This is a genomic window from Cypionkella sp. (assembly GCF_030652235.1).
GTDB lineage: Bacteria > Pseudomonadota > Alphaproteobacteria > Rhodobacterales > Rhodobacteraceae > Cypionkella.
In genome coordinates this window covers 1-186,176 of record NZ_JAUSBA010000040.1, presented here as the reverse complement: position 1 = coordinate 186,176, position 186,176 = coordinate 1, and the positions used below count along the sequence as shown (strand labels likewise).

154 protein-coding genes and 1 pseudogene are annotated in these 186,176 nt (G+C 60.1%); 68 read left to right on the top strand and 87 right to left on the bottom strand.

Annotation, left to right across the window (positions count from 1 at the left end; genetic code table 11):
* Positions 1 to 206: pseudogene (locus tag Q7V03_RS13910) on the bottom strand (hypothetical protein); the annotation flags it as partial.
* Positions 207 to 377: 171 nt separating this feature from the next.
* On the opposite strand from Q7V03_RS13910, the gene Q7V03_RS13905 reads away from it, so the two are divergent.
* The 6 genes from Q7V03_RS13905 to Q7V03_RS13880 all read left to right on the top strand — a co-directional run bounded on the left by Q7V03_RS13905 (position 378) and on the right by Q7V03_RS13880 (position 7,447).
* The gene (locus Q7V03_RS13905; protein WP_304926190.1) at positions 378 to 1,535 is read left to right on the top strand and encodes a mandelate racemase/muconate lactonizing enzyme family protein; all 1,158 of its coding nucleotides are present in this window, start codon (positions 378 to 380) and stop codon (positions 1,533 to 1,535) included.
* A complete protein-coding gene (locus Q7V03_RS13900) occupies positions 1,532 to 3,094 on the top strand; it encodes an ABC transporter substrate-binding protein (RefSeq protein WP_304926189.1) in 1,563 nt (520 codons plus the stop codon). Before Q7V03_RS13905 ends, Q7V03_RS13900 begins: the two co-directional genes overlap by 4 nt.
* Positions 3,095 to 3,209: 115 nt before the next feature.
* Positions 3,210 to 4,163, top strand: a complete 954-nt coding sequence (locus tag Q7V03_RS13895; protein WP_304926188.1) for an ABC transporter permease — start codon at positions 3,210 to 3,212, stop codon at positions 4,161 to 4,163.
* Between the two features lie 3 nt (positions 4,164 to 4,166).
* Entirely contained in the window at positions 4,167 to 5,081 is a 915-nt protein-coding gene (locus Q7V03_RS13890) for an ABC transporter permease (RefSeq protein WP_304926187.1), read from the top strand.
* 4 nt (positions 5,082 to 5,085) lie between these two features.
* A complete protein-coding gene (locus Q7V03_RS13885; protein ID WP_304926186.1) occupies positions 5,086 to 6,702 on the top strand; it encodes an ABC transporter ATP-binding protein in 1,617 nt (538 codons plus the stop codon).
* Positions 6,695 to 7,447: an SDR family NAD(P)-dependent oxidoreductase gene (locus Q7V03_RS13880; RefSeq protein ID WP_304926185.1), complete on the top strand. Its 753-nt coding sequence runs from the start codon at positions 6,695 to 6,697 to the stop codon at positions 7,445 to 7,447. The genes Q7V03_RS13885 and Q7V03_RS13880 overlap by 8 nt, the downstream gene beginning before the upstream one ends.
* Before the next feature lie 40 nt (positions 7,448 to 7,487).
* On the opposite strand, the gene Q7V03_RS13875 is transcribed toward Q7V03_RS13880, so the two are convergent.
* Positions 7,488 to 8,381 carry a LysR substrate-binding domain-containing protein gene (locus tag Q7V03_RS13875; RefSeq protein ID WP_304926184.1) on the bottom strand — a complete coding sequence of 298 codons (894 nt, stop codon included), beginning with the start codon at positions 8,379 to 8,381 and terminating at the stop codon, positions 7,488 to 7,490.
* Positions 8,382 to 8,538: 157 nt separating this feature from the next.
* Here Q7V03_RS13875 and Q7V03_RS13870 point away from each other — a divergent pair, with 157 nt between their 5' ends.
* The 6 genes from Q7V03_RS13870 (at position 8,539) to Q7V03_RS13845 (ending at position 16,293) form a co-directional block, all read left to right on the top strand.
* Positions 8,539 to 10,149 (top strand): fatty acid--CoA ligase, encoded by a 1,611-nt coding sequence (locus Q7V03_RS13870; RefSeq protein ID WP_304926183.1) that lies wholly within the window; start codon positions 8,539 to 8,541, stop codon positions 10,147 to 10,149.
* Entirely contained in the window at positions 10,146 to 11,333 is a 1,188-nt protein-coding gene (locus tag Q7V03_RS13865; protein WP_304926182.1) for a thiolase family protein, read from the top strand. Before Q7V03_RS13870 ends, Q7V03_RS13865 begins: the two co-directional genes overlap by 4 nt.
* 193 nt (positions 11,334 to 11,526) lie before the next feature.
* A complete protein-coding gene (locus Q7V03_RS13860) occupies positions 11,527 to 13,299 on the top strand; it encodes a hypothetical protein (RefSeq protein WP_304926181.1) in 1,773 nt (590 codons plus the stop codon).
* 12 nt (positions 13,300 to 13,311) lie between these two features.
* Positions 13,312 to 14,415 (top strand): glycine cleavage T C-terminal barrel domain-containing protein, encoded by a 1,104-nt coding sequence (locus Q7V03_RS13855; protein WP_304926180.1) that lies wholly within the window; start codon positions 13,312 to 13,314, stop codon positions 14,413 to 14,415.
* Positions 14,416 to 14,422: 7 nt separating this feature from the next.
* Positions 14,423 to 15,790, top strand: a complete 1,368-nt coding sequence (locus Q7V03_RS13850) for an FAD-dependent oxidoreductase (RefSeq protein WP_304926179.1) — start codon at positions 14,423 to 14,425, stop codon at positions 15,788 to 15,790.
* Complete coding sequence (locus Q7V03_RS13845) at positions 15,787 to 16,293, top strand: hypothetical protein (protein WP_304926178.1); 507 nt, start codon at positions 15,787 to 15,789, stop codon at positions 16,291 to 16,293. The genes Q7V03_RS13850 and Q7V03_RS13845 overlap by 4 nt, the downstream gene beginning before the upstream one ends.
* A gap of 489 nt (positions 16,294 to 16,782) precedes the next feature.
* Here the strand turns inward: Q7V03_RS13845 and Q7V03_RS13840 are convergent, their stop codons facing one another.
* From Q7V03_RS13840 to glpD, 13 genes are all read right to left on the bottom strand, one after another.
* Complete coding sequence (locus tag Q7V03_RS13840) at positions 16,783 to 17,037, bottom strand: hypothetical protein (RefSeq protein ID WP_304926195.1); 255 nt, start codon at positions 17,035 to 17,037, stop codon at positions 16,783 to 16,785.
* A 162-nt stretch (positions 17,038 to 17,199) separates the two neighbouring features.
* Positions 17,200 to 18,015 carry a hypothetical protein gene (locus Q7V03_RS13835; protein WP_304926177.1) on the bottom strand — a complete coding sequence of 272 codons (816 nt, stop codon included), beginning with the start codon at positions 18,013 to 18,015 and terminating at the stop codon, positions 17,200 to 17,202.
* A 112-nt stretch (positions 18,016 to 18,127) separates the two neighbouring features.
* A complete protein-coding gene (locus tag Q7V03_RS13830; RefSeq protein ID WP_304926176.1) occupies positions 18,128 to 18,877 on the bottom strand; it encodes a hypothetical protein in 750 nt (249 codons plus the stop codon).
* Between the two features lie 124 nt (positions 18,878 to 19,001).
* Positions 19,002 to 19,772, bottom strand: a complete 771-nt coding sequence (locus Q7V03_RS13825) for a CsgG/HfaB family protein (protein ID WP_304926175.1) — start codon at positions 19,770 to 19,772, stop codon at positions 19,002 to 19,004.
* Positions 19,772 to 20,281, bottom strand: a complete 510-nt coding sequence (locus Q7V03_RS13820) for a curli assembly protein CsgF (RefSeq protein WP_304926174.1) — start codon at positions 20,279 to 20,281, stop codon at positions 19,772 to 19,774. The genes Q7V03_RS13825 and Q7V03_RS13820 overlap by 1 nt, the downstream gene beginning before the upstream one ends.
* A gap of 833 nt (positions 20,282 to 21,114) precedes the next feature.
* Complete coding sequence (gene glpK / locus Q7V03_RS13815; protein WP_304926173.1) at positions 21,115 to 22,599, bottom strand: glycerol kinase GlpK; 1,485 nt, start codon at positions 22,597 to 22,599, stop codon at positions 21,115 to 21,117.
* Between the two features lie 444 nt (positions 22,600 to 23,043).
* Positions 23,044 to 24,765, bottom strand: a complete 1,722-nt coding sequence (locus tag Q7V03_RS13810) for an ABC transporter substrate-binding protein (RefSeq protein ID WP_304926172.1) — start codon at positions 24,763 to 24,765, stop codon at positions 23,044 to 23,046.
* A gap of 70 nt (positions 24,766 to 24,835) precedes the next feature.
* Positions 24,836 to 25,237: a DUF2160 domain-containing protein gene (locus Q7V03_RS13805; RefSeq protein WP_304926171.1), complete on the bottom strand. Its 402-nt coding sequence runs from the start codon at positions 25,235 to 25,237 to the stop codon at positions 24,836 to 24,838.
* A 1-nt stretch (position 25,238) separates the two neighbouring features.
* The gene (locus Q7V03_RS13800; RefSeq protein WP_304926170.1) at positions 25,239 to 26,042 is read right to left on the bottom strand and encodes a carbohydrate ABC transporter permease; all 804 of its coding nucleotides are present in this window, start codon (positions 26,040 to 26,042) and stop codon (positions 25,239 to 25,241) included.
* A complete protein-coding gene (locus tag Q7V03_RS13795; protein ID WP_054008493.1) occupies positions 26,042 to 26,914 on the bottom strand; it encodes a carbohydrate ABC transporter permease in 873 nt (290 codons plus the stop codon). The genes Q7V03_RS13800 and Q7V03_RS13795 overlap by 1 nt, the downstream gene beginning before the upstream one ends.
* Positions 26,914 to 27,990: an ABC transporter ATP-binding protein gene (locus Q7V03_RS13790; RefSeq protein ID WP_304926169.1), complete on the bottom strand. Its 1,077-nt coding sequence runs from the start codon at positions 27,988 to 27,990 to the stop codon at positions 26,914 to 26,916. The genes Q7V03_RS13795 and Q7V03_RS13790 overlap by 1 nt, the downstream gene beginning before the upstream one ends.
* Positions 27,990 to 29,066 carry an ABC transporter ATP-binding protein gene (locus Q7V03_RS13785; protein ID WP_304926168.1) on the bottom strand — a complete coding sequence of 359 codons (1,077 nt, stop codon included), beginning with the start codon at positions 29,064 to 29,066 and terminating at the stop codon, positions 27,990 to 27,992. The genes Q7V03_RS13790 and Q7V03_RS13785 overlap by 1 nt, the downstream gene beginning before the upstream one ends.
* Before the next feature lie 9 nt (positions 29,067 to 29,075).
* Positions 29,076 to 30,665: a glycerol-3-phosphate dehydrogenase gene (gene glpD / locus Q7V03_RS13780; protein ID WP_304926194.1), complete on the bottom strand. Its 1,590-nt coding sequence runs from the start codon at positions 30,663 to 30,665 to the stop codon at positions 29,076 to 29,078.
* Between the two features lie 286 nt (positions 30,666 to 30,951).
* On the opposite strand from glpD, the gene Q7V03_RS13775 reads away from it, so the two are divergent.
* The 4 genes from Q7V03_RS13775 (at position 30,952) to Q7V03_RS13760 (ending at position 37,967) form a co-directional block, all read left to right on the top strand.
* The gene (locus tag Q7V03_RS13775) at positions 30,952 to 31,710 is read left to right on the top strand and encodes a DeoR/GlpR family DNA-binding transcription regulator (protein ID WP_304926167.1); all 759 of its coding nucleotides are present in this window, start codon (positions 30,952 to 30,954) and stop codon (positions 31,708 to 31,710) included.
* Positions 31,711 to 31,910: 200 nt separating this feature from the next.
* On the top strand, positions 31,911 to 34,919 hold the full coding sequence (locus tag Q7V03_RS13770) for an ATP-binding protein (protein WP_304926166.1): 3,009 nt from the start codon (positions 31,911 to 31,913) through the stop codon (positions 34,917 to 34,919).
* A 154-nt stretch (positions 34,920 to 35,073) separates the two neighbouring features.
* On the top strand, positions 35,074 to 35,490 hold the full coding sequence (locus Q7V03_RS13765) for a response regulator (protein ID WP_304926165.1): 417 nt from the start codon (positions 35,074 to 35,076) through the stop codon (positions 35,488 to 35,490).
* 71 nt (positions 35,491 to 35,561) lie between these two features.
* Positions 35,562 to 37,967, top strand: coding sequence for an ATP-binding protein (locus Q7V03_RS13760; RefSeq protein ID WP_304926164.1), 2,406 nt, complete (start codon positions 35,562 to 35,564; stop codon positions 37,965 to 37,967).
* Positions 37,968 to 37,986: 19 nt separating this feature from the next.
* Here the strand turns inward: Q7V03_RS13760 and Q7V03_RS13755 are convergent, their stop codons facing one another.
* The 3 genes from Q7V03_RS13755 to Q7V03_RS13745 form a co-directional block, all read right to left on the bottom strand.
* Positions 37,987 to 38,310, bottom strand: coding sequence for an Hpt domain-containing protein (locus tag Q7V03_RS13755; protein ID WP_304926163.1), 324 nt, complete (start codon positions 38,308 to 38,310; stop codon positions 37,987 to 37,989).
* 44 nt (positions 38,311 to 38,354) lie between these two features.
* Positions 38,355 to 39,308 (bottom strand): PleD family two-component system response regulator, encoded by a 954-nt coding sequence (locus Q7V03_RS13750; RefSeq protein WP_304926162.1) that lies wholly within the window; start codon positions 39,306 to 39,308, stop codon positions 38,355 to 38,357.
* Between the two features lie 410 nt (positions 39,309 to 39,718).
* The gene (locus tag Q7V03_RS13745) at positions 39,719 to 39,886 is read right to left on the bottom strand and encodes a hypothetical protein (protein WP_304926161.1); all 168 of its coding nucleotides are present in this window, start codon (positions 39,884 to 39,886) and stop codon (positions 39,719 to 39,721) included.
* Between the two features lie 458 nt (positions 39,887 to 40,344).
* Here Q7V03_RS13745 and Q7V03_RS13740 point away from each other — a divergent pair, with 458 nt between their 5' ends.
* Genes Q7V03_RS13740 through hpaH form a run of 5 tightly spaced genes read left to right on the top strand, consistent with a single transcriptional unit; the run spans position 40,345 to position 44,949 of the window.
* Positions 40,345 to 40,731 carry a 5-carboxymethyl-2-hydroxymuconate Delta-isomerase gene (locus tag Q7V03_RS13740; RefSeq protein WP_304926160.1) on the top strand — a complete coding sequence of 129 codons (387 nt, stop codon included), beginning with the start codon at positions 40,345 to 40,347 and terminating at the stop codon, positions 40,729 to 40,731.
* A 9-nt stretch (positions 40,732 to 40,740) separates the two neighbouring features.
* The gene (gene hpaE / locus Q7V03_RS13735; protein WP_304926159.1) at positions 40,741 to 42,258 is read left to right on the top strand and encodes a 5-carboxymethyl-2-hydroxymuconate semialdehyde dehydrogenase; all 1,518 of its coding nucleotides are present in this window, start codon (positions 40,741 to 40,743) and stop codon (positions 42,256 to 42,258) included.
* A gap of 32 nt (positions 42,259 to 42,290) precedes the next feature.
* Positions 42,291 to 43,271 carry a 3,4-dihydroxyphenylacetate 2,3-dioxygenase gene (gene hpaD, locus Q7V03_RS13730; RefSeq protein ID WP_304926158.1) on the top strand — a complete coding sequence of 327 codons (981 nt, stop codon included), beginning with the start codon at positions 42,291 to 42,293 and terminating at the stop codon, positions 43,269 to 43,271.
* An 11-nt stretch (positions 43,272 to 43,282) separates the two neighbouring features.
* Positions 43,283 to 44,146 carry a fumarylacetoacetate hydrolase family protein gene (locus tag Q7V03_RS13725; protein ID WP_304926157.1) on the top strand — a complete coding sequence of 288 codons (864 nt, stop codon included), beginning with the start codon at positions 43,283 to 43,285 and terminating at the stop codon, positions 44,144 to 44,146.
* Positions 44,146 to 44,949 (top strand): 2-oxo-hept-4-ene-1,7-dioate hydratase, encoded by an 804-nt coding sequence (hpaH, locus tag Q7V03_RS13720; protein ID WP_304926156.1) that lies wholly within the window; start codon positions 44,146 to 44,148, stop codon positions 44,947 to 44,949. Before Q7V03_RS13725 ends, hpaH begins: the two co-directional genes overlap by 1 nt.
* Positions 44,950 to 45,015: 66 nt before the next feature.
* Here the strand turns inward: hpaH and Q7V03_RS13715 are convergent, their stop codons facing one another.
* The 3 genes from Q7V03_RS13715 to Q7V03_RS13705 all read right to left on the bottom strand — a co-directional run bounded on the left by Q7V03_RS13715 (position 45,016) and on the right by Q7V03_RS13705 (position 55,143).
* Positions 45,016 to 53,328 (bottom strand): GH36-type glycosyl hydrolase domain-containing protein, encoded by an 8,313-nt coding sequence (locus Q7V03_RS13715; protein ID WP_304926155.1) that lies wholly within the window; start codon positions 53,326 to 53,328, stop codon positions 45,016 to 45,018.
* Positions 53,329 to 53,801: 473 nt separating this feature from the next.
* Positions 53,802 to 54,023 carry a hypothetical protein gene (locus tag Q7V03_RS13710; protein WP_304926154.1) on the bottom strand — a complete coding sequence of 74 codons (222 nt, stop codon included), beginning with the start codon at positions 54,021 to 54,023 and terminating at the stop codon, positions 53,802 to 53,804.
* Between the two features lie 367 nt (positions 54,024 to 54,390).
* A complete protein-coding gene (locus tag Q7V03_RS13705; RefSeq protein ID WP_304926153.1) occupies positions 54,391 to 55,143 on the bottom strand; it encodes a Crp/Fnr family transcriptional regulator in 753 nt (250 codons plus the stop codon).
* A 177-nt stretch (positions 55,144 to 55,320) separates the two neighbouring features.
* On the opposite strand from Q7V03_RS13705, the gene Q7V03_RS13700 reads away from it, so the two are divergent.
* From Q7V03_RS13700 to Q7V03_RS13690, 3 genes are all read left to right on the top strand, one after another.
* On the top strand, positions 55,321 to 55,557 hold the full coding sequence (locus tag Q7V03_RS13700; protein ID WP_304926152.1) for a hypothetical protein: 237 nt from the start codon (positions 55,321 to 55,323) through the stop codon (positions 55,555 to 55,557).
* A gap of 242 nt (positions 55,558 to 55,799) precedes the next feature.
* Positions 55,800 to 56,771: an aldo/keto reductase gene (locus Q7V03_RS13695; RefSeq protein ID WP_304926151.1), complete on the top strand. Its 972-nt coding sequence runs from the start codon at positions 55,800 to 55,802 to the stop codon at positions 56,769 to 56,771.
* 24 nt (positions 56,772 to 56,795) lie between these two features.
* Positions 56,796 to 57,503 (top strand): creatininase family protein, encoded by a 708-nt coding sequence (locus Q7V03_RS13690; protein WP_304926150.1) that lies wholly within the window; start codon positions 56,796 to 56,798, stop codon positions 57,501 to 57,503.
* Positions 57,504 to 57,506: 3 nt separating this feature from the next.
* Here Q7V03_RS13690 and Q7V03_RS13685 read toward each other — a convergent pair whose 3' ends face one another.
* Entirely contained in the window at positions 57,507 to 58,553 is a 1,047-nt protein-coding gene (locus Q7V03_RS13685) for a LacI family DNA-binding transcriptional regulator (protein WP_304926149.1), read from the bottom strand.
* 171 nt (positions 58,554 to 58,724) lie between these two features.
* On the opposite strand from Q7V03_RS13685, the gene Q7V03_RS13680 reads away from it, so the two are divergent.
* From Q7V03_RS13680 to Q7V03_RS13665, 4 genes are all read left to right on the top strand, one after another.
* Positions 58,725 to 59,753 carry a sterol desaturase family protein gene (locus Q7V03_RS13680; RefSeq protein ID WP_304926148.1) on the top strand — a complete coding sequence of 343 codons (1,029 nt, stop codon included), beginning with the start codon at positions 58,725 to 58,727 and terminating at the stop codon, positions 59,751 to 59,753.
* Between the two features lie 108 nt (positions 59,754 to 59,861).
* Positions 59,862 to 60,842: a sugar ABC transporter substrate-binding protein gene (locus Q7V03_RS13675; protein ID WP_304926147.1), complete on the top strand. Its 981-nt coding sequence runs from the start codon at positions 59,862 to 59,864 to the stop codon at positions 60,840 to 60,842.
* A gap of 122 nt (positions 60,843 to 60,964) precedes the next feature.
* Positions 60,965 to 61,984, top strand: coding sequence for an ABC transporter permease (locus Q7V03_RS13670; RefSeq protein ID WP_304926146.1), 1,020 nt, complete (start codon positions 60,965 to 60,967; stop codon positions 61,982 to 61,984).
* Positions 61,981 to 62,796 carry an ATP-binding cassette domain-containing protein gene (locus Q7V03_RS13665; protein ID WP_304926145.1) on the top strand — a complete coding sequence of 272 codons (816 nt, stop codon included), beginning with the start codon at positions 61,981 to 61,983 and terminating at the stop codon, positions 62,794 to 62,796. Before Q7V03_RS13670 ends, Q7V03_RS13665 begins: the two co-directional genes overlap by 4 nt.
* Positions 62,797 to 62,965: 169 nt before the next feature.
* Here Q7V03_RS13665 and Q7V03_RS13660 read toward each other — a convergent pair whose 3' ends face one another.
* Positions 62,966 to 64,849, bottom strand: a complete 1,884-nt coding sequence (locus Q7V03_RS13660; protein WP_304926144.1) for a calcium-binding protein — start codon at positions 64,847 to 64,849, stop codon at positions 62,966 to 62,968.
* A gap of 165 nt (positions 64,850 to 65,014) precedes the next feature.
* On the opposite strand from Q7V03_RS13660, the gene Q7V03_RS13655 reads away from it, so the two are divergent.
* Both Q7V03_RS13655 and Q7V03_RS13650 read left to right on the top strand, forming a co-directional pair.
* The gene (locus Q7V03_RS13655; protein WP_304926143.1) at positions 65,015 to 65,728 is read left to right on the top strand and encodes a Crp/Fnr family transcriptional regulator; all 714 of its coding nucleotides are present in this window, start codon (positions 65,015 to 65,017) and stop codon (positions 65,726 to 65,728) included.
* A complete protein-coding gene (locus Q7V03_RS13650) occupies positions 65,718 to 67,571 on the top strand; it encodes a CHASE2 domain-containing protein (protein WP_304926142.1) in 1,854 nt (617 codons plus the stop codon). Before Q7V03_RS13655 ends, Q7V03_RS13650 begins: the two co-directional genes overlap by 11 nt.
* Here Q7V03_RS13650 and Q7V03_RS13645 read toward each other — a convergent pair.
* The 3 genes from Q7V03_RS13645 to Q7V03_RS13635 all read right to left on the bottom strand — a co-directional run bounded on the left by Q7V03_RS13645 (position 67,568) and on the right by Q7V03_RS13635 (position 69,043).
* Positions 67,568 to 68,176, bottom strand: a complete 609-nt coding sequence (locus Q7V03_RS13645; protein ID WP_304926141.1) for a FecR family protein — start codon at positions 68,174 to 68,176, stop codon at positions 67,568 to 67,570. The two genes, Q7V03_RS13650 and Q7V03_RS13645, sit on opposite strands and share 4 nt — an antisense overlap.
* A gap of 161 nt (positions 68,177 to 68,337) precedes the next feature.
* Positions 68,338 to 68,799, bottom strand: a complete 462-nt coding sequence (locus Q7V03_RS13640) for an enolase C-terminal domain-like protein (RefSeq protein WP_304926140.1) — start codon at positions 68,797 to 68,799, stop codon at positions 68,338 to 68,340.
* Positions 68,759 to 69,043, bottom strand: a complete 285-nt coding sequence (locus Q7V03_RS13635) for a hypothetical protein (RefSeq protein ID WP_304926139.1) — start codon at positions 69,041 to 69,043, stop codon at positions 68,759 to 68,761. Before Q7V03_RS13635 ends, Q7V03_RS13640 begins: the two co-directional genes overlap by 41 nt.
* Positions 69,044 to 69,163: 120 nt before the next feature.
* Here Q7V03_RS13635 and Q7V03_RS13630 point away from each other — a divergent pair, with 120 nt between their 5' ends.
* Positions 69,164 to 69,562, top strand: coding sequence for a DUF1036 domain-containing protein (locus tag Q7V03_RS13630; protein WP_304926138.1), 399 nt, complete (start codon positions 69,164 to 69,166; stop codon positions 69,560 to 69,562).
* Positions 69,563 to 69,731: 169 nt separating this feature from the next.
* Positions 69,732 to 71,990 (top strand): M23 family metallopeptidase, encoded by a 2,259-nt coding sequence (locus Q7V03_RS13625; RefSeq protein WP_304926137.1) that lies wholly within the window; start codon positions 69,732 to 69,734, stop codon positions 71,988 to 71,990.
* Between the two features lie 345 nt (positions 71,991 to 72,335).
* On the opposite strand, the gene tssH is transcribed toward Q7V03_RS13625, so the two are convergent.
* From tssH to tssK, 17 genes are all read right to left on the bottom strand, one after another.
* On the bottom strand, positions 72,336 to 74,969 hold the full coding sequence (tssH, locus tag Q7V03_RS13620; protein ID WP_304926136.1) for a type VI secretion system ATPase TssH: 2,634 nt from the start codon (positions 74,967 to 74,969) through the stop codon (positions 72,336 to 72,338).
* 45 nt (positions 74,970 to 75,014) lie between these two features.
* Positions 75,015 to 76,010: a type VI secretion system baseplate subunit TssG gene (tssG, locus tag Q7V03_RS13615; RefSeq protein ID WP_304926135.1), complete on the bottom strand. Its 996-nt coding sequence runs from the start codon at positions 76,008 to 76,010 to the stop codon at positions 75,015 to 75,017.
* Positions 76,007 to 77,944 (bottom strand): type VI secretion system baseplate subunit TssF, encoded by a 1,938-nt coding sequence (gene tssF, locus Q7V03_RS13610; protein WP_304926134.1) that lies wholly within the window; start codon positions 77,942 to 77,944, stop codon positions 76,007 to 76,009. Before tssF ends, tssG begins: the two co-directional genes overlap by 4 nt.
* Positions 77,941 to 78,495 (bottom strand): type VI secretion system baseplate subunit TssE, encoded by a 555-nt coding sequence (tssE, locus tag Q7V03_RS13605; RefSeq protein WP_304926133.1) that lies wholly within the window; start codon positions 78,493 to 78,495, stop codon positions 77,941 to 77,943. Before tssE ends, tssF begins: the two co-directional genes overlap by 4 nt.
* Before the next feature lie 99 nt (positions 78,496 to 78,594).
* Positions 78,595 to 79,095: a type VI secretion system tube protein Hcp gene (locus Q7V03_RS13600; protein WP_304926132.1), complete on the bottom strand. Its 501-nt coding sequence runs from the start codon at positions 79,093 to 79,095 to the stop codon at positions 78,595 to 78,597.
* Between the two features lie 72 nt (positions 79,096 to 79,167).
* A complete protein-coding gene (gene tssC / locus Q7V03_RS13595) occupies positions 79,168 to 80,655 on the bottom strand; it encodes a type VI secretion system contractile sheath large subunit (RefSeq protein ID WP_304926131.1) in 1,488 nt (495 codons plus the stop codon).
* A gap of 59 nt (positions 80,656 to 80,714) precedes the next feature.
* Positions 80,715 to 81,239, bottom strand: coding sequence for a type VI secretion system contractile sheath small subunit (tssB, locus tag Q7V03_RS13590; RefSeq protein WP_054008451.1), 525 nt, complete (start codon positions 81,237 to 81,239; stop codon positions 80,715 to 80,717).
* A gap of 131 nt (positions 81,240 to 81,370) precedes the next feature.
* A complete protein-coding gene (locus tag Q7V03_RS13585) occupies positions 81,371 to 82,669 on the bottom strand; it encodes an ImpA family type VI secretion system protein (protein ID WP_304926130.1) in 1,299 nt (432 codons plus the stop codon).
* Between the two features lie 173 nt (positions 82,670 to 82,842).
* Positions 82,843 to 84,096, bottom strand: a complete 1,254-nt coding sequence (tagH, locus tag Q7V03_RS13580) for a type VI secretion system-associated FHA domain protein TagH (RefSeq protein ID WP_304926129.1) — start codon at positions 84,094 to 84,096, stop codon at positions 82,843 to 82,845.
* Positions 84,097 to 84,137: 41 nt separating this feature from the next.
* Positions 84,138 to 84,734 (bottom strand): hypothetical protein, encoded by a 597-nt coding sequence (locus tag Q7V03_RS13575; RefSeq protein WP_304926128.1) that lies wholly within the window; start codon positions 84,732 to 84,734, stop codon positions 84,138 to 84,140.
* Positions 84,734 to 86,584 (bottom strand): type VI secretion system Vgr family protein, encoded by a 1,851-nt coding sequence (locus tag Q7V03_RS13570; RefSeq protein ID WP_304926127.1) that lies wholly within the window; start codon positions 86,582 to 86,584, stop codon positions 84,734 to 84,736. The genes Q7V03_RS13575 and Q7V03_RS13570 overlap by 1 nt, the downstream gene beginning before the upstream one ends.
* 111 nt (positions 86,585 to 86,695) lie before the next feature.
* On the bottom strand, positions 86,696 to 89,266 hold the full coding sequence (locus Q7V03_RS13565) for a serine/threonine-protein kinase (protein WP_304926126.1): 2,571 nt from the start codon (positions 89,264 to 89,266) through the stop codon (positions 86,696 to 86,698).
* The gene (locus Q7V03_RS13560; RefSeq protein WP_304926125.1) at positions 89,263 to 90,003 is read right to left on the bottom strand and encodes a PP2C family serine/threonine-protein phosphatase; all 741 of its coding nucleotides are present in this window, start codon (positions 90,001 to 90,003) and stop codon (positions 89,263 to 89,265) included. The genes Q7V03_RS13565 and Q7V03_RS13560 overlap by 4 nt, the downstream gene beginning before the upstream one ends.
* A gap of 78 nt (positions 90,004 to 90,081) precedes the next feature.
* On the bottom strand, positions 90,082 to 90,708 hold the full coding sequence (gene tagF / locus Q7V03_RS13555) for a type VI secretion system-associated protein TagF (protein ID WP_304926124.1): 627 nt from the start codon (positions 90,706 to 90,708) through the stop codon (positions 90,082 to 90,084).
* A gap of 15 nt (positions 90,709 to 90,723) precedes the next feature.
* Complete coding sequence (gene tssM, locus Q7V03_RS13550) at positions 90,724 to 94,299, bottom strand: type VI secretion system membrane subunit TssM (RefSeq protein WP_304926123.1); 3,576 nt, start codon at positions 94,297 to 94,299, stop codon at positions 90,724 to 90,726.
* Entirely contained in the window at positions 94,296 to 95,999 is a 1,704-nt protein-coding gene (gene tssL, locus Q7V03_RS13545) for a type VI secretion system protein TssL, long form (RefSeq protein WP_304926122.1), read from the bottom strand. Before tssL ends, tssM begins: the two co-directional genes overlap by 4 nt.
* Positions 95,996 to 97,327: a type VI secretion system baseplate subunit TssK gene (gene tssK, locus Q7V03_RS13540; protein WP_304926121.1), complete on the bottom strand. Its 1,332-nt coding sequence runs from the start codon at positions 97,325 to 97,327 to the stop codon at positions 95,996 to 95,998. Before tssK ends, tssL begins: the two co-directional genes overlap by 4 nt.
* Before the next feature lie 232 nt (positions 97,328 to 97,559).
* Between tssK and zapE the strand changes: the two genes are divergently transcribed.
* A complete protein-coding gene (gene zapE / locus Q7V03_RS13535; protein WP_304926120.1) occupies positions 97,560 to 98,639 on the top strand; it encodes a cell division protein ZapE in 1,080 nt (359 codons plus the stop codon).
* Between the two features lie 151 nt (positions 98,640 to 98,790).
* On the opposite strand, the gene Q7V03_RS13530 is transcribed toward zapE, so the two are convergent.
* The 3 genes from Q7V03_RS13530 to serB are packed head-to-tail and all read right to left on the bottom strand — an operon-like array spanning position 98,791 to position 100,905.
* Entirely contained in the window at positions 98,791 to 99,552 is a 762-nt protein-coding gene (locus Q7V03_RS13530) for a TSUP family transporter (protein WP_304926119.1), read from the bottom strand.
* Complete coding sequence (locus Q7V03_RS13525) at positions 99,545 to 100,033, bottom strand: GNAT family N-acetyltransferase (RefSeq protein WP_304926118.1); 489 nt, start codon at positions 100,031 to 100,033, stop codon at positions 99,545 to 99,547. Before Q7V03_RS13525 ends, Q7V03_RS13530 begins: the two co-directional genes overlap by 8 nt.
* Positions 100,030 to 100,905 (bottom strand): phosphoserine phosphatase SerB, encoded by an 876-nt coding sequence (gene serB / locus Q7V03_RS13520; RefSeq protein WP_304926117.1) that lies wholly within the window; start codon positions 100,903 to 100,905, stop codon positions 100,030 to 100,032. The genes Q7V03_RS13525 and serB overlap by 4 nt, the downstream gene beginning before the upstream one ends.
* Positions 100,906 to 101,055: 150 nt before the next feature.
* Between serB and Q7V03_RS13515 the strand changes: the two genes are divergently transcribed.
* The 3 genes from Q7V03_RS13515 to Q7V03_RS13505 all read left to right on the top strand — a co-directional run bounded on the left by Q7V03_RS13515 (position 101,056) and on the right by Q7V03_RS13505 (position 104,702).
* Positions 101,056 to 102,204, top strand: a complete 1,149-nt coding sequence (locus tag Q7V03_RS13515; RefSeq protein WP_304926116.1) for a phosphoserine transaminase — start codon at positions 101,056 to 101,058, stop codon at positions 102,202 to 102,204.
* Between the two features lie 85 nt (positions 102,205 to 102,289).
* Positions 102,290 to 103,885: a phosphoglycerate dehydrogenase gene (gene serA / locus Q7V03_RS13510; protein ID WP_304926115.1), complete on the top strand. Its 1,596-nt coding sequence runs from the start codon at positions 102,290 to 102,292 to the stop codon at positions 103,883 to 103,885.
* A gap of 85 nt (positions 103,886 to 103,970) precedes the next feature.
* Positions 103,971 to 104,702, top strand: coding sequence for a metallophosphoesterase (locus Q7V03_RS13505; protein WP_304926114.1), 732 nt, complete (start codon positions 103,971 to 103,973; stop codon positions 104,700 to 104,702).
* 3 nt (positions 104,703 to 104,705) lie between these two features.
* On the opposite strand, the gene Q7V03_RS13500 is transcribed toward Q7V03_RS13505, so the two are convergent.
* The 6 genes from Q7V03_RS13500 to Q7V03_RS13475 form a co-directional block, all read right to left on the bottom strand.
* Positions 104,706 to 104,897: a DUF2783 domain-containing protein gene (locus Q7V03_RS13500; protein WP_304926113.1), complete on the bottom strand. Its 192-nt coding sequence runs from the start codon at positions 104,895 to 104,897 to the stop codon at positions 104,706 to 104,708.
* Between the two features lies 1 nt (position 104,898).
* A complete protein-coding gene (locus Q7V03_RS13495; protein WP_304926112.1) occupies positions 104,899 to 106,437 on the bottom strand; it encodes an FAD-dependent monooxygenase in 1,539 nt (512 codons plus the stop codon).
* 4 nt (positions 106,438 to 106,441) lie between these two features.
* Positions 106,442 to 107,392, bottom strand: a complete 951-nt coding sequence (locus Q7V03_RS13490; protein WP_304926111.1) for an MBL fold metallo-hydrolase — start codon at positions 107,390 to 107,392, stop codon at positions 106,442 to 106,444.
* Positions 107,393 to 108,658: a fumarylacetoacetase gene (gene fahA / locus Q7V03_RS13485; RefSeq protein WP_304926110.1), complete on the bottom strand. Its 1,266-nt coding sequence runs from the start codon at positions 108,656 to 108,658 to the stop codon at positions 107,393 to 107,395.
* A 100-nt stretch (positions 108,659 to 108,758) separates the two neighbouring features.
* Positions 108,759 to 110,120: a homogentisate 1,2-dioxygenase gene (hmgA, locus tag Q7V03_RS13480; protein ID WP_370651127.1), complete on the bottom strand. Its 1,362-nt coding sequence runs from the start codon at positions 110,118 to 110,120 to the stop codon at positions 108,759 to 108,761.
* Between the two features lie 107 nt (positions 110,121 to 110,227).
* A complete protein-coding gene (locus Q7V03_RS13475; protein WP_304926109.1) occupies positions 110,228 to 111,355 on the bottom strand; it encodes a sugar MFS transporter in 1,128 nt (375 codons plus the stop codon).
* Between the two features lie 91 nt (positions 111,356 to 111,446).
* On the opposite strand from Q7V03_RS13475, the gene Q7V03_RS13470 reads away from it, so the two are divergent.
* The 3 genes from Q7V03_RS13470 to bktB are packed head-to-tail and all read left to right on the top strand — an operon-like array spanning position 111,447 to position 113,658.
* Complete coding sequence (locus Q7V03_RS13470; RefSeq protein WP_304926108.1) at positions 111,447 to 111,869, top strand: MarR family winged helix-turn-helix transcriptional regulator; 423 nt, start codon at positions 111,447 to 111,449, stop codon at positions 111,867 to 111,869.
* On the top strand, positions 111,866 to 112,477 hold the full coding sequence (maiA, locus tag Q7V03_RS13465) for a maleylacetoacetate isomerase (protein WP_304926107.1): 612 nt from the start codon (positions 111,866 to 111,868) through the stop codon (positions 112,475 to 112,477). Before Q7V03_RS13470 ends, maiA begins: the two co-directional genes overlap by 4 nt.
* Before the next feature lie 20 nt (positions 112,478 to 112,497).
* Positions 112,498 to 113,658, top strand: coding sequence for a beta-ketothiolase BktB (gene bktB, locus Q7V03_RS13460; RefSeq protein ID WP_304926192.1), 1,161 nt, complete (start codon positions 112,498 to 112,500; stop codon positions 113,656 to 113,658).
* Between the two features lie 64 nt (positions 113,659 to 113,722).
* On the opposite strand, the gene pbpC is transcribed toward bktB, so the two are convergent.
* Both pbpC and Q7V03_RS13450 read right to left on the bottom strand, forming a co-directional pair.
* Positions 113,723 to 115,765: a penicillin-binding protein 1C gene (gene pbpC, locus Q7V03_RS13455; RefSeq protein WP_304926106.1), complete on the bottom strand. Its 2,043-nt coding sequence runs from the start codon at positions 115,763 to 115,765 to the stop codon at positions 113,723 to 113,725.
* Positions 115,762 to 121,206 carry an alpha-2-macroglobulin family protein gene (locus Q7V03_RS13450; RefSeq protein ID WP_304926105.1) on the bottom strand — a complete coding sequence of 1,815 codons (5,445 nt, stop codon included), beginning with the start codon at positions 121,204 to 121,206 and terminating at the stop codon, positions 115,762 to 115,764. Before Q7V03_RS13450 ends, pbpC begins: the two co-directional genes overlap by 4 nt.
* A 186-nt stretch (positions 121,207 to 121,392) precedes the next feature.
* Here Q7V03_RS13450 and Q7V03_RS13445 point away from each other — a divergent pair, with 186 nt between their 5' ends.
* Positions 121,393 to 123,936 carry a response regulator gene (locus tag Q7V03_RS13445; protein WP_304926104.1) on the top strand — a complete coding sequence of 848 codons (2,544 nt, stop codon included), beginning with the start codon at positions 121,393 to 121,395 and terminating at the stop codon, positions 123,934 to 123,936.
* On the opposite strand, the gene yaaA is transcribed toward Q7V03_RS13445, so the two are convergent.
* From yaaA to Q7V03_RS13430, 3 genes are read right to left on the bottom strand one after another with little or no spacing between them, the layout of a single operon-like run.
* Positions 123,933 to 124,706: a peroxide stress protein YaaA gene (gene yaaA / locus Q7V03_RS13440; RefSeq protein WP_304926103.1), complete on the bottom strand. Its 774-nt coding sequence runs from the start codon at positions 124,704 to 124,706 to the stop codon at positions 123,933 to 123,935. The two genes, Q7V03_RS13445 and yaaA, sit on opposite strands and share 4 nt — an antisense overlap.
* A 33-nt stretch (positions 124,707 to 124,739) precedes the next feature.
* Positions 124,740 to 126,785 (bottom strand): DNA helicase RecQ, encoded by a 2,046-nt coding sequence (gene recQ / locus Q7V03_RS13435; protein ID WP_304926102.1) that lies wholly within the window; start codon positions 126,783 to 126,785, stop codon positions 124,740 to 124,742.
* A 39-nt stretch (positions 126,786 to 126,824) separates the two neighbouring features.
* Entirely contained in the window at positions 126,825 to 127,112 is a 288-nt protein-coding gene (locus tag Q7V03_RS13430; RefSeq protein WP_304926101.1) for a YggT family protein, read from the bottom strand.
* A 126-nt stretch (positions 127,113 to 127,238) separates the two neighbouring features.
* Between Q7V03_RS13430 and Q7V03_RS13425 the strand changes: the two genes are divergently transcribed.
* From Q7V03_RS13425 to Q7V03_RS13395, 7 genes are all read left to right on the top strand, one after another.
* Complete coding sequence (locus Q7V03_RS13425; protein ID WP_304926100.1) at positions 127,239 to 127,772, top strand: acyl-CoA thioesterase; 534 nt, start codon at positions 127,239 to 127,241, stop codon at positions 127,770 to 127,772.
* A gap of 66 nt (positions 127,773 to 127,838) precedes the next feature.
* A complete protein-coding gene (locus Q7V03_RS13420; protein ID WP_304926099.1) occupies positions 127,839 to 129,209 on the top strand; it encodes an MFS transporter in 1,371 nt (456 codons plus the stop codon).
* On the top strand, positions 129,206 to 130,093 hold the full coding sequence (gene mepA / locus Q7V03_RS13415; protein ID WP_304926098.1) for a penicillin-insensitive murein endopeptidase: 888 nt from the start codon (positions 129,206 to 129,208) through the stop codon (positions 130,091 to 130,093). Before Q7V03_RS13420 ends, mepA begins: the two co-directional genes overlap by 4 nt.
* Complete coding sequence (locus Q7V03_RS13410; protein ID WP_304926097.1) at positions 130,066 to 130,962, top strand: esterase-like activity of phytase family protein; 897 nt, start codon at positions 130,066 to 130,068, stop codon at positions 130,960 to 130,962. Before mepA ends, Q7V03_RS13410 begins: the two co-directional genes overlap by 28 nt.
* A gap of 97 nt (positions 130,963 to 131,059) precedes the next feature.
* On the top strand, positions 131,060 to 131,680 hold the full coding sequence (locus tag Q7V03_RS13405; protein ID WP_304926096.1) for a queuosine precursor transporter: 621 nt from the start codon (positions 131,060 to 131,062) through the stop codon (positions 131,678 to 131,680).
* Positions 131,681 to 131,945: 265 nt separating this feature from the next.
* On the top strand, positions 131,946 to 132,368 hold the full coding sequence (gene arfB, locus Q7V03_RS13400; protein WP_304926095.1) for an alternative ribosome rescue aminoacyl-tRNA hydrolase ArfB: 423 nt from the start codon (positions 131,946 to 131,948) through the stop codon (positions 132,366 to 132,368).
* Positions 132,365 to 133,303 carry a phosphotransferase enzyme family protein gene (locus tag Q7V03_RS13395; RefSeq protein WP_304926094.1) on the top strand — a complete coding sequence of 313 codons (939 nt, stop codon included), beginning with the start codon at positions 132,365 to 132,367 and terminating at the stop codon, positions 133,301 to 133,303. The genes arfB and Q7V03_RS13395 overlap by 4 nt, the downstream gene beginning before the upstream one ends.
* Here the strand turns inward: Q7V03_RS13395 and pncB are convergent.
* The 5 genes from pncB to pncA all read right to left on the bottom strand — a co-directional run bounded on the left by pncB (position 133,300) and on the right by pncA (position 136,635).
* Entirely contained in the window at positions 133,300 to 134,592 is a 1,293-nt protein-coding gene (gene pncB / locus Q7V03_RS13390; RefSeq protein ID WP_304926093.1) for a nicotinate phosphoribosyltransferase, read from the bottom strand. The genes Q7V03_RS13395 and pncB overlap by 4 nt on opposite strands.
* A gap of 162 nt (positions 134,593 to 134,754) precedes the next feature.
* Entirely contained in the window at positions 134,755 to 135,018 is a 264-nt protein-coding gene (locus tag Q7V03_RS13385; protein ID WP_304926092.1) for an ATP-binding protein, read from the bottom strand.
* Positions 135,019 to 135,051: 33 nt separating this feature from the next.
* Positions 135,052 to 135,591 (bottom strand): histidine kinase dimerization/phospho-acceptor domain-containing protein, encoded by a 540-nt coding sequence (locus tag Q7V03_RS13380; RefSeq protein WP_304926091.1) that lies wholly within the window; start codon positions 135,589 to 135,591, stop codon positions 135,052 to 135,054.
* Positions 135,591 to 135,962 carry a hypothetical protein gene (locus tag Q7V03_RS13375; protein ID WP_304926090.1) on the bottom strand — a complete coding sequence of 124 codons (372 nt, stop codon included), beginning with the start codon at positions 135,960 to 135,962 and terminating at the stop codon, positions 135,591 to 135,593. Before Q7V03_RS13375 ends, Q7V03_RS13380 begins: the two co-directional genes overlap by 1 nt.
* 64 nt (positions 135,963 to 136,026) lie before the next feature.
* Positions 136,027 to 136,635 carry a bifunctional nicotinamidase/pyrazinamidase gene (gene pncA / locus Q7V03_RS13370; RefSeq protein ID WP_304926089.1) on the bottom strand — a complete coding sequence of 203 codons (609 nt, stop codon included), beginning with the start codon at positions 136,633 to 136,635 and terminating at the stop codon, positions 136,027 to 136,029.
* A 114-nt stretch (positions 136,636 to 136,749) separates the two neighbouring features.
* Between pncA and Q7V03_RS13365 the strand changes: the two genes are divergently transcribed.
* Positions 136,750 to 137,652, top strand: coding sequence for a rhodanese-related sulfurtransferase (locus Q7V03_RS13365; protein WP_304926088.1), 903 nt, complete (start codon positions 136,750 to 136,752; stop codon positions 137,650 to 137,652).
* A 26-nt stretch (positions 137,653 to 137,678) separates the two neighbouring features.
* Here the strand turns inward: Q7V03_RS13365 and Q7V03_RS13360 are convergent, their stop codons facing one another.
* The gene (locus Q7V03_RS13360) at positions 137,679 to 138,467 is read right to left on the bottom strand and encodes an IclR family transcriptional regulator (protein WP_304926087.1); all 789 of its coding nucleotides are present in this window, start codon (positions 138,465 to 138,467) and stop codon (positions 137,679 to 137,681) included.
* 85 nt (positions 138,468 to 138,552) lie between these two features.
* Between Q7V03_RS13360 and Q7V03_RS13355 the strand changes: the two genes are divergently transcribed.
* The 4 genes from Q7V03_RS13355 to Q7V03_RS13340 all read left to right on the top strand — a co-directional run bounded on the left by Q7V03_RS13355 (position 138,553) and on the right by Q7V03_RS13340 (position 141,948).
* Positions 138,553 to 139,455 carry a 2-dehydro-3-deoxygalactonokinase gene (locus Q7V03_RS13355; RefSeq protein WP_304926086.1) on the top strand — a complete coding sequence of 301 codons (903 nt, stop codon included), beginning with the start codon at positions 138,553 to 138,555 and terminating at the stop codon, positions 139,453 to 139,455.
* A complete protein-coding gene (locus Q7V03_RS13350) occupies positions 139,452 to 140,057 on the top strand; it encodes a 2-dehydro-3-deoxy-6-phosphogalactonate aldolase (protein ID WP_304926085.1) in 606 nt (201 codons plus the stop codon). Before Q7V03_RS13355 ends, Q7V03_RS13350 begins: the two co-directional genes overlap by 4 nt.
* Complete coding sequence (locus tag Q7V03_RS13345; RefSeq protein ID WP_304926084.1) at positions 140,054 to 140,905, top strand: SMP-30/gluconolactonase/LRE family protein; 852 nt, start codon at positions 140,054 to 140,056, stop codon at positions 140,903 to 140,905. Before Q7V03_RS13350 ends, Q7V03_RS13345 begins: the two co-directional genes overlap by 4 nt.
* Positions 140,906 to 141,321: 416 nt before the next feature.
* A complete protein-coding gene (locus tag Q7V03_RS13340; protein WP_304926083.1) occupies positions 141,322 to 141,948 on the top strand; it encodes a hypothetical protein in 627 nt (208 codons plus the stop codon).
* A gap of 17 nt (positions 141,949 to 141,965) precedes the next feature.
* Here Q7V03_RS13340 and Q7V03_RS13335 read toward each other — a convergent pair whose 3' ends face one another.
* Complete coding sequence (locus tag Q7V03_RS13335) at positions 141,966 to 143,570, bottom strand: alpha-glucosidase (RefSeq protein ID WP_304926082.1); 1,605 nt, start codon at positions 143,568 to 143,570, stop codon at positions 141,966 to 141,968.
* A 142-nt stretch (positions 143,571 to 143,712) separates the two neighbouring features.
* Here Q7V03_RS13335 and Q7V03_RS13330 point away from each other — a divergent pair, with 142 nt between their 5' ends.
* From Q7V03_RS13330 to Q7V03_RS13320, 3 genes are all read left to right on the top strand, one after another.
* Positions 143,713 to 144,960, top strand: a complete 1,248-nt coding sequence (locus Q7V03_RS13330) for an MFS transporter (protein ID WP_304926081.1) — start codon at positions 143,713 to 143,715, stop codon at positions 144,958 to 144,960.
* Positions 144,961 to 144,975: 15 nt separating this feature from the next.
* Complete coding sequence (locus Q7V03_RS13325) at positions 144,976 to 146,166, top strand: MFS transporter (RefSeq protein WP_304926080.1); 1,191 nt, start codon at positions 144,976 to 144,978, stop codon at positions 146,164 to 146,166.
* Positions 146,167 to 146,257: 91 nt separating this feature from the next.
* On the top strand, positions 146,258 to 147,280 hold the full coding sequence (locus tag Q7V03_RS13320; RefSeq protein WP_304926079.1) for an aspartate-semialdehyde dehydrogenase: 1,023 nt from the start codon (positions 146,258 to 146,260) through the stop codon (positions 147,278 to 147,280).
* Positions 147,281 to 147,488: 208 nt separating this feature from the next.
* Here the strand turns inward: Q7V03_RS13320 and Q7V03_RS13315 are convergent, their stop codons facing one another.
* On the bottom strand, positions 147,489 to 149,435 hold the full coding sequence (locus tag Q7V03_RS13315) for an FAD-dependent oxidoreductase (RefSeq protein ID WP_304926078.1): 1,947 nt from the start codon (positions 149,433 to 149,435) through the stop codon (positions 147,489 to 147,491).
* 118 nt (positions 149,436 to 149,553) lie between these two features.
* Between Q7V03_RS13315 and Q7V03_RS13310 the strand changes: the two genes are divergently transcribed.
* Positions 149,554 to 150,126 carry a helix-turn-helix domain-containing protein gene (locus tag Q7V03_RS13310; RefSeq protein ID WP_304926077.1) on the top strand — a complete coding sequence of 191 codons (573 nt, stop codon included), beginning with the start codon at positions 149,554 to 149,556 and terminating at the stop codon, positions 150,124 to 150,126.
* Between the two features lie 39 nt (positions 150,127 to 150,165).
* Here the strand turns inward: Q7V03_RS13310 and Q7V03_RS13305 are convergent, their stop codons facing one another.
* From Q7V03_RS13305 to Q7V03_RS13295, 3 genes are all read right to left on the bottom strand, one after another.
* Positions 150,166 to 150,624, bottom strand: coding sequence for a tetratricopeptide repeat protein (locus tag Q7V03_RS13305; protein ID WP_304926076.1), 459 nt, complete (start codon positions 150,622 to 150,624; stop codon positions 150,166 to 150,168).
* Positions 150,625 to 150,722: 98 nt separating this feature from the next.
* Entirely contained in the window at positions 150,723 to 152,060 is a 1,338-nt protein-coding gene (locus Q7V03_RS13300; RefSeq protein ID WP_304926075.1) for an aspartate aminotransferase family protein, read from the bottom strand.
* Between the two features lie 332 nt (positions 152,061 to 152,392).
* Positions 152,393 to 153,604 carry a winged helix-turn-helix domain-containing protein gene (locus Q7V03_RS13295; RefSeq protein WP_304926074.1) on the bottom strand — a complete coding sequence of 404 codons (1,212 nt, stop codon included), beginning with the start codon at positions 153,602 to 153,604 and terminating at the stop codon, positions 152,393 to 152,395.
* A gap of 177 nt (positions 153,605 to 153,781) precedes the next feature.
* On the opposite strand from Q7V03_RS13295, the gene Q7V03_RS13290 reads away from it, so the two are divergent.
* Positions 153,782 to 155,017 carry a cation:proton antiporter gene (locus Q7V03_RS13290; protein ID WP_304926073.1) on the top strand — a complete coding sequence of 412 codons (1,236 nt, stop codon included), beginning with the start codon at positions 153,782 to 153,784 and terminating at the stop codon, positions 155,015 to 155,017.
* Between the two features lie 89 nt (positions 155,018 to 155,106).
* Entirely contained in the window at positions 155,107 to 155,679 is a 573-nt protein-coding gene (gene gfa, locus Q7V03_RS13285; RefSeq protein ID WP_304926072.1) for an S-(hydroxymethyl)glutathione synthase, read from the top strand.
* A 211-nt stretch (positions 155,680 to 155,890) separates the two neighbouring features.
* Here the strand turns inward: gfa and Q7V03_RS13280 are convergent, their stop codons facing one another.
* The 10 genes from Q7V03_RS13280 to Q7V03_RS13235 form a co-directional block, all read right to left on the bottom strand.
* Complete coding sequence (locus tag Q7V03_RS13280; protein WP_304926071.1) at positions 155,891 to 159,004, bottom strand: efflux RND transporter permease subunit; 3,114 nt, start codon at positions 159,002 to 159,004, stop codon at positions 155,891 to 155,893.
* A gap of 3 nt (positions 159,005 to 159,007) precedes the next feature.
* On the bottom strand, positions 159,008 to 160,102 hold the full coding sequence (locus tag Q7V03_RS13275; RefSeq protein ID WP_304926070.1) for an efflux RND transporter periplasmic adaptor subunit: 1,095 nt from the start codon (positions 160,100 to 160,102) through the stop codon (positions 159,008 to 159,010).
* Between the two features lie 584 nt (positions 160,103 to 160,686).
* The gene (gene cysN / locus Q7V03_RS13270) at positions 160,687 to 162,612 is read right to left on the bottom strand and encodes a sulfate adenylyltransferase subunit CysN (RefSeq protein ID WP_304926069.1); all 1,926 of its coding nucleotides are present in this window, start codon (positions 162,610 to 162,612) and stop codon (positions 160,687 to 160,689) included.
* Entirely contained in the window at positions 162,613 to 163,560 is a 948-nt protein-coding gene (gene cysD, locus Q7V03_RS13265; RefSeq protein WP_304926068.1) for a sulfate adenylyltransferase subunit CysD, read from the bottom strand.
* A 477-nt stretch (positions 163,561 to 164,037) separates the two neighbouring features.
* Positions 164,038 to 164,706 carry a dienelactone hydrolase family protein gene (locus Q7V03_RS13260; RefSeq protein WP_304926067.1) on the bottom strand — a complete coding sequence of 223 codons (669 nt, stop codon included), beginning with the start codon at positions 164,704 to 164,706 and terminating at the stop codon, positions 164,038 to 164,040.
* A gap of 4 nt (positions 164,707 to 164,710) precedes the next feature.
* Positions 164,711 to 165,754 carry a fatty acid desaturase gene (locus Q7V03_RS13255; RefSeq protein WP_304926066.1) on the bottom strand — a complete coding sequence of 348 codons (1,044 nt, stop codon included), beginning with the start codon at positions 165,752 to 165,754 and terminating at the stop codon, positions 164,711 to 164,713.
* 220 nt (positions 165,755 to 165,974) lie between these two features.
* Entirely contained in the window at positions 165,975 to 167,177 is a 1,203-nt protein-coding gene (rlmN, locus tag Q7V03_RS13250; protein ID WP_304926065.1) for a 23S rRNA (adenine(2503)-C(2))-methyltransferase RlmN, read from the bottom strand.
* Between the two features lie 94 nt (positions 167,178 to 167,271).
* Positions 167,272 to 167,736 carry a 6,7-dimethyl-8-ribityllumazine synthase gene (locus Q7V03_RS13245; protein ID WP_304926064.1) on the bottom strand — a complete coding sequence of 155 codons (465 nt, stop codon included), beginning with the start codon at positions 167,734 to 167,736 and terminating at the stop codon, positions 167,272 to 167,274.
* A 158-nt stretch (positions 167,737 to 167,894) separates the two neighbouring features.
* Entirely contained in the window at positions 167,895 to 168,188 is a 294-nt protein-coding gene (locus Q7V03_RS13240; protein ID WP_304926063.1) for a hypothetical protein, read from the bottom strand.
* Between the two features lie 167 nt (positions 168,189 to 168,355).
* Positions 168,356 to 168,877: an invasion associated locus B family protein gene (locus tag Q7V03_RS13235; protein ID WP_370651126.1), complete on the bottom strand. Its 522-nt coding sequence runs from the start codon at positions 168,875 to 168,877 to the stop codon at positions 168,356 to 168,358.
* A 191-nt stretch (positions 168,878 to 169,068) separates the two neighbouring features.
* Between Q7V03_RS13235 and Q7V03_RS13230 the strand changes: the two genes are divergently transcribed.
* Together Q7V03_RS13230 and Q7V03_RS13225 are read left to right on the top strand one after the other, a co-directional pair.
* On the top strand, positions 169,069 to 170,061 hold the full coding sequence (locus Q7V03_RS13230; RefSeq protein WP_304926062.1) for an asparaginase: 993 nt from the start codon (positions 169,069 to 169,071) through the stop codon (positions 170,059 to 170,061).
* A 308-nt stretch (positions 170,062 to 170,369) separates the two neighbouring features.
* On the top strand, positions 170,370 to 170,717 hold the full coding sequence (locus tag Q7V03_RS13225) for a DUF2794 domain-containing protein (RefSeq protein WP_304926061.1): 348 nt from the start codon (positions 170,370 to 170,372) through the stop codon (positions 170,715 to 170,717).
* A 115-nt stretch (positions 170,718 to 170,832) separates the two neighbouring features.
* Here Q7V03_RS13225 and Q7V03_RS13220 read toward each other — a convergent pair whose 3' ends face one another.
* The 3 genes from Q7V03_RS13220 to Q7V03_RS13210 all read right to left on the bottom strand — a co-directional run bounded on the left by Q7V03_RS13220 (position 170,833) and on the right by Q7V03_RS13210 (position 173,516).
* Positions 170,833 to 171,651 (bottom strand): NlpC/P60 family protein, encoded by an 819-nt coding sequence (locus tag Q7V03_RS13220; protein WP_304926060.1) that lies wholly within the window; start codon positions 171,649 to 171,651, stop codon positions 170,833 to 170,835.
* Between the two features lies 1 nt (position 171,652).
* On the bottom strand, positions 171,653 to 173,029 hold the full coding sequence (locus Q7V03_RS13215) for a M17 family metallopeptidase (RefSeq protein ID WP_304926059.1): 1,377 nt from the start codon (positions 173,027 to 173,029) through the stop codon (positions 171,653 to 171,655).
* A gap of 94 nt (positions 173,030 to 173,123) precedes the next feature.
* Positions 173,124 to 173,516, bottom strand: a complete 393-nt coding sequence (locus Q7V03_RS13210; RefSeq protein ID WP_304926058.1) for a hypothetical protein — start codon at positions 173,514 to 173,516, stop codon at positions 173,124 to 173,126.
* Positions 173,517 to 173,662: 146 nt separating this feature from the next.
* On the opposite strand from Q7V03_RS13210, the gene Q7V03_RS13205 reads away from it, so the two are divergent.
* On the top strand, positions 173,663 to 174,310 hold the full coding sequence (locus tag Q7V03_RS13205; protein WP_304926057.1) for a carbonic anhydrase: 648 nt from the start codon (positions 173,663 to 173,665) through the stop codon (positions 174,308 to 174,310).
* Between the two features lie 664 nt (positions 174,311 to 174,974).
* Here Q7V03_RS13205 and Q7V03_RS13200 read toward each other — a convergent pair.
* The gene (locus Q7V03_RS13200) at positions 174,975 to 175,790 is read right to left on the bottom strand and encodes a TIGR00730 family Rossman fold protein (RefSeq protein ID WP_304926056.1); all 816 of its coding nucleotides are present in this window, start codon (positions 175,788 to 175,790) and stop codon (positions 174,975 to 174,977) included.
* Between the two features lie 195 nt (positions 175,791 to 175,985).
* Between Q7V03_RS13200 and Q7V03_RS13195 the strand changes: the two genes are divergently transcribed.
* Positions 175,986 to 176,216, top strand: coding sequence for a hypothetical protein (locus Q7V03_RS13195; RefSeq protein WP_304926055.1), 231 nt, complete (start codon positions 175,986 to 175,988; stop codon positions 176,214 to 176,216).
* 115 nt (positions 176,217 to 176,331) lie between these two features.
* Here Q7V03_RS13195 and Q7V03_RS13190 read toward each other — a convergent pair whose 3' ends face one another.
* Both Q7V03_RS13190 and Q7V03_RS13185 read right to left on the bottom strand, forming a co-directional pair.
* On the bottom strand, positions 176,332 to 176,823 hold the full coding sequence (locus Q7V03_RS13190) for a flavin reductase family protein (protein ID WP_304926054.1): 492 nt from the start codon (positions 176,821 to 176,823) through the stop codon (positions 176,332 to 176,334).
* A 66-nt stretch (positions 176,824 to 176,889) separates the two neighbouring features.
* Positions 176,890 to 177,981, bottom strand: coding sequence for an LLM class flavin-dependent oxidoreductase (locus tag Q7V03_RS13185; RefSeq protein ID WP_304926053.1), 1,092 nt, complete (start codon positions 177,979 to 177,981; stop codon positions 176,890 to 176,892).
* A gap of 119 nt (positions 177,982 to 178,100) precedes the next feature.
* On the opposite strand from Q7V03_RS13185, the gene Q7V03_RS13180 reads away from it, so the two are divergent.
* Positions 178,101 to 178,655, top strand: a complete 555-nt coding sequence (locus tag Q7V03_RS13180) for a winged helix DNA-binding protein (RefSeq protein WP_304926052.1) — start codon at positions 178,101 to 178,103, stop codon at positions 178,653 to 178,655.
* On the opposite strand, the gene Q7V03_RS13175 is transcribed toward Q7V03_RS13180, so the two are convergent.
* The 3 genes from Q7V03_RS13175 to Q7V03_RS23905 form a co-directional block, all read right to left on the bottom strand.
* The gene (locus Q7V03_RS13175) at positions 178,560 to 179,105 is read right to left on the bottom strand and encodes a flavin reductase family protein (protein ID WP_304926051.1); all 546 of its coding nucleotides are present in this window, start codon (positions 179,103 to 179,105) and stop codon (positions 178,560 to 178,562) included. The two genes, Q7V03_RS13180 and Q7V03_RS13175, sit on opposite strands and share 96 nt — an antisense overlap.
* A gap of 7 nt (positions 179,106 to 179,112) precedes the next feature.
* Positions 179,113 to 180,207 carry a styrene monooxygenase/indole monooxygenase family protein gene (locus tag Q7V03_RS13170; RefSeq protein WP_304926050.1) on the bottom strand — a complete coding sequence of 365 codons (1,095 nt, stop codon included), beginning with the start codon at positions 180,205 to 180,207 and terminating at the stop codon, positions 179,113 to 179,115.
* Positions 180,208 to 180,379: 172 nt separating this feature from the next.
* The gene (locus Q7V03_RS23905) at positions 180,380 to 180,697 is read right to left on the bottom strand and encodes an SDR family oxidoreductase (protein WP_370651125.1); all 318 of its coding nucleotides are present in this window, start codon (positions 180,695 to 180,697) and stop codon (positions 180,380 to 180,382) included.
* 209 nt (positions 180,698 to 180,906) lie between these two features.
* Here Q7V03_RS23905 and Q7V03_RS13160 point away from each other — a divergent pair, with 209 nt between their 5' ends.
* From Q7V03_RS13160 to Q7V03_RS13140, 5 genes are all read left to right on the top strand, one after another.
* Positions 180,907 to 181,317 (top strand): hypothetical protein, encoded by a 411-nt coding sequence (locus Q7V03_RS13160; protein WP_304926049.1) that lies wholly within the window; start codon positions 180,907 to 180,909, stop codon positions 181,315 to 181,317.
* 100 nt (positions 181,318 to 181,417) lie between these two features.
* Positions 181,418 to 183,589, top strand: a complete 2,172-nt coding sequence (locus Q7V03_RS13155; RefSeq protein ID WP_304926048.1) for an esterase-like activity of phytase family protein — start codon at positions 181,418 to 181,420, stop codon at positions 183,587 to 183,589.
* Positions 183,590 to 183,790: 201 nt separating this feature from the next.
* Positions 183,791 to 184,618 (top strand): 2,3,4,5-tetrahydropyridine-2,6-dicarboxylate N-succinyltransferase, encoded by an 828-nt coding sequence (gene dapD, locus Q7V03_RS13150; RefSeq protein ID WP_304926047.1) that lies wholly within the window; start codon positions 183,791 to 183,793, stop codon positions 184,616 to 184,618.
* Between the two features lie 18 nt (positions 184,619 to 184,636).
* Complete coding sequence (locus tag Q7V03_RS13145; RefSeq protein ID WP_304926046.1) at positions 184,637 to 184,957, top strand: hypothetical protein; 321 nt, start codon at positions 184,637 to 184,639, stop codon at positions 184,955 to 184,957.
* Between the two features lie 534 nt (positions 184,958 to 185,491).
* Entirely contained in the window at positions 185,492 to 185,815 is a 324-nt protein-coding gene (locus Q7V03_RS13140; RefSeq protein ID WP_304926045.1) for a hypothetical protein, read from the top strand.
* Positions 185,816 to 186,176 lie beyond the last annotated feature (361 nt).

The window sequence follows — 186,176 nt, the reverse complement described above, 5'->3', positions numbered from 1 at the left end:
GTCAGCCGCAAGGTATTCGCGGGTGTCAGCAGCAGTTGCGCCAGATCGGGCCGCTTGCCGCTGGCGAGTGCCCGCAGGCCACCCGCCGCAACATTGCCCGCAATCCCCGAAGCCATGCCGCCAAACCGAAGCAACCGCGCCGCGCGACCCGTCGGCACCGCAGCAGCCACTGCCAGTTTTGCCACATCGGCGTCAACAGCGGCCATTGATCGCCGCCTTCAAGGCTGGAGGGACCTGTTGTTGGCGGCACAGTGCAAATCGTGTCGAACGGATAACTCTTGTACCCCCAATGGCCCGATATTGGTTGTTTGTCCGCAAAGAAGACCTAGGGGATCTTGGATCCAAAGCTTTGCCCCGATTGAACCAGAAGTAGCTCTATGCCCCAACTTGCCCGCCTCGAGACGTTTCATGATGAATTCGTCTGCTTTGTCCGTGCGACAGCAGAGGATGGGGCTTTTGGCTGGGGCCAGACATCCACCTACAACGCCGACATCACGGCGCAGGTATTTCATCGCCAGGTAGTGCCATGGGCTTTGGGTGCTGACTGTGCAGATATCGCGGGGCTTGTGCATCTGATCGAACGGCGGGAACACAAGTATCCGGGCAGCTACCGTTCCCGTGCGCTGGCAGGGCTGGACACAGCACTTTGGGATATGGCTGGGCGGCGGGCAGGCAAACCAGTGGCGAGCCTGATCGGCGGCGGCCCCGGTCCGATCCGCGCCTACGCCAGTTCAATGAAGCGCGACATCACGCCAAAGGACGAGGCCGAAAGGCTTGTTCGGCTATGCGCGGAGAAGGGTTTTACCGCCACGAAATGGCGGATCGGGGCTGAGTGCGGCGAGGACCAGGACGAATGGCCGGGGCGGACAGAAGAGATCATTCCGACCCTGTCACGAGCTTTGGGCGATGGAATCGACAAACTTGTCGACGCTAACTCCGGGTTCTCGGTTCCCCGTGCCATCGCGGTGGGGCGGATGCTGATGGATCATGGCATCTGCCATTATGAAGAACCCGTGCCATATTGGGATCTGGACGCGACCCGTGCCGTCACTGAGGCCGTCAAGATCGACGTGACCGGGGGTGAACAGGACTGGGACATGGGCACATGGGCCCGCATGATCGCCATGCGCGCCGTCGATATCGTGCAACCCGATGTGATGTACATGGGCGGCATGAGCCGCACCTTGCAGGTTGCGCACATGGCCCAGGCCGCTGGTCTTTCCTGTACGCCCCATTCTGCAAACCTGTCTTTGGTGACGATGTGTTCGATGCATCTGTTGGCGGCGATCCCCAATGCCGGAAGATACCTTGAACTGTCGATCGAGGGAGACGATTATTACCCATGGCAGCGCGACCTGTTCGTGGGGCAGCCCTTTGCCGTTACCGATGGTCAGGTCACCGTCACCGATACTCCGGGCTGGGGGGTAGAGATCAGCCCGGCTTGGCTCGACAAAGCCACCTATACCGAAGCCGCGCTCGAGAGCTTCAGACCAAGCGCGTATGGCGCACTTTATCACAAGGGAGGAAAACCATGAAAAATCCGATGTTTTCGCACGAAATGACTCGTCGCGGCCTGCTGAAAAGCGGAATGGCAATGACGGCGGCGGGGCTGATCTTACCTGCTGGCATGGCAATGGCGCAGACGGAACCGAAGAAGGGCGGCGTGTTCCGTGCGGGCATCGGCCACGGGTCTTCGACCGACGGCTATGATCCCGGCCTGTGGGACAACCTTTATGCACAGACCTTTGCCGCTGCCCGGCACAACCAGCTGATCGAGGTTAGTGCAGACGGTGCCCTTGTCCCGGAAATCGCCGAAAGCTGGGAGTCGGCTGATGGCATAACCTGGACCTTCAAAATCCGTCAGGGTGTCAGCTTTCATTCCGGCAAGCCTGTCACGGCGGATGACGCAGTGGCCTCGTTGAACCATCACCGTGGCGACGCGTCGACATCGGCGGCAAAGCCGTTCTTCGATGCCGTGACGGACATCAAGGTTGATGGGCAGAGTGTCGTCGTGACGCTGAGCGCCGCGAATGCCGACTTCCCCTATCTGATGTCGGATTATCACCTGCCGGTGATGCCGGGTGCGGATGGCAAGATTGACCCGACCTCGACCGATGGTTGCGGTGGTTATGTCGTTGACAGCTATGAGCCGGGCGTACAGGCGACACTGAACCGCAACCCGAACTACTGGAAGTCGGACCGCGCCCATTTCGACCAAATCGTGCTTCTGTCGATCCTTGACCCCGCTGCGCGTTTGAATGCCCTGATGACGGGTGAAGTTGACGTGATTGACCAGGTTGACCCGGCCACGATCGGCCTTTTGGAAGCCAGAGGCGTCGCAAAAATTCTGTCGGTCTCGGGGAATGCACATTACGTCTTCACGATGGACGCGCGTGCCGCGCCCTACAATGACAACAATGTGCGTCTGGCGCTAAAATACGCCTTCGACCGTCAGGAACTGGTGGACAAGATCCTTGCAGGTCACGGGTCAGTTGCCAATGACAACCCGATCGGCCCGGCCAGCCGGTATTACTTTGCCGAGATGGAGGCCAAGACCTACGATCCGGACAAGGCGAAGTTTCACCTGAAGCAAGCCGGGATGGACAAGTTGGAGGTCACGCTGTCGGCCGCCAACGCCGCCTTCTCGGGTGCGGTCGATGCCGCCGTTCTGATGAGCGAAAAGGCCGCCGCCGCGGGCATCACTATCACGGTGGACCGCGTGCCGGACGATGGCTATTTCGACAATGTCTGGATGAAGAAGCCGTTCTGCGCGTCCTATTGGGGCGGGCGCGCGGTGGAGGACCAGATGTTCACCATTGCGTATCAGACGGGCGCCGCCTGGAACGAAAGCTTTTGGTCGAATGCCAAGTTCGACACACTTTTGATCGCTGCGCGTTCGGAACTGGACGAAGCCAAGCGCCGCGAAATGTATCAAGAAATGCAGCAGATCGTATCCTTCGAAGGATCGACCATCATTCCGATGTATAACAACTATGTGATGGCCCTCGCCAACACTGTGGCCACGCCGGACAAGGTTGCGAACAACTGGAATCTGGACGGCTTCCGCGCGGTAGAACGTTGGTGGTTCGCCTGATCCGTCGGGCAGTATGAATGGGCTCCGGCGGGGAAACCTCGCCGGAGCTTTTGCCGTTTCGGGCAAGTGCGGCGCAAAGACCGTGCGGCCTGACGGTTCAAACGAGGGAAAAAAGATGAACGATATTTGGCGCATGATCGGGCAAAGGCTGCTTTTTGGCCTGTTGACCCTGTTCGTGATTTCGGTGGTGATTTTCGGTGCGACAGAACTTTTGCCGGGTGACCTCGCCCGCGAGCTGTTGGGGCAATCGGCGACTGAAGAGACCCTTGCCGCGCTGCGCGATCAACTGGGCCTTAATGACCCAGCCCCGTTGCGTTATTGGAACTGGCTGACAGCCGCTCTGCAGGGCGATTTCGGCGTGTCGATGGCGACCAAGAGGCCTATTGCAGATCTGGTTGGCGCGCGGCTAGGAAACACGCTGTTTCTGGCGCTTTACGCAGCAGCTCTTTCTGTGCCTATCTCTTTAACGCTGGGTGTGCTGGCGGCCCTGTGGCGCAATTCAATCTTTGACCGCGCTTCGAACGCGCTTGCGCTGACTGCGATTTCCATTCCTGAATTTTTCGTGGCTTACATCCTCGTGTTGTTTCTGGCGCAGTCCGGGCTGTTTCCGTCGATGGTGCGGATCACCGGCAGCACGACGTTTGGCGACCAGCTTTACATGTCATTCCTGCCCGCGCTGACACTAACCCTTGTAGTCACTGCGCATATGATGCGGATGACGCGGGCGGCGATCATCAACCTGCTGGCTAATCCCTATATCGAAATGGCACGGCTGAAGGGCATGTCGCCCTTGCGCGTGGTGCTGCGCCATGCGGTGCCGAATGCGCTGGCGCCTATTATCAACGTTGTCGCCCTGAACCTTGCCTACCTCATCACCGGGGTCGTGGTGGTCGAAGTGGTGTTTGTCTATCCGGGCCTTGGCCAGTTGATGGTGGATGCGGTGACCAACCGCGACATCGCCGTGGTGCAGGCCATAGCGCTGATCTTTGCCTCAGCATATGTGCTCTTGAACCTCATCGCGGATGTGCTGTCGACGATCAGCAATCCCCGCTTGATGCATCGGAGTTAGGCCATGCAGATACTACTTGCCGTGATCATCGGCCTTGCGCTGTTCTTTGCCATCGGCCTTGCCAGCCGCGCCACGCTGCGCGGGTTGGCTCCAGCGCATCTGGTGCCAACCTTCCGAGACATGCCGCTGACGGCAAGTTTCGGCCTCGCGGTGATCCTGATCTACGTGGTGGTGTCGGTTCTTGCCCCGGTTCTGGCACCCTTTGGCGAAAGCGAAGTGATGGGGGCCCAATACCTTCCTTGGGCTGCGCCCTATCATCTTGGTACGGATAAGTTGGGCCGCGACATGCTGACCCGGTTGATCTACGGCGCGCGCAACACGGTGGGCATCGCCTTTGCCACCACGGCCCTCGCCTTTGTCGTCGGGACAGTCCTTGGCATTTGGGCCGCGCTGGTCGGAGGCTGGTTGGACCAGACGCTTTCGCGGATCGTGGATGCGCTGATGGCCATTCCGGCCCTGATCTTCTCGCTGCTGCTACTGACCATTTTCGGCACCTCGGTGCTGTCTCTGATCCTGGTGATCGCTGCAGTTGACGCCACGCGGGTGTATCGTTTGGCGCGGTCGGTTGCGCAGGGCATCGTTGTGATGGACTATATCGAGGCCGCGCGGTTGCGTGGCGAGGGGATGTGGCGGCTGATCCGGCGCGAGATCCTGCCCAATGCCATGGCGCCTTTGGTGGCAGAATTCGGCTTGCGGTTCTGCTTTGTGTTTCTTGCCATCTCGGCGCTGTCCTTCCTTGGACTCGGCATCAAGCCACCCACCGCCGATTGGGGCAGCATGGTGCGCGAAAATGCGACGCTGATCACATTTGGCGACGTAACCCCGCTGCTGCCTGCGGGCGCGATTGCGCTGCTGACGGTTGCAGTGAATTTCGTCGTGGACTGGCAATTGCACCGCGCCAGCGGTTTGAAGGAGTAGGCAAATGGAAAAGCAACCTCTGCTCACCATCCGCGGCCTTCGGATCGAGGGCCGTTCGGGCGATGCTTGGCACGAGATCGTCAAGGGTGTGGACCTGACCCTGCACAAGGGCGAGGTACTGGGTCTGATCGGGGAATCCGGCGCAGGAAAATCCACTATCGGACTTGCGGCCATGGGTTTTGCCCGCGACGGCTGTCGCATCTCGGGCGGCAGTATCCTCTTCGACGGGATCGACCTACGCGCCGTGCCAGAGGCCGAACGCCGCGCCTTGCGTGGCAAGCGCATCGCCTATGTCGCACAATCGGCGGCGGCGAGTTTCAACCCTGCCCACAAACTGATCGACCAGTACTGCGAAGGCCCGGTTGTCCACGGAGTCATGCCCCGCGAAAAGGCGGAGGCCGACGCGGTCGAACTATACCGCCGCATGCGTTTGCCCAATCCCGAAGAGATCGGCTTTCGCTATCCGCATCAGGTGTCGGGCGGGCAACTGCAGCGGGCGATGACCGCGATGGCCATGTCCTGTCGGCCCGACTTGATCATCTTTGACGAACCCACGACTGCGCTGGACGTGACCACCCAGATTGAGGTGTTGGCCGCGATCCGCGATATCGTGCGCCAGTTTGGCACGGCGGCGATCTACATCACCCACGACTTGGCTGTGGTGGCCCAGATGGCAGACCGCATCAAGGTTCTGTTGCGTGGGGATGAGGTGGAAGAAGCCGATACCCGCAGCATGCTGACCGCCCCGCGTGAAGAGTATACCCGCAGTCTTTGGGCGGTGCGGAGTTTTGCAAGGGCAGAACAGCCGCCCGCCACTGGCACACCAGTTGTTTCTGTGCGGGGCGTCACCGCAGGCTATGGGGCGGTCGATGTGCTGAAGGATGTCAGCTTTGACATCCATGCCCGACGCACGGTGGCGGTGGTGGGCGAAAGCGGGTCGGGCAAGTCCACCGCGGCGCGTGTGATCACCGGGCTTCTGGTCCCTCGCAAAGGTGAGGTTCTGTTCAACGGCAAGGCGCTGCCCCCCAACTTCAAAGCCCGAAGCCGCGCAGAGTTGCGCCAATGCCAGATGATCTATCAGATGGCTGACACCGCGCTGAACCCAAAGCTGCGCCTGCGCGAGTTGATCGGGCGCCCGGCCGAGATGTATCTGGGGCTGAAGGGAAAAGCGTTGGAGTCCCGCATCCGTGACCTGCTGGCGCTGATCGAGTTGGAGCCCGATACGTACATCGACCGCCTGCCGGGAGAGCTTTCCGGCGGACAAAAACAACGGATCGGCATCGCGCGCGCCTTGGCCGCCGAGCCGCAGTTGATCATCTGCGACGAGGTGACCTCTGCGCTTGACCAGATCGTGCAAGAGGGCATCCTGAAGCTTCTGGACCGACTGCAAAGCGAATTGAACCTTGCTTACATGTTCATCACGCATGATCTGGCGACGGTGAAGGCCATCGCTGACGAGGTGGTGGTGATGCAGCAAGGGGTGGTGGTAGAGCGGGGTCCGAAGACGGAACTGTTCGGGCGGCCGCACGAAGCCTATACCGATCTTTTGTTGTCGTCGGTGCCCGAGATGGACCCCGACTGGCTAAACCGACTTCTGGCTTCGCGGGGTGAACATGCGTGATCTGACAGGTATTTCTGCCCTGGTGACAGGTGGCGCTTCGGGCTTGGGACTTGCCACGGCGCGCGCGCTTGCGGCGGCGGGCGCGCGTGTTGTGGCGCTGGATCTGCGGCCGGGGGAAGCTGAGCCAGGTATCCTGCCCATTGCCTGTGACGTGGCCGATGAAAACTCGGTCGTGGCTGCGCTGGATGCGGCCGAAGCGGCGCAGGGCGTGGCGCGGATCGTGGTCAATTGCGCGGGCATACCGGGTTCGATGCGGCTGGTGGGCCGCGACGGCCCGGTCGAGATGGCGCGGTTCGAACAAGTGATCCGAGTCAACCTGCTTGGCACAGTTTCGGTCATGACCAAGGCCGCCGCCCGGATGATGATGCTTGATCCACTAGGCCCGGACGACGAACGCGGCGTGATCGTCAACACTGCCTCGATCACCGCCTACGAAGGCCAGATCGGGCAAGGGGCCTATGTCGCCTCGAAAGGCGCGATCGCCGCTATGACCATTCAAGCCGCCCGCGAGTTCGCGGCCCGGGGTGTGCGCGTTCTTGCGATCGCGCCGGGCCTGTTCCACACCCCGATGGCTGCCGAAGTGCCGCCCGAAGTGGTGGCGGCGATCACTGCAGACGCGATCTTCCCCCGCCGTTTTGGTGCTCCCGATGACTTTGCCGACTTGTGTTTGTCGATGATTCGCAACCCGATGCTGAATGGCGAGGTGATCCGTCTTGATGCAGGTGTGAGGCTGCGGGCGAAGTAGGGGGCGAAGCCGCGTGGCGGGCGCAAAGCCGTGCTTGCGGTCAATGGCTTTCCGCCGCCGCCGCCGCCTCCGTCAGTAACCACTCGCGGAACAAATGGGCGTCCGGGTGGGCCGGGCCCTGTTCGGGCAATACCAAGTAGAAGCACTCGTCGATAGGAAGGGCTAGATCGAACGGCCTTACCAAGCGCCCCGTGGCGAGTTCCTTGCCTGACATCGACCGCCGACCCAGCGCTACGCCAGCACCGTTGGCCGCCACCTCGAAGGCCATCAGCGAGGTGTCCAAGTGCAGGCCCGACCCTGGATTCACCAAGGATGCCCCCGCTGCATTCAGCCAGGTGGCCCAGCCTTCCTGATAGCCCAGCACATGCAAAAGCCGCTCTTTTGCCAGATCGTCGGGTTCACGCAGTCGCGCCGCGATCTCGGGCAGGCAGAGCGGCTCCAGCACTTCCCAAGTCAGGCGATCTGCGTGAAAACCGGGCCAATGGCCAAACCCATAGCGGATATCAAGGTCGTAGCGTTCTGCTTCAAAATCCTCGGCCCAGACCGATGAGACAATCCGCACATTGGTTTTGGGATGTGCCGCCATGAAATGCGGTAACCGCGCGGCCAGCCAGTTTACCGCGTATCCGATGGGCGCACGCACCGAGAGCATCTCGGCCCTGCGTCCGCCGAACACTTCCAGCGTCCCGGCAGACAGCCGCTCAAACGCATCTTGCACCTTGGGCAGATAAGCCGCCCCTACCTTGGTCAAAGCCAGACTGCGCGGAAGCCGCTCGAACAGTGGTTCTTTCAGGTAATGTTCCAACAGCTTTACCTGTTTTGAAATCGCCGCCTGCGTCAAGTTCAACTCTGAGGCGGCATTGGTGAAGCTTAAATGCCGCGCCGAGGCCTCGAAAGCGCGCAGCCATGGCAGGGGCGGCATCTGGTGTGACATGGCGGTCCATTCCTTTCGTGTGACGGGGCGACCCTGCCCATCGACGTGGTCGAATGCGACCGATGGCCAAACACAAGCAAAGCTTAGCCCCTTTTTTCGTCATGTGTAAGTTGGTCAATTCCCGGCTAGGGTTTCGCTGTTCCAGACGGATGATCCCATGACCATACCCCCGCATTCCCAACTCCTCATCGGTCAGTTGCTCATGGCACCGGCCGGACGAAACCCAGACCAGACAATCCATGATGGCGAAGGAAGTGTGCACACCTACCGCCAGTTCCATGCCCGGATCGGCCAACTGGCGGCAGCACTGACGCGGATGGGTCTGGATCGCGGGGCTACCGTTGCCGTGATGGACTGGGATACGCCACGGTATCTGGAGTGTTTCTTTGCCATACCGATGATCGGGTCGACATTGCATACGGTGAACATCCGCCTGTCGCCCGAGCAGGTGCTTTACACAATCAACCATGCCGAAGACGATGCAATCCTGTGTCACGCAGATTTTCTGCCGCTGCTTTTGCCTTTGTTGTCACGGATCAAGCGCCCAGCCAGGCTGATCGTTCTGACCGATGGCCCGGCACCGCTGCCCGAGGGATTCGATGGGGAGTATGAGGCGCTTCTGGCGACCGAGGCCCCCGATTTCACCTTTCCTGACTTGGCTGAGGATACCCGCGCGACGCTGTTCTACACCACCGGCACCACGGGTGACCCCAAGGGGGTAAGCTATAGCCACCGCCAGCTGGTGCTGCACACGTTGGCCATTGCGGCTGGGCTTGGCACAGTGCCGGGCAAGGGCGGCATCAACCGCGATGATGTCTATATGCCAATCACACCGCTTTTTCACGTTCATGGCTGGGGCTTTCCCTTTATCGCCACTTTCCTTGGCCTGAAGCAGATTTATCCCGGCCGATATCAACCGGCGCGCCTGTTGTCGCTGATTGCTGAACACAAGGTGACCTTCTCGCATTGTGTGCCGACGATCCTGTCAATGCTGCTTTCGGCACCCGAAGCTGCGACAACGGATCTGTCACGGTGGAAAGTGCTGATCGGCGGCTCTGCCTTGTCAGACGGTATGGTGCGGCAAGCCCGCAGGCATGGCATCGACATTCATGCTGCCTATGGCATGTCTGAAACCTGCCCGTTCGTGACCGTGGCTGATATGGTGGCCAGCCAGGCCAATGACGACATAACCATTCGAACAGCCGCCGGGCGGGCGGCTCCGTTGGTCGAGGTAAGGGTGGTGGATCCAGACATGCGCGACGTGCCGCATGATGCGCGGACGACGGGCGAGGTTATCGCCCGCGCGCCTTGGCTGACGGCGGGATATATCGAAAACCCCGAGGGCAGCGCCGATCTTTGGCGGGATGGCTGGCTGCATACCGGCGACGTTGGCCACATGTCCCCAGACGGCACGCTGCGCATCACCGACCGACTGAAAGATGTGATCAAGTCCGGCGGCGAATGGGTGTCTTCGCTGACGCTGGAGAACCTTGCCTCCATGGTGCTGGGCGTGCGTGAGGTCGCGGCAGTCGGCGTTCCCGACGACCGCTGGGGCGAGCGGCCCGTTCTGGTGGTGGTGCTCGAAGGGGCTGAGCCAGTGGAAAATGCAATCATGGTCCGCATCGCGGCGGCGATAGCGACCGGGGATTTGCCGAAATGGGCCGCTCCGGACCGAATCTGCGCCGTGGCGCAGCTGCCGCGCACCTCGGTTGGCAAGGTCGACAAGAAGCTGATCCGCCAGATGCTGGCAAAGGGAGAGATTACATGAGCCGTGAAGCCGTCATCGTTTCGGTTGCCCGGACGCCTATCGGGCAGGCGTTCAAGGGCAGCTTGAACAATATAAAGTCGCCAACACTTGCCGCCCATGCCATCGCCGCAGCGGTTGCGCGGGCAGGCATTGATCCGGGTGAGGTCGAAGATCTGGTGATGGGTACGGTCCTTGGAGCGGGCACGGCCGGGATGAACCTTGGCAGGCTTGCTGCACTTGCAGCGGGCTTGCCCGTCTCTGTGGCAGGTCAGACGGTGGACCGACAATGCGCTTCGGGTCTGATGGCGATTTCGATCGCGGCACATCAGATCGTGCAAGAGGGCATGGAGGTGGCGATTGCCGCGGGACAAGAAAACATCTCAGCCCTGCAATCCCGCTATTTTGACTGGGCCTTTGCCGAGACAGACCCGGTGGTGACGGCCCATGCCGCCCACGCCTACATGCCGATGCTCGACACGGCAGAAATCGTTGCCCGGCAATATGGTATTTCGCGTGATGCGCAGGACGCTTTCGCACTGCAATCACAAATGCGGGTCGCGGCGGCGCAAGCGGCGGGGCGGTTTGATGGCGAGATCGTGCCCATCACGGCAACGCGCCTGATCCGAAACCGCGAAACTGGCGAAATGCGTGGCGAAGAGGTGACGCTGGCTCGTGATGAGGGCAACCGGGCGCAGACCACGCTGCAAAGTCTTGCCGGGCTGAAACCCGTGCGCGACGGCGGCACGGTTTCGGCAGGCAACGCCAGTCAGCTTTCGGATGGGGCGGCAGCACTGGTCCTGATGGAGCGGCGCGCGGCAGAGCAGCGTGGCTTGCCGGTACTGGGGGTTTTTCGCGGGATGGCAGTTGCGGGCTGTGCGCCCGAAACCATGGGCATTGGTCCGATCCATGCAGTGCCGCGCCTATTGCAGCGCGCGGGCCTGAAGGCAACTGATATTGATCTGTGGGAGTTGAACGAGGCTTTCGCGGCGCAGGCACTCCCTTGCATCCAGCAGCTTGGCCTTGATCCCGAACGGGTCAACGTGAATGGCGGCGCGATTTCCGTCGGTCATCCCTACGGTATGACCGGAGCCCGTCTTGCTGGCCACGCCTTGCTGGAGGGACGGCGCCGCCGCGCAAGACTGGCAGTTGTGACGATGTGCGTGGGGGGCGGAATGGGGGCTGCCGGCCTTTTTGAGATTGCCTGATGCGGCCATAACCAAATTAAGGCCTCAGTGTGAAAACTGGTTGTTTGCACCCTTGACCGAAGTTGCCTCACCCTAAGGTCACGCGGATCGAAGTCGATCCGCGCGCGCTGTCAGTTGATCTGACATACCTTCCTGCCGATCGGGTGCAAAAGGCCGTCGGCAGAGGCTTTTTTTTACGGATGGAGGGGTACGCATGTTAGCTTTCACGAAGGTCTGCGCCAGTGTTGCGACCGTAGCATCGCTTGTGGTGTCTGGAACGGCACATGCGGAAGCGCCGGGATGGACGATGGCCACCTCATTTAGCGCCCCCAAGGGTGCCGCACCGGGGATGCCTTTCGCCGCGCGACTGGATTTGACCACAACAGCCATGACGGTTGAGGCTGACCCTGCCGACAAGATGATCCGGCGTCCGTTCGAATGGTGGGGGATTTTCGACTTTCTGGCCAAGCAGGACCCAGCAGGCGCCGTGCCCTTGATGCAGCTTGATGCGGGCCTCTTTCCGGGCCTGACGCTTAACCTGGTCGCAACGGAAGCAGGCGATCTGATCCCCGCTGACCGTGGCATCATCCGCCGACCGATTGCCGCGCGCACCGCCTCATTCTGGGAAATCATCGCTGGGCCGGGCAAGACCTGGAGCCTGACGGAGGGTAATCGTGCGGGCTGGTCGAAGGCCGCTTTCCCGATCTCGCTGGTGCAAAGCCAAGAGGGCGAAGCCTGGCTGGGTCTCGCGAGTTTTGAATACAAGGACGAGCAAGTGACACCACTGCAAGTTCAGTTTTCGTCGAATTCAGCGGGTGGGTTCCTGTTCTGGGACCCCGATTTCGACGTGACGGCCTGGGCCGAAGTTCCCGCAACCTTCGACATCGCAGCCAAGATCGACGTCGCAGCAGTCACCGCGGATTTCAACGCCGAGCGCGCCGCGCGGTTGCCTTTGAAACCGCTGGACGAGCTTGGTGATGCGATCAAGGGGGCGGCAGGCAGGCTCGACCCGGTGCGGACGCTTGCCGTGGCGGTGCTACACGAGGGCACGCTATATATGAACCCGGTTACCACGCCCTTCGGCACCCATCCCTACTCACAAGAGATGCGCGTCGGCGTCTGGTCCGCATCGAAATCCCTGATCCCCGGAATGGCGGCGATGCGGTTGGCGCAAAAATATGGGCCGGACTTCCTCGACAAGCCCATCGTCAGTTATTTCACGGAGGGCGATGAGTTCGCCTATCCTTCCGCCGCGGCTAGGGAGCGGATGGACAAGGTGACGATCCGCAACGCGCTCAACATGCAATCGGGCATGGGGCCGGATGGCTATGATGCCAACTGGAATGCGAAATCGACCAACACCTACCAATGGTCTTATTCCTATGCGCTGGCCGATCAGATCCGCCACTACTTCAACCAAGAACCCAACACCAACGTCGCAGGGCCGGGGCAGAAGATGGTCTACATGGATCAGGACATGTGGATTGCCACGTTGGCAATGCAACGCTTTCTGCAATCCAAGGAAGGCGCGGACGCCACCGTCCTGAACATGCTGGAAACCGAGGTTTACGCCCCGATCGGCGCGCCGCATTTCGTCTCGGGCACCAACTACACGCCGGATGGCTCCATCGGCTTCCCGTTCTCCGCCTGGGGGGCATTGCCCACCATCGACACGCTGGCCCGCGCCGGACAGTTGATCGCGAATGGCGGCAAGGGCCCGGATGGCGGCCAAATCCTTGATCCGGCACTGGTCGCGGGCCTCTCTGCCAGCCCCGATTATGGCCTTGCCTACTGGCGCACTGTCGCCAAGCGCGGCGATACCATACTGAACGTGCCCGGCATGCGTGGCTCTGGGGGCAACATCGTGCTGTCCCTGCCGAATGGCGACGCCATCGTGGTTCTGGGGCGCGACGACTACAACCATTCGGTCAGCGACGCGCAGCTTGTCGCCCTGATCGAAGCCACTCTCGATCTTTCCTCCAACTGACCGGAGCCTGAATTGTTCGGAATTACCCCCTCTGCCCGACTGCGCCCCTCGCCGTTCTACGAGGCCACGGTGAAGGAAGGCGTTACCAACTTCACCACCTACAACCACATGCTGATGCCGACGGCCTTCGGCAAACCCGAGGAAGAATACTGGCGGTTGATCAATGGGGTCAGCCAATGGGATGTGGCGGTCGAACGGCAGGTTCAGTTGAAGGGACCGGATGCTGGGCGGCTGGTGCAGATCCTGTCGCCACGCGACTTGTCGAAGCAAAAGGTGGGACAGGGCAAATACGTGCCGCTGTGCAACCATCAGGGCGTGCTGATCAACGACCCGATCTGCCTGAAGCTGGCTGATGATCTTTATTGGTTGTCAATTGCTGACAGCAACATCTGGTTCTGGGCCGCCGCTATCGCCGCCGAGCGCGGGTTGCGCGTCGAGGTCAGCGAACCCGATGTCTCGCCCATGGCCCTTCAAGGCCCTAAGGCAGAGGATTTGGTCGCGCATGTCTGCGGCGACTGGGTGCGCGATCTAAAGTATTTCTGGTTCCGCGAAACCGAGATTCAGGGCATCCCTGTGGTTGTCCAGCGCTCGGGCTGGTCCAAGCAAGGCGGGTTCGAAATCTATCTGCGCGATGGGGCCAAAGGCACGGCGCTGTGGGACATCTTCCGTGAGGCAGGTGCGCCTTGGGGCATCGGGCCGGGTGGCCCCAACTGGTGCGAGCGGGTGGAGTCTGGTCTGATTTCCTATGGCGGAGATACCGACGCCACCACCAACCCCTATGAGGTACGGATGGGCAAATATGTCGATCTGCATGTGCCTGACGATACCGTGGGCATCCATGCTCTGCGCCGTATCGCGGCCGAGGGGCCAAAGCGGCACTCTCTGGGGATCATTCTGGATGCGGGCGAGCCGGTGAAGCCCGGGTTCCGGTGGAACCCCATCTTCAAGGATGGTCGCAAGGTGGGCGACCTGACCAACTGCATCTTCTCTTACCGTTTGCAAAAGAACATTGGCTTTGCCCTGATCGACAACGCTTGCGCCATCGGGGATACGGTTCAGGCGCAAGTGGCTGGCGTGATGCAACCCGGAAAACTAACTGATCTTCCTTTCCTATGAGACTGACATGAACCTTGATTTCATCACCGAACCGGCCCGCCATGTGCCGGTCATTCACCGCACCGATGTGCTGGTCGTGGGGTCCGGCCCCGGTGGGCTGGCCGCCGCGTTGGCTGCTGCCCGCGCGGGCGTGCAGGTCTGCATGGTTGAACGCTTTGGTTGCTACGGCGGGAACATCACTGTGGTGGGGGTAGAGGGTCTGGCCTGGTATCGCCATGAGGCAACCATCGAGGCCAATGGCATCGGGCGCGAATTTGAGGATCGCGCCAAGGCGATGGGCGCTGCCGTGCCGGAAAGCCAGTCGCTTTCCTACGAGTTGGACAGCGAAGGCTTCAAACTGGTCGCCGACCGGCTGGTAGAAGACGCAGGCATTCATGGCATGATGCACCGCACCTTCGTTGCTCCCGTCATGGAGGGTGACCGCATCGCAGGCATCATCGTGGAATCGAAGGCGGGGCGCGAGGCAATCCTTGCCAAGGTGGTGATCGACGCGACCGGGGATGCTGATGTTGCTGTCCGCTGCGGTGCCCCTGCGCCGAAAACTCCGTCCGAGCATATGCAGGCGGCCTCTGTGATGTTCCACCTTGCGGGCGTCAACAAAGCCGAATTCATGGCCGAGGTGAAGGCCGATCCGCAGACCTACAAGGACTGGTCCACCGGTGAATGGACGGTGGAAACCGACGGAAAAGAGGATGACATGTTCTCGCCCTTCCTGAAAAAGCCCTTCGCCAGGGCCATTGAGGAAGGCATCATCCCCAAGCATCTGACGACCATTGCGGGCACCTGGGGTGCGATGCATGACACGGGCGAGTTGACCTACATGAACCTCGTGCATCTGAACGGGATCGACGGCACCGACCCCGACAGCATGACGCGGGGAGAGGTCGAGGGCCGCAAACAGGCGATGCTTGCCATCGAGGCGCTGCGCCATTTCATGCCAGGCTGCAAAGGGGCGCGGCTGCGTAACTTCGGCATGACCATCGGCATCCGCGACACCCGCAAGATCGACGCCATCTACAACATGACCGAAACGGATGTGCGCCAACAAGGCAGATTCGAGGATACCATCGGCATCTACCCCGAATTCATCGACGGCTACGGCATCCTGATCATCCCGACCACGGGTCGCTACATGCATATCCCCTACCGGTCGATGCTGCCCAAGAAGGTGAAGGGGCTGCTGGTGGCCGGTCGCGCGATTGGCGGCGACAGGGTGGCCCATGCCGCCACCCGCAACATGGCTTGCTGTGCGGTGGCGGGGCAAGGGGCCGGGGTCGCCGCCGCGCAGGCAGTGAAATCCAACTGTGACGTGGATATGGTCGACATGGACGCTGTCCAGCGCGCACTGATCCGGCAGGGGGTTCGCATTCAATGACCATTGTTGCGCGGACATTCGCGACCTTCGCCGAAGGCTTTGCCCTTTCCTATGCGGACGAGGTTTCCGGCGAAACCTACTTCGCAACCTTCGCCACAACCGAACCCAACCCGCGACGCGCTGCGATCTGGGAAAAGATGGCCCTCATCGAAAACCGCATGGAAGCGGCCCTGCGTCCCGTGGCAAAGGCCCTTGGCGTGATCCCGCCCGACCTTGCCGCCCTTCGCCAGTCGGGGCGAGAGGAAGCCCTCGCCAATCCCCGTCAGTCCTGGGAGGCGGCCATGGAGGAGATGGTCCGCGAATATCCGGCCTATCTGGAGGAATTTTCCGGGCTGAAAGCCATTGCGCCGCAAGAGGCGTTCGACGTCATGGACCTGCTTTATGCACACGAAGTCGCGATGATCGACTTTGCCAAGTTGGAACTTGCGGGCAATCGTGACCCCGGCGCACCCCTTGATGCCTTTTTGGTCCGGTTGGGGAAGTGGTCGGCGACACAAGGGTAATCCGGGCGATCAATCCAGAGAGTGCGCAGTGGCTGCCCGCAGACGCGTGGCAGGCGCCTGCGTTGAAGCAGACTTTGGGCGACCCAAGAGGGAAATCTATCGTCACAGCCGCGCTTATCCGATGGCGATGGGAACGCTTGCTGATCAGGTCATGCAATCCCGAAGGCCGTTCAGTTGGATCCGGCCGCCCAACGCGTTACCGTGACTGAGGTCTTCGCGCTTTGCCGCAACCATATTGCTTATTTCAACGTTTCGAGGAAATCGCTTCTCTGAACGCGCTGGGTGATAGGGCAGGATCGCGCCGCAAGGCGCGGGGCAGCTCCATACGAAGTCCGGTTTTCCTCAGGCTATACCAAATTCAAAGCGATGGGCTGGCAGCGGTTGGTACATCCGTCTGAGTGTGGATGGCAAGATTTGCCCCATGCCGTTGGCGCCGATGTGGGTGAAATCATCAACGCCGCCAACATGAGTTTCGCGCAGTGCCCCTAGTTAACCGAAGGCGCGATCGAAGCCCTGCGCCACTTTTGGGTCACCCAGATGTAACAGACTTTCCCGGCAAAGCTGGTGCCAGGCGCATGTACCGGCATGATGAACCTGAAGAAACCGAGAGCCTGATCCCGCCTCAGCCTCTTGTACGACACCCCGTCCAGAGGCGTCAGCCTCATGGACCTCGATCAAAGAGGCGCCGAAGCCGACAAACACACTCTTCGCCAGATCGAGCCCGACCGTGACAATCTCCGACACGGCCGTCCTCCTTTGTGCATGCTCACAGACCCACCTTGGCGCAGCGATGCCGTCGGGGGCGGTCACATCATTGATGCCGCTTGAACTCAAACCGCGGACAAAAACCTGTTCCTTCAGCAGGCCGGCGGCAATCGCCTTGTGGTATTGTTTATCCGCAGCGTGTCACGGCGATGTCGTACTAATCTGCGGCTCTGCCCCGGTGGACGAGGTATGCGTCATCGTTATCGACTGCCCGGCGGCCACAACCGCCTTTGAGCCGACAGGACCCCCGCCATCAGCCGCCTGATGGAAGGTCAGCTTGGAATTCGCATTCAGCTCGACATCAAGCGTATAGTCCGCTCCGATCCCGGTTTGATTGAATACAAGTTCGGCGTTGCTGTCGATATAGCCCAGAATATGCGCGGTGCTGCCTTCACCACTTTGGGTGATGGAAGCTGTCGCACCCGGACCATTTGCGATCAAATTGACGGAAAGGTCAGCTGCGGTCCGCTGGTTGGCGGTCAGGCTCATCGCATCCCCCGACAGCGCAATGTCATGCGATACCGTTTTGCCCGCTGCATCTACTGTAACATTAACAGCCTTTGTGTTGGCCCCTTCCAGAGTGATCGCCGATGACAGCTTCCCCGCCACGGCATCCAGCGCAACGCGGTGCGCGCCGCCCGACAGGTTGATCGAGATATCGCTCAGCGCAGCCTCGCCAACCTCCACGCGCAAGGCAATCTCGCTGCCGGTGGGCGAGGTTTGTTGCAGGCTGACCGTGCCAAAGTTGCCCTTCAGCGCGGCCCCGGTTGTTGGGTCAGGGATGGTTGATCCTGCGGCAAAGCCATGCACGGCATGATCCGTCCCGGACTGCGTGATGTTCAGGGTTACAATCGTTGGGTTGCTTTGATCGAAGCGGATATCATTGGCCCATCCCGGCGCGGCGGTGATAAGCCCAAGGCAGATCAGGGGCACTGCCGGCCCATAGCGTAATGACATGGCGCGCTTTCCTTGGGTGCCCGCCCGGCGGAGTGCCGGACGGACGGGTTGGGCGCATCAAAAAGTGCAGCGCCCGGCATGGGGTTGGTGCGCCCGCGAAAGGCGCGCGGGCTTAGTTCTGAGCAATGGTAACGGTGCCACCGGGTGCAACGGTCTGGGTCGCTGTGTACGATGCATTGACAGAGCTTTGAGTGATGCCGACAGTTGCAGTACCCTGCAGGGTCATGCCGCCTGTGCCCGTGAACAAGCCGTAAGCGGACGGCGCGCCCATGGTAATGGTGTTGGTTGCGCCCGACTGGAGCATTTCTACGTCGACCGCGCCGGTCCCGGATTGCACGAAATTGGCGGTGATGCTGTTTGCGGCATCCACGGCAGCTGCAGTTTGGCCGATTGTGTAGGTGAATCCATCACCGCGGCTCTCGATATCAACGACCGAATTGTCGGCTGTGATGCTTGCGGTAACCGAGTTGTTGCTACCCTCAACGCCAACCGAGAAGTCGAGCGTGCCTGTTGCGTCCTGGTTTACTGTCAAGCTGCTGGTGTTGGAGCTGCCTTTCAACAGCAGCGCCACATTACCAAGGGCCGGCACTTCAACAGTGCCAGCACCCGGCGTGATGCTGAAGGATGATTTGTTGGACGATCCGATCTGTTCCAGCGTCAGCGTGGCAAGTGAACCGGTGACGGTCGCGGGCGCTGCAATGGTGGTGCCATTCGAGCTGATCATGTTGGAAGTGCCCGTCTGGGTGAACGTCACTGCGCCGACAGACCCGCCCGACTGAGAGAAATTGATATCGTTCGCAAAGGCAGCGCTGCCCATCAGGCCAACAACTGCGGTCGTGGCCAGAATTTTCGAAAGTGTCATTGTAGTATCCCTCTTCTTACCACCGCGCCCAGACCTTTGGTCAGGATCACGGGTTTGGCGATCAAGCTTCCAAGCTGGGGCCATCGCCCTGGCTTGCATCCTGACCTCCGTCAATCAGGGCTGGTCAGTTTGACCACCAGCCCTTTTTGATGCCTTCTTGCGTCAGCTCCAGCACGGCGGCGGCAATCGCCAACCGCACCGCCAGCGATACCGGCTCATTCGCTGATCCGCCGATTTCCAACGCCAAAACGTCGTTGTTCAGAATGTACAGCCCGGAAATCCCGCTCCGCGCGCTCATCACCGATTTGCGAGCGTGGACGGTGGCCAACACCTCGCCGTTTTTCACCGAGACCGCGCGCAGGATCACCCCGACCTGATCTGTCGCCACCTCTTTCACGCCGTTGACCGACTTAAAGCCAAGGCCGCGCAAATCTTGCGTGACACTGCGGTCGTAAGACACCGCACCGCCGGTCAATATGATGCCCGGCAACAGCAAGGGTGTCAGTTGAGCGGCCTGTTCCGCAGGCAGCGATGCAACCACGATTCGCCGCTCGGTCAGCAAGGCATCGACATTCTCGCGCTCGACCACCCGGTACAGCTTGCCGTCGGCGGCGCGTTGCAGCTCTTGCACCAGAATCGACGAAATGCCCTGCGGCAACGCCGTCGACATCTCTGACACCGGCCGGTCATTGACCAAACGCTGCCCGGATTGATCGACAAAGTTGTAAACGCCCACCACGATCGGTTCGCCTTTGGGCGGCGCAAGCGATGACAGCGTGTCAAACGCCGACTGCTGATCGACCATCGGCGGCGTGGTCTGCAACTTGGGCGTCGGAAAGCAGCCTGCGACCAACAAGGCCGTCGCCAGCAGGATGGCAGGTTTCAGGCGCTGCATTACTCAACCACCGGCAGTTCGATGGTCGTCGATCCGTTCCCGTCTGTAATGACAAGGCTCAGGATGCCGTCAGACCGGATATATTCAATCGTCACGTCGCCCACCGTAAAATTGCCTGTCGGCGCATCGCCATCCAGAATCTCCATCGAAAACCGCCGCGCGATTTCCACATTCAGATAGTTGGTGATGGCTGCAACCAGGCGGTCGGCATTTGTCGTCACCGTCAGGTTTTTCGCGCGCTCTTCCGCCGCCAAGGCCGCCGCTATACGTGCTTTCTGGGAATCGGCACTCTGCTTTTCAAATTTCAGAATATCAAGAGCTTGCACATTACCACCACCAAATTGCGGAAGCATTGGTGAATAGCTCATTTCCGCACTGACAGGATGGGCCAAAGCTGCTCCTGCAATCAGGCCAACTAACAGGGCAAAATAACATCTAAACTGACGAAGCATTGTGACCCGAAGCATCGTTTTAGTCTCCACCAAGATGTTACGTAGATCCAAATACACACCGCGGTCCTATTGCTTAGACTGTGATTATGCGAAAAAACGATAAATTGTTATGAATAAATTAGGGACATGCCGCCTATTAGAAATATTTTATTCCTGCCCAATAATCCAAAACGCTTGACATTCAAAGGCTATCTGTCCGTTACTTCTTAAGATGGCAAATAATATCTTTTGATTAATATATATGAATGAAAGATCTGCCGCCCCTGTCTTTTCCATCCAGACCGGCTCTGTTAGAAAAACGACCTAAGGTTGTTTTTTTTGTACTTACGGTAGATTTATACAGCGCGTTGAGTTTGGGGTGTTCCAAGGGCTGCAAAACTGTTCAGGGTCATCGCACGGATCTGTAACTTGGCATGAAGCGCATCGCTGAGTTCTATAAGATCGAAGCCGAGATCAGGGACCTGACCCCAGAGGCGCGTCTTGCCTTCCGCCATGATCAGGGAGTGCCAAAGATCACCGACTTTGAGACCTGGCTCACCCGACCGACGGACTCCAAATCACGCCTCCTGAGAAAACCACATGGGCAACGTAATAGCAGATCACATCATCGGGCAGAATGCAGGGTGGGGGAACCGTTTACGATCCATACGCAGCACCGGCGCCGCGCGCATCAGAGTAAAAGGTGCGTATGCCATCATCCACACGCGCTGAGAAAACGGTTTAAGAATACGCGAGCCTCGCGCCACGACACCTTCTGAGTGAACTTGCCGCATACCTGTCGCCTTTGAGAGATCGTTGATCAGGCAAGAATATGCGCCAAACAGGAGGGGGGCTAAGGGTCTGCCGTACCATCGGCATGATCTTGGATCTGATCCATGAGTGCTCTATCCTTAGACACTCATTGTCGCAGCGACAGCGCGGGTCCAGCGGGCGTATTTGTTGGCGCGTTTGGTTGCATCCATCAGCGGTAGAAATTGCCGCTGCCGCGCCCATGATTTCTGGAATTCGGCGGGGGCGGGGCAAATCCCGGCTTTCAGGCCCGCCAGATAGGCCGCGCCCAATGCGGTGGTTTCGGTGATCACCGGGCGATCGACCGGCGCGCCCAGAATATCGGACAGAAACTGCATCGCCCAGTCGGATGCCGTCATGCCGCCATCGACTCGCAGCACGCCTTGCGCCGCTACGCCCCAATCCGCGCGCATCGCTTCCAGCAGGTCGCGGGTTTGAAAGCCTACGCTTTCCAGCGCGGCCTTCGCCAACTCCGCCGGGCCAGAGTTGCGGTTCAGTCCGTATATCGCGCCGCGGCAATCGGGCCGCCAATACGGCGCGCCAAGGCCAGTGAAGGCAGGTACAAGGATCACGTCTTGGGCAGGATCTGCGGCTTCGGCAAGGGGTTGGGTTTCTTTTGCGTCACGGATGATCTTGAGGCCATCGCGCAGCCACTGGACGACGGCGCCGGCGATGAAGATCGAGCCTTCCAGCGCGTAGGTCGGTTTGCCATCGAGCTGGTAGGCGATGGTGGTCAGCAGGCGGTTTTTCGAGGGCACCATTTTGTCGCCCGTATTCAGCAGGGCAAAACATCCGGTGCCGTAGGTGGATTTCATCATGCCGGGTTGGAAGCAGGCTTGGCCGACGGTGGCGGCTTGCTGATCGCCTGCGACGCCAAGGATCGGGATTTCATGGCCGAACAGGTCGGCGCGGGTCAGGCCAAAATTGGCGGAACTGTCGCGGACTTCGGGCAGCAGTTGCATCGGGATGTCGAGAAGGGCGCAAATATCGGCGTCCCAGCAGCCCTTTGCGATATTATAAAGCAGGGTGCGGGCGGCGTTGGTGGCGTCGGTGGCGTGGGTGCGGCCTCCGGTGAGTTGCCAGATCAGGTAGCTGTCGACGGTCCCGAAGGCGAGCTCTCCGTTTGCGGCGCGGGTGCGGGCGTTGGGGATCGTATCCAGCAGCCATTTCAGTTTGGTGCCGGAAAAGTAGGGATCGAGCAGCAGGCCTGTGCGGGCGGTGATCATCGGCTCGTGCCCTGCGTCCTTCAGGGCGGTGCAGGTGTCGGCGGTGCGGCGGTCTTGCCAGACGATGGCCTTGTGCAGCGGCTTGCCGGTGGCGCGGTCCCACAGCAGGGTGGTTTCGCGTTGGTTGGTGATGCCGATCGCGGCGATCGAGTGGGCATCTATTCCGGCGCGTTCGATGGCGGCGCGGGCGGTCGCAGCGACTGTGGCCCAGAGGTCGGCGGGGTCATGTTCGACCCAGCCGGGGTGGGGGTAGTGTTGTGGGAATTCTTGTTGGGCAGAGGCGATGACTTTCAGGCCCGCATCAAACAGGATCGCGCGGGACGAGGTGGTGCCTTGGTCGATGGCGAGAATATGGGTCATGTGGCCTCCGGGGTGGTGTGGTCCCAACTCGGGACCTTTTTTTGTTGTTTTATATCAGATGGTTGAGGTGGCGGATTTAAGGAATTTTTAACGTTTGGGTTAGTTTAGGGTGGGTTGTGGGCCAGTGTAGATCGGCTTTGCTACAGAGGGAAATGGCGTTTCTTTTGTCTTGGCAGATTTGGCCGCAGACAAAGCTGGCCGCGCCAGCCTGCCCCTTGGCAGGCGCGAAATGCGCCAGCCCAGGCAGGCGCGGCCAGATTATTGGCCTTCGGTTTGTGGCACAACACCCCTTGCTCAACGGCTTTCAGCCTTATGAGCAACGAACCGGAAAACGCTCTCCCGGAGCGGTTCCTATCGGTTCGAGGCCCTTCGACTGCAGTTTGCTTGTGTCAATAAGAAAAAGGGCGAGGCTTACACCCCGCCCCCTTTTGTCACCCTGTCAGCTTAGTTCTGCCAGGATTTGATCAGCTCGTCATAGGCGATGGTCTCACCCTGCGGCTTTTCATTTTCCAGTTTGGCGACGGGCGATCCCGGCGCATCAAGCCAGACCTGTGGGTCTTGCTCGTCGTTCAGCTTCGGGCCGATGTCGCCTTGGACGCCGCTTTTTTCGATCCGGCCCAGCACTTTCTCTTGCTCGGCGCACAAAGCATCCAGCGCTTCTTGTGGGGTTTTCTCACCCGACATAGCGTCGCCGATGTTCTGCCACCAAAGTTGCGCCATCTTCGGATAATCCGGGATGTTGGTGCCAGTTGGCGACCATGCCACGCGGGCAGGCGAGCGGTAGAATTCGATCAGACCACCCAACATGGCGGCGCGATCGGTGAAGTGCTGGCTGTCGATGGTGGATTGACGGATGAAGGTCAGGCCCACATCAGACTTTTTCATATCGACGGTTTTCGAGGTGACGAACTGGGCGTAAAGCCAAGCTGCCTGCGCGTGATCGACCGGGGTGGACTTCATTAACGTCCACGACCCCACGTCTTGGTAGCCGACCTTGGTGCCTTCGGACCAGTAAGCGCCATGCGGTGAGGGGGCCATGCGCCATTTCGGCGTGCCGTCCTCGTTGACCACTGGCAGGCCGGGTTTCACCATATCGGCGGTGAAAGCGGTATACCAGAACGCTTGCTGGGCAATCTCACCCTGTGCGGGCACTGGGCCAGCCTCGCCGAACACCATACCAGCCGCCGAAGGAGGCGCGTATTTTTGCAGCCATTCGATGGATTTGGTGATCGCATAGACCGCAGCCGCGTCATTCGTGGCACCGCCACGCGTCACGCAAGAGCCGACTGGACGCGAGTTTTCATCAACGCGGACGCCCCATTCATCGACCGGAAGGCCGTTCGGCTCGCCCTTGTCGCCCATGCCGGCCATCGACATCCACGCGTCGGTGTAACGCCAGCCCAAGCTTGGGTCTTTCTTGCCGTAATCCATGTTGCCATAGACTTTGGTCGGACCACTCATATAGGACATATCGCGCCCGGTGAAGAATTCCGCGATGTCTTCATAGGCCGACCAATTGATCGGAACGCCAAGATCATAGCCGTATTTGGCTTTGAAATCGTCTTTGGTCTTCTGATCGTTGAACCAATCGTAGCGGAACCAGTACAGGTTGGCGAACTGCTGGTCGGGCAGTTGATACAGCTTGCCATCCGGTGCGGTGGTGAACTTGGTGCCGATGAAGTCGGCCAGATCAAGGCCGGGGTTGGTCACAGCGGCGCCTTCGCCTGCCATCCAGTCAGTCAGGTTGCGAGCCTGCTGATAGCGCCAGTGGGTGCCGATCAGATCGCTGTCGTTGATATAGGCGTCGTAGATATTCTCGCCCGACTGCATTTGGGTTTGCAGCTTTTCGACCACGTCCCCTTCGCCGATCAGATCGTGGGTGACTTTGATGCCGGTGATGGCCTCGAACGCAGGGGCCAGCACTTTGGCCTCGTATTCATGCGTGGTCAGGGTTTCCGAGGCGACCTTGATCTCCATCCCTGCGTAGGGCTTGGCGGCGGTTTCAAACCACTGCATTTCGGCTTCTTGATCGGCGCGCGAAAGCACCGACAGATCGCCGATTTCTTTATCAAGGAAAGCCTTTGCCGCCTCCATGTCGGCAAAAGCCGGCATACCGTAGGCCATCAGCGCAAGCGCAATGGCGGTTGATGTGGTGCGCAGTCTCATTCGATTCCTCCCAGAATGTTGAGCGTCGTTGGTTGCCCGGCGGTTGCCCGCCGGGGTGGTCAGGCTGCCGTCAGACCCAGCGAAAGACCACTGCGGCGTAGACGAGGCAGAGGATCAGCGCGACAGTCAGCGGTGCGCCGAAGAAGAACAGCCAAGCCAAGTTGATAAAGGCCGAGCCGAGTAAGGTGATGAACAGCCGGTCGCCGCGCGTGGTTTCAATCGTCAGGATGCCGCGACGGGGTGTTTCGGGATAGCGGATCGCCAGCAGGGTGAAGGTGATCAGCAGCGCCGCGATGATGTAGAAGAACAGCGCGACGGGGAAGGTCCAGGCCATCCAGCCGCCTTGGATCATCGGGTCGAACCATTGGAAGCCTTCGTCATTGCGCGGGGTGGCCCAGATCAGGAAGGCCAGCAGGGCGGCCATGCCGGCGGCTGTGGTGACGAAGATCGCGTTCCAGCGTGAGGCGGTCATATCAAACCCTCCCGAGGGCGAAGCCCTTGGCGATGTAGTTGCGCACGAAGTAGATGACCAAGGCTCCGGGGATGATGGTCAGCACCCCGGCGGCGGCGAGCACGCCCCAATCCATGCCCGAAGCCGAGACGGTGCGGGTCATGGTGGCGGCGATGGATTTGGCGTTCACCGCCGTCAGGGTGCGGGACAAAAGCAGTTCTACCCATGAGAACATGAAACAGAAGAACGCCGCCACGCCGATGCCCGATGCCACCAGCGGCATGAAGATGCGGATGAAGAAGCGCGGGAACGAATAGCCGTCGATATAGGCGGTTTCGTCGATTTCCTTTGGCACACCGCGCATGAAGCCTTCCAGGATCCACACCGCGAGGGGGACGTTGAACAGGCAATGCGCCAGCGCCACCGCGATGTGGGTGTCGAACAGGCCGATGCTGGAGTAAAGCTGGAAGAACGGCAGCGCGAACACCGCGGGCGGTGACATCCGGTTGGTCAGCAGCCAGAAGAACAGGTGTTTGTCGCCCATGAAGCTGTAGCGCGAGAAGGCATAGGCGGCGGGCAGGGCGACGGTGATCGAAATCACCGTGTTCATCACCACATAGATCATCGAATTGACGTAGCCCATATACCAGGACGGATCGGTGAGGATGGTGATGTAATTGGCGAAGGTGAAGGTCTGCGGGTAGATCGAGAAGGTCGAGGTGATCTCGGTGTTGGTCTTCAGGCTCATGTTGATCAGCCAATAGATCGGGATCAGCAGGAACAGCAGGTAGACGGTCATCACGATGGCATTGCCGCGATTTTTCATCACTTCGTCTCCTGCGCATCAAGGGTGGTCATCACGGTGTAGAACACCCAGCTGACCAGAAGGATCACGAGGAAATACATGATCGAGAAGGCGGCGGCGGGGCCGAGGTCGAACTGGCCGACGGCCATTTTCACCAGGTCGATCGACAGGAACGTGGTGGAGTTGCCGGGGCCGCCGCCTGTCAGCACGAAAGGCTCGGTGTAGATCATGAAGCTGTCCATGAAGCGCAGCAGCACGGCGATCAACAACACACCGGACATTTTCGGCAGTTCGATATAGCGGAACACGCTCCACCGGCTGGCTTGGTCGATCTTGGCGGCCTGGTAATAGGCTTGCGGGATGGATTGCAGGCCTGCGTAGCACAGCAAAGCTACCAGTGAGGTCCAGTGCCAGACATCCATCACAACAATGGTGATCCATGCGTCCAAGGCATCGTTGGTGTAGTTGTAGTCAATGCCGATGGCGGCAAGGCTATGACCGAGCAGGCCAATGTCGATGCGGCAGAAGATTTGCCAGATGGTGCCCACCACGTTGAACGGGATCAGCAGAGGCAGGGCCATAAGGACGAGGCAGAAGCTGGCCCAGAAGCCTTTTTTCGGCATGTTCAGCGCGACGAAAATCCCCAGCGGCACTTCGATGGCGAGGATGATGGCGGAGAATAAAACTTGGCGACCAAGGGCGGCGTGCATCCGGTCGGAGGAGATCATTTCTTCAAACCAGCCAAGGCCGTTCCAGAAGAAATCGTTCTGACCAAAGGTGTCGTTGACCGAATAGTTCACCACCGTCATCAGTGGGATCACGGCGGAAAACGCCACCACGATCAGCACCGGCAGCACAAGGAACCAGGCTTTGTTGTTCTGGGTCTTTTCCATCAGATCGCTCCTCCCTGTACGCGCCAGTCATCGGCGTAGACGTTGATGCGTTCTGGGGCGAAGCGGACGCGGGTTTGGTCGGTGGCGATTGCGCTTCCTTCCGGGGCGATGACGTTCACGACTTGCCCCGCGACCTCACCGCGAATGATGCGGTGGCGGCCGACGTCTTCGACGCGGCGGATGGTGATCGGCAGGCCCTCGGTGGCAGAGAGTTCGCAGTATTCCGGGCGGATACCGATTTGGGTGCGGCCGATTTGCGGGGCGTAACGCGCGCCCAAAGTCAGATCAACGCCTTGCAGATGCGCGGTATTGCCCGACACAGAAGCATCGAGCAGGTTCATGCCGGGTGATCCGATGAAGTAACCGACGAAGGTATGCGCGGGGGCCTCAAACAGATCCTCGGGTGTGCCCATTTGCACGACGCGGCCGTCATACATCACCACGACTTTGTCAGCAAAGGTCAAAGCCTCGGTCTGGTCATGCGTGACGTAGATCATCGTATGGCCGAATTCGCGGTGAAGCTGCTTGAGCTGGGTGCGCAACTCCCATTTCATATGCGGGTCGATGACGGTCAGCGGTTCGTCAAATAGGATGGCGTTGACATCTTCGCGCACCATGCCACGGCCAAGGCTGATCTTTTGCTTGGCGTCGGCGGTCAGGCCGCGCGCCTTGCGGTCCAGCGTGGCCTCCATGCCGATGGTTTGGGCGATGGCAGCGACACGGGCCTTGATATAGCCTGCGTCCATGCCGCGATTGCGCAGCGGGAAGGCGAGGTTTTCGCGCACTGTCATGGTGTCGTAGACCACCGGGAATTGGAACACCTGCGCGATGTTACGCTCGGCGGTTTCGGCATCGGTGACGTCGCGGTCGCCAAACAGCACGCGGCCTTGGCTGGGGCGCAACAGGCCCGAGATGATGTTGAGCAAAGTGGTTTTGCCGCAGCCGGACGAGCCGAGCAAGGCATAAGCCCCGCCGTCTTGCCAGACGTGATCCATCTGTTTTAGCGCATAATCAGCGTCGCTGCTGGGCGTGGCGCTGTAGCTGTGCGCGAGGTTTTTCAGGGTAATTTGCGCCATTATGCAGCCACCGCGTAAGCGGCGGTTGAGGCCAAAAGCCCTGCGCCGTCAAAGACATAAATATGGGCGGGGTCAAGCCAGAGGCTGACCTTATCGCCCGCGTTCAAGGATTGCACGCCATGCACGAGGGCGACCCAACGGTCTTGGCCGTGCTGGAGATGCAGAAAGGTTTCTGAACCCGTGATCTCGGATGCCGTGGTGGTGCAGATCAGCTCGATGGCGGCGGCAGAGGCCTTGTGCAGATGCAGATGGTTGGCGCGGAAGCCTGCCGTGTAGCTGCCATCGGGTAGGGTGTTGAAGGCTGGCGCTTGGGTGTCGCCAAAGCGCAAAGCATTGCCGCGCTTGGTGAAGTTCAGGAAGTTCATCGGTGGATCGCTGAACACGCGCGCCGTGGTGGCATCGACCGGGTGACGGTAGACGTGGGGCGTTGGGCCAAACTGGGTGACGCGGCCTTGCCACAGGGTCGCGGTATTGCCGCCGAGCAGCAGGGCTTCTTCCGGTTCTGTCGTGGCGTAGACGAAAATCGCGCCGGATTTCTCAAAAATCCGCGGGATTTCGGCGCGCAGTTCTTCGCGCAGTTTATAGTCAAGGTTGGCGAGCGGTTCATCCAGCAGCACAAGCCCCGCCTCTTTGACCAAGGCACGGGCGAGGGCGCAGCGTTGCTGTTGGCCGCCGGACAGTTCCAACGGTTTGCGTTGCAGCATCGGGGTGATTTTCAACATCTCGGCGACATCACGCACGGCGCGGTCAATCTCGGCACCTGATTTGCCGATCAGGCGCAGGGGCGAGGCGATGTTGTCATACACAGACATGCCGGGGTAGTTGATGAATTGCTGGTAAACCATCGCAACCTTGCGGTCTTGCACGCGCAGGCCGGTGACGTCGCGGCCCTGCCAGAAAATCTTGCCCGTCGTCGGTTGATCCAAACCCGCCATCAGCCGCATCAGAGAGGTTTTGCCCGACAGCGTTGGCCCCAGCAGCACGTTCATCGTGCCGTTTTCCAGCGTCAGGCTGGTGGGCTGGATATAGCTTTGCCCCTTCACCACACGCGAGACGGATTGCAGTTCAATCGACATGTCTGTTCCTCATTCCGCCGCCGGGCTGATCGCCCTTTGGGTATTGATAGCAGCCATGAAGGCCGAAAGCTGAGAGATTTGTTCTGGGTTCAGTCGCAGACCGAGTTTGGTGCGACGCCAGATGATATCGGCAGCCTCGACGGCGAATTCATGGCTGATCAGCCAGCGCACTTCGGCTTCGGTCAGGGTGGCACCGAAGTTTTGGCCGAGGTCGGCTGCGGTTTTGGCCGCGCCGAGCAGGGTTTTAGCCTCGGAGCCATAAGCGCGGATCAGGCGGGCGGCCCATGCTGGGGTCAGGAAGGGGTAAGACTGGGCGAGATTGGCAGTCAGCTTCGCCACATCGGTATGCGGGAAATCGCCACCGGGCAGCGGGGCGCGGGCGGTCCATGCCGGTTTGGCATGCGGGAAGAACGGGGTGAGTTTCGCCAGCGCAGATTCAGCGAGGCGGCGGTGGGTGGTGATCTTGCCGCCGAACACGTTCAACAGCGGCGCGCCGTTCTGATCCAGCGAGAGCACATAGTCGCGGGTGGCAGCGGTGGCCGAGGTTGCCCCGTCATTATACAGCGGGCGGACGCCGGAATAGGTCCAGACCACATCATCAACGGTGACCGGTTTGGCGAAGTATTGGCTGGCGAAATCAAGCAGGTAGTCGCGTTCTTCGTCGGTGCAAATGGCATTGCCGGGGGCAGATTGATGGTCTTTGTCGGTGGTGCCGATCAGGGTGAAATCCTGCTCATAGGGAATGGCGAAGATAATGCGGCCATCGCTGCCTTGGAAGAAATAGCAGCGGTCGTGATCGTAGAGTTTGCGGGTGACGATGTGGGAACCGCGCACCAGCCGCACACCTTCCGAGGAATTGATGCGGGCGATGTTGCGGATGATATCCTCGACCCATGGGCCACCGGCATTGACCAAAGCGCGGGCGGTGTGGGTGGTTTGCCCCTGCGCGCTTTCGGTGGTGATCTGCCAAAGATCGCCTGCCCGCGTGGCGCTGATGACACGGGTGCGGGTGTGGATTTTCGCGCCGCGCTGGGCAGCATCGCGGGCGTTCAGCGACACCAGTTTAGCGTCTTCGATCCAGCAGTCGGAATATTCATAGGCATGCGCGAAGCGCTTTTGCAGCGCAGCGCCTGCGGGATCGGTTGTCAGGTTCAGCGTGCGGGTGGCGGGTAGGATTTTGCGGCCGCCCAACGTGTCATACATGAACAGGCCAAGCCGAATCAGCCATGCGGGACGGCGGCCCTTCATCCACGGCATCAGCCGGGCCATCAGCTTGCCTGTGGGGGTTTCGCCTTCGAACCGCATGTCGGGGTGGTAGGGCAAAACGAAGCGCATTGGCCATGAGATATGCGGCATCGCGACCAGCAGGGTCTCGCGTTCTTCCAAGGCTTCGCGCACCAGACGGAACTCGAAATACTCCAGATAGCGCAGACCGCCGTGAAACAGTTTGGTGCTGGCCGAGGAGGTTGCCTGCGCCAGATCGCCCTGTTCGGCCAGCGTCACAGACAGGCCACGACCCACCGCATCCCTTGCGATTCCGCAGCCGTTGATGCCGCCGCCGATGATGAAAAGGTCGACCGTTTCGGGCCGTTGCTGCATGGTCAAGCTAAGTCTCCTCCCTAGCGAGACTTAGGCTGAAGCAATCGTGCTGAGCGGTCAACTATTATTTTCGCTTTTGTGCGGATTGGCGAAAAGCGAACATTTGACGGGCTATGATTGCGCTATCGGCTTTGATTATACTGTATTATTCTGAAATTCGCGCAAATTCGCGCTGCGATGCGGCGTGGAACTTCACTGCATTGCGGCGTGTTTTCGGCCTTGCTCGGCAGCGCCACTTGCCCGAAGTATGCCACTTACCCGGCACAAAGGCGTGAAAGGAAACCTCTTGGCCCTGAGCTTTCGACAGAGTGAGATTGTCGAAATTGCCCGCGCCGATGGCCGCGTGGTGGTCGAGGAACTTGCGCAGCGTTTCGACGTGACTTTGCAGACCATTCGACGCGATTTGACGGAACTCGCCGACTCGGGGCTTTTGGACCGGGTGCATGGCGGGGCGGTGCCGCGCGTGGGGGTCACCAACCTTGGCTATGACGAGCGGCGGTACATGAACGAGGCCGCCAAGGCCGCGATCGCCAAAGCCTGTGCTGCGGCGATTCCGAACAATTGCTCGATCATCATCAACCTTGGCACCACCACCGAAGCGGTGGCGCGCGAGCTGCTACAGCACAGCAACATCACCGTGATCACCAACAATATGAACGTCGCCAATATTCTGGTGGCCAATCCAAGCTGCGACATCATGGTGGCGGGCGGGGCGTTCCGGCGCTCGGACGGCGGGCTGGTCGGCGAGCTGACCACGCAGTTTTTCGAGCAATTCAAGGTAGATTACGCGATTATCGGCAGTTCGGCGTTGGACGGCGATGGCGATTTGTTGGATTTTGATCTGGCGGAAGTCCGGGTGTCAAAAACCATCATCCGGCAAGCACGGCGGGTGTTTCTGGTGTGCGATCATTCAAAGCTGGGCCGCTCTGCTCCGGCCCGGCTGGCGTCGCTGAGCGAGATCAGCGAAGTCTTCACGGATCGGCCTTTCCCGAAGGATTTGGCGCAAAGGTGCAGCGACTGGGGCACCAAGATTAACTGCCTCTAGTTGGCTAAGCGGCTGATACCTTAGCCTGAATTTGGTGATTGGCAGTCAGAAGCGGCCCGCAGGCCAGCCTTGGCCAAGCCACAGGCGGATTTGCGCAACATAGCCTTAAGATACCGGGCAAAGCGGTGGACACGCCCATTGACGCCTATAATCGCGACTTAGAAACCGCTAGAAAAGGACAACCTGATGGGGAGCTTTAGTTGCAGAACACTATGCCTTTGGTTGCGGTTTTGGGTGATCTTCTGGAATCCGGCAGGCGTGGTGCCGCCGCGGCGGTCGATTCTGCACTGGAGCAGCTTTGCCCTTTGATCCACATAGGTGGTGCAGTTGTGTATCTGCGCGGGGGCGATGGTATGTGCCATCTGACTTATTGCGCGACCCGCGCGATGCCCAGCCAAAACGCTGACTTGCCGCAGGTTCTGCCGGCTGCGCACTGGTGGGATGGTGTGGGCAGTAAAGCCATGCATGTGTCCGGCGCGGCGTTTGTCGAGCGCAGCAGCGGCGCAGATCGCGGCCCAGAAGATTTCATGTTTTTGCCGATGATGGACGGCGGGGAATGCGTTGGGGCGATAGGTTACGCTGCCTTGGGGCTGGACTATTCTGACACTGCGGCCGCGACGCCGATGTTGCGGGGGCTGACGGATATCTTGCAGACCCTGCTGGCGCAGGATGTTTCGGTCACCAAGACGCAAGAAGCCGCGCGGCAAGATGCGGCTGCTTTGGCAAGCGCGCAGGATGATCTGGATGCCTTGCAGGGCTATGGCTCGATCGGTGCGTTGGTCGGCAAGCTGAAGGATCAGGAAGCCGCGATGACCGCGCTGGCGGCTGAAGCCGAGGCCGCCCGTATGCGACTGAGCAATGCGATTGAGGCGCTGCCCAATGGCGTGGTGATCTTTGATGCCGAGGATCGGCTTGTCGCGGTCAACGCGGCTTATCATGAGGTCTTTCCCGATCTGGTTGACGATGCCGTGGTTGGGGTGACCTTGGCCGAGTTGTTACGGATAGGCTTCGAAAAGCGGGCTTTTAAGGGCGACTCGACAGAGGCGCAAAGGGAGACGTGGCTACAAGCGCGGCTGTTGCAGTATCGTAAACCGCGCTGGGAAGACGAGGTGCAACTGCCGGACGGTCGTTGGATGCACCGGGTCAGCACCCGCACCGCAGATGGCGGCGTCATTGCGATGGGCTTTGACATCACCTCCAAGCGCAATAAAATCGCCGCCTTGGCTGCCGCCAACCGGGATCTGACGCAAGTGCTGGCCGACCGGGATCGGGCGAAGCAGCGTCTAAGCGGCATCATCGACGGCGCGGCGGTGGGCACTTGGGAGTTGGAGGTTGCCACCGACAAAATTCATATCGGCGGGCGCTGGGGGGAAATTCTGGGGTTAGAGACTTGCAAGCTGAACTCTTTGAGCACGCCCGACTTTATTGACATGCTGCACCCAGACGATCAGGCAAAGCCTCGGCACATTGACGATTTCAATCAGGACTCGATCACTCGGCTTGTCAGCACTGAGTTTCGCATGCGCCACCGCGACGGCCATTGGGTTTGGATTCTGTCGCGCTATGGGGTGTCAGAGCGTGCGCCTGACGGGGCGCCGTTGCGGATTTCTGGCGTGCATCTGGACATCAGCGCGCAAAAGCAACTTGAGCAGGATGTTCTTGCCAGCCGGGCGTTTCTTTTGGACGTCATGGATGCCAGCAACTCGGCGATTGTCGTACTGGATGGCTCTCATAGGATTTCCTATTTGAACCACGAAGCGCAACGTATTCTTGGGCTGATTTGTAGGATTGCGCCCGGCGACGATTTCGACATTTCCGCGCTGAAGCTTGAGCATGTCGATGGTACAGCCATGGCGGAAGACGACTCGCCGTTCAAACTGGCGCTGCGGGCGGCTGAGCCGGTGCGCGACATCCAATGCACGTTTTTGCGACCCGATGGCGCGCGCGGTATTCTGTCTTTTAACGCAGCGCTTTTGGATATGGGCGACCAGCACTTCGGGGTGGTGTCTTTCTCGGATATCACGGAAAGTCTGGCGGCGACCCAGCGTTTGCAAGATGCGCTGATGCGGGCAGAGCACATGAGCCGGGCGAAAACGACCTTCCTGGCCAACATGAGCCATGAGATCCGCACGCCCTTGAACGGGGTGCTGGGCATGGCCGAGGTTCTGGCTGATATTGTTGTTGAGCCGTTGCAACGCCAGATGGTTGATACGATCCGCAAGTCTGGGGAAACCTTGCTGACCGTGTTGAATGGCATCCTTGATATGTCAAAGATTGAGGTTGGCAAGATGGTGTTAGAGTCGGTGGCCTTCGTTCCTATGGAGATAATCCGGCAAGCGGAATCGATCTATGCGATTGCCGCCGAAGAAAAGGGCGTGGCGTTTGAGGTGCTTGTGACGGCGGGCTGCGACAAGCCGCGTTTGGGCGATGCGCATCGCTTGATGCAGGTGCTGAACAATCTGCTGAACAACGCGTTCAAATTTACCGACAAAGGCAAGGTTACGCTGAAATTCTCGTGCCGTATCGGCAAGCCCGTTCAGATCGAAGTCTCGGATACCGGGATCGGGATGGATGCGTCACAGGTGTCGCGGGTGTTTGAAAGTTTCGAGCAGGCAGATGGCAGTATGACGCGGCGGTTCGGCGGTACGGGGCTGGGCCTGTCGATCGTCCGGGAACTTGTGACCTTGATGGGCGGGACGATATCGGCGGAAAGCGTGCCGGGGCTTGGCTCGATGTTTCGTATTTCCTTGCCGCTGCCCGAGGCGGAAATCGCGCCCGCAACACGGGTAAAGCCGAAAGATGCCGCAATGCGCGAAGGCGCGCTCGCAGGTGTGCGTCTTTTGTGCGCGGATGACAACGCAACCAATCGTCTGGTGTTGTCCGAGATGCTGGTCAGAACGGCTGCGGTTGTGACGCAGGTTGAAAATGGCCGCGAGGCAGTCGAGGCTTGGGGCGCAGCGGTGGATCGGGGTGAACCTTTCGCTTTGTTGCTGCTGGATATCACCATGCCAGTGCTGGATGGGATGAGTGCGCTGGCCGAGATTCGCGCTATTGAAACGTCACGCGGTTTTGCCCCGGTTTTGGCCGTAGCGTTGACGGCGCATGCGATGCCGACCCAGATTGCCGACTACCTTATCGGCGGATTTGACAGCCATCTGGCCAAACCGCTCCGGCGCGCTGATCTGTTGCACAGCCTGCTGCAACTATGACGCAAACCAGCGCAACCTGAAGTTGCCGGGCGGCTGCGAGTCCTGGCAAATAAGCCAACTCAGCCTGATTTGGCGTTTATTTTAGCAAAAATCCATTTAACTGAGTGTATATGCAGACTCAGTTTGTTTGCTCCAAGTGACGGGTTGATTCCATATGACAGAAGCTGAACCGCAGACCAAATTCCAAGTTTTGTTGGCCGAAGATGATTTGGTCAATCAAAGCATCGTTCAGGCGTTCCTTTCCGGGGTGAACGTTGAGTTGACGATTGCTTCGGATGGGCGGGAAGCTTTGGAAGCGGCGCTGACGCATCAGTACGATTTGATGATTGTGGACCAGAACATGCCCTTCATCACCGGTGATCGGGTGATCCGCCATTTGCGGGCAGGTCGGACCTTGAATGCCGCAACGCCAGTGATCCGATTTACCGCCGATGCGAATTTTCAGCCGTTTGATCTGAGCACCATCGCGGCCTCGCTTGAGGTCACGTTGCCGAAACCGCTGAGCAGGCACGATCTGCTTGCGACGGTGGGCGCGTTGTTGGGTGGCATGGTGCCTGAGGCCAGCGTTTAGGCCAACATTTTCTTGACAGTGACAGGCCATCGTGAGGACCTGTTGTGAATGAGTGTATGAAAAGGCTGAATGTGAGCACAGCAGATAACGCAGGAACTGGCCTTTCAGGCGCTGGTTCTGTTGATACAACAGCCCAAGACAATGCCGTTCGCCACCAGCTTCAAATCGAAGCCTTGCGTATCCTTGAGCAGGGCGTGGTGATCTATGATGCGGAAGACAAGTTCGTCTATTGCAACCAAATTTTTCGCGACTTTTATCCACTGAGCGCGCCTGCATTTCTGCCTGGCCGTCCATTTCAGGATATTCTGCGCTATTCTATTGCGCACGGCCAGATTGTTGAGGCCGAGGGCCGGGAAGACGCATGGATTGCCGAGCGGATTGCCAATCGGCGCACCGCCGGTCGAACCTCAGAGCGAACGATGATGGATGGGCGTGTTTTGCGTATTGTCGAGCATGCTTTGCCAAACGGCGCACTGATGGAGGTTCATACCGACATCAGCAAGCAATTCCTGGCAGAACAAAAGCTTAGCAATCTGATCAACGGCGCTGAGATTTGTTCATGGGAATGGAATGTCATCACCAGCGAACACCACGTCAACGCAAATTGGGCGGCGGTGCTGGGGTATCAACTGGAAGAGCTGGGCCTGGTGACGTTTGAAACTTGGCGGCAACGCGTGCATCCTGATGATCTGGAGGCCACTGAGGCGCTGTTCAACAAGTTGTTTGACGACCCGCACTATGCCTACAGGGCCGAGTATCGCCTGCGTCACAAGGCGGGGCACTGGATCTGGGTGCTTGATACCGGGCGCACGGTCCATTGGGGGCCGGACGGAGCGCCGGGTCTGATTGTCGGCGCGCATGTCGATATCAGCGCGCAACGGGCGCGGGAAACCGCGCTGGCCGAGGTGAAAGCGGAACTGGAGCGGTCGCTGTTCGAGCGCGCCAAGGTCGAACAGCGCCTGATCGACATTGCGACCGTGTCGGATGGCTGGCTTTGGGAGATGGACCGCGACCGGCGTTTTATTTTTGTGCTCGATGGCGAGCATTTCGATGCTGGCGGCATCCCCCGGGAAGGCTTAATTGGCAAAACGCAAGAGGACTGGTTGCAAGCCCACCCAGATATGCTGCCGGGCATCGATTGGAATATCATGTTGTCGGCGTTGAACTCGAATCAGCCGTTTCACGATTTTGTCTATCGTGCGCCACAATCGACCGATGGCATTGTGCGTTGGCGCCGGATGAGTGGCGCGCCGGTGTTTGACCAGACGGGCACTTTCGCGGGCTTCCGCGGTGTTGGTTCTGATGTGACGCAGCTTTATGTGGCTAAGGCCCATGCCGAGGAAGCCAGCCGGACCAAATCGAAGTTCTTGGCCAATATGAGCCACGAAATTCGCACCCCGCTGAACGGCGTTCTGGGTATGGCCGAGCTTCTGGAATCATCGCTTGAGCAACCTGATCAAAAGCGCATGATCGGCACGATCCGGCGCTCGGGCGAGGCATTGCTGAATATTCTCAATGATATTCTGGACATGTCCAAGATTGAGGCTGGCAAGATCGAGTTTGAGGAGCTGCCGTTCAGCCCGCTTGATCTGGCCAAACGGATTGAAGATCAATACGAATTGCGCGCCGATGAAAAGGGCTTGGATTTTGAAGTTCTGATCGGATCCGGCGCGGAATTGTTGCGGGTGGGCGATCCGCATCGGGTGCAGCAGGTGCTGCACAATCTGGTCAGCAACGCGATCAAATTCACCGATCGCGGTAAAGTGACGGTCAAGATCAGTGGACGCGCGACAATTCCGCTGCTGATCGAGGTGCGCGATTCCGGGATCGGCATGACACCGGAGCAAGTGTCGCGACTGCATGACGAGTTCAGCCAAGCCGACAGCTCAATCACCCGGCGTTACGGCGGCACGGGTTTGGGCATGTCGATCACCCAGTCTTTGGTTGATCGCATGGGCGGCGCGATCTCGGTCGATTCCGCACGCGGGCGCGGCACGACGATCAGCGTGACACTGCCGTTGCCGCTGTGTACCGTGGCGGCTGACCGGGTTGCAAAAGCCCCGATGGCCGCAATTGGTCTTACGGGGCTGCGTCTGCTGGCAGCTGACGATAACCAAACAAATTGCGCCGTACTGGAAATGATGCTGTCCCGACTTGGCGCAGAGGTGGTCATCGTCAACGATGGCGCAAAAGCTGTGCAGGTTTGGGAAGCCGGGCGGTTTGACGCAGTGTTGCTGGATATTGCGATGCCCGTGATGGACGGCCCGACGGCTTTGCGGGAAATCCGCGCGCTTGAGGCGTTGCACGGCGTCCTGCCGATCCCGATCATTGCCGTGACAGCCAATGTGATGGCGCATCAGATCGCAGACTATATCGCTTGGGGGTTTGACAGCTGTATCAGCAAGCCGATCAGCTCGATTGATCTGTCGCTGGCTATCAGCTCTTTGGTTGGATCGGCAGCAAAATCCTTGCCGTAAGGCAAGCTTAGACTGCGCCTTAGGTGTCCAGCAGGGATTCCATTTCCACCAGAAGAGCCTCTAGCATGGGATCAACGATCAGCCGAAAATACTCAGGATCGGCACATTTTTCCAGATTTTCGGTGATGGTATGATCCAAGGCCGCCGCGAGCTGTCCGGTTCTAAAAAAACCAAGCGTCGCCCCCACGCCAGAGATTTTGTGGGCGATGTCGGCGATCTTCGCCACCTCATCTTGTGGGTTTTTGCCATGCCGAACAAGCTTGCGATAGACTTCAAGGGCCATGATGCGTTCAACAATCAAGCCGAGAAACATCGCGCGTGCGGGCTCTAGTACGGCCGTCATGTCCTTGTTTCCGCCTGCTGATCCGACAAAGAATCGCAATCCGGTCATGCGGCGGTCCACCAAGCCTTGGTCTTTACGTCCGAGCGTGATTGGGCAAGTGTCACCGCGTGATCAAGGATACTTGTGGGATTGAACAGGCCAAAGAACGAGGTGCGCGCCAAATCCCCGACTTTGATCTGCGGCACGGGTAGACGATCTGCCGCATAAAAGCTGGCGAAATCTTCGAGGCCCGACTGTATTTTCGCTTCCAATTCAGACCGGTCTGTTGACATAGCCTGCGACAACACGGCGACGAAATTGCCCGCGCCGGCGTAGGCAATCATCATCTGTTCGGACTTCACCGCATCACTGATCGCCGAGGCGACATCGCCCAGCATGTTCACAAAACCCGAGGGCGAAGATTCTTTGAAGAATGCATGCGCATTATTTACTGAAATGCCAAAGGCCGCGGTGGAGTACATCCGCTTGCCTCCCAGCATCAGCAGGTAGTTTTCAAGTGCAAGATATTCGACGCCGCGCTCAAATCCGGGGATCGGGAACGGGGTGTCAAAATCCACGTCGATGGCGATGATGTCGCTGCGCTGGTCAAACTTCTTTTCGAGGGAAGCCGTGAGGCTGCGTTCTTTCAGCAAACGCTCTGCCATGCCGATGCGGGCTTTCAGGTCGATCGGGTCAAGTGGCTTGGTGATGTAATCGGTCGCTCCGGCGGCAAATGCATCATCTATGAAGCGTTTGCCGGTCATCGCCGTGATCATTACGATCGGCGTCCGTCGATAGTCGGGCAAATTGCGCACATTGTGGCACAGTTGCACACCGCTCATGCCCGGCATCTGGATATCCAGCAAAAGACAATCGAACGCTTCCTCTGCTTCTACCAATTTGAACATTGCTTCGTGACCAGAGCGCGCGATGGTCACATCGTCTTTTCCAAGAGCGCCAAGCATCGGACGTAGGACTCCCAGAAAAATCGGATCGTCGTCTACCGCAAGGATCTTCATTCCTAACCCCAATCGTCTTTTGCGCCTTCTGGTTGCATAGCATTTGCATGGCACTTTGCTAAACCTTATCGACAAACTAAACACAAACTTTGTCAAATATTGGGCAAAAAAATCATTTACCTGAATTCTGTCGAGAATATTTTCGCGCTAAAGTTGTTTTTTGCTGCACTCATGGGCCGACCCTCACTGCGCTAGCGGTTGAAGTCTTGCAGAATCGACGTGCCGGGCAGTGCAAGATCTGCGTGTTTTCGTGCTTGTCCGCTGCATTCGGGCGACCACCCGATTGGCCATAGCCATCGTTTTTGCCGTGGCAAGAACCGGGAATAAAATACTGACTTTAATGATTATTTTTTATTTTGGGGCTTCGAAAAGTGGATGCGCCGTGTTGGCCATGCTGTAGTAACCAAGATCTATTGACATGCGGTCGGATGAAGCGAGGCGAGGATCAGGTTGGAATGTGCAGCAAAGACGAAGCTGCACAACAACAACCCAAGCGCGAGCGTCAGCGCAAACCAAAGCGCGCGCGTGCGGGCTGTCAGGGCGAGGGCGACGAGCGCACGGGGAATGGGTTTTAGCACGACGGCCCCCGTATCGCTTTGGCGATGAGGCCGATTCTGATTCTTCCTTAACGTGCAATGTCTGCGGCGCAAAAGCCTGAACTGCGCCATAGGCAATGGTCCAGAACGCCCCGAAGCGGCCATCACGAAGATGACCGAGGCCGCAACGCTTTGTGCTGGGTCAAGCTGTGCGAAGGCCGCCTGCGTGGCCTGCGGCGCAAAGCGCATGATCAGGCGAAACACCGCCAAGCGTCTGGGATGACCGAACGCGGCAATAGCGTGGGGGATTGGTGTTGCCTCTATCGTTCCTGAATGCTGGAAATGCTGATGTGGCAAGCGAAGTTGTTGTAACTACTGGGCCTTAGGCAGCTTTGGCGGAAGTTACTGACAGGCAAAAACCCGCATCACCCAGTCTTGGGGTGGGCTTGACAGCTTTCCAGTTTCTATTTAACGTGTTAATTATAGCGAAGGAGAGTAATATGCCGCATCTGACCATCGAGTATTCTGCCAATCTTGACGGCAAGATCGACATGGCGGGGCTTTGCCGGGCGCTTCATGCTGCAATTTTGGCGAGCGGTTTGTTTGAAATGGGCGCAATCCGGGTCCGGGCTGTGCGATGCGCGGCGTATGCGGTGGCGGATTTGCTGGCGGAAAACGCCTTCGCCGATTTGTGGTTGCGGATTGGGGCAGGGCGCAGTGCTGCGGACAAGGCACGGGCGGGCGAGATGATCTTTGCCGCTGCCACTGCGCATTTTGCGCCGCTGTTTAAGACCCCGTATTTCGCGCTGACGCTAAATCTATCCGAACTCGATCCGGCGCTCAGCTGGAAGAAAAACGCCATTCATCCGCGCCTGCGCGCAAAATAGGGCCCCGAGATGTCAGATCTGACGACCAATATTGCCCGAGCTGACGGGTATCTGGCGCGGTTCCGCAGCGAAGGCGTGCTGAACCACATCGGTGGCAAGGCGGTGCCCGCGCAGGATTGCGCGACGTTTGAGATCATCTCTCCGGTTGATCTGCAGCCTTTGGCGCAGGTGGCGCACGGCAAGGCGGCGGACGTGGCGCAAGCTGTGGCGGCGGCGAAGGCAGCCTTCCCGGTATGGCGGGCGATGGAGGGCGAGACGCGCAAGGCGTTGCTGCACCGGATTGCCGATGCGATTGAGGCGCGAGCCGAGGAGATTGCCTTTGTCGAGGCGATGGACACCGGGCAGTCTATTCGGTTCATGGCGAAGGCTGCGCTGCGCGGCGCAGAGAATTTCCGCTATTTCGCCGATCTTGCCCCCAAGGCGCGCGATGGTCAGACCCTGCGCGCCAAGGGGCAGGTCAACATGACCACCCGCACGCCGATTGGTCCAGTTGGCATCATCACGCCGTGGAACACGCCGTTCATGCTGTCGACGTGGAAAATCGCTCCGGCTTTGGCGGCGGGTTGCACGGTGGTGCATAAGCCCGCCGAATTCTCGCCGCTGTCGGCCCGTCTGCTGGTGGAGATTGCTGAAAGTGCGGGCCTGCCTGCCGGGGTGTGGAATCTGGTGAATGGATTTGGAGAGGATGCAGGGCGGGCTTTGACCGAGCATCCCGATATCAAGGCGATTGGCTTTGTGGGTGAGTCGCGCACGGGCAGCATGATCATGAAGCAGGGTGCCGATACGCTGAAGCGGGTGCATTTTGAACTCGGCGGCAAGAACCCGGTGATCGTATTTGCTGACGCTGATCTGGAGCGGGCGGCGGATGCGGCGGTGTTTATGATCTATTCGCTGAACGGTGAGCGTTGCACCTCGTCGTCGCGGTTGTTGGTCGAGGCGCAGATTTACGATGCATTCACAGGGATGGTGGCTGAGAAAGCCAAGCGGATTGTGGTGGGGCATCCGTTGGACCCCAAGACCGTGGTCGGGCCGCTGATCCATCCGGTGCATGAGGCAAAGGTGATGGAGTATATCGAGATCGGTCGCGCCGAAGGGGCCACTGTCGCAGCAGGTGGTGCCAAATTCGCGGGGCCGGGGGGGGGCTGCTATGTCAGCCCGACGCTGTTTACCGGCGCGCATAACCAGATGCGGATCGCGCAGGAGGAGATCTTTGGCCCGGTGCTGACCGCGATTCCGTTCAAGGATGAGGCCGAGGCCTTGGCGATGGCCAATGACGTGCAATACGGCCTGACGGGTTATCTGTGGACATCGGATGTCACCCGCGCCTTCCGCTTCACCGATGCGTTGGAGGCAGGGATGATCTGGGTGAACTCGGAAAACATCCGCCATCTGCCCGCGCCGTTTGGTGGGGTGAAGAACTCCGGGATTGGCCGAGACGGTGCGGAGTGGTCGTTCGATTTCTATATGGAAACCAAGAATATAGCCTTTGCCACCCAAGCGCACGCCATTCCGAAACTTGGCGGCTGAAACCACAATAATTGCTTCCACGGAGGAAGAAAATGCCCGTTCCCAGCCCCGTACTCTACCCTGCGTTCAACGTCATTCGGCTGAGCCACGTTGAGCTTGCCGTCAAAGATCTGGCCGCCAGCCGGGCATTTTACGTCGATCTGCTGGGCTTGCAGGTCAGCCACGAGGACGCCGAGGCGATCTATCTGCGCGCGATGGAGGAACGCGGCCATCATTGCGTGATCCTGCGCAAGGCCGATATGGCGGCGGTCCATGTGCTGGGTTTCAAGGTCTATGCCGAGGCCGATCTGGACGCCGCCCATGCTTTCTTCTCGGCGCAGGGTTTGCCCGTGGCTTGGGTAGAACGCCCGTTCATGGGCCGCACTTTGCGCACGGCTGACCCGCACGGGATTCCATTGGAATTCTACGCTAAGATGGACCGCTTGGCCCCTATCCACCAGAAATACGCGCTGTATCATGGCGTCAAACCACTTCGGATTGACCATTTCAACTGCTTCTCGCCCGACGTCGATGCTTCGGTCGCGTTCTACAATTCCTTCGGCTTCCGGGTGACGGAGTATACAGAAGATGCCGAGAGCAAAAAGCTGTGGGCGGCGTGGATGCATCGTAAGGGCGGCGTGCATGACATGGCCTTCACCAATGGCCGTGGCCCGCGCCTGCACCATCTGGCGTTCTGGGTGCCGACGCCGTTGAACATCATCGACCTGCTCGATCTGATGGCGACCACCGGATATGTCGGCAATATCGAGCGTGGGCCGGGGCGGCACGGTATTTCCAATGCGTTTTTTCTGTATATCCTTGATCCAGATGGCCACCGCACCGAGATCTATTGCTCGGATTATCAGACGGTTGACCCTGATCTTGAACCGATCAAATGGGATCTGAAGGACCCGCAGCGCCAGACGCTTTGGGGCGCACCTGCGCCGAAAAGTTGGTTCGAGCATGGATCAAGCTTTGCCGATGTGGCGATGCGGGACTCGGCCCTGGCCGCGCAACCGATCATAGCGCCATAGGGGGGTCTTGGATGAAATTTGCCAGCTTTACCCATCAGGGCCTTAGAGCTTGGGGGGCCATCACCGCGGGCGGGGTGATTGATCTGTCGGCGCGTCATGCTGCCGTTTGGCCTACCTTGCGCGCGGTGATCGAACAGGGCGCTTTGCCCCGGCTGAGCGATCTGTCGATGGGGCAGAATCCTGATTTTGCGGTGTCTGAGATTGCATATGACATCCCGATCACGGCCCCCGAGAAGATCCTCTGCGTTGGGGTCAACTTTCCTGAACGCAACGCCGAGTATAGGGATGGCAAGGAAAATCCGCCGTTTATGTCGCTGTTTCCCAGGTTTGCGCGCTCGTTCACTGGGCATGGTCAACCGCTGATCCGCCCGCCGGAAAGCCAGCAGTTGGACTATGAGGGTGAGGTCACGATCATCATCGGCAAGGCAGGGCGCCGGATTGCCGAAAGAGATGCCCTTGGCCATATCGCGGCGCTGACCCTGTGCAACGAAGGCACCATCCGCGACTGGGTGCGCCATGCCAAGTTCAACGTCACGCAGGGTAAAAACTGGGACAACTCCGGCGCGATCGGGCCGTGGATCGTGCCCTATACTGATGAGGCGCAACTGGCGGACATTGGTTTGCAGACGCGGGTGAATGGCGCGGTGCGGCAGAGTGATCGCACCAGTCGGATGATGTTCGGCTTCCGGCAGATCATCGCCTATATCTCAACCTTCACCACACTGGTTCCGGGGGATGTCATCGTCTGCGGCACGCCCACTGGGGCGGGCGCGCGCTTTGATCCGCCAATCTGGCTGAAGCCCGGCGATGTGGTAGAGGTCGAGGCTGATGGCATCGGTATTCTGCGCAACACCATCGCCGACGAGGTTTTATAATGCTGTCGAAACCTGAGATCGATGCCGCCGCCGCGCGCCTTGTGGCAGCAGAGAAAACCCGCGTGCAAACCGGGCTGTTGTCGCTGTTACACCCGGCCATGACGATGGATGATGCCTATGCGGTGCAAGCCGCCTATGTGGCGCAGCGCCATGCCGAGGGGCGGCGCACCATCGGCTGGAAGATCGGGCTTACGTCAAAGGCGATGCAATATGCGCTGAATATTGCTACCCCGGATTCGGGGGTTCTGTTGGATGATATGATGTTTGAGAATGGCGCCACGATTGCGGCGGATCGGTTTATCGAGCCACGGATCGAGGCGGAATTGGCCTTCGTGCTGAAAGCGCCGTTGCAAGGTCCGGGTGTTTCGGTGACCGATGTGATGAACGCCACCGATTATATCCTGCCCGCGTTGGAGATTTTAGACACCCGCATCCTGCGGGCCGATCCCGACACTGGCAAGGCCCGCACCATCGTCGACACCATCTCGGACAATGCCGCCAATGCGGGCATCGTCACGGGCGGGCGGGCGATGCGGCCGGATAGTTTTGATCCGCGCTGGGCCGGTGCCATCGTGATGCGCAATGCCGAGGTCGAGGAAACCGGGCTTGGTGCCGGCGTGTTGAACCAGCCCGCGCGAGGCGTGGCATGGCTGGCCAATCGCCTGTCGCAGTATGCTCAGCGCATTGAGGCCGGGCAGATCGTGCTTTCAGGTTCGTTCATTCGCCCGATTGAGACGCGTCATGGCGATACCATTCTTGCCGATTTTGGCCCCTTGGGCACGGTCGGCTGTTTCTTTGCCTGACAGATCATGATGCCGGGCGTCTTTGCCAAGCTCAATTCGGCCCGTGTCGGCTCTGCAGATTAATCGTCACCCAATCTCAAGGATCAACGCACCTTCAAGCCGATCCAGCGCCAGCGTCAAAACTCCGGCCTCGCAAGCGATATCCTTGCCGTTCAGGTTTGCGGTTTTCAGGCCAGCGCCAAGACCATGCGGGTTCAGGATTTTCACCACACAGGGCGCGGGGCCGAGGGTCAATCGAAGTTCCACCTGCGGCCAAGCCTTTGGAAAACACGGCGCGAAGCGTAGGGTGTCGCCTTGGCGGGTGAGGCCCAGCAGCCCCTCAATCCCGGCGCGGTACATCCATGCGGCAGAGCCGGTATACCAGGTCCAACCGCCGCGCCCTTCATGCGGCGCGACAGAATAGACATCGGCGGCAATCACATAGGGTTCGACCTTGTAGCGCGCCGCCTCGGCGGGTGTCAGGGCATGGTTGATCGGGTTCAGCAGGGCGAACAGCGCACCCGCCGCGTCACCGTTGCCAAGCCGGGTCTGCGCCAGCACCGCCCACATTGCGGCGTGGCTATATTGGCCGCCATTCTCGCGCAGGCCGGGTGGATAGCCCTTGATGTAGCCGGGATCTGGCATCGAGTGGTCAAACGGCGGGGTGAACAGAAGGGCTGCGTCGGGTTTGATCAGGCGATCCGTCATTGACTGCATTGCCGTAGCCGCACGTTCAGGGACCGCAGCCCCCGACAGCACCGCCCAAGATTGCGCGATGGAGTCGATCTGACATTCCGCCGAACTGGACGACCCCAGCAGGCTGCCATCGTCAAAGCGGCCCCGGCGATACCACGCGCCATCCCAGCCGTCGCGCTCAATCGCCAACCGCACACTTTCCGCATGAGCCTGCCAACGGGCGGCGCGAGTGGGGTCGCGGGCTTCAACAAAGGGGCGCATGGCGCGGATTGTGGCGATCAGCAGCCAGCCCAGCCAGACAGAGGTGCCTTGCCCCGCCTCGCCGACGCGGTTCATACCGTCGTTCCAGTCGCCTGTGCCGATCAGCGGCATGCCATCCGCTCCGGTCAGTTCAATCGCCTGATCCAAGCCACGCGCGCAATGTTCAAACAGCGTGGCGGTGGTGTCGGAAATGCCGGGTTGGAAGAAATTGTCATGCTCACCGGGGCGCAGGTCGGCGCCTTCGAGGAAGGGGAGAATCTCGTCCAGAACCGTGGCATCGCCAGAGACGCTGATATATTGCGCCACCGCATAGCTAAGCCAGACCCGATCATCCGAAATTCGCGTACGCACGCCTTGGCCCGAGTGCGGCAGCCACCAGTGCTGCACATCGCCCTCGGGGAACTGCCGTGCTGCGGCGCGCAGAAGGTGCGCCCGCGTCATTTCGGGCCGCAGGGCGGTCAGCGCCATGCCATCTTGCAACTGGTCGCGGAAGCCATACGCGCCGCTGGCCTGATAGAACCCGGCGCGGGCCCAGATGCGGCAGGCCAAGGACTGATACATCAGCCAGCCGTTCAGCATGATATCCATTGCGCGATCCGGGCTGCGCACTTGGACGGTGCCGAGCAAGTCACCCCACCACGCCTTTACCTCATCCAGCACCGCTGTCAGATCGCGGGCGCGGGTGGCAAGGATCAACGCGCGGGCCTCTTCCAGGCTGGTGGTTTGGCCCAGTAGGAAGGTGACATCAACGCTTTGCTCTGGTGCGAGGGTGATTTCACGTTGCAAAGCGGCGCAGGGATCAAGCCTTGGTCCGGCATTGCCAGAAAGATCACTCAGCCGCGCAGGGGCAGCCATTGAGCCCCCACGCCCCAGAATCTCGGCCCGATCCGCGCTGCGGCTGGTGGTTTCAGCCCCCAGATCGGCAAAGGCCACCCGGCCCGGAAACGCCATGCCGCGCGGATTGCGCACCAGTATCGCACCCGTTTCTGCGTCAATCTCGGTGATCAGCGCCGTCGCCGTAGCCCCGCGCGAGGTGCCGAGCACCCATTCGGCATAGCCCGTCACCGAAAGCCTGCGGTCGCGATCCGAGGTGTTGCGCAGCGTCAACTGCGTGATTTTGACCGGGGCATCCATCGGGACAAACTGCATCATATCGGCTTCGATGCCGTTGGCTGTGTGCTGAAAGCGGGAATAGCCAAAGCCGTGGCGGGCGATGTAGCTGCCGTTGCTGCGGATGGGCAGAGCGGTGGGGGTCCAGATTTGCCCGGTCTCAAGGTCTTGCAGATAGATCGCTTCGCCCGCCGGATCGCTGACGGGATCATTTGACCATGGGGTGATCTGGTTCTCGCGGCTGTTTTCGGCCCAAGTGAAGCCGCTGCCATCGGCGGAAACTTGGAAGCCAAAGCTGGGGTTGGCGATCACGTTGATCCATGGCGCGGGACTGGTTTGGCCATCTTGCAGCACAGTCACATATTCGCGGCCATCCAGATCAAAACCCCCGGTTCCGTTGAAGAACTCCAGTTCTGGAGGAGTGATCGGCGCGCTGGGCAAGGCAGACAGCACCAGCTTTTGCGGCGCGGGGGCTGGGGTGGCAGGCAACAGATCAAGCTGTGCGCCGATGCTGCCCCGGCTGGCGATCAGCACCATGGCGGCTGCGGCCACCAGCCGTGCGCGTGTCTCAGGTGGGGTCATATCGGCGCGCAACGTGTAGATCTTGCCCGCGGTTCCTGTCTTGCCCGGGCGGGCTTGGGAAGAGCGCACGGCGGCGTCAATGGCGATTTGAAGATCTTGCACATAGGACGAGGCGCGGTCGTTCAGGATCACCAGATCGACGGCCAACTGCCGCATCTGCCAGTATTCTGCCGCCGCAAGCACCTCTTGCAGCCGCCCGATATCCTCGGCATCGCTGATCAGGAACAACACGATGGGCAGATCGCCCGAAACCCCCAAGGCCCACAGATCAGATTGCGGCCCGGCCCCGGCGCGGATTTGCGCCGCACTGGCCCGCAGCCGGCCATCACCGCGCACCAACATACCAGCCAGCCGTTGGAAGTCCGAGGCGGTGGTGGCACTGATACCCAGATGGCGCAGTTGCACCTGCGTTTGGGTCCAAGCCAGCGTCACCGCCCGACCAAAGGCAGACGAGTCGCGGTGGCGTTCGACAAGATCCAACAAAGCCTCGGGCGTGTCGGCGATCATGGTCCAGAACGTCACGCGCACGCGGCCGCCACCGGGGATCAACACGCGACGCCGCAGCGAAAATACCGGGTCCAGCACGGTGCCGATTGTGCCCGAAAGCGGGGTCTCGGCAGCGGCAGGATTGCTGAGCATCTGCCCACGCCCGATGAATTTCGCGCGATCCGTTTCGTATTGCAGGGGTGCGGTTTCGGCACCTTCCACCACGGCGAGATGCGCGGCCCACACCTCGGGGTCAGACGGACTGCGCTTGCGCCGTGTGGCGATCAACACGCCCAGTTCGGGCAAATAATCGGTGACAACGAACAGCTTTGAGAACGCCGGATGCGACAGATCGGCAGAGGCGGCCGCCAGCACGAGTTCGGCGTAAGAGGTTACGTCAATCTCACGCGGATGACGCCCGGTGTTGGTCAGCGTCACGCGACGGGCTTCGGCGTCATCCTCGGCAGAGACCACCACCTCGGTATGGGTCAGCAGATGGCGGGCGGTATGGGTGAAAGCCGCGTGATGTTCACAAAACACCGCGCGGTGCAGGCCGGGATCGCGTCCGGTGGGCAACACGCCCGCCGACCATTGCCCGCCCGAGCGCACGTCGCGCAGATAGATAAAGCCGCCATGCTGCGCCTGTGTGGCATCGGCGCGCCAGCGGGTGACGGCCAGATCGCGCCAGCGGCTAAAGCCTGCTCCGGTTGGGGTCAGCGTCACGCCATAGCTGCCGTTGGACAGCAGATGCGCGGTGGGTGCCACGGTGACCGGGCTTTCAAAATGGCGCACGACCGAGGCGGAAAGCGTTTCAACCGCCGCGACCAAGACTTCTTTGGCGCGGGGCGGAGCGATGGGCACATCGCGCGGCACCCGTTCTTGCAACAACAGCTCGACCGCCTGAATGATCGGCTCGGCATGGAACCGGTCGCGCAACAGCCCGTCGTGCAGCACATTGGCGATGGCGGTGATGGTCATGCCCTGATGATGCGCCATAAAACTGCGCACCACGACATTGGTGGCACCTTCGGGTAGGCGGGACGCGGTGAAATCCAGTGCTTCATAGAAACCAAAGCGGCCTTCTGCGCCGAGATCAGCCAAAGCCGCGTAGTTCTGCAGCGCCGCTTTGGCATCGACCATGGTGGCAAGTCCAGTGGCATAGGGGGCCAGCACGCGGTTTTCGCTAAGCCCGCGTTTCAGCCCCAACCCCGGCACGCCGAAGTTGGAATATTGATAGGTCATTTCCAGATCGCGGGCATTGTAGGCAGATTCTGATATCCCCCATGGCATACTTAGACTTGCCGCATAGGCCTGTTGTTGCTCGACAATCCTACGGTTGGTCTCCTCCAGCACCGACCCCGCAGGCGCACGCATCACCAGCGACGGCATCAGATATTCAAACATGCTGCCCGACCACGAAATCAGTGCCGATCCCGCGCCGATGGGGGTGGCCCCACGACCCAGACGGAACCAATGCCGGGTTTCCACATCGCCCTTGGCAATCGCAAACAGGCTGGCAAGCCGGGCCTCAGACGCCAAAAGGTCATAGCAGTTGGCGTCAAGCGTGTTGGTCGAGACGGAAAAGCCGATCGACAGCAGCTTCTTTTCCGGCTGCATCAGAAAGCCGAATTCCATATCCATCGCGAATTGCCGTGCCTGATCGCCCACGGCGCGCAAGCGTTCGGGGGAAACCGGATCAGCCAGTTGGCTGGCGTGACTGGCGGCAATAGCCCGAGTCCAGAACGCGAGTTCCGAACCTGCTCCAGCATGGGCCTCAGCCAATATGGCGGCCTCTGTGGCGCGGGCGGGATGGTTGGCGACCTGTTCAAGCAAAGCAGAGAGGCGCGGGTCTGGGTTGGCCGAAAGCGCCTCAAGCGCCAAAGCCAGCGCATCGTGCAGCCCACGCAGATCGGGTGCCGCGGGGCGTGTTTGCCATTCTTGGCAGGCCTGCGCGACGGCAATCAGATGGCCGGCAAGGTTACCGCTATCGACGCTGGAGACATAGGCCGGGTCCAGTAGGCGCAGGTCTGAGGTGTCGTACCAGTTATAGAGGTGGCCGCGAAACCGTTGCAACTGCTGCATGGTGGTCAGGGTTTGCTCCAGCCGCGTCACGGCCTCGGCCTGACCGATCCAGCCCATGTCTTTCGCCACCGTCACCGATAGCAGATACAGGCCGATATTGGTGGGCGAGGTGCGGGTCGCCACCACCGGACGCGGGGTTTCCTGAAAGTTGTCAGGGGGCAAAAAGTGGTTAGCCTCGGTCACGAAGGCCTCAAAATAGCGCCAGGTGCGCCGGGCGATCAGGCGCAACGCGGTGCTCTCGGCGGTGGTCAGCGGCGGCGCGGTGCGGCCCATGCGGGGCAGGCTGACCAGGCGTGCGATGGCGGGGGCGGTCAGCCAAATGGCAGCAAAGGTCAGGGCCAGAGGCCAGATCGGTGCGTTCAGCACGACGACCAAGCCACACAGGAACAGCCCCAGCGCCACGCCGCGCGCTTTAAGCAGATAGAACCGAGCATAGCTGGGAAGTCCGCCGCTGCTGGATTGCGCCGCTGTCAGCCATTCCAACAAATGCGTGCCCCAGCGCAGCCGCATCGCGGTGCGCGCAATCGCATCCAACATCAGTGCCGACGTATCCGCCAGAAAGGCCACCGTCAGGGCGATCTGCGCAAAGGCAAGCTTAACATCCGCCAGCAGCGCTTGAAAATGACTGCGCGCGGTGATCCCCGCTCGCCCCGGCAGAATGGCCAAAGGCAGCGCGATCAACCTTGGCAGGGCTAGTAACACCAGCACCGCCGCCGTCCAAGCTAAGGCCTGCGGCAGCGGCAACAGCCAGCCTGCAAGCAACGACAGCAGTGTCATCGGGGCCAGCAGAGAACGGCGCAGATTGTCTATCATCTTCCAGCGATTCACCGCCGAAATCCCGCCCGTGGTTTTCCGTTTGCCACTGATCCACGGCAACAACTGCCAATCGCCGCGCACCCAGCGGTGCTGGCGGCGGGCGTCGACATCTTGGCGGGCGAGAAAATCCTCGATCACTTGAATATCGGACACAAGACCCGCACGCGCAAAGCTGCCTTCGAACAAATCGTGACTTAACATGGTGTTGTCTGGCACCCGGCCGTCGATGGCTGCCATGAAAGCATCAACGTCATAGATGCCTTTGCCGGTAAACGACCCTTCAGAGAACAAATCCTGATACACATCCGAACACGCCGCCGCATAGGGCTCGATCCCGCCGGGACTAGAGGAAATCCGCTGATAAAGCGAACCATCCAGCCCCAGTGGCAAGGCTGGGGTCACTTGCGGCTGCAAAATGCCGTAGCCCGATGTCACACGCTGCGTGGCGGGATCAATGACCGGGCGGTTCAGCGGATGCGCCATTTTGCCGATCAACCGCCGCACAGTGTCGCGCAAAATCCGGGTGTCCGCGTCCAGCGTGATGACGAATTTCACGCCTTGCGGCACCACAGCACCGGGCAAAAAGCTGGTATCCGCAGCCCCGCGCAGCAGGTGGTTTAACTCGATCAACTTGCCACGCTTGCGCTCCCATCCCATCCAGACGCCTTCGGACGGGTTCCATTGCCGCTCGCGGTGCAGGAATAGAAACCTGTCGCCATCGTCGCAGGGATAGGTGGCGTTCAACTTGGCAATGGCGGCGCGGGCGGTGGTGATCAAAGCGGTGTCTAGCGGGGTGGTGGCCTCGGTTGCATCTGGGCCATCGGACAACAGCGCGTAATGCAGCGCCCCACCGATGCTGGAGAGGTGATGCACTTCTAGCTGTTCGATCTGCTGCATCAGGTCTTGCACATTGGCCAGCAAAACCGGCACCGCAACAAGCGTGCGCAGATTTGCGGGGATGCCGTCTTCCAGCGACAGGCCCGGCAGCGGTTTGGGCCCGACCAGCCGAGTGATCAGCAGATTGACCAGTGCGGTTCCAGCCTCAACCGCCAGCCAGACGCCACTAAGGATCAGCGCTGCGCTGTGCAACCCGGTCAGCCATAAGGCCGCCGTCAGGAACAGCACGGCAGCCAAAGCAATCGCGCCCAGATACCCCGGCAACCCCATCCGCCGCCATTGTCGACCCAGTGTGAGGCGCAGGGGCGGCGCATAACCAAGAGCGCGACTTAGGGCATCGCGACCTGCGCCAAGCAGCGCAAAACCCGGATCACGCGCGGCAGGCGTGTCGCCCGTTTGCGCCATGGTCAAAGCGGCCTCTGCCACCGCAGCCTCGTCATGGCCTGAATGGCGGGCGAGCATTTCAATGGCGGTGCGGTAACTGTTGCGGGTGGCAAAATCCATCTCGCGATAGCCCGAAGCTGCGCGCAGGCGTGCTTCAATCAAGCTGGACGCTTCGAAAAAATCGGCCCAATCCAGTTCAGAAAGCCGTCGCATCGAGGCGACGATATTGCGCATGGTGACATTCGACGCGCCTTGCCGCGCCTGCGCATGGGCCACCACCGTCTCAACCGACAGGCCCAAATGCCGCAAGCGGTCCTCAAGCCAGCCCGACAGTGGCGTTTCCGCCGGATCGGTGCCGCGTAGGCGTTTGGCGACCTGCGCCACCATGATCTCGGACAGGTCAACACCATCTAGCCCGGCCAGAACCGTGTGGGCAGAACCACCGGAAGCGCTGGAGGCCAAGACCCGATCCACCAAATCGTCGGCAGCTTGGCGCAAGCGGGTTGCTTCGGTGATCTGCTCGGCCAAGCGGCGCATATTCTCGATCAACACGATACGCAGGGTGATCGCCACCGCCCATAACTCGCCAATCGTCAACGGCTGAACCGTTTGATAGGCTTGGACAAAACGTAAAAGGGCGGTCTCAGACAACAGGCTATCGGTATGCGCAACATAGGCCCATGCCAATCCCAACACGCGCGGATATCCCGCAAGCGGCCCATCGGCGAGTTTTGGCAAATGTCGGTAATAGCCGGGCGGCAGATCGTCTTCGATCTGGCGCAACTGTTGCTCGACGATGTGAAAGTTGTCCAACAACCACTCGGCGGCGGGGGGGATCGGTTGGCCTGCATCCAGCGACTGCGCACCAGATCGGTAAGCGACCAGCAAGGCATCGGCGTTGTCTTTGACCCGGACCAGAAGGCTGGACACCGCAACCGGGCGGCCTTGGCTGATGGGTTGAGCCGCTGCCAAGCTTACCGCGTGATGCTCTAGCCGCTCGATCCCAAAGAGATCAGAGCGGATCGGGGCTTTGTCACCCCACAACTTGTCGATGGACGTGCTCTGCAGCCAACCGGCACGGCGCAAGCGCCCCCTCACCTTGTGTGGGCCACGCTAACTTGTGCTGGCTGCGGCTGCGGCTGGTCATTTGGCGGCGTAAGGGGTTTGGCTTGGCTTGGCGCAAGCCGGGTATTTTGCGGCAAATCGGACCGCACCCGACGGGCCATCGCCGCCCATTTGACCTCGATCTGGTCCCAATTCATCGGCTTTCCTTTCAAGATTCGCAAATATGGAAATACAACTCGGACGAGAGGCAATCGTTCCCATCGCGCGATGTTTTGTTTGGGCCCAGGCTGTGCAGGGCCGCTGTGTTCACAGGGTGCTTAGACCGGCGTTTAACACGTGCCGGGCATCGGCACCGGGCGGGCTAAGGCAAATGGCGCGCCGATCGGGGGCAGGCAACAACTGCCAAGCCACTGACACATATCATCACATTCCAGCCCAAATCACAACCTAAGAGTGCACAAATGCCGCATCATCAGATCGTCGGATCTGCAGTATCAGCCCAAAGTATCAAGCAAATCACTTATTTTGGCGGCAAGTTCCAATGTGACAGCCGCAGCGTAGGGGTCCGCAGTCTGTTGCGTGCTTTCGGCAAATTTGACCATATCGTCCCGTATAGAAATCATCTCGGCGATTAGGATATCGTATTCTGTGACAGTAAAATCAGCGCCGACAGTGTCGACACGCGGGGCAAGAAAAAGGGTATTTCCGGTTGCCATTGTCGGGCTCCTCATCATGATAAATGCAGAGTGGGCGTGGGCCAAACGGCACCAGCGGATTGCGAACAATTTGGAATCGGGAAGGGGCCTGCGCACTAACACAGATCAGTCAGGGGGGCGCATTTTCAAAAAGCGCAGCTGATTGCGTCAAAGCAAAACCGCAGAGGCAAGGCTGCCGACCTCGCGGTGAAAAACGTGCAAATGCAAACCTGGGTCAGTGTTGCGGTGTATGTGCCGTGGTAGATTTTGTCATGGACCGGGACTAAGTGCGGTTCGGTTTTGGTGCAAACCGCAGTGAAGCGCTGGGGCCAGTCCGTTTTCCTCGGGGCTCTGGCGTTTCACGGCACGGGTTCAGCAACCACCCTGTTCACCGCAGCAGTGGGCCTTGGTGATCGAGATAAGCGCGGTCAAAGCCGGAAAGCTCGACCAAAGCTTCATAGTTTTGAAACGCGACCTTACCCTTTTGGAAGCTTAACATCCCTTCTTCGCGCAACTCTCGCAGCACGCGGTTGACATGCACTGCGCTAAGCCCCAGCGCATCCGCCAGCTGATATTGGGAAAGCGGACAGTTATAGCCTTTGCGATCCGCAAGCCCCACCAGTGTCAACCGCGCGCCCAGCTCTAGCAGGAAATGCGCCATGCGTTCGCTTGCATTGCGTCGGCCCAAGCCCACCAAATGCTCGACCACCATCGCCTCATCGCGCGACGCCGCCCAAAGCACGGCTGTGGCCAAACGCGGCGTTTGGCTGAAGGCGTCCAGCAGATCTTGCTCGTTGACCTCCGACGCCTGAACGCGGGTGATCGGTTCGACATTGTGATCAGCGGTGCGGAGCAAAACCGACCGCAGCCCCAAGAAATCGCCTGGAATCTGAAAGTCCACAATCTGGCGGGTGCCGTCTGGTAGCAGCTTGTAAGAACAGGCCCAGCCCGAGGCGACGATATACGCGGCCTGGTCTGCTTGACCCTGATGGATCATGTCGCAACCCGCCGCGAAGCTGCGCCTGCGGCGATACACATCTGACAAAACTGACAAATCGTCGTGCGATAGATCAACGAATGCTGTCAGCTTGCGGGCAAAGGGGCTGTCCAAAATCGACAACCCAGTACCTTGTACCGGCATACATTACCCCTTTGGGTTGCGACTGTGGGCCAAAGGCCCACCAAACGCCATTTCCTGCATTTGCGGGCCTTTGACACTGATGCAGATTAGCATGCTGTGCGATTTAACCGAAAAGATATCCACGGTGTACACAAATGCATGATAGCCCCATAGACTCATTACAGAAAGTTAAACTTGATGTCCGCTGTCCCCGACGTTGCTGGACTTGCCGCCCTTGCAATCTGCGAATCCCTGATGCTTGCGCTGAACGATCGCAAAGTGCTTCCTGAAATTGAAATTATCGGAGTCCTCAAAGATGCCGCCGCGGCGCATGAAAATGTGCCTGAAAGCGCCTTATCACCCGCGACGCATGCGGCGGTTGCAGCGCTGATCAACAAAATCATCGACGGTGGAAACTCGGTGCGCCGCCACTAAAGCGGGCTGTTTTTTGTCTGACGCAAAATCATCACACTTCGCGCCGTTCTTGGCGCGGTTTGTGTTTCAAGGCAAACGCAAACCGCTAGGCTTAGGGCCATGGGGTCAAAACCCCTGTCATCTCAAAATCTGTGAACGCCCGCACAGGGTGTCGATTGCCCCTCAGGATGGAAAACGATCAGCATCCTGCTTCCCATCCCGGCGTTGCAGCCTAACTTGGCGACGCGAAAGGGAGGCTCTTGATGCAATATCGACAGTTTGGCCGCACCGGATGGCAGGTCAGCGAGATCGCCTTTGGCGCGTGGCAGTTGGGCGGCGATTGGGGGGCTGTGGATGATACGGCGTCAATTCGCACCCTGCACCACGCCTTCGAGCGCGGGGTCAATTTCGTCGATACCGCCTATATCTATGGCAACGGCCATTCCGAGACGGTGATCGGCCAAGCGTTGCAACAATGGTCGGGGCACAAGATTTATGTGGCAACCAAGGCGCAGCCCGTCGAATGGCCAAGCCCCGATGACGAGGCCCCGCAGATGCGCGGGCGCTATCCGGCGTGGTATCTGCGCCGCATGGTCGATGATGCCCTGCGTCGGCTGCAACTAGAGCGGATTGACCTGTTTCAACTGCACTCTTGGATGACATCGGGGCTTTATGAACTGGATTGGCTTGAAACCCTGAACGCCCTGCGCATCGAGGGGAAGATCGACCAGATCGGCGTCTCGATCCGCGACTATCGCCCTGCCGATGGGGTTGATCTGGCACGGTTGGGGCTGGTGGCCAGCCAACAAGTTGTGCTGAACCTGTTCGAGCAACGTCCGGCGGCGGACTTGTTTCAGGCGGGCGCGGGCCATCAAGGCTTTATCGCACGGGTGCCGTTGGATTCAGGGTCGCTGGTGGGGCATTGGGACGAGACCACCTATGCCAGCTTCGCCGCAGGCTCGGTTCCCGCGCAGTTGTTCCGAGGCGATCGGTTTGCCGAAACGCTGGCACGCGTGGGGGCCCTGAAGACGCTCTGCGCCCCATATTATCCCACTTTGGCCGAGGCTGCGATGCGCTATGTGCTGTCATGCCCCGAGTTGTCTTGCGTGATTCCGGGCATGTTGAACCCAGAGCAGGTCGATATGAATGTGATCTACAGCGACGGCGCGCCGTTCCCGGCCGCGCTAAAAGCCGCCCTCGCCGCACATGTCTGGCCGCGCAATTTTTACCAGTAATTTCACATTATCCATAGGATGGCCATGACCCGCCAGTTAGAACTGCTGCGCCCCGGCCAGATTGCCGCGGAAATCGCCCGTTGCCCACGGGTTTGGTTGCCGCTGGGGACGATTGAATACCACAGCCAGCATTTGCCGGTGGGTCTGGATGGTTTGCAGGCGCACGGCCTTTGTCTGGATGCCGCCGACATTGCGGGCGGGCTGGTTTATCCGCCGTTGTGGTGGGGCACTGGTGGCGGGCATGGCGATTATCCCTGGACAGTGATGATGCCGGATCAGACCGAGATTGCGGCGCTGCTGCGCCAGACCCTAACCCGGTTGCAGGCTTTTGGCGTGCGGCATGCGGTGCTGTTCACCGGACATTTTGCTGATGAGCAACTGGCGATGATCGCTACTTTGGCCAATGACTGGAATGCGGCGGGTGGGCCGCTTCGGGCGTTGGCGCTAGGGGTCAATGGCAATACGGATGCGCCCTTGCCGCCCGATCACGCGGGGCGGTTTGAAACCACGCTGCTGGCCGCCTATCAGCCGCAAACGGTGGATCTGTCGCAACTGCCGCCCCCGCGCCCGGATGAGGCGGGCGAAGACCCGTATGGCGCGCAACGCCATGCACCCGATCACAGCCTGCACGGCATCTTCGGCCCCGATCCGCGTGGATACATCGCTGGTGAAGCCGCAGGCTTGCGTCACACCATGGCAGCATGGTTGGCAGCCAGTGCTGGCCCACTTTAGCCGCTATTCTAGGGCAATGTCGGGCAGGTTCTCGGGGCCATAAAGCACGAAAGGCACGGTTGACACATACGGCGGGGCCAGTTGCGTGGCCCCGGCAAAATTGAAATGGTTCAGCAGCACGTCGATGGCGAATTGGGCCTGTAACTCGGGACTTTGGTCGATGGTCATCGTCATCAAGCCATCGCGCAGACTTTGGTGGGTAAACGCCGTCAGCTCATGGCCGATAAACACGGGGGGCCGCAGCAAAATCCCTGCGCGGATTGCAGCCACCACGCCGCGATTGCCCGCCCCGACGTTGTAGATCGCAACCGCATCGGGATGCGTCCGAAAGGCGTCTTTCAGCCGTGCTTCAGACCGCACCGCATCGTCGCCACCTTCGACGATCTTTACCACAGCAAATCCCGCGCCTTGGGTGTTCAGATATTCGCTTAGCCCGCGCACACGATCCGCATGCGATTGAAAGCCAAGGTGGTTGCACAGCACAATCACCTCACCCGGTTGCGCCATCCGCGTCAGGAAATACCCAGCCGACCGCCCTGCTTTGGTATGATCGGTGCCGGCATAGGCCAGTCGCGCCGATCCCGGCAGATCAGATATCATCGTCACCACGGGTTTTCCCCGCGCCGCCAGATCGGCAATCGCATTGCGGATCAGCGGATGATCTTGCGCATAAACCACCGCCGCATCGCATGGGGTGCGCAGCAAAGCTTGTGCCACGCTGGTGGCGGATTCGGTGTCAATCGTCGTGCGATGCACAACCACGGTGTGATCCATCCGCTCGGACAGCCGGCGAAACTCGATCCCCATGCGGCGGATCAACGGCAGTTCGGGGCGGGCCAGAATCACATTGATACGCACCATGCGGTGATGGCTGACCGGCAGCATCCGCCTGAGCCCCAAGCTGCGCGCCGCCTGCAAAACCTGCTGGCGCACCTCATCCGAGACATTGCCACGCTCGTTGATCACACGGTCCACGGTAGCGCTGCCAACCCCGGCAAGCTGGGCGACATCGGCCAAAGTGATGCGAGAGGGGCGGTTATTTTCGGTCATAATTCCAACAATTTAGCGATTGAAGGCCAAAAGCGCGCAGCCAGCCTGATGGGTTTCAATCAACTATCCACTGCGACAATATGTCAAGCGGTTCTAGAACAGCCCGAAGCATTTGGCCAAGCGCCGGATGCGGACACGCACCAAAGCACAGTTTAAGACGGTGGGGGATGGATGGACGATCTAAAGTTTGGCAAGCGCAACAAACGCGGGGATTTTTCGCCCAGCACACCGTTGCAGGTGGCCCCGATCATCGTCTGGCCGCCACGGCCGCTGAAATTGCTCGCTTGGTTGCCGCATTACATCTTGCCATGGAATGCGCTGTTCATGGGCTTTGCTGCGGTGATCTGGTTCTATCTGACGCCTTCCAAGGAAACCCTGCAAACCCTGCATTGGACATGGATCGCGTTCATTCTGCTGCGCAATGCAGCGCTTGTGTTCCTGTTCTACGGCGCGTTGGAGTTGCGCCTGTATATCCGTCGCACGCAGGGAAACCGGTTTAAGTTCAACGGGTTGTTCCCGGCGGATAAGAAATCCGACGTGTTCATGTTCAAAAGCCAGAACATCGACAACATCCTGCGCAGCTTTGGCACCGGCGTGCCGATCTGGACCGCCTATGAAGTCGGGATGCTCTATGCTTGGGCGCATGGGTTTGGCCCTTGGACCACCTTCGAGGCGCATCCTTGGGCCCTGATCGCCCTGCTGGCCATCATCCCGCTGTTTCACGAGGCGCATTTCTTCTGCATCCATCGGCTAATCCACACGCCTTTCCTGTATAAATGGGTGCATTCTGTACACCACAACTCGGTCAACCCGTCGCCATGGTCCAGCCTGTCGATGCATCCGGTCGAACACCTGCTGTATTGGTCGGATATCCTGATCCATCTGGTGCTGCCGTCGCATCCGCTGTTGATGCTGTATCATCTGCAAGTCACTGGCACGGGGGCTGTGGTCGGTCACATCGGCTTTGACAAGATCGAGGCAGGCGAGGCCGCGATGGATAGCCACGCTTATGCCCACTATTTGCACCACAAGTATTTTGAGGTGAACTACTCTGACGGCATGGTGCCGTTCGACCAATGGTTCGGCACTTGGCATGACGGCTCGGCAGATGGCGAGGCCCGGATGGAAGCGCGGTTCCAACGCACCCGCGCCAAGGCCAACGCCAAGGTGAACAACGCCAATTCAACGACGGGCCGCTAAAGCCCGCCCCTAAAGGCGCTGCGGGAGGAGGAGAGATCCCCCAGCGCCCTGTCACCCCTAACACCCAATATCCGCCCAAAACGGCGGCAACTCGGAGGAGATGCGACAATGAAATTCCCGAAACTGAACATGAAGACCGTCCTGATGGCAACGGTTCTGGCTTTTGGTGCCCAAGCTGCGCTGGCCGAAGGCGTCAGCATTGCGGTGGTCGGCGGCAAGGCCGACGATCCGTTCTTTGCCAAGGTCAAAAAGGGCATTGATGATGCCACATTGGTGGTGGCGGCCCATGGCGGCACGGTCAACTATCTGATGCTGCAAAACTATGACAACATCGGCGGCGATGCGGCCAATCTGGTGCGCACGGCGATTTCGCAGGGCGCTTCTGTGATTGCGGTGCCAAACTGGGTGCCCGATGCGCAGGATGAGGCGATCAAGGCCGCGATGGATGCGGGCATTCCGGTGCTTCTGTATAATTCGGGTGGCGCGGATAAAGCCAAAGAGTTGGGCGCGATCAATTACATCGGCAACGAAGAATATCCGGCAGGTTTGGCAGCGGGGGCCTATTTCGGCAGCCATGGCTTCAAAAACGTGATCTGTGTCAACACTGTTCCGGGTGCACAGAACCTGGAAGATCGCTGCAAAGGCGTCGCGGACGGCATCGCCAAGGAAGGCGGCGTCTCGACGCAACTGCCGCTGCCAGCCTCCAGCTTTGGCGACCCGACCGCGGTGGCCGAAGCGATCAAGGCAACGCTGATGAAAGACCCCACCATCAATGGCGTGGCCACCATCTCGGCAGCGGATGCCAATTCGGCGGCGACGGGGATCGAACAAGCGGCTCTGACGGGCAAAGTGCAACTTGCGTCCTTCGATATGGACGGCGCGGGGCTGGACCGGATCAAGGCGGGCACGCAGCTGTTCGCTGTCGATCAACAGCCGTGGCTGCAGGGCTTTCTCGCCGTGTCGATGGCGGATGCCTATGTCAGCTTTGGCACTGCCATCGCCACCGCTCCGGTGCTGACCGGTCCGGGCATTGTCGATACCGCCAATGTTGATGCCACCATCGCTGGCGCTGCGGCCGGGTTCCGCTAAGCTTTCAACCGCCGTCCGGCCCTGCCACCATCTGCGGGGCCGGATATCTCAAGCGCCATGATCTGACCCACCCGCGACGCTGCGCGGCAAAGTCTTGGATCTGCATCGACGGGAACCTGTACATGACCAATACCACCACTTCGTTTTCCATCGGTGCCTTGTTGCGCCGCCCCGAGACAGGTTCATTCTTAGGACTTGCTGCCGTTTTCGGTTTTTTCAGCTTCTTTGGCGGCAGCAACTTTGCGTCAATCGGTGGGGCGGCGTCATGGCTGAACGTGGCCGCAGCGCTGGGCATCATCGCCATCCCCATCGGCCTTTTGATGATTGCCGGAGAGTTGGACATTTCCATCGGTTCATTGGTGCCCGCTGGGTCGATGATGGTGGCGATCATTTCGGGGCATTTTCACATGCCGATTCTGCTGGGCATTGGCGCGGCCCTAGCGCTCGGAGCATTCGTTGGCCTGATCAACGGCCTGCTGGTGGTGCGCACCGCCGTTCCCAGCTTTATCGTCACGCTTGGCACGCTGTTTGCGGTGGCTGGCCTCACGCTCGGTCTGTCGGTTCTGGTCACTGGCACCACCTCGGTGGCGCTGAAGGCCGGGCCCGAGGCGAAATGGCTGCTGGGGCGCTTTATCGGTGGCGTGTTCCAAGTCACCATTCTGTGGTGGATCGCGGCGGCGCTGCTTTGGGGTTTCCTGTTGCACTTCACCCGCTTTGGCAACTGGATCTTCGCGATGGGCGGCGACAAGGTTTCCGCCCGCAACGCAGGTATCCCGACCGACCGCATGACGATCTTGCTGTTCATGTGCAGCGGAGCCAGCGCCACCTTTGTTGGCGTAAGCCAAGCCATTCTGTATAACTCGGCCCAAGTGTCTGCGGGGCAATCCTATATCTTCAACTCGATCATCTCGGTTGTGGTCGGTGGCGTGCTGCTGACCGGAGGCTATGGGTCGGTGGTGGGGATCATCCTTGGCACTCTGACCTTCGCGGTGGTCAGCCAAGGCATCTATTACACCCCGTTTGATGCAAATTGGGCCAGCCTGATCATCGGTGTGCTTTTGCTGCTGGCAGTTCTGATGAACAACACTTTCCGCAAGATGGCGTTGTCCTATGCCCCGAAGAAAAAAGGAGCCAAGGCATGACCGCGCCGATCCTCAGCCTGAAAGGCGTCAACAAATCCTTCGGCCCCATCGACGTTCTCCACGACATCAGCCTTGATCTGCGCGCGGGCGAAGTGCTGTGCCTGCTGGGCGATAACGGTGCCGGGAAATCCACAGTGATCCGTCTGTTGTCGGGCGTACATCAACCCAGCAGCGGCAGCATCGAGATGGACGGCGCGCCGGTAAAGTTCAGCAGCCCGCGCGACGCCGCAGATCATGGCATTGCTACGGTTCACCAATTCGGCGGCACTTTTCCGTTGATGTCGATCGGGCGCAGCTTTTTCGTCGGCGTCGAGCCCACCAAAGGCTGGGGCCCGTTCAAAATCTATGACCGCAAAAAAGCTAACGCCATCGCGGTGGATGCTGTGCAGCGCCTTGGCATCACCCGCATCACCGATGGCGACCGTTTGGTGGGCGGGCTTTCTGGCGGCGAGCGGCAATCGCTTGCGATCGCCCGCGCCGTTCACTTTGGCGCGCGGGTGCTGATCCTGGATGAACCCACCGCAGCCTTGGGCGTCAAACAGGCCACCCATGTGCTGCGCATCGTCAATGAGGCCAAACGGCGTGGCTTGGCGGTGATCTTCATCACCCATCAAGTGATGCACGCCATGGCGGTTGGCGATCATTTTGCCGTGCTGATCCGGGGGGCGATTGCCGCCGATTTCCGCAAAGGCGACAAAACCCGCGAAGAAATCACCGACCTGATGGCGGGCGGGGCTTCAATGGCGACACTGGAGGCCGAGATTGAGGGTTATACGACCGCGCAGGGCGGTCAGCCAGCCAAACGCGCCTGAGCCAAGCATTTCCCAGGGTGTTGACTTCTCCCAACACCCCAAACCTGTTCGGGCCGGGGCATGCCTCGGCCCGAACGCTTTACGGATGTTTGGCCGCCGATAGCCCCTCAAACCCAAATCAAAAACGCCCCGGGCCAGACCGGGGCGTTGCATTTGCAGTGCGCAAGGGTCAGAGCAGGAAGTCGCCCGCGCCCAAGTTCAGGTTCCCCGTCAGTTGCACAATCAGATCGGGGTTGCCGTCGCCATCCAGATTGACCGCGATCTGGGTGATCGCATCGGCTCCGACGCCGAACTTCTCGATATGGATGGTGCCTGCGGCATTGCCACCCAAAACCAAGGCAAAGGCCTGATCTCCGGCGGTGGTTGGATCGGCGTCAAGCCCGGTGAAGTCCAGCTTGTCGATGCCAATCTGGAAGTCGGTGATCAGATCAGCCCCGCCCAACTGGTTCAGCGAGTCGGTGGCAGCGTGGAACACAAACACATCCGCGCCACTGCCCCCGGTCAGCACATCCGCCCCGGCATCGCCGATCAGCACGTCATTGCCACTGCCGCCGCCGAGCAGATCGACGCCCGCGCCCCCCTCAACCCGATCATTGTCAAAGCTGCCGTCGATGGTGTCGTTGCCGTCACCGCCTGTCATGGTGTCATTGCCAAGGAAGCCGTTCATCGCGTCGTTGCCGCTGTCCCCCGCCATCACATCATTGCCAAAGCCGCCGTTCATCGCGTCGTTGCCGCTGTCACCGTGCATCTGATCATCGCCAGAATCGCCGTTCAGCCGATCATCGCTGGAACCGCCGCTCATCACATCATTGCCCGAGTCACCATCCAACGTGTCGCTGCCGCTGCCGCCGAAGATCAGGTCATTGCCTGCGCCGCCAAACATCTGGTCCGCATCAAAGCCGCCGTCGATGCTGTCCGCGCCGTCACCGCCCAAAACGGTATCATTGCCAAATCCGCCGAGGATGCTGTCACTGCCGCCCATACCCTCTAGCCGGTTAGCCACCGAACTGCCGGTGATTGTGTCCACATTGCTGGTGCCGATCACATTCTCAAACCCCGAGAAAGTGGTGGTCCCAAAAGTGCCAGTCGCAAGGTTGATCTGATTGTTGCCACCGATCACCTGAAACAGCGTCGACATATTGGTGAAATCCAGCGTGTCGGTGCCCGCGTCGCCAAACAGCGCATCGCCCGAACTGGCCAGCACGGTATCGTTGCCAATGCCCCCGCGCACCAGATCATTGCCCGCGCCGCCGTCCAGCCGATCATCGCCCTCCCCACCGTCAAGGCTGTCATTGCCCAAGCCGCCCGACAGCACATCATTGCCGCTGCCGCCGGACATGCTGTCGTTGCCCGCATCGCCCGCCAGAATGTCATGGTCAGTGCCGCCATCCATCCGGTCATTGCCGCTGCCGCCGCTCATCGCGTCACGACCCGAGCCGCCAAACATCTGGTCATTGCCAGCCCCCCCGGACACCGTGTCATTGTCGGACCCTGCGTCGAGCAGGTCATTGTCGTTGCCGCCATCAAGGCTGTCACGCCCGCTGCCGCCAAAGATACTGTCATTGCCCGCACCGCCGAAAACGCTGTCATTGCCGCTTAAGCCCTGCAACTGATTGGCCAGGCTGTTGCCCACCAAACGATCGGCAAAGCCTGAGCCATTCACATTTTCGATGCTGATCAAACGGTCGCCCTGCGCGAAACCACCACTTTGCACCGTGCGATTGAGATCAACATTTACCGCCGCGGTCGAGCTGCTGTAGGTCGCGGTGTCATTATCCGCACCACCGTTCAGCGTGTCATTGCCCAGCCCGCCAAACAGCGTGTCATTGCCATCATCGCCGTTCAGGTTGTCATTGCCCGAGACGCCCAAAACAGCCTCGTCGTGCAGCACGTCATTGCCCTCGCCGCCCGACAGGGTGTCGTCGCCAACGTAGGAAAATAGCGTGTCATTGCCGGTCAGCCCGGAAATCACATCGTTCAAGACGCCCAAAGTGCCATCGGTGACTTCCGAGTCGTTGCCAAGGGTGCCGGATTTGCCAAAAAGGGATGCCATTTCAATCTCCATCAAAACTGTGCGACGCGGCGTGATTGCCGTCGTAAGGCTTGAATGCCATGCGGCGGGGCGGACGGCTGTTCCCTGCGGAACAGGGGTTTTGTGTGCAGGCTCTTGCGTGAAACCGAAGCACAGGCGAAGTTTGCCAAAAGCCACGGAGCCCGGATGAGCCCTGCACCGTCCCCACGCGAAAAACCAAGCTTCTGGCGGTCATTCCCGCTGTTTCAGGATTTGCCCGATGCGGTGCTGGCGGATATTGGGGCCAGTGCAACCCCGCAGCGCTGGGCCGCGGGCGCGGCGATCTTTCAGCGTGGCGATGCGGGCGAATGGTTGCTGGCGCTGAAATCGGGCCGGGTGCGGCTGTCGCTGATCACCCAAGCTGGCCGCGAACTGACCCTGCGCCATGCCGAAGCGGGCGATACTTTGGGCGAATTGGCGCTGTTCGATCAAGATCCCCGCTCGGCAGATGCCACCGCGGTGCTGGACACCACAGGCTATGTCCTCGCCCGCCGAAGTTACGAGGCGCTCGCCTGCAAGCACCCCGCCCTGACCATGGGCGTGGCCCGCTACCTTAGCCGCCGCTTGCGCGAGACGACCGATCAGTTGGAATCCATCGCGCTTTACCCGCTCGAAGCCCGTGCCGCGCGGTTCCTGCTGTTCACCTTGCGCCAGTTGAACGGACTTGATCTGCCCCGCCGCGCCACGCTGCGGCTAGAGATCAGCCAGACCGAGCTTGCCACCGTGCTGGGCGCCAGTCGCCCAAAGGTCAACCGCGCGCTTCTGGCTTTGGCCGAGGCGGGTGCATGGGTCAAAGGGCCAGAGGGCTGGGATTGCGACATTCCCGCCCTGCAAGCCTTGGCCGAACCCGATGCAGATTGAGCGTGCCGCCCTGCGCGTAGGTTTTGCGGCGCTGCTGGTGGCGGGTGCTGTGGCTTTGGCCATGCCCGACCGCCTGCGTGATCTGCGCGAGGCCGCCTTGGATGCGGGCCTTGCCGCGACAGCCACAGCGCCTACAGGTCAGGTGCAAGTGATCGAGATCACGGCACAAGATTTAGCCCAACTTGGCCGCTGGCCGTGGCCACGCATAAGGCTGGCGCGGGTGGTGGATCAGATCGCTGCCCAAAGCCCCGCCGTTCTGGGCCTTGATCTGGTGCTGTCTGGCCCCGATCCGGCTGGGCCGCTGGCCTTGTCCGATGTGCCGGGCGGTACGGCCCTGACCGATGGCGATGCCGCGCTGCAAACCGCATTGTCGCGCGTGCCAACGGTGCTCGCCGCCGCTTTGTCCGACCAAGCTGGCCGCGTGCCACCGTTGGCCCCACTGCTGTCATCTGGCCAGCCCGTGCCGACACAGCCATGGTTTGCCAACGGCCTAGAAGCCTCGACCCTGACTGCCGCGGGCCTTGGCGTCAGCGCCCTGCGCGGTGAGGCACAGGGCAGGGTCCGCCGCGTGCCCCTGCTGGTGCTGGCAGATCAATCCCCCGCCCCCGGATTTGCCGCCGAAGGGGTGCGACTGGCCCAAGGCGCAAGCGCGCTGCGCATCGGGCAAGGCAACTTAAGCCTTGGTGCGATTGTCCTGCCTCTCGGCACCCAAGCCGATCTGCGCCTCCGCCCGACCGATCCCGCCAAATGGAGCAATCGCACCATCAGTTTGGCGCAGGCCTTGTCGCAAGACCACGATTTTTCCGCAAAAATCGTCTTGCTGGGCCTTAGCGCGCCGCAGGCGGCCTCGTTGCGCCCAACGGCTGTGACCCCGCTTGCGCCTTCAGTGCAAATCCAAGCCGATGCGATTGAAACCATGCTTTCGGGCCACCTGCTGCTGCGCCCGGCTTGGGCGGCATGGGCCGAGATTGCGGCAGCTGCGGCGATGGCCCTGTTGGCGCTTTGGATCGCCGCGCGCGGCTCTGCCACCAAAGCCTTGGCCGTGACGCTGGGTTTGCCCACGCTTTGGGCTGTCGCCACCACCGCGCTGTGGCTGCGTGCGGGCCTTGCACTCGACCCGGTCAACCCCGCGCTGCTGCCGCTCGCCACGGGACTCATCGCCACCACCGCCGCGATGCTGGCGGCGCGGCGTCATGCCCAAGTCCTGCGGCGGCGGTTTGAGCGTCACCTCTCGCCCGCCGTCGTGGCACGCATTGCTGCCCAACCGGGCCTGTCCCGCCTGCCCGGTGAGGCGCGTGAAATCACCGCTTTGTTCACCGACATCGCGGGTTTCTCGCCCTATGCCGACGCGCTGTCGCCCACCGATCTGATTGCCATCCTCGACCGCTATTTCGCCGGGCTGACCCTGATCGTCCACGCCCATGGCGGCATGGTGGACAAGTTTGTCGGCGATGCCGCGCATGTGCTGTTCAACGCCCCCTTCGATCTGCCCGACCACTGCGCCCGCGCCGTGCAGGCCGGGCAAGCGCTGCAAGCCTACGGCGTTGCATTCGCTGCTGATCCGCAGAACCAAGGCCTTGGCGTCACCCGCGTCGGGATGGAATGTGGCGTGCTGGTGGTCGGTGATGTCGGTGCGGGCGAAAAGCTGGATTACACCGCGCACGGTCGCGCGATGAACATCGCCGCACGGCTAGAGCAAGCGGGCAAAAACCTTGGCGTCACGCTTTTGGCGGGGCCAGCTTTATACGCGGCACTTCCCGCGCTGCCATGGCACAGCATGGGCGAGGTCGAGTTGCGCGGCTTTGGCAAGGTGGCGGCCTATACACTGCCGCCCACCAGCTAAGCCCCCACCAAAGCCATCGCGGCCGCAATCCGCGCCTGCTTCCAAGCTGCTGGCTGCGACGGAGCGTCGCCCGGTGCCGCAATATCGCTGCCAAACCCCGGCAAAAGTGCCACCGCCACCCCGCCGCCCGACAGGTGCACTTCGCCGCGCTCCACAAACACACCGAACTTGCCCTTGCTTGGCCCCGCAAAAAACCGCGTTCCACGCACCGCAATCAGGCCAAACGCGGTGCTCAGTTGCACCGGCGTTTTCGGCGCACCTTCCGCGCGGTCAAACAGCATGGCGCCTGCGCCCAGCACCAATTCGCCCCCCGCCTCGGCGGTGAATTGGTCGATGGTCAGCGTGGTCTGTGGCCCCATCAAAATACGCGTGGTGCCCGCCAGCAGCATCGCCAGCCGCGACTCTGCCCCGGTGCCAATCTTATCGCCCAGAAACACCACCGCCTGCGCCACAAGATCGCGCGCGGGCGACCCCGCCGCCCAAGCCTTGCCCTCGGTGGTTTCCACCACGCCAACATCACTGGCTGCCCAGATCGGCCGCGGCAACATCACAACAGACGCCGTTAGCATCGCCTGCCGACGGCTAAACTCGATCCGGGGGGGCATCGCATACCTCCTGTCAATAATGCCGACCAGACTAGCCGATTTTTGCCACTCAAGCCAGCGCTTCGGCCCGCGCCGCTGTAATCCGCGCCCAAGCCAGATCAGCAAATTCCGGTTTTGCAGGCGCCAACATATTCTGCGCCAAAAACCAACACGGGTATGTCTCATGATAATACTTCGCCGGTGACAGCAGGGCACAATGTAGCGCCTGCACCAGCAGCTCCGGGCGTTTGGCCCCCGATACGCCCGCCCTGGCTTGCCCAAAAGGCTTGAACCAAAGGCATCCGCCGCATCCGCCGCATCTGCCCCGGAGCAGCGGGGTCGTGGTATTTATTCGGCACGCCGTTTTCCACCAACAGGCGCGCGCAATAGGCGATGCGATCCGCATCCAGCGTCACGCCTAGGCCGGGCCCCTTCGGCAAAGCGACGTGGTTGTTCTTCGGGCTGAATGGCCCTTCCGCGATCACATCATGCGGCTGCTGGCGCAGCAAAGATTGGTTCGGCTCGCGGATATGCGGATGGGCGGCGCAGGCGTGCAGATAGGCGGCGGTTTCCAGTCCCGATCCGCCAGAATAGCACCAGAAATCAATGCCAGCCCCCGTGCAGGCCGACACAAACCGCAGCATCGCCGAAAATCCGCCGCTCCAGCCCCGCCATATCCAGCGGATCATGGCCCACCAAAGCCTCGGCCATCCGCGCGATGATCGCGGCAGAGCCATGGCTGGGGGCTTCGGCAATGCCGACCAGACCATCCGAGGTTTCCACCTCGACAATCGTCTTGGTAAAGCCAGCCAGCGCGCCATAAGACCAAAGGTAAGGTGCCTCCAGCGGGATCAGCACGGGCGTGGCGCGGATGGCTTTGATCTGCATGGCGGCTGCTTGGTTGCGGCCAGCGTGGCAAGGATCGCGCGGCCTGTCCGATGCGATTGCGACAGACGAAGTCGCCGCTTGCCACTTTGCGGCGTGATGCGGGGCGGCTATGCTGCGCCCATGATCCGCGCTTTGCCCCTGCTTATCGGCCTCTGCCTCGCCACCCCAGCGGCGGCGGAATTTGCCGTCTGCAATCAAAGTTTCGATGTGGTCAACGTCGCCATCGGCCAAGACGTTGAGGGCGCGTTTCAGACCGAAGGTTGGTGGACCATCGGCCCAAACCAATGCGCCAATGTGATCAAGGAAGAACTGACCAGCCGCTACATCTACCTTTATGCGCAAGACGTATTCGGCCAGCCAATCCTGAACGGCACGACGCAGATGTGCGTCTCACCGCGCAAGTTTTCAATCCGGGGGATTTCGGAATGTTGGTCGCGCGGCGATATTTCGGCGGGGTTTATCGAGGTTGATACGCTGAAAACCCAAAGGTGGACGTTGTTTTTGGCGGCAACGCAGTAGCGGCTTTCTGCGGCTTGGCCTGCGGCCTCACCCCGAAGCTATTTGAGCACAGAGGATGATAAATTCAGACAAGTTTCCGGGGTTTTGAGCCGCTAGCCAGTTCGATTGCGCTGCGCTAGGTTTGGCGTAGTTCATCTACGCGATTTCAGCTTATTCCAGCAAGGTTGGCATGGAAATCGACCCCCGGTTCAAAGCGGCGCGCGACCGATCTGCGCAGCGGCGCAGCAATGCCGCCGCTGTGCGCGCAGTGCTATGGATCGCGGGGCTGGTGGCGGTTTGTGGCGTGGCGGTGGCGTTGTATCTTGGCGGTGTCGTGACGGTCGGCACGCCGGAAAATCCGGTGGATGTGGCCGATGATACCGCGCCTGCCGCCTATGTCTCGGCCTTTGTCGATCTTGCGGGCGATCCGATGGTGCTGCGCTTTGACACCGGGGCTGCGCAGAAAACCAAGCTGCTGCTGCGACCGATAGATATTCCAGCAGATCGCGCCGGGGATGAGCTGTCTTTGCTAAGGGATGATCTGATCACCGGCGAAGAAAAATTGATCACCACTCTGCCCTCCAGCCGCGAGGACTTCGCCTATTTCCAAGCTCAACGCAGCGCTCCTACCGCCATACCGAAGGCCCAGGTGCCATCCGAACAGCCGGCCGAAACCATTGTCGTCGCCGATGGCGATGCCAGCTGGGGCGAAAACATGGATGGCACCACCACGCCGGAAACCTATGTCAAAACCCGGATCGAGAACACCACCAGCGTAAATTTCATCCTGCCGGAAGCGCAACGCAAGCTGCCCTATCAGGACACTTTTCTGCGGCTGAAAGACACCACCGATCTGGCTGGCCTGATGACCGCGAACGGCATGGACGCCGCTGCCGGCAAACGCTTTGCGGATGCCGCAGCGCTGTTGGTGCCCGAATTTGGCAGCTTGGGGCCGGGGAAAATTCTGGCCATGCGGGCGGCAAACCGTTCGGGTGTGATGGTGCCGGTGCAGGCTTCGCTTTACACCAAAACCGATTATTTCGGCTCGGTCGCGCTGAATGATGCGGGCAATGTGGTGACCTCTGCCGATCCGTGGGTGGAAGAAGATCTGTTCAGCTTTGCCGGTGATCAGGTGGCGGCGGATGTGGATACCAGCCGCAAATACCGGATGCTGGATGCGTTCTATTCGGCGGCCATCCGCAACGGCGTGCCCTCGGCTGTGGTGGCCGAAACCATTGTGATGATGAGTCAAGCCTTTGACATGGATAGCTTCGCCGCCCCCGGCGACAAGATGACCCTGCTCTATTCGCGCGATGCAGGCCGCGGCGGCTTTGGCCCCGGTCAGGTGCTTTATGCTGCCATCAAGGGCGAGGGCAAGCTGCTGGAATGTCATGTCTACAAGCCCGCAGGCAAAGAGGATTACACCTGCTTTGGTCCCGGCACCAGCGGCGGTGGCGGGGCTGCGGGCGGGGGTGTGTCATTGCGCGCGGGCTTTGTCACCCCCGCTAAAGGCGTTTTGACCTCACGCTTCGGCCCCCGGATGCACCCGATCCTCAAGGTGCTAAAGCTGCACAAAGGCACCGATTGGGCCGCCCCCGTCGGCACCCCGGTGGTCGCGGCCTTTGGCGGCACCATTCTTGCGGCGGGCGATGGTGGCACCTATGGCAACCTGATCAAGATCACGCACCCCGGCAATCTGGAAACCCGCTATGCGCATCTAAGCGCCTTTGCCGATGGCATCAAGGCGGGCATGGCCGTAAGCGCAGGCCAGTTGATCGGCTATATCGGCACCACCGGGCAATCAACCGGACCGCATCTGCATTTTGAGCTTTATGAGAGGGGCGTGGCCGAGGATCCGCTGGTCGGCGGGATGACTGTGGTGGCGGATGGTGGCGGCTCGGCGGTGGAAGTGCTGGTCGATCAGATCATCCGCGTCGAATCGGGCGGCCGCGCCGATGCCGCCAATCCACTGTCCAGCGCCGTGGGTCTGGGGCAATTCATCGAAAGCACATGGCTGCGGATGATGCAGCAATACCGCCCCGATCTGGCCAGCACGATGGACCGCGCCAGCCTTCTGGCGCTGCGCACCGATCCCACCATCAGCCGCGATATGGTCACCGCCTTGGCGCGCGAAGGCGAAAGCTATCTGCGCGCGCGCGGCCATGACATCACCGCCGGGCGGCTATATCTGTGCCATTTCCTGGGGGCCGAAGGCGCGAATATGGTGCTAAGCGCGCAGGATGATCAACTTGTCGCCGATGTGATGGGGGCAGGGGTGGTCAAGGCCAACCCGTTCCTTGCGGGCCGCACGATTGCCTATGTCAAGGAATGGGCCGAGTTGAAGATGAGCCGCAAGGGGGGTGCCAGCCTGCCCGCCGTCGCCGCCACCCCGCCCGAGGTTCTGGCCTATCAGAAGATCATCGCGGGGTTATTGGGCACGCCAATTTAGGCGGGATGGGTGTGATCTAACACGGCGCAATCCGCGCTTGATCCGTTTCCCAGCTGGGAGACGCTTGTGGTTTTGACTGATTTCGGGGTGATCTTCCCCAAGATGTTGTGGGTATGCGCGATGGAGCGCCGTCTGGGGTTTGGCTTTGTGAACATCCATTTCGCGGTATCTTGGCTTAAATCGGCCCGCACGGCCGGGTTTTTACGGAAACCAAGACGCCAGCCCTTTCAAAGGCTGGCGCTGGGGAGACACAACATGTTGTGGTCACGCTATCAAACCATACAAGTCATTCCCCGCGGGGAAGAACAGTCGGCAGGTAGGCTGCGTGCTTGAACGCAGCGCTGCTCAGCCAAATTCATAGCCGATCTTGCCATCTTTCATCACGATTTCCACGGTTTTCATCTCGGTCTGCGACACCATGCGCGACAGAACCTCACGGCTCAGGTCCGGCAAAATCGTGTTGGTGATGATGTTGTCAACCATGCGGCCACCCGAATCCGGGTCTTTGCACTGATCAACGATATAGGCCATCACCTCGGGCGAAACCGTCATCACCGCGCCATGGTTTTCCTTCATCCGCCGCACGATGGCTTTCAGCTTCAGCTTCACGATCCCGGCCAGAACATCGGCAGACAGCGGGAAATACGGGATCGTCACGATGCGGCCCAGCAGGGCAGGCGGGAACACGCGGGTCAGATGGGGCTTCATCGCCTCGGTCAGATCTTCAACCGCAGGTTTGGTTTCGCCCTTTTCGGCCATATCCATGATCACTTCGGTGCCGACATTGCTGGTCAGCAGGATCAGCGTGTTCTTGAAGTTGATCGACCGCCCCGAGCCATCTTCCATGATGCCCTTGTCGAACACCTGAAAGAACAGCTCGTGCACATCAGAATGTGCCTTTTCGATCTCATCCAGCAGCACCACCGAATGCGGTTTGCGCCGCACCGCTTCTGTCAGCCGCCCACCTTCGCCGTAACCGACATAGCCGGGGGGCGCGCCTTTCAGCAGGGAAACAGTATGCGCCTCTTGGAATTCGCTCATGTTGATGGTGATGATATTCTGCTCGCCGCCATAAACCGCCTCTGCCAAAGCCAGCGCGGTTTCGGTTTTACCAACCCCCGAAGGCCCGCAGAGCATGAACACCCCAATCGGCTTGTTCGGGTTTGACAGTTTGGCAGAGGATGTCTCTATCCGCTTAGCGATCATCTCTAGCCCGTGATCCTGCCCGATCACCCGTTCCTTCAGCCGATCGCCCAGCGTCAGGATCATCTGCAATTCGTCCGAAACCATCCGCCCGGCGGGAATCCCGGTCCAATCCGAGATGATCGAGGCCACCGATTGCTCGTCAACGTGGCTATACACCATCCGATCATCCGGCTTGGTTTCTTCTAGCCCGGTCATCTTGCCCGCAAGCTGGCCGCGCAGCGTCGCGGTATCGGCGCCGTCTTCGGTCAATGACGCGCGCAGGGCCAAAATCTCATCGACCATCGCCTTTTCGCCACTATACATCGCCTCGGTGACGGCTAATTCGCCTTCGGCCACCGCTTGTTCGGCCTGTGCTTCCTGAATGCGGTCCTCGTTCACTTCGCCCAGATCGCGCTGCGATTCCTTGGCGGCGATTTCTGACACCAAAGCCTGAATTTTCACCCGCAGATCTTGCACCTTGGCGGGTGTGGTCGATTGGCTGATCGCCACCCGCGCGCAGGCGGTATCCAGCAAAGACACCGCCTTGTCGGGCAGCTGCCGCGACGGGATATAGCGCGCCGAAAGGTTCACCGCGGCCACCACAGCCTCGTCGGAAATCCGCACGCCATGGTGCTTTTCCATCGGGGCCAAGATACCGCGCAGCATGTAGCAGGCGCGCTCAATCGAGGGCTCGTCAATGGTGATCGGCTGGAAACGCCGGGTCATCGCCGGGTCTTTCTCGAAGTATTTCGCATATTCCATCCAAGTCGTAGCCCCCACGGTGCGCAGCGTGCCGCGCGCCAAAGCCGGCTTCAAAAGGTTCGCCGCATCGCCCGTGCCAGCCGCCCCGCCCGCGCCCATAAGCGTGTGGATTTCATCAATAAACAGGATGATCGGCACCGGGCTGCCCTGCACCTCGTCAATCACCGAGCGCAGGCGCTGCTCAAATTCGCCCTTCATGCTGGCCCCGGCCTGCATCAGCCCCAAATCCAACATGTAAAGCTTGTTGCCCTGCAATTTCGGCGGCACATCGCCCGCAGCCAAGCGCTGCGCAAAGCCTTCCACCACGGCGGTTTTACCCACCCCAGCCTCTCCGGTTAGGATCGGGTTGTTCTGGCGGCGGCGCAGCAGAATGTCGATGATCTGGCGGATTTCCTCATCGCGGCCCACAATCGGGTCCATCTTGCCGCTGGCCGCAACGGCAGTCATATCCACCGCAAACCGGTCCAGCGCCGTGGTCCCCGTGGCCGCCCCCGCCGCCGCAGCCCCGGCCTGCGCCCGGCCAATGCCGGTGCCGTCCATCGGGCGCATGTCTTCTTCGTCGCTGTCCTTCCACGCCCCCCGCGCCTCATTCACCAAAGTATCGGGGTTGATCTCGCCGAACACCTTCGACATCTGCACCAGCTTGGCGCGCGCCTCTTTATCCTTCAGCGCGGCCACCAGAATATGCCCGGTTCTGATCTGCGCTTCACCAAACAACAGCGTGGCATAGCGCCAGCCGTGATCCATCACCGTGGTCATTGATTCCGAAACAGAGGGCATTTCGGTCGCATTTTTACGGAAACTGTCGATCACCGCAGCCAGATCACGCTCCAGCTTGGCGCGGTCCAGTTTGAAATGGTTCAGCGTGGCCGAGATATCCGATTTCGGGTTTTGCACAATATGGAACAGCCAATGCGACAGTTCCACATTGCGGTTGCCCTCATTTTTCGCGTGGCGCAAAGATTGCAAAAACGCGTCATACCCCACCCGGTTCAGCTTTCCGGCGACGGTCTCAAGGCTAATATCGGCCATGGTGTTTCCCTTCAAATCAGTTTTCAAATGTCAGGCTGTGTGAAGTCAGGCGGGGCGGCGATCCGAGGCGAAAACCGCATCGGATCGGTAGGTTCCGGGCGGGGCGGCAGGCGGTGCGATCCACCCCGTCCACCCCAAAGCGCCGCTTTTGCCCAAGGCGACACCCTTGATCTGATCGGCTGGCAGGGATGGTGCGATCTCTACCTCTGTCTCATGCCCCAGATAGCTGAACAGCAGTTCGGTCAGCCGTTGAAAGCTAGAGCCACCGGGCAGAAAGCTTTGATACTGCGGCAGGCTTTCGGTTTTCACCGCGACGCGAATTTTTTCATTCACCGATTGCACCCGTGAGCCCAGCCGACAATCGCGGCCCAGTCCCGAATTCGCAGCCCCCAGTCGGGTCAAATCCAAAGGTTCAAACCCCAGCCAGACGGGCACGTTTTCTTCAATCTCTACGCTTACGCCGCACAGGCTTTCCAAAATCTGCCGCAAGCGTACCGGGCTTTTCACCCGCGCCATCGCAATGCCGACCAAGGGCAGCCGCGCCATATCCGGCAGCGTGCCACGGCCTTGCAACGACGGAGAGGCCAGCCCAACCGCAGCGCCAACATAGCCTTGAAACCGATCATCGCCGGGGTGATCATACTGGGTGATGCCGCGTGCGTCCGACCATGCCCGGAAGAACAACTGCTGAAAGCGGTTGGTGAACAGGTCGGCAAGGCGGACAAACGCCTCGTCTTTGAACATATACCACTGGTACACTTCTGACGTGGTGTTCATCGGCAAAGCGCCCTGCGGACCGAAATAGCCGAGGAAATTCGACCGAATCCGCAGCTTTCCATCCGTATTTTCCGTCACTTGGCTGACGTTGCGGTCGGGGAAGGCCTGAAACGGTTCTTGCCCCAGCCGCACGATTTCCTCGCGCAGGTTGGCGTTGCGCCCTATCCTTGGCCGCTCTGGCTGACCGCGTTCCACCTCACGCAGCAGCGCCAGAAAGCCAAATGCGGCGGGGTCAGCTTTCAGGTCATCCCGGCGCGGGCTCATAGCAGCGGTCCCTGCCCGGTGCGCGGCGGGAAAGTTTTGATCATGCCGCGTTGGTCAGAGGTCAGCACCAGTTGGGTAAAGCTGTTGATGCTGGCATATTCGGCGAAAAACCGATCCAACACCGCGCCCAGCAAAAACACCCCCGAGCCTTCAAACGCCCGCTCATCAAACCGCAATGTCACTTCGGTGCCGCGCGCCGCGTGATAGCCGCCTGCGCGCTGGATGGTGCGGGTGACGGGGCGGCTGGTGACCGCCTTTAACCCCTGCAACTGCCGCTCGGTGATCTGGCCCGAGACATCCGCGAACAGGGTCAAAAGTTCGCGCAACGCCGCTGCCTCATCCCGGCTGCCCCGGTTATCTAAGCCCAGAAAATTCAGCGACAGAAACGAAATCAGCCGCCAATGCACCGGGCCTGCCTTGGCACGATGCGGCGCACTTTCGTCCAGTTGCAGCACCGATTCGCGCGGATTGGTCGGCCCGGCGATACAGCGCAGCGGGATCGCGGTGTCGTCGTTCAGCCGGAAATCCGCGCCACCTTGGGCAATCGGCAGGTATTGCGGCAAGTGGCGATTCGAACACAGCAGCTTGATCTGCAACCGCTTCACCCGCTCGGCGCTGTCCAAGTGGCCCGGTTCATAGATCGAGATGAAACTTTCGGTTCCAGTATAGCCCTGCACCTGCCCAAAGCGCTTTTCCTTGGCGGTCAGGCGGCGCGGGCGCTGTTTGGCGGTGTAATACAACGCCTCACGCGGGGCCATCACATCGGCGGGCATCCCATACAAAGGATGCACCGGGATTTTGGTTTTCACCCCGGCGTAATAGGCGAAAACCTCAGTAATCCGATGCACTTCGTAATGTGAGGCGGGACTGGAATCAGCGCTGACAAGGTAGTCGTGCCGCAGGGTGTCAAGTTTCACCTGCGCGCAGTTTTCCTCAAACAGGTTGATCGCAGGGGCGGCGAACAGGCGGAAATTCTCAGCCATAATCCGGGCGGGCAGGCTGGGGCGCACCGCGTTCATCTCGATCATCAGATCAAAACCCGCCGCCGGGATGCGCGGTAACACTTTGCGCAGACCTTGCAGGCGAAAGCCCAAGAACTTTTGCGGAAACAGAAAAAACTCGCGCAGCAGCGTAAAGCCGCGGAACACGCGGGTGTCTTCGGGGAAGATCGCCTCGGTATCTTCAAAGCCGATTTGATCCAGCCAACCCGGTTCCAGCCGCAGAAATACCGGGTCCCCGCGCGCATCAAGATAGCGGATGGTGGCGCGGGTGGTGTTGGTGAAAAGATGTTCATAAACTGCGATCTGCTCGCCCAGATCACCTGTCAGGTAAATTGGCAGAGTGTCTGCCTGAATGGCGGCGACAGGCTTGCCGGGCTTATCCTTTTGGGCGACGGACTCGGGGCGCAGGAACGACAGGATTACCCCCCCCGCCGTATCCGCGCCCACATCCAGCCCCAACGCCTGAAAGCCGGTCGGGCCAGAGACAAACCGCGCCGTGGTCAGCCGCAGCGGCCAAAGCGTCAATGGTGCAGACAGCCGAAAACGACAGGAAATCCGCTGATCCCGGTCGACATAACGGGCATCCAGATAGGCGCCGGCAGGAAAATTCTTGCCCTTCTCCAGCTCATCCTCGGCATAGTTTGGATCGGCTTGCGCAAGGATAGCCGAGGGCGTCGGGGCCATGAAATTCGGTAGCAACTGGTCGAGCAACTCGCCGGTAAACGTCTCAAACTCGGTGTCCAGCTTGAGCTGCACCCGCGCAGCCATAAACGCCGCACCTTCCAACAGACCAGCCACAGCCGGATCAAGGTTGTCTTGCGTCAGCCCACCCAAACGCTCGGCAATGCCGGGGAAATCCTCGGCAAACTCTTTCGCGCCCTCATACAGCAGGGCCAACTCACGGTTATACGCCTCCAGGAACGCCCGGTTCATCCGCGCACCACAAGGTTCGACAACGCGACTTTGCCGGCCCCGGTGTCGATCTCGGCGACAAACTCTAAAGGCACATCCACTGGGCGTGCGGCCATCTCGGCGGTGATGTCAAAGGCGATGCGCTGGGCGGCGTCGGCTTCGGGGCGGCGCATTTTCACCACCAAGGTTTCGGCGATCAACCGCGGCTCATGCGCCAACAACGCGTCGCGCAGATCGCGGGCGACCTGGGCATGGCGGTGATCATCCACCGTAAGCCGGGACATATCGGGGATACCGTAGTTCAAAATCGACTTCTTTACATAATCGAGGCCATGCAACGGGACAGTGGCCTCCAGATGCACCGTGGCCATCAGGTTGCCCAGATCAATCGCCAGATGATCGCGCAGGGTTGCCTGCCCCGCCCCTTCGCGCCGCTCAATGCTGCGGGCTGACAGCACCCGGCCATCGGCATCAGTCAGCACATCATCGCGGGCCGAAGCATCCCGCTCGCGTGCGGCTTGGCGGAACACGTTCATCAAAGAGACTTGGAAAATGCCGTCACGCTCTGCCATAGGCCGACTTTCTTAAGATCAGGTCGCCTGAGAGCGGTGATAGGTCAAGCGCTGATCAAAGGGAAAGGCCGGGCAAGCGCGCGCGCCCGGCCTTTGCATTTAGGAGGCTTTGTTGGTGGCGAGGTCGTATTTCTTCTCGACCTTGGCACCTTGGCCACCAGCGGCTGTTTGCTGCCAGTAGGTCAGGGTCAGTTCGCGGAAGTTGAACGAGAATTGTTCGTTGATCAACGCGCCCTGACCGCCGCCCGAACCGGTCTGATACGACGACACCAGCACGTCCTTCATGGCAAACTGGAAATACACCATCGCCTTGTCGCCGGTGGCCTTGCGCACATACAGCGTGGCATCCGGGATGTGTTTGCCGGTGGCGCAAGCGATCATCAGTTCGGGCGAGGCTTTGCAGATCAGCTTGGTGAAATGCATGTCCTGCACCATCGAACGGCCCGCGCCGCCGCCTGCGCCCGACCCCGCGCTGAACGTGCCTTGTTGGGTGACGCCCCAACCATAACTGTCGATGTTCAAATGTTCTTTGAACTGGTCATCGGTGGATTCACCATTGATCCCGCCGCCAACCTTCAGAAAAATGTCTGTTCCGGCCATCTGTACTCTCCTTTAAATGTAACTTTAGCTGTCGGGGCAGCCACTATGCGTATTTGGTCCCCCGGCCGCGACTTATTTGCCGGACGGCAGCTTGGAGACCAGGCTCATCCCGATATCCATGCCTTCCAGCTGGTAGTGCGGACGAAGGAAAAATCTGCCGACATAGTAGCCGGGGTTTTCTTCATCCGCGATCACTTCCACCTTGGCCGCCGCCAAAGGCATCAGTGCCTTTTCTCGTTCCGAGGCGGTGGATGGGTTGCCGTGAACATACTGGTTGATCCAGTTTTGCAGCTCTTTTTCCAGCTGCGCCTGTTCGCGGTTTGAACCGACCATGTCCCGCACCATGCACTTCAGGTAATGGCTGAAGCGCGAAATCGCGAAGATATACGGGATGCGCGCAGACAGATTGTCCGAGGCCGTGGCCTCTTCGCTCTGGTATTTCTTCGGTCGGTACAACGATTGCGCGCCCAAGAATGCGGCGCGGTCGGTGTTCTTGCGGTGAATCAAGGGCATGATCCCCGATTTGGAAAGCTCGCCTTCGCGGCGGTCGCTGATCGCAAACTCGGTCGGGCATTTCATATCGGTGGAGCCATCGCCGGTATCGAAATTATGCACCGGCAGCGCGGTAATCTCGCCACCCGAGGTCACACCGCGAATTTGCACCGTCCAGCCATATTCTTTATGCGCGCGGTTGATGTTGACCGCCATCGCATGGGCGGCGTTCATCCAAGCGTATTGCTTGCCTTCATGGCCGTCCGTGGTTTCTTCAAAATTGAACTCTTCCACCGGCTCGCCATTCTGGCCGTAAGGCGCGCGTGCCAAGACCCGCGGCATCGCCAGCGCGATATAGCGCGAGTTTTCCGAGTCGCGCAGCGAGTTCCAACCGGCATAATCCGGTGTGTCGAACACCGTCGACAGATCGCGCGGATTGCCCAACTCGTTCCAGCTGTCCATCCCCATCAGGGTTGGCGCGGGCGAGGTGATGAAGGGTGCATGGGCGGCGGCGGCAATCTTGCCCAGATCGCGCAGCAGGCGCACGTCGCTGGAGGAATGGTCGAACGCAAAGTCACCGACCAGCGCCCCAAACGGTTGGCCGCCCAACTGGCCAAATTCAGCCTCGTAGATCTTCTTGAACAGCGGGCTTTGGTCCCATTTGGCCCCCGGATAGCCGCGCAGTTCTTTGTCCAGCTCGGTCTTCGAGATGTTCATCACTTGCAGCTTTAGTGTCGCATCCGACTCGGTGTTGTTCACCGTGTAAGCCAAGCCACGCCACGCGCTTTCCAGCTTTTGATAGTCGGCGTTGTGGATGATCTCGTTGACCTGCTGCGACAGCTTTTCGTCGATCTTGGCCAGCATCTTGTCGATGGTGTCCAGAATGTCGTCGGTGATCACCGTCTCATCGGCCAAAGCCTCACGCACCAGCGTGCCGACGGCATTTTCAACCTCTCGCGCGGCGACATCGCTGCGCGGTTTGAAGTTTTGCTTCAGGATCGCCGAGAATTCATCCAGCTCATGCAGGGCGCCACCGGCTCCGCCGTCTTGTTGCAGTTCAGTTGCCATGTCGGTTTCCTAAAAAATATCTTGTATAATTGGCAGCCTGCAACGGCGGCCATGCAGGATTATTCTTCGCCTTCGGGCTTGGCGGCGGCGCGCCGTTCATCTAACGCCGCCATCAGCGCAGGGTCAGCCAGCAACTGCTTCAACTGCTCTTGGGCGCCGGACTTGCCGTTCATATAGCGGGCAAGGTTCGCCAGTTGCTGACGGGCTTCCAGCAGTTTGTTCAACGCAGGCACTTGCCGCGCAATCTCACCGGGGCTGAGATCGGCCATTTTCTTGAAGTTCAGGTTGACCGAAAGCTTGCCGCCTTGTTCAGCGTCCAGTTTGTTGTCGACGTTGATCGCCAAACCGGGCGATACGCTTTCCATGTAGTCATCCAGCGTGTCCGAGGTTACAGCGGTAAATTCACGGTCGGCAACGGGGGGCTTTTCAACCTTGCTGGCGTTGCCCGACAGGTCCGACATGATGCCCATCACGAAGGGCAGTTCGACCTGTTTGTTTGCTTCAATCGGATCGGCGTAGGAAATCTGCACACGCGGCGGACGGTTGCGTTTGATGAAGCCGGTGGCTGAATCGGAAGAGGCCATCACAATTCTCCTGTTCTAAATACAAAAAGAAAAGCCGCACCAGCGCTACAAGTCAACAGATTTCAATTCTGCGCCAGAACCGGCATTTGGTCAAAGGAAACGGAGGTCAGTCAGGCAAAATTCAGACGAAATCAGGAAGGCGGAATCAATTCGCGCACCAGCGCGTGGAAATCTTTAGACAGCATATTTCGGGCTTTGAATAGTAGGATTGGAATCGGGCTGGCCGGTTCACGCATGCGGTAGAAATCTTCGATCTGTTTCAGGATTTGCCCAGCATGGTCACGGCTAACGACCTCGGGGGCAGGCAGATCATTTTCATCGGGCGTTGAGAAATCATCCGACGAGATATTCGCCTGCCCCGACAGTTCGCGCATCCGCGCCATCGAAATCGCAAAGCCCGTCTCGGTGCCAAAGCTGATTGAGGCATAACCCGCGGAGTTCTCAAGCAAAGCATCCAAAGCTTCCACCAAGGGCCGCCCGATCAACAGCCGCGATTGTGTCACCAGAACCAAGGCCAAAGACGCGGGTTCGGTGGTGGCAAAATACCGCTCTACCGCTTGCAAAAGCTGGTAGGCTGCACGGTGGTTCGGCACCTCAGCTGTGCCTGTTTGCACTGTGATCGTGGTGGTAGCACCCGGCGCACTTGCTGTGACAGCCGCGCCTTCGGCACCCTCAACCACCGGGGCCGCCTCTGCCCGCAGATCGCCACGCGCGGAAACCACCATCATCAGAATATCGGCCAGCTTATCGTCCAGCCGATCCAGCTTGGGCGAGAACGGCGGCGTGCTGGATTGGCAGAGCTGAATGATGGTTTTGAGCGCCCCCCGCAGGCCCGTCAACTGCTCATACAGCGCATCGACAGTCTTGGCGTTTTCAGAAGAACTCAGCGCTCCGGTGATGCTGCCAACGTCGCCCGGTTGCTCAGCTTCTCGCGTTGGAATTTTGCCCGAGGCGGTGCCGTAGCCACGATAGATAATGTCGCCAACCCGCTTGTCGGTTAGCAAAATCGCATAGTCCAGCGGCGCGGTGATGGTGGCCAGCGCGTTCAGCTCCTCAATCGCATTCTGCCGGTCCACGGGGTCCACCGGATGCACATCGCCGGGATAAGCCTCAATCAGCCCTGCAAAACCCATCACCGCATCGGCAAAGCCTTTGAAGCGGCCCGCAAGGATTTGAAATTTTGCCTCAAGCCCCAGCAGGCGCAAATCGCGGCTGCGTTTCAGCAGCGCATCCAGCTGCGCCGACTCGGCCTTTTGATCGACAGATTTCGCATCAAACAGCGTGCCGCGCACCATGTTGAAGTAACTGGTGGGCAGGCGGTCTTCGACGTTGAAGTAATAGTCGCAATACTCCGGGTCATCGAGCGCAAGCAGGTCTTCACCGCAGGGCGCGTCCGGGGAGATCGGCTTGATCAGATCATCCAGCCGCATCCGGAAAGATTACTTGCGGTTCGCAGCAACGCGCACGGGCTGCGGTTTTGGCAAAGCGGCCAGCAGGCCAATGCCCATTAGTCCAGTGCCAAGAAGAAGGGTGATCAATGCGGCAGTCATTGTCGGTCCTTTTGCAAAACTTATATGAAGGCTAGCGCCGCGCTGCGGCATGGTCAACCGCCGTTTTTCGGGGTGGCGGACTTCACCGCTGCGTCATAAGCATCCGAGAAATAAGCCAAAAACACATCCAACATGCCGTTTTCATAGGGATGTGTCTTGGCATCCCAGCGTTCGACAAACAATTCCCAAGCCCGCGCTTTCTTGGATGACATGATTCCACCCGTGGAGCGTTCTTCAATCGACTCAGGCGAAAGGTCTTCCAACAACCGCGCCAGCGCGGGCTGCATCGCGGCGTAAACGGCGGTTTGGTGGCGTTTCACATCGTCAAAGCCTTGGCTAAACGCTGCCACCGCCCCCAGATAGCTCTCAGTCTTTTGCGCGAACATCGTGGTCAGCGCTTCGGTCGCGTTCGGCTTGAATTTCAGCGGCGAGTTGTTGATCCCGCCGATCATCGTCCGGCTAGAACTTTTCACAAACTGCTTTGCAGCCGCCCGCGCACCCAACAGCGCCATCATCTGCTCGGTGGCGATGCGTAAAGATTTGCCAATCTCTTCGCCAAGTTGCGTGACATCCACCTTCGAAAGACTGCCCGCAGGCAACCCCGCGCCTTTGCAGATCGCGTCCAGCAGCGGCAAAGCCTCGGCCGGGGTCTCGACCTGTGCGGGAAGGGGCCGCAGCGGAAACGGTTCAGAGGCGGGAGGGGTCGGCAGAGGCGCACTTACCACCGGGGGCGGCGTTGTTACCGCTTGCGGCAAAGGGCTGGCGAGTGGGGCAATCGGCACATCCTGCGGTGGCGTGGTTGGCACAAAACTGGCGGGCCGCGGATTTTCGACGAAACTGTCACCAAACTGCCCCGCCAGAGCCTGCGAGGGCCGTGTCGGCGGCGGCAAGGGCGTGGTCGAGAATTGCGGCATCGGCGAGGGGCTTGGCGCAAGGCTCCATGGATCTGACACAGGTGCGGTCAGCGGCGGTGGCGCAAACCCAGCGGCAGGGTCCACCACCAACACCCGGATGATATATTGCCCCACCTGCAAGCGTTCATTGTGGGTCAAAGCCAAGGGCGATGACACCCGCATCGACGCGCCGTAGATAAACGTGCCATTGGTGGAAATGTCGTTCAACCAGAACTGACCATCACGAAACGTCACCTCGAAGTGCCGGCTTGAAATATGGCGGTTCGGATCGGGCAAAGTCCAATCCATCGCGGAATCGCGGCCCACTTCAAAGCCGCGCGCCAGGGCCGAAAACTCCAGCGGGCCACCGTCCGGCAGGCTATCCAAATTCTCAATCCGCAGGATCAGTTTCATTGGGGGGCATTTCCAAGAGGTAAGACATTAAGATAGGCGGCTTACACGGTTTTTGCCAGCACCTCGGCCATCCCAACGTAATGATCCAGCATCCGCCGCCGCTTGTCTTGTGGCACCCGCGCCAGTGCCGTCAACACCCCCGCATTCAACGCCCGCCCAATCGCAAACATCGGAACCAGTGCGGGCGGCAAACCTTCTGGTGCCATCGAGCCCGAAGCCCAGCCCACCGCCAGCGCCAGCCAAGCCCCCGGCCCCCGCACAGCGACATGCAGCCCTGCATCCAAAGCGCGGTAGCGGTTGGGCTCGGTCGGTTCCGCCACCCAAGCCTCGCAAAGCGCCAACATCTCACGGTCCTGATCGGTCAGCAGCTCGGGGGCTGCCTTGAGACATTCATGCCCCCACCACACCGCAGGCCGTGGCTGCAAGGCAAAGGCCATCAGTGAGATTGCCTCCTCCGGCGTCTCGCCCAAGCGCAGGCGGCGGCAAAAGTCGAACACATGCTCGCCTTCGCCCGGTCTTGCCACAATATCATCCGCCATCTCCGGCATGGTGCCGAACAGCTGACGCGCCAGTTGTACCCGCAGACCCGGTGCGGGGGCGATGCTGACGGGCGGCGTGGTGTCAGATGCGCTGCCCATCAATTGATCGTCACCAGAACGCCTTTGATCACCATCATCGCCCCCCCGTCATGCGTGGCCATCGCGCCCGCTTTGGTTTTCAACTCGGCGGTGGCTTCAACCTCCACCGTCAAGGCTTTGATCTTGATCGAGGTTTGATCAATCGTGATGCTGGATGACCCGACCTTCAACTCGATCTTCTCTTTTGATTCAATCGACAGGCTGCCCTTCACCTTATGGGTTTCAGCGCCGCTGACCGAGGTAGACATATCGCCGCCAACCGAAGACGAAGAACTGCCGCCGACGCTTTCGCTTTTGCTGGCGTCGATCTTCAGAGTTTGCTTGCCGTGGGTGGTGGATTTGTCGTCGTGCATCACATCCCGCGTCATATCCCGCTGCGCACGGATGTAGATTTCTTCCTTGCCTTCGGTGTCATAGAAAAAAAGCTGGTTGTTGCGCACGGTCTTAAAGCCGCTGGTCAGGTGGTTGTCCGGCATCTGCGGGCGATTTTTCTGGTTCCAGACACAGCCTGTCACCAAGGGCCGATCTGGGTCACCATCGAGAAACTCAACAATCACTTCCATGTCGACATGCGGGATAAAGATGGTTCCCCATTCATCTTGGCCCCAGATCTGCGAGACGCGGCAATACATCGATACATCGTCAGGTGCCCAGAAGAACTTAACCTTGATGCGGCCAAATTCGTCAATGTCGCCCTCTGCCCCGGTGACCACCACCGCCGTCTGCGGACCCAGCACGCGCGGTGGCCGGGTCAACCGCTGCGGTGCAATCGGGTTGGCGCTGCGGGTCAGCATGTAAGAGCCCTGATAGGCGGTGTCCGACGCCGTGCTTCCCGAGCGGAAGCTGCCATTCGAGACGAAATGCTGCGCCGCGAGCACCGCATATTCGTCCAATTGTCCTTCATCGGAATGGGCCGAAAGCGGAAACTTCATACCAGCACCCAGACTTGCGGCATTGCCCTGCGCGCGCACGGACGCCATGCCCCCGCGGTGCCCATCCAGTTGGCGCTGGGCCAGCGGCGTGCCCTCGGCGGGTTTGAGATAGCCACCCGGATAGCCAAAACTCTCCAAATTGGCACCGACAAAGCCACGCAGATCTTCGCGGCTGACTTCCAAATTCATCGCGGGGGTTTTGAAATTGTAATCGACCAAGCGCACTGAACCTGTGGTCAACTGCCGATGCGGTGACCAAGCCTCAAAATGCTCGGGCGTGGCATCGCCCCGGTTGCCCAAAGGGCTGAACGCGCGTGGCGCGGCCGGGGCATCGCTGAACGCATCCGCGCCAGTGGTCAGCACCAAAGTATGCCGGGTTTTCTCCATCTGAAAATGGTAGTTGATCCCGAAACGCTCCATCAGCCGACACAGAAACTCCATGTCGGATTCGCCATATTGCACCACATATTCCATTTCGGGGAAGCTGCCGTCGGTCAGGTCGATAAAGCCCGCCACCTCGGAATTGCCATATTCATCGACGATCTTCCGGATCACGTCGATGACGTTTTGCTCGTGGAAAATCCGGTAGTTGATCCGCCGTGACAACTGCCAGAACCACGGGCGCAGTTCGAATTCGTAGATGTGGTTCAAGCCTTCGGGGCCGAGATAGCGGATCGCATCCACCATCTGGTGAAAATCGCGCACATTGCCCAACGGGGTGACAACCTCGATCGCAATGGCTTCGCCCAGCAAGGGTTCGATTTCTGAAATCGGTTTGGCGGACAGGGCCTTGACGCGAAACTGACTGATCGCGTTCACCGCCTCGCTGCCAGAAAACTCAACCAGCACCAAGTCGTTCGCCGGCAACGGCGTGAACATCCGACCGATGCGATTGTCTTGGGAAAAGGTCGTGGGCATCTGGATATCGCTTTCAACAAAAACGGGCAGGCTGGGGAAAATAACCCCGGATACCTGCAACTTTACATCAAGCCGCTACAATCTGGCAAGAAAAGCCGCGCTCGCGCCCGGTCAGTTCTCCAGCCGGAAATAGGCAAAGCTGAGCGTCGGTTTCATGCCGGCTTTCTCTAACTGCTTTTCCAGAAACGGCATCAGCGACTGCGCCGTCACCCCCGCAGGCACCTTATCCAGCGCCGGTAACGGCTTGTCCGTCACCATCGCCAGCAGAATCTGCGGCGCGGGCGGGGCGTTTGCCTCTAGCGTCAGGTTGAACTCAAAACTGGCGGTACCATCGCTGCCCATCGTGGTCCAAGGCTTGAGATTGGTCGCGCCGCCGCCTTCCGAGAAGATGAACAGTGCGAAATTTCGCCCCTCCAGCCCTTCGACTTTTCCGCTGACATTGGCGCCACTTTTCACCACCTCACCCGTCGTCTGCATCACCACCGCCAGCGGATCGACATCCGGCGCGGGGTAGCGGGTGGCAAATTCAATCAGCGGGCATTGGGCTGCGTTGATCGCGTGGATAGCAAGGTTGGGTGTGGTCTGCGTCGCGGCCTGCCAGTCTTTCGCAAAGCTGGCCAAAGCCGCCGGGTCCGCCGTATAGCCATCCAGCCCAAAGCCTGTGGCCTTGGCATCTTTCAATGTCACCAAAGCACACAGCGGCGGCTTAAGTCCGGCAAAATAGGCCAACTGAGCCGTCAACGGATCGGCGTTCGCCGCCGCTTCTTCAGCGGCCTTCTTGGCAGCCGCCTCATCCGCCAGTTTCTGGGCTGCAGCGGCTTCCTCGGCAGCCTTCTGCGCCGCAGCCTCAGCCGCGGCAGCCTCAGCCTCGGCTGCCTGCTTTGCCGCCGCCTCATCCGCTGCCTGTTTCGCCGCCGCTTCCTTCGCCAGCCGTTGCGCCTCGGCTTCAGCCGCCCGCGTAGCGGCTGCCTCATCCGCCGCTTTTTGCGCCGCCGCTTCCTCGGCCAGCTTCTGTGCCGCTGCCGCATCTGCGGCCTGTTTAGCGGCGGCTTCATCCGCAGCCTGCTTGGCCGCTGCATCCGCCTCGGCCTTTTGTGCCGCTGCCGCATCCGCCGCTTTCTGCTCCGCCGCCTGCTCGGCCGCTTTCTGCTGCGCCGCCAGTTTTGCGGCCGCCTCATCAGCGGCTTTTTGTGCGGCAAGCTCGTCCGCCGCCTTCTGTGCCGCTGCATCTAGCTCGGCCTGCTTGGCCGCATCCTCTGCGGCTTTGGCATCCGCAGCAGCCTTGAGAGCCGCCGTATCCTCGGCTGCCTTGGTCGCTGCGGCATCTGCTGCCGCTTTTGCCTCGGCTGCGGCCCGTTCAGCGGCGGCTTTATCTTCTGCTTCAGCCTTCACCCGCGCCTCGGCTTCTGCCTGACTTTCGCCCGCCACAGGCACCACTGTGCTGTCAAATATCCCGCCGAAATACGCCCCCGCAGCCCCACCGCCCAATGCCAGCAGCGCCAACACCGCGATCAAACCGCTTTTGTTGTTCTTGACCACCAGCGGCTCGACCTGCACAGGCCGTGCGACCGCCGCCACGCCCGGCGCACCAAACGGGCTGACATCTTCGCTTTCCGGAGCCTGCGTCACAGCCGCGATCACCGTGGCCCCAACCGGAGCCGAGGTTTTCACCGCCACAGGTGCCACCGATACCGAAGCCACCGAAACCGCAGCTTCAATGGGTGCTGCAGGCACCAGCTTCGGCTGTTGGATCGGCAAAGCCCCGCCAATCACTGTGCGGTTCGGATCAGGTGCTTTCGGCGCAGGCGCAGCGATCTGCGGCACCAAAGCCGGATTGTCCACCGCTGCCATCACCTTCGCCATGCTGTCAGGCCGCAAAGCCGGATCAGGCTGCAACATCCAACTGAGCAGCGGCACCAAGCCTTCATCCACCCCGGTTAAATCCGGCACGCCAGAACGCTTGCCGACCGCATCGACAATCGACGCACCCATCGGCAACACTTCACCCTTGCTCGCCGCCGCCGTCACCAAAGCCAGTGAGTATATATCCGACCGCCCATCCACGGTGCCGCCAAACGCCCCCAACTGCTCGGGCGACACCCAGTTGAACTTGCCAGCAAACTGCCCCTGAAGCAGTGTGCCCGCCCCCAAAGCGGTGGATTTCGCGATGCCAAAGTCGATCAGCTTGGCGTGTTCAACATGGCCGTCTTCCAAAATCACATTGTCCGGCGACAGATCGCGATGCACCACCCCGGCCCGATGCGCCTTGTCCAACCCCGAGGCCACCCGCCGCAGCATCACCCGCACATCTTCAACGGGCATCGGCCCTTGCTCAATGCGGTCCGACATCGAAGTGCCAGAGACAAATTCCATCACCATGCAAGGCCGCCCGATGGTCGGATCGACGGTGAACACATGATAGCGCACAATCGCCTCGTGGCTCAGCCGCGACAGCGTGGTGCTTTCCTTCTGGAACAAAGCCACGATCTTTGGATCATGCGCCAACGATGGCAGTACGATCTTGATCGCCACAGGCTCGTCATTGTGGATATTCCGGCCCCGGTAAACCTCGCCCATACCGCCCGAGTTGATCAGCTTTTCAATCTCGTACGTGCCCATGATCAAGGTGCCGGAAGCCACCGTGGTCGCATGATTGGGGCCCGTGTTCGGCGTGTCGCTCATTGCCATGCCCTCGCGGCGACCTTCACCACCACCACCGTCACATTATCCTTTGCCCCGCGCTGCAAGGTCAGTTCTATCAGCGCATCGCAGGCGGCTTGCGGCGCAAAGCGGGTCAAAGCCTCGGCCATCTCATGGTCTTCGACATGCTCGGTCAGCCCATCTGAACACAGCAGGAACACATCGCCATTCGCCAGCCCACCCGAACGCTCATCGGTCTGCGGCGATGCATGCACCCCAATCGCCCGCGTGATCACATTGCGGCGCGGCCAAGTCAGCGCCTGCTCCGCCGTGATCGCGCCAGTGCGCAACAGCTCATTCACCTCGGTATGATCCACCGTGACCTGCGTATACTGCCCCGCGCGCAGCAGATAAATCCGGCTGTCGCCCGACCACACACAAGCAAAATGCTGATCAAACGCCAGCAGCGCCACCAAGGTCGCGCCCACCGTGGCCCCGTTCAACAGCGCCGATTGATCTTGGATCAACTGATGCGCCCGCAGCAACCGATCCATAAACCGCGCTTGCAGATCGGGCGCGGAAACCGGGCGGCCCAAAGACCCCACACTTTCCACAATCGTCCGACTGGCAAAATCGCCCGCGTGATGCCCGCCCATGCCATCGGCCACCACCCAAACCCCGGCTTCGGGCAGTGTCAGATAACTGTCTTCATTATGATCGCGCACGCGGCCCGTATCGGTCGCGGCCCCGGTCTCGAATTGAAATGGAGCCTCGATCATCGACCCACCCATTTGAAACAATCTTGCCCAACGGGCTGAATATATCCCGGCAGCTTAGGCGGAAATCTGTGCATCTGCCTAGCCATTCTCGGCATAGCCCCGCAAAAACCACGCGATCACATGGCCCGAGGGCAAACCCTCGCCCGCCCAAACCTGAGAATGGCCGACGTCGGCGCCCGCGAGCCACCAATAACTGCGGTTGTGGCTGGCGCGGTGGTGATCGGTGATTGCAATATCCTCCAACAACCCAACCACATCTGCACCGGGCCTAGCGGCCCAAAACGCTGGCGGGCCAGCGGGCATCGCGGCAGGGCAGGGGAGCGAAAAACCGTTCAGTTCGGCGGCCTCACCCGCGAGCAATTCCACCAATTTTGCCTCAATGCCTGCGTGCCAATCCTGCGCCGGATCAATCACTGGGCAAGGTGGGCACTCCGCCGCAAACCCGGCGATCAGCAACGGATACCGCCGCCCGACCTTATCGGCACTTGGGCTTAAAACCCCGGCCACGGTCTCACCCCAAACGCTCGGCCCAATCCAAAATCGCAAGGGTCGCGCTGATCCCCAAACCGTTTCCCACTCCACATCCAAACTATGCCGCGCCTCGGCTAAAGCTGCATCCAGCCAGCCCTCCAACCCAGTCTGAACCGGCAAACCGCCGCCGATGAAATCCCCCTTCGACGGATGTTTGCCATAGAGTGCCAGCATCTAAAGCCCCCCCCTCTACAGACCAGTTGGGCAGCGAAACTCGCGCAATTCCGCCATGTTGAACGGGTTGACCAGAGCATTGACCCGGATTTCATAGGTGATGTTGCGCCCGCCGATCACATAATCCACCTGCATCACATCGCCGATCTGGCGTGGATTGCCGTCACGAATGAACTGCAACAGCGCCCACGGCCCCTGATACATGATCTGGCTTTCGCGGTTGTTCATCTCGGGCAACAACTGCACCAAAGTGTTCCCCGCGCCCCCCGGCCACGTCACCGTCACCGGCGTATTGCCAGCCTTGCGCATCTGGATCGGCTGATCATCAATCACCAGAATCGATTGCTTGATCCGGTCATGCGCGGTGATCTGGTTCACCGTCACATCCAGCTTGACGACCGGAGATCGCCCCGGAAAAAACGCATCCCGGATCGCCGCCGCCTTCTGAAACTGCCGCAGGCTTTGCAAGCTTAGCTTCTTCGCCAGCGGGCTATCGTCCCGCCATGTCCAATCCCCCGCGCCCATATTGGCGTGGATCGCCAGATTGGCATTGAAGAACCGGTCCAGCACGCCATCGGGGGCAAACAACTGCGCAAACTCCGAAAGCGGCACCTGCCTGCCTGGGCTTTTGCTGAACGGATAGCGCCCGTCGACAATGCCTTCGCACACCGCCGTCACCTGCGAGGTCAGATCCGCGTTGATCTGCGCCACCGCGGTTGAGGCCGCATCGCCCTCAAAATTATCCACCGCCTCGCCGACCATCCGCGCCAATTCCGGCGGCAAACGGCTGGCCGCCGTCTTCAACTGCCCAATCAGCGCCGGTATCTGTGCATTGGCTTCCGCCTGATTGAACCCAGCCGCGATGACCAAGCCCTGCTGGATCGCCCCCAATGAGTTCAGCAAAGCATCAATCGGCCGCATCCCCGGCGTGCCCTCCAACAGGGCGTGATATTCCGCAAACTGCGCCTCAATATCCGCCCCCGGTATCGTCGGCCCAGCGCCCGCCGCCGCCCCCGCACGTTTCTGCGATTTCCCCGCCGCCAGCGCGATATCAAGGCCGATCCGCTGCAAGCCACTGGTCCGGCTGGCGATCATCTGCGTCACATCGCTGCCCGCTTGGCTGATCGCCCCGGCCACAGCCCCTGCATCCGCCGAGGCCTGATCTGCCACGCCCTCTGGCACCAACGGTTGCGTCAGCTTGGTTTCCGCCGAAATCCCCTCGACCAGCTTCAAAATCGGCGAAGTGGTGGGCGAAGATGCCGCCGACAACGCCAGATAAGCCGGCTTGTCCGCTGCCATCGGCGCGAGTTTGATGTTCGACAAAACCGCATCCCAAGCCGCCAGATAATCCTCGCGGTAGCGCGCCAGCAATTGCGGGCCCAGTCGCGACAACTGCTCATCCACCTTCGCCGCCGCCGCCTGTTCTCCCATAACCCATTGTTCGGTTTCAAGCTTATGCGCAACCGCCGCCAACTGCTCTAGGAAAAAATCATTGAACCCGGCATAGGTATAAAGTGCCGGCACCGTCAGCGTGCCAAGGTCCGAGCCATCCGCCGTCTCAAACACCAGCCGCGCATCCGGCCCCGCGCGTTCCACCACGTTGAAATCCGGCAGCCCTGATACGGGCGCAGTCGCCACGATCAAAGAATACGCCTGATCCGCCACCGACATCCGCGCCAAAATCACTTCCGCCTTGGCGACCAGATCGGCGTTCAATTCCACCGTTGGGGCGGTGGTATCGTCTAACTCCAGCATTGCCGCCAGATGCTTGTTCAACATATCCCGCGCCGGTTCTTCGTTGATGCCGGGGAACAACACCTGCTCCCAATCATCATGGAACCATGTTTTCACCAAATCATCCTGCGGCGCAGGCGCAGCCCCGCCCAGCAACTTATACACCTTTAACGTCTCATAAATCGGGATCGGCTCATTCGCCAAAACGAACTGCTGCAACTGGCCTTCGACCCGCAACACCAACCGAGGCCGCAACAACCGCTCTAGCGCCTGCGCATAAGAATCCCGCGCCGCCTGCCGGATCGCGCCCTGCTGCGACAACCCAAAGCCACGCGTCCAATCGCCCTCGGGTTCCTCGGGCGACTCGAAGCCCGACGGCATCGTGCGCAACAGCTTCAACTCATTGCTGATGCGCAGAAAATCGGTGTCCTTCACCTCAATCGCCTGCAAATCCTCCGTCGCGGCCAACTCGTAATCTGCCATCGCCGCCTGCGCCGAGGCCACCAGCGTGCGGTTGTTCAGATAGCTATAGCCCCAAGCCGCCAGGATGCCAGCCGAGGCCAAAAACATCGCCGTGGTCAGCCCGATTCGCAGCACAGACGCCCGCCGCACCGCCTTGCGATCATAGGAAACCCAGCCCTGTTCGCCGAAAATCACCTTGGTCAACAAGTCATGCAGGAAGAAACTTTTGCCCCTGCCCGACAGTTGCGCCTGCACGCCAAGGCTCCGGCTCATCGCGCCCAAAACCTGATCAATCGGCGTGCCTTCTTGCGTGCCAGAGGTGAAATAGAACCCGCGCAGAATGGCCGAAGTCTTATACCGCGTCGGCTCAAACACCTGCCGCAGGAACGATTCCACCTCGTCCTTCAACATCGCCATCTGTCCCGGCAACCCGAAAATCGCGATCCGGTTCACGCCATCGGGTTCTTCCGACAACCGATCAATCACCTCGTCCGACAGACGCGCCACCAGCGCATCAAACTCGGTGCCAACCCGATCAAAGGTCTGCTCTTTGCGGTTTTCGGTCTGGAATGTCGCACCCCAAACCTTCTTCCGCCGCCCCGCTGCGAAAGATGCGAAATACTCACGAAATCCCGCGATCAGATCGGCCTTGGTGAACATCACATAAACCGGGAAATCCACCTTCAGCGTCTCGTGAATCTCGCCCAACCGCGCCCGGATCGTCTCGGCATGGGCGGTGATCTTATCTGGCCCCGCGTTCATCAGATCGGCCACCGAAATCGCCAAAATCACCCCGTTGATCGGCTGCTTGGGTCGGTTTTTCTTCAACAGGTTCAGGAACGCCGTCCACGAGGCCTTATCCGTGCCCTCATCACTGTCCTGCGTGGTATAGCGCCCCGCCGTGTCGATCATCACGGCGTCTTCGGCGAACCACCAATCGCAATAGCGCGTGCCGCCAAAACCCTGCAATCCGCCCTGTTGACCCGACAAAGGAAACTTGATCTCGCTGTTCACCAGCGCCGTGGTTTTCCCCGAACCGGGCGGCCCGATGATCACATACCAAGGCATATCATACAGATAAGTCTTTGAATTTCCTGATTTCTTCAGCGTGCTCAAAGCTGCCGTCATTCGGCTGGCCAATTCGCGCCCATCGCCCGCAGGCGAATCGACCACAATCGCCTTTTCCAGTGCCGCACTGCCCTTGCGCCGCCGCAAAAGGGCTACCAGCCCCCAGACCAGCAGCACCAGCGCCAGCAATCCAATGATCAGCGCTCGCACCCAGACCGGATCAAACGGATGCGCCTCGCCAAAGCCAATCAGCGGCCCTGCGAACCAGACCACCGCAGAGAACGCCAGAAACCCGATCAAAATCAGCGTCAACTTTAGCCATTTCATTGCAAAGTCTCTTCCCGCTTGATCATAATCTCAACCCGACGGTTGGCTGCGCGCCCCTCATCGGTGGCATTGTCGCCAATTGGCTCGGCCTCGCCCTTGCCCTCAACCTCAAAGCGGCTGGGGTCGGTCATGCCCACAGCAAGCACCTTTTGCACCGCTTCGGCGCGTGCCTGCGACAGATCGTGGTTGTTCTTGAACCGCCCGCGCCCCGACATCGGCACGTTATCGGTGTAACCCCAGACGAGCACCGGCCCCGGTTCCTTATCCAAAGCCGCCGTTATCCGCGCCGCCAAGTCATTGAATTCTGGTTTGGTTTCCGCCTTGCCACTGGCAAACAGCGTTGCGTTGCTGACGCGGACAAAGATGAAATCACCCTTGATATCGACCGCCACCAAGCCGCTGGCAATGTCGTCCTTCATCTTCTGTTGTAGCCGATCCAACTGGCTGCTTTCGCTGACAGGCACCACCTCTAACGGCGTAAACGCCACCGCACGTACCAGCGAAATCTTCGAAGTCGGCGTCAGAGACAGCAACCGCTGCGACACCACAGAGCCTTCCTGCGCGATCAGTGTCGACAGGCCAAAGTAAGCCCCCATCAGCACCACCCCCAGCACCGATCCGATCACCCAAAGCGGCGTTCCCCCAAACCGCCGCCGCCCACCGACCATAACCGGCTGCCAGCGCGGCGAAATATCATCGTCGGGGCGGTTCTGCACCCGGCGCAGGCTGTCGTAAATCATCCCCCGCACCCGTGCCAATTCCACAGCACCATTCAGGGCCGAGCGATATTGCCCCTCAAACCCAAGGCTGAGGCAGGTCATCGCCAATTCCAAAAGCTGGAAGTTCTGCGCCGGGGCTTGCAACGCCTTCTCAACCTCTTGAAAGAACCCCACGCCCGAGGTGCGCCGGTTGAAGAACCGCGCCACCATTGAATATTGAATCCACAAATGCCGATCGGTGCCGGGGATATTCTGCACGATATCATCCGCCGTGCCGCACAGCAGATACTTCGCCACCTGCGTCTGATGCGCGTCCACGCCGCCTTTCAGGCAATTCTCCTCAAACCCTTCAATCTCGCGGGTGACGTATTCCATCAACGGAACCGCCTCCATCTCGACCATCTGAGTCCGCAAGCGCCCGAACAAGATCAACAGATTGGCCGCTGCTGCCAACATCGGGCTTTTCGGCCCACCCGCCCCCAGCCCCTTCGCCACCAACGCGCGACGCAGATCAATCTTCGGCCCGGTATTGGCGTAATTTGTGGGCTGAGCCGTCGAGGTATCCGGGAAAAACTGATCCGGCTGCGCAAACGCCCCCGCCACCGGCCGCGGCGCAGGCTGCCCACCAAACGGTTGCCCACCAAAGCCAGGGCCATTCACCCCCGGATGCGCAGATGCGGGCGGGATTGGTGCAAAACCACCCTGACCGCCACCAGCGGGCGCAGGCGCAGGCACACCCCAAGCATCCGCTTCCCCCGAAAACCCCGGCGACGCCGCAGGCGGCATCCCGCCCTGCGGCCCAAACCCGCCCGGCCCAAACGCCCCGCCCGCCCCCGGCAACGCACCACCGATCACCGTGCGCTCATTCGGGCTGACCGGCCTTTTGCCCCCCGGCATCGGGCTCACCCCACCCGGCAACGGCTGTGGCATCCCCATCCCGCCAATGACGGTCTTGTCTTTGCCATCGCCGCTGCCGCTCATGCTTTAGTCTCCATGATGGCCCACAACTCCATCTTCAGATCAGGCCAATCCCCGGCGAAATGCATCCCGATCGCGGGCGCGGTCGAAAACTCCCGCCACAGCGGCGAGTTCTTCTCCAGAATGAAATACACATTGCGCGATACCGCGCGGATCTGCCGGGGCGGCGTCGGAATATGGATCAACTCGATCCCCGGCAGGTTGTTGTTCACAATCTCGGACATCCGGGTGTTCGGCCCGACCTTGCAAAGCAGAGGAAACTGCTGCTGCACCAGGGTCAAAGCCCGCGAACTCTCCACCTCCACCACAAACGTCGCATCGCGGAACAAATTCCGATCCGGCACCTGCGCCAGATAGGAATTCTGCCGCACCTGCACCAAATCCAACCGCGTCGCCCGGCCCACATCGCGGCTCAGCAACCGCTGAATATCGCGCACCACAGGCTCGACCGAGCCCTTCAGATCGGCATGGTCATAGGCGTCATAGGGCGGCGCCAAGCGCTTATCCTGATCAAACGTCCACAACTCCCCCGAGAACCGCAGCAACTCTTCATACAGCCGCTCTGGATGCACATAGCGCGATTGCCGAAAGTGCCGCAACACGTTGATCTGCCTATTTAAACACAGCAACATGAAGTAATCCGCCGCCTGCAACCCGCCCGCCGCCGACGGGTCCGCCGCATAGCGCGCCAGAGACTCCAGCTTGGTTTCCACCCAACCAATCACCCGGTCCAGCCAGCCCAAAGCCACGCCATGCGCCGAGATCGTCAGCAACGGCGGCGGAAACGCGTCGTCCAAAATCACCACATTGTCGCGCACTTCCACGATCCGCGCGATCTTGATGCACTGATAGCCGGGCTTCGCGGTGGCGCGAATGTCCAACTCCAGCCGAGGTGAAGCGACCTCAATCTGCTGCTCCAACCGCAACGCAGACGCCGAATCCGCCACCGTCTCGGCCCCCAAAACATAGCGAGAGCCCGCCTCGGCCTCCATCGCCACTTCGCGGCCGTTCATCACCTGATCGGGCAGCGTCAGCCAAACCCCCAACCCATCCGACCCGGCAGGCACCTCAACCGCGCGCGGCAAAGGCGAAATCCCCGGCGCTTCAAACGGCGTGCCATCCGGAAAAATCCCCACCACCGAGGCCAATTCAATTCGCCCCTGCTGCAAACGGTCGCGATTGACCCGCATCTCCTCGATGCCCCAAGGATAGGGCGAGACATGCCGCACCCGCGCCTCGATCAGCTTTTCCACATAGCGGTCACTTTGCTGCAAATGGTGCGGCTGCAAGAACAGCCCTTCCTTCCACGCAACCTTGCTAAACCAAGACATGCAAACCTCAATCCATCAAACATCAGGCCGGGGTGGCGTTTTGGCCCACAATAGCGCGTCTAAATCTGCCACCTAGAAAAAACAGCGGCGGTATAAAGCAAAATCTACTTCCAGTTTGCAGCGCCCGTCCCGCCGGATCAAGCCCGAGATTGCCATATCGGTTTTGCACCTTAAGCTGGCGCGAAAGCTGGCCCGGCCTTCCCTCCACAACAAGGCGCTGGTATACAACGGTATGCAAATGACCCTGACCGAGATTTACGAGGCCGAAGTTGCCACAGGCCGCCTGCGCGCAGACCCTGCACAACTGGCGCTGCTGCCGCAGATGGAAGACTTGCGGGTCTGGCTGGAAGCCAATGCCACCCGCAAAGTTGGCCTGTTCGCAGGCCTGTTCGCCAAGCCGGTGACGCCACCGAAGGGGCTTTATCTGTGGGGCGGGGTCGGGCGCGGCAAGTCGATGCTGATGGATTTGTTCTGCACCCATCTTAACATCACGCAGAAACGCCGGGTGCATTTCCACGCCTTCATGCAAGACATCCACCATGCCATGCATGAGGCCCGCAAGCAGGGCGTTGACGATGCCTTAGCCCCTGTGGCCGAGGCGATCATCCGCGATGTGCGGCTGCTGGCGTTTGACGAAATGCAAATCACCGATATCACCGATGCGATGATCGTCGGCCGCTTGTTCGAGAAACTGCTGGCGGCGGGGGTGGTGATCGTCACCACCTCGAATCGCCCGCCCGAGGATCTGTACAAGGACGGGCTAAGCCGCGCCTTGTTCCTGCCCTTCATCGCCATGTTGCGGGAACGGCTGGAGGTGTCAGAGATTGCCTCGCCCAACGACTACCGCCAGCACCGCCTGACCGGGGCGCAGGTGTATTTCCACCCCGCAGGCAAAGCGAAAACCGAGATCAACGCGATTTGGCGCGATCTGACCGGGGGGGCTGCTGGCGAACCGCTGCGCCTGCCCGTCAATGGCCGCGAGACGGTCTTGCCGCGCTTTGCCAATGGCATCGGGCGGGCGAATTTTTGGGAACTCTGCGCCAAACCGCTCGGCCCTGCCGATTTTCTCGCCATCGCCACTGCCGTTCGCGTGCTGATCCTGGAGGACATCCCGCAGCTTTCCGCCAGCAACTACAACGAGGCCAAGCGCTTCGTCATCTTGATTGATGCTTTATACGAGGCGAAAACCAAACTGATCTGCTCGGCGGCAGATGAACCCGAACGCCTTTACATCGAAGGCTCCGGCAGCTTTGAGTTCGAGCGCACCGCCAGCCGTCTGCGCGAAATGCAAGCCGCAGATTGGGGACAATAAGACCAGTCGCTGCGCGCTGGGCCAACGAATCCGGGGGTTTCACCCCCCCCGGCTCAACAGACAAACGAGCCGCAAACGTTAAATCTTCGTTAAAGCGACTGTGTCAACTAACTGATATATATCAATAAAATTTGGTCCCGAGTTGGGACCATCAACCAAAAGCCTGCCACAACAACCGCATGGCCATCCCGGTCGAGGTCACCACCAGCAAAGGCTTGATCAACCGCGCCCCGATCCGCATCGCAAGCCTTGCCCCCAAAGCCGCCCCGGCGACCTGACCCACAGCCATCGCAAGGCCGACGCCCCACCACATCGCCCCACTCCAAGCAAACACCGCGAGCGAGCCGATATTGGACGCAAAGTTCAGCATCTTGGTGTGCGCCGTTGCCTTCAAAACCCCAAACCCCGCCAGCATCACAAAGGCCAGCATGAAGAAACTGCCCGTCCCCGGCCCGAAGAAGCCATCATAGCCAGCAATCAATGGCACTGCCGTGAAGGTGAACACCGCAGGCTTGATCCGTTCGACCCGATCCAGATCGCTCAACCCCGGCTTGAACGCAAAGAACAAGGCCACCGCGACCAGCACCACCGGCATGATCACCCGCAGCACCTCGGCAGGCATCAGATGCGCCACCAGCGCGCCCATGCCTCCGGCCATGGCAGCGAGCGCCGCCATCCCCAACTGATCGAGCGGCTTGACGTGCCCCGCCCGCGCATAGGCCAGCACCGCCGTACCGGCACCAAAGCTGCCCTGTAGTTTATTGGTGGCCAAAGCCTCAATCGGCGACGCCCCCGACAGCAGCAGCGCAGGGACCGAGATCAGCCCGCCTCCGCCTGCGATGGCATCGACAAACCCCGCGACAAAAGCAGCGCAGACGAGCAACAGGGTCAGATGCGTGGCGATCTCAAACACCGCGCACCTCAAAGCGTTTGGAAATCCGACCGACGCGGCGGCCATCTTTCAACTGATATTCTGGATCACTGGCGTAATCGACAAACCCGCGGCGGCTGTAATAGCCTAAGCCTGCCACGTTATCGCCCCTTATCGTCGCGTTAATTGCCTGCAAGCCCTGCGCCCGTGCCACCGCCAAAGTTGCGGTAAACAGCGCAGCCCCTGCGCCAGTGCGCTGCCGATCCGGGTTCACATAGCTGCCAATATCGCCCCAACCTTCCGGCAAAGCGGCATGGCGACCCATCGACTGAAAACCGATCAAGCCAAAGTCATCCTCGGCCAGATGGCAACAGATCACCCCATCGCCGCTGATATAATGCGTATCGACATAGGCTGCATCATGTTCAACCTCATGCGCGGTGGTGCCGCCGATGCGGATAATTCGGTTCTGCAAAGCTGACATTGCAACGGCATCTTGCGGGGTCGCCTGCCTGATACTCATTGCACGAACTCCTCACGGGCGTAGCCCTGAAGATACAACAGCGCCGTCAGATCGCCGTGATTTACCCGCAGATCGCATTGCGCGGCAACGGCGGGCTTCGCGTGCAAGGCCACGCCCGCGCCAGCCAGCCCCAGCATCCCCAGATCATTCGCGCCATCTCCAACCGCCATCGCATCGGCGGGGGTAATCCGCAGCCGAGCCGCAATCTCCTCCAGCGCCGTCACTTTTGCCGCCCGCCCCAAGATCGGCTCTGCCACTTGGCCCGTCAGCTTGTTGTTCTCGACCAGCAGGATATTGGCGCGGTTTTCGTCAAACCCCAGCATCCCGGCGATCGCCGAGGTGAAGGCGGTGAACCCGCCGGAGACCAGAGCGGCATAAGCACCATTGGCTTTCATCGTCGCGAGCAGCACCGGCCCACCCGGCATCAATGTGATACGATCGCGCACCACTTCCGCAATCACCGTCACGGGCAGTCCCTTCAACAAGCCAACCCGCTCGCGCAGCGCATCCTCGAAATCCAGCTCGCCATTCATCGCCCGCGCGGTGATCTCGGCGACATAGGCCCCGACGCCAGCCTCATCCGCCAATTCGTCAATACATTCCTGCTGGATCATCGTGCTGTCCATATCTGCGATCAGCAGTTTTTTCCGCCGACCCGCCGCAGGTTGCACCACCAGATCAACGCCCATGCCTTGCAAGCCCTGCCACACATCCCAACGATTGGCGGGCATCGTTTCAACCGCAAACTCCGCCGCCACACCCGGGTCCAGCCAGACCGCATCACCTCCACCCCAAGCATTGCGCAAAGACTCGACCGTCACACGGTCAAGCACAGGGCGATTGGGGTTGGTCAGCAAAGTTGCTACAAACATGATGTTTCCGATAGTGGAGATTTGTGTCGGTTTTTGCAGATGATGCGCCGGAATAGCGCGATTATTTGGCTTGCGCCACCCCGGAGCGGCCAATATGCACGGTGGTGGGACACCCTTCCCCAACGAAGGGCATTTATCTGTGAGGATACCATGGCTGATCTACACGCCCCGGCGACGCGTCCGGAAAACCCGCGTTTTTCTTCTGGCCCTTGTGCCAAAATCCCCGGTTATAGCCTTGATATGCTTGGTGATGCGCCGTTGGGCCGCTCGCACCGTGCCGCTGTTGGCAAGGCCAAGCTGAAACAGGCGATTGACCTCACCCGTGAGATTCTGAATGTCCCCGCCGATTACCGCATCGGCATTGTCCCCGGTTCGGATACCGGTGCGGTCGAGATGGCGATGTGGTCGCTGCTGGGTGCGCGACCAGTTGAGATGCTGGCTTGGGAGAGCTTTGGCGAAGGCTGGGTGACCGATGTGGTCAAGCAGTTGAAGCTGGATGCAAAAGTGAAGGTCGCGCCTTACGGGCAGATCGTGGATTTTGCCACCGTCGATTTTAACTCCGATGTAGTCTTCACGTGGAATGGCACCACCTCGGGTTGCCGCCTGCCAAACGCCGATGCGATCCCCGCCGACCGTCAGGGCCTGACCATCTGCGACGCCACTTCTGCCGCCTTTGCGATGGATCTGGATTGGGCCAAGCTGGATGTGACCACCTTTAGCTGGCAGAAAGTGCTGGGTGGCGAAGGCGCGCATGGCATGATCATCCTGTCGCCCCGCGCGGTGGAACGGCTGGAAAGCTACACCCCCGCATGGCCGCTGCCGAAGATTTTCCGCATGACCAGCAAGGGCAAAATCATCGAAGGCATCTTTGTGGGTGAGACGATCAACACCCCGTCGATGCTGGCAGTCGAAGATTACCTCGTATCGCTGAAATGGGCGCAGTCGGTCGGCGGTCTAGCCGGGCTGGTTGGTCGCGCCACAGCCAATGCGCAAGTGGTTTGGGAATTCTGTGCCGCGAACCCTTGGCTGCAAAATCTGGCCGAAACCCCGGCGATTGCTTCCACAACCAGCGTTTGCCTGAAATTTAACGATCCACGCATCAAGGATGGCGAGGCATTTGCCAAGGCTGTGGCGAAGAGGCTAGAACAAGCCAAGGTTGCCTATGATATCGGCGCCTATCGCGATGCGCCGGCAGGCCTGCGGATCTGGTGCGGCTCGACAATCGAAACCGCCGATGTGACGGCCCTGATGCCGTGGGTCGCCCATGCGTTCCATGCGGAAATCGCCGCACAAGTTTGATCGGGATGGCGGGATAAATCCCGCCCTACCCATATCCGTAGGGCGGGGTTCACCCCGCCATCCCCACAAAATGAAAGGACCGATCATGGCCCCCCGCGTTCTCGTATCCGACGAACTCTCTGAAACTGCCGTGCAAATCTTCCGCGACCGTGGTGTCGAGGTCGATTACATGCCCAAGCTGGGTAAAGACAAAGACGCGCTCGCCGCGATCATTGATCAATACGACGGCCTCGCCATCCGTTCGGCCACCAAGGTGACCGACAAGCTGCTGGCCTTGGCCACCAATCTGAAAGTGGTGGGTCGTGCTGGTATTGGCGTTGATAACGTCGACATTCCTGCGGCGTCGAAAAAAGGCGTGATCGTGATGAACACGCCGTTCGGCAACTCGATCACCACCGCAGAACACGCCATCGCGATGATGTTTGCCGTAGCGCGGCAATTGCCCGAAGCCAACGCCTCCACCCAAGCCGGTAAATGGGAGAAATCTCGCTTTATGGGGGTAGAGTTGTTCAACAAAACCCTCGGCGTGATTGGCGCTGGCAACATTGGCGGCATCGTCTGCAACCGTGCGGTGGGGCTGCATATGAAAGTCGTGGCTTACGATCCCTTCCTGTCGGACGAGCGCGCCAAGGCTTTGGGCGTCACCAAAGTGGAATTGGACGAACTGCTGCACCGTGCCGATTTCATCACCCTGCATGTGCCGCTGACCGACAAGACCCGCAACATCCTTTCGGCCGAAAATCTGGCGAAAACCAAGAAGGGTGTGCGTATCATCAACTGCGCCCGTGGTGGTCTGATCGACGAAGCAGCCCTCGTCGATGCGCTGAAATCCGGCCAAGTCGCAGGTGCCGCGCTGGATGTGTTTGAAGTTGAACCTGCCACCGACAGCCCGCTGTTCAACCTGCCCAACGTGGTCTGCACCCCGCATTTGGGCGCATCGACCACCGAGGCGCAAGAAAACGTCGCCCTGCAAGTGGCAGAGCAGATGTCAGATTACCTGCTGACCGGGGCTGTTTCCAACGCGCTGAACATGCCCAACGTGACGGCAGAAGAAGCCGCTGTGATGGGACCGTGGATCAAACTTGCCAGCCATTTAGGTGCCTTCATCGGCCAAATGACCGAAGAGCCGATTAAGGCGATCAACATCCTGTATGACGGCACTGTGGCGGGCATGAACCTTGCCGCGTTGAACTCGGCTGTCATTGCGGGTGTGCTGAAAACCCAGAACCCGGATGTGAACCTTGTTTCGGCCCCCATCGTGGCGAAAGACAAAGGCATCCAAATCTCGACCACCCGCCAAGACAAAACCGGGACCTTTGATGCCTATATCAAAGTAACCATGGTCACAGAATCGCGCGAGCGCTCGGTTGCAGGCACTTGTTTCAGCGATGGCAAACCGCGCTTCATCCAGATCAAGGGCATCAACATTGACGCCGAAATCGGCGAACACATGCTCTACACCACCAATGATGACGTGCCGGGCATCATCGGCCTTCTCGGCATGACGATGTCGAAAAACAACGTCAACATCGCGAATTTTACCTTGGGCCGCGAAGGCATTGGCAAGCAGGCCATCGCGATCCTGTACCTCGATCAAGCCATCGACCCCAAGGTGCTCGAAACCCTCGAATCCACCGGCATGTTCCAATCGGTGAAAGCGCTGCAATTCGACGTGGCGTGACCCTGCTTGCGCTTTCGGTTTGGCGCAAATATCCAACACGGGTCCGGGGGCGTGAAGCCCCCGGCCTTTGCACTGAGAGGCGCGCATGAGAACCTATGCCATCGGCGACATTCACGGCCATATTGAACTTCTGCGAGAGGTTCATTCTTGGATTGCCGCTGATCAAGCAAAACATGGCGCAGCCCCGATTGTGCATGTCGGTGATCTGGTTGATCGCGGTCCGGATTGCCGGGGCGTGGTGGAATATCTGCGCGTCGGTGTCGAGGCCGGGCAAGACTGGGTGGTGCTGAAAGGCAATCATGACCGCATGTTCACAAACTACATCCGCGACATCAATTACCATGATCCTTGCCTGCGCACGGACCTATCTTATCTGCATCCCAAGATCGGCGGAGCGGCAACTTTGGAATCCTACGGCGTGAAAAACGCCGCCGATCGCCCACTGGCCCCGGTCCATGCCGAGGCTTTGGCTGCCGTACCCGAGCCGCATCTGAAATTTCTCGAGTCTCTGCCGATTTACTATCAGCGCGGCGAGGTGATTTATGTCCACGCCGGCATCCGTCCTGGTATCCCGATTGCACAACAGGCTGAGGATGACTTAGTCTGGATCCGCAAAGGCTTCCTTGAAGACACCCGCGACTTTGGCGCGCTGATTGTGCATGGCCATACCGCGCTGGACGCGCCGATGCATTACGGCAATCGGGTCAATATCGATTCAAGCGCTGCTTACGGCGGGCCCCTGACGGCGGTGGTTCTGGAGGGTCGTGAGGTGTTTAACCTGACTGCAGCCGGACGCATCGCGGTGCTGCGCGGATAGAGCCTAGCTCTCCGCCCTTGCCAGTACCAAGGCCTGAGACAGTACCTTAGCATCGCCGATGTGATTGGCCAAAATCAACACAAGCCGCGCGTTCATTGCATGACTTTCTGCCTCGGGCAGGCCCCGATGCGCGGCCAGAAGATCGGCATAAAATCCGTCTGAATCTGCAATATTTGGTCTGGTGTTCAATATCATATCAGCCCTCCCAACTTTGCTCCAAGGCCGCTGCTACGCCAGCTGCCGAGACCGAAAGCCAGCGCGCCGCGACCACCTGATCGGGCCTGATCAGGTAAACCGCCTGTGGCTGATCACCCAGATAGCGCCTGCGGATCATATCCGTCAGCACAGGTTTCACCACCCGTAAGCCGAGCTCTGGGGCATCGCAGCCCAGCGCCAACAACACGAAGTCGCGCCCCAAAGCCTCGGTCATCCAACCGTTTTCCAATGGCGCATCTGGTGCCACAGCGCCCGGTCGCGCGCCAGCCGGAAGATCGGCATCGGGCGCAACCAGCGGATAAATACAGGGCTTTGACAACCGCCCAGAATTCACCATCGGCCGCGCAAAATCTGCCCGTCCGGCCAGATGCAAGACGGCATCGCGAAACAGGCGTTCAATGCCCGGCTCCGGCGACATGAAGCGTGTTGAGCGACTGGAGTTCAGCAAATTCTCATCTGCGCCGTAGCACCGTTCGCGATCATACCCCTGTAGGGCTTCAGGCGCAGCCACACCGTTTATCACCGCCGCCAGCCGCCAACCGAGGGCGTCGACATCGCCCAAGCCGCCATTTCCGCCGCGCGCGCCGAAGGGAGAAACGACATGCGCGCTGTCGCCTACGAACAAAATATTACTATGAACAAAGCTTCGTAATCGTCGACATTGGAAGGTATAGACGCTGATCCAATCCAGTTTGAAATCGGCGTGACCCACCACTTTCTCAATACGCGGGCTGACAGTCTCAGGCCGTTTCTCCACCTCTGGGTCAGTGTCCCAGCCAAGCTGAAGATCTATTCGGTAAATGTTATCCGGCTGCTTGTGCAATAGCGCGGATTGGCCGGGATGGAAATTTGGCTCAAACCAAAACCAACGTTCGCTGGCAAAATCGCCCTGCATTTCGATGTCGGCGATCAGAAAGCGTTCTTCGAATAATTCGCCATCAAATTCCAACCCCATCATCTCGCGGATCGGACTGCGCGCACCGTCGCAGGCAAGCACCCAATCAGCCTCCAACATGTAAGACCCGTCTGGCGTGACCACCTTTACCGAGGCGAAATCCGCTTTTTGATCCACCGAAATCACCCGATTTTTCCAGCGCAGGTCAATGTTCAATGCCTGCGCCCGCTGCACCAGATATTCTTCGACGAAATATTGTTGCAGGTTCACAAAGGCGGGCATCTTATGCCCGTCCTCGGGCAGCAGATCAAAGTTGAACACCTCTTTATCGCGGTGAAATGTGCGCCCCACTTTCCATGTCACTCCTTTTGTGACGGATCGTTCACCTACACCAAGCCTATCCAGAATCTCAAGCGAACGCTTGCTCCAGCAGATCGCCCGAGACCCGACTGAGACCACATTGTTGTCATCCAGTACCGTCGCCAGCACGCCATGATTTGCCAGTTCAATCGCCATCGCCAACCCAATCGGACCAGCGCCAACAATGATCACTTTGTGACGCGGCTCGGGCGCCCTCAATCCAGCAGGTGCAACGTAATCAAAGGGTTGATGCGCAAAAGCCATCACATTACCCCTGCAAGTCTGCCCACATCTGGCGGTCACGTTCAGCCGTCCAGACGCGGGGTGTCGCTATCCCGCGTGCCTCGTCAAAAGCGCGCGCGACGTTGAACGGCAAGCAGTGTTCATAGATTGCAAAATTTGCGAACTTAGAGTCACATTCAGCCCGCACCGCGTTCCAAGCCTCTTTCAAGCGGCCTCCGCGCGCCGCCACTTTTGCCGCCGGTCGGTAGGTGCTTTGCACAAAATCAGCGGTCGAGGCGATGGCTTTGCCCACCATTTCGCGCCCTATCAGCGCATCTCCACGCCCCGGCGCAATCGCCACCGGATCGAAGGCCGCAATGTTCGCCAAAGTGTCGATCCAATCGGCAAAATGCCCGTCGCCGCAGTAGCAGGCCGAGTGATACTCCACGATATCGCCGGTGAACATCACTTCGGAATCCGGCACCCAAACCACCGCATCCCCAGCGGTATGGGCGCGGCCCAGATGCATGATATCGACGCGGCGCTTGCCCAGATACACCGTCATCTGATCGCTGAACGTGGTGGTCGGCAGGGTCAGGCCCGGAATTTCCTCGTGGCCCTGAAACAGGCGCGGAAAGCGGCCAAACTCGCTGTCCCAGTCTTCTTGTCCGCGTTCCATCACCATGCCGCGCGCAGCATCAGACATGATGATTTCCCTTGCGCCGTAAGCACTTGCGCCCAGAACGCGCACAGCGTGATAATGCGTCAGTACCAAGTGGCTGATCGGCTTGTCGGTGACGGAACGGATACATTCCACCACTTTGCGCGCCAGTCTCGGCGTCGCTTGCGCCTCAATCACCATCACCGATTCATCGCCGATGATCACGCCGGAATTCGGATCGCCTTCGGCAGTGAAGGCGTAGATTCCATCACCGATTTCGACGAATGAGGTCTTTTTCTCGGTCAGATCGCCTTGTGACGCAAACACCTTAGCCATTCATGTTTTCCTTGCATAAGGGGCTACGAGCGCCGGGACGACCTTGCCCGAACACGCGCCAAACCCGATCCGATATCCGTCTCCCAACGCCGCACCGCGCAGGGTCAAAGTGTCATTGTCCTCGATGAAGCTGCGGGTGCTGCCCGCAATCGCGAAGGGCTCTTTGCCCCCCCAAGACAGTTCCAGCAGGCTGCCCCGACTGTCCTTCGCGGCGCCTGAAATCGTGCCTGACCCCAGAAGATCACCGACATTCATCGCGCAGCCAGAGGTGGTGTGATGTGCCAGTTGCTGCGGTGCAGAGTAGTACATTTCTGCACAGTTGGTGCGGCTGATGATGGTTTCTGTACCGCCTTCGGGCACTAAGCCAACCTCTAGGGCGATGTCATAAAGCATTGGTCCCGGTTCTTGCAGATGCGGTAGAAGTGGAACTTCGCGCGGCGGGGTCGAGGTGCGAAAGGGCTCTAGCGCCGCTTTCATAACGATCCACGGGCTGAGGGTGGTGGCAGTGGCTTTGGACTGGAATGGGCCAAGCGGTTGATATTCCCAAGCCTGAATATCTCTTGCAGACCAATCGTTTAACAGAACATAGCCGAAAATCATCGCATCGGCTTCCGCCACCGTCACCGGCAGGCCATGTGTGGACGCCTGCCCAACAATCGCACCGATTTCCAACTCGATATCGAAACGACGTGAGGGTGCGAAGATCGGGGCGTCAAACTCTGGGACTTTCAACTGGCCCCAAGGGCGACGCACTTCCGTGCCGGAAACCACCACCGACGAGGTGCGGCCATTATACCCGATTGGCATATGCAGCCAGTTCGGCGGCAGCGCGTTTTCTGCACCGCGGAACATGGTGCCGACGTTGGTGGCGTGGTGGCGGCCAGCGTAGAAATCGGTGTATTCGGCGACGATGAAGGGCAGGTGCAGCGCGGCACCCGCCATCGGCACCAGATGATCTTCGACCACCCAACGCTTGCTGGCCCCCTCGACGAGCATTGCGGTGACTTGGGCGCGAAACTCGGCCCAGATGCTTGGCCCAGCCTCCATAAATTCGTTCCAGAAAGGTACGTCGAACAGCGGATGATCGGTCAACTTCAGCAAGCCTTCGGCTTCCAAAGCGGTCACATCAAGAATGAAGTCACCGATGGCCACACCACAGCACGCCGGATCATCGCCAAGGGAAAACACGCCGCAGGGCAGGTTGTTCAGCGGGAAATCGGTGGTCGCGGTGTTCGCGCTTGCCACCCAAGATTTCAGAAGTTTCATCGCGCACTCTCCCATGCTTGCAGCCCAAGACCTAGGGATGCGGGCAAGCTGATGCGGCTGTCAAGTCGGCAGAATTTTCCTGCCAGTGAAACCACAGTTGTCATTTCAGCCCCGGCGTGCCGTCGAATTTCTTCGCCAGACTCTCCCAACAGTCGATGTAATCGTCCTGCAAGGGGGCCTCTTTGGCGGCGAAGGCAGTCAGGTGCTGCGGGAAGCGGGTCTCAAACATGAAGGACATGGTTTCCTCTAGCTTTTCGGCCTTCAGCGCTGCGTTCGATGCGCCCTCGAATGCCTGCTTGTCTGGGCCGTGTGGCAACATCATATTGTGCAGGCTCATCCCGCCCGGCACAAATCCTTTGGGTTTCGCGTCGTAGATGCCGTAGATATTACCCATCAGTTCCGACATGATATTCTTGTGATACCACGGCGGGCGGAAGGTATCTTCGGCGACCATCCAACGTTCGCGGAACAGCACGAAATCAATATTCGCGGTGCCTTCCACGCCCGAAGGCGCGGTCAGAACGGTGAAGATGGACGGGTCGGGATGGTCAAACAGGATCGCACCAACTGGGCAATAAGTGCGCAGATCATATTTCACCGGAGCATAATTGCCATGCCACGCCACCACGTCCAGAGGGCTGTGGCCGATGCGGGTGCGGTGGAACTGGCCGCACCATTTCACCACCACCGAGGACGGCACCTCGCGGTCCTCAAACGCCGCTACTGGGGTTTTGAAATCGCGTCGATTGGCCATGCAATTCGCACCAATCGGGCCACGTCCGGGCAATGTGAACTTTTGTCCATAATTCTCGCAGACGAAACCCCTGCAGGGGCCTTCCAGCACCTCCACCCGATACACCAGCCCGCGCGGGATCACGGCGATTTCCTGCGGCTCTAGGTCAATCACGCCCAATTCGGTACAAAACCGCAGGCGACCCTGCTGCGGGACGATCAACAACTCGCTATCGGCGCTGAAGAAATACTCATCCTGCATCGATTGGGTGACGAGGTAAACGTGGCTCGCCATGCCGACTTGGGTGTTCACATCGCCCGCCGTCGTCATGGTGTGCATACCGGTAATCCACGTCAGCGCAGCATCAGTATGTGGCACCGGATCCCAACGGTATTGTCCGAGTGAGATCACATCCGGATCGATATGCGGTGCAGATTTCCAATAAGGAACGACAATTTTTTCAAAGTGATGCGTGTGTTTCACCGAGGGGCGGATGCGGTAGCACCATGTCCGTTCATTTTGGTGGCTTGGCGCGGTGAAGGCGGTGCCAGAAAGCTGTTCGCCATAAAGCCCGTAGTTGCACTTCTGCGGCGAGTTCATGCCCTGCGGCAAAGCGCCTGGCAAAGCCTCGGTTTCAAAGTCATTGCCGAAGCCGGGCATGTAATGGGCGTGGGTGCCTACCGTTGTCGAGGCACGGGTCAAACCTGAGGGTAGGCTTTGGCTGTTCATTGCGGCCTCGCGGTGCGGAATCGGGTCTAACTTATGGCGAGAAAATATCGTTGCATGTGCAACGATGTCAATGGCGATATGCAATGCCAATAAACCCACGCTCGAAGTTAGCGGTTCATGGAGCGTAGACTGGCCAAAGCCCCAAGCGCCAGCAGCCCGGTGGTGCAGGCGACCACCCAGAAAAACCCGCGCTGGCCCATGATTTCCAGAAACGGTGACATCAGCAGCGGTGCGAAGACTCCACCGACCAGCCCAGCGCCGATAATGGTGGGGGCGACGCGGGCGTTGTTGCCCATCTTGCGAGTGGCAGTGACGTATTCGGTGGGGAAGAACATGCCCGCGCAGAAGCCCAAGCCCACAAAACCAGCACCGGGCAGCCACAAGGCGGCGATCAGGGCCGAGATACAGGCTCCGATCAGCGACAGGGTGAACAGCGTGAAGGCGGGCAGCAATCCTGCCACGGCCATCAGGCAGAGGCGGGCGGCGAGGAAGGCCAGGAAGAATGCCGACAGCAGTTGGGCGGCCAAGGTCTCGGATAGGCCCGCGTTGATCAAGGCAGTGGGCCCCAACCCGGTCAGACAAGCCTCAACACTGATCGCCACCGCGCCGAAGATCAGGATCGGCAGGTTTAGCCGGAGCGGCGTGGTTGAGGTGCTGGCCACCACCGTCGCATCGCGGCCCGCCGGCCCGGCACAGGCGGTGATCACCACGCCGATCACGGCGCAGATGGTGAAGCTGAGCACCGCATCTCTGCCCAAAGCCACGAAGACCAGTGGCGCGCCAATAGCTCCGATGCCGAAAGTGGCGTTCAGCAGGCTCAGCATCGCAGGCCCACGCGCGCCAAACGCCCGCAGCATCCGCGGGTTGAACACCACCGTGGCCGCCCCATACCCCGCGCCAAACACCACCGCCCCCAGCACCGTCAGCGCCCAACTGGCCCCCAGCGCCATCAGCGCCACACCCAGTGTCATCGCCGCCACCACATGCCGGGGCGTCGCGCGCGCGCCAACAACGAACATCGCCCCCACACCAATCGAACATCCGATCCAATGCGCCGAAATCAGCAGCCCTGCCGTGCCGATATGGATGTCAAATCCGCGCGCAAATACTGGCAGCGCCGGGCCATACAGCGCCGTGCCAGCGCCCATCAGAATGAAGCTGGCAATGCTGATCACCAGCAGCGCCGCATTGGTTTTGATCAGGTTGCGCAAGGGGATCTCCGGTTTGCCGCGCATGGTGTCCCCCGCCCGCACTGCACTGTCAATCGCACGCGCTTGCGAAAACTGCCGTCAACAGGCAGGCTTAGGCAAAACATGAGGCTTGATGATGAGTTTCGATCTTTCCGCGTTCCTGCCCTACCAGTTGGCCGTCGCCGCTGCCCGTATTTCCAAGGGCTTTGCCGAGCTTTACCGCGCCGAATTTGGTCTGACGATCCCAGAATGGCGGGTGCTGGCGCATCTGGCACAGGATGATCAGGTGTCAGTGCGCGAGATTCAGGCGCGGGTCGATATGGACAAATCCAAGGTCAGCCGGGCTGCGGCGCGGTTGGAAGCCACGGGTCTGATCGAAAAGCGGGAAAACCTTGAAGACCGTCGCTTGCTGGATATGCGCCTTACCCCCAAAGGCCGTGACTTAATCGACCGCATCGTGCCGATTGCCGACGCGTATCAAACACAAATCCTGACCCAGATCGGTGCGGATGCCCCGCTGTTTCGCGCCGCCTTGCTGCGTCTGCTGGAGGAAAAATGATCACGCTTTACGATTACTGGCGTTCGTCTGCCGCTTACCGGGTGCGGATGGCGCTGAACCTGTTGAACCTGCGCTACAAAAGCCAGCCGGTTGATCTGGTGAAAGGTGAACACCGTGGGGCAGACAATGTTGCGCGCAATCCACAGGGGTTGGTGCCGACGCTCGACATTGATGGCCTGCGGCTGACGCAATCCCTTGCGATCATCGAATATTTGGATGAAACGCGCGGCGGCTTGCTGCCGAAAGATCCAGCGCCCCGCGCCCATGTCCGCGCTTTGTCCTACGCGATTGCAATGGAGACCGCCCCGGTCTGCAACCTGACCGTTCGTGATCACGTAGGATCAATGGGGGTGATGACCAGTGAGGCATGGACCCGCCATTACATCACCAAGGGTCTGACCGCTTTTGAGGCGATGTTGACCACGGCAAGCCGCTACTGCCACGGCGATAGCGTGACGATGGCCGATCTTTGCCTTGTGCCGCAGATCTATAATGCCGAGCGGGTTGGCATTGACGTGACGTCCTTCCCCCAAACCGCAAAGATCGTGGCAAACCTGCGCGAAATCCCCGCCATCGCCGCCGCGCATCCGGATCGCGTCAAACCCTAGAGGCCCGCCCCATGACTGCCATGACTGACATTTTCATCCTCTCCACCGCGCGCACCGCCATCGGCAGTTTCGGCGGCTCTCTCGCCGCCATGCCCCCGATCGACATCGCGACCCATGCCGCGAAAGCCGCCATCGCGCGGGCGGGGATCGAGGCGGGGCAGATTGGCACCGTGGTCTTCGGCCATGTCATCAACACCGAGCCGCGCGATATGTATCTGGCCCGCGTCGCCGCGATGCAGGCCGGGGTGCCGGAAACCACGCCCGCGATGAACGTCAATCGTCTTTGTGGTTCCGGTGCGCAGGCCATTGTTTCGGCCATGCAAATGCTGCTGCTGGGCGACGCGGAAATTGCCTTGGCAGGTGGTGCGGAGTGCATGAGCCGCGCGCCCTATGCCGTGCAGTCTGCGCGCTTTGGCCAGAAAATGGGTGATGCCACGATACTCGACATGATGACGGGTGCTTTGACTTGCCCGTTCGGCACCGGGCACATGGGCATCACCGCCGAGAATGTCGCCGTACGTTACGGCCTGACGCGCGAGGCGCAGGACGCCTTCGCCTTGGAATCGCAAACCCGCGCCGCCCGCGCGATTGCGGAAGGCCGCTTTGTCGATCAGATTGCCCCGATTGAACTGACGGGCCGCAAGGGACACACTCTCTTCGCGCAAGATGAACACCCCAAAGCCACCACGCTTGACGCCCTCGCAAACCTCCGCCCCGCCTTTGCCAAAGATGGCACTGTCACGGCGGGCAATGCCTCGGGTATCAACGACGGCGCGGCAGCCGTGATCCTGTCGCGCGGCAATCCGGGCCATGCCCGCGCCCGCATCATGGGCTACGCGGTGGCGGGGGTTGATCCCAAAGTGATGGGCCTTGGTCCGATCCCAGCCGTTCAGGCGCTTTGTGCCAAACTAGGGGTCAAACCAGACAGTTTCGACGTGGTGGAATCGAACGAGGCTTTCGCCGCCCAAGCCATTGCCGTGACCCAAGCCCTCGGCCTCGATCCGGCTCGCGTCAACCCCAACGGCGGCGCGATTGCCTTGGGCCATCCTGTTGGTGCTACGGGTGCGATACTGGTTGCCAAAGCGCTGGCAGAACTGGAACGTGCGGGGGGCAAAACCGCACTGATAACCATGTGCATCGGCGGCGGTCAGGGCATCGCTTTGGCGATCGAGCGGGCATAGGCTGTATGGCCCGTTTCCATTCGGAATATCGCCGCTTTCTATACTGGAAAGGTTTCGTTAACTTTTACCGCAATCGCACCTTGGTGCGGGCAGATCTGCCCATCGCATCAATCACCGAAAGCGTGATGAAGCCGCGCCCCAACTGGCCCAACATCACCTGTTTTGACCCCAGCGAGATCGCCACAGGCACCCCATTTGCCAGCCAAGTATAGGGTGCTTTACCGCCTGAAACCCGTACCAAAAGCCCCTCTGGCAGCATCTCTACCTCTGCGCCATCAGGCGGAAAAGCCACCGCTGGCGCATCTTTGTCCGGCTGAAACGCCGCATTGCGGTTGCGAAATTTCTGCAACGGTTGCGGCAATTCTGCGTTTGAAACCAAAAGTGTAGACGGCGGAGCCTCTGGCTGCGGGTCGAGATTGCGTTTCAGTCGCGCAAAGGCCTGAAACAAAACCGGCGCCGCCAAATCCGCCCCAAACGCCCCGGGCACAGGTGTGCCATCCGGGCGGCCCATCCAGATGCCAATCACGTTGCGGCCATCAAACCCAATCGCCCAAGCATCGCGGTGGCCATAGCTGGTCCCGGTCTTGTAAGCTAGGCGATTTTCCGGCGCACCGGGCGGCGGCGCTAAGCCCGCCAAAATATCCCCCACCTGCCAAGCACTTGAGGCTGACAACACCCGCTGTCCCTCCTCGCGTTGACCCTTCATTTGGTGTGTCAGCGGCAGCGAAACCCCACCCCTAGCGATAGCGGCGTAAAGTTGCACCATATCTTCAAGGCTGACCCCGATGCCCCCTAAAGCAATCGCCAACCCCGGTTGCCCCGCCGGCAGATCGTATTTCACGCCAGCTTTATCCAACGACGCCAGTAACTTAGCCGGCCCTAACGCATCCGTCAGCGCCACGACGGGGATGTTCAAAGACTCCTGCAAAGCCTCTCTGATCCGAATAGTTCCGCGAAATTGTCGATCAAAATTCTGCGGCTTATAGCCATTGAAATCAGTGGGTTTATCGTCAATCAAAGTCTCGGGGTGGGCCAAGCCTTCGTCAAAAGCCAGCCCATATATCAAGGGCTTAAGCGTCGATCCGGGGCTACGGATCGCGCGTGTCATATCCACAAACCCCGCCCTGCGATCCGCCTTGAACGCCGCCGACCCCACAGACGCCAGCACTTCGCCCGAGATATGATCCGCCACCACTATCGCCACTTGCAGCCTGTCGCCGCGGCTGGCGACGACATCGGCTGCCAATCGCTCCAGCTTACCCTGCAAGGTCTTGTCCAAGGTCAGCTGGTGCAGCTTAAGTCCTCGTTCTTCTAGGATAATCCGGTCAGACATATGCGGTGCTAACGCGGGGAAAGGGCGTCGCGCGCTCGGCACCACCTCTGTCCGCGCCGTCCGCATCTGCTCGTCGTCAATCAACCCATCCCGCAAAGCCCGCGCCAAAACGCGATCCCGCGCATCCGTCGCCCGCTCGACCGAGCGATCAGGCCTGCGCATCTCCGGGCTTTGCGGAATAGCCACCAGCAGCGCCGCCTCTGCCGGCGTCAGCCGCAAAGGCTCTTTGCCGAAATACGAAAGTGTGGCCGCCCGGATACCTTCCAGATTGCCGCCATAAGGCGCAAGCTGCAGATATAACGACAGAATTTCCTGTTTGGTCAGCCTCCGCTCCAGGGCCATCGCCACCCGCATCTGCCGGATTTTGCCGTCAATCTGCCCGGTGGTGCCTTCCTCCAACAGTCGCGCCACCTGCATCGTCAGGGTCGATCCCCCCGACACCACATGCCCCTTCCAAACCGCCTGCAAAGCTGCGCGGATCAAGGCCTGCGCGTCGACCCCGCAGTGTTGAAAAAACCGTTTATCCTCATAGGCCAGCAGCGCCGCGATATAATCGGGGTCCACATCCGACAGCGCCACATCCAACCGCCAGCGACCATCCGCCACCGTATAAGCCCGCAGCAAAGCGCCGTTGCGGTCGAGCACTTCAACCGAAGTCTCAACCTGCAACGGTGGTAAAACCGTCGCATCAACCCATTGATCAAGCTTGTCATTTGAAAAGGCGGCGAGCCCAAGGCTCGCCGCCAAAACAAACAGAAACCGCGCGCCCATCACTCGGAAATGGTGATGGTGCCCGCATCCGTCCGACCCGTCAGGTCGGGCCGATACATATCTTCAACCGAGGCGGCAGGCTGGTGGAAGGTGCCCGGAGAGATTGCCCGCACCACATAGGCCAACCGGAAGGTCTCATTGCTGTAGCGGTCAATCGCGGTTAGGAACCGATCTTGCCGGAACTCGCTATGCGCAACTTCGGTTTCCAAGCCCAGTTCCGACAGCGCTTCCGACCCCGATGACATTAGGTTCGGATTGTCGATTTCAAACCCAGCTGGCAACGGATCAGAAACCATCAACCGCGCTTCGCCACGGCCAAACGGAGTGACTTCCAGCACGGTGATCAGCCGGGTGCCAACTTTCAGCCCGTCCAAAGTCGCAGCCTCGCCGTCCATCGTGTAGTAGTTCCGCGTGATGGCATAACCGTTGCCGCCTGCGGGTTCAGGTTCAGACGGCACGCCATAGGTGGTGACGGTCAGCGTGGTGTCACTATCGCTGGTGTTTTTTACCACCACAGGCGCGGTATTCGCCGCATCCAGCACTTTGACCAAAGGCCCGGAAGCCGGTGCGCCGTCGATCAGGATGCCATCCGCGCCCTTGCGATCAATCAGCGCATTGGCCGCCAGCAGCGCCCAAGTCGCCTCTTGGGTCGATAGCGCCGAGGTGGTTGCGATGCGCGACGTGAGCGCCTCTTGATCCACAGCCCGTGAGCCTGACTCCGCCGCCAAAGCCAGCACCGCCGCCGCATCGCGGTAGTTGGTGCCATAGTCGGCGCGGAAGATCTGCTCTTTCTCCGGGCCTTTCAACGCCTCTAACGCCACGCCCGCACGCCGGAACATTGCGTCGGCGCGGGGTTGATCGCCGTAGCTTGCCAAAGCCGCACCCAACTGCGCCATCGCCGCAGGCGTACTGAACGCATCGCCCTTCACGTCGGCATAATAGCGCAAATCGCCCACAGCAGCGGCACCTTCACGGGCCAGAACCATCAGCGCATAGGCTAAAGCCTCGCCGCCTTTGTCAAAGTCAGCTTGGTAGTTCACTTGGTTGCGCAGGTTATCAAGCGCGCTGCGAAAAGCCTGATCTGGCACCGCATAGCCGCGTGCTTTCGCCCGGCTGAGGAAGTCGGTCACAAACGCATCCAGCCAGAAATCGCCGCCATTTTCCACCGGACCCCACAGGCCGAAAGAGCCGTTGGAGGATTGGTTGGTCAGCACTTCCTCAACCGCTTGCTCCACCCGCAGCTTGATGTCGTCAGACCCCGGAAGGTCCATCGCGACCGCAACTTGATCGAAATACAGCAGCGGCAGCGCCTTGGAGGTAATCTGCTCTGTGCAGCCATAGGGGTAGGCATCCAGCGCCGCCAAAACACCGGGAGCGTTCAGGCGGGCGATGGGGCCGACGGCCATCGTGGCTTTACCCGAACCGGGGATCAGGCCTGTAAAGGCGTTGGAATCGAAGGTGAATTCCTGACCTTTCTTCAGCTCAAGGCGGCTGACCCGCACCACGGCAGGATCGTTGATTTCCACCGGTACCGTTAGGGTTTTCTTCAAAACCTTGCCGTCGGGCGTGGTCAAAGCGATCTCAATGGTTTGGTTGCCAATCGCATCCGCCGTCACCGGAATGGCGAAGGTAGCCTTGGCGTTGTCGCCCAGATCAAAGCCGGAAGGCACATCGCCCAGCTTCAAACTCGCCGAAGATACATCCAACGACATCCGCCCTGAAGGCCCGGTGGCGTGAACGATTTCCAGCAGCAGGCGCGATTGATCCCCCGGTTGCATGAAGCGCGGCAAGGATGCCGTGACAACAACCGGATCGCGCACCAGCACATCGGCGCTGGCTTGGCCGACACCTTTCTTCGACCATGCCACCGCCATCACCTTCACTGTGCCGTTGAACGACGGCAGGGTGAACGAGGTGCGGGCGTAGCCGTCGGCACCAACTTGAACAGGGCCAGCGAAATAGGCGACCAGTTCTTCTGTCGGAGGTGGTGCTTGCAGACGCGCTTGAGCCCCCGCATCGCCACCCGAACGCACTGAGCCTTCGGCCCCATTCATGCCGTCAATCAAACGGCCATAAATGTCACGGATGCCGACGCCCAGTTTCCGCTGGCCAAAGTAGTGGTCTTGCGGGTTTGGCGGCTGGAATCCGGTCAGGTTCAAGATGCCCTGATCGACGGCAGCGATGGTGACGTAAGCGCTATCGCCCGCAGCGACGCCGTCAACTTTAACAGCCACATCCAGCGGCCCACGCGGCGCGGCATCGGGTGCGGTTTCCACCGTCGCCGTCAGCGCACGCGCGCCGGGGTCGATGGTGGCATGGGTCAGGCCCAAAGCGCGGGCTGGGTTGCGGCCAGCGGCCACATCCATAGGGCGCAGCACAGAAGCGGTGACGTAAACGCCTGCACCCCATTCATCGGTGACGGTCAGCGGGATCACATTCTCGCCTTCCTTCACCACAACCGCCTGCATCGACACCAGACGGTTGGACAGCACCGTGATCAACGCGGTGCCAGCCGCGCGCGGAACGATGCGCAAATTGGCGGTGTCGCCGGATTTATACTTTGGTTTGTCCAGCGACAATTCCAGCGTATCGGGCGAATCAGTGGCATCGGCGGGCGCATACCAACCGGCATAGAAACTGGTCGAGGTTGCAGCCGGCGCGCCATCGCTGCGTTCAACCAGAACCTCATATTCCCCCCATTGCACTGGAGCCGAGATTTTGGCGGGCTCAGCACCGATATCGGCGGTGCCCTCAGCCACCTTGCTGCGCGTGGTCACAGGTTCCCAATTCCACGCGCTATTGCTTTGATACCATTGGTAATCTGTCTCAATCCGGGTGATCGTCCATTTCACCTTCATCGGTACAGGTTTGGCACCCGCGTCAATGCCAATCAGGCTGAACGCCGCTTCCGAACCTTCTGGCACCACACTGGCAAACATCGCTTTGATGCCGATCAGATCAGACGACGGGGCCAGCAATTTGGTGATCTTACGTTCCACCGGACGACCCGAGCCTTCGGCGACGCGCACGGTGGCGCGCATTTCCAACGGGCGGCCGGGGTCTTCAACTTCGGGTAGGGCCAGATCGACGGTCGCTTTGCCGTCCGCATCGGTGCGAATGTCGCCAAATGACGACAATGCCGCATCAAACGGCGCGTCATAGCGGCCAAAGACATAGCCCGGCCAAGCCTCTAGCTCTTTCGCCGCGCGCAGCAGAACTTCGCCCTCGATGGCCAGATCAGCCCCCGGCGCGCCAAACAGATATTTCGCATCCACCATCATCTGCGGCACATCGCCCAAGTGGATCGGTTGATCCGCCAGTGCCAGCTTGAAGTCGATCCGTTCCGGCAGGAAATCTTCCACCAGCACGGTTTGCAATGTCAAAGCCGCTGCTTCCAGATCGGCGTAAACCTCCAGCGTCCACAGCCCGCGCGGCGCAGAACCGCCAACAGGCAGCGCGAACACATGGCCGCCAGCCCCAGCATCGGCGACTTGCGCGCGCGCGTATTCGACCCCATCCGGGCGTTTCAAAATCGCTGTCAGCGGCAGGCCTTCAATCGCGGCGGTTTCAGCATCACGCGCCAAAGCGGTGGCATAGATCGTCTCGCCCGCGCGGTAAGCGCCGCGATCGGTGGTCAGGAACACATCGACCGGGGGCGATGCCTCTCGTCCCGCCACGCCGCGATCTGACAGGTCAAACTCGGGATCTGTCAGCGACAGAAACGCCAGATCGGCTTCACCATCCCGCGCCACAATCATCGCCGGAGCCTGCCCCCCGGTGCCCAAAGCCAAAGCGGCGTCAAACTGGGCGTAGCCTTGCGCGTCGGTCTTGGTGGTGGCCAACACCTCGTTGGTGGTGGACAACAGATCGACCGAAACGCCGTCTTTCGCCGCCGCCGTGCCAAGGCTGCGCACAAACACATGCAGGCCGTCAATGCCCGACATCGTGGTAAGCCCCAGATCAGATACCACAAACCATTGCCAGCCCGCAGGCACCACATAGGGATCAACGCCGGGAACCGCCGCTTTGAGGGCATAGATGCCCGCCGGTTGACCCTTCAACGCCTCGTCCAACGGCAGGCGGGTGGTGACATCGACGTTTACATCTTGCTTGACCGTACCTTCGCCCTTCCAGATTTCCGAACCGATCTGGCTAGAGAAATCATATTCTTGATAATCCGCCATCGGGGTGCCGAAGTAGCCATTCTGCAACGAACGCAGCAGGTTACGGTCGGTTACGCGATACAGCGACAATTCCAGCTTTTCGGTGTTCACCGTCTCAACCGGGATCAAGGCCGCGCCAGCGCGTGGTAAAACATAGCCCCGGCCCGGAAAGCGCACGCCGGGATTGCGGTCACGCACATAGACGGTGACGTCAATGGATTTCGCCAATGTTTGGCCATCGGCCGCGGGAAGCCCCTCGCGGAACGTGAGGGTGTTGCGCGACCCGAAGGTCACGCCCTCCACACAAAGCTGCTGCCAGCCATCAGAGGTGACGGTCAGGCCGGCGCTGGGAAGTTGCACGAAGGTCGCATAATCGACGCCCGACTTCGCCAAGGGCTCCGAGAAATTCACGCAGATGCGCGGGCGGGCGGTGTCGGTGACAACCACATTATCAACAATCCGAAAGCCATATTTGCCAATCGCATCATCCAGCGCCAAAGCGGTGTCGTCACGCGGTTGCAACGCCTGCGCCAGCCGCAATGCCTGCACCTTGTCGCGACCTCGGTCGGTCGCCTCAAGCGCATCGCCCATCGTCAGCAGAATCGTATGTTCCTGCGCCTTGTTGTCTGACCGCAGGAAAGCATTGACCGAGGCATAATACGCCCGATCCAGATAGCTGCGATCACTGGCCTTTTGCCCTGCCGCCAGCAACAATCTGGCATATTCCGCCCAGCCATCAGCAGAATCGGTCAAGTTCAGCGCAGCCCCTGCGTAATTGCTGGCCAGCGCGAAATCGCCATTCGCTTCTGCATCGGCAGCAGCCCCCAGATGATCTTCGGCGGAATAACCGTTGGTGGTGTGGGTGTTGGCCAGTTGCACGGCTTGATCGGTGATGCCCGCAAGCTCCCAATCCTGCACGAAATTCAGATCACTGCGGCGGGCCTTGGCGCGATCTTCGGCACCCTTTTCGGCTTCCAGTACAGTTCCAGAATAGGCGCCGTCAAACGCCGCCGTTTCTCCCACTTTGGATTTCGGAAAACACGAGCCGTTGCTGGTGTTGAAGGTGAAAGCCTTGCAAAGCTTATTGGTCAGGCAGGCGCGTTGGCAGGCCTCTAGCGTGGTGTCGAAAATCGACGCAATATCGCCACCCGGCATATCGGTGTTCTCGCTGAGAACCAAACGCTTGGCAGGAATCAGATCCTGCGCGGCTGCGGGCATCGCCGACATGATGAATAAACTTGCGAAAACGCCCTTTAGGGCGCGACCGAAACCAACGCGCATCGCCAATATCCTCCCTGAAATCAGTGGTCCGACTGTCGCATGTGGGCCGCCGCGTTTGCAAGCTATCTGATCCGCAGGATGAAACTTGGCTTGTTAATCCATGATTCATTTTGTTGCGCCAAATTGCCCGAGACTTATGTGCGGCTTGCCGCGCGGATGCACAGAATGTGACGGAACGGGACGGGCATGGATTTCGCAGAACGGCTTGCAAAAGAAAGGCGCGCGCGGTTGGCGGCAGAGCGGCTGCTTGAACAAAAAAGCCGCGAGCTGTTTGCGGCCAATGCCAAGCTTGGCCTGCATGCCCGCGCTTTGTCTGACCAGATCGTCGAACAACGGCAGGTGGTGAAATCAGCGCTGACCGAGGCAGAGCAGTTGAAAGGTCAGCAATCCCGCTTTGTCGAAGATCTAGACCGCGCGCATACCATAGCCGTGATGGCCGAGCGGCGGCTGTGGGACAGCATAAACACCATCAAGGATGGCTTTGCGGTGTTCGATTCCAACCAGCAGCTGATCACCGCCAACGCGGCCTACCTTTCCGCCTTCAATGACCCCGAAATCGTGCCGGGCCTGCCCTATGCCGATCTTTTGTGCATCGTGGCAGAGGGGGGGATGGTGGAACTGGGCGCGCTTACCGCAGACGTCTGGGTCGCCGATATGCTGGCACGTTGGGAAGCCGAAGCTATCGAGCCAATCACGGTACAGTTCAAGACTGGCACTTGGGTGCGCATGGTCGATCAGCGTGCCCGCGACGGCGACATGGTCAGCCTTGCGCTTGATATCACTGAACAAATGCGAATCTGGGCCGCTATCGAGGCTATTCCCGATGGTTTCGTGCTGTTTGACAGAGAGGAACGTCTTTTGACCTGCAATCAACGCTACCGCGACATCTATTCGGCTTCGGCCCCCGCCATCGTGCCGGGCGCAAAGTTTGAAGATATCTTGCGTTATGGGCTGGACCACGGTCAGCATTTGGATGCCATGGGGCGTGAAGCTGCGTGGCTGCCCGAGCGCCTGTTTCAACACCGCCACCCTGGAGCGCCGGTCGAACAACAGCTTGCCGATGGTCGTTGGATCAGGGCGCAAGATCACGCCACACCGGATGGCGGGCGGGTCGGTTTGCGGGTCGATATCACGCACCTGAAAGCGCAGCAGGTGGCGCTGGAGGCAGCCCGGTTGGCCGCCGAAGCTGCCAGCCGCGCCAAATCGGCCTTCCTGGCCAATATGAGTCATGAAATTCGTACCCCAATGAATGGCGTGGTCGGCATGGCGGAACTGCTCTGCGACACCACTTTGTCCGAAGAACAGCGCCTGTTCGCCGAAACCATCCGCTCCTCGGGGGAGGCGTTGTTGGTGATCATCAATGACATCCTTGATTTCTCGAAGATCGAGGCAGAGCGGCTGACCCTGCACCCGGAACCCTTTGATATGGAGCGCACAATCCACGAGATCGCCATGTTGCTACAGCCGCGCGCCCGGGAAAAGGGACTCGATCTGATGATTGATTTCGACATGTTCCTGCCCACCCGTTACATCGGTGATCCGGGTCGATTGCGGCAGATTCTAACCAATCTGATCGGCAACGCGGTAAAATTCACCGACAAAGGCCATGTGCTGATCCGCGTTGTCGGGCTTGAAGGTGATGCGGGTCAGCAAGACCTGCACATCACCGTTGAAGACACTGGCATCGGCATTGCGCCAGAAAACCTAGAGCATATCTTCGGCGAGTTTAACCAAGTGGAAAGCCAGTCAAACCGCAAGTTTGAAGGCACGGGTCTGGGGCTGGCAATCACCAAACGGCTGGTGGAGCGGATGCAGGGCGAGGTCTGGGTGGACAGTGATCTGGGCAAGGGGGCCTGTTTTGGTTTCCGCATCCCACTGCCGATTGCCGAAGATGCCGAGGAACCGCGTTTGCCGATCACGGTGAAACGCGTGTTGGTTGTCGATGATCAGTTCATCAATCGCACCATTCTCGAGCGTCAACTGGTGCCCTGCGGCATCGCGGTGACCTTGTGTCGTTCGGGCGCTGAGGCATTGTTGGCGCTGGCAAGCGGCAGCTTTGACGCCATCATCACCGACCACGAGATGCCCGAGATGGATGGCCTGACACTGGCCGCCCGCATCCGTGCTAAGGGGATCGAAACCCCGATCCTGCTGCTATCGTCCAGCCCCGCCAATGCGCGTGAGGGCGAGGGCGCGCAACATCTGACGGCGACATTGCAAAAGCCGATCCTGCGGGCTGATCTGTATCGTCGGCTGCAATCGCTGGCGGCCCCCGCGCCCGACGCTCCGCCCGTTGTCGAAGCTGTGCCACAGGCCGCGCGTCGGCAGATGCGCGTGTTGACGGCCGAAGACAACCGCACCAACCAACTGGTGTTTCAAAAAATGGTCCGCGAGGTCGACATCGAACTGGTGTTTGCCAACAATGGGGTAGAGGCGGTGGCGCTGTTCCAAAGCTTTCAACCAGACTTGATCTTCATGGATATTTCCATGCCCGAAATGGATGGTCGCGACGCCGCCCGTGCCATCCGCGCGCTAGAGGATGGCAAAACCCATGTGCCGATCGTCGCCCTGACTGCCCATGCGATGGACGGCGATGCTGAAGGAATTTTGGCTGCCGGCATCGACCGCTACATGACCAAACCATTGCGCAAGGGGGCGATTAGCGAAACGCTGACGGATTACTGCCCCAGCTTCGCGCGCCCGATTGCCGCCGCAGAAAGGGCTGCCTAAGCCGCGGCTGCAACTTGGCGCGAAAAAACCAACCGCGCCGCGTCCGATTGCGCAGGGCGATAGGTGTAGCCGCCCAAATCAAAGCCGTGCAGATCGGCGGGGTCGGTCAGGTGGTGCTGGCTGATAAACCGCGCCATCGCACCCCGCGCCTTCTTCGCCCAAAAGCTGACGACTTTTGCCTCACCATTGCGCTCTTCCAGAAACACCGGAGTAACGACTGGCAGCTTCAATGCTTTCAGATCAACCGCGCCGAAATACTCCGCCGAGGCACAGTTGATCAGTACCTTCGCCCCTTGCTCGGCAGCCAAGGCGTTCAAGACTTTGGCGATTTTGCTGCCCCAATAGGCGTAAAGATCAGCGCCCTTCGGGTTTTCCAGCTTGCTGCCCATCTCCAAGCGATAGGGCTGGATCGAATCCAATGGCCTCAGCAACCCGTAAAGTCCGGACAAAATCCGCAAATGTCCTTGCGCCCAAAGCAGGGTATCCGACTCCATCTGCCGTGCCTCAAGGCCCGCATAGGTATCGCCATCAAAGGTAAACGCAGCGGGTTGACCGGGCGCGTCGGCGTGAAACGCCTTAAACCGCGCGTGGTTTAACTGCCCCAAAGCGGGCGAGATATCCATCAGCTTGCAAAGGTCGTCCACGCTCAGGCCCCGCGCCACCTTCGCCAGATGCAGCGCATCGGCGGCGAAATCCGGCACGGTTGGCGTGAAATCGGTCAGATACGGCGCTTCATTCAGGCGTTTGGCGGGGGAAATCACGGTCAGCATGGCGGGCTCCTTTGCTGCAAGACATAGCGGGCATTAGGCTTCGCGCAAGACGTCAAGGAAAGCTGAGCCGAACCGGTCGATTTTCTGATCGCCCATGCCCTGAATATCCGCCAGTTCCGCCAAGGTGGAAGGCCGTCGTTCGGCAATATGGCGCAGGGTGGATTGGGTGCAAGACAGATGCTTCCCGATGCCATGCTCGCCCCGCGCGAGTTCCAGTTGCACCTCGTTCAGTCGATCATACACAGCACCCGCATCCCGCCCAGCCAAAGCCCGCCGCGCCGGGTGCATCGGCACAGCCCCCGCCCCAGTGATAATCTGCAAAAATGCCGAGCCATAGCTTTCCAGTTTTTTTGCGCCCACCCCCGTGATGCCCATCATTGCATCCAGAGTGGCAGGTCGAACTTCTGCCATCTCGATCAAAGTCTTATCAGCGAAGATCACATAAGCCGGCACACCCGCCGCCTCGGCCAAAGCCCGTCGCTTGGCTTTCAGCGCGGAAAGCAGGCTGGCGTCTTCCTCGGACACCTGCATTTTAATCGCCACCCTCGGCACGGCTTTGTCGATGGTGTCCTTACGAAGGGTGATCGAGGCCTCACCGCGCAGGATCGGCCGGGCGGCGTCGGTCATCCGTAGCGCGCCAAAACGGTCAGAGTCTGGGCGCACCAAATCACGCCCCATCATCTGGCGGAACACCGCCCCCCAAGCGGGTTTCGACAGCTCGCGGCCCACGGCAAAGGTCGGCAGCTGATCATGACCCTTTTCGCGCACCTTGGGGGTAAGATTTCCGGTTAGAATATCAATCAGATGGCCCGCGCCAAACCACTCCCCGGTGCGCAGCATTGCCGACAGGGCCTTGCGCACGGCGTCAGTGGCATCGAACAGCAGGGCAGGGCGCTGGCACAGATCGCAGTTGCCGCACGGCTCGGCCACTTCGCCAAAGTAGCCCAGCAAAACCTGCCGCCGACAGGCCATAGCCTCGGCCAATCCCAGCAGGGCGTTCAGCCGTCCGTGGTCAGCTGCTTTACGGTCGGGCGGGGCGGCACCCTCGTCAATCTGCGTGCGGCGCAGGCGAATATCGTCGGGGCCATAGAGCGTCATCGTCTCGGCTGGGGCGCTATCTCGCCCCGCCCGACCGATCTCTTGATAATAGCCCTCAATGGATTTCGGCAGATCGGCATGCGCAACCCAACGGATATCCGGCTTGTCGATGCCCATCCCAAAGGCAACCGTCGCCACAACAATGAGCCCGTCTTCCTGCTGAAACCGGATTTCAACGCGGCGACGATCCTCGGCATCCATGCCGCCGTGATAGTAGCAAGCGGAATGCGCCTCGGCTTTCAAAGCCTGCGCTAGGGTTTCTGTCTTCGCCCTGGTGGCGCAATAGACGATGCCGGATTGCCCCCGCCGCGCCCCGGCAAACCGCAAAATCTGTTCGCGCGGGCTGTCTTTCACCGCAAAGGCCAAGTGGATATTCGGGCGATCAAAGCCGCGCAGAAAACTTTCGGGTGCCTTGCCGTCAAACAGCCGCATGACGATTTCAGCGCGGGTTTCTTCATCTGCCGTCGCGGTAAACGCCGCCAAAGGCACGTTCAGCGCCTTCCGCAACTCACCAATCCGCAGGTAATCTGGGCGGAAATCATGGCCCCATTGGCTGACGCAATGCGCCTCATCCACCGCGATCATTGTGCAGTTTATCCGGCGCAGCAGGGGCAGGGTGGCCGGAGACGCCAGCCGCTCGGGCGCCATATACAGCAGCTTCAGCCGCCCGGCATCCAAAGCCGCAAAGACTTCCTCGGTCTGCTCCTCGGTATTGCCAGAGGTCAGCGCCCCCGCCTCAACCCCGGCTTCCTTCAAGCTGCGCACCTGATCGCGCATCAGCGCAATCAGCGGCGAGATCACCACCGTCACCCCATCGCGGCACAGCGCAGGCAGTTGAAAACACAAAGATTTTCCGCCGCCTGTCGGCATGATCGCAAGGGTGTTGCGCCCGGCCATCACCGCATCGACAATTTCTTCCTGACCGGGGCGAAAGCCGGGGAAGCCAAAGATCGAATGCAGAAGGTCTTGCGGTGCGGGCATGGGCTTTCTTTGCGCCAATCGGGCGCTGAGGGCATCAGATCAGGAAAAGCTGTACATGTTATTATAGACCACGATCCGCAGGCCATAAATCACCAGCAGCGCGATCAGCGGTGCCAGATCCAGCCCCGGTACGTTCGGCAAGACTCGTCGCACCCGGCTGTAAATCGGGTCAAGCAGCCGATTCAGGCCATACCAAATTTGCGCAACCAAAGACTGACGCAGGTTCAGCACCTGAAAATTGATCAGCCAGCTCATGATGATATGGATCAGGATGATCCACTTGGCGATATCCAAGATCATCAGTAAAATCTGCAACACAGAGGTCATCGGCGGCTCCAACCACAAGGGATTGTGGCAGAGGTAACGCCCCACCCCCAAAAGGGCAATCCTTTCCGCAGCGTTTTGGTTGACGCCGCCCGTGACAAAAGGCAGTTCAGGCGGCGGAGGTGCCCGATGTATCCCTATATTCGCATAGCCAAAGAACTTTGGAAGTTTCGCAACGCGCCACCCCTTGGCCTGTTTGACGCCCATATCAGCACCCATCGCATCTGGCCGTGGGATTTGGACCCGTGGCGAGAGTTGAACAATGGTCGCACCCTGACGCTGTTCGATCTGGGGCGGATTCCGATGTCGGTGCGGATGGGGTTTGAAAGGGTCGCCAAAGCCAACGGCTGGGGCATTACGGTTGCGGGCAACACCACGCGCTATCGCAAGCGGGTGACGGTGTTTCAGAAGGTCACGCAGGTCAGCCGGGTGGTCGGTTGGGATGATCGCTTTGGCTATATCGAACAAAGTTTCTGGCGCGGCGATGAATGCACCAGCCATATGCTGCTGCGCAATGCGTTCATTTCGAAGGCGGGGATGGTGAAGCCAGATGAGGTGATTGCGGCGCTGGGCTATCCGACCAAAAGCCCGGTTATGCCGGATTGGATCACCGCTTGGATCGCCGCCGATGTGATGCGGCCCTGGCCACCACAACGCAGCTAAGCACGGCGCTTGCGCGGGGGTGGTATTTCAGGCTTGAATAGCGAAAACCGCACAAAGGGGCAGGGCATGGCAACGCAACGGCAGCGCATCTGGGGCTGGTGGTTTTACGACTGGGCCAGCCAACCCTACAACACCTTGTTACTGACCTTTATCTTCGGCCCATATTTTGCAGAGATCGCCCGTGGCTATTTCATGGGCACCGGGATGGAGGAAGAAGCCGCCAAGGCCGCCGCCCAATCCTATTGGGGCCTGTGGTATGCGATATTTTCCCTCATCATCGCCCTGATGGCCCCTATTTTGGGTGCCGTTGCGCAAGGCACCGGGCGCCGTCTGGTCTGGGTCTGGGCGTTCTCAATCCTTTATGTCATCGGCGCTTGGAGCCTGTGGAACCTTGCCCCCGGCGCGGAACTTGGCACTTTACGCTGGGCGGCGATCCTGTTCGGCATCGGCCTGATCGGCATGGAGTTTACCGCGATTTTCACCAATGCGCTGATGCCAACGCTGTCGGATGGCGACAATATGGGCAAAATTTCGGGAAGCGGCTTTGCCTTTGGCTATTTGGGCGGGTTGATCGCACTGGCGATTATGCTGTCGTTTTTCGTGCTGGACGGTGATTCTGAACTAACGCGCGCGGGCATTGACCCGACCATGTTCGGGCTCGACACCGAAGCGCGCGAGGAAACGCGCATTGTGGGGCCGTTAAGCGCGGTGTGGTATCTGGTGTTTATGATCCCCTTCGCCTTGTGGGTTAAAGAGCCCAAAGGCGGCGCGGGGTCTCTCCACATCGGGGCCGCCCTCGCCAGCCTGTGGGAGACGCTGAAAAGTCTGCGCTTTCGCCACAGTTTGGCCGCCTATCTGGGCTCAACCCTTGCCTATAGTGACGCTCTGACCGGGATTTATGCCTTTGGCGGTGTCTATGCCTCGAACGTTTTGGGCTGGGATATCGGCCAAATCGGCGTTTTCGGCATCCTTGGCGGCGTCACCGCGATGATTGCAAGCTGGCTTGGCGGTAAACTTGACAGCCGGTTTGGGCCAAAGCCCGTCATCGTCAGCGCCATCATCGTGCTGATCGTGGTCTGCCTCGTGATCGTCGGAATGGAGCGGGACAGCCTTTGGGGCATCGCGATGGACCCGGCCTCCAGCACCCCCGACATCATTTTCTATATTTGCGGCGGCCTCATCGGTGCCGCAGGCGGGCCCCTGCAAGCCGCCAGCCGCACCATGGTTCTGCGCCACACCACCCCCGACCGCGCCACCGAGGCGTTTGGCCTGTTCGCGCTATCTGGCAAAGTCACCAGCTTCATTGCACCCCTGCTGATCACGATTGCGACAGCCGTGACCCAAAACGCGCGTTTGGGGATTTCGCCGATTGTGGCACTGTTTATCATCGGGCTTATTCTGCTGATTTGGGTCAATCCGAAGGGTGAACAGGTATGATCCGCAAGCTGTTGTTATGTATCGCGCTTTTGATGCCGCTGCCCGCGCAGGCTGAAAAGCTGGCAAACAAACTGTTTGGCGCGGCGGATCAGCCCAGCCAGCAAGACGCCATGCCGATTGGCACTTACGCACGCGGTTGTGCAGCGGGCTTGATTGAACTGCCCGAAACCGGACCAACGTGGCAAGCGATGCGACTGTCGCGGCACCGCAATTTCGGCCACCCAGTGCTGGTGCAATATCTGGAAGACCTGTCGCAAACGGCAACTCAAATCGGCTGGCGCGGACTGTATATCGGCGACATGGGTCAGCCGCGCGGGGGGCCTATGACATCCGGCCACGCCAGCCATCAGATCGGATTGGACGCCGACATCTGGATGCTGCCGCCGAAATCCCTAAGCCTGTCCCGCAAAGACCGCGAGAATATCAGTTCAATCCCGGTGCGCTCGGCGGATCAGAAATCAGTGACAGCGCACTGGACGCCGCGCCATGCAGCACTTCTGAAAGCCGCTGCTTCTGATCCGCGCATCGACCGGATTTTTGTCGCCGCAGCCGTAAAGATCGAAATGTGCAAAACTGCCAAACGGTCGGATAAGAAATGGCTGCAAAAAATCCGCCCCATCGCGGGCCATGACACGCATTTCCATGTCCGGCTGAAATGCCCCAAGGGGGCTACGCTATGTGAAACGCAATCCCCCACCGTGTCCGAGCTGTCAAATGGTGGCGACGGCTGCGATGATACCCTTGCTTGGTGGGTATCGGATGCTTACCTGAACCCCAAACCGGTCAAAAATCCGGGTCCCCCTCCCCCTCGTAAGAAAGGCCCACGTGAATTCACTATGGCCGATTTGCCCCGCCAATGCGCAAACGTGCTTTCCTCGCGGTAACGGCGGGGCTTGTGCTGATCGCGGGCCTTGAGGGCAGCGCCAGCCCAACCCCGCCGCCCGGCTTTCTGGATGACTTCCATTGGACAATGGACGCCCCGCGTTTTGGCGGGTTGTCCGGTATCGAGATTTCCAAAAATGGCCGCGATATCATTGTGTTATCGGATCGCGGCACCTACACAACTGGCCAGATCATACGCGATGAGACGGGACGGATCGCGTCGATTGCAGCAGAGCCCGTGCGGCCCTTGCAAGCCGCGGATGGTAAGCCGCTTAAGCCCGGGTTTTCGGACAGCGAAGGCATCGCTCTGGCGGCAGACGGCTCGGTCTATATCTCGTTTGAGGGCCGCGCCCGGGTGCTGTTCTATCCGAAACTGGGCGGTCCGGCCAAAAACCTGCCTTCGCCTGCAGACTTCAAAGCCATGCAAGAAAATTCTGCGCTGGAGGCTTTGGCGATTGATGCAAAAGGCACCCTTTACACGTTGCCCGAACGTTCGGGAGGCCAGAACAAACCGTTCTTTGTCTATCGTTTTAAGGCCGGAAAATGGGACAAGCGTCTGCAAATCGCGCGGGAAGATGGCTTTCTTCCCGTTGGCGCGGATTTCGGCCCCGATGGCAAGTTCTACTTACTGGAACGTGACTTTCGCGGCCTTGCGGGATTTTCTAGCCGTCTGCGCCGCTTTAGTCTTGGCCCCAAGGGATTTGATAAAGGCAAAACCCTGCTGAAAACCCCAGTGGGCCTTTACGACAATCTCGAAGGCGTCTCAATCTGGCGCGATGCGGCGGGGCATCTGACCGCGACGATGATTTCGGACGACAATTTCACATTCTTCCTGCGCACCCAGATCGTCGAATATCAACTGCCCGATTGACAGGCCGCCGCCCTCGCGCTAGGCCACCGCGTCCCCCAGTGGGACAAACCGATTGCTGAACCAAGTCTCCGCGACCTTGTAAAAAACGGATCATACAATGAACAAACTGCTGCTTGGCGTCATCGCCATGGCCATCATCGTGGCGGCCTCTAATATTCTGGTGCAATATCCGATTGGCCAATGGCTGACCTGGGGCGCCTTCACCTATCCCTTCGCCTTTCTGGTCTCCGAATTGGTCAACCGCTTTGAGGGTGCCAAAGCCGCCCGCCGGGTGGTTTATGCAGGCTTCGCGGTGGGTTTGATCTGCTCGGTGATTGGCACGCAAATCATCGGTGAATTTGGCCCGCTGGTCACCCTGCGGGTCGCCATCGGTTCGGGCGCTGCCTTTTTAATAGGTCAACTTCTGGATGTAAGCGTGTTTGACAAGCTGCGCCGCACCGCTTGGTGGCGCGCGCCGTTCTTGGGCTCATTGCTCGGCTCCAGCGTAGACACGGTTTTATTCTTCACCCTGGCATTTTCTAGCGCTTTCATCTGGTTGGACCCCGCAAGTGATGTGTCTTGGGCCGCAGCCCAAGTGCCGCTTTTGGGCTTTGGCCCCGAAGTTCCGCTCTGGGTTTCGCTGGGGTTGGCGGATTTTTGTGTCAAAGTTGCCGTCGATTTAATCGCTTTGATGCCGTTCAGACTCGCAATCGCAAAATACGCTAGCCGGCTTGCGTAAAACCTTTTGACAAAGCGAAAATCTATGTCACGTTTGCCCTATCGGCAACATTTTGAAAGGAGGTGACCCAGTGTCTAGAGTGATATTGGAGAGCGGTGTCGGGACAGTTATGGGGGGTGTTTTCTAGGGGCAGCCCTCTAGCGAAACAAACCTATGATTGGGCTTTTGATACCTAACTGGCCCATCTCCTTAGATCTCGGAAAGGGTTGCCACGTACAGGCTGGCAGCCCTTTCTCTTTTGTGCAACGCCCGCTATTTTAAACGGATGTTGTGGATCACGGACACCATTTCGATTGCTGATTGGGAGCTGAGCGAAAGCTTCATGCGCGCCTCGGGGCCGGGTGGGCAGAACGTCAACAAAGTCTCCACGGCGGTCGAGTTGCGGTTTGAGGCTGAACGATCCCCAAATCTGACAACTGGCGTGAAGGCACGGTTAAAAAAACTCGCCGGGCGGCGGTGGACTTTGGAAGGCGCGTTGGTGCTTCAGGTCGAAGATACCCGCAGCCAAGCCCGCAACCGCGAAATTGCCCGCGAACGGCTGGCCGATCTGATCCGCGCCGCGCTGATCGCCCCGAAACGCCGCATTGCCACCAAACCCAGCTATGGCAGCCAGCTGCGCCGGGTTGCCGCAAAAGTGCAGCGCGGTGAGGTTAAGGCGCTTCGCGGAAAGCCGGGTGATGAAGAATGACGCCTGAGGCCTTGGCTGATGAGGCCGCAAGCCATTGGAATGGCCGCGTAAAGCGACTGTTGGGCAATCGCGAAAACGTGGTGTTCGAGGTTGCCCTGCCTTCTGGTCGCGCGGCGCTACGTCTGCATCGTCAAGGCTATCAAAACGATGCCGCGATCCGATCCGAACTTTGGTGGTGCGCGGCCTTGGCCCGCCAAGGCGTTGCTGTGCCTGCCGCTTTGCCCAGTGCTTCGGGCGACTATCTTGTAAAGCTTTCCAATGGACGCAATGCCTCAATTATCGACTGGATGCAGGGTGAGGCCTTCGGTGAAGCTGCAAAACCCTTACCCTGCGCGCCGGCGGATCGGCTCAAGCGGCATTTTGCTTTGGGCGAACTGCTTGCCAATGTCCATGCCGCGACGGATCGCTTGATCCTGCCCGCCGATTTCAGCCGCGCGCGTTGGGATATTGACGGGCTGGTTGGCGAAGCTCCGCTATGGGGTCGGTTCTGGGATCATCCTGCCGCCAACCCCAGCCAAGCCGAAACCCTGCGGGACGCGCAGGTTTTTCTGCGCGATCAGATCAGCAGCCACCTGAAAGACGGCGGCGGTTTTGGTTTGATTCACGCCGATGTGCTGCGCGAAAATATCCTTGTGAACAACGGTTCGCTTTCGTTGATCGACTTTGACGACTCTGGCTTTGGCTTCCGGCTGTATGATCTTGGCACGGCGCTCAGCCAGAACCTGTACGAGCCGGACTATCTGCAAATCCGCGATGCTTTGGTGGCAGGCTACGGCAAAACCCGGGCCGTCAGCACCAAAATGGTCGAGATTTTCACCTTGGCGCGCACGTGCACCTCGGTCGGCTGGGCGGCTCCGCGTCTGGTGCCCAATGATCCGATCCACAAATCTCACATCGCCCGTGCAGTGATGTGCGCGCAAAGGGTGATGGCCTAAACCACCACTGCCTGAGCGATCTGTTCCCCAACACCAAACACCCGCTTATACCGCGCAATCTCCTCCGCAGGGCCCATCGCCTTGTTTGGATTGTCGGAAAGCTTCACCGTTGGCCGCCCGTTGGCGGCAATCGCCTTGCAAACCACGCTGAACGGCGCCAACCCATCCTCCGGGGCTAAGCCACGGAAATCATTGGTCAGCATCGTGCCCCAGCCGAAGGAAACCTTGACCCGACCCCGGAATTTCTTCTGCAACTCTACAATCTTGTCGACGTCAAGACCGTCCGAAAAGATCACCAGCTTTTGTCGCGGATCTTCGCCGCGATCTTTCCACCACTGAATGGCAATTTCTGCGCCCGTTGCCGGATCGCCGCTGTCAATACGGATACCCGTCCACGACGCCAGCCAATCCGGCGCGCGTTTCAGAAAGCCCTCGGTGCCAAAAGTATCCGGCAGTATGATCCGCAGATTGCCGTCATGTTCCTCCTGCCAATCGGCCATAACCTGATAGGGAGATTGTGCCAGTTCCGCGTCAGAATTCGCCAGCGCTGCATAAACCATCGGCAGTTCATGGGCATTGGTGCCGATCGCCTCAACCTCGCGCCGCATCGCGATCAGGCAGTTTGAGGTGCCGGTGAACTTGCCTTCCAACCCCTCTTGCATGGCTTGCACCGCCCAATCTTGCCACAGAAACGAATGCCTGCGCCGTGTGCCGAAATCCGCGATCCGCAAGCCTTCAATCTCGCGCAGTTGGGTGATTTTCTCCCACAGCTTGGTCATCGCGCGGGCATACAGCACCTGCAATTCAAACCGCCCCTGCTTTTCCAACACGGCGCGGCTGCGCAATTCCATCAGCACCGAAAGCGCCGGAATTTCCCACAGCATCACCTCGGGCCAACTGCCCTCAAAGGTCAACTCATACTGGCCATCGCGCTTTTCCAGATGGTAGGCGGGCAGCCGCATGCTCTCGAACCATTCCATGAAATCCGGGCGAAACATCTGGCGCTTGCCGTAAAAGGTATTGCCGCGCAGCCAAGTGCTCTCGCCCCGCGTCAGGCTCAGCGAGCGGACGTGGTCGAGTTGCTCGCGCAACTCCCCTTCGTCAACCAATTCAGCCAATCGCACGGATTTTGAGCGGTTGATCAGGCTGAAGGTAACGACAGTATCCGGTTTGTTTCTGAAAATAGATTGACACATCAATAGCTTGTAAAAGTCCGTGTCAATCAGCGAGCGGGCGATCGGGTCGATCTTCCACTTGTGGTTCCAGACGCGTGCGGCGATGTCGACCATGTCGGCCCTCCCTTTGCTGCCCTGTCTACGGCATCAAGGGGGGCAAGGTCAAAACGATCCCGTGCGGCGGCAGTGCGTTCCAGCAAAGCGGTAACTTCCGCGCGGACCAAAGGCTTGGTCAAAACCGCATCCATGCCAGCCCCTAGGCACAAAGCGGCCTCCTCATCTGAGGCGTAGGCGGTCGGCTGCAATGCCAATGCCGCTGTCTGTGCTGGTGATACCGATCTGGTCGAGTGCGCCATCCGGTCTGATTTGTACCGATACGGTCACGCAGCCCGTCGCCGTAAACTTCACGGTATTTCCCAGCAGATTCAACAGAGTTTGACGCAGCCTTCCAGATTCTCCCAAATGCAAATGATCCGCTGATTGCAGATTTGCTTGCAGCCGAATCGCCTTCTTCATCGCTGTTGGACGCAAAAGATCCAAAGCGCGCGCCACCCACTCGTTGATGGAAAACGGCTAGACCGTCAGATCAAACTTGCCAGCCTGAAGCTTGGCCAGATCAAGCACGTCGTCAATGATGGTCAGCAGCGCTCGACTGGAAACGACGATTGTGCTGACATATTGTCGCTGCATGGGGTCAAGCGGAGTTTCCGCCAACAGTTCTGCCAAACCAATCACGCCGTTCATCGGTGTACTGATCTCATGGCTCATCGTGGCCAGGAATTGTGATTTGATCTGCGCTGCCACTTCTGCTGCGGTGCGGGCTTGGGCAATCCGCGCGCGGTCCAGAGCCACGCTTTCTTGCAACAGAGCCTGCTCAAGCCGTAAACGCTCGGTTTGGCCATGGTCTACCGCGCGAAGGAACAGGGTCGCAGTGTAGGCCATGATCCGCACAGCGATGAACAAAAACCACGATTCTGGGTGCAGTTGGTACGCGTCCAAGCGCATGTCTGACAGCAGCATGGCCTGACAGGTCGCACCGTAAACCATCAGGCGCAGCGCAGCGCCGCGGGCAAAATGTCGTCGCACCAGCCCGGCATTGATCGCCGCTGCCATCAGGAAAGCCGCTGCGAAAAAACGCGGCCTTTCAGCGGAATAATCCGCCAGCAGATCATCGCGCAAGCGGCAATGGTCAGGGCTTGCACCGTACCGGAAACCGCCGCCCATATCCGGGCAGGCTTCGGCACAGGCGTGTCGTCATAGCGGCGTGACATATAGAAAAGTGCAGGACAATTAATTGCTTCACCGGTCAAAGCAAGGCAACCCGCCAAAGCTCCAAGCCAAAATGACGACAGCGCCGCAATGCTAAATGATCCGATCAGCGTCATCGTCTGCCGTATGAGAAAGCCGCCGCTCGGCCCCGTGACTGCGCAGATACAGCCCATCCTTGCTGTTGCGCGCCAGAACAGGCCGATCTCTGCGTTCATTCCCTGCGGCCTTTTGCCTCTCGCACCCCAAGGCTAACCCGCAAGTATTAACGTCAGGTGAGCGTCAGCCTGGCCAATGCACGCCCGCTGCCAAACATTTCGCCTTTGTCTCGGCCAGCGTGCCGTTCAGGTCAATCGCGCGGCAGGCACTTTCCAGCAGGGTCACCGAAAACCCAAGCCTTGCCGCATCCAGCGCCGAATAGGCGACGCAGAAATCCGTGGCCAACCCGACCAGAGTCAGCACCTTAACCCCCCGCGCCCGCAGATAGCCCTCCAACCCGGTTGTGGTGCTGTGATCATTCTCAAAAAACGCCGAATAGCTGTCGATGCCGGTGCGAAAGCCTTTGCGCACAATCAGTTGCGCGGGGTTTGTCAGTAAATCCGCATGAAACTCCGCCCCCGAAGAGCCCTGCACGCAATGCACCGGCCACAAAACCTGCGGTCCATAGGGCATCTGGATCATCGAAAAAGCCTCCGCGCCCGGATGGTTGGCGGCGAACGAGGAATGATCCGCCGGGTGCCAATCTTGCGTCAGCACCACGCAGGCAAACTCGGCCATCAAAGCGTTGACCTGCGGGATAATCGCATCGCCCCCCGTCACCGCCAAAGCGCCGCCAGGGCAGAAATCGTTTTGGATATCAATCACGATCAAGGCTTCATCGGCGGGGCGCATCGGGATCTCCTGTTCTGGTTGCTCAAGGGGTAAGCGGCGGCTTTCGCTCGGTCAAGCCAAAGCCTTGCGGCTAAAGATATTGCCCTGCGCAGCACTAAGGCGTAAATCGCGGCCATGCTGACCATTGCCGCGCTCTATCACTTCACCCGCTTCCCCGACCCGACTGCTTTGCAGGGGCCGCTGCTGGATGTTTGCATCGCACAGGGGGTGAAGGGTTCACTTCTTCTGGCGCAGGAAGGCATCAATGGCACCATCGCCGGGCCTGCTTCCGGGATCGCCGTCGTTCTTGCGCATCTGCGCGACCTTCCGGGCTGTGCGGCGCTGGAACACAAGGAAAGCTACAGCGCCAAAATGCCATTTGGCCATATGAAGGTAAAGCTGAAGCGCGAGATTGTCACCATGGGTCAGCCCGATGTCGATCCGGTGGCGCGGGTGGGCTCATACGTTGCAGCGCAGGATTGGAACGCGCTGATTGCCTCGCCCGATGTCGTGCTAATCGACACCCGCAATGATTACGAGGTTGGCATCGGTACCTTTCAAGGCGCGATTGACCCCGACATCCGCACCTTCCGCGATTTCCCGAAATGGTGGGAAGACCACAAAGATGAATACCGTGGCAAGCGCATTGCGATGTTCTGCACCGGGGGGATTCGATGTGAAAAATCAACAAATTACCTGCTTGGGCAGGGGGTGAACGAGGTATTTCACCTGAAGGGTGGCATCCTGAAATACCTCGAAGATGTGCCCGCCGAAGCCTCAATGTGGGATGGCGAGTGCTATGTGTTTGATGGCCGCGTTTCGGTTGGGCATGGGCTGATCCCCGGCGACTACGACAGTTGCCACGCCTGCCGTCGCCCGATCAGCGCTGAAGACAAACAGCGCCCGGAATACGAGCGCGGGGCCTGCTGCCATCACTGCGTAGCCGAGTATTCCGAGACCGATCGCACCCGCTTCCGCGAGCGTCAGCGTCAGTTGGATCTGGCCGCAGCACGCGGCGAGAAGCATTTATCGGGCTAAGGCCACGGCGCAGAGGTGCTCTTCCGCTAACCGTGCTCGGGAAACCGCCAGTTTTCCGCCTCGGCTGCAATCTCTGTCGCCGTCAGCTTTAACTGCCCGACATGCGCCTCCAAAGCCCGCACATTGCTGCGTGTCGTGGTCGAGGTGATTGAAACCGCGCCAATCATCCGACCCGAGTGGGCCAGGATTGGCGCTGCGACGCAGATGATGCCCGCCTCGTGCTCCTCATTGTCATAAGCATAGCCGCGTGCCCGGATTGCCGCCAGTTCAACCAAAAGGGCAGGGCTGTCCAAGGTTTGCCCGGTGAAACGGTGAAAACTCTGCCGTGCCAAGGCTGCGGTCAGCGCTGCATCGGGCAGAAATGCCAGCATCGCCTTGCCGACCCCGGTGCAATAGGCAGGCCCGACCTTGCCCGCCTGCGAAAACATCTCGACAGGCCGCGTGGCGTTGCGTTTGTCGACGTACAGCACCTGACCCTGATCCATCTGCGCCAGATGCACTGTCTCGCCCGTCACCGCCGCCAGATCATCCAAGGCCCGCCGCGCCAACGGGGCGAGCGAGCTTTGCGCCCAAGCCCCATGCGCCAATCTGACCAGCCGCAGACCCAAACTATAGCTGCCACGATCTTCGTCATACGCAAGCATGCCTTGATGCGTCAGGGTTTGCAGCAGACGATACAACGTTGCCTTTGGATAGCCGCCGCGTGCCAGCAGATCGCTGAACCGCACCGGGGCAAGGGCGGCCACAGTCTCCAATACGTCCAGCGCTTTGCCGACCGTGCCATCTTGTGGGCCATCGTGACTATTACCGTGCATCTGGCCCCTGCAGGAATTGACAGAGGATAGGGTAAATCGCATAGTTATCACTATGCAAGACCTAGTTTCAAATAATGGAACCAAAATGACACCCGACTGGATCGCTGTTGATTGGGGCACCTCAAACCTGCGGGCTTGGGCGATGGGACCACAGGGCGTGCTGGCTTCGGCAGGTTCGGACGAAGGCATGGGCAAACTGGCCAAGCACGAGTTTGAACCTGCTCTGCTGCGGCTGATCGCGCCGTGGCTGGGCGCAGAAGTGACGCCGGTGATTGCCTGTGGCATGGTCGGCGCGCGGCAAGGCTGGATGGAAGCGCCCTATCGCCATGTCCCCTGCGCCCCGGTGGCATCGGGAGAGTTGATGGCAGTGCCAACGGCTGATCCGCGCCTACAGATGATGATTGGACCGGGCCTATCACAAGCCAAGCCCGCCGATGTGATGCGTGGCGAAGAAACCCAAATCGCAGGGGCTTTGGCGCTGCTGCCAAGGTTTGATGGCGTGTTCTGCCTGCCCGGCACGCATTCAAAATGGGTGCATGTCTCGGCGGGCGAGGTGGTGTCGTTCCAGACCTTCATGACCGGAGAGATGTTTGCGCTGCTGTCGCAACAGTCGGTGTTGCGACATGGCATGGCAGGCGAGGGCAGCGATGAGGCGGCCTTCACCCAAGGCTTGAACGACGCCATTGAGCGCCCGGAGAAGATTTCCGCACGCCTGTTCACATTGCGCGCCGAAGGCCTGTTGAACGGGCTTTCTCCCGATGCCGCCCGCTCTCGCCTATCCGGTCTGCTGATCGGCCTGGAACTCGCCGCCGCCAAGCCCTACTGGCTGGGCCAGCGCATTGCGCTGATCGGGGCCGAAGGCTTGGCCGCGCGCTATGCCTCGGCCCTCACCTCACAGGGGGCCACTTCCGAATCTCTGGACGCCACCGCCTGCACCCTAGCCGGCCTTGCCGCTGCACGCGGCGTTTTGCAGAAAGCCAAGCCATGACTCGCCCCCTGATCGCCATTCTGCGCGGAATCACCCCGGCCGAGGCCGTGCCCGTGGCCGAGGCGCTGATCGCCGCAGGCATCACCCGCATTGAGGTGCCGCTAAATTCGCCCAATCCGCTGGACTCGATTGCGGCGATGGTTAAGGTCTTCGGATCGCAAGCAGAAATCGGCGCTGGTACGGTGCTAAGTGTGCAGGATGTGGCCGCAGTCGCCGCTGCCGGAGGTCGTCTGATCGTCTCGCCCAACTGCAACCCAGATGTGATCCGTGCCAGCAAAGCCGCTGGCATGGCAAGTTGGCCGGGGGTGATGACGCCCACTGAATGTTTCGCCGCTTTGGCGGCGGGGGCGGATGGGCTAAAGATTTTTCCGGCAAACCTGATCGGCCCTGACGGCTTGAAAGCCATTCGCGCCGTATTGCCAAAAACCTGCGAGGTCTACGCCGTAGGGGGCGCGGGGGCCTCGAACTTCGGCGAATGGATCAAAGCGGGAGCCAGCGGTTTTGGCATCGGCACGGCGCTCTACACGCCGGGTCTGTCGGTGGCCGAAGTCAGCGCAAAAGCCCGCGCGATTGTCAAAGCATACGATGAGGCCAGCGCATGATTTTTGATCCACGCCTGTGTGAGCTGGGCGAAGGCCCACTTTGGCATCCGATTCGTGAACAAATGTTCTGGTTTGATATCAACAATCAAAAACTGCTGTCACAAGATCGCGATGGCCCGCGCGAATGGCGGTTTCCTGAGATCGTCTCAGCAGCGGGTTGGATCTCAGAAGATGTTCTGCTGATCGCTGGAGAACGCGACCTGTTCCTGTTTGATCTGGAAACTGAGGAGGTTGAAACCCTCTGCCTGCTCGAACAAGATAAGCCGAAAAACCGGCCCAACGATGGTCGCGCCGATCCGCAGGGTGGCTTCTGGATTGGCACGATGGCGAAAGATGAGGCGGTGGGTGCAGGCGCGATTTATCGCTATTACCGCGGCGAATTGCGCAAACTTTACAGTGATATAACCGTCCCGAATGCCATCTGCTTCCCGCCCGGTGGAACCTTCGCCCATTTCAGCGATACCGTCACCCATAAGGTGATGAAGGTCACTCTGGATGCAGATGGCTGGCCAAATGCCGCGCCTGAGGTCTTCCTCGACTTGACAGCCGAGGGCCTCTACCCAGATGGTGCAGTGATTGACGCGGCAGGTGTAATGTGGCTGGCGCAATGGGGTGCATCGCGCGTCGCGGCCTATGATGCCAACGGCGCGTTTCTACGATCCATTCCCGTTGACGCCCCGCAAACCACTTGCCCTGCTTTCGCGGGTCCCCAGCTTACCGCCCTGATTGTCACTTCAGCGCGTAAGAATCTCGATGCAGAAGCCCTGCGCATCGCCCCAAATTCCGGGGCGACTTTCGTGATTGAAGGCCTCACTCAAGGGCAACGTGAACATCAAGTCATAATTTAGCGAAGCAAAAGTCACAAATCTGAACCACACCCTTGGCGTTTGTGACGACCCCGAGCAATAGCTCGAATCCGAACGGGTTGAGGATGCCATGCGGATGGCGGCGCTGAGCCTGACTTGGGCGCGGACGAAGCCACCTTTGACAGATATAATTGGGGCTGGCCGGGCCGCGACATCGAAACTTTGGGCAATGCGGGCCTGCAAATCGGCCCCCCCCCTCCACCGCCCGCGCCGATGCAGCACTGGTGTTCGACCCCGCGTCGGCTTGGGCATAAGAGTCGCAACCGCAAGGCGTGCTTTCGGCTGTTTTCGCCTTGCATTTAAGACCTACCGCGCCCCGCGCCGTTTGGGCTTGAACAGTGACGTCATCCTGCCCGATGGCTCCGATCTTTCGGCCCAGAAACTGGGGCGCGCCACCGGTGTCACCACCCTGTCCGAATGCGCTCGCCACCCACAAAGGCGTCTCTCTGATCGGCTTGGGCAGCACTGTTAAACCCCCGGAATTCGCCACCCCGGTGTCTTCGCCACCCAACGTACCCGGCATGACGGCGACCGTCGCCCACGTCGAAAGCCTGCCGTTAAGCCTGACAATGCCGTCAAAATACAGCGCTCAATTCCCGCATCGGCTTGAGAAGATTGAGACCATCGACAAGGCGATTGAAACCAGCGCTGACGGCCGGCCTGCGCCGATCCGCGCTGGCGGCATTCACGACCCCGCAGGCTGGATGGACGACACCGCCTCGGCCCGCATGCCGACCGCGCTTTGCCCTAAGGCCAGGATAGCGACCGATCCATTGCCCGAAGGTCTGCGCCGCCCCGATACTGAAACGCATCGCTTCCTGTTTAATTGCAATGTTTTATATGTTGAGTGGGATGGCAACACCATCGCCGATGCGGGCGTATCTTGGCAGAAAAACTCAGCACAACGGGGGCGAAACCCATCCCGTCCCGGCCCAAAGACTGCGGACAATTCGATGAAAGTTTTGCTTTCACATGGGCGTAAATATTTCACCGGGGTCCGGCGGTGTGCCCCCCCGGCGACCTGAATGCAGCCCGCACCGTTTCATGCTTGCACGGATACCCGCCCCTCGACCGTTAGAAACGCAAACCCATTCGGCCCCAAAGCCAGTTTCATACCCTCCAACACCGCATCCTGCGACGGCCCCTCCAACCCAAGCGCGCCTTCAACAGCAACCGTAACGGCCTCGGGAGACAGGTTGAACACACAGAGCAGCGCGTCGCCACGGGTGAATGCCAAAATCGGCTCGGGCACATTGAAAAACTGCGTGGCCCCCGCGACCAAAGCTTGCGAGCCCCGCCGATGGGCCAGCATCGCGCGATAGGTTTCCAGCACCGACCCCGCCACCCCAAGTTGAGACGCCACATTGCGCGCCAGTTGCGGCGCTTTCACCGGAAGCCACGGCTTGCCGGTGCTAAACCCGCCGTTCGGGGACGCATCCCAGACCATCGGTGTGCGGGTATTGTCGCGCCCCACCGGTTCCGGCCAAAAGTTGATACCCTGCGGATCGGTCAACTCCTCAAACACCAGTTCGGTGTCGGTCTGGCCAATCTCTTCGCCTTCCCATAAACAAATCGAGCCTTGGAATGATAACAGCAACGCGCCCGCCTGCCGGGCCAAAGCGTCCTGTGACACGCCATGCTTGGCCCAACGCGAGGCTTGCCGCACCACGTCATGGTTTGAAAACGCCCACATCGGCCAGCCATTCGGCGCGCCGGTGAAAAACTCCTCAATCTTGCCACGGAAGAACGCAGCCGAGTAATCGTAGCCCATCATTTCAAACGAATAGCACTGATGCAGGCGACCGGGCGCGGTATACTCGCCCATCATCCGAATGGCGTGATGCGCCTCACCCATCTCGCCGACCGTGGCGCGATCGGTATACTCGTCCATCACCCCGCGGATACGCTCCATCCAGCCCAGATTTTCCGGCTGACCCTTTGAAAACAGGTGATATTGCATCTCATACGGGTTGCCGTCGGCCTTGGTTTTCACCCGGAAATCTGCGGCATCATTGCGGAACAAGGCATCCTTGTAGAAATAGTTCACCGTATCAAAACGGAAGCCATCCACGCCGCGATCCAGCCAGAACCGCAGCACAGATTCCATATAGTCCTGCACCGCCGGATTGCGGTAGTTGAAGTCCGGCTGCTGCGGCAAAAACGAATGCATGTAATACTGCTTGCGCCGCGCATCCCAAGTAAACGCCGGGCCGCCAAACACCGACAGCCAGTTGCAGGGCGGTGTGCCATCCGGGCGCGGATTGACCCATATATACCAATCAGATTTGTCACTCTCGCGGTTCTTCCGACTTTCCGCGAAGAACGGATGCTTGTCGGACGAATGGTTTAGCACCTGATCAATGATCACCTTCAGACCCAGCGCGTGGGCCCGAGTGACCAAAGCATCGAAATCCGCCAGCGTACCAAACACCGGATCAACATCGGTGTAATCGGCCACGTCATAGCCCATATCCAGCATCGGCGAGGTGAAAAACGGCGACAGCCACACCGCATCACAGCCCAGATCGGCAATATGATCCAGACGCCGGGTGATGCCGTTCAGATCGCCTATGCCGTCGCCATTGTCATCCTGAAACGAGCGGGGATAGACTTGATAGGTCACCGAGCCACGCCACCATTTCGCCATTCCTGCCTCCGATCAACGAATTTTCGCAAACCTAAACCGCTTTGGACGCCCTGCACAATCCAAGCCGCCGTTGTGCCCCACACAATTCTGCCATTGACCCTGCAAAGCCATCGGCTAACCGTGACGCCAGCAGGAGCCCGCCATGATCCAGACCTCTCCCAAATCCAGCATCTTCACCCCTGTCTTGATCGCAGGCTGCGTGATTTTGATGCTGGGCTTCGCCATCCGCGCCAGTTTCGGGGTGTTCCAGATCCCGATTGCCGCCGAATTCAACTGGCCGCGTGCCGAGTTTTCGATGGCCATCGCGATCCAGAACTTGGCTTGGGGTGTCGGTCAGCCAATTTTTGGCGCGATTGCCGAACGTTTCGGCGACCGCCGCGCCATCATCGCGGGCGCAATCCTGTATGCGTTAGGTCTGGTGCTTTCCAGTTTCGCAGTCACGCCCGGTCAGATGCAACTGCTTGAAGTTTTAGTGGGTTTCGGCATTGCTGGCACTGGATTCGGCGTTATTCTCGCGATTGTTGGCCGCGCCGCCAAGCCAGAAAACCGCTCACTTGCCTTGGGCATCGCCACCGCCGCAGGCTCGGCGGGGCAAGTGTTTGGCGCGCCTACCGCGCAAATCCTGCTGCAATACTATCAGTGGCAAGTGGTGTTCGTGATCTTCGCCGTGGTGATCCTGTGCGCCCTGTTCGCGCTGCCCTTCCTGCGCTCGCCCACTATGGCGACCAAACACGAACTCGACGAGTCGCTCGGCACCGTGCTGAAACGCGCTTGCAAAGACCCTTCCTTCATCATGATCTTCGTCGGCTTCTTTTCCTGCGGCTATCAGTTGGGCTTTATCACCGCCCACTTCCCGGCCTTCATCACCGAGAAATGTGGCGCAATCGACCCCTCGGGTCTATTGGCGGATATCGGCATCACCACCACCTCAATCCTGGGCGCAATCGCGATTTCGGTGATAGGTCTGGCCAACATCGCGGGCAGCATCCTGTCGGGATGGCTGGGCAAACGCTACACCAAGAAATACCTGCTTTCAGGCATCTACGTCGCCCGCACCGTGGCCTCGGCCTTGTTTATACTGCTGCCGATGACCCCTACCACCGTGCTGGTATTCTCGCTGGTTATGGGCAGCTTGTGGCTGGCAACCGTGCCGCTCACCTCGGGGCTTGTCGCGCACATCTATGGTCTGCGCTATATGGGCACGCTTTACGGTGTGGTGTTCTTCTCGCACCAACTTGGCAGCTTTCTAGGTGTCTGGCTGGGGGGCAAACTGTATGATCTGACAGGAGATTACAGCACCGTCTGGTGGATTGGCGTCGGCGTCGGCGCGTTCTCGGCCATCGTGCATCTGCCAATCCGCGAGAAACCCCTGCTGGCCCAACACGCCTGAACCGATAGGAATCCCATGCGCGTCGGTATCGCGGCCCTGATGGCGGCCTATGTGCTTAGCCAATTCTACCGCGCCTTTCTGGCGGTATTATCCCCCGTGCTAAAGCTGGAAATTGGCGCCACCGCCGAAAACCTCGCTTCGGCCTCGGGCCTGTGGTTTCTGGCCTTCGCGCTGATGCAAATTCCCGTAGGCGCGGCCCTGGACCGCATCGGCCCCCGCATCACCGCCTCGGTCCTGCTGGCAGTCGGCGGCGCAGGCGCTGCGGTGTTTGCGATGGCAAATGGCCCCACGGCGATCAATGTCGCGATGGTGTTGATCGGCATCGGCTGCGCGCCGGTCCTGATGGCCGCATATTACATCGTCGCCCGCAGCCTGCCGCCTGCCGTGTTCGGCACCCTCGCAGGGGTGATGATCGGAGTAGGTTCGTTGGGCAATATCGCGGCCTCACTTCCCCTGTCGATGGCGGTGCAGGCGATTGGCTGGCGCGGTGCGATGTGGGCCTTAAGCGGCACCACCCTCATCATCGCCGCTATAGTCTGGCTGCTGGTGCGCGATCCGGCCCGCGTGATCCACACCTCCAAAGGCTCGCTGCTTGATCTCTTAAAGATGCCCGCCCTCTGGCCGATCCTGATCATGATGGCCGCCTGCTACGCTCCTGCCGCAGGTCTGCGTGGGCTGTGGATCGGCCCCTATATGACCGATGTGTTCCAAGCTGATGCTGCCCGGATCGGCCAAGTCACGCTGATCATGGGGCTTGCGATGGTGGCGGGCAACTTCGCCTATGGGCCGCTGGATCGCCTGCTCGGCAGCCGCAAATGGCTGATCTTTGGCGGAAATGCCATCGCCCTCGCCTGCCTGCTTGGCCTCTACACCCACCCCGACGCCCCCGGCCCCCTGCCGATAGGCCTGCTGGCAGGCGTTGGCTTTTTTGGCGCATCTTTCCCAATGGTGATGGCGCATGGCCGCGCCTTCCTGCCGCCGCATCTGGTCGGGCGCGGCGTGACACTGATCAACCTGTTCGGGATTGGCGCCGCCGGGATCATGCAAATTCTGACAGGGCGCCTGCACCATGCCCTGACCCCCAGCGCCACGGCTATCCACAGCGCCCCGCCCAGCACCCCCTATGCAGCGCTATTCGGCTTCTACGCTGCCCTGCTGACCATCGGGTTGCTGGTTTATCTGGCCTCGAAAGACCGCACCGACTGACCCGCCGCGCGATTTGCGCTTCCCCCGCCCGGTCCCATGCGCTAACAGACCTCGTCTTTGACAGTCACTGACAGAATTCTAGGAGACCCCGATGGGCTATAAGGTCGTCGTCGCGGGTGCCACGGGTAACGTGGGCCGCGAAATGCTGAACATCCTCGCCGAGCGCGAGTTCCCGGTTGACGAGATTGCCGCTTTGGCATCGCGTAGATCGCTGGGCACTGAAATCAGCTTTGGCGACAAGACCCTGAAGACCAAGGATCTCGACACTTTCGACTTCACCGGTTGGGACATTGCTTTGTTCGCGGTGGGCTCGGATGCGACCAAAATCTACGCCCCGAAAGCGGCGGCGGCGGGCTGCGTGGTGATCGACAACTCGTCGCTCTACCGTTACGACCCCGCCGTGCCGTTGATCGTGCCGGAGGTGAATGCCGATGCGATTGCCGGTTATAAAAACAAGATGATCATCGCCAACCCGAACTGCTCGACCGCGCAGATGGTTGTGGCGTTGAAGCCTTTGCATGACCGCGCGCGGATCAAGCGGGTGGTTGTCAGTACCTATCAGTCGGTGTCGGGTGCGGGCAAAGAAGGCATTGACGAGCTTTGGGATCAGACCAAGGGGCTTTACGTTCCCGGTAAGGAAGTGCGCCCGTCGAAGTTCACCAAGCAGATCGCCTTCAACGTGATCCCGCATATTGATGTGTTCCTCGACGATGGCTCGACCAAAGAAGAATGGAAAATGGTCGCCGAGACCAAGAAGATCCTCGACAAAAACATCAAGATCACCGCGACCTGCGTGCGGGTTCCGGTGTTTGTTGGCCATTCGGAATCGATCAACATCGAGTTCGAAGACTTTCTGGATGAGCATGAAGCCCGCGATATTCTGCGCGAATCTCCTGGCATCATGGTGATCGATAAGCGCGAAGATGGCGGCTACATCACCCCGATTGAATGTGTTGGCGATTACGCGACCTATATCTCGCGCATCCGTCAAGACAGCACGATTGATAATGGCATCAATCTGTGGTGCGTCTCGGATAACCTGCGCAAGGGGGCGGCTTTGAATGCGGTTCAGATCGCGGAATTGCTGGGCAGCCGGTATCTGAAAAAGGGCTGATCTGGCCTGAGGGAGATCTGAAAAAGCCCTGCCGGTTGGCGGGGCTTTTTTATGTGTCCACCTCGGTTAATGTCGCCCAAACTGGCATAAAAATTACATGTCACCACAATATATTGTGGAAAATCTCTCTGAAATCGACAAAAACAACAAGTCATTCCCCGCGGGGAAGACTTACGTCCCATCAAACGCAAACCGTGATAAGCCTTGCTCAGGCCGCCACTCCTGCCTTTAGCCCCTCATACACCGCTTCCTCAGCGGTGCGCGGCGCAAGGCAATCGCCGATCTGGGTCACAGCAATCCCCAATTCCTGCAACTCTGCGGCTAGCCCATCCACCGGGATATGCCCAAGGCTCAGCACCAGCGTGTCGACGCCAGATACCTCTATCGCCTCGCCGCTGGGGGTGTGTTGCAGATAAACCGTATCCTCGGCGGTGCCAAACAGGCGTGCATAGGGGCGTACGTCAATGCGCAGCCGGTGCAGATCGGCGGCCATGGTGTCGCGCACATACAGCGGCAGGCTTTCTCCCGGATGCAGGCCGTTGACTGCCAGTGTCACGCTCGCGCCATCGCGCGCAGCCATCTCGGCAATTCCCGGCGCGATCCAATCACAGCGCCAATCGGCGACGACCACTTTTGCGCCCAGTTTTACCTCACGCCGCAAGACCTGCCATGCGGTGACGATCTGAATTTGGCCATCGCTGGGCAGGTCGGGGATATGAGGCCGCGCACCCGTGGCAAGGATCACGGCGTCGGGGGCCTCGGCCTGCACAAAAGCCGCCGTGACCGTAATACCCCGGCGCACCTTCACCTGAGCACATTCCATTTCGCGCGATAGGTTGGTGATAATCCCGCCAAACTCGGCCCGCTTTGGCAGCAGTTGCGCCAGCAAAGCCTGCCCGCCAAGCTGGTTTGCGGCCTCATACACGGTCACATCATGGCCACGCTTGGCGGCGGTGATCGCGGCTTTCATCCCGGCAGGACCACCGCCGATCACCATGATTTTCTTGCGCTTAGCAGCGGGTTGCAGGCTGCCATAAGTCAATTCCCGGCCGCTTTCCGGGTATTGAATACAAGAAATCGGCAGGCCGCGATGGAAATGGCCGATGCAAGCCTGATTGCAGGCGATGCAGGCGCGGATGTCATCGACGGCACCCGCCTGCGCCTTCGCCGGCATTTCTGGATCGCAGATCAGCGCACGGGTCATGCCGCAGACATCGGCCTTGCCGCTTGCGATAATAGCTTCGGCGTCCTGCGGTTGATTGATCCGGCCCGCGACAAACACCGGGATTTTCAGCGCCTTACGGAAGATGCTGGCATCGGCGGCGAAATAGCCCGTCGCATAAGCCATCGGGGCGGCGATATGCACAGCACCGCCGACGGAAGCAGAAGTGCCGGTGGTGACGTTGACGAAATCAAGGCCGGCTTCCAAGGCGATGCAGGCCGCCAAAGCCTCTGCCATGGTCAGCCCCTCGTCGTCGCGCTCGCCCGCCGAAATACGCAGGCCGATGACGAAATCCTCATCCGTCGCGGCGCGAATGGCGGCGAGAACGCGGGTCAGAAAGTGCTGGCGCGCGGGCGCGCTGCCGCCGAAAGCATCGGTCCGCAGGTTGACGCGTGGGTTCAGAAATTGCGCGGGCAGATATCCGTGCGAGCCGACGACCTCGACCCCGTCAAAGCCCGCTTGATGCAGGCGGCGGGCGGCCGAAGCGTAGCCTGCGATGATTTCCTCAATCATTGCAAGGCTAAGCGGGCGCGGCATCACATGGAACCGTTCATTCGGCACGGCAGAAGGGGCATAGGCAACGGCGAGCAAACCATCCGCGCTTTCCATAATTTCGCGGCCCGGATGGAACAGTTGGCTTAAGATCACCGCCCCCTCGGCATGGACGGCTGTCGCGAGGTCGGTATAGCCGGGGATGCAGGCGTCGGTCGTCGCCATCAGCAAATGCGAGGTATAGCGCGCGGTTTCATGCACGCCCGCGACTTGGGTGATGATCAGGCCCGCGCCGCCTTTGGCACGGGCGCGGTGGTAGGCGATCAGCGCCGGATTGACGGTGCCATCGGTGGGCATCGTGGTGTCATGCCCGGTGGACATGATGCGGTTTTTCAGAGTGGTGCGGCGCAGGGTCAGCGGGGCGAACAGGTGCGGAAACATGGATGTGACGGCCTTTGGATTGCTGGCCTTGGATAACAGGTCAGTAAAAAAATGGAAGATATCTTTACTAAAGGCAAAACTTGTTGCGGTTATTGTGCAGCTGCGGCATGGTTTTGCGATGGATGAGGTGAGTGATCCCGCAGGTTTTCTTGGCGAGCGTATCCGTGGATTGCGCAAGCGCCGTGGCCTGACTTTGGCGCAACTGGCCGAGTCTGCCGGGTTGTCGATTGGCTATATCAGCCAGTTGGAGCGGAATTTGGCCTCGCCCTCGATCCCGGCATTGGTGAATATCGCAAAAGGCTTAGGCGTGACGGTGCAGTGGTTTTTCGCAGGCGAAGCTTTGGTGCCGGATGACGAGCGCGGCTATGTGATTAGGCGCGGCAATCGGCTGAGCCTGCGCTATGCGGGCGGCATTGTGGATGAGCTTCTGACGCCGAAGCTGAGTTTGCAGGTGGAAATGATCTACAGCCGGATGCCCGCGGGGACGCAAAGCGAACAATCCTACACACATGAGGGTGACGAGGTGGGCTTTGTGCTGCAAGGCCAGTTGGAATTCTGGATTGGCGCGCGGCATTTCCTGCTGCAAGCCGGGGACACTTGCAGCTATTCGTCACGCGAGCCGCACCGTTATCGCAACCCCGGCCCCGAGGAGGCTGTGGTGTTATGGGCGATCAGCCCGCCCAGTTTTTAGCGGTGGGCGGTAGCCCTTCAGCCAAGTTTCGGGCCGCAATCAGCTCTTGATGCCGATGGATTCCGCCAGATCAGTGGCTTGTTCACAATCGCCGCACAGGCTTTGCAATGTCTTCAAATTCGCCATCGCGGCATCGGTCTGGCCAAGCTCAAGATACATCTCGCCCTGATATTCCAATGCGCCAAGATGACCGGGATTGATCTTCAGAGCCGCGGTGTAGGACATAGCCGCGACATCCATATTGCCCAGTTTGCGATTGGCAAAGCCGCGCAGGTTCCAGGCATCGGCGTTTTGCGGTTCTTCGCTGGTGATTTTATCCAACAACGGCAGGGCGGCGGCATATTGTTCGGCGTCGATCTTGGCTTTGGCGTCGGCATAAGCGGGGGCGGAGTCGGTTTCGCTGCTGTCATCCGAGCTGCCCGCGGCCATCGCCGGATCCAGCGCCATCGACAACAGACCGAACAGGCCGATGAGAACATAAGCAAGGATATGAGGCATTCTGACTTCTCCCTTTAGATGCGCCAATGCTAGCCGATTCGACGATTTTGCCGCATCAAGCCTATGTGACATGGCAATATTATGCCAAATCTTCAGAATTATGCCAAACATTCAGAAATCAGCACCTGACGGATCGAACGAGCGGTTTTATCGACGATCTCGGTCAGTTCGGCATCGCTGCAGTTATAGGGCGGCGCGAGGATGACGATGTCGCCGTTCACGCCATCCACATTTCCACTCACCGGGTAGCAGATCAGGCCATTCTGCATCGCAGCCGCACGGATTTTTAGCGCCAGTTTGCGCTCGGAGGTGAACGGGCGCTTGCTGGCGCGGTCGGCCACCAGCTCGGTACAGATGAAATGACCCCGGCCGCGAATATCGCCGATGGCATCCACCCCGTGCAGCGCATCGGCGAGCCAGCTTTTCAGGCGGGCTTCGTTGGCGGTGACTTTTGCCAGCAAGCCTTCGCGCGCGATGATGGTTTGCACCGCGACCCCGGCAGCGCAGGCAGCGGTATGGCCGGTAAAGGTGTGGCCGGTGCCGAATGCGCCGTCGCGGGCGCGGATCGCCTCCCACACTTGCGTGGTGCAGATTGCGGCACCCAGCGGCATGTAGCCAGCGGCCAGACCCTTGGCAATCGACATGATGTCAGGCTCGACCCCGTCACGTTCCAAGGCGCGCCAAGGCCCGGTGCGGCCTGCGCCACACATCACTTCATCGGCGATCATCAGCACACCGTATTTGCTGCAAATCTCGCGCACGCGCTGGGCATAGGTTTCGGGGGCGGGCACACAGCCGCCAGCAGCCCCGACCACGGGTTCAAAGATGAAGGCGGCGATGGTCTCGGGGCCGTGGGCGAGGATGGCGGCTTCGAGCTCGGCCGCGCAAGCCTCGCCTGCGGACTCAGCCGTGGCCCCGGCGATCGGGCGATAGGCGTTGGCAGGCGAGAGTTTGATCGAGGGAATGAACGCGCCCTCATAGGCGGCGGTGCGTTCAGCAAAGCCCGACACGCCCAAGGCACCCAAAGTGTTGCCGTGCCACGAGCGTTCGCGGCTGATGAAGCGGCGGCGGGATTTCTGACCGATGGCGGTTTGGTATTGCAGCGCGATTTTCAGGCAGCTTTCAACGGCTTCTGAGCCGCCGGTGACAAACACCATCTCGCGCAGGGTGCCGCCGCAATGGCCCCGGATAATCTCGGTCAATTCCTCTAGGGCGTCGGTGCTGAAGTTATAGCGGTAGCCATGCGCGATCTGGCCCAGTTGGGCGGTGATGGCGGCGTTGACCTCGGGGTGGGCATGGCCAAGGCAATAGACGGCGGGGCCACCAGAGCCATCGATGTATTGCTTGCCGCTCGAGTCCCAAAGATAGCTGCCGCGCCCGTGGGTGACTTTCGGCAAAGCGGCGGTGGCGGTCAGGGCGTCGGGTTTTGCGGTCATGGCGGGCCTTTTGATTTTGGCCAACATGGCAGGGCAGGGATTGCTCGACAAGGGGCGGAAGGAGGTTGCTTGCGGGGGGCTGCGCGCCGTAGCCTTGTGGAAATTCGGAAGGAATTCATGGGTCGTCTTGGTGTGTTTTCTGCTTTGTTGTCCGAGGTGTCGATCAGCGCTTTGGTGGTCTTGCGTCGGGGCGCTGCTTGAGGGCGGGGAAGCCTCCGGCGGGCGTATTTGGCAAAGAGCAATGGTTTGAAGACGGTTCCGGCTGGAGGGGCGGGATTTGGCCCGGTGGTCAGGCGCTGCCCTATGTTGGGCGTGTTGTCTTCCTGCCAGGATTAGGCTTGCAACGTCTCGCGCTGCCAGCCGTTTTGAAATTCTACCCGGTCGCAATCGGTGAAGGCGGCCCAGCGGGAAAGTTCGGAGTCAAGTTTGGCAATGCGGCCCGCGCCCAGTTTCACCCCGGCTTCGGGCCAGAAGGCTTTGACGCGCAGGGTGCGGTCGTCGCGGAAGGCTTTGCAATCTATCCGGCCGATCAGGCGGCTGCCTTCCAGCACGGGGAAGACGTAGTAACCGTATTGGCGTTTGGCTTCGGGGACGAACACCTCGATGCGATAGTAAAAGCCGAACAGGAACTCGGCGCGGTTGCGGTCGCGCAGGGCAGGATCGAACGGCGAGAGGATACGCAGGCGGCTGGTGGGTTCGGGCGCGCTTTCGGCATGGCTTAGCACATCGGGGCGGGCGTAGCTGCGTTGGCGTTGGCCGCCCGCACCTTCGATCTCGATCTCGATGATCTCGCCACGGGCGAGGGCGGTTTTCACCCAAGCCTTGACCTCATCGGGTTTCAGCGCGTGCCAGTAGGCGCGGAGTTCGGTGGCGTTGGCGAAGCCGAGGTTATCGAGCGCCGAGGTGCAGGCCCAGTGGGTCATCGTCTCCAGATCGGGCGGGGCGGTGCGATGGGCATGAGGGATGACACGTTCGGTCAGGTCATAGATTTTCTGAAAGCCGTTGCGGCCTGCGATGGCAAGTTGCCCGGTGCGCCACAGCCATTCCAGCGCGGTTTTGGAAGGGTGCCAATCCCACCAACCGCCTTTGCCGCGCACCTCGTCTTGGCCGACATCGCTGGTTGTCACGGGGCCATCGGATTCAATCCGGCGCAGGATGGTGTCGAACTGCGCCTCGTAGCCATCACGGAACCATGATTTCCAGTTGTTGTGCAGCCGTTCGGTGTCGCGGGCAAAGCGGTGGTGCCAATGGCGGTGCAGATGCACGGGCAGGATCGAGGCGTCATGCGTCCAATGTTCAAACAGCGCGCGGTCGGTTTCCAACAGGGATTTCAAGGCGGCGGGTTTGTAGCTTTGGCGACGGCTGAACAGGATCATGTGATGCGCGCGCGCCACGGTGTTGATGCTGTCGACCTGCACGAAACCGATGCGGTGAATGAGATCGGCGAGGGCCGGGCCGCTGGCTGGCCCCGTGGGCGCCTCGGCCAAAGCGTGGCGGTGCAGGAACAGGCGGCGGGCGGCGGGGTTTGTCAAAAGCGGCAGCATGTCGCAGGGGTAGCAGGCCCGGTGGAGAGGTCAACAGCGACGTTTATTGCCGCCTCAGCGGCATGTCGTAACATAGTGACATATTGGCGGGGACATTGTGACCAAATCGGTTGATTTAACAGGTTGATCGCGGCGCGGTCTGGCCCCAATTTAAGATGTATCCCCAAGGAGTTCTGGATGACGCATGACACGCCGCTGATCGCGATTATTGCCATAGGTCTGTCGATGGCCTTTTTGCTGGGGCTGGTGGCGCATCGGCTGCGATTGCCGTTGATCGCAGGTTATCTGATGGCGGGTGTCATCATCGGACCGTTCACGCCGGGCTTTGTCGCGGATCAGGATCTGGCGAATGAGTTGGCCGAGATCGGGGTGATCTTGCTGATGTTCGGGGTGGGCTTGCATTTCTCGCTGAAGGATTTGCTGGCGGTGAAGGCGGCGGCGGTGCCGGGGGCTTTGGGGCAGATCGCGGTGGCGACGGCTGCCGGGATGGGCTTGGCTTGGGGCTTGGGCTGGAGCATCGGCGCGGGGGTGATCTTTGGGTTGTCGCTGTCGGTGGCCTCGACCGTGGTGCTGTTGCGGGCGCTGCAATCGCGCGGCATTTTGCAGGATGAAACCGGCAAGCTGGCGGTCGGCTGGCTGATCGTCGAAGATCTGGTGATGGTGGTGGTGCTTGTGCTGATCCCGCCGCTGGCGGGCCTGATGGGTGGCGTGACGGTGCCGGTCGAGGGTGAGGCGGCGGAGGTCGCCAGTTGGGGCTTTGGGCCGTTGGGGGCCACGCTGCTGCTGACCGGGGTGAAGGTTGCGGGCTTTATCGGCCTGATGCTGATCGTGGGCGCGCGGGTGATCCCGATGGTGCTGCATTACTCGATGCACACCGGGCAGCGCGAGTTGTTCCGGCTGGCGGTTCTTGCGATTGCCTTGGGCGTGGCTTATGGCTCGACGGTGTTCTTTGGCGTCAGCTTCGCGCTGGGGGCGTTTTTCGCGGGGATGGTGATGGCATCTTCCACCCTGTCGACGCAGGCTATGAAGGACACACTGCCGCTGCGCGATGCGTTTGCGGTGCTGTTCTTTGTGTCGGTGGGGATGTTGTTCAACCCATCGGTGATCTGGACGCAGCCTTGGGCCTTGGTCGGCACTGTGGCGATCGTGATCGGCATCAAGTCGATTGCGGCTTACGGGCTGATGCGCTGGTTTGGCCATGATCGCTCGGCTGGGTTTGTGCTGGCGGCATCGCTGGCACAGGTCGGCGAGTTTTCGTTCATCCTGATCGGGATGGGGGTAAGCTTGGAGATCGTTCCGGTGGGCGCGCGCGATTTGGTGGTGGCGGCGGCGCTGGTGTCTATTCTGGTCAACCCGCTGCTGTTCCATCTGTCGGATCGTTATGCGCCTAAACCGACTCTTGAGGCGGTTTAGGTGACGGGAACGCGGCTTGTCCGACTCTGCGCGCGGGTCTAGGCTTTGCCCTGAGGCCCGGGCGGCGGGTCGGTTCAGGGAGAAATTTCATGGCATCTGTTTCCATTCATCCATCGGTTGATGGCGGTGTGAAGCCGGGTAAGGCGGGCTTTGCGGGCGGCACATTGACCTGTCATTGCAAGACCGATCCTGTGGTGGTTGAGATCGGTTCGGATTGTCTGCACAACCATGTTTGCGGCTGCACCAAATGCTGGAAGCCATCGGGGGCTACGTTCTCGATGGTGTCGGTGGTAACTTCGGATAACGTCAAAGTTACAAAAAACGCCGATAAACTGGCGGTGGTGGATGGTTCGGCACTGATCCAGCGCCATGCCTGCAAAGGTTGTGGCGTCCATATGCACGGGCCGGTGACGCGGCCAAACCATCCGTTCACCGGGCTGTCGTTCATCCATACCGAATTGTCGGGGACCGAGGGCTTTGCTGCGCCCACCTTCGCGGCGTTTGTGTCTTCGGTGATCGAAGGCGGCACGGACCCTGCGAAAATGGACGGCATCCGGGCGCGGCTGAATGAGTTGGGCTTGCCGCCCTACGATGCTTTGTCACCGGGGCTGATGGATTACATTGCAACGTTTACCGCCAAGGCGAATGGGGTTTTGAAGTAAGCACAAGGGTTGGTCTTGCCAGATTTGGCCGCAGACAAATCTGGCCGCGCCTGCCTGCCCTCGGCAGGCGCGTTTCCGCGCGAGCCAAGTCAGGCGCGGCCAGATTACTAGGCGACGGTTTGCTGCACCACACCGCTTGCTCGACGCCGTTCCGCCTTACGCGCAACGAGCCGGAAAACGCTCCACCGGAGCGTTTTCTTTCGGTCTACAGTCAAACAGACTTCGGCACCTTCTTCATCGTCAGCTTGCGCACCACGACGTAGAACGACGGCACCATGAAGATGCCCAGCACGGTGGCCGAAAGCATACCGCCCAACACACCGATGCCGATGGCATTTTGCGCGCCTGCACCCGCCCCGGTGGCCATGGCAAGGGGCAGCACACCAAGGATAAAGGCCAGCGAGGTCATCAGAATAGGGCGCAGCCTTGTGCGGGCGGCCTCAAGTGCTGCTTGCACCGGGGTTCGGCCGTGGGTTTCCAATTCTCGGGCGAATTCGATGATCAAGATGGCGTTTTTCGCGGCCAGACCAATCGTCGTCAGCAGGCCGACCTTGAAATACACGTCATTCGACTGGCCAAACAGCCATGCCGCCAGCAGCGCGCCCAAGATGCCGACCGGCACTGCCAGCATCACCGAAAACGGGATCGCCCAGCTTTCATACAGCGCCGCCAGACACAGGAACACCACCAGCGCCGACAAAGCGTAAAGGTAGGGCGCTTGGTTGCCGGATTGGCGTTCTTGATAGGACAGGTCGGTCCATGCCACGCCGTAACCGCCGGGCATGGCTGAGGCCAGTTCCTCCATCTTGTCCATCGCCTCACCCGACGAGGTGCCATCGGCTTGCGAGCCGTTGATCTGCACCGCGGGCAGTGCATCAATCCGGGCAAGGCGGGGCGCGACCGGCGCCCATTCGGTTTTCGAGAACGCCGAGAACGGCACCATCTCGCCGTCGGAATTGCGCGCGAACCATGCCAGCACATCCTCGGGCTGCATCCGCGAGGCAGCGGCACCCTGCACAATCACCGGGCGCAATGCGGTGCCAAGCTGGAAATCATTGACCTCATCGCCTGCGAAGACCGTCGAGAGCATCGCGTTTACTTCGGTTAAAGACACGCCCAAAGCGGCTGCCTTTTCCTGATCAATCACCAGCTTTAGCGCCGCTTCGTCTTCCGATGCGCCGCTGCGCAGGTTGGTCACGCGGCCGCTGTCTTCGGCTTGTTTGATCAACTCGGCAGCGGCGGCGAACAGGGCATCGTTGCCCGCACCGGATTGATCGACCAGATACATCGAGAAGCCCGCCGAGTTGCCAAGGCCCTGAATTGCGGGCGGTTGGTTGAACTGCACGGTGCCGGCACGCAGGGATTTGAACTTGGCATTGGCACGGGCGGCAACGGCAGAGGCTGACAGATCAGCGCTGGGGCGTTCGTCAAAGCTGCGCAGTTTCACAAACACCATGGCCTGATTTTGCCCGGTGCCCGCAAAGCCAAAGCCCATGGCGACGAAGGTGGATTCCACCGCCTTTGTTTCCTCGGTGTTCAGATAGTCTTCGACCTGCCGCACCACATCCAGCGTGGCTGCGGTGGTGGAGCCTTGCGACAGCGAAATCCGCGTCATCAGCACACCCTGATCTTCGGATGGCAGGAACGAGCCGTTGATCTGGCTGTAGATCACACCGACGCCACCGCTGACGAGGCCCAGCACCAGGATCATGGCGAAGGGCCATTTCAGGATACGGCCCAAGAGGTTGGCATAGCCACGGGTGGCGGCACCGAAGCCGGTGTTGAACCAGCGGGCGGGGGTGCTGAACCAACCCGCTTCATTGGGTTTGTGCGGTTTCAGCATGGTGGCGCACATCGCAGGCGTCAGGATCAAAGCGACAGCGGCGGACAGCAGCATCGCCGAGATGATAGTGACCGAAAATTGTCGGTAAATCACCCCGGTAGAGCCCGACGAGAACGCCATCGGCAGGAACACCGCCGACAGCACCAGTGCGATGCCGATCAACGCTCCGGTGATCTGGGTCATGCTTTTCTCGGTCGCCTCAACCGGGGGCAGGCCCTCTTCGGCGATCACGCGTTCGACGTTTTCCACAACAACGATGGCGTCATCGACCAGAAGGCCAATCGCCAGCACCATGGCAAACATGGTCAGCGTGTTGATCGAATAGCCGAGCACCCCCAGCACCGCGAAGGTACCCAGCAACACAATCGGCACCGCGATGATCGGGATCAGCGTGGCGCGCCAGTTTTGCAAGAACACAAGGATCACAAGGAACACCAGGCCGATGGCTTCCATCAGCGTGTGCTCGACCTTTTCGATCGAAAGCTCGACGAAGGGCGAGGTGTCATAGGCATAGGCGATCTCGACGCCTTCAGGCAAAGCGGCTTGCAGGTTGGCCAAGGTGGCGCGCACGGCGGCGGCGGTATCGACCGCATTGGCCCCGCTGGCCAAATTCACCCCAAAGCCCGAGGCATTGGCACCGTTAAATCGCGAATCGCCGCCGTAGGTTGCTTTGCCGATCTCGACCGTGGCCACATCGCCCAGCCGCACAGTGTTGCCCGCGGCGGTGGTGGTCAGGCGGATTTGCTCAAACTGTTCCACCGTGGTCAACTGGCTTTGCGCGGTAATGGTGGCGGTGAATTGCTGGCCAGGGGTGACGGGCTGCGAGCCCAAGGAACCGATAGAAACCGTGGTGTTCTGCGCCTGTACCGCGTTCACAACATCGGCGGGGGTCTTGGCAAACTCGGCCAGCTTCATCGGATCCAGCCAGATCCGCATCGCATAGCCCGAACCAAACGAGTTGATCGACCCCACGCCATCGGTGCGCAGAACCGCGCCTTCGACGGTCGAGGACATGATGTCGCCCAGTTGCACCGTGCTGTAGCGGCCATCTTTCGACACCAGCGCGCCCACCAGCAGGATCGACGACGACGAGCGGCTGACGTTTACGCCGGAATCCTGCACCGCATCGGGCAGGCGGCGGGTGATTTGATCAACCTTGGCCTGCACATTGGTCTGGGCGTCATCAGGATCGACGGAATCGTCAAAGGTCAGCGTCAGGGTGGCGCGGCCGGTCGAAGACGAGCCCACGGTATAGAGCAGCCCTTCGAGCCCGGTCAAACCGTCTTCGATGGTCTCGGTGACCGAGGTTTGCACGGCCTCTGCGGTGGCCCCCGGATAGCTGGCCGAGACGCGGATCGTGGTGGGGGCGATGTCGGGGTATTGTGAGACGGGCAGTTGCAGCAGCGAATAGGCCCCGGCCAGCATCACAACAATCGCCAGAACCCATGCGAAAACCGGGCGGTGAATGAAAAAACGCGCCATGTTTTAGTTATTCCCGGTGGTGAGGGCAGGTTTGCTGGCATTGGCGGCTGTTTCCGGGTTGGCGTCATGCACCACACCGTCAGCATCAATTGTGACAGGCACGGGTTTGATCGCAGTCCCGTCGCGCAGATTGGTCAGGCCATCCACGATCACCAGATCGCCGTCTTCAATCCCGCCGGTGATGATCCAGGCATTGTCTTGGCTGCCGGAACTGGTCAGGGCCACCTTTTTTGCCACGCCATCCTTGGCGACAAACACCGTCAGCGTGCCGTCGGAATTGCGACCCGTCGCCCGCTGCGGCACCAGTTTGGCGCTGGTGGTGCCAAGCGTCAGTTGCACGCGCAGGAATTGCCCCGGCAGGATCAGCCGCTTGGGGTTATCAAACTGCACCCTAAGATCGAAGGTGCCTGTGCTGGCCGAGACCACGTTGCCAAGCACCACCACGGTGCCTTCGCCGTCATAGGTCTGGCCGTCCTCCAGCACCAAAGCCACGCCGACCTTGGTGCCCATCTTAAGACTGCCATCGTCGATCTGCGCGCGGATGCGCAACATTCCGGCGCTGGAATCGCTGACATCAATGTAGATCGGGTCCAGCCTTGTGACGGTGGCCAGAGCGTCGGTTTGGTTCGCGGTGACCAATGCGCCGATAGAGACATTGGAGATGCCCGCGATGCCCGCGATCGGGCTGCGCACGGTGGTGCGATCCAGATCAAGTTGTGCCACATCAACGGCGGCCTGCGCTGCGGCATAGCTTGCGACAGCGGCGGCAGCGGTGGCTTGGGCGGTTTGCAGATCGGCCTTGCTGACCGCACTGCCTTGCAGCGTCATGTAGCGATCCACCGTGGCTTGGGCGGTGTCGCGCTGCACCATCGCCCCCGCCAAAGCGGCTTTGGCCGAAGCGAAGGCTGCGACATAGGTTAAATTCTCGATCCTGAACATTGGATCGCCGGGGTTGAGGTTGTCACCTGCGGCATAGAGGATTTCTTCGACCACGCCACTGACGCGGGCCCTGATCTCGCCGGTCTCGAAGGCGACCGCGCGGCCGGGCAGGGTGCGGATATAGGGCACTTCCACCGTTTGCATGGTGACGGTGCCCACACCGGTCGGCCCCTGTGGCACCCCACCCGGTGGAGTTTGTGCCGTGGCCTGTGTTGTCAGCAAAAGCAAAGATATCAAAGAGATGAACCTAAACCGCCGAAAAGCGATGCGCGAGCTTTGGGCGGGCGAGAGATGCAACATATGAGGTCCATTTATGATTATTCAGAAAGCAAGACTGGGCGAGACTGATGGGGGCGAGCTATACAGGAGCCCCAAACAGACGCAAAGTTACGTCTAAGATAAACCTTTTACGCGGCGCGGAAAGGTTTCCGTCGCGATTGGTCCGAAATGAATCGGGTGCTGCGCAAAGCTGCGCCGAAAAGCGCCGTGTTAGGCCCGGGTTGCCGCAATCCGACAATGGCCCGCGCGCGGGCTGGCATCGCCACGCTCTGGCCCTCGGCTTGGATGTGGCGGACGTCGAGATCGCGGCTAAACAGGCGCTCCCCCCCCCGCCGCATCGCCAAGGCATTGAGGATAGACGCAGTTATTAGCCGCTGCTGCTCGCACGCAGGTGGGTACTGGCCTGAGCGCAAAGCAAAAGGCCGGGAGTGGTGATCCCGGCCTTTGCGTTCAATGCACACAGATCAGCGCGCCAGCAGTGCCTCGACAATGCGGTCAGCCGCTGCTTCTGCAGTCAGATCGGTGGTGTTTACCACGATTTCAGCAGCTTCCGGAGCCTCATAGGGGCTGTCGATGCCGGTGAAGTTCTTCAACTGACCGGCGCGGGCTTTCTTGTACAGCCCCTTCACATCGCGGCTTTCGGCGACCGCCAAGGGGGTATCGACATAGATTTCGATGAACTCTCCGCCCGCCATCAGATCGCGCACCATTCGGCGTTCGGATCGGAACGGCGAGATGAAGGCGGTCAACACGATCAGACCGGCATCCGTCATCAGCTTGGCAACCTCACCCACCCGGCGGATGTTTTCCACCCGGTCGGCATCGGTGAAGCCCAGATCGCGGTTCAGGCCGTGGCGCACGTTGTCGCCATCCAGCAGGAACGTGTGCTTGCCCAAGGCGTGCAGCTTTTTCTCAACCAGATTGGCGATGGTCGATTTGCCCGAGCCGGAAAGCCCGGTGAACCAGACCACGGCGGGCTTTTGGGTTTTCAGCGCGGAATGCGCGTCACGGTCTACATCCACCGCTTGCCAATGGATATTCTGGCTGCGACGCAGCGCGAAATGGATCATCCCGGCGGCGACGGTGGCGTTGGTCATCCGGTCAATCAGGATGAAACCGCCCAGATCGGGGTTGGTCGCATAAGCTTCAAACGGAATAGCGCGGTCAATCGACAGGTTACAGACCCCAATCGCGTTCAGACCCAAAGTGCGGGACGCTAGATGTTCCAGCGTGTTAATGTTCACCTCATATTTCGGCTCTGTCACTGTGGCGGTCACGGTCTGGGTGCCGATTTTCAGCAGATACGGACGCCCCGGCAGCATTTCATGCTCGTCCATCCACACCAAGGTTGCCTCAAACTGGTCGGCGACTTCACAAGGCTCATCTGCCTTCACGATCACATCGCCGCGCGAGCAGTCAACCTCATCGGCGAAGGTGATCGTCACCGATTGTCCGGCAATCGCCTGATCCAATTCGCCGTCATAGGTGACGAGGGATTTAACGGTCGTGGTCTTGCCCGAAGGCAGCACCCTAATCGCATCGCCAGGCTTGATCACGCCCGCGCCGATCTGGCCCGCAAAGCCACGGAAGTCGAGGTTGGGGCGGTTGACCCATTGCACTGGCATCCGGAACGGCACGTCCAGCATCCGCGCGTCATTGACGGGTGCGGTTTCCAGATGTTCCATCAGCGTCTGGCCGGTATACCATGGCATCTGGGTGGAACGGGTGATCATATTCTCGCCCTTCAACCCCGAAATCGGGATCGGCAGGAAGTTTTCCATGCCGATCTTCTTGGCGAAGTGGCTGTAATCCTTGACGATTTCATTGAAGCGTTCTTGGCTATAGCCGACCAGATCCATCTTGTTGACGGCCAGCACGACGTTCTTGATGCCGAGCAGTTTTACCAGATAGGAATGCCGCCGGGTCTGGGTCAGCACGCCTTGGCGCGCATCAATCAGGATCACGGCAAGATCGGCGGTGGACGCCCCGGTCACCATGTTGCGGGTGTATTGCTCATGCCCTGGTGTGTCGGCGACGATGAACTTGCGCTTGTCGGTGGCGAAGAAACGATAAGCCACGTCAATGGTGATGCCCTGCTCGCGCTCCGCCGCCAGACCATCGACCAGCAAAGCAAAATCAATGTCTTGACCTTGGGTACCCGAGGCTTTGCTGTCACGCTCTAACGCCGCAAGCTGATCTTCAAAGATCATCTTGCTGTCGTAAAGCAGCCGCCCGATCATGGTGGATTTGCCATCATCGACCGAGCCGCAGGTGATAAAGCGCAGCATGGTTTTGTGCTGGTGCTTCACCAGATAAGCGTCGATGTCGTCGGCGATCAACTGGTCGGTGACGTAGATCGGGTCCACTTGGGTATTCGTGTTGGCGGTCATTTAGAAATACCCCTCTTGTTTTTTCTTCTCCATCGAGGCGGCTTGATCATGGTCAATCGCGCGGCCTTGGCGTTCTGACGTGGTGGTCAGCAGCATTTCCTGAATGACTTCGGGCAAGGTGCGGGCTTCGGATTCCACAGCGCCTGACAGCGGGTAGCAGCCCAAAGTGCGAAAGCGCACCGATTTCATTTCGGGCACTTCACCGGGGGCCATCGGCATCCGGTCATCATCAACCATGATCAACAGGCCGTTGCGTTCGACCACGGGGCGCATTTCACTGAAATACAGCGGCACAATCTCGATGCCCTCAAGATGGATGTATTGCCAGATATCGAGCTCGGTCCAGTTTGAAATCGGGAACGTCCGGATGCTTTCGCCCTTGGATTTGCGGGTGTTATACAGCTTCCACAGTTCTGGCCGCTGGTTCTTCGGGTCCCAGCGGTGGTTGGCCGAGCGGAACGAAAACACCCGCTCTTTCGCCCGCGACTTTTCCTCATCGCGGCGCGCGCCTCCAAAGGCCACGTCAAAATTATACTTGGTCAGCGCCTGCTTCAGCCCTTCGGTCTTCCACATATCGGTGTGCGTCGGGCCATGATCAAACGGGTTGATGCCTTTTTCCAACGCCTCGGGGTTCTGGTAGACGATCAACTCCATTCCGGCCTCTTGGGCGGCGCGGGCGCGCAGCTCATACATGGCGCGGAATTTCCACGTGGTGTCGACATGCAACAACGGGAACGGCGGCGGAGCCGGATAGAAGGCTTTTTTCGCCAGATGCAACATGCAAGCCGAGTCTTTGCCGACCGAATACAGCATCACCGGGTTTTCGGCATTGGCCACCACTTCGCGCATGATGTGGATGCTTTCGGCCTCAAGCCGCTGCAAATGCGTCAGCGTGCTGGCGGAAACGTCCTTCGTGGCGCCAGTTACGGCTGGGGTGCTGGTGGTCATCATCGGCTTCCTTCAACATGGGCTGGTGCTATGTGGCAATATTCATCCGCCCGCACCAGCGGGGGCATTGCCAAACGGTCAAAATATCCAAGAATGTTGGCCCAGATTGCGCTTGGGCGGGCGAGAACCGGTGCAAAGCGGTGGCGCGGCGGCTGATTTGGTTCCAACATTGCAGCGAAAGCTGGAATACCCTTCTTTTCTGGCGGGTGCCGCGCAGAAACGCCCGCAAACCTGTGCGGGGGGAGCTGCGCGCCTAGTCATCTGCTGTCACCAAAACTCATCGTCCTCGCCAGGCTGGTTTGAACCACGCAAAACACTCCGGCCCCAAAGGCCAAGTGTCATTTATGTGAAAGTTATCGACCATGCGCGGGGCGTCAAGATATCTTTGCCCATGCAAGGAAACTTGAGGTTTCGCTGTGGCGCCGCACCGTCGATTACAGCCCTGGCAGCACCAGCACCTCGGCCCCGCCCGCTAAGTTAAGCCAGATATTTGGCGAAATGCGCCGAAGTCCGCTCTTGCGCCAGCTTGGCCGAAGTCGCGTCATACGACCCACGCGCATCGCAGTTAAAGCCATGGTCGGCGTCGTAGATGTAGAGCGGCAATTCAGGCCGAGACGCTGCAAATTCCCGCACTTTATCCACCGGAATATGCCCATCCTTCGCGCCGAAATGCAGCATCGTCGGGCAGTTTGGCTGCAATTCTGTCAGCCCGAGCACGCCGCCGCCGTAATAGCCGACCGCGGCCGATAGCCCCGGCAGTTCTGCTGCCGCCGACCATGCCAAAGTACCGCCCCAGCAGAAACCGACCACGCCGACCTTGCCTGCCTCTGCTGCAAAATCAATCGCAGCGGCAATGTCCAACAGCGCGGGGCCACTGGCCACCTTAGCGATCATCGCATAGGCGCGCGGCATATCCTCGGGCTGATAGCCCGATTGAAACCCCGGCTCGGCGCGGTCAAACAGCGCAGGCGCCACCGCCAGATAGCCCTCGGCTGCATAGCGATCGGCTACGCTGCGGATATGGGCGTTGACGCCGAAAATTTCTTGCACCACCACGATGCCGCCCTTTGGCACACCCACGGGTCGCGCCACATAGGCGTCACAGACAAAGCCATCGCTGGCCGTCAATCGCATATCTTCACCCATAGGTTCAAACCCTTCCGTACAACCGCCTCGCCTCTCGAAACGACATAAGCTTTTGTAGTTTTTCATCCCACAAATGCAACTTCACGGACTGAAAACTTTCCCAAATCGTCAAACGCTGGGCTTGGGCGAGATCGGCATTATCTCGCAAAACTTCCGGAAGGCGGTAGAACGGGATGCGGCTATACAGGTGATGCACATGATGGATGCCGATATTGGCGGTAAACCAACGCAACGGTTGCGGCAGCACGTAATGCGAAGACCCCTCTAACGCGGCCTCATGCAGCTGCCAGTCTTCGGTTTTCGACCAGTGGGTTTCTTCAAACTGGTGCTGGACATAGAACAGCCAGACCCCGATCGTCGCCGCAATCACCGAAGTCGGCAGGTAGATCAGCAACAGCGGCATCCAGCCGCCCAGCCAGATCATCAGCCCGACGCCGATGGCGATCACCGCGTTGGTGCCCATGGCGCTGGTCCAATAGCGCCAGCCTTTATTCATCAGGCCAAACGGCAGACGGTTTTGCAGGATGAACAGATAGCTTGGCCCCAGCACGAACAAAACCAATGGGTTGCGATACATCCGGTACAAAAACCGCCCCACCCTACTGCGGGCGCGGTATTCTTCCACAGTCAGGGTCAGCACGTCGCCAATGCCGCGCTGATCAAGGTTGCCGTGATGCGAGTGGTGGATCGAATGGGTGCGCCGCCACACGTCATAGGGAGTCAGCGTCAACACGCCCAGACAGCGCCCCACCCAATCTTGCGCGGTGCGGCTGGAGAAATACGACGCATGGCCACAATCATGCTGGATCACGAAGATCCGCACCAAAAACACCCCGTTCAGCAGCGCAATCGCGAAGGCCAGCCAATAGCTGATGCTCAGCGATGCCCAAGCCAGCCCCCACAGCATCACAAACGGCACCAGCGTCGCCGCCAGTTCAAACACCGAGCGGAAGGTGGAAGGTTCGCGATATTTCGCCAAAACCAGCACCCACTCTTTGGCAGAGCGGCGCGACACCGGGGCCTGTTCGGCCTGATTAGTCTCTGTCATCAAAAGCGCCCCAACGCTCGCCCGGTTCGCCACCGGAAGGCCGCAGCGCCTGAAAAGCGCCTTGTGTTGATTGGGTCCGGCGATGATGCCAGACCGTCGTTGCCGTTTCGTTAACGGTTGTCGCATCATGATGCCAGTGCGGTCTGCTGTGAAGCGTTAACTTGTCGCAAGGTTCCATTGTGTTGACACAATCGACAGAATTCGGCTGTCTGCGACGTTTTTACTTAGCCGCCGCCGCCTTGGTCGCGGTCTTTACCGCCGATTTGCGTTGCTTTTCGGTGGCTGATTTCAACTGCCCACAGGCCGCCATGATGTCTTCGCCACGCGGCGTGCGGATCGGGGTCGAGAACCCGGCGTCGTGAAGAATGTCGGCAAAGGCATGAATCCGGTTGCCGGACGAGCGTTTGTAGGGCGCCCCCGGCCATTCGTTGAACGGGATCAGGTTGACCTTGGCCGGGATGCCGCGCAGCAGTTCGATCAGCCGGTAAGCGTCTTCCTTGCTGTCATTCACATGATCCAGCATGACATATTCAAAGGTGATCCGTTCGGAATTGGTCAGGTTCGGATAGTCGCGCAGCGCATCCAGCAGCGTCGCGATGTTCCATTTCTTGTTGATCGGCACCAGCACGTCGCGCACGGCGTCGGTGGTGGCGTGGAACGACACCGCCAGCAGACAGCCGATCTCATTGGCGGTGCGGGCAATTTCCGGCACCACACCGCTGGTGGACAGCGTGATGCGGCGGCGGCCCAAAGCAATGCCTTCACCGTCCATCACCACGCGCATAGCGTCGCGGACATTGTCGAAATTATACAACGGCTCGCCCATGCCCATCAGCACGATATTGCTGATCAGCCGGGTCTCAACATTGCGATCCCCCGGATTGGGCCATTCGCCCAGATCATCGCGTGCCAACATCACTTGGCCTACGATTTCCGCCGCCGTCAGGTTGCGCACAAGCTTTTGCGTGCCTGTGTGGCAGAAAGTGCAGGTCAGGGTGCAGCCGACTTGGGACGATATGCACAAAGTTCCACGGTCGGTTTCGGGGATATAGACCACCTCCACCTCATGCCCGCCGGCGATCCGCACCAGATACTTGCGGGTGCCATCGGTCGAGATTTGCTTGGTGACGACTTCAGGCACCTCGACCACGAAATTCTCGGCCAAAAGCGCGCGATAGTCCTTCGCCAGATTGGTCATGCGGTCAAAGTCGCGCACGCCCCAATGATAAATCCATTGCCAAACTTGCCCCAACCGCATCTTTGCGGCCTTCTCGGGCGTGCCCGCCGCAATCAAGGCATCGCGCATCTGATCGCGCGTCATGCCAACCAGATTGGCTTTACCGCCCTCAAGCAGCTTGCGCGGAAGGGTGAGCACGTCTTGCGTGATCGGAGCGAGAGCGGCTGCAAGAATAGGGGCGGTCATGGCATAGTCCTTGGCTGTAAGCAGTCCCTATACGGGATTCGCAAGCAAAACGGAACCGTGCATATCGGCAGCCAATCGCCGCCGTCAAAGGGCCTCAGGCGGTGGCCGCCAGTTGCGCCTCCAGCGCCAGAATTTGCCGCACAGCTTCGGCGGCCTCGGCGCCCTTTTTGACGAAATGCGCGGTGTAATAGGCGATCAGCGTATCAACCGGTTGGAAGTTATGCGGGGTGAGTGAAACCGAAAAGCATGGCACCCCAGTGTCCAGCCCGACAGTCATCAAGCCCGTCACAACCGCGCTTGCCACGAAATCATGCCGATAAATCCCGCCATCCACCACCAAAGCCGCCGCGACAATCGCATCATAGCGCCCGCTCTGCGCAAGCTTTTTCGCGACGAGCGGCATTTCAAACGCGCCGGGCACGTCGAACGCGTCAATCACAGCCCCCGGCAACAGGGAATCCGCCGCCGCGACAAAGCCTATGTGCGCTTGGTCGACGATGTCGGCGTGCCAACGGGCTTTGATGAAGGCGATGCGGGCGGGCTTCAGGCTTTCGGTCATTTGGGCAGATTCCATGCAAGAGAGCAGATTTGCCCCGCTGCATAGCTTTCACACCAAGCCGGGGCAATGCTGCATAGACCTGCACTATCGCGCCGTCCGCTCGTCGGTTTGGCACGCTTTACCTGCCGTTTCCGACCTGTTTACGCTAACCCCGCACCTTACCGATTGTTGTCGATCCAGCGCGACAACAACTGACGATCGCGAAAACATTCGTCCGGCACCGCGCGGCGCTTGATGCGAGCGATTTTCTCGGCAAAGGCCACCTGTTTCGATGTGGGCCGGCCATCGGTTTCCATCGGCCGCGCCTTGGCCTGCGCGTCAATCCAGGCGCTAAGACTGCGGCGATCCAACTGCACCTCCCATGGTAGATTGACGCCATTGCGCTGCGCCAAAGACCGCGCATAGGACAACTGCCGTTCGGTCGCAGCGATGGCAAATGTGGTGTCTTCCATATCATCACCTCGGCTTGGTTCTGGACTTTGAATATGGAACATAAAGAGAACAAAATCAACCACAGTCACGCAAATGAGAACAAACAGCCCCAAAATGCAAACAACCGAGGCGCAGGCCCCGGTTGCATATGGTGTCAAGCCCAAGGGCGGTTAGCGGAATTGTCCGCTTATTTGCACTGCTTGGCGGCTTCGTCCAGCGCCGCAGTAAAGCCGCGCAAGCTGAAGCTGTCTTTGGTTTGCGTGCCCTTGCCCGAACGCCCGGTCAACACGGCTGTGGTGCCTTTTTTCAGCGCAGCCAGAATAGCTGCATCATCCTCAGAGGTTCCCGGCCAAGCCCATTCGCCATCCGAGAACAGATCAAACGCGGTGCCATCGACATCCAGTTTCACCGTTGATCCAGGTGCAAACGGATAGCCGCCCGAGAATGACGTCTCGCCATTCACACCGGGGCGGAAGGTCACGAACAGCAAAATATCGCCGCGCCGCACTGAAACGGGCTTACCGTCTTTGGTGTTCACGGTTTCCTTCGGGCTGGACACGCCCCAACATTCGGTGGGGTTCTTGTCGGCAAAAACACTCCAATCCGTCATGGTGGCAACACGATTGGTCGATTCTTGCGCTGTCGCCGCAGCGGTCAGCGCCGCAAACCCCGTCATGGAAATCATCGCCACGCCTAGTGCGCGCGTCATCCAGCTTGTCATTTTTAGTCAGCCTCCAAGCCGCTTTACCTCTGCGCGCCCAACTCCGCTTCAGTCGCGGTTTTTCGGTAGCGCGGCGCACATTCACTCGATATGCCATGCATAACCGAAAAACACAGGTCCATGAAAGCCCTGCCAGGGTGACACGGGCAGAAAATCGCGCATATGTGACGGGGGATGCCATGGCTGCAGCGGAAATGGTCGAGTTTTGGCGCGGCGGGTTGTTGGAAAGCACCCATCGCGGCCATGCGGTGGTCTGCGATGAGGCGGGTCAGGTGGTGCAGGCTTGGGGCGATCCGGGCCGGGTGATCTTTCCGCGCTCGTCCTGCAAGATGCTGCAAGCGCTGCCTTTGCTGGAATCCGGCGCGGCTGATGCGGCGGGCTTAAGCGACGCCCACATCGCCTTGTCCTGTGCCAGCCATCAGGGATCGGCTTTGCATGTCAACATGGCCAGCCGCTGGTTGGCCGATCTGGGTTTGGGCGAGGCTGATCTGCGCTGCGGATCGCACGAGCCCTATGACCGGGCCGAACGCGACCGGCTGATCTTGGGGCATGAAGCCCCCTGCCAGTTGCACAACAACTGTTCCGGCAAACATTCGGGCTTTCTCACCACCACCCGGCATCTGAAAGCCGGACCGGAATATGTCGAACTTGACCACCCGCTGCAAAAGGCGATCAAGGCGGCGACCGAGGACCTCACTGGCGAGGCCAGCGCAGGCTACGGCATCGACGGCTGCTCGGCCCCGAATTTCGCAATGTCCGTCGCGGGCTTGGCGCGCGGTATGGCGAAATTCGCTTCGGCCGATCAAACCGGATCGGCGCGGGATCGCGCGATGCATCGCCTGACCCGTTCGATGGCGGCACACCCCGAGCTTGTCGCAGGTGAGGGCCGCGCTTGCACCGAATTGATGCGAGCGATGCGGGGCCGTGTCGCGATCAAGACCGGGGCGGAAGCGGTGTTCGTGGCCATCATCCCCGAGAAGAAGCTTGGCATTGCCTTGAAGATCGAGGATGGCAATTCCCGCGCCTCGGAAGCTGCATTGGTGGCAATCTTGGCGCAGCTTGGCGTGCTCGATGCAGCACACCCGATGGCGCAAAAGCGGCTGCCCGCACCACAAACCAACTGCCGGGGTCTGACGGTGGGCGAGTTGCGGCTGGCCTCGGGGTTTGTGTAACCTCCGCTTGCTTTAACCCATCAGAGAAAAGGCCCCCACCTTGCGGTGGAGGCCTTCAGTGCGACAGCGCCGGTGAAGCAAGCTGGGCGGGGGCAATGACCTACTCCACCGGTTTAGGTTCACTGTCGCCTGTTCTTTTTGACGCCTGAACGCGGCGGTAATATGCAAGCCAAACGGCCATTTACGGGCATTGTGACGGCAAAATCGGGGCGCGAGTCCCCAACGCGGCAGGGTCTTTTCGCGCTGTGGTTGAGAGGAACTCGATTTGCAGGGGTTGATTTGCGGCACATCTCGGGTAAACTTTTCCCATGACGGTGCAAATGCCGACCCCTTTCCCCGCGCCAGAGCCCCTGCCGGATCAGGTTACTTTTGATCGCCACGAGCTGCGGGCAATTTTGCGGCTTTATGGTCAGATGGTCGCGGCGGGCGAATGGCGCGACTATGGCTTGTCGTTTTTGCGCGAGGCGGCGGTGTTTTCGGTGTTCCGCCGCACCGCCGAATTTCCGCTGTACCGGATCGAAAAGCGCCCGAAGCTGCGCGCCAAGCAGGGCATGTATGCGGTGGTCGGTATGGACGGCTACATCCTGCGCCGGGGTCATGATCTGGCGGGGGTCTTGCGGGTGTTGGAGCAAAAGCTGATCCGTCCGGTGGAGTGATTGGCGGTCTCGATTTTTCGCGCAAAAAATCGTGGGATAAGGTTTGTTCAGGTTTTACGGTGGCCATCCCCGGGGCCAGCCCCGGACCCCGGGATATTTGCGCAGAGAGGATGAGCTAGAGTCTGCGTCTGTGGCTGACCGCAGCGTTTTCCACTGCAAACACCCGCGCGATGCAAGCCTCGATGCCCTCATAAGCCACTGACATCGTCTGGCCATTGGCATGGATCAGCCGATCAGCATCGACAACCAGCGCGACATGACCTTTCCAAAACAGCAGATCGCCCCGCCGCAGGGGAGCGTCTTGGGGCACTTCATGGCCAAGGCTTTGCTGCAGATCGGAATCTCCAGACGCTTTGATGCCACAAGCCAGCAGGGCGGTTTGCGCCAGACCCGAGCAATCTATCCCGGCACGAGAGTTGCCGCCCCACAGATAAGGCACCCCGAGGAAGCCTTCGGCGACGCTGATCGGGTCTTTGTGGTATTGGCCCAGCGGCAGCAGATGTGGCGTCGGGATGAAGCCTTGGCTGGTTTCGGTGAACTTCGCGCCCTGTGCGATCACCGCAACCTGCGCCCCCATGCTTAGCGCTGCGATCTCAGGCGCTTGCACGCGGGGTTCGGGATAAAGATGCGTGCCGGGGGTGGCGATCCAATGCGTGGGCTTCGGGCCTTCGCCGAGTGCTGCCTCGGCCAGCCAGCCGCAATAGCCATCTTTGGCCGCAAATCCAAAAGCATAGCCGTCTTGGTGGTCGATCACCGTAAAGGCCTCGCCCAGCAGCACCTGACGATCCCGCGCGCCGCCGGGCGCGCGCAGCAGGTCCGCCAATGGCATCGCCACGCGGCGTTTGTCGCCTTCGGTGAAGCGGGGCGCGTCGATTTGACCCTTCAGCGAGATATGGGCGACGCGGGCAGTGGCGGGGGTCAAGCGGCGATCCATGCTACAGCCCCAACATCGCGGGCAGTCCCGCCAGAATGGCCCGCGCGCCTTGACCGACCCCGCCTTTCGGGCGCGCCGGCGCATCGGCGGGCGTGTGGCCGTAGATGTCGAAATGCATATAGCGCGGGTGATCGGCGAAACGTCGCAGGAACAGGGCTGCCGTCACCGACCCCGCAAACCCCCAGCCCGGCGCATTGTCCAGATCGGCAATGCCGGGCTCGATGATGGCCTCATAGGGCGTGTGGAACGGCAGCCGCCAGACCGGATCGAAGCTGGTTTGCGCCCCCTCTTCCAGCGCCGCCGCCATCCCCGCATCATCGGTGTAATAGGGGGCCAGATCCGGCCCCAGCGCCGTGCGTGCAGCCCCAGTCAGCGTCGCCATCGAGATCAGCACATCGGTCGGCGTTTCCACAGCCAGCGCCAAGGCATCGCCCAGCACCAAGCGCCCCTCGGCATCGGTATCGTTCACCTCCACCGTCAGCCCCTTACGCGAGGTCAGAATATCCTTCGGCTTCAACGCATTGCCCGCAATCACATTCTCGACCGCCGCCACGATCACCCGCAACCGGATCGGCAGCCCCAGCTGCATGATCATCTGCGCCAACCCCATCACCGTCGCGGCGCCACCCATATCCTTCTTCATCAGAGCCATACCCGCCGTCTTGATGTTCAACCCGCCGGTGTCAAAGCACACGCCTTTGCCGACCAAAGTCAGGCTTGGCCCGGCACTCCCCCAGTGCATTTCCAACAACCGGGGTTCGCGCGGTGACGCTCGCCCCACCGCATGGATCATCGGGAAGTTCTGCTCCAGCAGCGCCGCGCCCTTCACCACCTTGGCCCGTGCGCCAAACCGCCCCGCCAGCGCCACAAACGCCGCCTCCAACTCATCCGGCCCCATATCCTGCGCCGGGGTGTTGATCAGATCGCGGGTTAGATATTCCCCCGCCGCCATCGCCAGCAGACGAGCGCCATCGCAACCCTCGGGCAACACCAACCGCGCAGGCTCAACCACCTTGACCTTGCGATAGCGATCAAAGCGATACTGCGCCAGCAGCCAGCCCAACGCCGCCTCATCGCGCGCCGCTGGCGTCAGATCGCCCACCAGATGCCAAGCGCCGGTGGGCAATCCCACCGCCTTCGCCAAAGCAAACCGTTGCCGCGCGCGGGTCTTCGCAGTGCCAAACCCGATCACTGCCGCAGCCACGCCATCTGCCCCGGGGATCAGCCGCAGATCGCCCAAAGATGCCTCAAACCCCGCATCCGTCAGCCAAGCCCGCACCGCCGCATCCTGGTCGGCCAGAAACCCAGTCAGCCCCTCGGCCCCAACCACATACAGCGGGCGCGACACGGCAGTATCATCAGCAAAAGCGGGAACCATCGGCGCATCCTTTATAACCTGCCCAAGGCCATAGCCTCAAACCTGCCCGAACCCTACCGCTTCCATCCGCCGCCGCAAGCCCCCGGCCTGGGCGTTAAAACGGCGTCTGATCCAACTGCTCCAGCAGCGCCCTGTCAGGGGCCAAAGACCGCTCGGCAATCCGCAACAGCCGTGCCCAGACGGCGGCAAAGGCCGTGGTATCCGCGCGCTCCAGACAGGCGCGCAGATCCGCCGCCACCACGGCCAAACTGACCATCCCCAAATTCTCGGCCATGCGTTGCAACCGTCGCAGCTGCCGCGTCAGATCGCCCATCTCATGCGCCCGCACCTGTGACGCCAAGCCCGCCATGGTCAACGCCAGTTCGCCCAAGGCCCGGGCCACCACCTGCTCTCCCCCGGATGTTCCCAAATTCCGATAAATCGTCGCAATCGGCGCGGCATCCTGCCGCACCCGTTCCTTTGGCTGCAAAGCCACCACGTTTTCCATCACACCCTCCGACACACCCAGCCCCACCTTGCGCCGTCGTGCTGAAGAAATCGTTGCTGCAGGCCAAAGAAATCCCTCGAATTTTCTGCGATTGCAGCATAATGACGGGCAAGAACCAAGCCGAGCCCAAGCCGAGAAGGATCACCATGAACCACATTCGCGCGCTTCCCAGCTATCTGGTGCAACGGTTTCAAGGCTGGAAAGCCACGACATATCAAGACAATAAGGCGTGGTATCGCAGGCTTGCTGCCAATGGCCAGCACCCGCGTGCCATGGTGATTTCCTGCTGCGACAGCCGGGTGCACGTCACCTCGATCTTCGGCGCGGACGAAGGTGAATTCTTCATCCACCGCAATATCGCGGGTCTCGTGCCGCCGCATAACCCCGATGGCGAGTATCACGGCACCTCGGCCACGGTTGAGTATGCGGTGATGAGCCTTGGCGTTGCCCATATCGTCGTGCTGGGTCATTCCAACTGCGGCGGTGTCAAAGGCTGCCTTGATATGTGTTCCGGCCATGCCCCTGAACTGCTAGAGAAAACCAGCTTCGTCGGCCGCTGGATGGACATCTTGCGCCCCGGCTATCAGCGGATTTCCGGCCTGCCCGCCGCGCTGCAACAACCCGCGTTGGAGCGCGAGGCGGTGCTGGTTTCGCTGGAAAACCTGATGACCTTCCCCTTTGTCAAAGCCGCCGTCGAGGATGACCGCCTGACCCTGCACGGGCTGTGGACCGATACGGGCGAGGGCGAGTTGCAGCAATTCGATCCCGCGAAGGGTGGGTTTGTGCCGGTTTGAGGGGGGACGATTGATGGGGCTGCGGCTGGCTTCTATCAATCCGTATGGTCGATCTGAGCCCATCGCGGCTATTGCAATGGCGCTCACTTTGACCAGACTGATAAAGGTTTTCGGCAGTTGGGTGTCTGATGCAGTTACAGATTGACGATAAGCTTGCGGCAGAAGTCCTGTCCGCGCGCGATGATTTTTCTCAACCGATAAATAATCTGAACGACCTTCTCAGGCGGATTCAGGATGATGACACCCGTCGTATGTTTCTTAGACAACTGGGCGAAACCATGGGGCACTTGGAGCAAATCGGGCAACCATTGCGCCGCACACTCCGAAGGCCCGACTGACCGCTTCGTCCCGCATTGCAGCCATTCACTGGGCCCGCTCACACCATCTCAAGCAAATAACCCGCCCGGAATCAAGGCGCGAATGCGCCGCCGGGCAGCGCCCGACCGCCCCCTCGGGCGGGCGCTTCTGCGCTGTCTCGCTTAGAACTTCTGGGGGATTGGTTGAGGCATAAAGTGCCTAGAACTTCTGTTGCTCGCCCACCCGGCGGTCTGGCGCTGCCCTGTGGTGCGTGGGCGAAGTGTTAACAAAACCTTAAATCGCCCACCTCAAACCACTGATATAAAACAACAAAAAAAGGTCCCGAGTTGGGACCCTTCCGATTTCCCTATTCGTGCGCCCAGCCATCCATCGCTGCGATGGCCTCTTCCGCCGTCTCGACAAACCGAAACAGTCCCAAATCCGCCGCCGAGATCACCCCCGCCTCGGCCAGCATATCCCAGTCAATCAGCCGCTCCCAAAAGCTGCGCCCAAACAGCAGGATAGGGATCGGTTTCATCCGCCCGGTCTGGATCAGAGTCAGGCTTTCAAACATTTCATCCAGCGTGCCGAACCCGCCCGGAAACACACAAATCGCCCGCGCCCGCATCAGGAAGTGCATCTTCCGGATCGCGAAATAGTGGAAGTTGAAGGACAATTCGGGCGTCACATATTGGTTCGGGGCCTGCTCGTGCGGCAGCACGATGTTCAACCCGATCGACTGGCCGCCCGCATCGTCGGCACCCCTGTTCCCGGCCTCCATCACCCCCGGCCCGCCCCCCGTGCAGATCACGTTTTGGCCGTCGGTTTGCAGGCTGCGTTCGGTGATGATGCGGGCGAAGGTGCGGGCTTCGGTGTAGTATTTGGTGAGCGCGGCCAGCATCGGGGTTTTGGCGGCGGATTTGTTTGCCGGATCAGGGATACGGGCACCGCCGAACAGGACGACGGTGGATTTGATGCCCATCTCGTCCATCATCAACTGGGGTTTCAGCAGTTCCAGTTGCAGGCGGACGGGGCGGAGGTCTTCCCTTGTCAGGAAATCTAGGTCAGCGAAGGCCAGCTTATAGGCGGGGGAGCGGGTCTGTGGGGTGTTGGGCAGGCGGTTGGTGGCGGCCACGTCTTGGACTGAGTCTCGGAATGGGTGGGGGCGGGTTTCTTCGGTCATCGGGTGGCCTTGATTGGAGCGTGCTGGGGGTAGGGGTAGCTGGTTTTGTGGGGGTTTGGAAGGGTGGGGTGGGGATGGTCCCGAGTTGGGACCATATAAAAATATATGTTATTCAAATAGTTGTGATTTTTTTAACCAAAAATTAAGGATTTCCGGCAAAGGGCTTGGCTGGATCGGGATAGCTTTGATGGATCGTTGGCCGGGTTTGCGGCCAACGATCAGAGGTTCCGCGCGGTGAATTACAGCAGCCGCACCGCCATGCCGCTTGGCGATGTCTGCCAGCGCTTTGGCATAGGCCTCGTCCGTGACATCTGCCGCGCGACAAATGGCTTTGCCGCCGCTTTGGCTGATCTGATCTGCGAGGCGCTGGCATTCGGGGTGGCAGCGCGCGCCGCGCACCAGTTGTGCGCTCTTCGCCGCGAATAGCAGCGCGGAGGCCGCACCAGTTGGTGCGGTGACCCATTTCCTGCGGTTGTTGGCCGCGCAAATGGCAATGCGCAGGAAACGGGTAGACGTTGATTAGGGTCGTCAGCGGCGCCGATCAATCGGCCAGCGCGCGATAGCCGCCGTTCCAGTAGATCAACGCGCCTGCGCCGGGGGTGGTGCGGATGGCTTCTACCCGGCCGATCAGGATGGAGTGGGTGCCGCGGTCGATCATTTCTTCGATGGTGCAGTCGAAAGCGGCGGGCGCGCCTTTCAGCAGGCGAACGCCGGTGATGGCGGTTTCCCATTCTGCGCCGTCATAGCGCGCCGCACCCTTGGTGCCGCCAAAGCCAGAAAAGCGCTCGGCGACCCCCTGATGGGCCGCCCCAAGGCTGGACCAGCCGAATGTGCCGGTTTCTTGAAGCACGGGCCAACTGGAGGAGGCGCGGTTGACACAGGCCAGCAGCAAGGGCGGTTCGGCCGAGAGGGAGATCGCAGATGTGACGATCAGGCCCGTTGCGGCCTCGGCCTGTCCGGTGGTGATCAGGCTACAGTTGCCGACAAAGGCGCGCATGGCGTCGCGGAAGTGCTTGGGCGTGGGTTCGGACATCTGGCACTCGCGGTTTGGGCGGCACCGCTTGGAAGCGATGCCGCAAGGGATCAGCGGCCCAAGCCTTCAGCGGATGCCCGCTTCTTGCAGTTTTGGCAGCACGTTGTCGCGGAAATACGGGAATTCCTTGACATAATCCACAAAGGAAAGCGTGGTGCCGGCAAATCCGGTGGCATGCAGTTTCAGGATGCCTTCGGCCACATCATCGGGCGTGCCAACCAGCGGGAAGCCACCGTGGCCCATCGCGAACAGGTGCTTGATCTGCGCCAAAAGGTCATGCGGGAAGCTTTGGGCGTGGGCGAATTGCAGGTTCACCAAATTATCCACCGCGGCTGTGTCGGTGTTGGCGACGGCGGTGTGATGCAGGAAAGCTTCGGCCTCGTCCCGCGAGGGGCGGCAGATGACGTGGGAGAAGGTCAGCACGTCGATCTTGCGGCCTTTGGTTTTGGCTTGCGCCTTCAGGTCGGCGATTTCTGAGACCGAGCGGGACAGATCAATCGCCGGGGTAAACAGGAAATCGGCGTTGTCGGTGGCAAAGTTGCGCCCCTGCGGTGAGCCTGCGGCGTTGATAATCGGCACGGAACCACGGATCGGGGCGGGGTCTCCCTTGATCTGCTTGGCTTTGAAATAAGTGCCGTTCCAGTCGAAATGCTCTTTCGAGGACCAGAGTTTGCGCACCAGATCGAACCATTCCTGCGCATAGGCGTAGCGGGTTTCGTGGTCATCTGGCAGGGTCAGGCCAAGGGCTTCGTATTCGGGTTTGTTCCAGCCGGCGACGATGTTCAGCCCGGCGCGGCCATGGCCGATCTGGTCGATGGTGGCGATCTGCTTGGCGACCACGGCGGGGTGGTTGGCGGCGGTGTGGATGGTGGCGAACACCGCGATGTTCTTGGTGGCGGCCAGCAGGCCAGCGGCCCAAGTCATGGTTTCCAGCACGTTGCCGTGAAAGTCTGTCTCGCCGCCGTAGCCGATCCAGCGGGCGATGGGCAGCATGAAGTCAATGCCCGCTTCATCCAGCATTTTGGCAAGGGTCAGGTTGTTGTCCCAGGAATTGTCCCACCGCTCGGCGATTTTGGTGGGGGTCATGCCGGAGGAACAGTTGGAGGAAAACGTGCCCAAGCGAAAGCGATCGCCCGAGAGCATCGGGTTGGTGGTCATGGTAGGCTCCCTGTCAGGATGATTTTATGTTATATTTTATGATTGAAAGTCTATCGTAAATTCGCATTGCGTCAATGGGTTTGGCGGTTGAGGATACAGCGTGGCAAGGGGCTGGGGTGATGGCGGAAAAAAAGGTTCAAACTCAAAATGATACCGGCGGACAGGCGCTGGATTACCGCTGGCATTTGGCGGAAACGGCAGGTGAGGTCGAGGTGACCGAGCTGGAATTCGCGCTGATGCGGGCGTTTGAGGGATTCGGGCGCTGGCAGTCGGAATGTCTGGCGGGAGTGTGCCAGATGCCCGCTTCCGGGCCCGAGAATGCGCTTTTGCACATCATTCGGATGCATGATCGCCCGAAAAGCATCAAGGAACTGGCCCGACTGGCCAACCGGGATGATGTGCCGAACATCCAGTATTCTTTGCGTAAGTTGATTGGCGGTGGGCTGGTGGTGCGCAAGGGCGCGGGGCGGTCGGGGGTGAGTTACGAGGTGACGGACGAGGGGCGGCGGGTGACGGATGATTATGGCGCGTTGCGGCGGCGGTTGTTGTTGGCGGAACTGGGGAATTTACCGGGGTTCTCAACCCGGCTGGCTGAAGCCGCGCGGGTGTTGAACGTGCTGACCGGGATTTATGAAGAGGTGGCGCGGGTGGCGGCCACGCATAGGCGGGCTTAAATCGGGTGCAGGCGGTGGAAGGCGCTTTGGGCATAGGGGCTGGGCCTGCGCCGTGGGTGAGGTTGGTGACCCGGCTTGCAGAGTTTCGCTGACGGTGCAGCAGAAGGTGAGGGCGGCGTCGGTTAGGATGGGTAGGCCGTCTGGGTCGTCGTGCCCGTTGCTGGCGGTGAATTTGTCTGCTCCGGTGGCACCTGTGGTTCCGGCGAAATGCAGGGCGAGCGGACAGCCGTCACCGGACAGTAGGTTGACGTTGAAGCGGCCACTGGCGGCGACGGCGGCGCAGGTGCCGGTTTGGCGGTTCAGGCAGACCAGCAGGCTGGGCGGATCGGCGGTGACGGAACAGACGGCGGTGATGCCGCGCCGGGCCTCGGGGCCTGCGCGGGCGGTGACGATGGTGACGGCACCCGGAAAGCGGGCCATTGCGGCGCGGAAGGATTGGGGGGCGATCACGCTCATCTCAGGCGGCTTTCAACTCGGCCAGATAGCTGGCGGTGGCGTCGGGATCGGCGAACCATGGGAAGAAATCGCGCGGGTCGTTAAAGCCGTTGGCCATGCGCGAGGCCAGGGCTTGGGCGTTGCCCATGATGTCAAGGATGAAGGGCGGCGGCGGTTGCAGCAGCATGTTGGTCCAGCCGACGACCCGTTGCGCATAATCCCAGAACGGATCGAAGGTGGCCTGCATCCAAGCGGCATCAAACGGGCGCTCGCCGTGGTTCAGGATGCTTTGCAGGTAGATCGCGGCGGCTTTGGTGGCGTTGTTCGAGCCCTGCCCGGTGATCGGATCGTTCAGGCAGACCACATTGCCGAGGCCCAGAACCTTGCTGCCCGAGGGTAGGGTGGCGACCGGGTGGCGCACGGTGGGGGCGAAGCGGCCCGACAGGATGCCTTTGTCATCAGTCAGTTGGCAGTTCTTCAAGTGGTCGTATTCCCACGGCAGGAAGGTTTTCAGGATATTCAGCGCGGTTCCCAGATGCTGGGCCGGGGTTTTCACATCGGCCCAGCAGTCGATTGGGCCGCCGTGGATGCCTTCCAACACCATGATCTCGCAGGGGCCGGTGGTGGTCAGCGCCGGGAACACGAAATATTCGCCGACGCTGGGGATCAGATTGAATTCCACCGCCGAATAGGGCTGACGCGGTGTCATGCCGGTGACATAGGTGAGGGCCAGCGCGCGCATCGGTTTGTCGAAGGGGGATTGCTCGGCGTCGCGGGTAAACAATCGCCCGACATCGCCTTTGCCCGAGGCGATGATCACCAGATCGTCTTGGCGCGCATAGGTTTCAATCTCGGCAATGCCCGCGTCGGTGATCACCATTTGGCCACCGAGGCGGCTGAATTCAGCCATCCAGCGTGGGATTTTCACCCTTTGATCAACGGAATAGGCGTTGCTGTCCAGCTGTGCTGCCCAGTCGATCAGCTTGGTGCCAGAGCCATCGGGGTTGGGCACGATGAAGTTGATGCCTTCGACCGGCGGGCATTCGGCGGACCAAAAATCAATGCCGAGATCGCGTTCGTGCTGCACGGCTTTGGAGTATATGCACTGGCTGGACAAACTTTGCCCTGCGCCACGTCATCCGCCGTGCGGTTTTGCACCACGCGCACCTGATGGCCTACTTTCAACTAACCGATGCCAAGCTGAAGACCGGATTGGCCGCCGCCTAATATGGTGAATTTACGCATGTCTCGCCCCTTTAAATTGGTTTTCGATCTCGCCCGTGGGGCGGTTAGTCCACCAGCTCCGGGATTGCTGGCACCGCCTGCTCCGGCCCCATCGCGGTATAGCCGCCATCGACGCAGATATCGGTGCCGGTGATGAAGCTGGCCTCGTCCGAGCAGAGAAACAGCACGGCGGCGGCGGCTTCCTCGGAGTCGGCTGCGCGGGCCAGCATGTGGAAGGGGGCGACGCCTTCGGCTTCGGAGGCGGGGGCGATATCGGCCACCATCACCCGCACATCGGCGGCGCGGAAGGCTGCGACTATGACTTGCGCGATTTTGGTGCTGCCACCCGGCACAATCGCTGCTTTGCCTGCTCGTCCGCGCATTGGCTGTCTCCCTGTTAGTAGGTAAGCTTTGATCTGCGCGGGGCGGGGCGCTATCCGGCAAACGGGGCGACTATCCAGAAAACGAATAAATCGTCATCGAAATGCAGGAAACTGCTGGCAGTGTGGCAAAGCATGGTAGGATTTGTCGCGAATAAGGCTGGCGCCGCAGGTTGCCGCCCCGCTTGACGGCCATGCTTTGTTTCGCACGCATGACGTTGACGAAGCCCGCGCCCGAGATGGCGGCGGTTTTGAACCCGCATCTGCCGACCACGATGATCTGGGCGGAAGGCACGCGGCAGATGCTGATCCAGATCGACCTTCCGGCGATGCACGATCATCTTTCCGCGCAGTTGGGCGCGCCTGCGTTGCGGCCTTTGACGTTTTCAGGCGGGTTTGATCGGCGCAGCGGGGCGGGGGCGGCGTTGCGGCGGCTGGTGCTGTTTCTGGTGGCGGCGGCTGATGCGGGACGATCACCCATCGGGGCGGGATCGGTGACAGAGGTGGCTTTGCGCTGGGGGGGCGGGCATTTCGGGCGGTCTGCGGAAATCTATCGGGCGCGGTTCGGGCTGTCGCCGCGCGATACGTTGCGGGCGGCGCGGGGCGAGGGCTGTCAGGATTGATCCGGGTGTGGCGTTGTAAAACTGTCATGGCCGCGTCGTCTTTGTTTCATCCGGGCAGGGCAAGGCTGGGACTGATTTTATCTGACCAAGGATGCCCCCGATGCGTTTTCCAATTTCTGGCCTGACCTCTGCTTTGGCGATATGTGCGGCTTTGCCTGCTTTGGCGGAGCCTACTTTCAACCGCATTGCCAGCTTTGCGACGCCGTTGAACATGGCGGCGGGGGAAGATCTGGCGCGGGCGACCAGTGCCGAGATCATTTCGGCCTCGGAAGATGGTATGACGCTGGTGTATACTGACAGCCCGTTGGGCGTGATTGGATTGATCGACATCACCGACCCTGCCGCGCCTAAGGCCATGGGCAATATCGACATGGGCGGCGAGCCGACCACGGCAAAGATCATCGGCGGGATGGCGTTTGCGGCGGTGAACACGTCGAAGGATTATGTGAACACCTCGGGCAAGCTGGTCAGCATCGATCTGGCAACCAAGGCTGTGGTGGCGGAGTGCGAATTGGGCGGTCAGCCGGATTCGGTGGCTGCGGCCAAGGATGGATCCTTTCTGGCCATCGCGATTGAGAATGAGCGGGACGAGGATTTGAACGACGGTGAGCTGCCGCAGATGCCGGCGGGCTTTGTGGTAAAGCTGCCGGTGAACGCGGGCGTGGTTGATTGCGCGGGCTTGCAGAAGATCGAAGTGACCGGGCTGGCGGGTGTTGGCGGCGATGACCCCGAGCCGGAGTTTCTGGACATCAACGCCACGGGTGAGATCGTTCTGACCATGCAGGAAAACAACGAGATTGTTCTGATCGGTGCAGACGGCAAGGTTTCGGGCCATTTCAGCGCCGGGGCGGTGGATCTGGACGGCATTGATACCAAGCGCAATGGTCGGTTGGATTTCACCGGCAAGCGCGAGGGTGCCTTGCGTGAGCCGGATGGGGTGAAGTGGGTGGACGGCGATCACTTCGCGGTGGCGAATGAGGGCGATTACAAGGGCGGCTCGCGCAGCTGGACAATTTTCAACCGCGATGGCTCGGTTGTGTATGAAAGCGGGGCCAGCTTGGAGCGGGCGATTGCCGAGATCGGGCATTACCCGGAACATCGCAGCAAGACCAAGGGAGTTGAGCTGGAGTCGGTTGAAGTGGCGACGTTTGGCGAAACGCCAATGGCGTTTGTGGCGTCAGAGCGCGGCTCGGTGATCGGGGTATATGATCTGACCGACCCGAAGGCTCCGGTGCTGAAGCAACTGTTGCCGTCGGGGATTTCGCCCGAGGGTATGGTGGCCATTCCGCAGCGCAACCTGCTGGTGTCGGCCAATGAGGTTGATTTGCGCGAAGATGGCGGTGCGCCTGCGCATGTGATGATCTACCAACTGGCGGAAGGGCCTGCGGCCTATCCGATGATCACCTCGGCGGGCAGTGATCCGTTGATTGGCTGGGGGGCTTTGTCGGGTCTGGCGGCTGACCCGAAAGAAGCGGGCAAGCTCTATGCGGTGTCGGACAGCGTTTATGCGGCGGCCCCGACGATCTTCAACATTGATGCCACGCAGACCCCGGCGAAGATCACCGGCGCGATGGCGGTGACGCGCGGCGGTGATGCGGCGCAAAAGCTGGATCTGGAAGGCATTGTGGCGGATGGCGAGGGTGGGTTCTGGCTGGCCTCGGAAGGCCGCAGCGACCGTTTGGTGCCGCATGCAATTTACCATGTTGATGCGGAAGGTGCGATTGATCAAGAGATTGCTTTGCCCGAGGCACTGCTGGCCAATGAGACTCGCTACGGGTTTGAGGGCATCACGGTGGTGGGCGACACCCTGTGGATGGCGGTGCAGCGTGAGTGGAAAGACGATCCGAAAGGCATGGTCAAGTTGCTGGCCTACAACACCAAGGAAGAAACTTGGGGTGCGGTGCATTACCCGCTGGACGCCCCCGCTGAAGCCGCTTGGATGGGGTTGTCGGAGATCACGGTGAAGGGCGATTGGGCCTATATTATTGAGCGCGACAACCAGATCGCGGGCAACGCTGTGACCAAAAAGCTGTACCGGGTGGCGGTAAGCCAGTTGGCCCCAGTAGAATTGGGCGGCACGCTGCCAGTGGTCAGCAAAGAACTGGTGCGGGATTTGATGCCCGATCTGGGTGTGCTGAACGGCTATAGTGTCGATAAGGTCGAAGGCTTTACGATTGATGCGGCGGGCACCGGCTGGGTGGTCACGGACAATGACGGCGTCGATGACAGTTCGGGTGAGACGCTGTTCTGGTCGATTGGTGAGGTGAAGTAAGCAGGGGCGCTGCGTCGGCGTCTTTGACGCGGGTGCACCTGTTTGCAGGTTAGGATCATCGCCGCGCCCTTGTCATCAGGGGCGCGGCGATTGGTTTTGAAGGCAAGCCGTGGTGGGGTGAACCCCACCCCACCGCTTCCGATGCGATTGCATGGCGGTGCCGGCATCGGTATAGGGCTGCAAAGCTTTGAGGAGATTGCCATGAGCTATGCCGCGTTGGAGACTGCGATTGAAGCTGCTTGGGAGGCGCGGGATACGATCTCGACGACCACCAAAGGCGAGGCGCGCGAAGCAATTGAAGCCACGTTGACGGCGCTGGACAGCGGTACGTTGCGGGTGGCGGAAAAGCGCGACAACGGTGATTGGCATGTCAACCAATGGGCGAAGAAAGCGGTGCTGCTGTCGTTCCGCCTGACCGACATGTATGAGATTTCCGGCAGCAATGGTGGCTCGAACTGGTGGGATAAGGTACCGTCGAAGTTTCAGGGCTGGACGGAAGCCGACTGGCGCCGCGCCGGGTTCCGGGCGGTTCCGGGCAGCATTGTGCGGCGCTCTGCCTATATCGCCAAGGGCGTGGTGTTGATGCCGTCGTTCGTGAACATCGGCGCTTATGTGGATGAGGGCGCGATGGTCGATGGCTGGGCGACGGTGGGGTCTTGCGCGCAGATCGGCAAGAATGTGCATTTGTCGGGCGGCGTTGGCATTGGCGGTGTGTTGGAGCCGATGCAGGCCGGGCCGACGATCATCGAGGACAACTGCTTTATCGGGGCGCGTTCGGAAGTGGTCGAAGGCTGCATCATCCGCGAAGGCAGCGTTCTGGGGATGGGTGTGTTTATCGGCCAGTCGACAAAGATCGTGGATCGCGAAACCGGGGCGGTCATGTATGGTGAAGTGCCTGCGGGCTCGGTCGTGGTGGCGGGGTCGATGCCGTCGAAGAATGGCGTGAACCTGTATTGCGCGGTGATCGTGAAGAAGGTCGATGCCAAGACGCGGTCTAAGACCAGCATCAATGAGCTGTTGCGCGACTGACGCGCTGAGGGGAACATCATGTCTGAAGGCAGCAAACAGCAGGTTTACACCTTGACGGTCGAAGTGGGGCGCAAGCCGGGTGACGGCTTGCCGGATAAGGCCACCGGGGCGGCGTTGCTGATCTATGCCAGCGGTGTGGATGAGGCCGAGGCGGTGCGCGAAACCGTGGCGATCTTGAAGCAGGCTGATCTGGCACCGTTGGATGTGTCCGGCTACGGCACGCTGGAGGAGCGTCTGGCGGCAGGCGATGAGATTGATGCGGAGGAGCGCGATCTTATGGCACGGGCATTGGCCGAGAATTCGGTGGTTGTCGCGCAGATGACGCCATTCTATGACTAATAAATGAAATCAATAGCTTAGACTGTGCTCTTGGTACAGTTTGTGGGCCATATTTTGGTACAGCTGCGGGTGTTTAGCTGCCTCTTGGGCGCATAAGTCCGCCATACCGAAGTGCCGTGGCCATTTCCTCTTTCACTTTAAGAGTTACGAGCTGGGCGATCTGCGTTGCAGCCGCCCCCGCGTGAACAAGGGTCAGACATATCGCCGCCCGCACCGTCGATTGTAATGCTGTTGGCGCTGGGCGCGATATTCTGCGCCCAGCGCTTTGGTTTGTGCCTATCTGGGCTAGGCCTGCCCATCGTATCCCGGATTCGGGGTTTCACCTAATATCGGGCCTTGCTCGGTCTATCCGATCAACGTGGAAAAGCTGAAATTTTCTGGGCGCTTGCGGTTTTTGGTAGGGCGGAATGGCATCAGATTTTCGCTGGAAATTTTGAGGGGCTATAACCTGCAATCTGCAATTTGATCGCCCCGCAGCGACTGAACGAGCGCCCACGAACTCACGGGGGTGGTTTAGCGGGTCCCCGATTATTGTTGGATACCAACGACTCATCGCCTAACGGCGACACCAAAAAGTCAATCGCGATCAAGTCAACGCATTATCACGCGCATCAGCACGGTAATGGTGCCACCAACATCGCCATCCTGCGCCGCTGCGCCCTCGATCTCGCCCGTCGCGACACCTCCAAAGTCTCGCTCTCGATCAAACTGAAGCGAGCCGGGTGGAGCGATGCGTTTCTTCTCAGCCTTCCCAATCAGTTAGAAAGGACTTATGCCAAACGCGATTGCCCGGTGCGGTGGGGCGGGCGGCAATCAAATCACCCGCAGTGGCTTGACTGCAAAAGCTGCAGAGCTTGACAGCATAATCCGCACTGGCTGCGGAGCAAAAGCGGTCAGGTTTATTTGATTTTGCCGCTTGCCACCAAGTCGGCCAGAAGATGATCCTCCATCGTGGAGGGGGCATCACGTTCTTGAAAGTATGTTGAATCCCGGACCGGAGCGTATTGAATTGACGCCGCATCTCCACGCGTCATTTTGACCTTCTGAAAGTATTCGAGGCTTTGGATTCCATAGTGGTTTAGGCTCTGGACTCATTAAATCGCTTGCTCTCGGGGCAATCCATTGATTCATTGGCGGTACCAAGGGGGTGCTGCCATGACCGAAATGTTCCTGCTTTCCGAAGCCCAGATGGCGCGGATATCGCCGTTCTTTCCGCTCT

Bases quoted from the DNA above. Each gene is read 5' to 3' on its own strand.
- Q7V03_RS13905 (WP_304926190.1), top strand. From the start codon at position 378: ATGCCCCAACTTGCCCGCCTCGAGACGTTTCATGATGAATTCGTCTGC.
- Q7V03_RS13345 (WP_304926084.1), top strand. From the start codon at position 140,054: ATGATTTTTGATCCACGCCTGTGTGAGCTGGGCGAAGGCCCACTTTGG.
- Q7V03_RS13490 (WP_304926111.1), bottom strand. From the start codon at position 107,392: ATGGCTAAGGTGTTTGCGTCACAAGGCGATCTGACCGAGAAAAAGACC.
- Q7V03_RS13680 (WP_304926148.1), top strand. From the start codon at position 58,725: ATGGACGATCTAAAGTTTGGCAAGCGCAACAAACGCGGGGATTTTTCG.
- cysN (WP_304926069.1), bottom strand. From the start codon at position 162,612: ATGACCGCCAACACGAATACCCAAGTGGACCCGATCTACGTCACCGAC.
- serB (WP_304926117.1), bottom strand. From the start codon at position 100,905: ATGTTTGTAGCAACTTTGCTGACCAACCCCAATCGCCCTGTGCTTGAC.
- Q7V03_RS13690 (WP_304926150.1), top strand. From the start codon at position 56,796: ATGACCCGCCAGTTAGAACTGCTGCGCCCCGGCCAGATTGCCGCGGAA.
- Q7V03_RS13230 (WP_304926062.1), top strand. From the start codon at position 169,069: ATGGCTGCAGCGGAAATGGTCGAGTTTTGGCGCGGCGGGTTGTTGGAA.
- Q7V03_RS13335 (WP_304926082.1), bottom strand. From the start codon at position 143,570: ATGGCGAAATGGTGGCGTGGCTCGGTGACCTATCAAGTCTATCCCCGC.
- Q7V03_RS13155 (WP_304926048.1), top strand. From the start codon at position 181,418: ATGCGTTTTCCAATTTCTGGCCTGACCTCTGCTTTGGCGATATGTGCG.
- Q7V03_RS23905 (WP_370651125.1), bottom strand. From the start codon at position 180,697: ATGCGCGGACGAGCAGGCAAAGCAGCGATTGTGCCGGGTGGCAGCACC.
- Q7V03_RS13630 (WP_304926138.1), top strand. From the start codon at position 69,164: ATGATCCGCGCTTTGCCCCTGCTTATCGGCCTCTGCCTCGCCACCCCA.
- Q7V03_RS13395 (WP_304926094.1), top strand. From the start codon at position 132,365: ATGACGCCTGAGGCCTTGGCTGATGAGGCCGCAAGCCATTGGAATGGC.
- yaaA (WP_304926103.1), bottom strand. From the start codon at position 124,706: ATGCTGACCGTGATTTCCCCCGCCAAACGCCTGAATGAAGCGCCGTAT.
- Q7V03_RS13245 (WP_304926064.1), bottom strand. From the start codon at position 167,736: ATGACCGAAAGCCTGAAGCCCGCCCGCATCGCCTTCATCAAAGCCCGT.
- Q7V03_RS13315 (WP_304926078.1), bottom strand. From the start codon at position 149,435: ATGTTTCCGCACCTGTTCGCCCCGCTGACCCTGCGCCGCACCACTCTG.
- Q7V03_RS13160 (WP_304926049.1), top strand. From the start codon at position 180,907: ATGACGTTGACGAAGCCCGCGCCCGAGATGGCGGCGGTTTTGAACCCG.
- recQ (WP_304926102.1), bottom strand. From the start codon at position 126,785: ATGCCCGCACCGCAAGACCTTCTGCATTCGATCTTTGGCTTCCCCGGC.
- Q7V03_RS13305 (WP_304926076.1), bottom strand. From the start codon at position 150,624: ATGCCTCATATCCTTGCTTATGTTCTCATCGGCCTGTTCGGTCTGTTG.
- Q7V03_RS13750 (WP_304926162.1), bottom strand. From the start codon at position 39,308: ATGAAGATCCTTGCGGTAGACGACGATCCGATTTTTCTGGGAGTCCTA.
- hmgA (WP_370651127.1), bottom strand. From the start codon at position 110,120: ATGAACAGCCAAAGCCTACCCTCAGGTTTGACCCGTGCCTCGACAACG.
- Q7V03_RS13650 (WP_304926142.1), top strand. From the start codon at position 65,718: ATGCAGATTGAGCGTGCCGCCCTGCGCGTAGGTTTTGCGGCGCTGCTG.
- Q7V03_RS13765 (WP_304926165.1), top strand. From the start codon at position 35,074: ATGACAGAAGCTGAACCGCAGACCAAATTCCAAGTTTTGTTGGCCGAA.
- Q7V03_RS13570 (WP_304926127.1), bottom strand. From the start codon at position 86,584: ATGCCCACGACCTTTTCCCAAGACAATCGCATCGGTCGGATGTTCACG.
- Q7V03_RS13210 (WP_304926058.1), bottom strand. From the start codon at position 173,516: ATGGAAAACGTGGTGGCTTTGCAGCCAAAGGAACGGGTGCGGCAGGAT.
- Q7V03_RS13700 (WP_304926152.1), top strand. From the start codon at position 55,321: ATGTCCGCTGTCCCCGACGTTGCTGGACTTGCCGCCCTTGCAATCTGC.
- Q7V03_RS13625 (WP_304926137.1), top strand. From the start codon at position 69,732: ATGGAAATCGACCCCCGGTTCAAAGCGGCGCGCGACCGATCTGCGCAG.
- Q7V03_RS13420 (WP_304926099.1), top strand. From the start codon at position 127,839: ATGGCAACGCAACGGCAGCGCATCTGGGGCTGGTGGTTTTACGACTGG.
- tagF (WP_304926124.1), bottom strand. From the start codon at position 90,708: ATGCTGGCACTCTATGGCAAACATCCGTCGAAGGGGGATTTCATCGGC.
- Q7V03_RS13430 (WP_304926101.1), bottom strand. From the start codon at position 127,112: ATGACCTCTGTGTTGCAGATTTTACTGATGATCTTGGATATCGCCAAG.
- Q7V03_RS13495 (WP_304926112.1), bottom strand. From the start codon at position 106,437: ATGGCTTTTGCGCATCAACCCTTTGATTACGTTGCACCTGCTGGATTG.
- tssB (WP_054008451.1), bottom strand. From the start codon at position 81,239: ATGGCCTCTTCCGATTCAGCCACCGGCTTCATCAAACGCAACCGTCCG.
- tssH (WP_304926136.1), bottom strand. From the start codon at position 74,969: ATGGCCGATATTAGCCTTGAGACCGTCGCCGGAAAGCTGAACCGGGTG.
- tssK (WP_304926121.1), bottom strand. From the start codon at position 97,327: ATGTCTTGGTTTAGCAAGGTTGCGTGGAAGGAAGGGCTGTTCTTGCAG.
- Q7V03_RS13365 (WP_304926088.1), top strand. From the start codon at position 136,750: ATGCTGACCATTGCCGCGCTCTATCACTTCACCCGCTTCCCCGACCCG.
- Q7V03_RS13600 (WP_304926132.1), bottom strand. From the start codon at position 79,095: ATGGCCGGAACAGACATTTTTCTGAAGGTTGGCGGCGGGATCAATGGT.
- Q7V03_RS13890 (WP_304926187.1), top strand. From the start codon at position 4,167: ATGCAGATACTACTTGCCGTGATCATCGGCCTTGCGCTGTTCTTTGCC.
- tssE (WP_304926133.1), bottom strand. From the start codon at position 78,495: ATGGCAGAGCGTGACGGCATTTTCCAAGTCTCTTTGATGAACGTGTTC.
- Q7V03_RS13805 (WP_304926171.1), bottom strand. From the start codon at position 25,237: ATGACCGCCTCACGCTGGAACGCGATCTTCGTCACCACAGCCGCCGGC.
- serA (WP_304926115.1), top strand. From the start codon at position 102,290: ATGGCCCCCCGCGTTCTCGTATCCGACGAACTCTCTGAAACTGCCGTG.
- Q7V03_RS13145 (WP_304926046.1), top strand. From the start codon at position 184,637: ATGTCTGAAGGCAGCAAACAGCAGGTTTACACCTTGACGGTCGAAGTG.
- Q7V03_RS13310 (WP_304926077.1), top strand. From the start codon at position 149,554: ATGGATGAGGTGAGTGATCCCGCAGGTTTTCTTGGCGAGCGTATCCGT.
- Q7V03_RS13835 (WP_304926177.1), bottom strand. From the start codon at position 18,015: ATGTCATTACGCTATGGGCCGGCAGTGCCCCTGATCTGCCTTGGGCTT.
- Q7V03_RS13825 (WP_304926175.1), bottom strand. From the start codon at position 19,772: ATGCAGCGCCTGAAACCTGCCATCCTGCTGGCGACGGCCTTGTTGGTC.
- dapD (WP_304926047.1), top strand. From the start codon at position 183,791: ATGAGCTATGCCGCGTTGGAGACTGCGATTGAAGCTGCTTGGGAGGCG.
- Q7V03_RS13215 (WP_304926059.1), bottom strand. From the start codon at position 173,029: ATGGTTCCCGCTTTTGCTGATGATACTGCCGTGTCGCGCCCGCTGTAT.
- pncB (WP_304926093.1), bottom strand. From the start codon at position 134,592: ATGGTCGACATCGCCGCACGCGTCTGGAACCACAAGTGGAAGATCGAC.
- Q7V03_RS13225 (WP_304926061.1), top strand. From the start codon at position 170,370: ATGACGGTGCAAATGCCGACCCCTTTCCCCGCGCCAGAGCCCCTGCCG.
- Q7V03_RS13845 (WP_304926178.1), top strand. From the start codon at position 15,787: ATGACCATTGTTGCGCGGACATTCGCGACCTTCGCCGAAGGCTTTGCC.
- Q7V03_RS13375 (WP_304926090.1), bottom strand. From the start codon at position 135,962: ATGAACGCAGAGATCGGCCTGTTCTGGCGCGCAACAGCAAGGATGGGC.
- tssG (WP_304926135.1), bottom strand. From the start codon at position 76,010: ATGAGCCCGCGCCGGGATGACCTGAAAGCTGACCCCGCCGCATTTGGC.
- Q7V03_RS13800 (WP_304926170.1), bottom strand. From the start codon at position 26,042: ATGAAAAATCGCGGCAATGCCATCGTGATGACCGTCTACCTGCTGTTC.
- gfa (WP_304926072.1), top strand. From the start codon at position 155,107: ATGGCATCTGTTTCCATTCATCCATCGGTTGATGGCGGTGTGAAGCCG.
- Q7V03_RS13695 (WP_304926151.1), top strand. From the start codon at position 55,800: ATGCAATATCGACAGTTTGGCCGCACCGGATGGCAGGTCAGCGAGATC.
- Q7V03_RS13525 (WP_304926118.1), bottom strand. From the start codon at position 100,033: ATGAGTATCAGGCAGGCGACCCCGCAAGATGCCGTTGCAATGTCAGCT.
- Q7V03_RS13355 (WP_304926086.1), top strand. From the start codon at position 138,553: ATGACACCCGACTGGATCGCTGTTGATTGGGGCACCTCAAACCTGCGG.
- glpD (WP_304926194.1), bottom strand. From the start codon at position 30,665: ATGCAGCAACGGCCCGAAACGGTCGACCTTTTCATCATCGGCGGCGGC.
- hpaD (WP_304926158.1), top strand. From the start codon at position 42,291: ATGCCCGTTCCCAGCCCCGTACTCTACCCTGCGTTCAACGTCATTCGG.
- Q7V03_RS13475 (WP_304926109.1), bottom strand. From the start codon at position 111,355: ATGCGCGGCAAACCGGAGATCCCCTTGCGCAACCTGATCAAAACCAAT.
- Q7V03_RS13795 (WP_054008493.1), bottom strand. From the start codon at position 26,914: ATGGAAAAGACCCAGAACAACAAAGCCTGGTTCCTTGTGCTGCCGGTG.
- arfB (WP_304926095.1), top strand. From the start codon at position 131,946: ATGTTGTGGATCACGGACACCATTTCGATTGCTGATTGGGAGCTGAGC.
- cysD (WP_304926068.1), bottom strand. From the start codon at position 163,560: ATGACCACCAGCACCCCAGCCGTAACTGGCGCCACGAAGGACGTTTCC.
- Q7V03_RS13205 (WP_304926057.1), top strand. From the start codon at position 173,663: ATGAACCACATTCGCGCGCTTCCCAGCTATCTGGTGCAACGGTTTCAA.
- zapE (WP_304926120.1), top strand. From the start codon at position 97,560: ATGCAAATGACCCTGACCGAGATTTACGAGGCCGAAGTTGCCACAGGC.
- Q7V03_RS13255 (WP_304926066.1), bottom strand. From the start codon at position 165,754: ATGACAGAGACTAATCAGGCCGAACAGGCCCCGGTGTCGCGCCGCTCT.
- hpaH (WP_304926156.1), top strand. From the start codon at position 44,146: ATGCTGTCGAAACCTGAGATCGATGCCGCCGCCGCGCGCCTTGTGGCA.
- Q7V03_RS13785 (WP_304926168.1), bottom strand. From the start codon at position 29,066: ATGTCGATTGAACTGCAATCCGTCTCGCGTGTGGTGAAGGGGCAAAGC.
- Q7V03_RS13470 (WP_304926108.1), top strand. From the start codon at position 111,447: ATGAGTTTCGATCTTTCCGCGTTCCTGCCCTACCAGTTGGCCGTCGCC.
- Q7V03_RS13860 (WP_304926181.1), top strand. From the start codon at position 11,527: ATGTTAGCTTTCACGAAGGTCTGCGCCAGTGTTGCGACCGTAGCATCG.
- Q7V03_RS13360 (WP_304926087.1), bottom strand. From the start codon at position 138,467: ATGCACGGTAATAGTCACGATGGCCCACAAGATGGCACGGTCGGCAAA.
- tssM (WP_304926123.1), bottom strand. From the start codon at position 94,299: ATGAAATGGCTAAAGTTGACGCTGATTTTGATCGGGTTTCTGGCGTTC.
- Q7V03_RS13710 (WP_304926154.1), bottom strand. From the start codon at position 54,023: ATGGCAACCGGAAATACCCTTTTTCTTGCCCCGCGTGTCGACACTGTC.
- Q7V03_RS13560 (WP_304926125.1), bottom strand. From the start codon at position 90,003: ATGATCGAGGCTCCATTTCAATTCGAGACCGGGGCCGCGACCGATACG.
- tssF (WP_304926134.1), bottom strand. From the start codon at position 77,944: ATGAACCGGGCGTTCCTGGAGGCGTATAACCGTGAGTTGGCCCTGCTG.
- Q7V03_RS13515 (WP_304926116.1), top strand. From the start codon at position 101,056: ATGGCTGATCTACACGCCCCGGCGACGCGTCCGGAAAACCCGCGTTTT.
- Q7V03_RS13405 (WP_304926096.1), top strand. From the start codon at position 131,060: ATGAACAAACTGCTGCTTGGCGTCATCGCCATGGCCATCATCGTGGCG.
- Q7V03_RS13290 (WP_304926073.1), top strand. From the start codon at position 153,782: ATGACGCATGACACGCCGCTGATCGCGATTATTGCCATAGGTCTGTCG.
- Q7V03_RS13300 (WP_304926075.1), bottom strand. From the start codon at position 152,060: ATGACCGCAAAACCCGACGCCCTGACCGCCACCGCCGCTTTGCCGAAA.
- mepA (WP_304926098.1), top strand. From the start codon at position 129,206: ATGATCCGCAAGCTGTTGTTATGTATCGCGCTTTTGATGCCGCTGCCC.
- tssL (WP_304926122.1), bottom strand. From the start codon at position 95,999: ATGAGCGGCAGCGGCGATGGCAAAGACAAGACCGTCATTGGCGGGATG.
- Q7V03_RS13670 (WP_304926146.1), top strand. From the start codon at position 60,965: ATGACCAATACCACCACTTCGTTTTCCATCGGTGCCTTGTTGCGCCGC.
- Q7V03_RS13585 (WP_304926130.1), bottom strand. From the start codon at position 82,669: ATGCGGCTGGATGATCTGATCAAGCCGATCTCCCCGGACGCGCCCTGC.
- pncA (WP_304926089.1), bottom strand. From the start codon at position 136,635: ATGCGCCCCGCCGATGAAGCCTTGATCGTGATTGATATCCAAAACGAT.
- Q7V03_RS13665 (WP_304926145.1), top strand. From the start codon at position 61,981: ATGACCGCGCCGATCCTCAGCCTGAAAGGCGTCAACAAATCCTTCGGC.
- Q7V03_RS13875 (WP_304926184.1), bottom strand. From the start codon at position 8,381: ATGTCACACCAGATGCCGCCCCTGCCATGGCTGCGCGCTTTCGAGGCC.
- Q7V03_RS13190 (WP_304926054.1), bottom strand. From the start codon at position 176,823: ATGTCCGAACCCACGCCCAAGCACTTCCGCGACGCCATGCGCGCCTTT.
- Q7V03_RS13810 (WP_304926172.1), bottom strand. From the start codon at position 24,765: ATGAGACTGCGCACCACATCAACCGCCATTGCGCTTGCGCTGATGGCC.
- Q7V03_RS13900 (WP_304926189.1), top strand. From the start codon at position 1,532: ATGAAAAATCCGATGTTTTCGCACGAAATGACTCGTCGCGGCCTGCTG.
- Q7V03_RS13350 (WP_304926085.1), top strand. From the start codon at position 139,452: ATGACTCGCCCCCTGATCGCCATTCTGCGCGGAATCACCCCGGCCGAG.
- Q7V03_RS13185 (WP_304926053.1), bottom strand. From the start codon at position 177,981: ATGACCACCAACCCGATGCTCTCGGGCGATCGCTTTCGCTTGGGCACG.
- fahA (WP_304926110.1), bottom strand. From the start codon at position 108,658: ATGAAACTTCTGAAATCTTGGGTGGCAAGCGCGAACACCGCGACCACC.
- Q7V03_RS13565 (WP_304926126.1), bottom strand. From the start codon at position 89,266: ATGAGCGACACGCCGAACACGGGCCCCAATCATGCGACCACGGTGGCT.
- Q7V03_RS13500 (WP_304926113.1), bottom strand. From the start codon at position 104,897: ATGATATTGAACACCAGACCAAATATTGCAGATTCAGACGGATTTTAT.
- Q7V03_RS13280 (WP_304926071.1), bottom strand. From the start codon at position 159,004: ATGGCGCGTTTTTTCATTCACCGCCCGGTTTTCGCATGGGTTCTGGCG.
- Q7V03_RS13235 (WP_370651126.1), bottom strand. From the start codon at position 168,877: ATGACGCGCGCACTAGGCGTGGCGATGATTTCCATGACGGGGTTTGCG.
- Q7V03_RS13895 (WP_304926188.1), top strand. From the start codon at position 3,210: ATGAACGATATTTGGCGCATGATCGGGCAAAGGCTGCTTTTTGGCCTG.
- Q7V03_RS13880 (WP_304926185.1), top strand. From the start codon at position 6,695: ATGCGTGATCTGACAGGTATTTCTGCCCTGGTGACAGGTGGCGCTTCG.
- Q7V03_RS13865 (WP_304926182.1), top strand. From the start codon at position 10,146: ATGAGCCGTGAAGCCGTCATCGTTTCGGTTGCCCGGACGCCTATCGGG.
- Q7V03_RS13740 (WP_304926160.1), top strand. From the start codon at position 40,345: ATGCCGCATCTGACCATCGAGTATTCTGCCAATCTTGACGGCAAGATC.
- Q7V03_RS13660 (WP_304926144.1), bottom strand. From the start codon at position 64,849: ATGGCATCCCTTTTTGGCAAATCCGGCACCCTTGGCAACGACTCGGAA.
- Q7V03_RS13325 (WP_304926080.1), top strand. From the start codon at position 144,976: ATGCGCGTCGGTATCGCGGCCCTGATGGCGGCCTATGTGCTTAGCCAA.
- Q7V03_RS13645 (WP_304926141.1), bottom strand. From the start codon at position 68,176: ATGCCCCCCCGGATCGAGTTTAGCCGTCGGCAGGCGATGCTAACGGCG.
- Q7V03_RS13380 (WP_304926091.1), bottom strand. From the start codon at position 135,591: ATGGCAGCGGCGATCAATGCCGGGCTGGTGCGACGACATTTTGCCCGC.
- Q7V03_RS13220 (WP_304926060.1), bottom strand. From the start codon at position 171,651: ATGGATCGCCGCTTGACCCCCGCCACTGCCCGCGTCGCCCATATCTCG.
- maiA (WP_304926107.1), top strand. From the start codon at position 111,866: ATGATCACGCTTTACGATTACTGGCGTTCGTCTGCCGCTTACCGGGTG.
- Q7V03_RS13320 (WP_304926079.1), top strand. From the start codon at position 146,258: ATGGGCTATAAGGTCGTCGTCGCGGGTGCCACGGGTAACGTGGGCCGC.
- Q7V03_RS13295 (WP_304926074.1), bottom strand. From the start codon at position 153,604: ATGCTGCCGCTTTTGACAAACCCCGCCGCCCGCCGCCTGTTCCTGCAC.
- Q7V03_RS13180 (WP_304926052.1), top strand. From the start codon at position 178,101: ATGGCGGAAAAAAAGGTTCAAACTCAAAATGATACCGGCGGACAGGCG.
- Q7V03_RS13725 (WP_304926157.1), top strand. From the start codon at position 43,283: ATGAAATTTGCCAGCTTTACCCATCAGGGCCTTAGAGCTTGGGGGGCC.
- Q7V03_RS13410 (WP_304926097.1), top strand. From the start codon at position 130,066: ATGCGCAAACGTGCTTTCCTCGCGGTAACGGCGGGGCTTGTGCTGATC.
- glpK (WP_304926173.1), bottom strand. From the start codon at position 22,599: ATGACCCATATTCTCGCCATCGACCAAGGCACCACCTCGTCCCGCGCG.
- tagH (WP_304926129.1), bottom strand. From the start codon at position 84,096: ATGAAACTGATCCTGCGGATTGAGAATTTGGATAGCCTGCCGGACGGT.
- Q7V03_RS13240 (WP_304926063.1), bottom strand. From the start codon at position 168,188: ATGGAAGACACCACATTTGCCATCGCTGCGACCGAACGGCAGTTGTCC.
- Q7V03_RS13450 (WP_304926105.1), bottom strand. From the start codon at position 121,206: ATGCGCGTTGGTTTCGGTCGCGCCCTAAAGGGCGTTTTCGCAAGTTTA.
- Q7V03_RS13330 (WP_304926081.1), top strand. From the start codon at position 143,713: ATGATCCAGACCTCTCCCAAATCCAGCATCTTCACCCCTGTCTTGATC.
- Q7V03_RS13755 (WP_304926163.1), bottom strand. From the start codon at position 38,310: ATGACGGCCGTACTAGAGCCCGCACGCGCGATGTTTCTCGGCTTGATT.
- Q7V03_RS13635 (WP_304926139.1), bottom strand. From the start codon at position 69,043: ATGCAGATCAAAGCCATCCGCGCCACGCCCGTGCTGATCCCGCTGGAG.
- bktB (WP_304926192.1), top strand. From the start codon at position 112,498: ATGACTGACATTTTCATCCTCTCCACCGCGCGCACCGCCATCGGCAGT.
- Q7V03_RS13505 (WP_304926114.1), top strand. From the start codon at position 103,971: ATGAGAACCTATGCCATCGGCGACATTCACGGCCATATTGAACTTCTG.
- Q7V03_RS13575 (WP_304926128.1), bottom strand. From the start codon at position 84,734: ATGGGCAGCGCATCTGACACCACGCCGCCCGTCAGCATCGCCCCCGCA.
- Q7V03_RS13870 (WP_304926183.1), top strand. From the start codon at position 8,539: ATGACCATACCCCCGCATTCCCAACTCCTCATCGGTCAGTTGCTCATG.
- Q7V03_RS13640 (WP_304926140.1), bottom strand. From the start codon at position 68,799: ATGCTGCGGTTTGTGTCGGCCTGCACGGGGGCTGGCATTGATTTCTGG.
- tssC (WP_304926131.1), bottom strand. From the start codon at position 80,655: ATGGCAACTGAACTGCAACAAGACGGCGGAGCCGGTGGCGCCCTGCAT.
- Q7V03_RS13675 (WP_304926147.1), top strand. From the start codon at position 59,862: ATGAAATTCCCGAAACTGAACATGAAGACCGTCCTGATGGCAACGGTT.
- Q7V03_RS13260 (WP_304926067.1), bottom strand. From the start codon at position 164,706: ATGGGTGAAGATATGCGATTGACGGCCAGCGATGGCTTTGTCTGTGAC.
- Q7V03_RS13685 (WP_304926149.1), bottom strand. From the start codon at position 58,553: ATGACCGAAAATAACCGCCCCTCTCGCATCACTTTGGCCGATGTCGCC.
- Q7V03_RS13790 (WP_304926169.1), bottom strand. From the start codon at position 27,990: ATGGCGCAAATTACCCTGAAAAACCTCGCGCACAGCTACAGCGCCACG.
- Q7V03_RS13655 (WP_304926143.1), top strand. From the start codon at position 65,015: ATGAGCCCTGCACCGTCCCCACGCGAAAAACCAAGCTTCTGGCGGTCA.
- Q7V03_RS13445 (WP_304926104.1), top strand. From the start codon at position 121,393: ATGGATTTCGCAGAACGGCTTGCAAAAGAAAGGCGCGCGCGGTTGGCG.
- Q7V03_RS13850 (WP_304926179.1), top strand. From the start codon at position 14,423: ATGAACCTTGATTTCATCACCGAACCGGCCCGCCATGTGCCGGTCATT.
- Q7V03_RS13885 (WP_304926186.1), top strand. From the start codon at position 5,086: ATGGAAAAGCAACCTCTGCTCACCATCCGCGGCCTTCGGATCGAGGGC.
- rlmN (WP_304926065.1), bottom strand. From the start codon at position 167,177: ATGACCGCCCCTATTCTTGCAGCCGCTCTCGCTCCGATCACGCAAGAC.
- Q7V03_RS13425 (WP_304926100.1), top strand. From the start codon at position 127,239: ATGTATCCCTATATTCGCATAGCCAAAGAACTTTGGAAGTTTCGCAAC.
- hpaE (WP_304926159.1), top strand. From the start codon at position 40,741: ATGTCAGATCTGACGACCAATATTGCCCGAGCTGACGGGTATCTGGCG.
- Q7V03_RS13830 (WP_304926176.1), bottom strand. From the start codon at position 18,877: ATGACACTTTCGAAAATTCTGGCCACGACCGCAGTTGTTGGCCTGATG.
- Q7V03_RS13705 (WP_304926153.1), bottom strand. From the start codon at position 55,143: ATGCCGGTACAAGGTACTGGGTTGTCGATTTTGGACAGCCCCTTTGCC.
- Q7V03_RS13200 (WP_304926056.1), bottom strand. From the start codon at position 175,790: ATGACCGAAGAAACCCGCCCCCACCCATTCCGAGACTCAGTCCAAGAC.